Below are 230686 nucleotides of genomic sequence, written 5' to 3'. Positions count from 1 at the left end.
TGGCAATAGTCCTGCACCAACTAGCCAATTAACACCAACCATCAACCAGTTTGAAAATGAATTAACAGCTGGTCCAATTGCTAAAAATGACAAGATTGAAAGTAAACCACCGAGTATCCCTGCTGAAAAATTATTAACGAGCATTTCAAAGCCAGCTTTTACTTTTCCCTCAATTAATTCATCAAACTTCTTAATCACATAACCACCGAGTGGCCCCATGATCATGGCACCGAGAAACATCGGTATTTCCGAACCTACAATGACCCCCATCGTGGCAATCGCACCAACAACTCCACCTCGTTGGTCGTAAATGATTTTACCTCCAGTAAATCCAATTAATAGGGGAAGCAAGTAAGTAACCATTGGATCCACTAGTTTAGAGAGACTTTCATTTGGTATAAAGCCGGTAGGAATAAACAGCGCGGTAATTAATCCCCACGCAATAAAAGCTGAAATATTTGGCATAACCATTGAACTTAAAAAGTTGCCGAACTTTTGTACAGCTACTTTTATATTAGATTTAGCCATATGCTCGCATCCTCTCATTGCATAATAATCAAGTATAAGTTTTTTTACTCTATATTTTTGATTTTCTGTTTTTGCATCAAGCTCTAGCGTCTTTTGTCTGATCAGGCGGCTTCCATTTTTCTTATTTCTTTATGAATTATTACATTAAGTGTAGTGAAAATCAAAAAAAACACTTTTAAAAAACAAAAAAATGCTCAGCTTAAGAACTGAACATAATCGTAATGATAATAATGGCGGCAGATATGCCTACTAGATCTGCTAAAAGTCCTACTTTTAAGGCATCCCCCATTTTTTTGATTCCGACCGCTCCAAAATATACAGTTAATACATAAAAGGTCGTATCAGTGCTCCCTTGAATCGTTGAGGCAAGCCTTCCAATAAAGGAATCAGGTCCATGTTGTGAGATGATGTCGCTCATTAATCCGAGTGCGGCCGTCCCCGATATCGGCCTAATCAATGCAAGTGGGACAATTTCCGCTGGAACACCTAGTGCATTTAATACAGGTTTTAGCAGCTGTATAAAGAAATCGAGTGCTCCTGAAGTTCTGAAAACAGTTATGGCAACAAGCATCCCGACTAAAAATGGGATAATGGAAACAGCTATTTTGATTCCTTCCTTTCCTCCTTCTACAAAATGTTCGTATGTTGGAACTTTCTTTAACGTGCTGTATATTAGAATCACTCCAATGATGACTGGAATAATCCATAAAGAAATGAGGGAGATGATTTCCAATCTTACTTCACGCCCTTTCTACTTCGGCGCATATAAAAAAGTCGGTCGATTAATATGGCTGCAAAGGTAGCACAAGTAGTTGCCATTAAAGTAGGTCCCACAATTTCAGTAGGTGAAGCGGATTGATAGCTCATTCGAATTGCAATAACTGTCGTTGGAATCAGTGTTAAGCCCGATGTATTTAATGCTAGAAAAGTAATCATAGATCTGCTGGCATAATTTTTTCCTCCATTAAGCTCTTTAAGCTGTTCCATTGCCTTAATGCCCAATGGCGTTGCAGCATTACCTAGGCCAAACATATTGGCGATGATGTTTGATAAAATATATCCTACTGCGGGGTGATCTTCAGGAACTTCTGGGAAAAGTTTTATGATGATTGGTTTGAAAAGATTGGAAAGCTTATTTAATAGCCCAGACTCCTGTGCGATGCGCATAATGCCAAGCCAAAAGACTAGAATACTAATTAACCCAATACATAATGTTACAGCTTCATTAGCAGATTGAAATATCGCTTCATTCACATCTTTCATTTTTCCATTTACACTTGCAAAAATTAAGCCGATTACCGTCATCCCTACCCATATATAATTAATCATTGAAAATCACACCTATCTGGCTAAATAAATGCTTCTTTAATTTCTCCCACCAGCCTTCTTTTTGCTCTTTATCCGTTTGTCTTATATAAATAGGTACTGTTTGTACAGGTTTCTCTTGAAGATGAAAGATTGCCACACCAACCTTACCTTTATTCGTCTTAGCTAATACATTAGGATTTTGAAGCTTGTACTCTAATCGAATATCATTAGTTTCACTTTTTGATAAAGGATAGATGATAGAATCTTTTATAAAAAGTTCTTTATTATTTAATCCTTTCGCATTTATAGAGAGGCTTCCTTTTGGAACGACTGTTTCCAGCGGATATTCGTCAAAACCACGTTCATACATCGTTATGTGGTCATTCCAATCGTCAGACGCTTTAAGTGTTACAGCAATTAGTTCAGTACCATTTTTTTCAGCTGTAGTGACTAGCGTTCTTCCTGCTTTTTTTGTAAAGCCCGTTTTCCCGCCTGTACAATATTTATATTTTTCTGTGAGTAAACGATTTTTATTTATCCAGCTTTGCGGACCATCTTCTCTTTGGAATTTATACACTTTCGTTCCTGATATTTTTTTATATTGCTTATTCTTCATCGCATACCTCGTTAATAACGCCATATCATATGCTGTGGAATAATGATTCCCACCGTCATCCAATCCATGGGGATTTGCAAATTTTGTATTTGTCATTCCCAATTCCTCTGCTTTCTGATTCATTAAAAAGACAAACCCTTCAACGCTTCCACCAACGTATTCAGCGATCGCATTGGCAGCATCATTTCCGGACCTTAGCATCAAACCGTAAACAAGATCTTCGAGCTTCATTTTTTCACCAATTTGGAGATAAATGGATGATCCTTCTGTGTAGACTGCCTCTTTTTTAATCGTGACAACTTTATTCATTTTTCCAGATTCGATAGCAAGAAGAGCGGTCATAATTTTCGTAATGGATGCGATGCTATGTATGTCATGTGCGTTTTTTTCATAAAGCACTCTTCCGGAATCTTTTTCCATTAATATAGCGCCAGAGGCACTGACAGGAATATAAGTAGCTGCAGTCATATTTCTAGGCAAATAAATCATTTGTATGAATAGTAGACTTGTACATATGATAGCTATTACTTTTCGTGCTTTCATTCGTTCGCTCCCCATATATATGCCTTTGTTTTATTTGTACAAGTCTATGCTATTTACTCACCGATATGACAAGAAAAGCGCAAGCGCCAGGTGGCAACCTCACTAAAATCAAAGGTGCAAGCGCTTGTTTATTAACGTACAAATTTCAAGGCCTAAGACTTGCGATAAAGGAAAAACTGAGAGGGAAAAGGGCGCAACACCCTGCAGGCTCAGTGCAGCGGCGTCTGTCGCTTCGACTGCACTAGTGCTTCCCTGGACGTCGCAACCCCTTCCTAACACACATCCTGCGGGCCTCTGACCTCAAGGGCTGGCGCATGCAGCTAGACAGAACGAGCCGATGTTGACTTACGCAAAAGAAAAAGGACAGGAAGTTTGCTTGTCGATAAACGCTGGAGCTAGACGAAAATTTATTTCATAGAAAGTTATCAACAAAGTTTCTAATTAATCATTTTTTTAACAATAAAAAAACTGCCGGTTAATATCCACCGACAGTTATATGTGTTAATCTATATGTTCTTTAAAAGAGGAGAAAAATAAGTCCGCGTCTTCTTGAAGTTCATCTTCATCCGTTTGTTTTGGCAGTTCGGGAAGTTCTTTTAAATGATTAAGACCAAAATAATCAAGAAATTCCTTTGTCGTTCCGTATAATTTCGCCCTTCCCGTACCTTCGGCTCTGCCAACTTCCATAATCAATCCTTTTGCGATTAAGGTTTGCAGCGGTCGTTCAGTCTTAACTCCTCGAATTTCCTCGATTTCGATTCTTGTAATCGGTTGTTTATAAGCGATAATCGCAAGAGTTTCAAGGCCCGCTTGAGAAAGTGTTGATGTTCCAGGACTTTCTACAAGCCTTTTTAAATACTCAGCAAAGTCCCTTTTTGTTGCAAGCTGGAAGGTTTCGGCTAAAGCAGTTACTGTAATACCGCGATTAGAATCCTGATTATAATTTTTCTGAAGCTCATCTATTAAGGATTTCGCTTTTTCCTCATCAACTTCCATAGTTGAACATATTTGTTTTAACGATAAACCTTCATCGCCTGCTGCGAATAAAAGGCACTCGAGAATACCTAGTTGCTTAGAATCCTCCAATTGCCTCATTCTCCCTTCTAGCTGATAGATGAATTTCCCCAAATATCTCATCTTGCTCTACAGTTATTTCGTTTCTTTTCATTAATTCTAACATGGCTAAAAACGTAATAACGATATGCCCTCGGTCATTCTGTGGAAATAAATCGTAAAACCGAAAACGAGCATTGCGACTTTTAAGTTCATGTAAGATTTCTGTCATTCTATCATCTATCGATATTTCTTGATGTGTAATTTTAGTAGATAATGGTTTTTGAAGTTTTTTTCTTCGTAATAATTTATGATAGGCGCCAAGCATGTCGTATATGGAAAAACCATGCTCAATTAGTTCTTGCTGGCCTTTGTCTGCATATGCTGATAAATCAATTGGAGGCTTCGTATACATTTGGCCTCTCTCAAATTCTTTTTGCTTTAACGTTTCAGCAGCTTCCTTATATCGTTTATACTCGATAAGCTGTTCCACCAACTCATCACGCGGATCTTCTTCTTCATAAAAATATTCGTCTTCCATATCTTCGTCATATTTTGGCAGCAGCATTTTACTTTTAATAGCTAGTAATGTTGCAGCCATTACCAAATACTCACTCGCAACATCGAGCTGCAATTCAGTCATTGTATTAATGTAGTATAAATATTGTTCTGAAATTTCCGCCATAGGTATATCATATATATCTATTTCTAGACGATTAATTAGATGAAGCAGTAAATCTAGCGGTCCTTCAAAAGCATCAATTTTAACATGATATTCCATTTCATCACCGATTTCGCACAAGATTAATGAATATGCCTTTTGTGTCTAGCTGCGCCTTCCGCTTTTCCTTCATCACAAGACTTTAGACCCATTAGGAACTTCGACTAATTGCCGCCGCGCCGATAGCGACGTCGTCGGAACCCCATTGTAAGATCTGAACGTCGATAAGCAAGGTGCTTATGCTTTTCTTATCATATAATAGCGTGAACAGAAAATGAAGGAAAATTAGTTTAACAGACATAATTTATATAAAATTTCATGCTATAATAGATTTAATAAAAGGAGGAAAGGAGTAGGATAATTGCCTTTTTCAAAAGCATATGTAGCCTTTTTATTCCACTTTCATAGTGATCGAGATTATTTTGAGTGCCATGAAGTTTTGGAAGATCATTGGAAAAATAACGGAATGGCGAGGGATTCAATCTGGGTGGGACTTATTCAAATGGCGGTTAGTTTCTATCATTATCGACGAGGAAATATTAAAGGCTCGGTGAAATTAATTGATAAAGCAATCCGCCTTTTATCATATAAAGAAGAAGAAGTACTTGCTCTTGGCATCAATTATGAAGAGCTGATCGGGAAACTTAATAGAAGCAAGGTGAGAATGGTTCATAAAATGCCCTATAAACCGATTAACATTCCTATCAATAATCAATTATTATTGACTATTTGTAAAAAGCAAAGCGCGATACAAGGATATACGTTCGAAAATCTAATAGATGAAGCTCCCGATAAAATTGTGAATAAGCATACATTACGGAAGAAGCAAATAGTTGTACCCGAGAAGAATTTTGCACTTATATAGGAACAAAAGCTCAAGCACCTGTTCAACAGGCAGAATGAATCGATATTTATTTGCTATCCGATAGCAGCAGGAAGGAAAATATTTCCTATAATATTGTCCGTAAATTTTTCACTTTATTATTTCCTTCATAAAAAAAACCGGGTAATGTGAATTAACCCGGTTTTGTTATTTTTACATATCACATTTTTCAAAAAATGCCGCTGTATACTCAGAAGGAATGACTTCTTTATCTTGATAAATCTGATTTATGGATTTTAACATATTTTTACCAATCCCTTCATACCGATGTGATGGATTGACTGATATATGCTGTACCTCCACTCTATCACCATTAAGTACTACCCCTATCAAACCTGTGATATCTTCTTCCTTCCATAAAAAAAGCTGCCAATTCTCTTCAGTTTCATAATTTTTCATTGTCTGTTGTAGTTTTTTAAGATCTTTCTCATTAGGCATGAATGAGAGTAGACCCATGGCGATCTTTTCATAGGCTTTCTTATATCGAATTAACATAACAGACCCCTCGTTTAACTTTATTACAGCTGTTGCTGTTAACGGATCAAATAGAGTCGATTAACGATTTGGCGCGATAAAAAGCCAATAGCTTACTCCCCATAAAATGGCTATAATGAAGATCATTACGAATATCGTGATATTCCTGTTACGCAAAGAACTAACTCCCTTACTACATCTTAAGCACACGTAAATAAAAGGTGCGACCATAATTTTTATTGTACAGTCTTATTGTTTTATCTGCAACTTAATAGAATGAGCTGAACGTCCTGTTTTTCAGCTAAATCTTTGTTTTTTCTTTAAAAGGAAGATCCAACCTTACTAAATCTTCATACGTTTCTCGTTTTACGACAAGTTGGTCGTGCCCGTTTTCCACAAAAACAACAGGTGGTCTCGGAATACGGTTGTAATTATTTGCCATTGAATAGCCATACGCACCTGTACAAAAGACAGCCAATATATCATTTGTTCCGGCATCAGGCAACGGCAAGTCCCATATTAACATATCACCTGACTCGCAGCATTTACCGGCAATCGATACTTTCTCTTTAGGCTGTTCATTTGCTCGGTTCGCCAGCAGCGCTTCATATTTTGCATCATAAAGTGCAGGTCTGATATTGTCTGTCATCCCGCCGTCGACAGCAATATATTTCCTAACATTTGGAACATCTTTACTTGAACCAATAGAATATAAAGTTGTGCCCGCATCCCCTACGAGCGACCTGCCAGGTTCAATCCATATTTCCGGCATTGGGATAGAAAGACGCTCTGTTTCTTTTTTTACTTCATTAATCATTTCCTCAACGTATAAGGAAGGATCTAAAGGTGTATCTTCATCCGTATAACGAATGCCGAACCCACCGCCTAAATTTAATACACTTGGTGTAAAATTGAATTCTTCCTGCCATTTTGCCATTTTTTCAAGAATTTTTCTTGCTGCCAATATAAAACCAGTCGTTTCAAAAATTTGTGAACCAATATGACAATGCAAGCCCAATACATTTAAGTATTTACTTTCCAAGGCGATAAGCAGCGCCGTTTCAGCTTGGCCATTTTGCAAGTCAAAGCCAAATTTGGAATCCTCTTGCCCAGTCAAAATATAATCATGTGTGTGCGCTTCGATACCAGGTGTAACACGTAATAGTATATTTATCTTTTGCTCTCTCTCTGTGCATAGATGATGCAATGTATGAAGCTCATGAAAGTTATCTACTACGATGCAGCCAATGTGGTAATCCAAAGCCATTATAAGTTCATCATCACTTTTATTATTTCCATGAAAATGAATTTTTTCCACTGGGAAATCAGCTTTGATTGCCGTAAAGAGTTCGCCACCAGAAACGACATCAAGTGATAGCCCTTCTTCCTTAACAAGTTGGAGCATAGCCATTGTGGAAAAAGCCTTACTCGCATATGCCACTTGTGAAGTGATGCCTAATTTATCAAATGTATGTTTAAAGGCCCTCGCTCTGTTACGAATCAGAGCGACATCATATACGTATAAAGGAGTTCCGTATTTTTCCGCTAACTCCACTGTATCTTTCCCGCCTATTTCCAAATGCCCATTTTGATTGATTTTAGCTGTCCCATATAAATGCATGTTTCTCCCTCCACTTACTTACAAGCCGCTAGACTTAACATTTAATTTTATCTAATTGTTGTGAAAATTTGCCGGTACCTGAAGGGCATAATGGATCCCCTTCCTGATAAGTAGCATAAACTTTACCATACAATACTTAATTCTGCAATGGACTCTTTACGATTTAGGCGGCTGACGAAAGCGATCCCTTGGATGCACAATACTCGGTCTTAAAAGCGCTCCTGGAACAGCACGCCGAATTAATATATGAACAAATGCTGCAGGGTTAAAAGGTAAGAGCGGCCATAAATATGGAGCATTTAAAGGTCGCAGTTGAGCTAAAAATATAATATAAATTGTTGTTCCTATAATAAATCCAGGGGCTTTAAATATCGCAACGCTTAGAAGTAAAGTCATCCTTATTATTTTATTCGCGACACTTAGCTCATAGCTAGGCGTCGAAAAGGTTCCGACTGCAGCAATCGCCACATATAGAATGACCTCTGATTGAAATAGGCCTACGTCTACTGCGATTTGACCGATGAGTACTGCTGCAATTAATCCCATTGCTGTTGCTAAAGGCGTAGGGGTATGAATCGCTGCAATTCTCAAAAATTCAACCCCAAGATCAGCAATCAGCAATTGTAAAATTAATGGAATATCCGACTGCTCGTTCGGACCTATAAAAGCTAGTTTATTTGGAAGCATAGAAGGCTCCATCGCAAATAAAAACCATAAAGGCAATAGGAAAATGGATGCCCATATGCCTAAAAATCTTGTCCATCGTACGAACGTGCCAACTGCGGGAGATTGACGATATTCCTCTGCATGCTGTACATGATGAAATAAGGTGGCGGGGGTTATGATTACGCTTGGAGAAGTATCAATATAGATTAACACATGGCCTTCTAATAGATGTATAGCCCCAACATCTGCTCTTTCTGTATAACGGACGAGTGGATATGGATTATAACCTTGCTTCATTAAATATTCTTCAATTGTTTTATCAGCCATTGTAATTCCATCTATATCAATGCTCGATAATTCTTTTCTTATTGTCTCGATCAAATCAGGGTTGGCTATTCCCTTAATATATCCAATTGCTACATCCGTTTTAGACCTTTCACCAACCTTTAATATTTCAAACCTAAGACGCTCATCTCGAATACGTCTTCTTGTTAGAGCTGTATTTACAACAATATTTTCCACATAGCCATCTCGAGAACCCCGGATTACTTTTTCCGTATCGGGTTCTTCTGGCTGTCTGCCAGGATACGAACGAACATCAATTATGAACGCTTCCTGCTCTCCTTCAACAACGATAGCAACCAGACCTGCCAGCACTTGATCGACCATCTCATCCTTCGTCTTTACCTTTTCAACTGATTCATGGACAATCCGATTTTCAATTAGTTCAAATATTTTAGGTGTCGGTTTTTCGTGATCATTTAGATTAACTAATTCCTTTATAATATTCGTAATAAATAATGTTTCAACTAAACCATTGACATAATAAATTTGCACTTGTTTTTTTAAAATGACTAATTTTCTATTCCCAATATCAAAGCTCGTCCCTAATCCGATTCTCTCTTTAAAATACCTTTCAAGATCATCTAGATTTTTATCGATTGCATCCTTTGTTGTATGGTAACGTGTTGTCATATTATCTGCTTCCCTTCTAGTTTTCCATCAAATGTTGTAAAAATAAATCCATTGAAATAGAGAACCGCAAATTTTTCCGAGTACAATGGCCATTAACAAAGTTAATAATTGCTTTTCGAGTCCAATCCGTTTGGATAGTATTGGGATAACATTTAGCACCTCGGTTAAAGCTGCTGCGAGCATTCCAATAAAAAGCCCACATAAAAGACCGATCACGATAATAACGAAAGAAATATTCATATGTATAGATAGATTACGAAGATCCACCCACCCTGAACTAGCTGCCCCGAGAATGACCGCCCATTCGTACATTTGGATCCTATTATCCGTTTTCGTTAGCTGGGTCAGGCGAGGAATTATTCCAAGAACAGTAAGAAAAGCTACGAATCCACTACCAACTGCTAAGCCTCCTGCCAAACCAAGCAATATGATTACTACTATTTCACTAATCATCTAAACGTTTAACACTTTCGTTGTTTTCCTTTATTGCTACATAATGATCGAGATCTTGTTGATAATTAAACATTTCAATTTCTAAAGGACTTGGTTCTTCATTGAATCTTTTTTTGAAAATATGGTTAAAAAATAAAATCATTCCCATTCCAATGCCAAATGAATATGGGATCTGCATGAGTAAAGGTTTTGTATTTTCTTTACCTGTAATAATCCAATATAACTTTTGATGCACCGCCTGCATACTTACTTCTTCGTGGAAGTTTAAAATGGCTAATCCCGACCCTACGAAGAGTAAAATCCATACAAATAAAAATAGTGGCATTGAGGTTATTTTCTTTTCTCTAATAATTTCAATGATTGTTTGATTAGGACCAATCGTTTGAATATCACAATCAGGAAAATGTAATGAGATTATGCGTATGACATGCATCACATCAAGAACAACTAATTGATTATCATCTTTTTTCAGTTCATAAACAATAAGATCTGGCAGTTCAGGCAAGTATTGATCAGGCGCTAATATTTGTGCAGTTTGTGAAAGTGTAATCTTATTAAACCTATTTGTTTCAACCCGGCTGCGCATTCTAATATATATGGTATTTACCATCGTATTCACTTCCTGCATTTCTTGATTTTCTTAAAAGCAATATAATATGCTTTATTAGTATGTGAAAACCAGTATTTTTTCATGCAGGAAACATATAAAGCGCAAGCGCCTGTTTATCGACGTATAAGCTTCAAGGCTTTTGATTTACGCAAAAGAAAAGGACAGGAAGTTTCTAGTCGATAGGTGCTGGAGCTAAACAAAAACTTATTTCTTAAAAAGCTATCCACAAAGCTTCTAATTTAAAATTTCCTTAACAACGAGAAAAAACACATGGATGCCCATTTAAGCATCCATGTGTTCTTTCATCTGCTCCAATATTTTCTTTTCAAGACGTGAAACTTGAACTTGCGAGATACCAAGGCGGCTGGCAACTTCCGACTGAGTTTGATCTTTATAATACCTGAGATAAACGATTAGCCTTTCCCGTTCATCCAACCCACGAATGGCTTCTTCTAACGCAATTTTATCAAACCACTTATGGTCGTTTTGATCCGAAATTTGGTCAATGAGGGTGATGGGATCACCATCATTTTCATAAACCGTTTCATGTATGGAAGTCGGAGAACGACCGGCATCTTGTGCCATAATCACTTCTTCACGACTGACCCCTAAATAATCGGCTATTTCTCCAATAGTCGGAACCTTTTCATCCCTTTTTGCCAGCTCATCCCTTGCTTTTCTTATCCGATTTCCTAATTCTTTTAAAGATCTGCTCACCTTTACGGTTCCATCATCACGTATAAAACGTTGAATTTCTCCAATAATCATCGGAACAGCATAGGTGGAGAATTTAACATCGTAAGAGAGATCAAATTTATCAACAGATTTTAATAAACCAATGCTTCCTATTTGAAATAGATCATCCGGTTCATATCCTCTATTCAAAAAGCGTTGGACTACGGACCATACGAGACGTACGTTTTTTTCCACGAGAATGTCCCTTGCTTCTTGATCCCCTTCTTGGCTTCTTTTTATATATTCCTTTACCTCTGCATCCTTCAAAAAGCCCTTATTTGCCTCTTTCTTTAGTTCCACATCCATAGGCGCGGCTCCTTAATTGCATAACGCTTTGTTTTTGGTTACATATTTGATTAAGCGAATGGTTGTGCCTGTACCTGGGTGTGATTCCACTTCAATTTGGTCCATAAAGTTTTCCATTATCGTAAAACCCATTCCTGATCTTTCTAATTCAGGTTTCGTTGTAAATAGAGGCTGTCTTGCCTCTTCAATATTTTGAATTCCGATGCCATTATCTCTAATCACTAAATCGATCATATCGTCTTCAATTGCTGCAGAGATATAGACAATTCCTGCAGGATTTTGCTCATATCCATGAATAATCGCATTTGTAACAGCTTCTGAAACGACGGTTTTAATCTCCGTTAATTCATCAAGCGTAGGGTCTAATTGTGCGATAAAAGCAGCGACCGTAACACGGGCAAATGATTCGTTTTGGCTTAATGCACTAAATTGAATTTGCATTTCATTTCTCATCTGTTAAGCTACCCCCAATCTTTCAAGTGCAAATTGTTCTGATGGTTCCAGTCTAATTATTTTAAATAAACCAGACATTTCGAACAATCTCTTTACTGGGGGAGTGATTGCACAAACGACCATTTCACCATTTTTCAACTTTATTTGTTTATACCTTCCTAGCACAACTCCAAGACCTGAGCTATCCATAAACGTTAATTTTTCAAGATTCATGACGATATGGAGGATTCGGTGTTTTTCAATGGCTTCAGTTACTCTATTTTTTAATTCCTCAGCCGTATGATGATCCAATTCACCTGATAGTCTGATGCATAAAACGTCTTGCCTAATTTCTAAATCGATTGATAGACTCACTTTATCTATAGCCTCCTCGCTTAAGAGTATAGTGAGTCAATTCTACCTTTTAGGTTCAGATTCCTTCCTCATGACAAAACTAGAAGAAATTCGCCAACATTTTTTTGTTAATGGCCAGCTCTTGAACTTATATTTTTTGTTCTTTTCTATGAGCAAGGCCTTTCCTTATCTATTTAATTTGATTTAGTAAACATTCCAAATGTACGTTTATATAAGTCCCACCAAGTGGCTTTTTTGACGTTTTTCTCAGCGATTAGTTTTGTTTTTGCTAAAGTTTTACCATCTTTGATAATCGTTAACGTCCCGACTTCGTCACCTTTTTCGATTGGGGCTTTTAAATGATTGTTTAGTTTTATATCCTTTGTAATTTTCTTTAACTGCTCCCCTTTCTTTGTTAAAACTGAAACGGGCTCTCCAGTAACTGCTTTTATTTCTTTTATATTTCCTTTACTGATTTTTACTTTTCCGAGCGCTTCCCCTTTTTTATATACAGGGTGCGAGGCGTAATTGGCAAAAGAATAATCAAGCATTTTTGTTATTTGCGCATTTCTGCTTTTTGAAGTCGGAGCTCCGAAAATAACAGCGATAACCCTCATGCCATCTTTTTTCGCTGTTGCCGTTAAGCAATACATGGCTTCCCTTGTAAATCCGGTCTTCAACCCATCTACTCCAGGGTAAAATTTCACTAGTTTATTTGTATTTACGAGCCAAAATTTTTTATCTGTATCTTCCCGCAAATATGACTCATACATCTTTGTAAAATTCGTAATTTCTTCATATTTTAATAACTCTTTAGCCATAATGGCCATATCGTGAGCTGTACTAAAATGATCTTTAGCAGGCAATCCTGTTGTATTTTTAAATTGTGTATTTTTTAAGCCTAGTTCCTTGACCTTTTCATTCATCATCTTCACAAAGTTTTCTTCGCTTCCAGCTACTTTTTCCGCCAAAGCTACTGAAGCATCATTTGCTGAACCGATTGAAACAGCGAGTAAAAGTTCATCTACTTTCATTTGTTCACCAGGCTCTAAAAATATTTGAGAGCCCCCCATAGAAGCAGCATACTCACTCGTTGACACTTTATCCTTAAATGATAATTTACCAGTATCGATCGCTTCCATAATAAGAAGCATCGTCATTATTTTAGTCATGGAGGCAGGTGAGTATTTTTCGTGCATATTTTTTTCATACAAAACAGTCCCAGTATCTCGTTCTATTAAGATAGCGGATTTTGATTCATCTGAAAGCTCAACTTGTTTCTCTTCTGCTAATGCAGAATGGGATATTAGTGAAAATAACATAAATATACCGATGCATGAACTTATCAATTTCTTCATACTATTCCCTCCAATTTATTCATAGACAAAAACGGAAATGATTTCCATATTCATCATTCTCGCCATGGGCGAGGTGAATTATACAGAAAAAAAAGAAAAAGCTTGTTGAGAATAACAAGTAATCTCAACAAGCTTTCTTCGATTTATTTAAACTAAGTCTTCTAAAAAACTTTCTCCTTCTCCCTGCCATTTAACACTAAAATTATTTGCAACCGTGGCACCAACATCTGCAAAGGTTTTTCGCAAAGGAAGTTCTCCCCCACCATTGAATTGCTTCGAATAAACGATAAGAGGTACAAATTCCCTCGTATGGTCGGTTCCATGATGAATTGGGTCATTTCCATGATCTGCTGTAATGATCAGCAAGTCATCATCTTTTAAAGTTTGGAGTATTTCTGGTATTCGTGCGTCAAACTCCTCAAGTGCCTTGCCATATCCATTTGGGTCTCTTCTATGTCCATACAGAGCATCAAAATCGACTAGATTAACAAAGCTTAAGCCTGTGAAATCCTGCTTCATCACTTCAATAAGTTTATCTACTCCATCCATATTTGAAACTGTTCTTACCGCTTTCGTTATTCCTTCGCCATCGTATATATCATTTATTTTTCCTATCGCAATTACATCTAAGCCTGAATCTTTTAGTGCATTCATGACGGTATTACTAAAAGGCTTCAAAGCGTAGTCATGACGATTTGCTGTCCGTTTGAAATTACCCGGTTCGCCAATAAATGGCCTTGCAATCACTCTGCCCACTTTATATTCATCTACTAAGGTAAGTTCTCGGACCTTCTCACATATTTGATATAATTCATCAATCGGTACAATTTCTTCATGGGCTGCAATTTGTAAAACTGAATCTGCTGAAGTGTAAACAATCAGCGCGCCAGTTTTCATATGCTCCTCTCCAAGGCGATCGATGATTTCAGTTCCGCTGGCGGGAACATTTCCTATAATACTTCTACCTGAAGCTTTTTCCAATTGTGTGATCAGCAATTCGGGAAAACCGTTTGGAAACACTTTGAAAGGATGGCTCGTAATAAGGCCCATAAGTTCCCAATGACCTGTCATCGTATCCTTTCCTCGTGAGGCCTCTTGCATTTTAGTGTAGAAAGCTAGTGAATTTTCCGTCTTATTTATACCTTTTATTTTTTTTATATTGGAAAGTCCGAATTTCTCCATATTTGGCATGTTCAACCCGTCGATTTTTTCCGCAATGTGACCTAATGTATCTGCGCCTTCATCATTGTAAGCTGCTGCATCAGGAGCCTCGCCGATTCCGACTGAGTCCAATACAATAAGATGTATTCTTTTGAAATTTGCATCCATATTTGTTGCCCCCTCTTATGTTGATATTCGACTATACCTGTATCATACCCTTATAGACACTATAAAAAAACCGCAATTTGCGGTTGAGTTAACTTTTCTGTGTTCAGTTCGAGCGCCTATCGACTAGCAAGCTTCTTGTCCTCTTGGCTGCAATAAGTCAACATCGATTCGACCTCCCCGCCTCATCGTGTTTTCTTTATTCTGTCAGTGGGCCAAAAAGGAACATTGACTAGGCCGTTCGTTGATGGGCCCCTTTTGCAGGCTTGTACGTCAGTGAACAAGACGCAATCGCTTTTATTATGCACGTGGATGAAATTTTGTATAAACATCTTTTAATCGCGTTTTTGTTACATGTGTATAAATTTGAGTTGTTGATATATCGGCATGGCCTAGCATTTCTTGCACCGCTCTTAAGTCTGCCCCATTTTCAAGCAGATGAGTGGCAAACGAATGTCGAAGAGTATGTGGTGTTAGCTCTTTTTCAATTTTTGCTTCGGTGGCAAGTTTTTTTATAATCTTCCAAAATCCTTGTCTCGTTAGACGATTTCCATGATGATTAAGAAACAAAGCCTCGGTTCGATTTTTAGAGTTTTTCAATTTTGGTCGTGACTCAAATATGTATTGTTCAATGATTTCTTGGGCTATTTTTCCGATTGGAATAATCCTTTCTTTATTTCCCTTTCCAATACAGCGGACAAAACCCATAGTAAGGTGTACATTTTCCATATCAAGATTAATGAGCTCACTTACACGAATTCCCGTAGCATATAATAGCTCAATCATCGCTTTGTCTCTTAAACCAAAAGGTGAGGATGAATCAGGTGTTTCTAATAATGATTCAACTTCCTTAAAACTTAATACCTTAGGTAATGTTCTCTCCAATTGTGGTGTTTCAATATGAACAGAGGGGTCTTGTTCTACAGCTTTTTCACGTAGTAAAAATTGATGAAATGCCCTTATGGAAGCAATATGTCTTGCAAGTGTTTTAGCTGATTTCCCTTCACCTTTTAAAAATGACAAAAACTGAACGATATGAATTCGTGAAACATCGTTCAGTGATTTTAATTGTTCAACTTGTTGTAAGTATTTTAAATATCGCTTTAAATCACGTTCATATGAAATAATTGTATTTTGGGCCAATCCTTTTTCCACAATCATAAAATGAATAAAATCCTGCAGCCGATCTTGCATTGTCTTTACTCTCCATTCTGATAAAAAAGCAGAAGGCGTGAAAACCAGCCATTATCCTCGTTTCCAAACGGCTGAAAAGCCTTTACCGCTGTTCCTTCCGGCTCGTCGTAACGCCGATAATTTTCATATTCTTGATTTATCCACATAATACCATAATAAAAGAGGATCGTGCACCCCGCAAATAACAAAAACAATCTTAATGTTCCGAAGAAGACCTTCCATATATTTTTCAATGAAACCATTCCTTTGTAGACATACTTTTATCTTGCTCAAGCAGCCACATCCTATAGCAGTGTCGACTAACGCACATCCTATAGTCTTGTACTTCAATGAGCGAGACGCTTATACTTTTCTTTTTACAAGCATATGCCCAGCTTGTCTATGTTTATTCATGGATATTGAAAAAATAGGAAAACCTTTTCCTAAAAGCAGGAAAAGGCTTCATTATTTTCTTATTCATTTTTATCTTCATTGTCTTCATCAGTCTTTTTATGACAGCGCCAGCATATACCGTGGAAGGTGAGTCTATGATCTTTAATTTTAAAATTCCAATCGCGCTCAACAATTTTCTCGACGTCACCTAACAGGTCATCTTGTATTTCATCCACCGCGCCACATTCGATGCAGACTAAATGGTGATGAAAATGGGCCGCGCCTTCTTTCCGCAGGTCATAACGAGAAACACCGTCGCCAAAGTTAATTTTATCCACTACTTTTAATTCTGTTAAAAGTTCTAATGTTCGATATACTGTCGCAAGTCCAATTTCTGGCGCCTTCTCTTTAACTAGCAGGTAAACATCTTCTGCACTTAAATGATCTTCTTCATGTTCAAGCAACACCCGAACCGTGGCTTCACGCTGGGGAGTAAGCTTATAGCTTGCAGAATGCAGCTGTTTTTTTATGCGATCAATACGACTTTCCATACTATGTATCCTCCCTCGCCACTATCCACTATATTATAGCAGAAGGGAAGTTATAATCAAACTAAAATGACTATAAATAACGAAGCAATTAAATGTTTTATAAATATTAGTTTGTAATATTAACGATGATAGATCTCATCAGCATCGGTGAAACATATGCCTCCAAGCTTGCAGCTATTGTAATGATGGCAACTGCGCCAATATAAGACAAAAAGTACCTTGTAAAAACTGGCATAAGATGAAAAGGAAGGGATTGCCTAATAAAAATTTTCTTTATTAATTTCATTGAAAGGGCAATTGAACAAACAGAAATAAAAATAAAAATAGGAATGATCAATAAGTTTTGTGGAAGTAGAGAAACAAAAGCCAGCAACAGACCGTTCCACCCCATTTGATTCACAAGAAATCCAACAGAAAATCCTACAACGATACCTTTTATGAATAATAAAATAAAAATTAGCGGAAAACCAATGATGGAAATTCCCAATATCCATATGAGACCGGCAAATTTTACATTATGCCAGAAGCTTAATTTTAATAACTCCTCCGGAGGAACCGTCTTCCCCTCCCCTACTTGCCCAAAAAACTGATTTAAGTAATAGAAGAGATCTTCTTTTTGATGAGGGGATAAACTGTTTACAAAAATGGAACCAAATATTACCCCCATTAAAAATAAAACCATGATGAACGTGTAGATGGAAGAATGTTCTTGAAAATGACGACTAATAATATTAGTAGAAAGTCTATTGCGCATATTTTTGCTCCTCCTGTCCCGCGAATGGTACATTATATGATGGACGAGCAGTTAGTATGTCAACAACTACCTTTTGAACCTCTCACGGCTAAAGCCGTAAGATTCCTAAGTACAGAAACCCATTGGTTTCTAATGGATTAGGCTATCTCCACAGTTCCTGCGGTTAATCGCAATGCTTCATTGCGAAGATTGATACTTGCGTTAAGATCACGTTGATGAAGGCGTTCGCATGATGGGCAAGTCCACTCACGCAACGCAAGATCCTTAACGGCTTTATGTTTATGACCACAATGAGAACAAAGTTGACTGGAAGCAAAATTCCTTGCAACAAGGACGACTTGTTTTCCGTACCATTTTGCTTTATATTCCAACATCGTTCTGAATTGTGACCACGATACTTCACTGATTGCCTTTGCAAGATGGACATTTTTAAGCATCTTTTTTACAGCTAAATCTTCCATCCCAATCAAGTCGTGGTTTTTGACAAGATGGGTGGAGATTTTATTCAGCCTATCCTGCCGTGAATTCGTGATTTTTTCATGGATCTTGGCGACTTTCACTCGTTGTTTATGCCAATTGGAGGAGCCTGCTTGTCGCCTGGATAGGACGCGTTGGGCGTTGGCTAACTTTTCCTCTAACGCGCGAAAAAACGTTGGATTTTTGTATACGGTTCCATCTGTAGAGTGGCAAAATCTTTTAATCCAACATCGACCCCTATGGATGAACCTGTTTTGGGTAGGGGCTGTATATCCACTTCAACAAGAATGGAAACAAAATATTTACCAGCAGGGTTTCGTCGAATGGTGGCATTGATCATTCGCCCATGAACTTCTCGACTTTTCGCAAAGCGTACAAGTCCCAGTTTTGGGAGTTTTATATGTTTGCCCAGCACGGCAATATTTCCATTTACATATTTCGTTGTGTAGGATTGAACGGGATTTCTTTTTGACTTAAAGCGAGGCTCATCATTTTGCTTTTTGTAATATCTTCTATAGGCTTCATGGACGATTTCAACCGATTTTTGCAGAGCGATGCTGTCTATTTCTTTCAAGAATGGATAGTGTTTCTTCAACTCTGGAAGAGCTTTAATCGACTTGTTTTTGTGGAAGAATTCCCCTTTCCAGTTGTTCCTAGGGAGTTGTCCGTTTTGAACCATTTCCGAAACCATATGCCAATAGGCATCTTTCCCTTTTTGTTTTCCTACAAAATAATTGTAAACAAAACGGCAACAACCGAGGGTTTTGGCGATTAGGACTTCTTGTGTTTTAGTGGGATAGATTCTGAACTTATAGGCCCTGTTCACGATCAAAGGATGCTCACCTCCCCTTCTGATTTTGAATGTATTTCCGAATCGGGGTCTCTGTCTGTTCGCTTGCGGTTGCGACAAAATAAGAAGGGTTCCAGAGATGACCACCCCAGAGTGTCCCTTTTAACTCAGGGAACTCTTTAAATATCAATGTACCAAATGTTAGCACCTTTTTGTGATTAAGTTACGATTATCCAGGGTCTATATGCAATCTGTATTTTGGCATATGTCGAATCGTTAACATGACATGAAGTCACGCCCGATTCGAAGCCGATTCATCTCATGATTGAAATCACAAGTGTTCTCGGCTATATCACAAAAAAGTTAATCAAATTTTTGAATCCTGCCATATTTTCCGCCTCCGCCAGCAGCAACCTGTAATTTCCCCATTCGAGCTTGAAAGATCATTTCGGCAAGCTCTTTTTTAACAACGCCTTTAAGCTCTGATTTATTAACTCGGTGCAAAATATTCATCTCGGTCCCAAAATGATTCAGGAGGTTTTCCATCGCTTTTGGGCCAAGGCCGGGAATAAATTCTAAAGGCACTTGGTGAATATACGGTGGCCTTTTAGGTTTAACTTCTGCATCCGCCAACTGAGTAATCCGTTCAAATACTCCTCTTGTAAACTTTTGTGAACCGCAATTTGGGCAAACTGCCCCTTGCTTTGGTATAAAACAATTTGCACAAGTTGTTCGGTAATATTTTCCTAATAAAGGATTCAACCCATAATTTGCTTTAATCGTATTACCATCAATATTTTTAAAAGATTGTGCAAGTGCCTTAAAAGTAGGCTCTTCCAGTTCAAGCATTTGATACTCTCTCGCTATTTTCGCTAGGGAGTGAGCGTCGGAATTTGTCAAAAATCCATAGCTGTGTAATTCAGAAAGCTGATCAGCCATGTTCGTATCGGAACTTAGACCTAATTCAATAGCATCAATAAAAGCTGAATCGAAAACTTCCGTTAATGATTTTTCGACGCCTTTCCCATATAGACTTTTAAAAGGAGTAAACACATGGGCGGGAATAAATAACCCATTAAGGGATTTGACTTTTTCCTGTACTACTCTTGCTTCTTCATAAATTCTTTGAGTGCTTAGCTGAATATTAGTCACTCTTTCAGAAAGCCAATTTGAAAATTCCTTAAGCGCGGGCATTGATGGAAAGTATGCGAGAACATGAATTGGCCCTTTACAATGACGATCATTAATTTCTATTTCCGTCCCGGGAATAAGAACCACACCATTTTCATATTCAAAGCCCCCATCTACCAATTCAATGAGTTTTCCTGCTTCTAATAAATTTTCCATTTCAAGAATGACTTCAGGTGAATGGCAATCGATTACGCCAACGATATCTAGGCCTTTTGGAAATTTCGCGGCTTTTAATATATTGGTCAGAGTGAGATTTTTACTCGCTGTAATTTTAACAGGCTTACCTGTTAAAGTTCTGCCGATATGAATATGCAAGTCGGAAAAAAATTCATTCATGTGGTTTCATCGCCATTCTCAGTTGTAAATAAAGAACTGCATATGCGGTTTTAGCATCATATATTCTCTTATCGAGGACGAATTGAAGCGCTTCTTCTAGCGTTATTTCATAAAGCTCTACAAACTCATCCTCATCACCAATTTTCGGATTGTCGATCTTTTTTAAATCTTTGGCAATATATAGATGAATTAGCTCATCCGCAAATCCTGGAGAAGTGTAAAATGATGTTAAATGTTCCATCTTACCTGCTGCATAGCCTGTTTCTTCTTCAAGTTCACGCTCAGCTGTCACGAGAGGTTCTTCCCCATATTCAAGCTTCCCCGCTGGGATTTCAAGTAAGGATCGTTCCAATGGTTTTCGGTACTGTTCGACCATCACGATTTTATTTTGATCAGTTAAAGCGATAACTGCAACAGCTCCGGGATGCTTTACAATTTCCCTTTTTGCCATTTTTCCATCAGGAAGCTCTACGTCATCTACTTGCAAACTAATTATTTTCCCATTAAATATTTCATTGCTCTGTATCGTTTTTTCTTCAAACTTTTTCATGATCTGTCGCTCCTTCTTATTCGCTTTTCCAATCATAACATAAAGCAATCAGAACATTAATTTTGTTATACTGAGCGACTTTCCAGTAAAATGAAGAAAAGAATGGAAGGTGACTTTAGAATATGGAAAAACGACAATTGGGAAATTCTGATTTACGAGTTTCCAAAATAGGACTTGGTTGTATGTCAATTGGAACTGAGGTAAATACAGCACAAAAAATAATTGAAACGGCGCTAGAAGCCGGAATTAATTATTTTGATACGGCCGACTTATATGATCGAGGAATGAATGAGGAAATTGTGGGAAACACACTATCTAGTAGAAGAGAAGATGTTATCATCGCTACAAAGGTTGGAAATCGCTGGAATGAGCATAAGGATGGATGGAGTTGGGATCCTTCAAAAACTTATATAAAAGAAGCAGTGAAAGATAGCCTTCGCAGACTTAAAACGGAATATATTGATTTATATCAGCTGCATGGAGGGACAATCGACGATCCAATCGATGAAACAATTGAAGCTTTTGAGGAATTAAAAGAAGAAGGATTCATCCGTTATTATGGTATTTCTTCTATTCGGCCTAATGTTATCCGTAAATATGTTAAAGATTCATCCATTATAAGTAATATGATGCAATATAGTTTATTGGACAGGCGTCCGGAAGGAGTCATGCCACTCTTAGAGAAAAATAATATTAGTGTCGTGACAAGGGGCTCAGTTGCAAGAGGCATTTTAAGCGATAAAACACTTGAAGCGATTGATACAGATGACTTTAAAATTAAGGCCTATCTCGATTATTCATCTGAAGAAATAAAGGAATTAATAGAAAGTATAAAAGCGAAACTTTTCCCTCATTCTCGTTCTCTTAATGAGGTTGCCCTTCAATTTAACTTAGCTCATAAGTCTGTTGCCTCGGTTGTTACGGGTGCCAGTTCTGTAGAACAATTACTTGATAATGTTAGGGCAGTGAATTCACCTTCACTGACAAGGGAAGAACTCGGATATTTAGAAATGATAACGAAAGAAAACAACTATACAGAGCATATCTAAATTTTAATATAATCGTTCACCATTTTTCTGCTTATTTCAACAATGTTATTTGCGATTCTCGTGCGATGTAAATGGGGTTGCTCTCTTTTCCAACTTGTAATACTATTCTGCGACAAAAACATACTCATAAATGACTATTTTTTCAAGAGTCTCCATTGTTTCGACATCGACATTTTTTTGCGACTGTGACTTTAGTAATGTCTATAATGTTTCATGAATACAAATAAAATGATAATAGATAAAGGCAAGTCTGATCGAAAGACAGATACGCAAAGCCACAGGCCTAAGGTTTCTTTTATTCACTACGGCAGCTGGGTTACCTAAATACTCTACGTATTTTAGGAGGTCACTATGCAGAAATCAGTTATGGTAAAACAAGAGCAACTCGATGAAGAATGGGTGGAGTTAATATTAGCTGCACTTAATGCAGGAATAAAACCAGAAAACATTAGAGAGTTTTTTAACTTCCATAAAGGAAATATGCATTAGTTTAAAGAACTATCTTTAGTACTATTTTTCTCAAAGAGACAAAAAAATTTTATTCAAGAGTGTTCTAAATATGAAACAAACCTTCGTTATATGGTATAATCTGCTGTAAGGAAGGTGAAGATTTACATGATTGGCGAACGTTTGCGTGAGTATCGAAAACAAAAAAAAATGTCTCTATCGGAATTGGCGGAAAAAGCAGGAGTTGCAAAATCTTATTTGAGTTCAATTGAGCGAAATATCCAATCGAACCCTTCGATTCACTTTTTAGAAAAAGTATCCGAAGTATTAGGAGTTTCCGTCAATACATTGCTTCATGATGAACAAGGAGAAACCCTCGGTTTAGATTCGGATTGGGAAGATCTTGTCAGGGAAGCTATGTCCTCAGGTGTATCAAAAGAAGAATTTCGTGAGTTTCTAGAATTCAATAAATGGAAAATGGGAAATAAATAAACAAACTTGAATTAGACAATGGCTTGATTTTATGGGAGAAATCAAGCCATTTATTAACTAATAGGCTTCTAATACAATATTTTTACCCACTATTAAATCTGGTTCCGTTGAAGTAATAATCTCCTCTATGCTGTAGCCCTTAGCTACTTCTTTCAATTCGAGTCCCGCATTCGTAACATCCATTACAGCTCTATCCGTAATAATTCGATCTACTACTTGTTTCCCGGTTAGTGGCAAGCTGCAAGTATTTAATATTTTTGGTTTTCCGTCCTTGTTCACATGTTCCATCATGACGATTATCTTTTTGGCGCCGTGAACGAGGTCCATCGCTCCCCCCATTCCCTTGATCATTTTTCCGGGAATCATCCAATTGGCCAAATCCCCATCCTTTGATACTTCCATCCCTCCTAATATAGCGAGATTAATATGTCCTCCCCGAATCATTGCAAAAGATTCTGCACTATCAAAATAGGCTGCTCCTTGTATTGCAGTAACAGTTTCTTTTCCAGCATTAATTAAATCTGCATCTAAATCAGCTTCTTCGGGATAAGGACCAATGCCAAGCAACCCATTTTCAGATTGAAGGACAACTTGTTTTTCGGATGATATATAATTGGCAACTAATGTCGGCATGCCAATTCCCAAATTTACATAAAATCCAGTTTTAATTTCCTTTTCAACCCGCTTTGCCATTTTATTTCGAATATTCGACCGGTTCACCTTCCATTCCCCTTCCCTATAATTGTTTTTCTTTCAATCCTTTTTTCCTGATCGCCTTGAATCATTCTTTGCACATAAACATTTGGAGTATGAATCATATTAGGATCAATTTCTCCGGTTTTGCATAGCAGCTCGACTTCAGCGATTGTCACTTTACCTGCCGTTGCAATTATAGGGTTAAAATTACGCGCCGTTTTACGATACACAAGATTTCCCATTGAATCTCCTTTCCAAGCTCTAACAATACTAAAATCAGCAACAAGCGCCTCCTCGAGTACATATGTTTTTCCATTGAACTCTCGTTTTTCTTTATTTTCTGCAATCATTGTTCCAACACCAGCTGGGGTGTAAAAGGCTGGAACCCCCGCACCGCCTGCTCGAATTTTCTCGGCCAACGTTCCTTGTGGGATCAGTTCTACTTTAATTTCACCTGAAAGAACTTGTCTTTCAAACTCTTTATTTTCACCGACATATGATCCAATCATTTTTTTAATCTGTTTGTTTTTAAGCAATAAGCCGAGTCCCCAATCATCGACTCCACAATTATTAGAAATGATTGTTAAATCTTTAACGTTTCTGTCTCTCAGTGCCAATATTAGATTTTCGGGTATTCCGCAAAGACCAAACCCGCCTACCATGAGTGTAGAGCCATCTTCAATATCACTAATAGCTTCGCGAAAGGATGTATATATTTTTTTCAATTTTTCCATCCTCCTTTTTATCTTTCAAAAGATTGGTTTATTCTCTATAATAGATATGAATGAAACCTTTATTTAACCATCAACGTATTTCATTTATATAGAAAAGAAGGAATAAGGAGTAGATGCAGCATGAAACCAGTTTTTTCATTTTTTCTCGGTATGTTTGCCGCTGCGGGAACCATTTTGCTGTGGGTGATATTGTCTAATGGTTTTAACATAGAATTTTTAACATCTACTGTCTCCGCATTTCTCGTAGGAGGTCTTACATTTTTTGGAATAAAGCTATATTCTGATCGCAAATTTTTGAAAAAAAATAAATTGACGAGAAAAGAATATGTGTATATACAAAAAAACTTGACTGAAGCAAAGAGAAAAATCAGTAGATTACAAAAAGCTTTTTTTTCTGTCAGGACGATGGGTGCTTTTAAACAGTTATACGAACTAAGTAAACTATCCAAAAGGATGTACGCAATTATCAATAAAGAACCGAGACGTTTTTATCAGTCTGAGCGTTTCTTCTTCTATCATCTTGATTCCGTAGTAGAACTCTCTGAAAGGTATGCAATGCTTGCCGCCCAGCCTGTTAAAAATGAAAACATGTATATTTCACTTAAAGAAACGCAAAGCACGTTGGAAGATTTAAGTGAATCGATCAAAAAAGATATTTATCACGTACTTTCGTCAGATATTGATGATTTAAAATTTGAACTGGATGTTGCAAAGCATTCTCTAAAAAAACTAGAATATAACCCTCTCGACGATGAAAGGAGAACGAAACAGTGAGTGAACAAAATAAAGAAACTGAAACAGTATTGAAAACGGACTTTTCAAGTCTAGATGATCTTTTAGCCAATCCTTTTGGTGAACAGGAGATCGTGCCGATAAAGCAGGAACAAGTACAGCAGGAGGTTAAAGCTGTTAGATTAGTGGACAGTTTACCTGAAGAAAACAGAAAGCGTGCATTGGAACTTGCAAAACAGATTGATCCTGCCAACCATCAAGCAGTTATTGCTTACGGAACGCATGCACAGTCACAATTGTTAAATTTTTCAAGCTCCATGCTCGATCATGTGCAAAATAAGGACGTTGGTCCAATCGGTGATATTTTAAATGATTTAATGAGTAAACTGCGGGATGTGAACCCGGATGAACTCTCACCTGAAAAAAAGAACTTTTTTGCTAAAGTGTTCGGAAAGATTTCAAACTCGATACAAGAAGTAATGTCCAAATACCAAAAAACTGGGGCGCAAATTGATCGAATTACAGTGAAATTGAATCAATCAAAGCAAACATTGATAGATGATTTGAAGATGCTTGAACAATTATATGAGAAAAACAAAGAATACTTTCATGCTTTGAACATTTATATTGCTGCAGGCGAATTAAAAATCGAAGAATTGACTACGAAAACGATACCTGAACTTAAGCGAAAGGCCGAAGCTTCCGGCGATCAAATGACATACCAAGAAGTGAATGATATGGTTCAATTTGCTGATCGTCTTGAAAAACGACTTTACGATCTAAAATTAAGCAGACAAATTACAATCCAAAGTGCTCCGCAAATTAGAATGATTCAAAATACGAATCAGGCGCTAGCTGAGAAAATTCAAACTTCGATAATGACTGCCATTCCACTTTGGAAAAACCAAATTGCGATTGCATTGACACTTATTCGTCAACGTCAGGCTGTAGAAGCGCAGAAGCAAGTTTCCAAAACGACAAATGATTTACTACTTAAAAATGCTGAAATGCTTAAAACAAATACAATTGAAACAGCCAGAGAAAACGAACGTGGGCTTGTTGATATTGAAACATTGAAAAAAACACAATCTAACTTAATTACAACACTTGAAGAAACAATCAAAATTCAGCAAGAAGGCCGTGCCAAACGAGCCCAAGCGGAACAAGAACTTGTTTCAATGGAGAATGAACTGAAGCAAAAATTACTTAAGCTTACGTAATCTTTTTAAAACCGGACATATATCGTGTTCGGTTTTTCATATTTTCTTGTAAGGACTTTAATCTTCTTTAAGGAGGAGTTGGAGTGTCTTTACAAGAAAAAGTGACGATCATTGAAGTAAGTCCACGCGATGGATTGCAAAATGAAGATATATTTATCGATACGAGGATTAAAAAAGAGTTTATTAGGAATTTAGTGCTTGCAGGAATTCGTGAAATGGAAATCACCTCTTTCGTCTCACCAAAATGGGTTCCACAGATGAAGGATGCTTTTTCAATTGCGACATCTCGCCCTAGGGAGATCCGCTCCATCGCATTAGTTCCGAATCGAAAAGGAATTGAAAGACTATTGGAAACCGACTGTAAAGATATTGCGGTTTTCGTTGGGGTGAGTGATGGCTTTAATCAAAAAAATATTAACAAATCTACACGAGATAGTATGGAGGAATTGATACCGATAATTGCCGATTTGAAGGCTAACGACTTCTTCATCCGCGCCTGCATCTCTACTGCATTTTACTGTCCATACGATGGAAAGGTTGCTGCCGAACATACGTTGAAGCTTTGCCTTGAATTTGCTGAGGCGGGAGTTGATGAGCTAAGTGTCGCAGATACAATTGGGATGGCAACGCCAGCAGAATCTTTTTTGCTTTTTTCTAAACTGAAAAAGGAGTTTCCTTCTATCCTCCTTACGGCACATTTTCATGATACGAGGAAAATGGCTCTCGCCAATATTTATGCTGTCCTTCAAGCGGGAATCACCCGTTTTGACACATCTGCTGGCGGGATAGGCGGATGCCCTTTTGCACCGGGAGCGAGCGGCAATGTGGCGACAGAGGATGTTGTGTATATGCTTGAACGGATGGGGATTGATACCGGTATTGACCTTGATAAACTAGCCGATGCTATTGATGTAATCGCCCCTCACCTATCGAGGAAAATGGAATCGGGTTTTTATCGGCTTAGTAAAAGGAAGTTTTAATTGGTTAGTGAATTGATTTTTAGGCTTCAATTGTAGGATTGGTGACCTTCGATGGGGAAATCACCTGGAATTAGGACACCAATATGGCGGTTGGTGTCCTTCGACGACGAAATAATCCTGGCCTAGGGCACCAACCCTAATGATCGCTTTAGCCTGAGACAACATTGCAGCTCATTCGCCCGTTCAATATTTGACCCGGGCTTGTTAAACGAAATATTTGGGATTCCTGTGAGTAATCAATTTTCATTTCTTCATCGAAAAAAATGGTCTTTGACTTTTCTATATAGATGTCTATTGTATCTGTCTTGATTAACATATCCTCTTTATTTAGATCTTGTTTATGAATTAAGTGTAATGTAGGGACACCACTAACAGCGCAGCCGCAGCCGTCCGTTTCATATTTTAACTTCAAGATCATTTCTTTTCCATCCATTTTTCGCTTAATTTGACGAGCAGCCTCTTCTGAAATTGAAATTTTCATCATGCTCCCCTCCCTTTCACCCATTTTAACATATCATTATTTTGTAAGGTTGCATTTCCCCTTAATTCCTTCTACTATTGAAAGGAGTAGTCTTTTACAAGGGGGAAAAAATTTGGAAAAAGTACAAATTAAAGTTATGGATAATGGGTCTTACCGAGTATCAGGAGATGTTGAATTGATTGATGTTGACGGTAATGTTTTTGAAACGAAAAAAGTATTTTCTTTATGCCGCTGCGGTCTTTCCAGTCGCAAACCGTTTTGTGACGGCACGCATAAAGGAAGTTTTGAATCGTGCGTCCGCGCAGAAAAAGTATTAAATGATTAAATGAGTTGCGACCCGCGGTCAATGCGGGTTCTTTTTATTTGTTAAGAAAGTATAAAACATTCATAGGTCAGCAATTTTGAAGTTTGGCTTTCACAGTCCAGCTCAAAGGCTTGCGCTTTCCTCACTCCAATATAATTATCTGATCAATCCGCCCGGTCGAAATCCTTATAACACGGTCAGTCTCGTCGACTATACGAAATTCCTTATTTATTGCATCAAAGTAATGAATCTTTCCTATTACCTCTTCGTGATGGTGATCGACAAAATGTATAACCATAACTTTTTTTCCGAATTCCATTGCCACGCTTGCCACTTCATCAAGCATTTCCAATCTCTGTTCATCCAATTGCTTTTCTTCTTCATACGTATCTTCCTCTGCCCACTTCCGAAGCATTGTGACATGCTCTGGAAGCATGAGCGAATTCCATTTTATACGCCCACGATCGCGAATCATACGTACACATCCCTTTTGCAGTAAATTTTAAGCTTTATGTCCCCCTACGAGAGCTGCTCTCTTCCTTGCCGTTCCCGCTTTCGTATAAGAAATTGCCCGCAATAAAGAAACCCCTCCATGGCGTCTACGGATTTGATCGACTGTGTAGCCAAGTTGCTTTTCACTTACCTTTCTCGGTTCAAATAAATTTAACTGAACGTACTTGTCATCTGCCACATTGGATAGAGCAATGGAGATTTGTCGTACAGTCTTTCCTGTATAATGGGTTTCGAATAGCCGTAAACAGACGCGATATAGATCCATCGTTGTATTTGTTGGTTCTTCTACTGAGAACGACCGCAAGAATCCACCGCCAAATTCTTTATCGCTGTAGCCAATACCAAGGCTAATGGTCCTCCCCGCCTTTTTACGCTCCCTTGCTCTTCGGGCCACCTCTTCACACATTTCGAGAATGACACAAACAATCTCCTCTTTAGCCTTATAGTCACGCAGTAGTATTTGACTTTTTCCAAAGCTAATTTGCCCTTCTATAATCGGAGCTCCCAACTCTGATAAGTCTACTCCCCATGCGTGATAGTAGAGCTGATTTCCCATCACTCCGAATTTTTTCTCGAGCAAGTGCAAATCCGAATGAGCGAGCTGTCCCACAGTAAAAATTCCCATACCATTTAGCGTCCTTTCTACCTTTCTTCCAATTCCCCACATCTTCCTAAGCGGAGCAACCGACCATAGTTTTTTCGAAACATCTTCATATGTCCATTCTGCAATGCTAGTTGTTTTTGCTTCAAGATCAAGGCAAAGCTTAGAAAGAAGCATATTCGGTCCAATTCCGATAGAGCATGTTAATTGGAACTCTCGGAAAAGCTCTTCTTTAATTTTTTCAGCAACTAAACGGGCATCTCCCCATAGATCACTCGTTCCATCGATTTTAATAAAGCTCTCGTCCACGCTATATATATGAATCGCTTCTTTCGGGACGTAGCGATTAAAAAGTCGTGTGATTTCAGTGGCAACCCGTAAATAAGTGCTCATCTTCGCCTCTACAAGCTGAATTCTGTCATCTTGCGGAATTTCAAAAAGCCTAGAGCCCGTTTTAATTCCGAAATCTTTTTTCAAACGTGGGGATGCTGCGAGTACGACGCTCCCCGGCTGGTTCAAATTCCCGACAACCGCTAAATAACATTTTAAGGGATCGTACCCAAGCATCACCGCCGAACAGCTGGCATAAAAGCTCTTCATGTCAATACATAATATCTTGTCGTGTGGAAGTTCGCTGTAATCAACGCTCATATATATGCCTCCCGATGATAACGAACACTTGTTCTATTATATGCAATATATTAGCCTAAAAGACCTATATTTTCAAATAGTACTTTTTTCCAAAAAAAATAAGTTTGTTTAGAAAAGCTCAAGAACTGACTTTTACGCCTAATAAGGAAACTTAGCGGTTCTTACTAAGTTTCCCAAATAGATAAAACTATTTTTCATTATTTAAATATACATCGAACAGCAGCTATGTTAAGAAAGAGCCTTCAAACAAAAACCTCATATGTTTATCTCCTTTCCAGAGATAAACATATGAGGTTATTTTTTAAAGAAAGCTTTTCTGCCTAATGACTCTACAATTTTGGGTGCCAATGTATGTAAGGTAGCAGTCCAATCCATCCAGCGCGGCATATTGATTTCTCGATGATTTTTAAGCATGATGCGGACAATATTACGAGCGACCTTTTCAGGATCCAGTACAAATTGTCCAAGATTTTTAAGATAAGATCCTTCTGGATCAGCTTTTTGAAAAAAATCTGTGCGAATCGGTCCAGGATTAACAGCAGTTACAAACACTCCATATTGGGACATTTCCATTCGTAAGCTATTCGAAAAACCAAGTACAGCGTGTTTGCTAGCAGCATATACGCTTGATTTAGGGGTTGCAAGTTTGCCGGCTTGTGAGGCGATATTAATAATATGACCGTGTCTCCTTTTACACAAATAAGGAATGACTTCTTTTGTACAAGCAATTAAGCCAATCACATTGACAGCAAACATTCCTTTTAAATCTGGAAGATTAATGTCAACAGCATTAGAAAAAACACCGTAACCCGCATTATTCACTAAAACATCTATTTCCCCTTCCGTTTCATATATCTGTTTAAATACATGGGAAATTTGTTCAGCATCAGAAACATCGAGTGCTAAGCCCGTACATTTCACTCCATACTCATTTCGAATCCGTTTAGACATTTGATTCAGTTTTTCGATATTGCGAGCAAGTAAAATCAAATTAGCTCCATTATGCGCACACATATAAGCAATTTGCTCACCGAGACCTCCGGAAGCTCCTGTTATCGCAACGGTTTTCCCTTTAAGGCGTTCATTTTTCATCTTGCCACTTCCTTAATAGCTGAAAAGAATGCAACACCTTCGTCATTCAATTGTTTCTCAATAAGGCCAAGAGATAGTAAATAATCAAGCTGGGCGGTCGATTCAGATAAAGTTAATCCGAGTTCCTTTTGATATACAGCTGGAAAAAGCTCTTTCGTAATCGTAAATGTCGTCAATTGCCCAGTCTTCAGCATGTCAAGTACTTGTAATGCACGTTCATGCTGGCGATGCAAGCGACGTTTAACAAGTTCATGAACTCTTTGAATATCTGCTCCATGCCCTGTGTAGGCGATGCGAATGTCTAAATCTAATAGCTTCCTGAGCGATTCGTTATATTGCAGCTGTGGCTTTGGCCGTTCGGAAGCTGGATTTAGTGCAGGTTCAAGAAATGGATTTGATGAGATCGTAGCGAGTAAATGATCTCCGGAAAGCAAGACACCGTCATTTTCCAAGTAAAATGACAAGTGGCTCTGCGCATGACCAGGAGTCTCAAGGATTGACCATTTTTCCAGTCCGGGGATGTTATCTCCTTCAGCAATTTCTTGCGCTAGCAGAGCTGTACTAGAAAACTTAAGGGGTGATTTCAAAATATGTAACATTTTTTCAAAATCCCCTCTTAAACCAAGTTCTATAAACAACCATCTATAAAACTCATCGTGTGCAGCGAAAAAGGTTTGATCCTCTTCAATCCATGGACGCACATATTTATGTCCGTATATAGGCACTTCGGGGAGCCACTCTAAAAATCCAACATGGTCCGGATGGTGATGAGTAAGAACAACTTGATCGATATCTTCGGGTGTCAATCCATACTGAGCGAGTTGGAAAACAAAAGCCTCCCAAGCTGCTTTCGTCTTCACACCTGCATCAATAAGAGTAACCGCATCCCCTTTCAATACATAAACATTCACATCACCTACAGCAAATGGAGTAGGCAATTCAATTTTTATTATTTTTTCATTAGAAGTCATAGAAATCCCTCAACTTTATAAAGTAAGTACTTACAGTGTATCGGTATATATTAGAAAAGCGCAAGCGCCTTGCCCATCGACGTACAGGCCCACAGGATGTGGCGTTTTTAGTCGACGTTCCTCTTTCGTCCTTCGACTGAGATAAAGGAAACACAGCGAGTTTGGAAAGCGGAAATCGCCTGAGGGGAAAGGAAGGCTAAAAGTGCAACGTCCTGTTGCAGGCTCAGTGCAGCGACGTCTTTCGCCTGCACTAGTAGTACATCCGTGACGTCGCAACGCCTTCCTGACCCGCCTCCTGCGGGCTTCCGACAAGCAAATGTTCTGAGGCAAAAAAAGTCTGGTTTTTGACTTTTATTGCCTCAGGCTATTTTACTTATAGAAAAAAGTCATTAATCACTAATTATTGAAAAAATATTCTTGACATTTAACCTCGCGATAATCATAATCATATATAATATTTCGCGATGAACTGGGAAAAGTAAAATCGAAATGATGCAAGAGATTGGAGTCCATTGGCTGGAAGGCTCCGACATCCCCTTTCTGTTTGAACCTGCCTAGTGAGCTGTCGGCAAAACTGACCGTAACCCGCGTTAAGGGGTAAGAGATGGTTGCTAAACTTGTCAGCCAACGAAGGTGGTACCACGGAAGCTATTCCCTTTCGTCCTTTTTATTAGGATGAGAGGGTTTTTTTATTTTAAAAGAACGGAGGAATCCCCCTTGAAAATATCATTTGTTGGAGCTGGTTCCATTGCAGAGGCAATGATCACAGGGTTGATTGAAAAAAACATATGCAGTCGAGAAAATATTAGGATAACGAATCGACATAATAAATTGAAGATTCATGAGCTTGAACAAAAATACGGAGTATATACAACCTATGATATGAATGAACTTGTTCGTGATGCAGATATGATTATTTTTGCCGTAAAGCCAAAAGATGCGAATGAAGCCTTGGAAAAAATTAGTCCGTATATACAGAAAGATAGTTTCTTCGTATCCGTTATGGCTGGGATATCTATCGAGTTTATAACGGATAAGTTAAAAACAAATTGTGCCATTGCCAGGGCAATGCCCAATACTTCTGCAAGCGTTGGAAAATCCGCAACAGCCATTACTTTCAACCATAGCGTTTCCAACCTTCAGAAAGAGATGGCGCTTTCCATTTTTTCTGCTATTGGAATAACCGAAGAAGTGGAAGAATATCAGATGGATGCGATTACGGCCCTATCGGGAAGCGGTCCAGCTTATTTTTATTATGTAGTAGAAGCAATGGAAAAGGCTGCGGAACAATTTGGTCTTGAAAAAGATACATCCAATAAGCTAATCGTTCAAACACTATTAGGAGCTGCCGAAATGCTGTCAGTATCAGGAAAAAAAGCTGAAGTTCTCAGAAACAACGTAACAAGCCCAGGGGGAACGACAGAAGCAGGAATTACTGTTCTTGAACAAGCTGAGATGCAAGAGGCGTTCATTGCTTGTGTTCATGCAGCTGCTGAGCAATCAAAACGATTGGGAATCATGTACGAATCAAAAATCACATGATTCATAAAGGCTTTGTTGCCTTTCAAAATGAATTTAGATCTCTATCATTCGTCAGCAAAGAAAAAATCCGCCAAATTCATTGGCAACCCAGCTTTCATATTAGGTGTAAAAACTGGCTTTTGGGCTTTTCAAACAACAAACTTTACAAAAAACGGCCTCCTCTAAAGAGCTTATACATGCAAACAAAGCCGTCCCCTTGCTATAATAGAGCGAAAGCAAAATAGGAGGCAAAAGTATGTCTGTAAAATTGTTTACACCCTTTACGGTTAAAAATATTACGCTGAAAAATAGAATTGTGATGTCGCCAATGTGCATGTATTCTTGTTTTAATGAGGATGGAATGGTTGGGGATTGGCATTATACCCACTATACGAGTCGTGCTGTCGGGCAAGTCGGTCTCATTGTCGTTGAAGCAACCGCTGTGACACCGCAAGGAAGAATCAGCCCTCGTGATTTAGGTATTTGGAGCGACGATCATATTGCGGGACTTACTAAGCTTACGCAAATGATTGAAGAGCATGGTGCCGTCAGTGGCATTCAAATAGCACATGCAGGACGAAAAGCGGTTCTTGATGGAGAAATCATCGCACCGAGCGCTATTCCTTTTGATGAGAAAATGAAAAAGCCAAAAGAAATGAGTATAGATGAAATTAAAGAAACGATCGCGGCATTTGGAAAAGCAGCGGAAAGAGCAAAAAAAGCTGGATTTAAAGTGATTGAAATCCATGCTGCTCATGGGTATCTCATTAATGAATTCCTTTCACCGCTTACTAATAAGCGTAGTGACGAGTATGGCGGCACCCCAGAAAATCGTTATCGCTTTTTAAGAGACATTATTGAGGAAGTTAAATTAACATGGGACGGTCCGCTATTCGTTCGCGTTTCAGCAAATGATTATAATGATGAAGGACTTAACGAAGAAGACTATGTATTGATGGCGAATTGGATGCAAGAGCAAGGAGTCGATCTAATAGATGTTAGTTCAGGTGCAGTAGTTCCTGCAAGCATCCCGACTTTTCCAGGCTATCAAGTTCCATTTGCAGATCAAATTAGAAATAAAGCTAATATCCCGACTGGTGCTGTAGGGTTAATCACAAATGGAACACAGGCGGAAGAAATTTTACAAAATAACCGGGCCGATTTAATTTTTCTCGCCCGTGCCCTGTTGCGCGATCCATACTGGCCGAGAACTGCGGCGCAAGAGCTGAAACATGAGTTAGCAGCTCCTGAGCAATACAAAAGAGGCTGGACAATTTAACTTTTATGTGGAGCAATGGTCATTTCTAGGAAATCATACGCCATTTTCGTATTAGGAAAAATAGTCTTTGCTTCTTCAGCAAGCTGATTCCAATCTTCCTTAACATAACGAGAACTAATATGGTTTAAATAAAGTGATTGCGCCTGTGCTTTTAAAGCAAGGGTTGCAGCTTGAGCGGTCGTTGAATGATAATAATCTCTTGCCATCTCTTCGCTTTCGGCCGAAAAAGTAGCTTCATGGACGACGACGTCCGCTCTTGATGCAAGGGTGATTGCATTTTCACATAGTCGTGTATCGCCTAGAATGCATAGAACTCTGCCTTTTAAATCCGGTCCTAAATAATCGGTGCCATCGATCACTCTTCCGTCTTCCAGAGTAACGATTTCGCCCTTTTTAAGGCGCTGATAAATCGGTCCCGGCATTATGCCTTCAGAGCGAAGCCGCTCGGCATCAAGTGTTCCTTTTTTATCTTTTTCTGTAATGCGGAACCCGAAGCTCTTGATTCCGTGATCAAGCTGTAGAGTTTCTATCTCGAATTGCTCATCTTTAAAAATAACCCCGTCCTCAATTTCAATAATCGATAAAGGATACTTTAAATGGGTTTGACTAATTTTGAGAGAAACATCAACATATTCACGAATTCCTTTTGGACCGTAAATCGTCAGCTCCGTTTCTCCACCTTGGAAGGAACGGCTGCCTAGTAATCCTGGCAGGCCGAAAATATGATCTCCATGCAGATGGGTAATAAAGATTTTTTCAATTTTTCTAGGCTTTAATGAAGTATGTAAAATTTGGTGCTGGGTCGCCTCACCACAATCGAAAAGCCATACAGAATTTCTCTCTTCCAATAACATCAACGCCAAGGAAGAGACATTTCTAAGTTTTGCCGGGACACCCGCGCCAGTTCCGAGAAAGAGCAGTTTCATATTGAACCCCCCATATAAATAATATTTATTTTATCATAATTATAATAGGCTATTTAAAAATAGATACTTGACTAGTCGTGTTTTTTCAGAATAATTGATAAGATAGGATATAATCAATCATGTTGGAAAAGTTTACGAAGGAAAAGAGAGGTTTTCATTATGATTCAATCAGAAACACCCGCATCGCTCATTATGATATTCGGAGCTACTGGGGATTTAGCGAAAAGAAAGCTATACCCTTCCCTTTATCATCTATTTAGAAAGGGAAAATTAGCGAAGCATTTTGCGGTCGTAGGGGTAGCACGACGCCCATGGACCAATGAAGTTTTGAGAGAACATGTTAAAGACTCAGTTCTAACATCTATTAAAGATGCGGAAAATATTGAAGAATTTATTTCTCATTTTTATTATAAACCTCATGATGTCAGCGATTCAAACTCATACATACAATTAAAGAATCTCGCAAATGAGCTTGACAAGACATATTGTCTAGAAGGAAACCGAATCTTCTATTTAGCTATGGCACCAGAATTTTTTGGTACAATTGCCGAGCATTTAAAAACGGACGGATTAACTGATACAGAAGGTTTCCATAGACTTGTCATCGAAAAACCATTCGGGCATGATCTTGAGTCCGCAATTGAATTAAATAAAAGAATTAGAAACGTCTTTTCCGAAAATGATATTTATCGAATCGATCATTATCTCGGAAAAGAGATGGTTCAAAATATTGAAGTCATCCGGTTTGCCAATGCAATTTTTGAGCCTCTCTGGAATAATCGTTTTATCTCAAATATTCAAATTACATCGAGTGAAATGCTAGGTGTAGAAGAACGTGGCGGGTATTACGAAACAAGCGGTGCTCTGCGCGATATGGTTCAAAACCATATGCTGCAAATGGTAGCACTTCTTGCAATGGAGCCGCCAATTCGACTTACTCCAAAAGAAATTCGCAGTGAAAAAGTAAAAGTACTTGGTGCTCTTCGTTCTATCGAGCATGACGAAGTCCCCAATTACTTTGTGAGAGGTCAATACGGGCCAGGTGAAGATAATGGCCGAAAAGTGAATGGGTATCGTGAAGAGCAAAATGTAAATAAAGAATCGAATACAGATACGTATGTAGCAGGCAAATTAATGATTGATAACTTCCGCTGGGCGGGTGTTCCGTTCTACATTAGAACAGGTAAAAGAATGACAGCAAAATCAACGAAAATTGTGATTCAATTCAAAGATATCCCGATGAATCTTTATTATAAATCGGATAAAAACTTAGACCCGAATCTACTTGTTATTCATATTCAACCGGAAGAAGGGATTACCCTTCATTTAAATGCCAAGGATACAGGACAAATGATGGAAACAACACCAGTGAAGCTTAATTTTTCCAATAATAGCATCGCAGGTCTTAATACCCCGGAGGCATATGAAAGACTGCTGTTTGATTGTCTTAGAGGGGATGCAACAAACTTTACACACTGGGATGAAGTTGCTCTTTCTTGGAGCTTTGTTGACAAAATCAGTCATTATTGGGAAAGCGAAAAAGCAAACTTTCCTAATTACAGCGCTGGTACTATGGGGCCTAAAGAAGCGGATGAACTGCTTGAAAAAGACGGTTTTTTATGGTGGCCGGTTACAGACTTAGATGTAACGGATTGTTAATAAGAAAAGCGAAAGCGCCTGTTTATCGACGTACAGGCCCACAGGATGTGGGTCCGTCGACGATGCCACAGGACGTGGCGTTTTTTGTCGACGTTCCTCTTTCGGCCTTCGACTGAGATAAAGGAAACACGGGCAGCGATGTTGACTTATCGTAGGGAGAAGGACAAGTAGTTTGCTAGTCGATAGGCGCTGGAGCTAGGCAAAGAAAAGCACAGAGCTAGGTAGGAAAATATTTAAAGGCTGTTCAAAAGCAGCCTTTTTCTTTTACCTATTGATACAGATAATGTAAGATACCTGATATACTATATACAAATACATATTTGTTTTTAACAAAGATGTTAACTCAAACATTGAAAGAGCTGCAAACTTCATAAGTAGCAACAAACTATAAGATAAAACAATTAACAAATATACATCATACAGAATATATTACCGCGGAGGTGTTTGCCGTGAAAAGCTCCAATGTGGATGATTATTTACAAAAGGGAATGTACGGGGTAAAAGAAATTAAACCGGAAGAAAGAAGGAAATTTCTAGGCACAATTAGAGAAAGAATTATCGTTGCACTTACGAAAAGCCAAGTTATGGAAAAAGGTGTTTATCCAGAGGTTCTACAATTAATGAAAGAGCATCCTAATGCAGTAATGCTTCTAAATGGTGATCTTGATTACTCATATTTATCGGACTATATTCATAATGCTAGATCAAAGCATATTCAATTTTCTATCGTAGCAAACAAAAATTATGATACAAATATCGGTCTTGTATTAACGTACGATCATGCAATCGATAAAGATGAAATTTATATTAAAAAAAGTAATGAAAAAACTGTAACTGTTTCAAAGAAAAAAAAGAAATCTTTAAAAAGTTTATTTCGTTTTCTTAAAAAATAATTACAGCTTTGTTTTTTTCGTGCCCTTCCGAAGATCGCTTCCTTTTTGAAGGATTGAGGTACCATATTTACTTTTAATCTTATCTATAGCGTTATAAAGCGGCTCCTTTTGAGCTGCTTTTTCATATGAAAATAGATTAAGCTGTTCAAAAGCATTGTCTTCATCAACTAAGTCTTGACCTGTTATGCCTAAAAGCCTTACCGGATCCCCTTTCCAATTGTGTAAGAATAATGTTTTTGCTGCTTGAAAAATATCATCTGCTTCCACGATCGGATTGATGATTTTTTTACCTCTTGAGATTGTTTTTCTATTGTTATAGCGAATTGTGATTGCGATATTTTTCGTAACATAGCCTTTATTCTTTAATCTATTTGATACACTTTCCGAAAGGGATTCAAGGATTTCCAATAACTTGGATTGGATGGATATATCCCTTGGTAATGTAATGGAATTCCCGACACTTTTGTTTTCCCCCGCCGCATCCGGATCAACTGGGCGCGAATCAATCCCATTTGCACGTTCTTTTAATTGTATCCCCCGAATTCCTAAATGGGCCTTGAGCTGTAGTTCACTCGCATTTGCTAAATCACCAATCGTATGTATGTGCAATGCTAATAGCTTTGCGGCCGTTTTTTCTCCAATCCCATGCATCTCTAATGTCGGTAATGGCCAAATAACATGAGCAATATCTCTTTTTCGTAAAATTGTAATACCTAGCGGCTTTTTCATGTCTGATGCCATTTTTGCTAAAAATTTATTAGGAGCAACACCAATGCTGCACGGCAGATCAAGCTGATTGAGCAGACTTTGCTGGATTGCTTTTGCGATTTCAACTGGGGTTCCGAGTTCGTAGCTCTCTGTAATATCAATATAACCTTCATCAATTGAAACTGGCTCTACTAACTCTGAGTAGTTGCGCAAAATTTCAAACATTGCTTGTGAAGCATTACGGTATCGATCAAAATTTGGTCTCTTTACAATTAGATTCGGACAAAGTTTTTTCGCTTCCCAAACTGGCATTGTTGTTTTCACACCATACTTACGAGCTTCGTAGCTGCATGTTACGACGATACCTCGGCGCTGTTCTTCATCCCCTGCTATGGCAAGAGGCTTTCCTTTCAACGAAGCGTCATAGGCCATTTCCACTGAAGCAAAAAAACTGTTCATATCCACGTGTAAAATGACACGACCATTTTTTGGGTAGAACTCTTTCATTTTGATCACCTTGATTTTATTAAAAAGAGCCTAATTGGATAGGCCCTTTCTTTTAGTATGATTTATGCTTCTTGTTTTTGCTCATTTAAATAGTCTTTAATTTCTTTTACTCCTTCGAGTACTTCAAGCATGCTTACCGGGTCTATCATTGTAATGATTCTTTCTTCAAGATTCGCAATTGAAGAAAAGTATTTTGTTTTATGGTACGCCACAAGCCCCATTTGCTGCAATGCATTTTCGGGAATTTCCAAAATTTCTTTTGCTTCATTTACCAATAATGCGAAGGAAAGCTCCTCTGTATGGACAACAATCATTCTTACTTCTACATCATGTTGAATATGTCGATCATATAAAATATGTCCTAGGTCAAGCACCGGGATTAGTTCTCCCCTTGATTTAACTACTCCTCTAATATATTCCGGTAAATGTGGAACTGGATTCACATTTTCATATTTCTCAATAGAAATTACAAATGAGACTGGAATCGCGTACTCCTCTTGTCCGGCATTAAATATGATTGCTGTAACTGCCATCTCTCTTCACCCTTTAAAAAAGTAAATAATAACTTTATCTTTTTGAGGCTTCCTCGATTACTGCCACGACCATTTCTGCTAGTTTCCCGAGTTCTTCAACTGGCATCCGTTCATTCGTAGTATGAATTTCTTCATAGCCAACAGCTAGATTAACAGTAGGTATATTGAAGCCTGCAATCACATTTGCATCACTGCCTCCCCCACTTCTTAAGAGTTCTGGACTGCGGCCAATTTTTAAGGCAGCTTTTTTAGCTACTTCTACTACTTCATCACCATCGGCAAACTTAAATCCTGGATACATTACCTCAACTTCTACATCGGCAGATCCACCCATTTCTTTAGCAGCTTCTTCAAATGCCTGTTTCATTTTTGCAACTTGGGCTTCCATTTTTTCATTCACTAAGGATCTCGCTTCCGCCAATACGATCGCCTGATCTGCCACGATGTTTGTAGCTTGTCCGCCTTCAAAACGGCCGATATTTGCAGTCGTTTCCTCATCAATTCGACCAAGCGGCATTTTCGCAATTGCTTTTGCAGCAATTGTAATGGCTGAAATCCCTTTTTCCGGTGCTACTCCCGCGTGAGCTGTCCTACCATTCAGAACCGCTTTAATTCTTGCTTGAGTCGGCGCAGCGACAATAATATTACCAACCTTGCCATCACTATCAAGAGCAAAGCCGTATTTTGCTTTTACATATGAAGAATCCAACGCTTTTGCACCGACTAGACCGGATTCTTCTCCGACTGTAATAATAAATTGTATATCTCCGTGTTCTGTATTTTGTTCCTTCAGCACTTTTATCGATTCCAGCATTGCTGCAATTCCCGCCTTATCGTCGGCGCCAAGAATGGTTGTACCATCTGTTACAACATAACCGTCCTTTATGGAAGGCTTTATGCCCTGCCCTGGAACAACAGTGTCCATATGACAAGTAAAATAAATAGGAGTTGCTTCCATATTGCCTTTTAAGGTGCATATTAAATTTCCTGCACCGTGACCTGTCTGTTCCATCGTATCATCTTCAATTACTTCCACACCTAGATCATGAAATTTTTTCTTTAGTACTTTGGCAATCTCGGATTCATACTTTGTCTCTGAGTCAATTTGCACTAATTCAAGAAATTCATCTAACAGTCTTTGTTCATTAATCATATGTTTTTCCTCCAATGTTGTTAATAGATTCTCGGCATTCACCGATTTAGATGATACGGTTTATATATTTTTCCTCCTATATTTAATTAGGTAGAGTTACCTATTCTAAATCTCCATACACCGCGTCCGTCTGCTGCCGTTGATTTCCGTTCCAGGCTGACGCTTTCCGGGAGGCGTGCGCTGAGCTTCCTAGGCCGCTACGTGCCCTACGGGGTCTCACCTATCGCGCTAATCCCCCGACGGACAGGACGTCCTAGTGGCGGCGTTGACCACAGGACGTGGTCTTCTTTAGCCGACCAGGAGTCGCCTCCTTCCACTCCAATCAACTAAGATATTCTATTGCTCATGGTAAGAAATTATACGACTTCCATAAAAGCATCATGGTTATTCCGAGTATTATGCAAAAAGGTATAATCCCCGTTTCTCTTCTAAGTTAGAAATCAATGTTGGTTTTAACATCTATTGATTGGAGCGGAAGGGCCTGGAGCGCAAATCAACAACTAGGTTTAAGGACTTCTACTTTAAAGGTATTACAAGAGTCGATGTTATAAAGGTATATTTCCATGCTTTTTGTTAGGTCTTTCTTCATGCTTATGACGGAGCATTTCAAGGGCTTGGATTAGCTTTATCCGCGTTTCCCTTGGATCGATAACATCATCCACCATGCCTCTTGCAGCAGCGACGTATGGATTTGCAATGGTTTCGCGATATTCTTTCATCTTTTCCAAGCGCGTTTTTTCCGGATCATCACTATTTACTATTTCACGGGAAAAAATAATATTTGCAGCTCCATGCGGGCCCATCACAGCAATTTCTGCATTTGGCCAAGCAAACACGAGATCCGCTCCTATTGCTTTACTGTTAAGAGCTACATATGCCCCACCATATGCCTTCCGCAGTATAACGGTGATTTTCGGAACGGTTGCTTCTGAATAAGCATATAAAATTTTAGCTCCATGCCTTATGATACCGCCATGTTCCTGTTTAATACCAGGGAAAAAGCCTGTAACATCTTCAAACGTAATAATAGGGATATTAAAAGAATCACAAAAACGGATAAATCTTGAGGCCTTATCTGAAGAATCAATATCAAGACTTCCTGCCATAAATTTCGGCTGATTGCAAACAAGGCCTATCGATTCGCCGCGAATTCTAGCAAATCCAACTACTATATTTCTGGCAAATTCCTTATGTACTTCTATAAAAGATTGCTCATCCACAATCTTGTTTATAACCATTCTTACATCATAAGGTCTAACAGGATCAAAAGGAATAAGATCTAACAATTCAGGGCGCAAATCATCTTCTTTATTCCAATCCAACATTACCGGCTTTTCTCGATGGTTTTGCGGTAGATAGCCCAAAAGAGTTCGAACCATTGATAAGACTTCCTGTTCACTACTACCTCTAAAATGAGCATTTCCACTTATCGTATTATGTACTCTGGATCCACCTAAATTTTCGGATGAAATCTTTTCACCTGTAACCGTTTCTATCACTTTTGGTCCAGTAATAAACATTTGACTAGTATGATCCACCATGAAAACAAAATCAGTAATTGCTGGTGAATAGACTGCGCCTCCCGCACAAGGTCCCATAATAACGGATATTTGTGGAATGACTCCTGAATAAATAGCATTACGATAAAAAACATGCCCATAGCCATCAAGGGATACTACGCCTTCTTGGATCCTCGCACCTCCAGAATCATTCAGGCCTATAAACGGAGCGCCATTCTTTGCGGCAAGATCCATGGCCTTAGCAATCTTTTCTGCATGCATCTCACCCAGTGCACCGCCGAACACGGTAAAATCTTGAGAAAACAAAAAAATAAGCCTATCATTCATTTTACCATAACCCGTTACTACACCATCTCCTGGATGCTTTATATTTTCTAAGCCGAAGTCTTTTGAGCGGTGTTCAATAAAAGGATTTAGTTCTACGAATGAACCTGCGTCAAGAAGCAAATCAATCCTTTCCCTTGCCGTTAGCTTTCCTTTATCATGTTGCCTGCGGATTCTTTCATCTCCACCGCCAAGCTCAGCTTTTCGTCTACGATCATATAAGTCATTAATCTTTTCGTAAATATCAGTCACTGTCATTCTCCTTCAGTGGCTTTTTTTCACAAATCTCATACAGCACACCATGTGCAGATTTAGGGTGGATAAAAGCGATCAGTGCCCCGGCAGCTCCTTCTTTGGGTACTTCGCTTAGCATTTGGATTCCCTTACTTTTGAGATCTATAATGCGCTTTTCAACAGAATCTACTTTAAAAGCAATATGATGGATGCCTTCGCCACGTCGCTCAATGAATTTTGCAATTGCGCTATTTGAATCTGTAGGCTCTAATAACTCGATTCTCACATTATTCGCATCCAAAAAAGCAATATTTACATGTTCAGATGGAACATTTTCTATTGCTAGACATGTTAGCCCAAGATGATTTTTATAGAATGGAAGCGTTTCCCTTAGTGATCGAACGGCAATTCCGATATGATCTACATTTTTCATAAAAACCTCCAAAAAGCATTCATTAGAAGACTTCTATAAACCTTCGACATTTCCAGCTCACAATCCTGCTTATCAATTCATGATGATGGGTTGTATCAGTTTGAATTTCGAGATAAAATAGACTTAATATGATTGATTTAGGGGTGCATCAAATTGGCCAATAAAAAATTTCAAAAAATTATCGTTTATATTATGCTCTTCTCTATGATTGCCACTACCATAATAGCTGGGCTATCATTTTTATAAGACCAAGACGCAAATAACTGTCCATCGCGTAAAAACTTCAAGGCCTTCGACTTATCGCAGAAAAAGGACAAGAAATATGCTAGTCGGACGTTACAGCTGAACAAAAAAGGTGAAGTTGCTCAAATTTGGGCAACTTCACCTTTTTTTATATGACATTCATTTCAAAAGTTATGCTTTCAAATGTTTGATCCGTGTTGACGACAAGAACCTTTGAACCGATAGGAACACGATCATAAAGAAATTCAAGCTGTTCTTTAGGAAGACGAATACAGCCTTGCGATATATATTTTCCTATAGTTGACGGGTTGTTCGTTCCATGCAACCCATAGATTCTTCCGTCTGTATCTAATGCATCAAAACCAATCCATCTTGAGCCGAGTGGATTTTGTGGATCCCCGCCTAGTATATTGGCTCTCCGATAGTATGGGTTTTCTGCCTTCACTTTTATTGTAAATAATCCTTCAGGAGTCATTTCATTCGTTTTTCCAGTCGCCACTTTTGTAATGAATTGAACCTTCCCATCATTGATCCAGGCTAGCTCATTAGTACGCTTATTGACTATGACAAGCGAGTCACCCGGCAACACTTCTACATCGAATGGCCAAAAAGGTGAACTAATGAAAAAGAAGAAGGCGAATAATAGCTGCATGAATATCATCCTTTTTCAATAGTTTGCGGAAAAAGATGGCTTTCATGCAAAAATGCCCTTGATTAAGTTGTGCGACTCAACCAAGGGCATTTATTGAAAGTATAAGTTTTTTATAGACTATATTTTGAATAGATGCTCTTGCTGTCCAGCTCCAGCGCCTATCGACTATAAACGCCACATCCAGTGGGCCTATATATCAATGAGCAAGTCGCTTGCGCTTTTCTAATTAAACTTCGTCGCAATATTGTTCAAAGTATTGCTGAAGCTTATTTACTACTGACATGGGATCATGACCTTCAATTTCATGACGTTCTACCATCGTGCAAAGTTTCCCATCTTTTAAGAGAGCGAATGATGGGGAGGATGGCGGATAATCTGTAAAATAGCTGCGTGCTTTTGCAGTAGCATCCTTATCTTGACCTGCAAAAACCGTTACAAGATGATCAGGGCGCTTGTCAAAATGGACGGAATGTGCAGCTGCTGGACGTGCGATTCCTCCTGCACAGCCACAAACAGAGTTAACCATGACAAGAGTTGTTCCTTTTTGTTCTAATGCTGCTTCCACTTCTTCTGGTGTTGTTAATTGTGAGTATCCTGCTCTTTCCATATCCTCACGTGCTTGCTTTACAACATCGTTCATATATAAATTAAAATCGATATTCATTATTTCCACTCCTTATATTTAACTATCGTTATCATAGCAATATTTCATGCTACATTTCAAATAATATAATTTTTAAAAATAAATAGGTTTATTTTTTTGAGAACTGGGTAAAATTAGACTACATCTAGATCCATACCCCTAAACTCCCTAGATGTTTTTGGACAGCACGATTAGCTGTCCTTTTTTTTGTATGCGGAAAAAAGAGTATCCACGGCAACTGGAACTGTCGTCAAGTCATTCATTACAGCTGAATCAATCTTTGACCATATTTCTTTAATATGTGGATCATTAAAAAAGTCTGATTCTAATCGTTCCTTTATTAACACAAAGAGCCAATCCTTAACTTGTTTCTGCCTTCGGTCTTTGAACAATGATGTGGATTGTGTTTTTTTCATAAAATCTTGAATGGTTTCCCATACTTTATCAATCCCCGTTCCAGTCAATGAGGAACTTATCATTGCTTTTGTATCCCATCCAGGAGTTGCCGGCTGAATAAAATGAAGAATTTGATTATATTCACGCATCGTTTTCTTTGCTTGATTCAAATTATCCCCATCCGCTTTATTCACTACAATAAGATCCGCCAGTTCCAAAATACCTTTTTTCATTCCTTGTAATTCATCACCGGCACCTGTCAAAACAAGCAATAAGAAGAAATCTACCATGCTTCTTACTGCCGATTCACTTTGCCCGACTCCTACAGTCTCCACGAGAATCACATTAAATCCCGCTGCTTCACAAGCAATGATGCATTCCCTTGTTTTCGTATGGACACCCCCGAGCTTGCCTCCTGAAGGAGAAGGACGGATAAAAGCATTCGGATGTCTAGCTAGTTTCTCCATCCTCGTTTTATCTCCTAGAATGCTTCCACCGCTAATCGTTGAACTAGGATCAACAGCCAGCACTGCAACGCTGTACCCTTGTTCACATAATAAATGGCCTAACGTTTCTATGAAGGTGCTTTTACCGGCACCAGGTACTCCTGTCACCCCAATCCGGATAGAATGACCTGCATAAGGTAAAAGTTTTTGTAAAAGATTTTTTGATTGTTCTTGATGGCGCATGGCATTGCTTTCGATTAAGGTAATCACCTTCGCAAGTACGGCTCTGTCCCCATTCAATACTCCTTGAATCAATTCATTGGAATTCCCATCATTTTGTACATGTTTGACAAATTTTCGTTTTCCTTCAACCATCAGTGATGACCTCTTCCACATATCCGAGCCTACTGTAAATTTCTTCTATTACTTTTTGTGCTGCTGCCGGAATGACTGTACCTGGACCAAAAATAGCAGAAACTCCATTTTCTTGAAGATATTCATAATCTTGAACAGGAATGACTCCTCCAATCACAACGACGATATCTTCTCGATTGATTGTTTTTAATTCTTTGATTAATTTTGGCACAAGTGTTTTATGCCCCGCCGCTAATGAGCTGATTCCAATGACATGGACATCATTTTCAGCCGCCTGTTTTGCTGTTTCTTCAGGAGTTTGAAATAGTGGACCGATATCAACATCAAAACCTAAATCAGAAAAAGCAGTCGCGATCACTTTCGCCCCTCTATCATGTCCATCCTGTCCCATCTTGGCAATCAAAATCCTTGGTCGGCGTCCTTCGTTTTCTAAGAAAGCGTCTGTCATTTCTTTTACAGCTGATATTTCTTTATCGTTCTTAAAATTTGAGCTATAAACACCGGTTACCGAGCGAGTAACAGCTCTATGTCTGCCACTTACCTTTTCGATAGCGCTGGATATTTCTCCTAGCGTTGCCCTACATCTTGCAGCTTCAATCGCAAGCTCCAATATATTTTTTTCGGAACTTGAAGCTCCTTCTGTCAACGAATCAAGTGCAGCCCGAACTTTTTCCTCATTTCGATTATGTTTTAGCATTGTTATTCTCTCTATTTGTTTCTGACGAACTGCATCATTGTCGATATTTAATATTTCAATTTGCTCTTCATTATCAATTTGATAACGATTAACGCCGATGATCGTTTCTCTTTTAGAGTCGATATGCGCTTGCCTGCGGGCAGCCGCTTCTTCGATCCGAAGCTTTGGTAAGCCAGTTTCAATCGCCTTTGCCATGCCACCTAGTTCTTCGATTTCCTCGATATGTTTCCAAGCGCGTTCCATCAGCGCTTTTGTCAACGACTCTACATAATATGAGCCGCCCCATGGATCAATGACATCTGTCATACCCGTTTCTTCTTGCAAAAAAATTTGCGTGTTTCTGGCAATTTGAGCAGAAAAGTCAGTTGGCAAGGCAATCGCCTCATCAAGTGCATTTGTATGCAAGGATTGTGTATGACCCATTGCTGCTGCATGTGCTTCGATCAAAGTTCGAACAATATTATTGTATGGGTCTTGTTCAGTTAAGCTCCATCCTGATGTTTGACTATGGGTTCTTAAGGCAAGTGACTTAGGATTTTGAGGTTGGAACTGGCTCATTAACTGTGCCCACATTTTTCTGGCAGCCCGCATTTTCGCTACTTCCATAAAATAGTTCATTCCGATTCCCCAAAAGAAGGAGAAACGAGGAGCAAAATCATCAATTTGTAAACCAGCTTTTAAACCAGTCCGCACATATTCCAATCCGTTAGAAAGAGTGTACGCTAGCTCTAAATCGGCAGGTGCCCCTGCTTCTTGCATATGGTAGCCAGAAATAGAAATACTGTTGAATTTCGGCATATGTTTTGCCGTATATTGAAATATATCTTTTATAATTCGCATCGACATTTCAGGAGGATATATATACGTATTTCGCACCATATACTCTTTTAATATATCATTTTGAATGGTTCCTGATAGTTGAGCTTTTTTTACCCCTTGCTCCTCTGCTGCAACGATAAAAAAGGCCATAATTGGGATAACGGCACCATTCATTGTCATTGAAACGGACATTTGATTAAGTGGAATCCCATCAAATAGTATTTTCATATCCAATACTGAATCAATGGCCACACCAGCCTTTCCGACATCCCCTTCAACACGCGGGTGATCGGAATCGTAGCCTCTATGTGTTGCCAAATCAAACGCCACTGATAACCCTTTTTGCCCTGCCGCAAGATTACGTCTGTAAAAAGCATTGCTTTCTTCTGCTGTCGAATATCCAGCATATTGCCGGATTGTCCACGGCCTATTAACATACATCGTTGCGTAAGGACCTCTCGTAAATGGGGGCAGACCGGGCATATCGTTTAAATGGTGAAGATCTTCAATATCATTTTTTGTATATAAAGATTTAATTCGGATGTTTTCACTTGTTTCAAAAAGTAATAAGTTTTCTGATTTTTCCATATTTGATTCTTGATTATCATCAATCGGAAAAATCTTTTGAAAATCGGGTTTATGATCCATTACAATCCCCGCTTTCACATTTTTCTGCAAGTCTAACTCTTTCCAAAGGTTCAATTTTTACAAAATCAATATTGTTCTCAGAGATAGGTTTAGATTTACGGCTATATTTTCCGTTAGGGTCCTGTTTAAAAATATTAACGCCAATCATTAATTTCTTTCTGTTCCTAATATCTTCCGTTTTCTTCAAAAGTGTCTCTTTAATCATCCTTTGAAACGAGCCGTTTTGTAAAACTGAGTAGATTCCACCTTTTTCATCTATATCTTGAAAAAGTTCCCATGCCTTTTCAATAAGATTAGATGTTAATGATTCAATATAAAAGGAGCCTCCAGCTGGATCAATTACTTTATTTAAATAAGCTTCCTCACGAAGAATCAATTGTGTGTTGCGAGCAATCCGCATTGAAAACTCATCCGCTAGATTCGAAATGCTATTAAAAGGCGTAACATGTAGAAAATCTACTCCACCAATAACTGCCGCAAAAGCTTCATTTCCTGATCGAAGAATATTCATATGCGGATCTAGCAAGGATTTCGTAAAAGCGGAAGTTTCCGCACTTATTAGAGGATTGCCCTCCTCAGGATCAACCTTATAAGCAGAGGACACGGTTCTCCATAGTGATCGAAATGCTCTTAGCTTGGCAACTTCCATAAAAAAGTTGCTCCCAATTGAAAAGTGAAAGATCATTTTTTGGATTGTCTTATAAGGTTCCCAACCTATTTTCCGCATTTCTTCGATGTAGAATATTGCTTCTGCCAAAGAAGCAGCCAGCTCTTGTACAGCATTTGCCCCACTATTATGGTAAGGTGCACTATCGATTAAAATGGTTTTTAATCTAGGATGTTTTCGGTCAAGTTTTGATATCGTTGTACCCCAATCTCTCAAAATTTGCCTCTTACGTTTAAACAAATAACCTTCGTCAAGCCGAGAAGAAATTAAATCAAAAGCAACTGCACCTGTAAGATCAGCACCAAATTGAATGACCTTTTTCGCAACTGTTGGAAAGTTTTTTTTAGTAAATAGCAATATTGGAGTATTATTAAAAACTATCCCCGTAAAATCTAATTTATAAATTTCATCCAACTTATCTATATCAAGGGAAATAGTTTCTAGCTCTCCTGCTATTACCATTTTTATTTGTTGTACTAGATCCTCCCAATCGGGATTGCTGATTTTTTGAGCAATTTTCCAACTATTATTAATGGAAAACCTTCGAATATTTGAATGTTTATTGTCTAATTTTGTGTATATTGGAGACAGCTTTATTCCTTCATATGTTTCCTTATAAAGCGCTTCCAAAGACTGGCGCTTTAGCGTCTTTAAGGCAGCTTGTTCCCATGCATGATAATCGACTTCGGGAAAAACGGCATTTTTCATTTTATTACTAGACATCGAACCATCCCCCATCCGTTAACGACTATCTTTATTTTAGTACAATAACTAACATGGGGCAAAACAAATTAAAAGAAGCTGCCACTAAATAGTAACAAGCTTCTCTCATAATATTAGTACACGGATGTATTCTCTTTAGGAATATTTTCGAGTATTTCTTTAACACGTTGCATAAAACGGCCGCATATAAGACCATCCAACACTCTATGGTCAAGGGAGAGACAGAGATTCACCATATCACGGATGGCAATTCCGTCATTGACAACGACTGGACGTTTAATAATCGATTCCACTTGTAAAATCGCTGCTTGCGGATGATTGATTATTCCGATTGACTGTACAGAACCAAATGAACCGGTGTTATTAATTGTAAAGGTACCACCTTGAGTCTCTTCACTTTTCAATGTTCCGGTTCGAACCTTTTTAGCGAGATCTGTAATATCTCTTGCAATTCCCTTAATTGATTTTTCATCTGCGTGCTTAATGACAGGAACAAATAATTCTTCTTCTTTGGCAACAGCAATTGAAATATTTATATCTTTCTTTTGAATGATTTTATCCCCAGCCCACATTGAATTAATCATCGGAAATTCTTTCAGAGCTTGTGCAACTGCCTTAATGAAAAATGCAAAATAAGTTAAACTGAAACCTTCGCGTTGTTGGAATTCTGATTTTAGAGCATCGCGATATTTAACCAAATTTGTCACATCTACTTCTATCATCATCCAAGCATGAGGAATTTCCGCCTTACTTCGAAGCATTTTCGATGCAATGGCTCTTCTAACACCAGAAACGGGAATTTCAATATCTCCTGATTTAGAAAAACTGAGCTCCTCCGTTTTAATTTCTGGTGGAAAAGGCTGACTCTCTTTATTTATACCTCTTTGTGGAATCTCATTCGAGTCAATTAACTTTTGTAAATCTTTTCTCGTAATCCGACCGTCTTTTCCTGTTCCCTTTACAAGAGACAAATCGATTCCATGTTCTTGAGACATTTTTAAAACGGCTGGTGAATACCTTGTTTTCCCAGTAGATTGATTGTCATTTATTGGAGTAATGACAGAAGGACCGAAGTAAGCGTCACTTTTTTCAGCCGTTTTTTCATTTTCAACTTCCGCTTCTTCCGTTTCAATTGTACAAATTGGATTGCCCACGGCAATGGTAGCCCCTTCTTCGGCAAGCAACTGATCAATCGTCCCAGTAAAAGAGGATGGGATTTCCGCATTGACCTTGTCCGTCATTACTTCCGCTAATGGATCATATTTATTAACATGATCACCTGATTGTACAAGCCATCTGCTGATTGTTCCTTCCGTAACACTCTCACCGAGCTGGGGCATAGTAATGTTTTTTATTGACAAAGTGATTTCCTCCTTATAGCCTCCATTGTACGGCTCAAAATTCAGCTAGCTCTCGCATGGCCTTTTCAACTTTTTCAGGATTGACCATGAAGAACTTTTCCAATGTTGGAGAGTATGGCATAGCAGGTATATCAGGGCCAGCCAATCTCATGATCGGTGCATCAAGATCGAACAAGCAATTTTCGGCTATGATTGCTGCCACTTCTCCCATGATACTTCCTTCTTTATTATCTTCCGTTAACAGCAATACTTTCCCCGTCTTAGAAGCAGCTTCAATAATCGCTTCTTGATCAAGTGGGTACACAGTACGCAAATCTAATAAATGTGTTTCGATTCCATCTTCTGCAAGTCGTTCTGCAGCTTGCAACGCGAAATGGACACAAAGTCCATACGTGATGACCGTTATATCATCTCCTTCTCGCTTTACATCCGCTTTCCCAATCGGAAGTACATAATCTTCATCAGGCACTTCTCCTTTAATAAGTCTATAAGCACGCTTATGCTCAAAGAAAAGTACAGGATCACTATCTCGTATCGCAGCTTTCAATAACCCTTTTACATCATAAGGAGTCGATGGCATAACGATTTTTAACCCTGGTTGATTAGCAAATATCGCTTCTACTGATTGTGAATGGTAAAGTGCCCCATGGATTCCTCCACCATATGGAGCTCTTATCACCATCGGGCAGCTCCAGTCATTGTTTGAACGATATCTAATGCGTGCAGCTTCCGATATAATTTGGTTGACTGCAGGCATGATAAAATCTGCAAATTGCATTTCAGCGATAGGTCGATAACCGTACATTGCGGCACCAATTCCTACTCCTGCTATTGCCGATTCTGCAAGTGGAGTATCAATGACTCTTTGTTCGCCAAATTGTTCATAAAGACCTTGTGTAGCTTTAAAAACTCCGCCCTTTATCCCAACATCCTCGCCTAGGACAAAAACTTTGTCATCTCTTTCCATTTCTTCACGGATAGCCGCAGTGACAGCTTCAATATAAGATAATACAGCCATTGTTTATTCCCCCTATTACTCTGCCGCGTATACGAATTTATAAGCATCCTCGGGATTTGGATATGGAGCTTTCTCCGCATAGTCTGTCGCTTCGTTTACTTGTTTCATTATACGGTCATTAATATCTTTTTTTGTTTGCTCATTTAATAATCCATTCTCGCTAAGGTACGCTTCAAAAAGAATAATCGGATCTTCTGATTTGGCTTTTGTTAATTCATCTTCAGTTCGATAACTGCGATCATCATCATCGGATGAATGTGAAGTTAAACGATGCGTTATTGCCTCGATTAAACTCGGACCTTCCCCACGCCGTGCCCTTTCCACAGCCTCTTTCATTACTTTGTAAATTTCCAGCGGATCCTTCCCGTCAACGGTGACTCCCGGCATACCGTAACCTATTGCTCGATCGGATACCTTTTCACATGCAAGTTGTTTATTAAGCGGAACAGAAATGGCATAATGATTATTTTCACACATAAAAATGACTGGCAATTTATGAACACCTGCAAAGTTTAATCCTTCATGGAAATCCCCTTGGTTAGAAGAGCCTTCCCCAAAGGATACGAACGTCACGAGATCACTTTTTTCCATTTGTGCTGCTAAAGCAATCCCAACTGCATGCGGTACTTGAGTAGTTACAGGTGAAGATCCAGTTACGATTCTATTTTTCCTTTGTCCAAAATGACCAGGCATTTGACGACCTGCAGAATTGGGATCCTCTGCTTTTGCAAAAGCCGAAAGCATAATATCTGCTGGGGTCATTCCAAATTTTAAAACAACGCCTAAATCACGGTAATACGGAAGTATATAATCTTTTTCTCTATCAAGTGCAAATGCAGCTCCAATTTGCGCTGCTTCTTGTCCTTGACATGAAATCGTGAAAGGTATTTTTCCTGAGCGGTTTAAAAGCCACATTCTTTCATCAACCCTGCGGGCGAGCATCATCGTTTCATACATATCTAAAACTTGTTGATCACTAAGTCCGAGCTCAGTATGTCGGTTTGTCATATTAATCCCTCCTCGTTCGTTTTGCGCCTATATATGGATAGACAGACCATCTACTGCCAAAGCTGCTTCCCCAATAGCTTCGCTTAATGTTGGATGTGGATGGATAGTGTTCCCTATCTCCCAAGGAGTGGCATCCAATACTCGAGCGAGCCCTGCTTCAGAAATCATATCCGTTACATGAGGACCAATCATATGTATACCGAGAATATCATTTGTTTTTCCATCGGCCACAATTTTAACAAAACCTGCAGATTCTCCTTGTACAAGTGCTTTACCAACAGCTTTGAAAGGAAATTTTCCTATTTTAACTTGATGGCCATTCTCCTTTGCTTTTTTTTCGGTAAAGCCAACACTCGCTACTTCAGGAGAACTGTAAATACATTTTGGGATGTTATCATAAATAATGGAATCAGGATTTATACCGGCAATATGTTCTACAGCCTTAATTCCTTCATGTGAAGCTACATGGGCAAGTTGTAGACCGCCAATTACATCTCCAATAGCATATATATGAGATTCCTTCGTTTGGAAAAAAGAATTTACTTTAATTGCGCCATTTTTTAAAAGTTCTATTTCGGTATTTTGAAGCCCGATATTTTCACTGTTCGCTTTCCTGCCAACAGAAACTAATAGCTTTTCTGCTGAAAAAGTCTGTTCTTCCCCAGCTATTTCAGCATTTATTCGTACTGTCCCGCCCTCTTTTTCCATAGTTTCCGATAAAACTTTTGCATTAGTTACGATTTTTATTCCCTTTTTTTGTAAAAGATGTGACAATTCTTTAGAAATGTCCTCATCTTCTCCCGGTATTATACGGTCAGCGTATTCAATGACGGTTACATTTACACCAAAATCCGCAAGCATTGACGCCCATTCTATGCCAATGACGCCCCCCCCAATAATGACGATTGAGTCAGGAAGTTCCAGCATTTCAAGGGCTTCGTCAGAGGTAAGAACAAGAGTCCCATCTATATCTAAATTTGGCAAAGTACTTGGTCTTGAACCAGTAGCAATAATAACATTTTTCGGAATCAACATTTCATTTTCCGAACCATTGTCCATCTCCACAGATATTGTTCCAGGTATGGGTGAAAAAATGGAAGGACCTAATATACGTCCAAATCCATTATATATATCAATTTTTCCTTGCTTCATCAAAAATTGAACACCATTGTACAGTTGTTCAATAATAGACGATTTTCTTTCTTGTACTTTCTTAAAATTAAGCTCGACATCGCTTGTCAAGACTCCGAATTCTTCACTTTTTTTCGTTAAAGAAAAAACTTCGGCACTTCTTAGTAATGCCTTACTTGGAATGCAGCCTTTATGTAAACACGTTCCACCTATTTTTTCCTTTTCAACGATCGCTGTTTTCAATCCAAGCTGTGAAGCACGAATGGCTGCTACATAACCACCAGTGCCTCCACCGAGGATTACTAAATCATATTCACGTGCCAATTATTATCCCTCCATTTTACTTATGGCCAGATTTGAACCGATTCTATACATAGAAGAAGCTGTCCTTATACGCTTTCTTTCACTCCACCAGCCTTCGGGGGACTTATCCAGCTTTTGGGACAGCTTAATCAACATACAAATAACTATCTTTTAGATTCGATTAGCCAAAATATGTTTATTATTGAGAAGGAATTGACTTCTTGAATTTTTCATTTTCTCAATTCTTTCCTCTGCCATTCGGTCTGCAGCCACGTATGTGGGAATACCATCTCGCTTTGATATTTCAATCACTTTTGCGACATTATTATAAATTGTTTCTACCTTCTTAAGAGCACGCTCTTTATTATAGCCGTAAAGTTCATCAGCTACATTTATAACTCCACCGGCATTGATGACGTAGTCAGGAGCATATACAATGCCCATTTCATTTATTTGATCACCATGTTTTGTATCCTTAAGCTGATTATTTGCTGATCCAGCAATTACTTTAACTTTTAATTGTGGAATTGTATCATCATTAATTACGGCGCCAAGGGCACATGGAGAAAAAATATCAGCTTCAACTGCATATATATCATCTGGATCCACTGCTTTCGCTTGGAAAGCTTCAACAGCACGATTGACAGCATCTTTATTTATGTCTGTGACAATCAGTTCTGCCCCTTCTTCATGTAAGTAACGGCAAAGTTCAAATGCAACATTTCCTACTCCTTGAACTGCAACAGTCTTACCTTCCAAAGAATCGGACCCAAATGCTTCTTTTGCCGCTGCTTTCATCCCAACAAAGCAGCCATACGCAGTAACTGGTGATGGGTTTCCAGATGAACCGAATGCAGGTGAAATCCCTGTTACAAAATTAGTTTCTTCATGGATAATATCCATATCTTGAACAGTCGTCCCTACATCTTCCGCTGTAATGTATCGGCCATTTAACCCTTGAATAAACCTTCCGAACGCACGGAACATTTCTTCATTTTTATCTTTTTTCGGATCACCGATAATAACTGTTTTTCCGCCCCCAAGATTTAATCCCGCAGCGGCATTCTTATATGTCATGCCTCTTGCCAAACGAAGTGCATCCTCAATTGCTGCTTCTTCATTTTTATAAGTCCACATCCGAGTTCCTCCAAGAGCGGGACCAAGAGTTGTATCGTGGATGGCGATAATTGCCTTTAAACCGGACTTTTCATCTTGGCAAAATAATAATTGTTCATAATCATAATTCACCATATATTCGAAGATATTCATTTTTTACCTCCACATCATTTCTTATGACCTTATCATGATACCTAATCCTAATTACATTGTAACGAAAAGGCTGTCCCTTGACAAATCTTACCGATGTTATATGATTTTTTTAGCAACAAGGATAAGGAGTCGAAAAAGTTTAATGGGAAGATTCATTGCATTATTATTATTATTAATTCCCGGTATTCTATCGGGTTATGGCATTAAATTAATGAGGGATATGTTATTTGGAAAACTTCTGGCCCCTTTTCCATATTTATGGATGCAGTTCATCGCAGGTCTTTTGTTTTTCATTTTTGGACTAGGGTTTATCGCAGGTTTTATATTGCACCGCGATAGAAAAAGAAATCAAGTACAGGAACGTTTTAAGCAACGAAAACGTTAGCCTTACAGATAGGAGCTTGACTTTTTTGCCAAGCCCCTATCTTTTTATTTTCTTTTAAGCTTCACTGCTTTTTCTGGAAAGTCGGTAATGATGGCTGAACAATTTATTTGTAGTAGTCTTTTTATATCACGTTCTTTATTAACCGTGTATGGTCTAACCGAAATTCCATTTTCCATTGTCGTTTTAATAATCGTATCAGAGACCGACTTTAATTTCGGATGGATTCCTTTAGAATTTAAGGAATTTGCATACTCCCAAGGTTTGTATAAAAGGTCACTATAAAGAGGAGCAGTTTCGATTTCTGGCCAATTATTCACTATATAGACAAGTGAATAATGATTAAATGAAGAAATGACGATACGTTTTTCATATTTATATTCCTTAATTAAGGAGATTACTTTTTCTTCAAGACCTTCATAAGGCAGCTCATTATTTTTAAGCTCAATATTACAAATTAAATTATTCCCTTTCATCCATTCAAATACTTCTTTTAAAGATGGAATTCTAGCTGTTTTTTTGAAAAAATGCTTATAATGATAATTTGCTTTAAACTTTTTTAATTCCTCCATAGTAAAATCAGTTACTCGTCCGTTTCCATCTGTTGTTCGATCAACTGTAGTGTCATGTATAACTGCAATATCCCCGTCTAGCGTTAAATGAACATCGAGTTCTATTCCGTCCGCTCCGAATTGTTCAGCCGCTACAAATGATTCCATTGTGTTTTCAGGGTGAGTTCCAGCTGATCCTCTATGTGCTAAAATAATTGTCATAATCGCCACCGCCTAATTGTGTATATTATCATAATACCCTCCATTGACATGAGTTGATAATCTTTTTTTCAATAATTTAAAAAACCTGTCCTTAAAAGAAAGAGGCAAATAAAAGAGGCATTCTGTAAAGGGACACCATGAAATACTGTTGATTTACGCTTCATGCGGACGCTTTCCAGGTGACGTGAAGTGAGCTTCCTCGTCGCTCCGCTCCTGCGGGATCCCACCTTTCACGCTAATCCCCCGACGGACAGGACGTCCTTGTGTCGGCGCTGGCTACAGGGCGTGGCCGTCTTTAGCCGGCAAGAAAGTCGCCGCCTTCCGCTCCAATCAACAGAAACTGCTAAAAATCAATATAGATATTCCTGCATACAACCTAAAAAAGGTATAAGATCCTTATTTTATGAGGATTTTATACCTTTACTTTTTGGTTTTGTTAAAAGAATAATCATATTTTAACACCGTTGATTGGAGCAGAAGGCGCGAAGACTCCTGCGGGAGTACGGAACAGGTGAGACCCCACAGGCGATTGCGCCGAGGAGACTCCCCGCACCATGTCTAACTGCAGGAGCCAGCCCCTCAAGGTCAAATCACCTGAGGCATAAAAGTCAAAGCACGACTTTTTTGTCTCAGAACATTTGCTTGTCGGAGGCCAGCAGGAGGCGGGTCAGGAAGGCGTTGCAACGTACATGGAAGTAACTAGTGCAGGCGAAGCAACAGGACGTCGCTGCACTGAGCCTACAACGCGACGTTGCACCCTTAGCCTTTCTTCCCCACTGCTCCCTCCGCTTTTCGATACCCGCGGAATGCGAAGCGCCTGGAGAGCAAATCAACAACTAAGTTTAAATGGAAACTTTTTCAGAGTCTTAAAAGAAAAGGGCCGTTTTTTAATTTTGGAACTTTTTAAGAAGCTTTATGCTCAAGTCGTAATTTATCAGCAACCATCGCGATGAACTCTGAATTCGTAGGTTTCGCTTTTGACATGCTTACCGTGTAACCAAATAGAGAGGATATAGAATCAACATTTCCTCTACTCCATGCAACTTCAATTGCATGTCTAATTGCCCTTTCGACCCTGCTTGCTGTCGTATTAAATTTTTTAGCAATATCTGGATAAAGAACTTTTGTTATAGAACCGAGCAATTCAATATCATTGTAAACCATTGAAATCGCTTCCCTTAAATACAAATAACCTTTAATATGAGCAGGAACACCAATTTCATGAATAACTGAGGTAATACTTGCCTCCAAGTTTCTTGGCTTTGTTTCATTTTGGCTTTTAGAAGTAGCTGTTGTCTTTCTCTTAACTTGACTTGCTTTACCACTTACTTGGCGAATATGGTTCGCTAAATGATCCATATCAAATGGCTTAAGAATAAAATAAGAAGCTCCAAGTTCTACCGCTTTAGTCGTTACATCTTCTTGCCCGAATGCAGTAAGCATTATAACATTAGGAAAAACAGTGCTCGATTCACGCAGTTGTTCTAGCACGCCTAGTCCGTCTAAATGCGGCATAATTATATCTAATATCAATACGTCAGGATTTGTATCTTCAACTAATTGCAAACAATCCTGACCATTATGTGCTGTACCTACAACTTCCATATCTTCCTGGGATGAAATGTAATCATCCAGCAAACCAACTAGCTCTCTGTTGTCATCTACAATACAAACTTTGATTTTTTTCACTATCCATTTCCTCCTCAAGTCCAAAAATAATTCAAAATAATGTCATTAATAGTTAAATACGCCAAAGATGATTAAATTCCTTTAAATTTTTTCAAAATAAATAAAAATTAATACAAAATCTTAAATTTCCTTCGATTTACTCTGTTTTTCGACACCTTTAGATAAAATTAATACCTTTTGTCGAATAATCGTTATATACCTCTTATATCTTCCATTTAACCATAAAAAAAAGAGGGTGAGCACCCTCAACTAGCTTTTTCTATATTTTTTTCATAAATATCGATTCCCGCTTCATGGAGCATCCATTCTATATGGACTCCATAACCAGATGTAGGGTCATTTACAAATACATGTGTTACAGCACCGATGATTTTACCGTTTTGAATAATTGGGCTGCCACTCATCCCTTGAACAATTCCCCCAGTTTTACTGAGTAACTTTGGATCTACCACTTTTATGACCATTCCTTTTGTAGCAGGAAATTTTTGAGGAATCGTACTTATAACCTCGATATCGTATTGTTCCACTTTATTTCCTTCCACAACCGTCAATATTTTTGCAGGTCCTTCCTCAACTTGATTGGATAGAGCAATTGGCATTGGTTTATCAAATATTCCATTCTTTATATTTTGTTTCAACTCGCCAAAAATCCCAAATGGACTATTTGTCTTTATATTTCCAATGACGTTTTTATTGGATGAAAAACGAGCAAGTTTCTCCCCAGGCGCTCCATTTTTCCCTTTTTCTATTGATGTAACGGTTGAATTTACAATTTGTCCATCATCCACAACGATCGGCTTTTTCGTATCCATATCAGAAATGACATGCCCTAATGCCCCATACTTTTTCGTTTTTGGTTCATAAAAAGTCATCGTCCCAATTCCAGCAGCTGAGTCTCGAATATACAATCCTAATTTATACGTTTTTTCTTTTTCATCCAGCTTCGGATCTAATGTCGTATCGATTGTCTCTTTACCTCGTTGAATCGTTATAGCAAGTTTTTTACCATGTTGTCCTGCTTCATTAACATATGAAGCAATTTCAGCCATATGATTTATTTTTGTTCCGTTTATTTTTGTAATAATGTCTCCCACTTTTATACCAGCTGCTTCACCCGGAGATTGTTTTTCATTTTCTGCGGATACTAAATGGTGTCCAACTACGAGAACACCCAATGTATTCAGCTTCACTCCAATTGATTGGCCGCCGGGGTATACTTTAAAATTCTTTAAGACATTTACATCGACTTGCTTGACAGGAAAGCCAGCCATTTCTAAAAAGAATTTATCTTTTCCAGCCTGTTTTCCTTGTAGCGATATTGCTTGCTCACTTTCCTCTAATTCAATATTTTGACTTGATGAAGGTGCCGAAACATTTACTGCATTTGCTTTTGAAATGTTATATTGTTGTCCTTCAAACAACGTAATTTGATTCGGAATATGCATATATTGTTGAAATGGCTTATAAACAATTAGCATTAGAAGTGAAACAAGGAGAATTCCACCTGTTATTTTTCTTAAAATATCCAACATCCTTTTGATCACTCTCCTCGCTTTCTAGCCCACAATTATAATTTAGCCTGCTTTAGGCTCATTTATAAGTGGAAGCAAGGAAAAAAGCTGTCCAATGAAGGATAGCTTTTCAAGTTAACTTTATTGTATAGGCAATATCTAGTAATTCTTTCGCATGTTTCTTTGTTAAATCCGTGATTTCGACCCCAGAAATCATCCGAGCAATTTCCGAAATTTTATCTTTTTTTCCTAAAACCTCCAAAGATGTTCTTGTTCTTCCTGAAATGGCTTCTTTAGAAATAAGAAGATGAGTATCAGCCATCGCAGCAACTTGAGGAAGATGTGATATACAGAGCACTTGAGAAAACTTCGATACTTGATAAATTTTCTCAGCAATTGCTTGAGCGACTCTTCCACTTACTCCTGTATCGACTTCGTCAAAGATAATCGAAGTAATACCTTGATGTTTCGAAAAAATCGTTTTCAAAGCTAGCATCATTCTCGATAATTCTCCGCCCGAAGCTACTTTCGATAACGGCTTTAAAGGTTCACCAGGGTTGGTCGAAAGATAGAAGACAACATCATCTAAACCATCTTTTCCAAAATCATGATTATTTTCGGAATCCTTCCCAAATACAGGCTCAAAAACCGTTTTATCCATATATAGCTCTTTTAATTCTTTGTGTATCGCATTTGTTAGTTTTTCAGCCCACTTTTTTCTTAAAAAACTAAGCTGTTTCCCTTCAAGAGCCAAATCTTCCTCAAACGAGGAGAGTTTAGATTCAAGTTCTCCAATTCGGGCATCTCGGTTCATCAACATTTCAATTTCTTCTTCGATTTTCGAACTGTATTCAAGAATTTCAGAAACGGTTGATCCATATTTTCTTTTCAATTGATTTATTTCATTCAATCTTCCTTCAATCTCATTCAAACGTTCTGGATTAAATTCGAGGTTATCTAATTCGTTTCTTAGCCGATCAGCAGCTTCCTCCAACAAATAATAACTATTTGTCACTGATTCCAATACATGCTCATATTGCTTATCCAAATCTGCTGCGGTTTCCAAGTGGCTCATTGAATGACTTATATAATCAAGTCCATGCTGTTCCCCTTGAAGACCTTCATATCCAGCTTTAATTGCCGCATATATTTTTTCAAAATTACTTAACTGTCTTCTTTCATCCGCCAATGATTCATCTTCTTTTATTTTTAAATCTGCTTTACGAATTTCTTTAAGTTGGAATTGTAATAAATCCAATCTTTGTACCATTTCTTGTTCATTAAGTTTAAGTTGTTTTATTTTTTTTAGTGTTGCATCATATTGTTTATAGATTTCTTTATAATTTTGCAAAGCAGGTGCGATTTCAATACTTCCATATTGATCCAATAATGAGAGGTGAATAGACTCGTCCATTAATTCCTGATGCTCGTGCTGACCGTGAATATCAATTAACGTACTTCCGATTTCTCGCAAAGTTGATATGGTAACAAGTTTCCCATTCACCCTGCAAACACTTTTTCCATTACTCGATATTTCTCTTCTTAATATCATCATTCCTTCTTCTATATCAATTCCAAATTCGGCTGTCCTAACGAAACATGGATGGTTATCTTCAAGAAAAAATAGTCCTTCGATTTCCGCTTTATTCTCTCCATGACGGACAAACTCAGCTGAACCTCGACCTCCAACAAGTAAATGCAATGCATCTATAATGATTGATTTCCCTGCACCTGTTTCACCAGTGAGAACTGTCAACCCTTTTTCAAAAGATACGGAGATTTGGTCAATGATTGCAAAATTCTTGATAGATAGCTCTTGTAACAAGAGTGTTTCCCCTCACTTCCTACAGCATCTCTATAAACTTTTCGTTTATCGAAATCGCATCTTCATGTGTGCGGCAAATGATTAAGCAAGTATCGTCTCCACATATTGTTCCCATAATTTCTTGCCAGTCAAGATGATCAATTAACGCACCAATAGCTTGAGCATTTCCGGGAAGGGTTTTCATAACGAGTAAGTTTTGGGCAAAATCGATTCCAACGAAAGAATCTGTAAGGGCACGCTTCAATTTTTGGAGTGGATTAAATCTTTGATCTGCAGGCAAACTATACTTATATCTTCCATCAGGCAACGGAACCTTAACTAAGTGCAGTTCTTTTATATCCCTGGAAACTGTCGCTTGAGTGATGTTATAACCATCGTTTTTCAAATATTCTACCAACTCATCTTGAGTTTCTATTTCTTTTGTACCGATCAATTCACGAATTTTTATATGACGCTGTCCTTTTGTCATCATTCTCCCCATCCTTATAATAATCACGTGCATTTTTATACTGCTTTATACATTATAAAATTTATAAGTAAAAAGGGCAATCCATAAGGAATGCCCTAGTTTTTTAAGTTTAAATTTGTATGTGCTTCTTTTACGATATCGTGAATTTTAACGGATGATTTATCGGTTCCTTGTTGATCCGCGTTCTGATTTCCAGACCAGTTTAAGTGAAGTAAAAACTCAATGTTTCCTTCTCCGCCTGTTATTGGAGAGTATGTGAGATTAATGACGTCATACCCTTCCTTTAGGGAAAAATCGATAATTTTATTTATTACTTCTTCATGAATTTTAGGATCTCTTATTATTCCTTTTTTCCCTACTTGCTCTTTTCCGGCTTCAAATTGCGGTTTAATTAATGCGACAACGTCGCTTTCATTACAGAGCAATTGTTTTAGTACAGGAAGAATAAGCTTTAACGATATAAAAGATACATCAATACTTGCTAAATTCGGCATTTCTTTTATAAGATCAGTTTGCTTTACATATCGGAAATTTGTTCTTTCCATAACAATCACACGAGGATCGTTTCTAAGCTTCCAAGCGAGCTGATTATAGCCAACATCTAAAGCATATGATAATTTAGCTCCGTTTTGCAATGCACAATCTGTAAAACCACCTGTAGATGCTCCGATATCGAGCAAAATTTTGTCGTGTACAGAAATATGAAATTCCTTTAATGCTTTTTCAAGCTTTAATCCACCGCGGCTGACATAAGGTAGAATATTTCCTTTTAATTGTAAAGGAATATCCTCGTTTACCTTATCCCCCGGTTTATCAAGCCTTATTTCGTTCGAGAAAACAATTCCTGCCATAATGGCTCTTTTAGCCTTTTCACGGGTATCGCTCAAGCCTCTTTCCACTAACAATACATCAAGTCTTTGTTTTTTTGGTTTCATACATTATGCCCTTTTTTTCTTCTCTGGAAGCATGGAATTTAGTTTTAATGCGATTTGTTCTGATGTCAATCCAATCTCAGATAATAATTCAGAAACATTCCCGTGCTCGATAAATTTGTCTGGTATTCCAATACGATCAATGATTGCATGATGGAATTCTTGATCATGTGCGTATTCCAATACTGCGCTTCCGAATCCTCCCTGCAATATCGCCTCTTCAATCGTCAATACCGGCATCCCTGTCTTCAATATTTGATAAAGCATCTTCTCATCAAGTGGCTTTATAAACCTCGCATTAACAACTTGAACGGAGACACCAAGATTCTCCAACTTGAGGGCAGCTTCCATTGCCATTGGGATCGTTGTTCCGAAAGTTAGGATTGTGGCATCTTTTCCTTTTCTAAGAACTTCCCAAGTACCAATCGGAATTTCTTTTAATTTACTATCCATAGGAACCCCATAGCCATTCCCGCGAGGAAACCTCATTGCAATTGGGCCATCGTCATATTTTACTGCTGTATATACCATGTGTTGGCCTTCATTTTCGTCCTTAGGCATCATTACAACCATATTTGGCAAATGCCTTAAAAATGACACATCAAAGACGCCTTGATGGGTTTCACCGTCTGCACCAACAAGACCAGCACGATCAACCCCGATAAATACATTCAACTTTTGCCTGCATATATCGTGCAAAAGTTGATCATATGCTCTCTGTAGGAAAGTAGAATATATCGCAAGAAATGGTTTCATTTTTTGAGTGGCTAGTCCTGCGGCCATTGTCGTGGCATGCTGCTCAGCAATTCCGACATCAAAAAATCGATCTGGAAATTCTTCTGCAAACTTTTCAAGCTTCGAACCGACTGGCATTGCGGGCGTTACCGCTACAATTCTCTTATCCTCACGAGCTAGTTTGCGAACAGTTTCACTTACAAGTGAGCTCCAGGAAGGCGCTGAGTTAACAGATTTTATTACATCGCCTGTTTCAATTTTATATTGACCAATCCCATGCCATGTTCCAATCCGATCATCTTCTGCTGGACTATACCCTTTTCCTTTTTTCGTAATAACATGAAGAAGAACAGGGCCTTCTGTTTTTTTTGCATACTGAAAGTTTTCAAATAAATCATTAAAATCATGGCCATCTATTGGCCCAAAATACGTAAATCCTAATTCTTCGAAAAACACTCCGGATACAAGCAAATACTTTAGACTATCTTTTACCTTTTCTGCTGTTGATGCAAGCTTTCCTCCAACAGCCGGAATTTTCTTTAATAAGTATTCGAGTTCATCTTTAGCCCATTTATATTTACCAGCCGTTCTTAACTTGCCTAAGACGTTATGAAGAGCACCGACATTCGGAGCAATAGACATTTCATTATCATTTAAAATGACTGTAATATTTTTCTGGCTATCACCAATATGATTCAAAGCCTCAAGAGCCATTCCGCCAGTAAGAGCGCCATCGCCAATTACAGGAATAACAAAATTAGAATCTCCTTTTATGTCGCGGGCAATTGCCATCCCCATTGCAGCTGACAATGAAGTAGAGCTATGCCCTGTCTCCCATACATCATGGATGCTCTCATCCATCTTTGGAAATCCGCAAAGACCCTTATATTGTCTAAGGCTATCAAATTGATCTGCTCTTCCAGTCAAAATTTTATGAACGTATGATTGGTGGCCAACATCCCATAAAATTTTATCCTTCGGGCTGTTAAAGCATTTATGAAGGGCGAGTGTTAGTTCAACTACACCTAAATTAGGTCCAATGTGTCCACCAGTTTTTGATAATTTTTCAATGAGGAACTTCCTAATTTCTAGGCTTAATTCCTCAAGTTCTGTATGATTCATTTTTTTGAGAAATGAAGGGTCTTTAATTGATAAAAGATCCAAAAGGACCACTCACTTTCGTTTTTTGGAATTATTCTTTGTTTTTCTTCTTTTATTGTCTTTAATGATCGTAATATGAAATTTTTCCTCAAGAAATTGCAATAATTTCCCTACCTGAAATATTATATCTCGAGAATAAGTAATCGCAAAAGATTTGCCAAATGCTTTTCCTCCTACTGTAACAGCTGCGATTAAGCTCGTCAAACCAACGTTGATTCCATATTCTAAAGCGGAATTTTCTGATATCTCCATACTATTCGCAAGTTGGATAATAACAAGAGCCGCCGCAGTTCCACTAATGATTCCAGAAATATCTCCTATTACATCATTACAGAAGTTCGCGAAGCGGTCGGCATTCCGTACAATCCGTATGGAATGTTTTGCGCCATAAACCTTCCTTGCAGCCATAGAGTGAAAAGGCGTTTCATCAGCGGCGGTAGAAGCTATTCCTATCATATCAAAAAGAATTCCAATAAGGACAATAAAAAGAACAACAAGAAGTCCAAGAGTCCATGATAGGCCATGCAAGACGCCAGTAGAAACGATTGAAAAAATAGCCGCTAGCACAAATGTGATAACGGCTATACTAATACTCCATTTAATTGATTTATTTATCATTTCTTTCATAAACGAATATTTCACCATTTTCAAGAAATTTAGTTGGATGGTCATAATAAGAGTAAAAATTACGGCTTAGGTCCAGTAGGTTTTCCCAGACAAGTACCAGATGTCGCCATCATGGTGGTTTCCCTTTAAACTCATCTTGACAGTGTCACCAGCTGTCAGACTGGATTACCACTTAGTCCGCACTATAATCCTCAAATTATGTCCAAATGAACAGTCTAGGAGATTTCCTCAGCAATCTTTAACCTGATTCCTAGCCTCTTTTGCAAAACTGATTTCATATGGACGGAAGAAAACAGAACGATGGCCAACCGATCTGCATTTCTATAACCATAATCCCCTCAAGCTTCACTCAAGGCAGGCTACGCTGCTAGTGATGCCCACATCACATTGCAGGTCTATACTTCGTTTTTCGCGCACATGCGTTTAAGCCAGCTGAAAATCACGAAGCCTCCGCGGTAAAGGGTCAACGCCCACATGCCTTTGTGGATCGCCCTTAAACCTTTACTCCCAGCCCCGACCCAAGCCTGGGCGACTCAAGCCAGAACAAGGAACTTCATCGATGTGCCCTTTGGTGAATTTTTAGGCCCACCTTCAGAACCGGTAGATTGACTAGAATACTGCACCATCCAACAATCTGCAAAAATTATAACATATTTTCAACCTTTCATCAATTTGACTAGCTTTTAAGCTTACCGATATTTGTATATACAGGAGACTTGCTAAAGATACCCTCTCCTTTTAGATTAAAATCATATTTTTAAATGCAGTTAGTACATTAAAATAGTGGACTCTACTACATAGCTGCTATTGAATGGAAAATCCAAAAAACTTAAATATAGCTTATTGCTTTTTGAAAGTCCGTTGATATTTTTAAGAATATTTCATAAAATTAAATTAGTCAAAAAACAAAAGTCTTTATTTGATGAGAAGAGTAATTGTGAATGCATAAAATAGTACCAAGATACAGGAAGGAAGTTAACTATGAAGAAACAATTATGGTTAATCATATTCTTTTACGTTGTATTATTAGCTGGATGTTCCCTTTTTTTTAATCACTTTATTTTGAATGATAAGGCATATAATATGACAGTTGAGCTAAACGAAATTCAACATAATAACGGTATTCGAATTACCTTATATAAAGTCAGTTACAGCTATGAATGGAATGAACAACGAATTTATATGTCTTTCAAACTTGATAATCAAGCGAATTCCCCTGCTGTATTGACGGGATTAAAAACTGAAGATACTACAGATAACATACTTCAATTGAAAAATGCAAAAGAGAAATTTCAGCGGTTGGTAGCATACGGTTGGAATGATGAGGTTGGAAAAGAGGAAGATGATGTCGTTACTTTTTCCTTTCCAGCTAAAATGGATTCATCTTTTGAGGCGGGATTTGTAGTAGATAACGAATTATTAGATGGGTTAAAGTGCCACATACCACTTTTTATAAACAATGAAAAAGTAGAATTTATATTTCCTATTCCTTCTCCGAGGGAAATTGAAGATTAGCCAAGTCCTAAAACGAAAATAGAGGCTGGGACATAACTAAAACAATCAAACCTAAAGACGAACAATGATCTACTTAGCGGAGGAAATATACGAAGACTCCTGTGGATGAGACCCCGCAGCTCGGGACGAGCGAGGAGGCTCGCCAGCCGCCCACGGAAAGCGAAGTATATTTTCGGAGTGGGTATATACACTAAACAACCCATTGTTCGGATTTATCTTTGTCGGAAATAGTTATGTCTTGGTCTCCTTTTTTTGAAAAATTACAAACCTTCTTTAAAATGAAGTTTTTCATTGTCTAGCGCCCAGCGCCTTGAGCTTTTCTTATGTTACCGATCTCTTCCCGCCACAACATCTGTAAGATATTGCAGCAAATCCGTTTTAAGATTTGTTTTAGTAAGCGTGTCTTTTGCCTCGCGAATATGATAGGATAAGTGTTCCTTTGCACCTTCAAGAGATAGTAAGGATGGATATGTACTTTTCTTTTTTTCTACATCACTACCGATTCGTTTCCCGATTATATTTTCGTCTCCGATCACATCAAGGATATCATCACTAATTTGGAAAGCGAGTCCAAGATGGCGGGAAAATTTTTCGAAAAGATCCAACTCTTCCTCTGATGCACTAGCAATTTTTGCTCCTGCTATCACACCGTATGTAAGAAGTCGACCAGTCTTATGATGATGGATGTATTCTAATTCCTTTAAGTGCAACTCTTGATCCTCAGCTTGGATATCTGCAACCTGGCCCCCGACCATTCCTTCTGGGCCAGCACAAGCGGATAACATCTTCATAAGCCAAACTTTTTGGTGATCATCCAATTGCTCATCCTCTGCTATAAGTTGAAAGCTATATGTGAGCAGCCCATCTCCAGCTAATATAGCAAGAGCTTCACCAAAAATTTTATGGTTTGTTGGTTTTCCACGCCTTAAATCATCATCGTCCATACTTGGAAGGTCGTCGTGGATTAAAGAATATGTATGGATCATTTCCAATGCGCAAGCGGTAGATAAGCCCATTTCTGGTTTTTTATCAAAAGCATCAATCACGGCGAAAAGAAGAATCGGTCTAATTCTTTTTCCACCTGCTGTCAAAGAATACAACATAGCAGCTTTTAATGCTTGTGGAGCCTTTAGTTTATTAATCGTCAAAGGCAGCTGTTTTTCAAGCGTGTCTTTATAGTTGGAAATAAAAGTTTCGTGTTCGACGGTCAAGCCTACTCCTCCTCTTGAAGAAGAAAATCTTCCTCTCCATCATCGGTCAAAATTTTCGTAAGCTGTTGTTCAGCTTTCTTCAATTTATCGTGGCAAAGCTTTGAATACTCTATCCCTTTTTTATATATTTCTAATGCCTCCTCTAAAGGAATATCTCCTTCTTCTAAGCGAACGACAATTTTCTCTAACTGACTCATCGCTTCTTCAAATGTATATTTTTCATCCATTGTTCTCACCTTTTTCTATATGATCAATTGTACAAAAATACTCTCCATCTGTAACTTGTAAAGTAATCTGATCCCCTATATTAGCTTTATCGGTTGTATTAACTATTTTACCAGTATCCGTATAGGCAACACTATAACCTCTTCGTAATATATTTAATGGGCTCAAGGCTTCCAATGTAGCCACTTTAGTAGAAAATTCACTGGACTTTTGATTGTATATGATTTTTGCTTGCTGTGAAAGCTGTTGTTTAATGCGAATAAACTTCTCTTTATGCATTTGCAGTTTCATAGCAGGGTGATGGGTTGCCAAAATTTTATGCAGCCGTTGAAATTGATCCATTTTTTGAAATAGGATTTTTTCTTGTCCTCTTTGCAATCGTTCTGTCATTCTGTCAACAGCTTCCCATTTTTGCTCATATAACTTTCGTGGATTGCGTAATATATAAGAATTTTCCAGCAGGTTCAATTTGCCTCTTTTTTCTTTTGTAATTTCAGCCATTCCACGATAAAGGCGGTTCTTTCGATTAAGCAACCTCTCCATTAAATCTTCAATATGCGGTACTGCAAGTTCTGCAGCTCCAGTTGGGGTTGCTGCCCTTACATCCGCTACAAAATCGGCTATCGTAAAATCCGTTTCATGGCCAACGGCAGAAATGATCGGAATTTTTGAATTAAATATCGCTTTTGCGACCGCCTCTTCATTAAAAGCCCATAATTCTTCAATAGACCCCCCGCCTCTGCCTACAATTAGCACATCTGCGATAGATAGTTCATTCGCCTTTTTGATAGCAGCAGCAATCGAAGATGAAGCTTGTTTTCCTTGGACAAGAACGGGAAGAACGATCAGTTTCCCAATTGGATACCGGCGATGAATGGTAGTGAGGATATCCCTTATCGCTGCTCCAGTCGGAGAAGTGATGATTCCGATTTTTCGTGGATAAACAGGAATCTGTTTCTTTTTGTCAGGATGAAATAACCCCTCTTGTTCCAGTCTGTTTTTAAGCTGCTCATACGCAAGAAACAATTCCCCAATTCCATCGGGGAGCATCTCCTGAACGTAAATTTGATATTGTCCACTTGACTCATATACGGAAATGCTTCCTCGGATCAATACATTCATGCCATTTTCAGGGATAAATTTCATAGATTGCGAGTGGGATGAAAACATGACAGCCATGATTCGTGCTGCATCATCTTTTAAAGTAAAATAAAGATGGCCGCTTGAATGTCTTTTAAAATTAGAGATTTCCCCTTTTACATATACATTTGCTAAATGAGGATCTACATCAAATTTACGTTTTATATACTTTGTCAAAGCTTTTACAGATAAATATTGCCGTTCAGTCATATGCAACACTCCAGAAAGAAAAGCTGCACCCAATCTTTTTTAGGATGTCAGCTTCTCTTGTATGTTATCTTTATTCTACTATTTTTTCATCTTAATTACGATTGGCAAGCACTTTTTGCGCAGATTTTACAGTATTGTACAGTAGCATTGTAATGGTCATTGGACCAACTCCACCTGGAACTGGGGTAATATAGCCTGCCTTATCAAATACATCATTGTAATCAACATCGCCGCATAATTTACTATGTTCGTCACGATTCATGCCAACATCGATTACTACGGCTCCTTCTTTTACATAATCAGCCGTAATCATTTTAGCTCTCCCTATTGCAGCTACTAAAATATCTGCTTTCTTTGTATAGGAAATAAGATCTGCCGTTTTTGAATGGCAATATGTTACGGTAGCATTTTCATTTAATAGAAGTTGTCCTGCAGGTTTTCCGACAATATTGCTTCTGCCGACGATGACAGCATGTTTCCCTGCGATCGGTAGTTCCATATATTTTAACATTTCTAATACACCGAAAGGAGTGCAAGGTAGGAAAGTATCTTGCCCTGTCATCATTTTTCCAATATTCACGGGATGAAATCCATCCACATCTTTATTCGGAGAAATAGTTTCAATTACTTTCGTCTCCGAAATATGTTCAGGAAGTGGAAGTTGAACCAATATTCCATGAATATCATCTCGTTTATTTAATGTCTCAATCTCATTTAGCAACACTCGCTCTTCAACATCTTCAGGAAGCTCGATTAACTCCGAATGCATCCCAATCGCTTTACAACTTTTCTGTTTAGAAGTGACGTATGTTCTTGATGCTTGGTTATTTCCAACTAATATAACCGCAAGACCTGGTTTGATTCCTTCTGAAGTAAGCTTGGAGACTTCTTGTTCTAACTTTGTTCGAAGATGTTTCGATATTTCTTTTCCATCAATAATTGTTGCCGGCATCTCAATTCCCCCTATTTATTCTCCCTTGACCTTCGATAATATTCCATTAATGAACTTCCCAGATTTGTCATCGCCAAATGTTTTTGCAATCTCAATCGCTTCATTAATTGCTACGTTTTCAGGTACATCTTCGTTAAACTTCATTTCGTAAATGGCAAGCCTTAATATATTCACGTCGACCTTTGATAGTCGATCTAACGACCAATTTTCCAAATGTTTCTTAATCTCTTGATCGATCTCATGAAGATGCTTCAACGTTCCCTCCACTAAATCATGTAAAAATGAATCAGCCTTTTGATCTTCTAAAACAAATTCAATGGCATGGGAAGTTTCAGCCCCACTAATATCAATTTGGTATAATGCTTGCAAAGCTTTTTCTCGAGCAACTCTTCTTTTCATTTAATAATGCTCCTTTTAATGATTGAAAAAGCCAAAGGAATTACCCTCTGGCTTTCATTCGTCTAGCTCCAGCACCTATCGACTCATACTTCTTGTCTTTCCTCCTACTATTAGGAAGGCAGACTAGTCCTTCGCAATGTTTCCTATTCAGAAGAAAAGTCGACTAAAAACCGCCGCGTCCTGCAGCGCCGTTGACTGACCCACATCCTCTGCGCCTGAATGTAATTGGACAGGTGCTTGCGCATTTTATTGATTATTCCTCAAATTCTTGATGTTCCTGTTTTTGTGTCTCAAAAGCTACACCAACAATATGAACATTTACTTCTTCCGCTTCAAGTGCAGTCATATTAAATAACGTTTGTCTAATATTGTCCTGAACTTTCTGAGCCACTGTCGGAATGGAGACGCCGAAATTCATTAAGCAATATACATCTACTTTTATTCCTTCGTCTGTTAGTTCAACCCTTATCCCTTTGCCGTGGTTTTTTTTCCCAAGTCTTTCTACAACACCAGTAGCAAAATTACCGCGCATTTGGGCTACTCCTTCTACTTCTGAAGCAGCTATTCCCGCGATGACTTCGATTACCTCCGGAGCAATTTCAATTTTCCCATGGTTGTGACCATTTTCCTGTGTCATTTCAAGCATGTTCAAATTCTCTTCCATTTAAAACACCTCCGCTTATTTTTCTTTCATCACATCGTGGATTTCAAGAAACTTTGTATTAAAGTCCCCACTCACAAAAGTTTCATTTTCAAGTAAATTTATATGAAAAGGAATTGTCGTTTTAATCCCTTCAATCACAAATTCTCCCAATGCTCTTTTCATTCTAGCTATCGCTTCTTCGCGTGTAGCCCCATATGAAATTACCTTTGCTATCATTGAATCATAATATGGCGGAATTGTATAGCCAGGATATGCACCTGAATCAACACGCACTCCAAGACCTCCTGGCGGCAAATACATTTCAATTTTGCCTGCCGATGGAAGGAAGTTTTTCTCAGGGTTTTCGGCATTGATTCTACATTCTATTGACCAACCGCGAAATTCAACTTGTTCTTGAGTCAAAGATAATTTCTCACCTGATGCAACTCGAATTTGTTCTTTTATGAGATCCACACCTGTTACCATTTCAGTAACGGGATGTTCCACTTGAATACGCGTATTCATTTCCATAAAATAAAACTTGAAATTTCTATGGTCAAAGATAAATTCTATTGTACCCGCGCCGGAGTAATCCACTGCTTCGGCTGCTTTGACTGCAGCCTGCCCCATTAATTCTCTTGTTTTAGAATCCAATGCAGGAGAGGGTGTTTCCTCAAGTAATTTTTGCAACCTTCTTTGAATCGAGCAATCACGTTCACCTAGATGAATAACATTGCCAAAATTATCAGCAAGCACTTGGATTTCTACATGCCTGAAATCATCAACGTACTTTTCTATGTACACTCCCGGATTTCCAAATGCGGTCTGTGCTTCCTGCTGTGTAATATTTATCCCTTTAACTAATTCTTCTTTATCCCTGGCAACACGGATCCCTTTTCCTCCGCCGCCTGCAGTTGCTTTTATAATAACTGGATAGCCAATTTTTTCAGCAATTTCAAGGGCTTCTTCGGAATCATTAATAATTCCATTTGAACCCGGTACAATTGGTACACCAGCTGCTTTCATTGTTTCGCGTGCAACATCCTTCGTGCCCATTTTTGAAATAGCTTCAGGACTTGGACCTACGAAAGTAATATTACAAACACGGCAAAGCTCTGCGAAATCTGCATTTTCAGCTAAAAAACCATATCCCGGGTGAATCGCATCACAATTCGTTAGCTTAGCAACGCTAATTACATTTGCAGTATTTAAATAACTGTCTTTTGACATTTTTGGGCCAATGCAATACGCCTCGTCTGCTAACTGAACATGAAGTGCTTCCTGGTCAGCTTCTGAGTAAACAGCGACTGTTTCAATATTTAATTCCTTACAGGCACGAATAATACGTACAGCTATTTCCCCTCTATTCGCTATCAATAATTTTTTTATCATGGAAAACGCTCCTTATCTATGAGTGGTCAAAAAGGAGGATAAAAAGGACCAGGTCGGCTAAATACGCTGTCGTCCTGTCAGCAACGCCGACACTAGCACATCCTGTGCATCGGAATTTCGAGACGGCGCAGTTTCGAGCAGAGGAATGTATGCTTTTAGATACATGAGCATAAGCAATACTTCCCTGCATCCGCATCGCACGCAGGAAAAGTGGTTTTCTTTTCCAAGGAACGGAGAAACAAGCCAACGAAAAATTCGAAGTGTCATTTTTACCGGATTTTTTAAACATCCTTTTATCTAGGCTTTACTAAGAATAATGGTTGTCCATACTCAACAAGCTCGCCATCTTTTACAAGGACTTCCACAATCTCTCCATCTACTTCTGCTTCAATTTCGTTAAATAGTTTCATTGCTTCGACAATGCAAACGACTGTATCAGCACTTACTTGAGAGCCTGTTTGCACATATGCCGGATTATCAGGAGATGGCGATTGATAGAACGTTCCAACCATTGGAGAAACAACTTGCAAATAGTTTTCTTTATTCGTAGTTCCCTCTATTTTTGCTTCTACTTTCTCAGGTGCAGAGACCGGTGTTTCAACGGCTGTTTGTACTTGTGGTTGAACCACAACAGGCTGTTGAACAACAGGTTGTTGCTGTGCAACAGCAATAGTAGCTGTCCGTTTCTTCAATTCAATTTTTGAACCTTCATGTTCATAGCTAAATTCCTCAATATCAGATTGATCTATTAACTTTATGATTTCACGAATTTCCTGAATTTTTAACATAAGTGACACTCCTTCAAAATAATGAGTAGCTCCTAACATCATAATATAATACCTTATAAAAATTCAATGATGAATGCGGAAAGTAATATTTTTTTATATTTTTTATTGGTCATTTTAGACAAGTATGTTATTTTAAGCCCAAGCTACTTCCTTTCTGCTCGCTGCTCCAGAGCCTTCTCGAAAATTGATGTACATGCGATGCGCTATCCTTTCATTGATCTTCCGCGGCACGGACATGACGCAGGCGATTTCAGCCGACTAAGAATTTCGTACCTTGCCGTAACAATATGCTTTTAAAAAATTCATAAAAAACTATCATGATCTTTCGCTCTCAACCCAGGAATGAAAATGGGTTTCTCGCTCCATAATGTTGATACCGCAAACAGTGAGTATATAACGTGGTCTTTAATGGTGGCTTGACCCTGTATAAAAAACTGTTGGAATGAATTTGGTGTACAACCCATTGTTAGCTCTCTCTTGTTGAGAGATGACTACGAACAGAAAAATGTTTAATTTCAAATTCATTCCACTGTTTGTGGAATACATTTAGAAGGTGGAGTGAAATGGAAACATTGTACAAACGATGTGCAGGTCTGGATGTCCATTCGGAAACAATTGTGGCCTGCGTGATTCTTGGTGAATCAGAGAACGATACAGTTAAGTTGATTGAAACATTTCCTACTTTGACGAAAGATCTGTTTCGTCTACTTAAATGGCTAGAAGAAAAAGAAGTGACCCATATCGCAATGGAAAGTACCGGAGTGTACTGGAAACCTGTCTATAATATCCTAGAGGACTTCTTTGACATTACTTTGGCAAATGCTCAGCGCATTAAAAATGTTCCTGGCAGAAAAACGGATGTTTCGGATGCAGAGTGGATTGCCAAATTATTGAGGCATGGTTTGATTGAGAAAAGTTTCGTCCCTCCGGAAGACATTCGCAATTTGCGAGATTTAACCCGTTTGAGAAAGAAATGGATTGGACATATGACTTCTGAAAAGAATCGGATCCAAAAAGTATTGGAGACTTCAAACATCAAATTAGGGACAGTCATTTCCGATGTTTTCGGAGTTTCTGGCAGAAAATTGTTGGAACAACTAATGTCCAATGGCTATATAGATCAAGAAGATGTCGAACAAAAGATACATGGGAGTATGGCGCATAAAAAACAATTAATTACAGATTCCCTGTTTGGCACATTGAATGATCACCAACTGTTTCTTATCAAACAGTCATGGATGCACATTGTCTATCTGGAAGAATTAATTTCCGATATTGAAAAAAGGATCGATGGGATACTGATAAACTATAAAGAAGAAGTAGAACTTCTTATCACAATGCCGGGGATTAAGAAAGATACTGCAGCCGTGATCATCGCAGAAATTGGAGTTGATATGACACAATTTCCAACTTCCAAGCACCTTGCGTCATGGGCAGGATTGTCACCTGGAAATCACGAAAGCGCTGGAAAACGAAAGAGTACGCGAACCGTGAAAGGAAACCCGCATATTAAGTCGGCATTGTGTGAAGCCGCTTGGGCGGTATCTAGAAGTCGAAGTAAAATGTTATCAGTGAAATATTGGTCTTTATCTGCAAGAAGAGGAAAGAAAAAAGCACTCGTTGCCATTGGACATCGAATGCTTACCATTGTCTATCATATGCTTCAGAACAAAGAACCCTACCACGAGCCTACTGCAACTTAGCATTATAGACAATAAATAGAAAAGTTATACGAGAAACCGTAAATTATGGTAGCTCTACTTTCCTATTGTAAATTTCAGTTGTTAGTTAGTTTTGACAATTGATATAAATCTTAAACAAGAATTTATTTTCACAGAAAAAGACGGATGGGTATCCCCTCCGTCCATTTATTATTACTTATCAAATTCCACAGTTGGAATAAATTGTGTTCCCATTTCTTCCCGTACGAGCCGAACTATTTCAACTGCATCAGCCTTAGAATGATCTTCTGCTTTCACTGTAACATACACTTGGTTGTCATCGATTCTAACAAGTGAGTCGCTATAGCCCATAGTTTTAATATAGCTTTCCAACGTTTTTTCTTTTACTCCCATGGCATCAATTTCTTTCATTTGTTCATATAATTTATTCTTCTCATCTACTGAGAGATCAGGCGATGCTGCTTGCGTTGTTAATTCTTCCTTTGCCTTGCCCCTTTTGTCCGATAAATTCATTCGAACTGTTTCATACGCTTCATCACCTGCAGCTTCGGTAATGATTTTAAGGTCTTCGTCACTCATCTTTCCACTCGTTTCAGGTGCATTTTCCCCATTCGACGCGATGTCTTTTACGTCCTGTTCCGATGTAACGTAGTAAACAGACAATACAACTACAAGACTAAGCATTGTTAAAAGCCAAACTGTTTGCTTTTTTAGTAGCATTAAGAATCCCCCTTTGATTTTTTAGGCATGACTGCAACTTTATGGCTTGGAACATCTAAAACCCGTGTAACAGCTTCAATAATCCATTTTTTAACCTGTATATTTTCAGCTCCGCCCGCGACGACAAGAACCCCTTTAATGTCTGGCTTCCTCGTTTCTGATATGAGAGGAATATCCTTTTCTCCATCTCGGATAATAACGAGTTGATCCTCTTTTGATTGATCCTCAATTTGCCGCTTGCCGCCTTTTTCATCTTCCTCATGTGTTGTTTGATTCTTAAGAACGGAATTTTTTTCATATACCTTTTTTTCCGTTGCTTGAACATTTATTACGACCGTTACACTATGAACCCCCACAATTTCTTCAAGCGCTTCTTTAAGCTGATTTTCATATTGCTCCTCAAAAACCTTCATGCTATCGTTTTTATTGGATTTTTTTACGCCAAATGTTTCCGAACTATTCTGTTCCTCATTGTTTTCGTTAAAAACTTCTGCGGGAGGTTGATCTACTTTATCCTTCCAAATGCTGCCCATTATCATAAAAAGAGCTCCTAATATTAGTAGAATAAGTAGATAATATGGTTTTGTTTTGCTTTTTTCAGCAGACGATGTTTTACTATCCCCTAGTTTTTGTTTTATCCAATCAATCGGGCCCGAGTTTTTATTCTTCATTTACTGGTTCCTCCCTCGGAACAATTTCAATCAATGATAATGGAATTTCCCAAATGGAGGATAACATTGATTTAACTGTTTCGTAGTCGGTTGTATCCACTTTCTCATCTGTTTCATTTAAATTAATACTTACTGGATAAATGGCTTTGATTACTTTTTCTGAAGGTGACAGATAAACGACCACATTATCTAGTTCGTTGATCTCTCCATCACTATTTGGTGTGGCGAAAATCTGGATATTACTAATTTCCAAACCTAACTTTTCAATCAACTCCTTTTCTACCATTGTTTTCATTGGGACAGCCATTTGCTCTAATATATATGCATGCTGTGAAGCTTGTATCTCTTTTTTTTTGTTATTTAATAAATTTTCATTGGATTGATCATCGGTTGCAAAATTCACTGTAATCGAAGCTAATACCTTCTCAAGATCAGTGGACATTAATTTTAAAACTGGTGATATGATGATCGCGATAAGAAGCAAGCCAGTTGCTAGTTTCGTATATTTCTTCATACTGGACTCTGGGAGAAGCATGTCCACAATCATGGCAAGGATAAGAAAAATGATGATATTGAACACCCACTCGCTTAAGTAAGCCAAGAAAGTGACCTCCTTTACTTCTATCTAACCATCATCGTAATATTTCCGGATGTAATGATGATCGTCATGCTAATAAAAAACATAAAAGAAACAATTGCCAGAGAAGCGAAAATATACATGACACTTTTACTGACAGCATCTAGACATTCAATGACAGGACCATCACCTAAGGGCTGCATGAGTGCCGCCGAAAGTTTGTATATGAGGGAAATGACTAATATTTTAAATGCTGGAAATGCGGCGATTAGGAGAATAACAGCTACACCTGCAATACCCACAGTATTTTTGAGTAGAAGAGATGCATTTAATACTGTATCGGCTGCATCTGTAAACATCCGTCCTACTACAGGTACAAAATTGCCGGCTACAAATTTTGCCGTTCTTATCGCTACACCATCTGCAACAGCTGTAGCTGCCCCCTGAATAGAAATAACTCCAAGGATAATAGTGATAAATGCTCCGAGAATTCCAATACTGATCTTCTTTAATAAATTTGCAAGCTGGGACACTTTAAATTGTTTACTTAATGTATTGGCAATACTTAATAATGTCGCAAGAAATAATAAGGGCAATACAGCATTTTTTATGACGATACTGCTAATATTTACTAAAAATACGAGAATTGGATGGAAGAATGCAGATGTTGCCACCCCCCCAGAAGAGGCAATCAATGCAAGCAGCAATGGTAATAGAGCGAGAATAAATTGACTCATTGAATCAATCGCTTCAATCGCATAATCCGCCGCCACTCTAAAGCTATTTAATGCGATAATAATCAGGACCATAAAAATAATAGAATAGGCTACCTGACTGACAGCACCTTTTTCAAAAGCACTATGAAGTGATTGTAGAAATACACTTAAAATCGTAAGCAGTAAAAGTGACCCTAGTAATTTAATATTCAGGATGATTTCTTGCATAATGAACGAAATGATCCCGTTCATCCAATCTGCAAATGAAAAAGACTTGTCCCCTTTTACAAAATCAATGAATGTACCTCTTTTACTTTCAGGTAAATACCCACCATATTCATGGACGATTGACTCCCAATGTTCAGATAACTCTTCAAGACCAAGGTCTTCAATATACCGATCTGTAAGCTGGTCATTTGATTCGTTAATTGGTTTTTCCATTTCCTCGGCTGAAACCGTCATAGCACCAAAAAATGAAAAAAAACATAATAACAGAATCTGCAGCCCTCGTCGCATGTATCCCACTCCGTTCTAATGCTAAGTCTAATTAACTGGCATGATATTAATGATAGTCTCTATTAAGGCTGTCATGATCGGCACTGCAATTGCGAGAATTAAGATTTTTCCAGCTAATTCAACTTTCGAAGCCATTGAGCCGAGACCCGCATCTTTGCTTATTTGTGCCGTAAATTCAGCAATATACGCAATGCCGATGATTTTAAGAATGGTTTTAACGTATAGAGTGTTGACATTCGCACTACCTGCTAGATTTTCAATCATTAAGATGATTTTATGCACTTGATCTACAAGAAATAGAAAAATGCCCGTTCCCGCGAATAACACAAGCAAAAAGGCAAAATTTGGAGTCTGTTCCTTGATCGCCAGTACTAGGAAAGTTGTTATTAGGGCAATCCCCGCAATTTGTAAGATTGCAATAGCGGTTTCCCCCTATCTATTGGAATAGAAAAACAGACTTGATTTTCTGAAATAACCCATCTACGATTGACACGACCATAAATAAAATATAAATAAACCCAAACAACGTAACCCATTGTGCGTATTCTTTTTTACCGACTTGATCAAGTATCGTATGGAGAAATGCTACAACGATCCCTACCCCGGCTATTTTGAAGATAATATCTACATCAATGCCCATGTCATTTCCTCCTATCACTACAAAAGCAAAATGATGATAAGCATGCCAGTAAGGACTCCTAGACTTTTCACCATTTTTTCATACTTTTTTTGCTTCTCTCGCGCATTTTCTTCTTCCCTTTCTAGGTTGTTGAGCGTTAGCAAAATTTGTTTCTGTTGTAGTTCTCGGTCATGTCTTCCCAAATTTTCTCCAAATTGGACTAATATTTCATATTCGCTTTGTTTTAATGAAGTAGATTCCCAAATTCTGTTTAGGCTTTCTTCCCATACGCTTTTGACAACGGCATCCTCTTGCTGCAACTTTTCAGAAAAAAGTTTATAATGTGTCGAAATTGGTTCCGGTATTTGTGCAGATATTTTATTCGCTGCCTCTCCAAGCGGGGTATGACTGTACATGATTTCCGCTTCCAACGTCTCAAGAGAGTGTCTAAATAATCGTAAATTCTTTGGCCTTTCACTTAGTTGTTTCGAAAATTCAAAGCCAGCCCATGTTGTTGCACCTACAATAAAAACGGCTCCTAATATTTTAATCATGGAATACTTTCGCCTTTCTTTTAAGTACGACCGGATCACCATCAGCATTTTTTATTGAAACGATTGTCCCTGGACCATTACTTCGGGACAATTCTATGAATCTCGCGAACACTTTTTGTTCAAGGATTGGTTTTAATAATGGCCTTTTACTAATTTCTTCAAAATTATTTCCATGCGTTGTCATGATTAATGTAATTCCTGCGTTTACCGCCTCCATAATTGCCATACTATCTTCCGCTCTTCCGATTTCATCTACGATTAGGACATTAGGGCTCATAGACCTTATCATCATCATCATTCCTTCTGCTTTTGGACAAGCATCCAAAACGTCAACCCTAGGACCAAATTGAAGCTGCGGTACTCCATACATACATCCTGCAATCTCAGAGCGCTCATCCACAATACCTGTTTTTAGGGCTGGAATGCTTTGCTCATATAAACCACTAGAAATGACTCTCGCTATATCTCTTAACAATGTCGTTTTCCCAGTTTGGGGTGGTCCAATGATCATCGTATTTTTCCATTCTTGCTCAAATAAATACGGGATGTACTTTACGGCGGCTCCGATTTTTTCTCTGGCAATACGAATATTGAATGATGCTAAATGTCTAATTGCTTTCACCGAGCCATTTTCGAGTATGACTTTTCCAGCAAGGCCTACTCTGTGCCCTCCTTCAATGGTGATATAGCCTTTCTTTAATTCTTCATCAAGAGTATAGAATGAATGATTGGCCAGCTTACTTATGAATAAATCAGCATCCTCTTTTGTAAAAAGGTGTGGGAGAAATAGAGGAATGCCGTTTGTCGCTACTTCAACTTTACGGTTTATCCTTAATCTAATTTCCTCTACCTCAGCCAATTTGTCAGTAGGAAGTTTCTTTATCAATTCACAAATACGAGCAGGTAGCAATCTAAACACCGCGTTCATTTGTCTTCCTCCTAACATCTTCACTATCTAATATGTATTCAGCTTGTCTTCAAATATGAGAGTAAGGTGAGTTAGCAATAAAAAAAAACCGAGGAAAAATTTTCCTCGGCAGGTTTCTTATACTATTATGCTCTAGACACGTATGAGCCATCTGACGTATTAATAATCAATTTATCGCCTGCGTTGACGAAAAATGGTACTTGTACGACTAGACCCGTTTCCATTTTTGCTGGTTTAGATCCACCGGATGCTGTATCTCCTTTAATGCCTGGATCTGTTTCAACAACTTCTAATTCCACTGTATTTGGCAATTCGACACCTAGCGTTTCACCATTAAACATAATGATGTGAACTTCCATATTTTCCTGTAAAAATTTCAATTCATACTCAATTTGGGATGCTGGCAGCTCAATTTGTTCATACGTATTACTGTCCATAAATACATGTGTATTACCAGTAGCATATAAATATTGCATCGTTTTATTATCGATTTGAGCTCTTTCTACTTTTTCACCAGCTCTAAATGTTTTTTCCTGGATGGCCCCTGTACGTAAGTTTCTTAATTTGGATCTGACGAATGCAGCACCTTTTCCAGGCTTGACATGTTGGAAATCCATAACACGCCAAATCCCTCCGTCTGTTTCAATCGTTAGTCCTGTTCGAAATTCATTTACTGAAATCATTTGTTATCCTCCTAAAATGCCCTTATAAAATAATTAATTCTTTTGTAGAATGTGTCAACGTTTCATTTCCAGATTCCGTTATTAATGTATCATCCTCAATGCGTACGCCACCTATATTCGGTATATAAATACCCGGTTCTACTGTAACGACCATCCCTGGCACAAGCTTCGTTTCTGAACGAAATGATAGCCCCGGCTCTTCATGCACCTCAAGACCAATTCCATGACCTAAGGAATGGCCAAAATTACCGCCATAACCCTTTTCCGTAATATAGTCTCGTGCAATAGCATCAGCTTCAATGCCAGTCATACCCGGTTTTATTTGTTCCATTGCTTTTAATTGTGCGCTAAGGGTGACATTATAAATTTCTTTTAATTTTTCGGACGGCTCTCCAACTGCTACGGTACGTGTTATATCAGATATATACCCCTTATGAAGGGCACCGTAATCCATCGTAACGAAGTCACCTTTTTCTATTGTCTTGTCACTCGCCACCCCATGTGGCAGGGCAGCTCTTACGCCTGATGCTACAATAATATCAAAGGAAGATGAGGTTGCACCACACTTACGCATAAAAAATTCTAACTCATTTGCAACTTCCAATTCTGTTTTACCAGGTTTAATAAAATCAAGGATATGCTTAAATGCAGCGTCTGCAATGTCAGCAGCTTCCCTTAAAATACTAATTTCATGAGAATCTTTTATTAATCGAAGATCTTCAATCACATTCGAAATAGGAATAAGTTCAGCATCAATAGCTTCCTCATATTGTTTCCAAATAGAATAAGGCATATGATCCTGCTCAAACCCGAGCTTTTTTATACCTAGCTCTTTTACTTTTTCTGCTACTTCTTGAATGATTGGGCCTGTATGTTTTACAATCTCGAATCCTTCCGCTTGCTTAGAAGCTTGTTCCGTATAGCGAAAATCCGTAATAAAAAGCGCACGTTTCCCTGAAATTAATGCAACACCAGCTGTACCTGTAAAATTAGTTATATAGCGGCGATTATATGTACTTGAAATCAAAAAACCATCAATATCAGATTGCTTAAAATTGCCGCGAAGCTTCTCCAGTTTCACCACTAAATCCCTCTCCCCTTCACATATTCTTTCATTGCATGCAATGCCATTTCATAGCCATAAAATCCAAAGCCTGCGATTTGCCCAATTGAGACGGGGGCAGTGACTGAATGCTTTCTAAATTCCTCTCTTGCGTGTACATTTGAGATATGAACTTCGATGACAGGAAGATCAATCGATGCTATCCCATCTCGTAGAGCTATACTGTAATGAGTAAATGCACCAGGGTTCATAATAATTCCTTGGAAGCCATTTTCACCTGCTTGATGCATTTCATCTAGTAAAGCTCCTTCGTAATTGGATTGGAAACACTTTATTTCCATTCCTAATTTTTCACCCGCAATTTTAATACCTTTCTCAAGTTCCGAAAGCGAATGACTCCCATAAATTCCCGGCTCACGCAACCCGAGCATGTTTAAATTAGGACCATTTAATACTAGAATTTTCACGAATGATTCACGCCCTAGTCAAGAATGATTACTAGAACATTCTACCATAAATATATAATTTTCAACTAGCCTATAGTTGTCAATGCTTTTGTTCTGCTTTACTCCATAACAATTGTTCTTCATATTCATACGAGATAGAGTAGCCAATGAATAGTCCGTAAATAAGGAATAAACAGAGCTCCGTAGCAATTGTATTAAAAGGATAATCGAACATCCATTTCACTCCCGGAATCATTGGGTACAACGCTAAGAATATTAAAGCAAAAATCACTACTCCATAAAGGGCGCCCCATATAAGGGACTTATGTTTTCTTAATACCATATAGTAAACGAGCGCAACAACAATGGATAATAATCCGTAAGATAATGCCGGTATAACAAAACCTAGCCATCCATCCGTCCATTTTCCCGTAAATGGTGTTAAAATAACTTTAGGACTAATATCCGTAAAATTAAAGTAATGTCCCAAAAAACCAAATAGTGTACCAAATAGACCCGCGATAAAGCCTGTAATACATGCTAGTTGCAGAACAGACATTTGATAGTTCTTAACGGCTTCTCTTTCATTTTCCTTTTCCATCATTTCCACCTCCATCTTTATCATGTCCATGGAATGCACCATTTGTGCATAAATTATTTTATCTGGTGAATTTCCTATTATTTTAGTAAGATGAATATATATTTAAATTCCAATAAGTTGGTGACAAGCTATGAAAAACACAAATAAACCTGCTTATGGTGGGCAGGCTGTAGTCGAAGGAGTCATGTTTGGCGGTAAACATCAAACCGTTACCGCTATTCGCCGAAAAGATCAAACGATAGAATATTTTTATTTACCAAGGAAAACTAGGCCTGTTCTTCAAAAACTGAAAAAGATTCCATTTCTTCGTGGAATTGTCGCCATCATTGAAGCTAGTGCTAACGGAGCACAGCATCTAACATTTTCGACAGACCGTTATGATGTAGATCCGAGTGAAGATGAAAAAGTCCAAGAAGAAAAAATGTCTAAAACGACGTTAGTATTAAGTGTTGCAGCCCTTGGAGTCCTTTCCTTTCTGTTTTCCAAGTTTGTCTTCACTCTTATACCTGTCTTTCTAGCAGCATTATTCAAACCTATCTTCCCTGGTGATATGATCCAAATATTGATTGAAGGACTTTTTAAGCTCATTCTTTTATTGTCCTATATTTATTTTATCTCGATGACACCACTTATAAAACGCGTATTTCAATACCACGGAGCCGAGCATAAAGTCATAAATGCATACGAAAATAATCTTGATATGACTGTTGAAAATGTTCAAGCAATGTCAAGACTTCATTATCGGTGTGGAAGCAGCTTTATTCTTTTTACCGTTGTCGTAGGTGTGCTTATTTATATGTTTGTCGCAGTCGATCCACTCTGGGTCCGAATATTAAATCGACTGGCACTCATTCCTGTTGTGTTAGGTGTATCGTTTGAAGTGTTGCAGCTTACTAATAAAATGCGTAATATCCCAGTTCTGAAGTGGCTTGGCTATCCAGGACTTTGGCTGCAGCTCCTAACAACGAAAGAACCGAACGATGAACAAGTAGAAGTTGCGCTCGCCTCGTTTAAAGAATTATTAAAAGTGGAAAAGCAAAGTGAAGACAATCTAAAAATAGAGAAAATCGTCTAGTTGAGTATATACTAAGTTCTTTTTGGGAAAAATGGACATTACTCCCGAGGAGGTGGCGCTCTTGAAAGTACGTAATTGGTTGGTTGGAATCATTACTGTTATAGCAATAATTGGACTGGGCTCCTATATTTTTAACAATCCAGCAGGTTTATTTCGACAAATCTTTATTATGGTGCTCGTCGCTTTTGCTATCTATTTTATTTATCGAATTTGGGCGGGAAGAAAACCCGACCATCGCGAAAATAGATCATTTGCTAAGGCTGCAAGACTTTCGAAAAAGCGTAATCGCGTCTCGCATCAACCTAGTGGACAGATTCGAAAAAAACCACTTCGCAAAAGATCTGCTGCACACTTAACGGTCATCGATGGTAAAAAAAGCAAGAAAAAAGACCGAGCCATTTTTTAGACTCCTAGTAAGTCCACTTCATTAAAAATTGCTTTGTCCTTAAACGTCCTTTTTCAATAAGGGCGTGTTTTTTTTCTCCAGAAATAGTGAATTCAGATGAAAAACTTTCATCGATCGGGATAAAAACAATGTCTTTTTCATGTTTTCGCGAAATATATCTTGCATCATGGGCATCTTTCATAGTACTAAATAATGCTTCAAATAATGAGAGTCCATTTTTTATTTCCCTTTTCGGCTGCTCTTCCATATTGTAGCTAAGCTTAATGCCCAATACCGGACGTGGCTTTTTTTGGTTTTCATTTTCAAATAGCCATAGCGGAAAGTTGCTAAGAAGACCGCCATCAATGATAATATTCTCTCCTGAAAGAGAACGTAATTTAATAGGTTCGAAAAAAAAGGGTATTCCACAACTCATCCGTATGGCTCTGGCCACCGGAAACGTCTCCTTTGGGATGCCGTATGTTTCTAAATCATCTGGCAGAACGATCAACCTGCCTGTTGTAAGGTCCGATGCAATTAATCTTAGTTTTCCTGGCGGCAAATCCTTAAATGTATAAACTCCTTTATCAGCCATTTTTTTGCCGAGCCATTCCTCTAGCTCATCTCCTTTATACATTCCCATTCTCCAATAAAGCAAGAGCCACTTTGCGATCGCAAAAGGTAAAAGAGTAGTGCGTTGATCTAAAAATAATTTTATATCGGTTTCATCCATTAAAACCCCTATTTCCTTACTCGTATAACCTGCGGCGATAAATGCAGCCATAATAGCGCCAGCACTTGTTCCAGCTAATCTTTTAAAAGTAAACCCTTTCTCTTCCAATACCTCATATGCCCCTATTAAGGCAAGACCTTTAATTCCTCCTCCAGAAAACACGCCATCGATGTTCATGTGTACCCACTCCTCCAAAAGGTCCTTATTTATCTTTAGGTAAAAGAAGCGGGAATTAGAACAAAAAACAGGCTCCCCACAAAGAGGGATAACCTGTTTTTAATAATTAATTTATTATAGTCCACATTTTAGCTGCGCATTACAGTTGTCACATGTATTACAGCCGCCAATTTCTTTTACTTGGCCTTTTCTGCAAACAGGACATGTATTGCCAATTTCGGATCCAATGGTCACGCTTGTTGAACGTAAATCTTGAATTGTATCTACTAATACAACGGGTTCATTAAAGGTTAATTGCTCACTAGATTCCATGTTATTTTCTTCAGCCTTTAGCGTAAGAACTTGGGAATCACGGCTGCCATCAACATATACAGTTCCGCCTTTAGCTCCGCCTCTATATAAGCGTTCATACACTTGTTCAACTTGTTCAACAGAATATCCTTTAGGTGCATTAACAGTTTTTGAGATGGAACTGTCAATCCACCGTTGAATAATACATTGAACATCAGCATGAGCTTCAGGAGATAGGCTCATCGCAGTAACAAACCAATTCGGCAACTTATCTGGATCAGCCTCTGGATGACGGCTCACATATTCTTCGACGATATCTGCTTTCACTTCAATAAATTTACCTAAACGTCCACTACGATAATACGTAAAGGAGAAATACGGTTCTAAACCTGTAGATACTCCAACCATCGTTCCTGTTGAGCCCGTTGGAGCAACAGTTAGTAAATGTGAATTACGAATTCCATATTCTAGAATTGATTCGTTTATTTCTTTTGGCATTTTTTTCATATAGCCTGTTTCAGTAAAAGCTTTGCGAAGACGGTTTGTATCATCAAGAGTTTCCCCTTCAAGGAATGGAAAGCTTCCTTTTTCTTTTGCCAGTTCCACAGAAGCTTCATAAGCAGTCGTAGCAATAGCCTCAAATACTTTATCTACTAGTTCATTGCCTTCAGAAGAACCATATTCTTTTTCACAATAAATTAATAGGTCTGATAAGCCCATTACACCAAGACCGACACGGCGCTCTCCAAGTGCTTGCTTTTTATTTTCCTCAAGGAAGTATGGAGTTGCATCTATTACATTATCTTGCATGCGTACCCCAATACGAACTGTTTCTTTCAGTTTATCGTAATTAACTGTTTTGTTTTCTTTATCAGCCATTTCTGCTAAGTTAACAGCTGCAAGATTACATACTGAGAATGGAGCAAGTGGCTGCTCACCACATGGATTTGTTGCAACAACCTTTTGACCGTAAGCTTTCGCATTAGTCATTTCATTCGCATTGTCAATGAAGAAAATGCCTGGCTCTGCTGAATAGGTTGCACAAATATTAATTAAGTTCCATAATTCCTTAGCCTTGATTTTACGGTATGTGCGTACTTTGTAACCAAGCTTTTCCCATTCGCGCACATCGCCAACTTCCTGCCATTTAGTATTATATGCTTCCATTTCATCCGGACTGTAACTTTCTACATCTGGAAAACGGAGTTCGTAATCTTCATCGTTTTCAACTGCGTCCATAAATTCTTTTGTAAGACAGACTGAGATATTAGCTCCTGTCAGAAACTCAGGATTATGGACTGAATATGTACCGCCTTCAGTCAATTTTTCCTCAGCTTCACGGAAGATGCTTTCATCAAAGCCGCCAAGGCCCGGGATATTGCGGTAGTTGAGTACACCTTGATACATGGCTTCTTCTGTATGTGAAAGAGGTGTGAATTTCAACTTATCCTTTGCATGTTTCTTAATGACAGCATCCGTTGTATTTTCAATTAAGAATCTTAAAATTCTTGGGTTTTGCATTTTAGATATAATAAATTCAATAATATCAGGATGCCAGTCCGATAACATAATCATCTGCGCCCCGCGTCTTGATCCTCCTTGTTCAACAAGGTGTGTTAGTTTCGCAATGTCATCTAACCAAGATACAGAACCTGAAGATTTACCATTTACTCCTCTTGCAAGAGTATTGCGAGGGCGTAATGTAGAACCATTCGTTCCTACTCCACCACCGCGGCTCATAATTTCCATTACTTGCTTGCGGTGTTCTGATATCCCTTCACGTGAATCTGCAACAAATGGCATAACGTAACAATTAAAATACGTTACATCCGTATCTGCGCCTGCCCCATATAGCACACGCCCCGCTGGAATAAAGTTAAGACTTGATAGTTCCTTATAAAACTTTTCAAACCATTCTTGTCTTTTTTCTTCCGTCTTTTCTACAGATGCTAATCCAGTTGCATTACGCTTAGCAATTTGTTCATAAAAAATTTCCAATGGCTTTTCAATAATATCAACTGGGCGAACAATTAATCCTGTTTCTCTTTCTTTATCACTATCAAGTACGCTGCGGAATTCTTCTTCGACAATAACTTCTGCCGTTTTTTCTTCCCAGTTAATCGACTTAATAAATCCAAGCCCTCTAGCAGGGAATTTTGGATCTTCCTTAATCGTCAATACAACAAAATCGCCATCTGTTAAAGTTATCTTTTCCGTATCCTTAAAAGCATAACGGTCAATCATGACAAGTCTGGATACCCCTTTATGGGTAATCTTCATGTCAGGCGTAATCGGATGAACTGGTTTAAACAACCGAATATCTTGATTAAGCCTTTCTATGTTGAGGGTTTGATTCTTTGAATATACTACAGACATTGCGTCAACTCCTATAAAAATCATTCTAATAGTTACGTTACCATATATTTAACCACTAAATCAACGCTTAAACACAATATATTGTATTTTATTTTTCACAACCCCTACTACATGTAGTAATTCAGGTAAGGTCTCTCTCGTTTTGTCAAATTCAAAATCAGCAGAAAAAAATAGAATTTTAAAGATTTTATGCGAAAATCCTACAAATACCACGTTTTTCGAACAAATTTTGCGTTTGCTCTTTTTATTTTCCCTTTCATCGTTTATATGATAAGGTTTTATAGTAAAATTAATAAAAAATATTTTTCACAAAATATATACGACTTACAAAAATAAATGAAAAAGCTTTTGATTCAAATGATAATGATGAATATAATAGAAGATAGGGCTATTTACTAGAAAGGGGAAGGAAGAATATTGGAGGCATTATACACACTATTAATAATACTGGGAGCAATCATTGCTTTTTCCCTATATAATTACTTCCATCAGAGAAAAATCTTGAAAACATTAACAGAAGAGGAATTTCGTGCAGGCTATCGAAAAGCACAGCTAATTGATGTTCGGGAACCAAATGAATTTGAAGGCGGGCATATACTTGGAGCGCGTAACATTCCTATTTCTCAATTAAAGAATCGAATGAAGGAAATTCGTCCGGACAAACCTGTTTATTTATATTGCCAAAGTGGTTTACGTAGTGGCAGAGCAGCGCAAACTCTCTATCGAAAAGGATACCGCGACTTGTATCATTTACAAGGTGGATTTAAAAAATGGTCTGGAAGAATTAAATCAAAGAAAAAGTAAAATAGCTAAAAAAAGCCGCGGTGGTTTTCCGCGGTTTTTTTTAACTCAGAAGGTGTATATGGATGATTTTAAAAGAAATAAAGTTCAACCAAAATATTGAGATTCAGCAATTTCCTTTTACACTTCCAATCTTGAGAGACTTCAAACCATTTTCTTTTAAAAAGCCTATTACCATTTTAGTAGGAGAAAACGGAAGAGGTAAATCTACTTTTCTCGAAGGGATGGCAGCAGCCGATTTGTCAGTCGCGGGTGGTGTTGAAATGTCTCAAGATAAAGAGATGGGTTTTGCGCAAATATTAGCAAATGCATTTACATTATCACGGGTACAAAAGACGAAAAAACTACATAGCATAAAAGGAACAAACTTTTTAAATAAACATTCAATGTAAAAGAGGCAGACTCCAAATATGAGACTGCCTCGTTTTTGTTATTCTATTGTATACCTTAATACCGGCTTTCTAGCCGCCTTCGTTTCGTCTAGTCGCTTGACGATTGTCGTGTGCGGAGCTTCTTGGACGAGTTCAGGATTTTCTTCCGCTTCCTTCGCAATTTGGATCATTGCATTGATAAAAGCATCAAGTGTTTCCTTTGATTCCGTTTCTGTCGGTTCGAACATCATGCACTCTTCTACATTTAGCGGGAAGTAGATGGTTGGTGGATGATAGCCAAAATCGAGTAACCTTTTCGCCATATCTAATGTACGAACTCCAAGCTTCTTTTGCCGCTTTCCGCTTAAAACAAATTCATGTTTACAATGACGGTCGTATGGAAGTTCAAAATAAGGCGCAAGTTTTCTCATCATATAATTAGCATTGAGCACCGCATATTCTGTGACAGCCTCTAGTCCATCAGGGCCCATTGAGCGAATATACGTATACGCACGTACGTTAATGCCAAAGTTTCCATAAAATGGTTTTATCCTTCCAATTGATTGCGGACGATCGTAATCAATTACAAATTTTTCTTCTATTTTCGCGATAACAGGCTTTGGTAAAAATGGAACCAAATCGTTTTTCACTCCGACTGGTCCAGAACCTGGTCCACCGCCACCATGCGGGCCTGTAAACGTTTTATGAAGATTTAAATGGACGACATCAAAGCCCATATCTCCTGGACGAGCTTTTGACATAACCGCATTTAAATTTGCACCGTCGTAGTACAGCTTACCACCTGCCCCATGGACAATTTCTGCCATCTCAAGAATTTGCTCTTCAAATAAACCGAGTGTGTTCGGATTTGTGAGCATTAAAGCGGCGGTATCGGAGCCAACGAGTTCTTTTAAGTGATCTAAATCAACTAATCCGTCCTTGCCCGATCTGACTGTAACAGTTTCTAGCCCCGCAACGGTAGCAGATGCGGGATTTGTTCCGTGGGCGGAATCGGGTACGATGACTTTCGTTCTTTCGATATCTCCATTTGCTTCATGGAAAGCTCGAATCATCATAAGTCCAGTCCATTCTCCATGCGCTCCAGCGGCAGGCTGCAAAGTTACTTCATCCATCCCTGTAATCTCAATTAGATGCTGCTGTAAGTCATACATTACTTCAAGTGCGCCTTGTACAGATGATTCCGGCTGTAATGGATGAATATGGGCAAAGCCAGGGAATCGTGCAACTTGTTCATTTATTTTTGGATTATATTTCATCGTACAAGATCCAAGAGGATAAAATCCTGAATCGACCCCGTGGTTATGAGTAGACAGTTCAGTAAAATGACGCATTATATCAAGCTCTGATACTTCAGGAAGCTCAGGTTCATTTTCTCTTACATATCCTTCGGGCAAACATTCAGTTATATCTATTTCTGGTACATCAATCTCGGGCAAACTATAGCCAATTCTTCCCGGGGTGGACATTTCGAAAATTAATTTTAAATCATGATTGCTCACGGCTCTCCCCCACTTCCTTCACAAAACTATCAATCTCGTTCCTAGTTCTTAATTCCGTTACAGCTACAAGCATATGCCCAGCCAGCTCTGGATAATCACGGCCCAAATCATATCCACCAATAATGCCTTTTTTAAGCAACTTTTCATTTACTTCACTGACAGGCTTTACAAGATTTACGACAAATTCATTAAATTGGTAGCCTTCGAATGGAATGGCAAATCCATTCTCTTTAAAGATTTTTTTAGCATAATATGCTTTTTGAATATTTTGTATAGCCATTTCTTTCACACCTTTTTTACCTAAGGCCGTCATGGCAACAGAAGACGCCAGGGCATTTAATGCCTGGTTGGAACAAATATTTGAAGTCGCTTTATCACGGCGAATATGCTGTTCCCTTGCTTGAAGTGTCAATACGAATCCTCTTTTCCCATTTTCATCTGTCGTTTGACCGACTAAACGACCGGGAACTTTTCGCATTAATTTCGACGTTACAGCGAAATATCCGCAATGTGGTCCTCCGAAAGAAGCTGGGATTCCAAAGGCTTGCACATCCCCAACAACGATATCCGCTCCAAGTTCTCCAGGAGGTGTTAATGCGCCAAGTGCAAGCGGATTACTGGAAACAATGAATAACCCTTTATGCTCATGAATGAGCGGTTCAATTTCTTTTAATGGCTCAATCTGCCCAAAGAAGTTAGGATATTGAACGATTACAGCAGCAACATCATCGTTAAGCTCCATTTTTAGAGCATCTAAATCAGTCACACCGTTTTTGTAAGGAATTTCTACTACATCGATATACTGACCTTTTGCATATGTTTTTAAAACATCCCTTGATTCAGGATTAACTGTTTTTGAAACAAGAATCTTTTTTCTCTTTGTTTGGCCAGCAGTCAGCATGGCAGCTTCTGCAAGTGATGTTCCCCCATCGTACATAGAAGAATTCGCAACATCCATACCGGTTAACTCACAAATCATTGTTTGGAATTGAAAAATGGCTTGAAGCTCCCCTTGGGAAATTTCGGGCTGATAAGGGGTGTATGCCGTATAAAATTCAGACCTTGAAATGACATGATCAACAATAGTAGGGATATAGTGATCATATACGCCCGCTCCGAGGAAAGAAATATATTGCTTTAAATCAGCATTTTTCCCTGCAAGATTAGAAAGCTCCTTTAATAAAGCGGATTCTGATTTTGCCTTTTTAATATTGTACTCGCCTTTAAAACGAACTTTATCAGGTATGTCTGAAAATAGGTCATCGATTGATCCAACGCCTATCGCTTCAAGCATTTCTTTTTGATTTTGCTCAGTCATCGGCAAATAGCGATGTTTAATCATAACAGTCTCCTCCAGCCTATATTTTAGATCTTTTATAAAAAGGGGTCGGTATTATTTCAGCTTTTAATCGTTTCCCGCGTATCTCTACCGCAATCTCATTTCCAATCTCTTTATATTTTGATTTTATCAATGCGAGTCCGATATTTTTTTTCAATGTAGGGGATTGTGTTCCTGATGTAACGAAACCAATTTCCTCGTCCTCAAAGAACACTTTATAGCCATTTCTTGGAATTCCTCTATCAATCATTTCAATTCCAACAATTGCCCGTGGGACACCTGTTTCTTTCTGATGCTGTAAAGCACTCTTCCCTATGAAATTTTCATCCTTATTTAGTTTGACAGCAAAGCCGATTCCAGCTTCTAACGGAGTAATATGTTCAGAAAGTTCCTGTCCGTATAAGGCAAGGTTTGCTTCAAATCGAAGTGTATCCCTTGCACCGAGTCCACATGGCAATAGTCCCTCGTCCTCACCCACCGTAAGAAGATCATCCCAAATTTTTTCAGCGTCGGAAAAATTACAATAAATTTCAAAGCCATCCTCACCTGTATACCCTGTCCGAGATATCAACGCTTGAGAACCATTTACATCGACATTTTCTTTAAATTGAAATAATTTAATTTCCTTTAAATCCGCCCCTTTTACCAACTTTTGGAGAATACTTTCAGCTTTTGGTCCCTGAACAGCAAGGAGTCCATAAAGTTTTGAAATATCATGAATTTTAACGTCTCCATGGGCATGATCAACTAGCCACTTTACATCCTTCTCCGTATTTGCTGCATTGACGACAAGCAAATAATCCTCTTCTGAAAATTTATAGATGAGAAGATCGTCTACAACTCCACCATCTTCGTAGCACATCGCCGTATATTGCGCGCTCCCAGACTTAAGCTTCGAAATATCATTCGTCATCATCTTTTGTAAAAATGCTAAGCTATTCTCACCTTTTATGGATATCTCACCCATATGTGATACATCAAAAAGTCCCGCTTTTTTCCTGACCGCTTCATGTTCTTCTTTAATACTAGAAAATTGAACTGGAAGATCCCACCTTCCAAAGTCAATTGTCTTAGCACCCAGTTCCTTATAAAGCGGATACAATGGCGTTCTTTTTAAATTTGTCATTTTTACAACCTCCCTCTTTTTAGCTTCATATGTACAAAAATACAAAAAAGGACAGAAAAATCCCGTTGATAATTGGGATTCTCTGTCCTGGCACCTGAGAGTTTCACCTTTCGGCTTACCCCTTTGGTGGTTCTGATTTCATTGAACACTCTCCAGAGTCGCGTCAAACAAGGGTTCTTTTGCCTGAGAGATTCACAACTACGTTGCTTGCTCCTTCGGCGCTGCATATGCAGTCTCTCCCCGTGTTCTCATTCGCCAATATTATATTCATTTACTGGACATAATAAAAATAACTTTTCAAATACTGTGATATTCAACAACATCGTATCACCATTTTAACTATTCATCAATGCTTTTCGTTATATTGGGAGGTTCATTATGTCAATAAAAATAGTCTTTCAACAAGACTGGCAAAAAAGTCTTTTGCAAAAAATAGATAAAGATGGACCATGGGCAAATCGAGAGTTATTTAAATTAGCGATCCAAGCGGAAGAATTTTTAAGTGTTCCAACCTTCGAAGGGCTAATTGCTCCCAAATTTCTGCCTAATTTAACACCGCTGCCGCATCAGCTTGAAACTGCTCGCCAGGTTGTAGAAAACATGAATGGAAAAGCAATATTGGCTGACGAAGTAGGGCTAGGGAAAACAATAGAAGCAGGATTGATAATTAAAGAATATATGATTCGTGGACTAGTAAAAAAAATATTAATCCTTGTTCCAGCCTCACTCGTCTCACAGTGGGTTTCGGAACTAAATACGAAGTTTTTTATCCCTGCGGTAGCACAGAGAAAAAGCTATGTTTGGGAACAATATGATTGTGTCGTGTCCTCCATTGATACGGCAAAAAGAAGTCCACATAAGGAGATAATAGCAGAGCAAGACTATGATCTTATTATCATTGATGAGGCGCATAAGCTAAAAAATCCTAAAACCAAAAACTATGAATTTGTTCAATCGCTTAAAAAAAAGTTTTGCTTGTTATTAACGGCAACACCGATCCAGAATAAAATTGAAGAAATATTTCACCTCGTTTCTCTCCTAAAACCTGGTCATTTAGGAAGTCAGAGCGGATTTTCGGATAAATATAAAGATAAAAAGTTGTCTGTGCAGGAAGATGCTTTTTTGAAAGAACTGATTAATAAAGTAATGATTCGAAATAGACGTGGTGATACCGGGATAGAATGGCCGGAAAGACATGTGGAAACAATACCGATTGAATTTACGAAAGAAGAACGTGAATTATATGAAGCGATAGAAATGTTGAAAGGAATGGAGGTACCGGTTCACGGATTTTCCTTAATTACATTGAAAAGAGAAGCTTGCAGCAGCAGGGAAGCTGTTTTCTATACGTTAAAGAATATGCTTGCAAAATATGAGGAGCCTTCTCCATCATTAATTAACTCACTCCAATTTATACAGCAAAAAATAGATGCCATTCCTCAAAATTCGAAGGCTAATAAGGTATTGGAGTTAGTTAAATCAATCGATGATAAAGTCATCATATTTACGGAATATAGAGCTACACAATTATATTTACAATGGTTTTTAGGTCAAAATGGAATTCGTTCTGTTCCCTTTAGAGGTGGATTTAAAAGAGGTAAAAAGGATTGGATGCGAGAACTATTTAAAAATCATGCCCAAGTATTAATTGCCACCGAAGCAGGCGGAGAAGGAATTAACCTGCAATTTTGCTCACATATTATTAATTTTGACTTACCATGGAATCCGATGCGCCTTGAACAAAGAATCGGACGTATTCATAGGTTAGGTCAAGAAAATGATGTGCATATATACAATTTCACCATTATGGGTACGATTGAAGAGCATATTGTAAAATTGCTCTATAATAAAATCCAACTATTTGAACGTGTAGTCGGAGAACTGGATGATATATTATCAAGACTCGAATTTCAAGATTTCGACGAATATTTAAAAGATATTTTTGAGCAATCGAAATCCGAAGGTGAAATGAAAGTAAAAATGAGTAATCTATCTTCATTGATTCAATTTGCTGACACACTAAGATCGGAGGATGCGGCGAATGCTACAAAAGGAAATTCATCAATATCTTGAAACATTTTTTAGTGAAAATGACTGTTTGATTGAAGAAAAAGGACATGGCCATCTTACCGTACAATTAACTGTTGATATGGACAAAGAATTGATGAATCGTCCCTTTTACTGGACATATTTAGAGAAAACGGGCGGCATCCCAAACCCAATGAAAATAACATTTATTACGGACCAAGAAAAAACACCAGATCATATAAAAGGAGAAATCATTCATTTTGGAGCACCGAGGCTTCACCAAATATTTAAAGCAACTAAAAAAATATCTGCTTATATTCGGTTGTACGAGGTACCGAGCAAAGCAAATAGTAATAGACAGATTCCTCTTCACCCTTGGCTTTTGCTAAATATTAAAATTTCCTATCAGTGCGACAGGAAAATGGACTTACTAAAATCAATCGGTCTAAATTTGATAAATGGCTCTCTTTATGAAGATTTTTATGGACTAGCGGAAGCCTTGCAGCTACAACAAACGATACCTGACTACTGTTTTACCATTTCACCAATTATTAAAGCGGAAAGCGGAATGAAACGAATTGAAAATTATTTAATAAATGAAGTAACAAAAGAAGACCACCCATGGGCAAAAGAAGCAGTAACTAGGTGGAATGAAGATTTACAACTTTTAGATCATTTTTATGAAGATCATTCCGAAAAACCGGAAACATACGAGATTGAGAAAAAAGCTTTACAGGATCAATATGAACCTATCGTGAATATAGAAATTATTAATGGCGGACTTTATTATTTGGCAACCCATCCGGATCAGATGAACAAAAGCGCTGGCGCCTGGTCATCGACGAACAAACTTCAAGGACAATGACTTATCGTAGGAAAAAAGACAGGAAGTCTGCCAGTTCAAATGCGATTGAGCCAGACGAAACTTCCTAGAAAGTTATCCCAAAGTTCCTAATTTATCTTTTCCTTAAATAAAAGAGGCTGATTTTTTTCTATCAGCCCCTTCTTTTTATAAACATACTTATTGAAATCGGCAGTAGGCCAAACCAGTGTATTAGAGCTGGCCGCCTTGCATTTTTTCGATCGAGTCTTAATTGCTTTCTTTTCTCTTTAGGCAATTCAAAATGTTTAATGAACGTTTCCGTCATATATTTTACATAATCATTCGTAGACATGAATCTATCCCTTCTTTCTAATATACAAACTTCAATGTTATTAGAAAGTATAGCCAAGTTTTATAGATCCATTCGACTAATAATGATTTCGGCCGCGTCTTCAATTGATAAATCTGAAGTATCAATGGTAATAGATGCACTTTCTATATATAAAGGCAATCTTTTTTCATACATTTCACTGATCTCCTCAAATGATTTATTTTTTATAAGCGGTCTTGATTCATCTTCCATCAGTCTTTCCAAAAATACTTTCGGGCTACATTGTAAAAATACTACTCTCCCGCTTTCCTTTAGGAATTGTCGGTTTTTTTCTTTTAAAATGATTCCACCACCAGTAGTAATAATCGATGGCTTACCAGGGAGGCTCAATAAAATTTCTGTTTCCTTATTCCGAAAATGCTTTTCTCCGTATGTTTCAAAAAATTCATTAATTGAGATACCCGTAGATTTTTCAAATCGATCATCTGTATCAATAACCGAAAGTCCCGTTTTTTCTGCTATAGCTTGTCCAATCGACGTTTTCCCCGCTCCCATAAAACCAATTAAGTAGATTGGTATGTTCTCCATTTTATCCACCTCTTTATCGTCTCTTCCCATTATATAATAGGTGGATCTTCTTAACATCCTAATTTTCCGCAATATCACTTTCTGCAAGCATCATGGTAATCTTTTCTTCGTAGTAATCCTTCATTTCTGTTACATATCCTAATTCTGTAATGTAAATTTGAGTGATCTCATATATGACAAATAGAGAAAGGACTGCCAACATTAATACAACGGGATAAGTGGCTCCTCTTTCGTTTCTAAAAATGGTGATCCCTCCATTTCCTCTGGAATGACAAAGCGTGCCTCCTCTTTAATGCCATTACTAAAAGAAACATTTACAATTAACATTTGATTTAACTTTGAAAAATTTACTGAATGAACATGTTGAAGTACAATTTCATGACCTTTGTCATTTACTGTTCTCCTGATGCTATTTCCGTGAGTTTCATAAGCAATCATCAAATTTTTTTCAATCAGTATTCGGCTAGGATGGTTAAAAACATGGACTTTTTTTGCATCCTCCACTTCATTGCGGAGATGAATCAAGAATAAATTCCATTCAAAGTCTTCATCAATCTTTATCGTCCGATCAATTATTGCGAATGATTGAAAAAGTAACGGCATTAATGACATGATAATAGTCAAGATAAACATAGAAAAGATGGAATCAAGCAAAGTAAAACCGTATTGATTATTCATAACATTGTTTTCGTTCAACATATTTTACACATGCCCTCCATCGATCATCATTATTTTTAGCGATTGATAATTCATATTGAGTATCTCGAAGAGTTCTTATCTCAATCGACTCACGAGTTATTGGCAATTGCTGTTCAATATGTTCATATAATAGCCTATTTGCAATCATGTCTTGTTTTCCATCGTTTAAATTAAGTAGTATCTTGAATAGCAATGGAAATAATAATAAGCAAATCAAAATAACGATACTGAATGACAATAATCCTTCTACGATCGTAAATCCTCCCTCATTGCTCCTCAATCAAAAACCGCCCCCTCCCTATATAAAATGTTATCTTCACTCTTTTCTCATTAATACTTAATATCATCGTCCCAAAATTAGAGACATTGCCATCCGGAGTAATGGAAAAACTAGGAATATTTGACTCTACTATTTTAATCGCAGCCGGGAACTTTCTTTGTATCATTACATCATTCGTATCTTTCGTTACAGCTTGATATTGTTGATTAATACTTGAAAATCTAAATATAATAGTTTCTTGTTGATTAATGGCGTATGAATGTGCGAAATATATATCTGACTGCAACTGATTTAAGAACATGTTTTTTTGCATTAGTCCCCAAAAGGACTTCATTGTGAAAAAACTAAAAGAAAAAATAATGGTCATAACTGAAATGACAATTAATACTTCCAGAAGCGTAAACCCTTTATTATTCTTGTTTAACATTTCCATTTTCTATCAAAAGGGCATTCCCGTTTGGACATACAAATTTAAAATCCTCATTTACATAATCCTCTTCTTTTAAGGCATCAAGTGTATCTGGGTATGCTTTCTTGTCCATATAATATGCTTGAACCTGCCCCTGTAGCATTTGGACCACCGCTTCACATCCTTTTTCGTTAATACTTGAGCTTTGCTTTGTAACATTAGGCAATGCAACAAGCAGGATTATTGTAATGACTAGTAGAACAATCATCATTTCGATTAGTGTAAAACCATTTTCATTTTGATCAAAAATATTTCTCATTTCAATATCTCCTTTTTTATTAAGACTATTTTTAAAAATGTATCGGTTTGAAAAATACGCCAAATAAGGAAGTTTAGTAGTTCTTATTAACCCATTTTAATATCTGTTCCACAGATTAAATCCATTTCCCGTAATTTAGATTTACAACCATTGCAACAATATTTGGAAAAAGAGTCTCATTTAAATAGAATCCAGCATTTGAAACATAGGGAAAAATATTGACATGTAAATAAACACAATGATCACCCCAATAAATGAAAAAATAACAGGTTGGATGATTATTAAAATGTTTTCCGTTTTTTCTTGTAGTTTTTCTAAACAATGTTCGCTGTAATAAAGAAGTTCCTGATCGATTCTTCCGTTTTTATCACCATGGTTCACAATTAAGATCATTTCTTTTTCAATAAAACTCAATTCGGATAATGCTTTTCCAAACGAATGTCCAAGAAGGAGCATCTGCTTCAATTGCTGTGCTGACTCTTGCAAAAGTGGTTTAAACTTTTGACTTTCCATAATTGCAATAATTTCACTAATGGAAAAACCGCTTCTTAGCAAATAACCCCATTCTCTTGAAATGAATATCGTTTGATAAAGTTTATATACAGATTTGATAAAGGGAAGAGATGAAAAAAAGGAGGCAATTTCCAGTGCAGATTTCTTTTGAAAGGTTTTTTTCACGATTGAATAAAGAATCAAACAAACAACAAAAATTAATAGAAGGTAAAATGGAATGTTCTCCATAAGGTGAAGGACTAGCTTAATCCCTAAAGTCGGTTCATAGCCCATGGACTGATAGAGATATTGAAATCGAGGCAATAGCAATGTATTGAGGAGAATTGCTGTAAACAGGAGGATAAAAAATAATATAAGCGGATATTGCATTAGTTTTATTAACTTTTTTCGCTCCTCATTCATCCTTTGCAAATATTCTCCTGATTCCAGAAGTGCATCTGCTAAAAATCCATGCTTCTCTGAAAAAAACATTTGAACACAGGCCCCGTGATCAAAATGGTGATTTAGAAATACTTCGTGTATTTTATGACCACTTTTTAAGTCATTGATCATCGAGTCCATAAATTGGCGATTCTTAGGGTCTAGCTTCCCAAAAAATTGTAGTATCTCTAAAAAAGTAAAGCCATTGTTGAGCATCTCACTTGCTCTTGATAAAAAAACACCTTGCTCTTTAAGGGTTAGTCTTTTCTTCTTCTTCAATAATCCAACGCTCATATTCTTCATATCCCAAATAGCCAAGCGCAATCCCCTTTCTAATTAAATATTGAAGTGTTTCGTAATGATATTTGCCTACCTCCTCCCTAGTTTCCTTTAAAGCAAGTGAAAGTGTTCTTCCATGAAGAATTTCATATATTCCTACACGCTTTTTACGATTTTGACTCTTGCAATATTTAGAACATATTCCATCACAATACGGACATTTGATTGTAACGAGCCTTTGCGCCGTAATAGCTAAAAGCGTTTGCTCTAGTTCGCGCATCCCGATCCCTAAATCAAAAAGTCGATGAATGGCCCCCTTCGTATCTCTAGCATGTAAACTTGTCAATACTAGATGTCCAGTCATTGCCGCTCTTACAGCAATCATGGCGGTTTCCGCATCACGGATTTCACCAACGAGAATAATATCCGGGTCATGCCGCAAAATGGCCTTTAAACCTGAACTGAAGCTAATTCCAGCTTTTTCATTCACCTGTACTTGAAGAATATGATCGTGAATTTTTTCCACTGGATCTTCAAGTGATATAACATGGCGATTTAAATAGTCAGAACAATATTGAGCAAGCTCATACATTGTAGTAGATTTGCCAGAGCCAGTCGGTCCAGTGAAAATAATCATGCCAAATGCTTGAACCATCTTAGCGGTTAAAAGATCAATACTTGATGGAAATAAAGATAAATATTCAAGGAATAAAGAGTGTTGGGGAAGAATACGAATAGCCATGCTTTCCTTTGACTGTGCGGTAGGTAATGTTGAGATTCTAAGGGAAATTGCCAATCCGGTGATAATTGTTTGAAGGGAACCGCTTTGTGGTTTTCTTGTTTCGCCGATGTCCATCGAGGCCATAAATTTAAAATGGGAAATGAGTCTTTCCCCAAATTCTAATGAAAAGTTTTTGACGGCACTTAACTTTCCATTCATCCGGAATTGAACTAAATAGTTTTCGGAGTTAGGTATGATGTGGACATCAGTTGCATCATCTTGCAATGCCTCAGTAAGAAGAAGATCTGCCTTTCTTTTAATATTCATTTTCCATAAAACACCACCTTTGTTTTTCGTTAATCAATATATTCGACATATTCCTTCATTCTCCTGCAAAAAAACAAAACTTTTTATATTATTATTTTTACGCTTAATGAGGTATAATAAATGGGTATAGAAATATGATAATATCACTCAATCGTCACAATCATGAGCGACACATATATTTACATTATTAAGCTTCTTCCTATATAATAATGTATTGATGGAGTTATGGCTGCAAAGGAGGGATACATATGGATCGTATGTACAGAGTTTTAGGTTTTTGGACTGGTATTTTTACAATTATGTTTTATCTTGGTGGAATGGACAAAACCGCTTTACTTTTCCTTGGACAAACAGGATTCTTTGTCCTTCTTAGTTATTTAAGATTAACTGAACGTATGTATATGTATGTGTTTGCCGCATATTTAACAGTATTCTTTGCTGGATTTACATACTATACATTGTTCCTAATGCCTCCAGGCGGCGGATTAGGATAATAATGAAAAAAGCTGTGCCTTCATTAAAAAGGCACAGCTTTTTTCATGTACTAGGAATTAATATATCAGAAACCTTTTGGATAATTGACAGCAATAGTTTTCGTTAACATCGCCTCGTCTGTATGTTAAAAAGCCATACAAGCGTGTTAAAATCGATGAGCGACTTTTTGGCCTCAGAATTTATTGCCTGAAGGCCGCAGGTACGGGGCTGGAAAGCGTTGCGACGTACAAGACGGGAGAAATAACACAAGTACAGACGAGCGATCAGAAACCCCGCTGCATGAGCCTGAAGGGGGAATCGCCCATTAGTCTTTCGCGCGTTCCACTTTACGTATCTTTCCATGTTTCTAAATCGCAGCTGAAAAGGTGCTAACTTTTTTTTCTTACATTAAGAATGGGTTACTTTCTTTTTCCTTTTTGATAGTCGTTGCGGGGCCATGGCCAGAAAGGACTTCTGTTGTTTCCACTAACGTAAACAGTTTTGTTTTAATGCTTGAAAGTAATTGTTCATGATTCCCACCAGGGAGATCTGTCCTTCCGATACTGCCATCAAAAAGTGTGTCTCCAGCGAAAAGAGCATTTGCTTCTTTTGAATAATAGGACAAACTACCAGGGGAATGGCCGGGAGTATGAAAAACCTGCAAAATAAAGGGTCCGATTTTAAGAGGCTCTTCCAGATCTAGTAGATGATCTGCCTTTCTTGCAGTAATGTTTACTCCATAACGGGCTGATCCATTCAGACTAGGATTTGTTAGCCATTCCGATTCCAAAGTATGAATATATACAGGAATCGACCACTCATCTCTCACCTCATCAATCGCACCTATATGATCGAAATGGGCATGTGTCATAATAATGGCAATTGGATTGAAACCCTCGTCTTTTAAATATTTATTTAAGCTCACTCCTTGATCACCTGGATCAAATATAATACATTTCTTTTCATGATTGTATAGAACATAACAGTTTGTTTGCATTTGTCCAAGCGGAATTTGAAGCCAGTTCATATACTTTCCTCACTTTACTTTTTAATTTCATTATACATTAGCGGAGTATGATATTTCATATAGATGGATAAAGTAAAAATACATTCATAGAAGTGTCACTTTTGAAACTCGACAAACTCCAATAAAAGTAATAAAATATGGAAGAGCATGTAATATATAAGTACATAGAAATTATGAATTATTTTCAGAAGGGAGCTTTTTATAAATATGGGTACAGCTATTATTTTCCTTTTAGTTGCTATACTTGCTATTTTCGGTACTTTAAGTGCATTAAAAAACAAAAATATTCTCGGAATTTTATTCGGAGCTGGTGCTATTGGAGTATTTGGCTTTTTTGCCATTATGACATTGATAAAACTCCCAGAATCACTCCCTCAATAAGAAAAGTGTAGGCATTAGAGCTAGACACAAAATAAAAAAATTATTTTATAAAGTCAAAAGAGGTTATTCCAAATGCGTTGCCTTCTGGAATAACCTCTTTTACTTTTATGTTGATGTATGAATCAATTGCAACTGCTTACCTGTTTTTAAATTAAGGAGGTTTTCATACTGATAGCCATACAAACATAAATCTCCTTCTTTAGAACATAAGATCGGTTTATTTTCTAAATCCGTTAAGAGCACCTTTGTTTTATGTTGTTTTAAGTCTACACTTACTAATTCGTATCCTTCATTATAATGTTCTAAACTATCATGTCTTTTCGGTGCAAAAGTAAGAAAAGCTTGATTTTTTTCATTAAATGTATAAAAAGGTATGAGCCAATCTGTGTATTGGGTTAGATTTGGAAATGCAACGCTAATCACTTCTTTTAATTTTAAGTCGTAAAAAGAGTATTTTATCTCTTTTTCATTTTTATCTTCAACTTTTATCGTCATCATGTTATGTGCAAACATATCAAATCGGAATACCTCTTCGTGAACTTTTTCAAGTTCCGTTGTTTTCAAAAGCGACTTTTTTATAATTGGTGCAAAAAAGGCTAACTCATCTTCTTTCCAATCCTGTTCGAGAATATGCTTGTCATCATACCATTTTAAAAACGGCTGTATTCCTTCTACTTCCTCAACCTTACCAGTTTCGCTATTGATTAAATGAACTTTATACGACCAGTCTTCAAAGAAGGCAGTCACTAGCATTAGGGAAGGTTCCGCTTCATTCCATTCATAGGCAAGCTCGTATGAATCTATTTCAGTTGAAAAATAAACATTTCCTTTAAAATCAGTAAAATAAAGATTCCCAGCATGAGAATAAGGAGAGGTGTGAATAAAAATTTTGTCAGAGTGCTTGTGGATTAAAACATTCATGATTGGTTCTTCAGTAGTAAATATGGTGTCTTGGTCTTCCGAATATAGATTATATGACGCTAAAACATAATTACCACTAATTACGTATGAATAAAGGATTGTTTGATCGTCCAACCAACCATATACTTTTTCAAAGGATCCTTTTTCAATCGTAAGAGACTTAGGCATGCTACTGAAATCATCTTCATTTTTTTCTTTTTCTTTTATAGAATGTTCCAGAGGAGGATTTTCTGAAGGGGGTGCGTCTGTAATCGTTATGGAACAGCCAGATAAAAGAAAAAATAAAAACAATCCAATCATTATACGAAAAAAAGCTATACTACGCATTTGCACCCCTCTTTCTAGTATCTTCCTATACATTCATACGTGTTTAACGATTATATTGTTTCACTTATTTTACAATTATTAAAAAAATATTACACAAAAGCGATTTTAGGAAACGTGTCTTCAAAAAAACCCCTGCAACAAGATTTTGCACCCCAAAAGTTAGAGTGAAAATTTAACTTTTGGGGTGCAAAAACAATACGTTCGTTGTAGGGTTTTTGAATCACTGAATTTGTTCTTCTCTGTTTTCATAGAATCTGAGCAAATCACCGTAAATAATTTTATCGGAGTAATCAAGTTCTGCTCTTGCTTTTTCTTTATAAGGCTCACATAAAGACTCTTCAACCGTCTCCTCAGTTTCTTTTGAATAACAAGCATTACTTGTAAAAATATAATCCTTCGTTATAAAACTTCCATCTCTAAAGACGGCAAAGTCGTGATGATCTGGTGAAAATAAGTCTTCACCGAATTGAATATCATTTTTAGTATTCACACCGAGAAGGTGAAGCAACGTCGGTTTTAAATCAATCTGACCACTAACCTTTGAAATGGTCTCTCCTTTGCCTTGGTCCGTAACTCCAGGGATATGAATGATTAAAGGAACTCTTTGGAGCTCGGCACTTACAAACGGAGTAACTTCTTTCCCTAAATATTGAGACATCGCTTCATTATGATTTTCTGAAATACCATAATGGTCTCCATACATAACAATAATAGAATTCTCATATAATCCTTCATCTTTTAGCTGCTGAAAGAACTCTTTCACTGCTTCATCCATATATCTAACGGTTGTGAAGTAGCGGTTTAATGTCCCACTTTTAGAATCGTACTCCGAAATAAACTTATCCTCTTCATCTAGTTTAAATGGGTGATGATTCGTCAACGTAATCATTTTTGTATAAAAAGGCTTTTGCATTGATTTCATTAAATCTACTGATTGTTCGAAGAATGGAATGTCTTTCATTCCCCATCCAACAGAATTATCAGGAGTAATTTCATAATCAGTTGCAGAGTAAAAATAATCATAACCTATTGCTTGATACATAATGTCGCGATTCCAGAAACTTTTATTATTTGCATGCATCGTGGATGTGAAATAACCCTTTTCACTAAGCTTCTCAGCCATCGCATCATATTCATTTCCAGAATGGGTAAAAAATACAGCACCACGACTTAAAGGATATAAGGAGTTTTCAAGTAAAAACTCGGAATCTGATGTTTTCCCTTGTCCAGTTTGGTGGTAAAACTCATCAAAATAATAACTATCTTTAATTAGGTCGTTAAGAAATGGAGTTACCTCTTGACCATACACGTCATTATTTATAACGAAATTTTGCATCGACTCCAAGGAGACAACGATCAAATTCTTATTTTCCGCTATTCCAAACATATCTTTATTTGGTTTAACATAATTAGCTTTAATGTAGTTATCAATATCGATGAGTTCACTGCCATCTGCCATTGCTCTTTGGGCGGATGATTTTGATTGTAGAAAAATATCATATAAATGATAGTTATATGTTCCGATATTTTTTACGAGCATTTCCCGATCAAAAGTCCGAGTCAATAATTGCGGACGTTCAGTTTCGGCAAGACCGATATTTAAAAAGAGTATAGCTGCTGCAACAAGGAAATAAGCACGGCGATTCACCTTATTAATTGATTTCATTTCAATATCTTTTTGTTTAAATTTTGTTAACAAGAATAATAGAATGACATCAAAAAAGTAGACGAAGTCAAACCATTTAATTTCAGTGGCTGCACTGTCTCCCAAATCTGCAAAATTATTCGTTTGGAATAATACGGGAAGAGTCAAAAAATCGGTAAAAAATCGGTAAAATACCACATTAGCATATAAAACAAAGCTTAAAATTAAACTGGTGATCAAGATATATCTGTTTCTCGTTTTCCTTGATTTAAAAAATAGTGATAATCCAAAAATAAATAGCAAAAAGCTCAATGGGTTAATAAATAAAATAAGCTCTTGCATGAAATTTTCAATTTTGATGTTAAAACTTGTTTTGTAGACAATATACGTTTTAATCCAGAGCATCATGACCGCGATAACTGGGAGAACTATATTGGCTTTCTTCAGCCTATTCACGTTATTAACCTCCTTGTGAAGATTCCTCCATCGCAGCATTTCCATTTAATTGGAAATGCCTTGAACAACTAACGACTATCATAATATGTTTCTTGCAAAAAATCAAATTCACAACTTTTCAGTATAATGGAATAGCCACAAAAGAATCTTATTCTTTATTCCTTATATATAGACGTGTTAAACTTCAAAAAGTTTCAATAGTTGTCCTAAAAAACAAATTTCATACTTTAGACACAATCCAAAAGTTAAAGTTCCTTTTTATCTACGTTCAAACTTCAGGCCATAAGGAACACGAAGATATAGGAAGTAGGGAACTGAGGGGAAAGGCTAGGAGAGCAACTTCCTGTTGCAGGATCAAGCAAAGCTAGCTTGTTGCTACGCCTGCTTTTAGTATAGCTGTATAGCTTACTTCATGATCTGATCTGGCAGACTGTGACAAGCAAATGTTGACTCTCAACAGAAAATGACAAGAGGTTTGATCGGAAGCGTTAGAGCTGCACGGGCATTAAAAAAGGCGAGAAGCTTGTTCTCACCTTATATACTTATTTAATTTTTATTCGCAGCCAACCACGCTGCTCCAGCAATACCCGCATCATTACCTAATTGCGCTAGTACAATATCGGTTGATTCGCCAACAGGCTTAAATGCATATTTCTTAAAGTATTGTTCAATTTTATCTAATAAAAAGTCACCGGCTTTTGATACCCCGCCACCTATAACAATTTTTTCAGGGTTAAATGTACTGCCGATATTGGCGAGTGCCAATCCTAAGTGGTTCGCTAAAGAATCAACTGTACTTAAGGCAAGTTCATCTCCAGCTTGAGCTGCATCAAAAATATCTTTTGCAGTTAAATCAGCAATTTGTTTTAGCTGTGAATCTCCCTCATATTCTGCAAGTAATTCATTCGCCGTGCGAACGATACCAGTCGCGGAAGCTACAGTTTCTAAGCAGCCTGTTTTACCACAATTACACATATATCCTCCTTGAGGAACTGCAGTAATATGACCAATCTCCCCAGCTGCACCTTTAGCCCCATGGACGATATCTCCATTAACAATTACACCACCACCTACGCCTGTACCAAGTGTAATGGCGATCAAATCCTTTGCCCCTTTTCCAGCGCCTTTCCACATTTCTCCGAGTGCTGCTGAATTCGCATCATTTTCAATCGCGACAGGAACGCCTACTGCTTCTTGCATCAAGTCTCTAAGTGGAAAATTATCCGGCCAGCCAAGATTAACCGCTTCAAACATTACGCCTTTTTCTTGATCAATTGGTCCCGGCGCACCAACACCTGCTGCTTTTAATCTATCATGTGGCACATTTAGTTCGGCTAATTTTTCGTGTACGGCTTTACCTATATCCGAAATGATACTGCTTCCATTGTCAGCAATATTCGTTGGGATTTCCCATTTATGTACTACATCCCCTAATTCAGTTAAAAATGCCAATTTAACTGATGTTCCACCAATATCAATGCCTAGTAACCATTTTTCATTTTCCATGTTCTTCCCCACTTTTCTTCCTATTTTTTTCTATTAATATTTCATTTCTTAAAATTGAGAGCGCTTTATGCAAATCGTCTTTACTAAGTAGATTTGAATAATAAAGGTCTTTTATTTCGGATTCCATTAATTCCAAATCCAATATTCTTTCTCCGATATATACAAAAATCCCAAACTTTTTTAGTAATTGTTGAACATCAAATACACTGTTCATATTTTCACCACATTAAAATTCGATTTTGCACGTCAAATACTCTCTAAATATAAGAATATCTTCTTCCTAGTAATAGAGCAAGACTAAATATTATGAAAGCCGTAGTACAATAATCCACTCGCTATAATGATTGCGGCCAGCAGGAAAAGTGCTTGTGTCATCTTGTTACGTTTTTTAGGAAAATGAACTGCTCCAGTTGCCATAAATCCTCCAATTAAGCCGCCGATATGTCCAGCATTATCAATCCCTGATATGGTAAAACCAAAGATTAAATTAATGATGATAACAAAGATCACATTCATACCTATCGTTCGAAAAAACACCTGTGGATAAGCAAAACCAAGATATAAAAGGGCACCGAAACACCCAAAAATTGCTCCGCTAGCACCGGCAGATATTGAAGGACTAAATACGAAGCTTGCGACTGTTCCTATAAATCCTGAAAAAAGATAAATCCAAATAAAACGCAAGTGTCCAAACATTTTTTCTACAGCTGTACCTAAATAATATAGGGCAAGCGTATTCATTGCAATATGAAGCACTCCAATATGAATAAAAATTGGAGTAATGAAACGCCACCATTCTCCATTTAAAATAAGCGGATTAAATTTCGCTCCATATTTAATAAGTGTTTCCGAATTGGTGGTGCCCCCGTTTGCTTCCATAATTAAAAAAATCAGCAATTGAAAAACCATAAAAAAATAGGTGAAACGAGGTTTTGTGAATTCGAATAGACTACGCTCTTCTTCTCCATTTATGACAGCTGCTTTCTTTAATACTCCTTGACGAAGGATAAAAACTTCTCCATCTTCGTATTCTTCTTTAACTGTAAAGTCAATATGTGTATTGAGGGCTTCGCCTATTTTAATAATGGAAGTATTATAATTTTCTTCTGCTAATATGATGGTAGATACATTCGTTTTCCCTGCTCCTGTTTCACTTAAAATATGGTCTGCATCAAAGGGAATGTTTGGCGTAACATAAATGTTTAAAACGTTTAATGATCTATATAATAATTGTTTTCTTAATTCTTCGGCCTGTTTGGCTGCATTTTCTTGGTCCCTAATAACCGGATTAGCCCAAGCTAAATCAGCTCTTATCATACGAACGAATGTGGCTTTTTTATTTTTTCTATTTTCAAGCCACATCCCGGTTTGCGCCTCATTTACATTCATTAATCGATATCCGCATTCATCCATTAAATAATATGCAAGACGCCAAAACAAAAAGTGTTCTCTTCCCACAATTCGTTAACCCCCCAACCTTTCCTTCTCCATACGTTTTACTATATCGAAAAGTAAGACTGTTGCAAAGGAGCTGAACGGAAACTATTTTCTAGAAGGTTAAACGCAAAGTTTCCAACTGAAAATTTTTCTAAAAATAAAAAAAGCTGGTTTTTGCATAATCCAGCTTTTTTTCATATTCAATTATTTACGAAAAGCCGTACTCATCAATTTTGAGCGAACACCAGGTATGTTCATCATTGTATTTACACTTACCTTACGAAGCAAACCATTTCCGAGCAAAACATTTAAAAGTTTATAGCGAAATCGATAAGCAGTACCTAAGACGGCAAGAGCTGAGAGCATTTTTACGATTGACCTCATCATGTTGAATCCCTCCTTGTCTTATATTTACTTATCTAATTTTTTTTATGCATTACACGAAATGATCTCATTCTCAGTTATGATTTTCTTAACAGGAATATCATGATTTTCAATCGAAATATTATCAGAGATTTGCAAAGAAAAACAAAGTGAGATGGTAGCTCCATGAAAATCTGTTAAAAAACGATCATAGTATCCCCCACCAAACCCTATTCGATATCCTTCTCGATTAAAAACCAATCCCGGAACAATTAATAATGGAATATCTCGATTAATAATCTGATTTGTCTCAGCTTCAATTGGTTCCAACAAACCAAAGAAAACTGTTTCCAGCTGATTAAATGAAGTAATCTCCCTAAATACCATTTTCTTCTCAGCAGGGTTGCATCTCGGTATAACAATTTTTTTTCCTTCTTCCCATCCTTTTCTAATGATTTGCCACGTATCAACCTCTGGAAAATGAGAAATCGTGACCCCAATAATTTCAGTTTTTTTCCATTCATTAGATTGAAAGAGCTTATTAGCGATTAAGTATGAATGATGTTCATATGTTATTCGGTCAAGTGAATTTAATCTATCTTTATATTTTTTTCGAATCATTTTCTTATCCATGCTTGAGTCAACTCCTTATATTAATAATAGCAAAAAAGCCAGAAACACTGTCATTGAAAGTGTTTCTGGCTTTTTGGATCAAGCAATGAGTAATGTTACTTTGTTTCGCGGTGCAAAGTAACTCGTTTTTCTCTAGGGCAATATTTTTTAAGCTCAAGACGGTCAGTATTATTACGTTTATTTTTTGTTGAAATATAGTTACGCTCACTGCATTCCGTGCAAGCTAATGTAATGTTCACGCGCATGTCTTTCCCTCCAAACTTCAATGCATTCTTCACTGTACATACGACTTTTTTATAATAGCACTATTTTTTCAGAAATGCTAGTATGTATTTATTGTGCCAATTAATTTTTTATAAATAGAGTATACAAGCATATTGTGGTATAAATAAAATAAGATCAGTACATCTGGGGTGGCTTATGGATACAATTATCATTATATTATTAGGTTTATCAGTTCTATTATTTGTTATTTCATTTTTCCAAACAGATAAGGTAAAAGTATTAGAAAAAGAAGTAGAGCAATTAACAATGAATGTCCTGCAAGACCATTACCTTATGAAAAAAAGACTAAAAGTCCTTGAAGAAGAATTACTAATGGGACAAAGCTTTATAAATGATATACCGAAACGTAACCAAGAACCAAATGAAATATTAAAAAACCACGTAATAGCTTTATATAATCAAGGTCTTGAAATTCAACAAATTTCCAAACAGTCGTCCTTATCTGTTGAAACAGTTAAAAGTATCATCAGAAATCGACAGGACAGCTTTGGAGGTATGTAAGGTATGAGTAAACAAACAACTAGAGCCTTTGCTTCAGGATTATTAATTTCATCTTTAATTCTTTATGTATATGTGCATTTTTTTCAAAAAAAACCCGAGCCTGTACAAGCAATTAAAGAAGGTTATATGGAAATTAAAGAACATGAATATGAACAGTTAAAATTAGACTCTGAAGAATGGCAAAAAAAATATGAATCACTTGCCAAAAAGAAGTCAGAAGAAGTGAAAAAGACGGAGCCTATTGAAAAGCACTTTCAATTGGTTATTACCGAAGGGATGTCATCAAAAGAAATCTGTTCCCAACTTGAGGATGCCGGACTAATTGATGATGCAGAGGACTTTAATGATTACTTGGCTAATCAAAATTTACAGCGATATATTCAAATTGGAACATACGATTTAAATGATTCGATGTCCTATGAAGATATTAGTAGTATTATCGCAAAAGATGCATAAAAAACAAAGCAGGTTTGTCTAAAAAGACACCTGCTTTGTTTTTATTTATTCCTCAGCATTCTCTTCTTCTGTATTTTCATTTTCGGATGTATCCTGTTTTTTTGCTCTTTTTTCTTTTAAATCAAAATATGCTTTCATTACCTTTGTTCCGATCTCCATATTGATATTATTCTCTGCTCCACCTTTTATATAAGCTGACGGAACAATGACAGACATAGCGACTTCAGGATTATTAAACGGAGCGTATCCTACAAGTGATAAATTCCATACACCCGTTCCTTGATCAACCGTCTCGGCAGTTCCTGTTTTTCCTGCAGCGTTAAATGATCGGTAATCAACACCATGAAATGCTGAACCAGTCCCATTTGCTCTATGGAAAACGCCATGGAAAGCATTTTGAATATATTTGATATCATCATCACTTGCATCAATTCGATTTAATACTTTTGGCTTTATTTCTTGGACAATCGGACCGATATTTCCATTCTCATCGACGGGGTCACGAATTTCTTTTACGATATGGGCTTGCATTCGATAACCGCCATTCGCGATCGTTGACACATATTGGGCAAGTTGAAGTGGAGTAAAAGAATCGAATTGTCCAATCGCAAAGTCTAACGTGGTACCAGCCGGTGCCGTATCTACATTTCCTTTAAATCCAATTTGTTCTCCTGGTAAATCGAGACCCGTACGAACCCCTAGTCCAAATTGGCTAAAATAATAGCGTAAATCATTAAAAACTTGGTATTTATCTATATTTAATTTTTGCTGTGGCCGTGTATAATCTGTTCCACCTATCCTCATTGCAATCCTAAACATATAAGCATTGGAGGAACGAACTATAGCCTCATAATCAGTTAACCACGTGGGGCCTCTACTATTGTAGAACCATGATTTTTTTAAAGGAGTGCCTGCAAGATCTATTACCGTATCATACTGAGATTGTCCACGGTAAATTGCACCCGACATATACCCCGTTAAAACAGTTGCTCCTTTTACCGCGGACCCAGGAACATAAGCTGTTGTAAAGTTACCCGAAGCAAAATCTTTAAAGGTATATTTCCCCTCTTCTTCATCGTAAGTATATTGTTTTCCAGACATGGCTAGTATTTCTCCAGTGAATGGATCCATCATCGTTACGAAAGCTCGGTCTAAAAGACGAGTTCCTGATTTCGCTTTTGTTTTTAGAATTTCTTCCTCAAGTATTTTATCTATTGCTTTCTGCAAATCCATATCAATTGTGAGGACAAGATCTTTGCCACGTTCTCCTTCATGAACGGGTACCGTTTCAAGAACTTCGCCGGACTTTGTTACGTTTTTTACTTTTTCTTTTTGGCCGCGAAGGACATCTTCGTATTGTAATTCAATATAACTTTTTCCAACTCTGTCATTTCTGCTGTATCCCCTGGATTCATAGTAATCCAACTTTTCTACAGGCAGCCCAGGAGTAACATTACCTAAAATCGATCTTAATGTATCTCCATACAAATAAACTCGTTCCCAATCTGTCGTTGTATCTACTCCTGGCAAGATGCCTAAATGTTCGTTTACCACAGCATATTCTTTCAAACTCACATCTTTATTTTTAACAAATTGCGGATCAAGTGCATAGCCTCCAGTAAATTCTCGGTAAATTGCGAGAACTTCCAAGTCTTCATCCGTTAGAGTTTCAAGTTCTTCATCTGTTACCCGGTCTCTTTGAAGCTTATATAATTCAGCCTCTTTTCCTTTATATTTTTCTATTTCTTTATCGGTCACCTTTTTTTTCGCTTTTTCTGGATTAAGTAAAAGCCAAAAGTCCACTTTATCCCTATGTGTAATTTTATCTGTATCTTGATGAATAATTTTAGCGAGAGTACGAGCGGTTTTTAATGTCTTTTTGGCATCAAATTGTTTTGGAGCTGTATAGGTAATAGCTTTCTGCGGCTCATTATCGACAACTGGATTAAAATTTCGGTCATAAATTAATCCACGAGGAACAGATGTTTTTACTGTTACATCTTCCGTACGATCAATTTCCCTCTTTGCATCCTCTCCACTTACAATCTGAACATAACCTAAACGAAGAATAAGCATCGAAAACATGATAAAGACAACAAAAAATAACATGTTCATTCTCAAAGGAACATGAGTTTTTTTCTTTTTGTTTTTTTCCAATTACCCCGTCCCCTTTTTTAGTAACTTATTCTCATTGTAAAAGAAAAGACAGCACAATTCCACCTATTTATTCCGTTTTTAACTTTAACAAAATAAAGGCAGCTAATGTATGGCCAGTGCCAAGAATAATGAGCAATATTGGAATACTTTTTGTAGGGGTAAAATAATATATTGCCGCAATGAATGCTAATATGGATAAAACCCTTCCCATATTCAAAAATAATTCTCTCACAACGATGTATTCTATCCGCATTTCTGCTGCCTTCCAACTCTTGCCGATGGCATCATAAGTCATAGATGAATATGGGACAAGCATGAGCGGATAAGCAATTCCAATACAAGCTGCATATATAAGAAGCCTTGTATAAGTTGGATCAAAAACAATAATGAAAATAGCACCATATAGAATAATGCCACCAAAAATCATAATTTTCTTTCTCATTTCTTTTTTAATAAGCTTTGTTGCGAGAGTATACATTATAAAGGCGACACCTGCATGGATTAATCCGAATGTACCAAGTGCAAGCTCGTTATTTGTTGCAATAAAAACAAAAACAGAAATGACAAAAACAAACGTCCCTTCTCTTAGACCTTGCAGAAAATGTGCATTTGTAATTAATCGCCAGTTTTGATTTTGCTTTCTCTCCTTATAAATTCTTGTAAATAAATATTGTCCCGAGGATGGTCTCCGGTTTAGATAAAAGCTCAAAAGGACTGCCGCTGAAAATAAACCTAATGAAATGGCAAAGATAATGGTGTATCCAATATTTGAAACAAAACGGGTAATAATAAAACCCGCTGAAATCGGTCCGATTACTCCTCCTGTTGATGAGAGTGCTCCCATAAAACCGTTGAAAAAATCCCTCGTATCAGGTTCTGTTATTTCAAAGGTCAACACATTGAAAGCCAACCAGTAAAATCCATATCCGATCCCGAGCAACGCACCAAGAAGAACGAGGTAATGTGAAGATTTTTCCCCAAAGAGCAAAACAACAATAAAAAAAATGGCAAGAAAAATAACTCCTAATCGAAGTACGATAACCCGATCCACTTTTTTTGCCCATTTCCCAGCGACGATAAAAATAATCGGCTGGACAACGACGATTGTTAGATTGTAAATAGCAAGATCAATAAAACTTTTTGACTGTTTCCATAAATAAACATTCACAAATGTATTGGATAAAGAAATGCTCAACGAGTACAAACCACCTATTAGAAGCAGCAGCAATAAATCTCTTGTTACCTCAATATCACTAAAAAGCTTTTTAATTTTCAACATAACAAAACTCCCCTTTTTCCTCTTCTCTATCTTTAGTGAACAGGGAAGTTTTATACTAAAAAATTTGAGTCGTCTTTTTCCTAACAAACGAGCAAGTACCTGTACTTGGACGCACGACAACAGAATCCAGGTCTCTCATCCCAGTGAGTTGCCCAAAAAGTTTCTAGTCATAGGTACTCGTGCAGGACAAAAACGACCTCCTAAAAAAGTGATCCACAAGGCTGTCAATTTTTGATAAAAAAAAACGAATTGCGTAATTTGCAATTCGTTTTTAGAAAGCTTATTTTGCTGAATCGTATAATTTTTGAACCTCGTCCCAATTTACAACATTCCAGAATGCACTCATGTATTCAGGACGACGGTTTTGATATTTCAAATAGTATGCATGCTCCCATACATCAAGTCCTAATAAAGGTGTTTTACCTTCCATAAGTGGGCTATCTTGGTTGGGTGTGCTTGTAATTTCAAGTTCCCCATTATTTACTGCGAGCCAAGCCCAACCTGAACCAAAGCGTCCTGCCCCAGCAGCCTGGAATTGTTCTTTAAATTTATCAAAGCTGCCAAATTTACTATTGATTGCTTCGCCAACAGATCCTGTCGGTTCGCCACCTCCATTTGGAGAAAGAAGCTTCCAGAATAATGAATGGTTTGCATGACCTCCACCATTATTTCTAACAGCAGTACGAATCGATTCTGGAACAGAATCTAAATCAGCAATTAAATCTTCAACAGACTTGCTTGCAAGATCCGCCTGCCCCTCAAGAGCGTTATTTAAATTCGTCACATATGTGTTGTGATGCTTTGTGTGGTGAATGTTCATTGTTTCCTTATCGATATGGGGCTCAAGTGCGTCATAACCATAAGGTAATTGTGGTAATTCAAATGCCATTTATAATTCCTCCTATGTAATTATTTTGAATCGTCTAACGATTCGACGGTTCCATTAATAGATTACCAAAATTAGTAATCGCATACAAATATTTTGCTTTGAAACTTATACAAAGTTTGCAATTTCAACTAATTTATCACTTGAAACAAATGCCTATTCACATCTAAACTGATAGTGATAGATTATGAAGGAAGTGACACTATGCAAAAAAAATCAATTTTCATTATATTTTTTAAAAGCTTGTACTCATTTCAAGATATAGCCAAATTTAGATTCCTTACAATTGGAAAAACCATTAACTATACTTTTTTTCTCGTTTTCCTATATTTTTTACCAAGTCTATATCACACATTAGTTTTAAAAGGAACCTCTTCTAGCCTACTGCCAGAATTTGATACAGGCAGTGTCGCTATAATGCTCCCGATTTTTATAATATTCATGTTTATTCTCAATACTGGGATTCTTTTTTTAAAGATATCTATTTTAGCGGGAGTGGCATTGATAATTGCAAGAATATTAAAAAAGAAATTACCATATAGACAAAGTTGGAGATTGACGGCTTTCAGCATTTCATTGCCTACATTCCTTTTCGGTTTAGAGCCATTATTAAGCAAGCCAATCCCATATGGTACATTTTTCGATTTCTTAATAAGCATCATGTATATATTTTTCAGCATTCATAAAATACCTCGTCCAAAAAAATCTTCATAATATCCTTGCTCTCTTCATATATATCATACATATTATGAAGAGGCGGGATAATGATGAAAAGAATTGCAGCTCTAATCGCAACAATCATTCTAATATACAGTGTTTATTTTGATTTAACGACCGGAGTCATTCCTAGAAGTTCTGCCGAATCCTCAGCCCAAATGGTTGATGTTCAAACCATTCCGGTTCAGCATGATCCATTTATCGAAATTGAGATTAAACCTGGTGATACAGTCATTTCTATAATCGAAAAGCTGCTGCAAGGTCCTTTACCAGTGCCAATTAGTCAAGTAGTCTCAGATTTTGAAGAATTAAATAATGGGACAAAACCTGAGCAAATACAAATAGGGGAAAAATACAAATTTCCTGTATATAACGAACAAAATCGTTAAATATAGCCAATCTGTTGTCATTTTCACGAAAAAGTTGATACAATATAGATGTAATTTATTATCAATAGAGATAGTAAATCTCTATCTTTTTAAAAGGAGAGAACTACCGTTGGGTGAAATAATACATCGTTCCAAAACGCGCCCGGTAAAAGTAGGCAATTTAACAATCGGGGGAAGCGACCAAGTTATTATCCAAAGTATGACGACAACAAAGACGCATGATGTTGATGCGACTGTACGTGAAATAGAACGTTTGGAAGAAGCGGGCTGTCAAATTGTTAGGGTTGCCTGTCCTGATGAAAGAGCCGCTAATGCGATCTCGGAAATCAAAAAAAGAATTAATATACCACTCGTAGTTGATATACATTTCGATTATCGCCTTGCATTAAAAGCGATTGAGGGCGGAGCAGATAAGATTAGAATTAATCCTGGTAATATTGGTAAACGTGAAAAGGTTGAAGAAGTCGTAAGGGCCGCAAAAGCAAAAGGGATTCCTATTCGAATTGGCGTCAATGCGGGAAGTCTCGAGAGGCATATTCTTCAAAAGTATGGTTATCCGACTGCTGATGGCATGGTAGAGAGTGCTTTACATCATATTAAAATTCTCGAAGATTTAGATTTTCATGATATTATAGTATCCATGAAGGCCTCTGATGTCCGTCTCGCGATTGAAGCATACGAAAAAGCGGCTAGAGCCTTTGACTACCCACTCCATCTTGGTATTACGGAAAGCGGAACATTGTTTGCCGGTACTGTCAAAAGTGCTGCAGGATTAGGTGCGATACTAAGTATGGGAATTGGCAACACTTTAAGAATTTCGCTTAGTGCCGACCCAGTTGAAGAAGTAAAAGTGGCAAGAGAACTATTAAAGTCTTTTGGACTTATTTCAAACGCAGCCACACTCGTTTCTTGCCCAACTTGCGGCAGAATTGAAATTGACTTGATCAGCATAGCCAATGAAGTAGAAGAATATATCCAAAATATTAAAGCTCCGATCAAAGTATCAGTATTAGGCTGTGCTGTAAATGGTCCAGGGGAAGCACGTGAAGCAGATATTGGAATTGCTGGGGCACGTGGTGAAGGACTTCTATTTAAAAAAGGAAAAACGGTAAGAAAAGTCCCCGAAGCTACAATGGTCGAAGAATTAAAGAAAGAAATCGACTTAATGGCTGCCGAATATTTTAAAAAGCAAGAGGAAGAAAAACAACAGCAAATACTTAATTAATTTTTAAGGGGCCGTCAGTGGACGGCTCCTTTATTACAACTTCGCGTTCAAAATAAAGGAGAATGATTTTTTTCATGAAGAAAAGATTTGGAATTGATATTGATGGAACAGTAACTTGCCCTACGTCACTCATTCCTCATATCAACAAAGAGTTTCAGTTAAACATTACATTAGATGATCTAACAGAATATGAGTTGACAGATTGCCTTCAAATTGAAAGGGAATCTTTCTATAAGTGGTTTATAAAGTCGGAACCCGTTATCTACGCAGAGTCCCCTCTTGCAGAAGGAGCCAAACCTATTTTATCAAAATGGATAAAAGATCATGAATTGTTTTTCATTAGTGCGAGAAGTCAGACGCTTTTTGATGTTACGACAAAATGGTTTCATACACATGACATACAGTACGACCATATAGAACTAATTGGCTCGCACGATAAAGTCGGCACGGCAAAAAAACATGATATTGATTTATTTTTTGAAGACAAGCATGATAATGCTGTTAACATATCAGAAGAACTTAATATCCCCGTCATTTTATTTGATACTCCATACAACAGAAAGCCTTCCCCAGAAAATGTTATTCGCGTTCACAGCTGGAAGGAAGCAGAAAATTGGGTGGAAAATTGGATTAAAATAGAAAAGGAAATGAAAAAAGAAGCCTAGATTAAACGAGGGCACTGAAAAAGTCCCCTAAATTTAGGATTGTGTTAAAACTTAGCTGTTGATTTCCGTTCCAGGCGGCTTCGCTTTCCGCGGGCGGTTCGGAGAGCCTCCTCGGCGCTGAAGCGCCTGCGGGGTCTCCCCTGTCCCGTACTCCCACAGGAGTCTGCGCCGCCTTCCACTCCAATCAACTGAGTCCTTTACTTTGGATAATTTTAAAAAAGGCATAATCCCCAACTATTAAGGGGATTATGCCTTTTTTGCTGTATAATTATAGTATCAATTTCAAATGGGTGGGTACTATGATTCAAAAACAACAATCAATGACTCTCAGTCCTTAATTTGGTATTTATGATTTAGTTGTTCCGAAGGATAATCTACTACGTAAACTTAACGATCTGGTTGATTTCTCTTTTGTTTATGATGAACTTAAAGATAAATATTGTCATGATAATGGTCGGAATGCAATCGACCCTATTCGCATGTTTAAATACTTATTGTTAAAGACTATCCATGACTTGTCTGAAGTTGATATTGTTGACCGTTCGAAATACGATATGTCTTTTAAGTATTTCCTTCACATGACTCCGGAGGAGCCAGTAATCGAGCCAAGTTCTTTAACCAAGTTTCGAAAACTCCGTTTAAAAGATGTAAACCTTCTGGATCTACTTATCAATAAAACTGTTGAAATTGCCATTGAAAAGGAAATCATCAAGAGTAAATCTATTATCGTGGATGCTACCCATACGAAAGCTCGCTACAATCAAATGACAACACCAAAAGAAATACTGATGGACCGTTCTAAAAAGTTAAGAAAAGCTATTTATCAGATAGTTGAATCTATGAAAAACAAGTTTCCTGTCAAAAATACAACCGATGTGTTGGAAGATGAAATCGCTTATTGCCAAGAACTTATTGGCGTGATTGAAAAAGAAGAAACTCTTATCGAGTATCCAAAAGTAAAGAAGCTGTTAAACCTTCTAAAAGAAACAGTTACCGACGATATCGAACATTTACAAAGCTCTGAAGATAAGGATGCAAAAGTAGGTCACAAAACTGCTGATTCATCGTTTTTTGGATATAAAACTCATATTGCAATAAACGAAGAAAGAATTATTACTGCCGCAACAGTTACGGCAGGGGAAAAAATGACGGAAAGCAATTAGAAACACTGATTGAAAAAAGCATTAAAGCAGGGATGAAAGTTGAAACTGTTATTGGTGATGCAGCCTATTCTGAAAAAGGTAATATCGAATATACCAAAGAAAAGGACATAAAATTAGTAGCCAAGTTAAACCCTTCTGTAACTCAGGGTTTTCGTAAAAAAGAAGGCGAATTTAAGTTTAATAAGGATGCTGGAATGTATGTTTGTAAAGCTTGTCATATGGCTATTAGAAAAGCACGTCAAGGTAAAAAAGGTGTAGCAGGCTAATCAAGCTGACACTTATTATTTTGATGTAGAAAAGTGCAAACGTTGCCCATATAAGGCTGGATGTTATAAAGAAGGTGCCAAAAGTAAAACTTATTCCGTATCCATAAAATCAAATATACATACAGAACAAGAAAAATTCCAAGAAAGCGATTATTTTAAGGAAAAGTCGAAAAAACGATATAAAATAGAAGCGAAAAATAGCGAATTAAAACACAGACACGGGTACAATGTTGCAAATTCCTCGGGTCTAGTTGGTATGCAATTGCAAGGTGCAATGGCAATATTCACTGTAAATTTAAAAAGAATATTGAAACTAATAGATCAAAAATAGGGGTGAAAAATAGCCTCAATGAATAAAAAAGACGACTTAAAATTCATTTTTAAGAATTTTAAAGTCGTCTTTTTTTTGTAGTGTTTTAGAAATTCTCGAAAAACCGAAGGTTTTTCAGTGCCCTCGATTAAACAAGGCTTCTTTTTTTGTCATGCTTCAGCAACTATGCGCTTTCGCTTTTCCTACACAAAGGACATTTCCCATAGATTTCAAATTTATGGTCTGCTACATCGTAGTCTTTTAAGTCTTCGGTTACAAAGTCCATTGGGCAAGCGTCAATAGCCTTTGTGCTGCCGCAGTCCATGCAAATGAAATGATGATGATGATCGTGCAATGAGCATGTATAGCGAAAGTTTTTCTCACCGGAAAGGTCGGTTGATTCAAGAATACCTAGTTTATTAAATAAAGAGAGATTACGATAAATTGTATCGAAACTAAGTCCTGGGTATTCATCATTCATAGTCTCGAGTAATTCTTTTGCTGTTAAATACTTATCAAATCTTGCAAATATTTCAAGAATTCTTTCCCGCTTTCCCGTCACTTTATATCCTTTATTTTTAACAATTTGAATAGCTTCATTTATATTCATTATTCTCACCCCACCTTTATTGGCCTCTGTCCGTGGTTGCGTTTATAGACAATAATCCCTAAAAGAATAAGAATCGATATAATGACTATCGTCCCTCCGGGTGCAAGATCTAAATAATAGGCACTGATTAGTCCTCCTATTACTGAAATCTCACCAAATAGTATCGATAAAAAGATCGTTTGTTTAAATCCTCTTGCTATCCGCATACTCGCCGCAACAGGAAGTGTCATAAGTGCTGAAACAAGTAATATGCCGACAATTCGCATGGAGGCGGCTATTACTAATGCTATCAATACCATAAACAATAGATGAATACTTTTCGCAGGAATACCTGACACTTTAGCATGCTCCTCATCAAAGGATAAGAGGAAAAGTTCTTTATATAAGAATAAGATGATTAAACCGACAAAAACGCTTATTGCAAAAATCACATATAAATCAACCCTGCTTACAGCACTTACACTTCCGAATAAATAATTTAATAAGTCCGTATTAAATCCATCCGCTAGTGAAATGAAAATAACTCCTAGTCCTATTCCACCTGATAAAATGATCGGGATCGCTAATTCTTGATAATGTTTATATACCATTCTTAACCTTTCAATCAATACTGATCCAATTACTGAAAATCCCATCCCAAAGTAGAGTGGATTCATGCCGGCAAACATTATTGTTTTTTTGCTTAAGAACAGACTGGCTGCAATTCCTGCCAACGTTACATGGCTTAAGGCATCCGCGATTAGTGATAATCTCCTTACAACAATAAAAGTCCCTAATAATGGAGCTATGAGACCGATTAGTATACCTGTTAAAAATGTATTTTGTAAAAATTCATATTGAAAGATCGCTGATATCATCTAGTTGTCCCACCTTCTTCTATATGAGCATGTTCATGTGAAAGCAGATGGACGTCATGCTGGTAGATGGAAGATAAATCGTCAGTATTAAACTTTTCAAAGTCCTCCACGAGACCATGGAAGTGTAGTTTCTTATTTAAGCATGCAACATGAGTCACTTTATTCGTAATTGTCCCAATATCATGTGTGACTAGAATTAATGTAATCTCACGTTCTTTATTCAATTTTTCCAGCATATTATAAAACGATTTGACGTTTTTCTCATCAACACCTACTGTCGGTTCATCTAATATTAATATATCTGGTTTTGAGACTATAGCACGGGCAATAAACACTCTCTGCTGCTGCCCTCCGGATAGCTCACCAATATTTTTTTTAGAAAATTGACTCATACCAACCGACTCAATCGCTGCATTAATTTCTTTCTGTTGATCTTTTCCAATAAAATGGAATAATCCTAACTTACCTGTTAAGCCGCTGGCCACTACCTCAAAAACCGTTGCAGGAAATCCACTATTAAATGAGTTAGCTTTTTGCGAAACATACCCAATTCGATCCCATTCTTTAAATTTAGCCTGTGGCTGCCCAAATAATAAAACCTCCCCACTCTGAGGTTTTATGAGTCCAAGAATTATTTTTAATAATGTAGATTTGCCAGATCCATTCGGACCGACAAGCCCTAGAAAAGCTCCCCTAGGTACATTAAGGTCAATTTGTTCAAGAACATTCTCTCTTTCATAGCGAAAATTTACATCTGTTATTTGAATTATAAATTCATTGGTCATAGAAATACTTCCTTTTTAAAATAAGAATCATTACGATTTGGTTCAATGAAATTATACACAACACTGTCACGAATGACAACTATCCTACATACATTTTTGAATAGGGGTGATTCAGAATGAAGTTTATACAAAATATGATTAATATGAAGATAAACGTGATAACAACAGATGAATTACTGAAATACGCTGGACAGTACAATATTAAACTATCAAGAGTGCAATCAGAGAAAATCGCTGCATTTTTAAGAGGAAAAAACTTTGATGTTTTTAATGACAAAACGAGATCGCAAATTATTAGAGAAGTCGCAAAAATAGCCGGTCCAAACACGGCTAAAGAAATTAATAAGCTCTTTATTCAGCTAACCAAATAATAAAAAACATAGGCAGCTTCATTGACATAAGACTTGCGTTAAAGAAAAAGGAAAATAAATTGGAGGCTGGTTGAAAGTCGTCAGAGCTGGATAGGAGGAGGCTGTCTAATTAAGTTTATTGTCTCTCATAATACATACAGACAATACACAATAGACAGCCTTTTGCCATTAATTTATTTCACTAATGTTCCCATAATTTCTTCACGTATCTGCTCATTAAATAAACCACTTTTAATCATATCAATCTCATGTTTATAAGGAGCCTTTTTATTATTTTTGTCCTCACCTACATATGGAGTTTCTAATATTTTCGGTACATGCATTAATTGGGGGTGATTTATTATATAGTTCAAAGCAGAAAATCCGATATGGCCAAAGCCAATATTTTCATGTCTGTCTTTTTTCGCACCACATTCATTTTTACTGTCATTAATATGGAGAACTTTGATACGGTCAATTCCAACGATCTTATCAAACTCCTCAAGAACACCATCAAAGTTATTTACAATATCATATCCTGCATCGTGTGTATGGCAAGTATCAAAACAAATTGATAGTTTATCGTTATGATGAACTCCGTTAATAATTTCAGCTAGTTCCTCGAAAGTTCTTCCACACTCTGAACCTTTTCCGGCCATTGTCTCAAGTGCAATTTGTACTTCTTGTTCTGCTGTTAACACTTCGTTTAATCCTTCAATAATCTTTTTGATTCCTATTTCAGGCCCTTCCCCTACATGTGCTCCGGGATGTAGCACAATTTGCCTAGATCCAATGGCAGCCGTTCTTTCAATTTCTGAGCGAAGAAAATCTACGCCTAATTCAAAAGTTGCTGGGTTAACCGCATTCCCAATATTAATTATATATGGGGCATGGACAATGATTTCATCAATTCCATTTTCTTTCATATGCAGCTGTCCCGCTTCGATATTCAAATCTTCTATTTTCTTTCTTCTTGTATTTTGAGGAGCACCTGTATAAACCATGAACGTATTTGCTCCGTAAGAAACAGCTTCTTCACTCGAAGCAAGAAGCATTTTTTTCCCACTCATCGATACGTGCGAACCTATTTTTAACATATTTCCCTCTCCATTCCTCTTATTTTTTTCTACTATTCATTTTTCTTTCCCGTCTCTTAATTTGTTCTCTTTGCACTTCCATCTTCTTTTTATAACCAGGTTTCACCTTTTGAGGTTTTCTAACGAGTTGTCTTGCCTTAATTTCTTCATCGGAAACTGTTTTTGTACGATTTTTTCTACGATTACGTTCACCTATTTCAACCCAGTTGCCATGTTGAATATCTAAATAGGAAAAATCAATACCCATTCTGTCTAATCGGATTAGTGCATCTTCATCAGATGGTTCATAAATCGTAACGGCAAGTCCCTTATTACCTGCTCTCGCTGTCCGGCCGGTCCTGTGGATATAAAAATCGAGATCTCGAGGCAGCTCGTAATTAATAATATGGCTGACTCCTTCAATATCAATCCCTCTAGCTGCAAGATCGGTTGCTACAATATATTGAAATTCTAAATTTCTAATTTGTTTCATTACCTTTTTACGCTCACGCGGGCTAATATCTCCGTGAAGTCTTCCTACTTTTAGTCCGCGTTCAAGCAGTTGATCAGCTACCTTATCAGCCATTTGCTTCGTATTAGCAAATACAATCGCCAAATAGGGATTATAAGATTGTAAAATCTCAGTTAATAAGTCTATTTTCGTTCTACTTTTTAAAGGTACTAATATATGTTCAATGTTTTCTGCAGAGCGTTGTTGTGGCTGCACTTGTTCAAATGCGGGATTCTCCATATATTTTTTAAGGAAAGGTTTCAATTTTTCGGGGATTGTCGCTGAAAAAACGAGCATTTGCAAATCCTTTGGCATTTTTCCTGCAATTTGATCTACATCATGCAAAAACCCCATATCAAGCATTAAATCCGCCTCATCTATAACTAATAAGGAAGCAGTATGAACAAACAAAGCTTGCTCCTTAATAAGATCGTTTATTCTCCCAGGAGTTCCTACAACGACATGTGGTTGTTGTTTTAATTTATCTATATCCCTCTGCTTGTCTGTTCCACCAATATAACATTTTGCCGATATTTTATTTTCTTCATCATGTTTTACTATTTTTAATATTTCCTGATATATCTGGTTAGCCAGTTCCCGTGTTGGTGCTGTAATGACAGCCTGTACTTGCTGAATATTTGAATTGATTGATTCAAGTAACGGAAATAAATAGGAATGGGTCTTTCCAGTCCCTGTTTGAGATTGTCCAATCGCATTTTCACCTTTTAAAACTAAAGGAATGATTTTTTTCTGTATTTCAGTCGGTTCACTAAACTTTAGTTCTTCAATGGCATGATTGATAAATGGTTTAAAATTAAATTGAGTAAAATTATTCTTATTCATGACTTTCACTCCTTCATTAAGGGGAATCCCTCCGAACAATTATAAACTATAAAGAGTACATGCACAATTCAAGTAAGCCAATCTAGAAAAAAGCCTATTAATACCACTTCAATAACGGCTAATAACCAAACTTTTAGTTCTTTCCTGCATAATATATCGATAGAGGAAGGGAGTGAGATGATTATGTTCGGTAATCGAATGCCAGGAGGCATGCCGCCTATGTTCAGAGGCCCTTCTATGGGAGGACGTCCTTTTGGCAGAGGAATCGGCGGAGCACAGCAGTTTGGTCCAAATGCCCGCGGCGGCGCTAATATGTTAGGAAGACTTTTTCAAAGGCAAGGCACTGGGTCAATGGCCGCGAGGGCCCCACAAGCAGCAAACATGTTTTCCCGTGGAGTAGGGCAAACCTCCATGCTTCAAGGCTTAACTAATCCCGGTTCAATCAATAGCTTTTTATCCAATACACAAAATGTTCTAAATACTGCTAGACAAATTGGCCCATTAGTCCAGCAATACGGTCCTGTTGTGAGGAATCTACCAGCTATGTGGCGTCTTTATAAAGGATTTAAAAGTATACCAGCCGGAGATTCAGAAGATGATGCGAAAGCAAAAACCGAGGAAACAAAAACAGAATCAGTAAAAACTAATCATGAATCGGCAAAAAAAACTACAGCTAATATTTCAAAATCAGTTGATGAACAAAAGAAAAGTGTAAATAGATCAGTAGCTACTAGTAGACAAAAAGGTGAATCTGTTCCAAAATTATATATTCCGTAACCTTGGATATATCCTCCATTCATTGGCTTTTTTACAGATGTCCTATATAATAAGGTTGTAAGTTCAATAGATGAAGGCAGTTGCCTCTAATTAGGAGGATTATAGATGAAACTTATTAAAATATCACCAAGGGGTTATTGTTACGGAGTAGTTGACGCAATGGTTATTGCCCGCAATGCTGCTTTAGATAAAACATTGCCACGTCCGATTTATATATTAGGCATGATTGTTCATAATAAACATGTTACGGATGCCTTCGAGGAAGATGGCATTATTACATTAGATGGTCCAAATCGTAAAGAAATATTAGAAAAAGTAGACAGTGGAACAGTTATTTTTACAGCTCATGGTGTATCTCCTGAGGTACGGGAGCTCGCTAAGAAAAAAGGACTTGTAACTCTTGATGCAACGTGTCCAGATGTTACGAGAACCCATGACCTGATAAGAGAAAAAGAAAAAGAAGGCTATGATGTAATATACATTGGCAAAAAAGGACATCCCGAACCAGAAGGAGCAGTTGGTGTAGCACCGAATATCGTCCATCTAGTGGAAACGATGGAAGATGTTGAAGAATTATCAGTAAATAACGATAAGATTATCGTGACCAATCAAACGACAATGAGCCAATGGGATGTCCAGGCGATTATGGAAAGAGTGAAGGAAAAATATCCTCATGCTGAAAAACATAAAGAAATTTGCCTTGCTACTCAAGTACGCCAAGAAGCGGTTGCGGAACAAGCGGGTGAAGCGGATGTACTTATCGTTGTAGGTGACCCTATGAGTAATAACTCCAATCGCCTTGCTCAAGTTTCGCAGGAAATTGCTGGTACTAAAGCCTATCGTATCGGCGATGTTACAGAAATTGATATTGAATGGATAAGAAATGCAGAAACAGTGGCAGTTACTGCTGGTGCTTCAACCCCAACTCCTATCGTAAGAGAAGTTATTGCGTTTATCGAACAATTTAATCCATTCGATGAATCAACATGGGAAAGAGAAAATAATGTCCCACTTAGCAAAATATTACCTAAAGTAAGAAACCCAAAACTAGCAGCAAAATAATCGCATATTATAAGAAAAGAGCTGGCCCCTGCTCATTGAACTACAGACTTCAAGTTCTTTGCCTTTTCATGGGAAGAAATACAGAAGTTTGCTAGTAGATCAGGTAGTAGCAGCACTCTAGATTAATAAACCTTATGTTTTTTACCATATAAAATAACAACAAGGAACGGAATGATATTAATCCGTTCCTTTTCGCTTTCTTGAGAAATTTAAAAATAATAGGCTAGTATTTTTCTTCACTCATTCCTAGGCTCCCACCAAACAATTGCCAATAAGAGGCTAAAAGCATCTTTTTTTCCCTTAGCCATTTTTTCTGAAGGTCCACAGGATGCAAGGATGGAGGTTTGGAAGGCATTGTGGCGTACAAGGATATAACCAGCTCAGGCAATGAGATAGCACGTCGTTAAACAGACTCTTCCGTTTTTCTTGTTATTCTAAAAAAGTAAATGGATTTGTATCTACTTCAGAAGGAAATATATTTACGGTAAAATGTCTTTTTTCAATTAGTTCCTTGAGCACTTTAACTGTGCCTTTTTTCATAATTTTTTCGACATTATGCCCTGGATCGACGATATTAAGTCCGATGTTCATTGCATCATGGGCAGTATGATAATACATATCCCCTGTCACATAAACGTCAGCACCGCTGAATTTTGCACTAGAATAATATTTATTACCATCGCCCCCAAGGATGGCCACCTTTTTGACTTTATCATTAAGTTGTCCCACTACTCGTACACCTGGTGAGTCTAGCACTTCTTTTACAAATACAGCAAACTCTCGCAGCTTCATAGTATTTTCTAGTTCTCCGATTTTTCCTAATCCTAGTACTTTCCCTTTTTGAGTTAACTCAAAAATGTCATAAGCAGGCTCTTCATATGGATGTGCTTTTAACATTGCAGAAACAATCTTTTTCTCCTTATTTGCTGGAAAAACTGTTTCTATTTTCACTTCATTAACAGTTTCCAATATTCCCTTTTCGCCAATGTAAGGATTCGTGTTTTCACCTGGTAAAAATCTACCAGTTCCTTCTGTAGAAAAAGAACAATGACTATATGCTCCTATAGCTCCTGCCCCAGCATCGCCTAGTGCGGAGAGTATGTCAGATTCCTTTTCCTTTGGTACATATACTGCAAGCTTTTTCAACGTCTCATGATAAGTTGGTACTAATACTGATGTATTTTTTAGCCCCAATGCTTTTGCAAGCATATCATTAACGCCGCCCGTAGCAACGTCTAGGTTTGTATGTGCTGCATATACAGTAATATCATGTTTAATAAGCATTTCTATCATTTTTCCACTTGTATTATCCGTATTAATATTTTTCAATGGACGATAGATCAGAGGATGGTGAGCAATAATTAAATCGACGTTCTTTTCAATCGCTTCTTGTACTACATCTTCCAATACGTCAAGTGCAATCATTACATTGTGAATGGGTTTATTTAATGTTCCAACCTGCAGCCCAATCGGATCACCTTCCAATGCGTATTCCTTCGGGGCGAATTCCTCAAATAATTGGATGAATTCGTATCCATTTATTTTTTTCATTCTAATACCTCCATCACAATCTTTATTTTCTCAGTCATTTCTACTCTTTTGGCATTTGTTTTATCATTATCCTCAGCCTTATCGAGCTCACTCATAATCCTTTTCCACTGATTCAATTCTAGCTGCCACTTTTTAAAAAAAGTCTCATTTTTATGTTGTAATAAAAACGGTCCAAGCAAAAATTCCTTTTTAAGATCTTTATATGGAATGGACGGGTCGCCAACATCCGCTACCAAAATCTCATAAAACTTTCCATCCTCTTCAACTAATTGTTCATCTACAAGCTGCCAGTTATGATCGTAAAGCCACCTGCGGACATTATCTGTACCAATATTCGGTTGAAGGATTAATCTTTTTACACCCGCAAGCTTCTTCTTGCCTCTTTCCAAAATATCAGAAATTAATGCTCCGCCCATACCTGCTATAATAATGCAGTCAACTTCATTAGGAACAATAACCTCTAAGCCATTTCCCTTTCTTACATCAATTCTATCCGATAAACCTGCTGCTGCAACTTGTTGTAAGGCAGATTGATATGGTCCATCTACTACCTCGCCAGCAATGGCAAATTGGGCTATTCCCTTCTTAACTGTATAACAGGGTAAGTAAGCATGATCTGAACCGATATCGGCAATCCTCGTTCCGTTATGTATGAAAGAAGTTACGGTTTCCAACCGTTTCGATAACTTTTCTATATTCATCACTATTTCACCTCTTATATTACGATAAAAGAGTTCTTTGCAAATTGCAAAGAACTCTTTTTATGAAAGTCTTCATTAGTATAAGCAACTTATCATTACTTTAAATTTGCTACCCATTCTGCCATTTCATCAATATTTTCTGCTGGAACTAGTCCTGCTGGCATTGTACCTTGTCCATTTTCCAATACATCAGCAATATGTTCTTTCTTTAGGCCTGCTCCGCGCAGTGCAGGTGCTCCTGCTCCTCCTTCAAGGTTTTCACCATGACATGAAATACATGTTTTACTAGCCGCTTCAGGTTCAAACTCTGCAACTACTTCTTCGCCGCCTTCAGCTTCTTTTGCAATTTCTTTTGCGTCCCCAAGTCCTTTAATTCCTAGGAAAAAGACGAGAACAAGTCCCATAACCATAATTAAAATATATGGAACGATCGGATTACGTTTCATGACTTACCCTCCTTATGTATGAGCTACGTATAATATCAATTATGCAACAAACATCTATATTTTACTCGAAATAAGTCAGAAGGGAAAGCCTTAGCGCTTAAGTTTCATTCTTTTTTCGAATTTTAGACAAACATTATCTTACATACAGCCAACTTCTCGAGCAATGACCATTCTCTGTATCTCAGATGTACCTTCACCAATTTCAAGAAGCTTTGCATCCCTCATCATTCGTTCAACCTCATATTCTCTCATATATCCATATCCGCCAAGAATTTGAATAGCTTGACTAGTTATTTCCATACAAATTTCCGATGCATATAATTTACACATAGATGCTTCTTTTGAAAATGACTTGCCATTGTCTTTAAGCCAAGCAGCTTTATATACCATATTTCTTGCTAGTTCAATTTTCATAGCCATATCCGCTATTTTAAATTGTGTGACTTGAAACTTTGCAAGTGTTTTTCCAAACTGCTTCCTTTCTTTTGAATAAGCAAGTGCTTTTTCAAATGCTCCCTGAGCGATGCCAACTGCCATAGCACCAATTCCAATTCGACCGCCATCTAATGTTTGTAAGAACTGTTTAAAGCCCTCTCCTTCTTTCCCGAGTAAATTTTCATCAGGAACTTTTACATCCTCCAATATAAGTTCAGTCGTATTGGAAGCATTTAGACCCATTTTTTCATATTGGTCGATAACCATAAATCCTTTTGCATCAGTTGGTACTATTATAGCACTAATTTCCTTTTTTTCCTTTTTCTTGCCTGTCACAGCAGTTAGGGCAAGAAATTTTGAATAACTAGCATTCGTAATGAAGCACTTATTACCATTTATGATATATTCATTATTTTTCTTATTGGCCGTAGTATTTGTTCCAGCTGCGTCTGAACCCGCATTAGGTTCCGTCAGACCAAATGCACCTAATGACTTGCCAGTACAAAGAGGAATTAAATACTTTTTCCTTTGTTCATCGCTCCCAAACAAGTATATTGGAGCCGCCCCAAGAGAAATATGGGCAGAATATGTAATTCCAGTTGAACCACATGCCCTGCTTAATTCTTCAGTAACGATTGCAAAACTAATCGTATCTGCACCCGCCCCACCATATTCCTCAGGGAATGGCAAACCCATTACACCTAAATCAGCAAGTTGATTAATGATGTCAATTGGAAACTTTTTATTACGATCCCGTTCGACAGCACCAGCAGCAACTTTTTCTTGAGCAAATTCACGAATCGTTTTTTTAATCATCATCTGCTCTGGTGATAAATCAAAATTCATATGCTAAGACACCTCCATTTGCAAAGCGTAAGCGCCTATCCATCTACGAAAAAACTTGCGATAGAGAAAACACGGCGAGGCAAAGCCATTGTTGACTTATTATACACAAGGAAAGGTCAGAACGTTGGCTGGCGTTAAGCCCTGGAGCTAGACTGGAAACTGTTAGGCAAGGTTTCTAACCTTAACATATTCTTAGCAATTAAAAATAAGAACGATTCTCTATATATACATAAATATTACTAAAGTGCCTGTGGCAATTGTACCGGCAATAATAAAAAAAAGCTGTTTTCGCCAAATTCCCCCAAAAAGCCAAATAAGGCAATTTGCTAAGAGCATAATATATAAACTTTTTTTGCTTGAAGAAAAAAAGGCGTTATTGATTTGAATCGTAAAAAGTAGCAATAAAAATGCTCCTGTAATAAAAATAAGTAGACCATTTCTCCTCTTTTTTCGAAAAATAAAAAAGGATACAACTAATATGAATACAAACAATGCCAAAAAAAGCGTTTGCATTCCGAACGAAACATCTGTAATATATGTAATTACAATCATTGTTCCAATGATTGATAAAAAAAGCAGGCTGAAAAAGATATCCATACTAAAAAAAAACTTTCTTTTCTCTACTTTTGCTTGTAATTGTTCTTCACCTTCTGTGTAAAGAGCGATTAAATAATTACAATAATGTTCAGGCAGCATTTTGTTTTGTTTCCAAAAAGAAATTTCATTTAAAATAATTTTTTTTCTTTCGGTATTCATAGGCAACACACTTTCTATGTTTTTGGAGATGAAAAAAATAAGAAAAAAGTTTACTTCCAAAAACAGAAGTAAACCGTATGCTTTCTACATTTTTGAAGTTGTTAAGTCATTATTCTAAAAAGTCTTTTAGTCGCTTACTTCTACTTGGATGTCGAAGCTTTCTTAAAGCTTTTGCTTCTATCTGTCTAATTCTTTCTCTTGTAACACCGAATACTTTACCAACCTCTTCAAGAGTGCGAGTACGTCCATCATCCAGTCCAAAGCGAAGACGGAGTACATTTTCTTCTCTGTCCGTTAACGTATCAAGTACATCTTCAAGTTGTTCTTTTAGTAACTCATATGCCGCATGCTCGGACGGTGAAGTGGCTTCCTGATCCTCTATGAAATCGCCTAAATGGGAATCATCTTCTTCACCAATCGGTGTTTCTAATGATACAGGTTCTTGCGCGATTTTTAATATTTCGCGGACTTTTTCTGGGGTTAAATCCATTTCTTCCGCAATTTCCTCAGGAGATGGTTCACGACCTAAATCTTGAAGCAATTGACGTTGAACTCTAATTAATTTATTAATCGTCTCAACCATATGAACCGGAATCCTAATCGTGCGGGCTTGATCTGCAATTGCTCGAGTAATAGCCTGACGAATCCACCAAGTTGCATATGTGCTAAATTTAAAACCTTTATCATAATCAAATTTTTCAACTGCTTTAATTAAACCCATATTACCTTCTTGAATTAGATCTAAAAATAGCATCCCACGACCAACATAGCGTTTCGCGATGCTGACTACAAGCCTTAAATTCGCCTCTGCAAGCCGTTTTTTGGCTTCTTCGTCACCTTTTTCAATCCGCTTTGCCAGTTCAATTTCTTCTTCAGCCGATAAGAGATCCACTCGCCCAATCTCTTTTAAATACATACGGACAGGATCATTAATTTTTACACCTGGAGGTACGCTTAAATCATTTAAATCGAATTCTTCTTCATTCTCTTTTTGAGATGGATTTGGAATTGGATCATCCCCATCTTCATCAGCTTCTTCAAGTAGTTCGATGCCCTGATCAGTTAATTGCTCATAAAACTCATCCATTTGATGGGAATCCAAGTCAAAATGGGATAACTTTTCTGCAATTCTCTCATATGTTAAAGTACCGCGTTTTTTTCCTTGTTCAATTAATTGATCTTTTGACTGATCTAGGGTAATTTCAAGTTCTGTATCATTGGACCGTGCTGATTTTTCAGCCATGCGTCCTCCTCCTTCCGACATTTGCACACATACATTGACCTTTTAGTAAATATTTTTTATTACAGGGATCTGCGCAGTTCAATTATTTCTTTAGCAATTTCAAATGCTTTTGCGAAATCATTTTTTCGTTCTGCTGCTTTTTGTTCAGCTTGCTTTTCCTTTATCATTAACAACTTAGGCTGTTTCAACACATGACTAACGTAATCTCTTACTTCTTTTTCACTATATTCATGGTTCATTGCCAACATTTCAATTTCAGAAACAACAGCCCGAAGTTTTTTATCAGGCAAATAATTTAAAAACAAGCTAGGATCAGGTTTATTACCTTCTTCATAATACCCAAATAAATACGTTAATATTGCTTGATGCTCATCTATATGGAAGGTGGTATCACCTAGCATCTCGATTATTCGATATGCAAGATCCTCGTCACGAAGCATTCTGGCTATTAATTGTCTCTCTGCCGCCACAGGAGCTGGTAAAAGATTTTGGGTCTTCTTTGGTGATGATTGAGGAATGTTTCTTTGATCGGTTTTTATCTGTTGTCTCTTTACACTAGTTGTTTCAAATTGTGAGTGCTGCTCAACGAGGGCTTCAAGTGACAAAGAAAATTCTTCTGATAGCTGCCGTAAATATAAGTCACGTTCTACCGCATTTGAAAGCTTACTTATTTCTTTTAATGCTCTTTCGATAAACGAGAGCTTTTCTCCTTCATTTTGAAGGTTTTTCCCTTTTCGCAAGTAAAGAAGTTTAAATGCCATCCATGTTTGAGCATTCCCTATTACATGTTCACGGAATTTCTCCGGTCCGTATTTACGGATGTAGTCATCGGGATCAAGCTCGTCAGGCATTATAGCGACGCTTATATCGAGTCTATGGCTTTCTAGCATTAAACCAGATCGGTATGCTGCTTCGATACCTGCGGAATCTGAATCGAAACAAAGTGTGACTGAATTGGTTAACCTATTTAATAACTGGACATGTTTTTCAGTTAGAGCAGTACCCATGACTGCAACACTATTTTTCACATTAGCAGAATTAGCTGAAATCACGTCAGCAAATCCTTCAAATAATACGACACTCCCTTGTTTTCGAATATGACTTCTAGCATCGTAGTAGTTATATAATAGGGAGCTTTTATTAAAAAGTATTGTTTCAGGAGTATTTAAATACTTAGGTTGATTCTCTTCCGTCAAGGAACGAGCAGAAAAAGCTACGATTCTGCCTTTTGAATCATGAAGTGGAAACATTAGCCTATCGCGAAAACGGTCAAAGTAAGAGCCGTCTTTTTCACGTACACTTAACAATCCAGCCTTTTCCATTAAATCACGAGTGAAGCCGCGGCTTTCTAAAAACTTAATGGCCACATCCCATTCTGGTAATGAATACCCTACTTTAAACCTTTGAATGCTCTCAGTTGTAAAACCTCTTTTTAATAAATAATCTAGAGCTTTCGCCCCTTCATTCGTATTCAAAAGCAAATGGTGATAAAACTTTGCAAGGATTTCATGGGCTTCTATTATTAAGGAGTGTTCTTTTGGAAGCTGAAGTTCATTGTCATTAGTAATTTCGATATCAAGTGCAATATTACCTCTTTTTGCTATTTTCTCAGCTGCTTCCTGAAAAGAAACTCCTTCAATTTCCGTCATAAAGGTAAAAACGTTTCCTCCTGCACCACATCCGAAACAGTGAAAGATTTGTTTTTCAGCAGATACAGAAAACGATGGTGTGTTCTCCCCATGAAAAGGGCATAAACCAAAGTAATTTCGTCCTTGTTTTTTTAATTGGACATAGTCACTAATGACATCAACGATATCAATTGATTGCTTGATTTCATTGATTTTCTCTTCAGGAATTCTTATTGCCAAAAAAAACATCCCCAATTTTATAATCTAACTTATATCTTATTCGACATCAATTCTTAAACTCCTTCAATTTTCGACAATAATTTCCGTAAACATTTTTGAAAGTTTTGGCGGTCATGCATAGTAAATGGTTTTGGTCCTTTACCATATATCCCGCGTTCCCTTTCCTTGGCAGCAAGATAACGAAAATCTAATGCAGTCTGAATGGATTCTTCCTTATATTCCGTTCCCCTAGCGGAAAGTGCATAAACGCCTTTTGCTAAGGCGAGACTAGCAAGACCGATATCTTGTGTTATTAGTATATCGCCCTTTTTAATTTTATTTAGGATATGCAGATCTGCAGAATCCTTTCCGGCATCTACAAAAATCCATTCACCGCTTTCCTCCTCCCTTTTTCGTATATGGTCATAAGAAGCGATGTAACGCACGTGAATCATGAATTCTTTCGCAATTGATCCAATATCCGATTTAACAGGGCAGGCATCCGCATCTACGTATATAACGGAAGTTATGCGGTTATTATTAATAATTCTACATCACTCCTGTGATTCCTTCTTTCTTTGAAAAGTCTTTAAGGAATCATGTCGTTTTTTCTCGTTATAATTTTATATGATGAACACAATAATTAGTTTATTCCTGAAACACCAAGTCTAAACCTTTTTTTATCTTTTCACACACAATTTTTTATTATATCTTATATTTTAGCTTTTTGCCATTATTAAATAGGAAAAACACAACAAAAGTTGTGCCCTTATTTTTTCATTTGCATGTAATTAATTATAATATTTGCCGTTTCCTCAACTGCTTTATTCGTTACATCAATGACAGTACAATTTAATCGATTGGAAATTGTATCAAAATATTCAATTTCACGTTTAATTCTTTCAATATTGGCATAGCTGGCAGTGTCATCTAATCCAAGGGAAATTAATCTTTCTCTTCTAATATGGTTTAATTTTTCTGGGCTGATTTTTAGTCCAATACATCGCTTAGGATCTACCATAAATAATTCTTCAGGTGGATCGATTTCTGGAACTACTGGTACATTCGCAACCTTATAGCTTTTTAAGGCGAGATATTGAGATAGAGGAGTCTTAGAAGTTCGAGAAACTCCGACCAAAATAATATCCGCTCTCAATAGGCCTCTCGGGTCTCTTCCATCATCATATTTCACAGCAAATTCTATTGCTTCAACCCGCTTAAAATAATCTTCATCTAATTTTCTCACTAGTCCAGGTTTATTGAGAGGAGCATTTTCAAAAGTCTTTTCAAACATATCCATAAGAGGGCCCATTATATCAATCCCATTTACGTTTTGCAACTCCGTCATTGTTTTCATATATCCTCTAATTTCCGGTTTTACTAGTGTATAGACAATCATGCCATTGTCTTGCTTAGCCGACGAAATCACTTCATCAATATGCTTCCGCTCCTCCACGTATGGAATGCGTTTAATAATGGCATTCGAACCATTAAATTGACTAATGGCTGCTTTCGTTACAAGTTCGGCTGTCTCCCCAACGGAATCAGATACAACATAAATAATAGGTTCTGCCATCACTATATCCTTTCTGAAAGTTATAGATCTTTCTCTGCAAGTTCTACAAGAACTCTAGTTATATTTGTCTTCGTAAATCTCCCGATCACTTCGTATCCGTTTGTTGTTTTATTCACGACTGGGATAGCGTCGATTTGCGAATTTATTAATTTTTTTGCTACATCAACAAGTAAATCATTTTTTTGACACGTCGTTATATTGGGCATGCGCGTCATAATAATATTAACAGGAAGTGTGGTCAGTTTCTGTTGACCTATACTAGCCCTCAATAAATCTTTTCTCGACAATACCCCTACAAGATGATCGTTGGCATCAGTAACAAAGAGTGTTCCAACGTCTTCCGAAAAAACAGTGACGATCGCATCATAAACTGACATATTTTCATTAATGACTACTGGAGTTGATTCAAAACCATCTATTTGCATATTTTTCAGTTTTTCGGCTATTAAATGATTACTTGTTTTTCCTGTGTAAAAATACCCAACCCTTGGTTTGGCATTTAGGAAACCAGTCATAGTTAAAATCGCCAAATCCGGTCTTAGTGTAGCTCGGGTCAAACAAAGCTTTTCCGCAATACTTTCTCCAGTAATAGGTCCGAAACCTTTGACGATTTGCAATATTTTCTCTTGTCTATTACTTAATTCGATTGTACTCACCACCAATATGTAACCAGACTTGCACTTTATAAGTACAAGTCCTCTTAAAATTATTTTACAACAATCACATTCACGGATGCATATTTCCCAATAAGCTCAGCTAATTTTAACATTTGTGCAAGTCGATTTTGTTTTATTTCATCTTGGTCAGCCATCACCATTGTATGGTCAAAATATGCAGAGATTACTGATTCAAGAGAAGATATTGCTTCAAAAAGATCATTGCTCGTTACTTTTGATTCAAAAATGGTTTCTAGTTCTTTCCACTGTCCATATAATTTTTCTTCATATTCATTTTCAAATAACGCTGGATTAATTTCGACACCGGGCTGCGCTTTTCCAGCGATATTTAATACACGGGAAAGTGACTCAATGGTTCCTTTAAAAGAAGTTTGTTCTTTTTTGTCCTGTAATGTATCAGCGCGATCAACAATGTCCTTCACACTATTAAAGTCGCCTGCTAGTACCGCCTCAATTAGATCATAGCGAATACCTTTTTCCTCGAGTAAGTGTTGAATTCTAAGCTTGAAAAAGACTTGTAATTGCTTATAAAGCTCATCATTATCATTGCCTTTTTCTATCACAATTACCTTTTTCAATAATCCGCTTAAAGATATGCTCCATTCTTTTTCAAATAAAATTTGAATTACCCCTGCTGCTTGCCTTCTCAATGCATAAGGGTCTTGGGAGCCGGTTGGAATTAATCCAATAGCAAATGATGAGATGATTGAATCCAACTTATCAGCCATGCTCACCATCGAGCCGATCGTTGTTGAAGGAATGCTATCTTCAGCATGTTTTGGCTTATAATGCTCGTATATGGCTTTAGCTACACCTGGGAGCTCTCCTTGCAGATGAGCATATTTCTCTCCCATTACTCCCTGTAATTCAGGAAATTCATTAACCATATTACTAACGAGGTCAAATTTACAAATCTCTGCTGCACGATCAGCTACTTTCAATTCCTGATTGGTTAAAGATAACATTTTGCCAATTTCTTCTGTAATTTTTCGAATTCTATTTACTTTTTCAGCTAATGTACCAATTTTCTCATGGTATATAATTGACTCTAGTTTTGTTAAGCTTTGATTGATTGGAATTTTTTGATCTTCTTTGTAAAAGAAATCAGCATCAGACAATCTTGCCCTTAAAACTTTTTCATTTCCCTTAGCAACTGTTTCAATATGACGATGATCCCCATTTCTTACTGCGACAAAATAGGGAAGCAATTCACCGTTTTTATTTTTCACCGGAAAATAGCGTTGATGGGATTTCATAGAAGTAATTAACACTTCTTCTGGAAGATTTAAAAAGTTTTTATTAAATGCTCCAAAAAAGACAGTTGGGTATTCAACTAGATTCGTTACTTCTTCTAAAAGATCATTTTCAATAGGGACATCCCAATTTTGCTCTTCCTCTAGTCTTCTAATCTGCTCTACGATTGCTGCTTTTCTTTCTTCATAATTGACAAGCACGTATTGACCTAGCAGCACTCTTTCATAATCAACTGGAGCAAGAATTGGAATTACTTCGCCTAAAAACCGATGTCCTTGGGTAATATTGCCTGATTTTACACATGCGATTTCAATTGGAATCGTTTCATTTCCAAATAATGCAATAAGCCATCTAATTGGACGAATAAACCGTACGTTTTGGCTGCCCCAGCGCATACTATTTGGAAAATGCAAGGAAGTAATTAAGTTGCTAAGCTGAGGCAGCAGCTTACTTGTTTCTACACCTTTAATAAATTTATTCGCGTGGGCATATTCGACACCTTTAATGTCTTTAAAGTAAAGATCATCTACAGATAATCCATTTGATTTCGCAAATCCGATAGCGGCTTTTGACCAATTACCTTCGCCATCAAAAAGAATTTTCTTAGCCGGACCTTTTAGCTCTTCTTCCGTATCATTTTGAGATTCCGCTACTTCTTTCACTAATACGGCCAATCTTCTTGGGGTCGAAAACAGGTTGACTTCTTGAAAAGATATTTTATTTTCCTGAAACCACTCTTCTATTTTTTGTCCCAATTCACGAATTGCCTTATTTATAAATCGCGCTGGCATTTCTTCAATGCCGATCTCTAATAATAAATCTCGCTTACTCATTCCCTGCGGCCTCCTCTTTTAAATGATTTAATATAGGGAATCCAAGCTTTTCTCGTTCCTCGTAAAATGTTTTAGCTACCTGCCGAGCCATGCTCCTCATCCTGCCAATATAGGCTGTTCGCTCAGTAACCGATATTGCCCCTTTAGCATCCAAAAGATTAAATACGTGGGAACATTTCAAAATATAATCATAGGCAGGGTGCACAAGACCTAATTCCATTTGCTTCTTCGCTTCTGTTTCATACGTATAAAACAGATTAAATAACATATCTTGATTGGAAGATTCGAATGCATACTTGGAATGTTCATATTCGGGCTGATAAAATATATCCCTTACTGTAAATCCATTTGTCCATTCCAAATCAAACACGTTTTCTTTTTCCTGTATATAAGAAGCGAGTCTTTCAATTCCATAAGTCAATTCAACGGATACGGGTTTACACTCTAGACCGCCAACTTGTTGGAAGTAAGTAAATTGTGTTACTTCCATACCGTCCAGCCAGACTTCCCAACCAAGGCCAGCACAACCTAGCGATGGATTTTCCCAATTATCTTCAACAAAACGAATATCATGCTCTAAAGGATTAATACCTAGAGCTTTTAATGAATCTAAATACATTTCTTGAATATTGTCTGGAGAAGGCTTCATGATCACTTGAAATTGGTGGTGTTGATATAAGCGATTTGGATTTTCACCATAACGCCCATCCGCAGGTCGTCTAGATGGTTCGACGTAGGCAACATTCCATGGTTCAGGCCCAATTGCTCGCAAAAAAGTATATGGGCTCATTGTACCTGCTCCCTTTTCAACATCATATGCTTGCATTAATATACACCCGTAATCAGACCAGTGCTTTTGTAAAGCTAAAATCATTTCCTGTATATTCATATCTCTCTTCCTTTCTGACCAAAAATAAAGGTTCTTTTTCCAAACATTATTGCTTTTTGATATAAATCTAATTATGGATATTAGATTTTATCCTCAAAACTGATATTAATATGGGAATGGAGCTACCGGCTATTAACATCTAAACTTTCTTACTAGGTGTAAAGCCAGCTCTTGAGCATTTACCAAAACAATCAACTTTAAAAAATAGCTATAATAAAAAACTCTCGTCTCTATGCTTGTCATAAAGCATAGGGACGAGAGTTATCCCGCGGTTCCACCCTATTTGCCGCAAAAACGGCCATCTTTCAATAAAGTTGCTCCAGAGTGCCTTCACTAATGACCATAACCCGGCTTCCACTATCCCGGATTCGCTAATTTAAGGATTACCATTAGCTACTTCTTTCTTTCTTTGCAACGACTTATTCATTTATCATATACAAAAAATAGCTGATAATGGTCAAATTGTCAAATATCTTTTCTCAAAATGAAGAAAAGTATAGTATGTTCTCTGTGCAATTTCCAAAAAGCTTCGTGCCAGTTACGCAGTCTTTTGCTCGCTTGTTAGATTCAGGCGTCAGAACAGCAAGTGCTAAAATAGCTTAAAAAGTTCACATAAACTTTTTCAACTTAGAAAATGCTTCCCAGGATTTACATGATGCGGCGGTGCGATGTAAAAGGAGCTGGTGCTGCCACTTTCCTTTTATATCTGTCCTTTTAACTTATCTAGCTGATCAAGAAAACGTTTTGACTTTAATTGTAATCCAGAATATTCATCATAGTATAGTGATATGGCATCCTTTAATTCTTTTTTCGTTTCAGGCTTAACGGATATGGATCCAAGCCTGTGAATATCAAAAAAATAAAATAATCGAAGCAGCTTTACTGCATTTTGTGATAATGGAAAAAAGTGAGGATCTTTTTCAAAGCACTGATGACAGATTAATCCATTTTCCTTAATAGATAATCCGAATTGTGCTTCGGTACTACCACATACTGTACATTGATTCATCTCAGGATATAATCCTAGGACGTTTAACATTTTCATCTCAAAAATATTCGTTACAATGTCAGGATCATAATCCTCGTTAATATATTGAAGGGTTTGCAGCAACAATTCAAATAAAAAAGGATTACGCTCCCTTTCCCCTGTTCCTTTATCCAGTAAATCCGCAATATAAGTTGCATAAGCTGTCTTAAAAATATCCTCACGAATTGCTCTTAAAGAAGTTATTAATTCAGCCTGTTGCATTGTCCCTAAGCTTCGATTTCCTTGGATCATAAAATAACCATAAGTAAAAAGCTGGGTAGGGCTGGCAAGGCGGCTGTTTGTCTTTTTTGCCCCTCTTGCCATACCGGCGATTTTCCCAGCTTCTCTTGTAAATATCGTCACTATTTTATTTGATTCCCCATAGTCCGTAGATCTTATAACAATTCCTTCGTATTTTTCCACCATGAATAAATGTCCCCTTTCAAATCTGGGGCAAAAACACAAGTTCTTATGTTACAGGATAATCTATTTCATCTGAATGTTCCATATGCGGCAGAATATTCATATGCTCTTCTTTTTCAAGTTCCTTTAGAAGCAAGTACGTATCAACATTACCTGTCTCTTTGAAAACTTTCCACGTGAACTCATACATGTAAATCCCGCCTTTCAAAGTAGTAAACATATTTTCTCACTAAAACAAGACGTAATACTGAATAAAATTTGTTAAAGTAACCAATCAAAAATTTGGATAGATCTTACTTAAACAATGTTGCTATTTAATGCAAGAGATATATTTTGTTTACAAAACCGAGGTTTAAAATGGGAATGGAGCTCCCAGCATAAGAACCGATGTATTTTCTTATTAGATATTAAAGCGGCCTAGGCTATTTCTAAAACAACAAACTTTTAAGAAAATACCGTTGAAATAAACGTTTAATATTCATCTTCCTTAAAACCATAGTCTCTAAGGTGAAAAGCTTTATTTCGCCAATCCTTTTGCACCTTCACCCAAAGCTCTAAAAAAACTTTGGAGCCAAGAAGATTTTCAATATCTATGCGAGCTCGCTGCCCTATTTCTTTTAACATTTTTCCTTGCTTTCCAATAATAATTCCTTTTTGGGAATCCCGCTCCACTATTATGGTTGCCATAATATGAATGATGTTCTTATTCTCTTTTTGTTCCATCTTATCTATAAGAACTGCCGTTGAATGAGGTACCTCTTCTCTTGTTAAATGAAGCGCTTTCTCCCTAATTAATTCTGAGACGATAAACCTTTCCGGATGATCTGTCACTTGGTCTTCCGGATAATATTGAGGACCTTCAGGTAAGTAATGCTTGAGTTGCGTTAAAAGTGTATCGATGTTATTACCTTCTAATGCTGAAATAGGCACTATCTCTTTAAAATCGTACATTTCTCTATATTGATCCATAATAGTTAGAAGTTTATCAGGTTGAACGAGGTCAATTTTATTAATGACTAGAAATACTGGTGTACGTACACCTTTCAACTTTTCAATGATGAATTCATCACCTTTGCCAAAGCCCTCATCTGCATTGATCATACATAAAATCAGATCAACTTCTTTTAAGGTATTAATGGCAATCTTCATCATAAAATCGCCTAATTTGTGCTTTGGCTTATGAATCCCTGGAGTATCAATAAAGATCATTTGGGAATCATTTGTAGATAAAACACCTTGCACTTTATTTCTTGTTGTTTGTGGTTTATCACTCATGATGGCAATTTTTTGCCCTATAACATGATTCAAAAAAGTGGATTTCCCCACATTCGGTCTGCCGATAATGGAAATAAATCCTGATTTGTATTGATTGTTTTTTTGCGACTGATTATTCATGTAAATCCTCCGGTGAAAAAGCAAAGGGCAATAATTCTTCTACGGTTATTTCTTTAATATCCCCTTTTTTGTTTGCCAAAACCACTTTCATGCTTTTTGGGCACAATTCAGCAATTACTTGGCGGCATGCACCACAGGGCGGGACAGGTCTTTCCGTATCTGCTATCACAGCTAACATTACAAAATCTTTATCCCCTTCTGATACTGCTTTAAAAATAGCAGTCCTCTCAGCACAATTTACTACACTGTAAGCTGCATTTTCTATATTACATCCATGATACACTTTCCCATCACTTGTAAGCAATGCAGCTCCAACCGGAAAATGTGAATAAGGGACATAAGCATTCTCTTTCGCTTTGGCTGCTTCTTGCACTAGTTGTTCTCGTTTCATTTTGTTCTCCCCGACTTTCATACATATATTTTACTACATTTTTCCATAAAAAAGTGCAGTTCATCATAAATTTTTTCAAAATTAGGATTTTTAATCGTTTTGTAATATTGGCTGTGCCAATATTTTAACTTACCGAAAGAACAAGTTCAAATTGTTGAACGTAAAAAAGAAAAAGACAACTCATTAAAGGAGCGAAAAAACCCCTTTAACGAAATTGATGATTAGTGCTTCACGTGCTTTGCTTTCCGCTTAGCTAGTAAAAGCCTCTAACACTGTTGACAACAAAAAAGGTATAAATTCCCAAATTCAGGGGGAATTATACCTTTTTTTGTACATTTTAGAATCAACTTTTAATGGGTAAATTATGATTCAATCTCAACATTCATTGATGCGATTGAAAAGAAAACAATAATTGATACGCTTATCTGTCTGACATTCCTGCGCAAAATGTGAGAAAGGCATGACCCCGCAAGGCAATGTCCGAGGAGATTTGCCACACAGCCCCGGAATGTGAACGAATGCGGCTCAAATGGTAATAATACATACTTGGAATTTAATAACGATTTTACAAAACTCTGTAGAGCTTTTATATTTCGGAAAATCAACTATGAAATTGCTCATTTAATGAAAAAATAGGGTCATTAGTTTTGGTCCCAATATGACTATTCCGATAATAACAGACATGATTGCATATACAAGTACTGCAGCTGCAGCGAGATCCTTTGCCTGCTTCGCTAATGGTTTAATTTCTTTAGTGGCAATATCTACTGATCGTTCAAGGGCTGAGTTTACAAGCTCCAGCGCCAGTACACCAAATATCGAAATAATAATGAATAGCCATTCTGTTTTATTTATTTTTAAAATAATTGATAAAACAGTTACAATTAAGGCACATGTAATATGAATTTGAAAATTTTTTTCAACCTTTGTCGCATAGACGATCCCTTGAATTGCATACTTAAAGGCACATGCAATACGCATTATTGAAAATCTCCCATTACCTTTCAAGGCCATAACCTTCAAGAAGTTCATTTTGTCTTGCAAACATCTTTTTTTCTTCCTCTTCCTCGATATGATCATAACCGAGTAAGTGGAGAAATCCATGGATCGTTAAGAAACCAAGTTCCCTTGCGTAGGAATGGCCGTATTCGTTTGCTTGCTCCTGTGCTTTATCACTGGATATGATAATGTCACCAAGCATGCGAGGCATATCTACCCCTATAATTTCCTGCTCATCCTCACCTAATTCTTCCATTGCAAATGATATGACATCTGTAGCATAATCCTTTCCACGGTATTCCTTATTTATTTTTTGAATTTCGTCATTGGAGACAATCATAACTGATAACTCAGTTTCGTCCTCTATATGCTCTTTCTCAGCGGCATAGTTTAAGAGTCTTTTGATAAGCTCAACATCTGAATCTGACAACTTTTTAGTCTCATCAATTAAATCAATTTGCAGTGTCACTGCCGATCACCTTCTGTTGTTTTAAGTCAGGATACTCAATTCTAGAATGGAATATGCCATTTAATGTTTCACAAAATCTTGTCTTTACAAGCTCAATTTCTTTTAATGTGAGATCACATTCATTGAATTGCCCATCCAAGATTTTATCCTGTGAAATATGATGGACAAGAGAACGAATCTCGCCGGGAGTTGGGTTTGCCATAGAGCGAACGGCCGCCTCTACACTATCTGCAAGACTTATAACAGCTGCTTCTCTTGTTTGCGGCTTCGGCCCAGGATAGCGATAATCAATTTCTGGTGTATCATCATTTAGCTTCTTTGCTTTAAAATAAAAATACTTAAGCAAACTAGTACCATGATGCTGTTCGGCAATATCAACAATCTCTTTCGGTAATTTATGTTTTCTTAATTCCTTTGCCCCGTCCGCCGCATGTGAAATAATTATATCCTTGCTCGTTTCCGCGGGAAGGCGATCATGAGGATTTTCTATATTCATTTGGTTTTCAATAAAAAATGGTGGTCTTTTAGTCTTCCCCACATCATGATAGTAACAGCCCACTCTAGCTAATAATCCGTTTGCTCCGATTGCTTCACAAGCAGCCTCTGCTAAATTTGCAACCATAACACTATGATGATACGTACCAGGTGTTTCGGTTAGAAGCTTTTTCAGTAAAGGATGATTCGGATTAGATAACTCAATTAACCTCATTGTTGATAAAATTCCAAACCCCGCTTCAAAAAAAGGAAGCAGACCGATCGTAAAAACGGAAGATAAAATTCCTGACATAACCGAAAATAATCCAAAATAAAAATATTCGGTAAGTGTGAACTGCCCTCCTCCAATTAACAATAGGAAAAAAATGAGTAGCAAATTGATACAAGATACTAGTAAACCAGCTCTTAAAATATGGCTTCTTTCATTTTTGGCAGATACAAATAAAACTCCTGCCAAACCACTAAAAAGTATATAAACTGCTATTTCAATATTTATTGTATCCGAAATTCCATCATGAAAAACAATGCTTCCACAAGATGCTAATATAATAGTCATAATGAGAGCAAGTCTTTCATTAATCATTGTTTTTATGAGCATTGGAGCCATTGCTGCAGGGAAAATATAGGCAACTTTGTTTAAGTTATCACCTTCTATTAAACCAATGATTTTCATAATAATGACGGAACAAATAAAAATCAAACTGGAAAGCAGCAAGTAACTTTGTTTTTTATCTTCGGATGTGGATAATCGCGAAAAATAAATATAGATTGAACCAATTACTAAAATCACAAATATTCCTAAACCAATGATTGGTTTTATAGTGGGATTATTTTTTAGCAAGCCCAGCATTTCTAACTGCCTGTATGTTTCTCTATCAATTAAATGGCCTTCTTGAACAATGATTTGCCCCTGCAGTATTTTTACAGGCTCAACATCTTCCATTGCTTGCTTTTTTCTTGCTTCCGTCAATAATGGGTCGTATAAATCATTTGGAACAATAGCATATTTACCTAATTCAATGGCGGCTGTTTGCAACTCATTAGATAGACCAGCCGTTTTTATTTGATCTGCGACGACCTTCCTGGCTGCTTCCATGCCATCTTCCCGAATTTGTTCATTCATGGCAGTTTCCACATATTGTTCAACAATATCTTTTGTTCTTTGCAATTCTTCGACATCCGCTTGTAAGAATGTAATAAATATAGGGTCTGATATCGTATTTGTAATGTCTTCCGAAACATTTTCAGTTAGCTTTGTTTTAAGTTGTTTTAACCTCGATTGCAAGGAAATGGCCGATACCTCTTCTTTTTTGATTTCTGAGGCATTTTTTTCCACATCTTTACTGGATTCGTTATTTGTATCTTTTACAAAATCAAAGATGGAAGTAATTAACGATACTCGATTTTGGGCCATTTCTTTTTTAAATACATATACTTTGTCAACCTGTTCGGCAGCATTTTCCTTAGCTTCTGCTGTCTTTATTTCATCCTCAACAGTCTTCGTTGAACGAATCGTTTTATCTGCTACCGAGAAAAGTTCGATATCATACGTTTCCGGCTTAACATTATGATACAATGTGGCAAATAGTGCTATACCTAGAATGCAATATATAATACTTGTAAACACCTTGTAGCTTAGGAACGTTCGGATTTTGCTAATATATGCTTGAAAGTCCATAAAATCCTCCATACCCTGTTTATTGCTGACTCATTTCAGCATTATATTTAAATAATAACAGTTTTACTAAGCGAAAACACTCGAATTTTGTAATCACTACTAAAAGAAGCATTATACCCTATATTAAATAAGACGAAAATTATTTAAAAAAGTTCCCATAGAGTTAAAACTCCGCTCCTGATGAAAAGGTCAGTGAAAAATCCCAATTAATAATTAGTAGTTGATTTGCGCTACAGGCGCTTCGCTTTCCGCAGGCACCGAAAAGTGAAAGGCGCCTATTTAGTTGTATGCAGGAAGATATATCTTGTTTTTTAGCAGTTGCCTTTGATGGAGCAGAAGCCCGCGACTACTGGTCGGCTAAAGACGGACAATTTCTGTGCAATGCCGGCACTAGGACGTTCTGTCCATCAGGGGATTAAAGCAGCTTGCCACGTGAGATTCCAAAGGACCGGAGCGACACTTTACTCAAGCCCTCGGAAAGCATCAGCATGCAGCGTAAATCAACAGTATTTAATGGAATCCAAGTCAAGATTGGACATTCTTAGGATAAAAAGACGACCCAATATCCAAAAGGTGGATATAAGTAAGGGTCGTCTTTTTGATGCTACTACCTATTATATTGATTAAGCGAAAGATTTTCAGTTCTAACCTGATGAAGTTGACGAGGTTATAAACTCGTATTATCCAGGTAAAGAATCGTGGCCTTCATAAGCTTCAATAATGCGGCCTACAAGGGGATGACGAACTACATCGCTTTGATTTAGGTGAATAAACGAAATTCCGGAAACTCCATTTAAAATAATTTCAGCAGCCATTAATCCAGACTTCGCCCCTTTAGGCAAGTCCACTTGGGTTGAGTCACCTGTTATTACCATTTTTGATCCAAATCCTAATCTAGTCAAAAACATTTTCATTTGCGCCTGAGTTGTGTTTTGAGCTTCATCCAAAATAACGAAAGCATCATCCAATGTTCGACCCCTCATATAAGCAAGAGGCGCAATCTCAATTGTTTCTCGATCTATTAGCCTCTGCGTGTGCTCAGCACCTAAAACATCGTGTAAAGAATCATACAAAGGTCGTAAGTATGGATCTACTTTCTCTTTTAAATCTCCTGGTAAAAAACCAAGGCTTTCTCCAGCTTCAATAGCAGGTCGTGTAAGAATAATTTTATTTACTTTATTATTTTTCAACGCATTTACTGCCATGACAACAGCGAGATATGTTTTACCTGTTCCTGCAGGGCCAATGCCAAATACGAGATCTAACTTGCGGATAGCGTCTATATACTGCCGCTGTCCCAACGTTTTCACTCGTATAGCTTTTCCTTTCGTATTGCGGGCTATTTCTTCATCAAATAGTTCCGAGAAATATTCAATACGATTTTGTTTAGCCATTTTTGCAGCATAAGCTACATCTCTTTCACCAATATGAATTCCTTTGCGTATGACGGTAAGAAGCTGTTTAATTGTTTCTCCTGCCATCTCTACAGAAGATGCGTCACCTGATAAATTTAGGGTCTCTCCCCTCGTTACAATCGTTACATTAAATTGTTCTTCAAGTAATTTTAAATTGACATCTGCATTACCAAACAATACTAAAGCTTCATCTGGGTTTTCTATTTCAATTTTTACTGTAGATATTTCTTCTGACATTCGCTAGTCTCCTTGAATGATTGGTCTTTCCTCAGCAATATTTTCAATCACTTGAAAATTTATGGATAGTTTTACTTTACCATTGTCAACTTCTTGTTGCAAAATATATTCCCCATCCAATCGTGCCTCCGCAGGTATCTTATTTGCCACATCCCTTCTAGCTAATTCTTTTGCAGCTTCAATCGCTTCCTCTTTTGTCAAGGAACGCGGCATGTTTTCATTTTCTCGTATTGTCTTTTCGGAATATATAATTGGAAGTTTCCATCCTAAAAAATACAAATCGTGGTCAATTGTTTCTATCTCATATTGTTTAAAATCCATTCTTTTAAAACCCCAAAATGGAATGGACAATTTACCTGACACCACATAATGCCTTCTGATTTCCTTCCCACTATATACTTGAAACTTTGAATTTAAAGGGAATTCGACTTTAGTGTTATACCAAGTTATTCCCCAAACTTCTCCAGATGCAGAAACAAGTATTGGTTTTTCTTCACTTCCAATCATACCTGATACAAGGAGTTGTCCTTTCTCTACGAATTGATTGATTTTCACTACTGGTTTTCCTTTTTCAACAAACATATTAGAAATAACTGCTTTTTTTTTCGCCACTAAATGACCAGGGCTTTTTAACTCTGGTTTTTTAGGTTCATTTTTTTGAACGACGTTGAAATGAAAGGTTGTCCCGTTTAATTCCACACCTATCCAAGTAATATTATCAATTCTTTCAGTTAATTTTTGCTGAATGACATCTGGTTTATCGCTAAACAGGTGGAAAGAACCAACCTTTATCCCTAATTGTGTCAATTCTTTTCTCATTTTATGTTCAGTTTCTGGATCTGCTCCTTTAATCTCGATTCCCCATGTAATATTTGAAAGAATAAAAGCAATCAAAAAAAACAACACGATTCCTACAAGAAAGCCACTATGTTTAATCGCCCTTTTCCAAATAAATGGCAAACCTTCACCTCGAATAAGCGTAATCGAACAGTCCGCCTTACGAGCAGCATGACGAAATTTATGTAAATCTGGGAGAGCAATAAAGAAAAGGACAGAACCATTCTTCCTCTTTTTCACTTTCCACATGATAAGCCCTGATTGAGCGAGTCGATTGATCAACCGCTCAATCCCTTTCCCCTCCACTTTTACCAACACACTTCCAGTAATGAACGTCAGCCACTGATTTTTCAATTACGCCACTCCTATCCATCTAGATACTGAACCTCTTCTATTTTCCCTTCAAGTAATAGTTCATCTGGCAAGATAGTCTTGATAACAAATGATTTTCCCTTTATAAGCAGTTGCCCTTGTTTTAACAAGAGCCTCAATTCCTTATCCGTGAATACGAGAAGTCCTTTATGATTTTCTATATAAATGTGCAACTGACCGACGATCGTTACTCTTGGCAGGTCCATAACGACGTCGGGAGGAAGTTCCATTTTGAATGCCATCCATTTTCGTATGTTATTGGTCCATTTTTTGGCCATAAAAAAGAACCCCCTTTCCTCTCATATGTATGAGTGGAAAGAAGGTTTCATCACAACTTATTATTAGAAATGCGCAAGCGCCTTGCTCATTGACTTGCAAATTTCAAAACCTTGACCGAGATAAAGAAAACTCGATGAGGCTGCATGGATATTCAATGTTTCCTTATCGCATGAAGAAGGACTAGAAATCTGCAAGTCGATAGACGCTGGCCAGCGAAAGTATAATTTCTAAAATAGTTCCCTCAGTAAGTTTATACTTACATTCTTATGAACGTCTTGACCTTCCGTACGGTCTTAAAGAGCGTGGAGGGCCAAGGACCTCTGACATGACAACCCCTTTTAAAATATCATTAGCTTGGAATTGTAGTCCAACTGATGGTTCATGTTTATTATTTTGTTCAACCTTTTTGATTTTACTTGCTTTAATCCGGTGTTTTTCTTCTTCTTTCTTTAGCTTTTCCAATTTATTTTTTAATTCATCCTGCTTCTCATTAACAGTTGGCTGAGATTTAGCAATGAGGATATCCGCAGCCTCTTTCAAATTACGAGCTTTCGTAAGTTCGGGAAAAGCTTGCTGCACAGGCCTAAACGTTTCCTCTACTTTTTCACGGGAAGTTTGTATTGGCCTTGCAACTGGAGGAGGCATACGCTCTTCACGTTTTTCTTGGTTTGCACCGGTTTTTCTTTTAAAAATTAAACTGATTACGGCAACAATGATGAAAAATAAAAACTGTTCCAAAGGAGTTACCCCCTCTCAATTAGCGAGCGCATTTATTCCGGTTTGTTTCTATCAGCTGGCTTTGTCATTTTGCCAATGGAATCACGCATATCCGTATCGGCATCAATATTTTTTAAAGAGAAATAGTCCATAACTCCCAAGTTTCCTGACTTCAATGCTTCCGCCATTGCTTGAGGTACTTCAGCTTCAGCTTCAACAACCTTTGCTCTCATCTCTTCTACGCGAGCCTTCATCTCTTGCTCATTTGCAACAGCCATGGCTCTTCTTTCTTCAGCTTTTGCTTGTGCAATTTTCTTATCAGCTTCTGCTTGATCTGTTTGAAGCTGAGCTCCAATGTTTTTACCGATATCAACGTCCGCAATATCGATAGATAAAATTTCAAAAGCAGTACCGGAATCTAAACCTTTTGATAATACTGTACGAGAAATCATGTCAGGATTTTCAAGTACCTTCTTATGATTATCACTGGAACCGATTGTAGATACTACACCTTCACCTACACGGGCGATGACTGTGTCTTCCCCAGCACCCCCGACGAGGCGTTCGATGTTGGCACGAACCGTAATACGTGCTTTAGCTTTTACTTCAATACCATCCATCGCTACACCTGCGATAAAAGGTGTTTCAATTACTTTAGGGTTTACGCTCATTTGAACAGCTTCTAACACGTTACGGCCAGCAAGATCGATCGCTGCAGCACGTTCAAAAGTCAATTCAATATTAGCACGTTGAGCAGCAATTAACGCATTGACTACCCTATCAACGTTACCCCCTGCTAGATAGTGGCTCTCAAGCTGATTCGTACCGACGTTAATTCCTGCTTTATGAGCTTTAATTAACGGGTTTACCACTCTTCCTGGAATAACCCTTCTTAATCTCATCCCAATTAATGTGAATATTCCTATTCTAACTCCTGCCGCAAGGGCGGAAATCCACAGCCCGATCGGTACGAATGTAAATAATACCGATAATACAATAATACCAATAACAATTGCTACGATTACAAAAATTACCTCTGGACTTACTGGCATTTTATGACCTCCTGTTTTTCAAATAAAGTCAATTAAATTTCCCGTACAACGATGCGGGAGCCTTCCACTTTAACGACTTTGACTTTTGTATTATTTTCGATAAAGCTACCTTCTGCAACGACATCAAGTCGTTCATCATCCATTTTCACCGTACCTGAAGGTCTTAGCGGAGTGACCGTTATCCCTTCTCGTCCAATTAGTTCAAGACGATTCACATTTGAAACATAGCCACTTTCTGTGTTTGTAGAATCAGTTAGGATAAGCTTCTTAAATATATTCATCCGTTTACCAAACACCTTTAACATTATGATAGTAAGCAAAACCGATAGGAATAAAGCTATAATAATGGAGATAGCCATATTAACGAAATTCCCACCAGCCATTATAATACTGCCGATCACAGCTACTGTACCAAGCAGCCCGGCAATTCCACCCGCTAGGAAAAATTCTGCTGCAATGAGGATAATTCCTAATACGAACAAAATAAGGGATTCATAGCCTGCAAGCCCTGCCACATAATGCCCATAGAAGAAAAGCAGCAATGCACTGATGCCCATCCCGCCCGGCAACCCAAAGCCAGGTGAGTATAATTCAAGAACAAGCCCTAAACTAGCGATTGATAGAAGGATAGGTACGACTACTGGATTTGTGATAAATCTAGCAAATGACTCGGCAAAGGTTGTTTTAACTGTATGGACATTAGCATCATCGAGTTTTAAATTTGCAAGCAGACTATCCATATCTTTCACTGTTCCATCGGAGTATTTTACATCCAAGGCTTGTTTTGCATTAAGGGATAATAATTTTCCATTTGCCTTTAAATTCGGTAAATCAATACTTGACGTCACCATCGCCTTTGCGATTTCAGGGTCACGGTTATGTTCCTCAGCTACTCCGGCCATTGCTGCAATCCATACACTTTCTACCTTTTCACCTGCTGTATTGCCAGAACTATCTATAGGTGCCGAAGCTCCCATTGTTGCGGTAGGTGTCATATAAATTTCATCTGTATGGAGGGCAATATACGCACCTGCAGAAATCGCCCATGAGTTAATAAAAGTGACTGTTTTAGTTTTTGTATTAGCTATTAGATTACCAATATCCCTAGCGGCGTCAATCTTGCCTCCGGGAGTATTCATTTCAAAAATGATTAAATCTGCACCATTTTCCTCTGCCGTATTAATCGCTCTGTTTAAATACGCATATAATCCTTCTTCCACTTCTTTTTTAATCGGTATTACATAAACGTTCGCCCCTTTGCCATCTGCTTGTGCAGGAATTACAGATAGTATTATAGCTCCCAGCATACAGATAGCAATTAACACTCTTCTCATCCAATCCCCCCTTCCGAAGCGTTCATAACTGTAATACGAATATAAATTAATAAAGATTCAAAAATAATTTGGGTTCTCTTATTATTATACCTGAAAAATGTGAAAAAGCCGATAAGCGTTTTTGCTCATCGACTTTCAGATTCCATATTAGGATAAATGCCTTTGGACAAGTTTACTAACAAGTGCCCCATCTGCCTTGCCTTTTACTTTTGGCATAAGGATCCCCATTACTTTGCCCATATCTACTTTTGAAGATGCACCTGATTCCGAGATTGCCTGTTTGACAAGTGCTTCAACTTCTTCGTCAGTAAGTTGCTCCGGCATATATATGTCCACAAAAGCAAGTTCATTTTGAACTTTTTCAGCAAGATCATCACGATTTGCTTTTTGAAATTCATGGAGGGAGTCTTTGCGTTGCTTTACTTCGCGAGAAAGGACTGTCAATTCTTCTTCTTCCGATAATGTTTGGCGGCCAAGCTTAATGGCTTCATTTTGCATGGCTGCTTTTAGCATTCGGATGACGGAGAGCTTTTCTTTTTCTTTATTCTTCATCGCTTGTTTCATATCTTCATTTAAACGCTCAAGAAGACTCAATATTTACACCCTCTTTAGAACTTGCGCTTTCTGGCAGCTTCTGATTTTTTCTTACGTTTTACGCTTGGCTTTTCATAAAATTCGCGCTTTCTGTATTCTTGTAAAGTCCCCGTTTTAGAAACTGTACGTTTGAAGCGACGAAGAGCATCTTCAAGCGATTCGTTTTTACGAACAACTGTTTTTGACATCTCTCTTTCCCTCCCTCCGAACATAGCAATAACATGTTCATACATGAAAATCCATGTACTTTGCAATTATAATATAAGGTTTTTGACAGGTCAACAATCTTTATTTCAAAATGGTAGATACGAGTATTTGAGCATGTCTAAAAATATACTTCATATATTTATTTAAGAGGTGAGGACATGCTCTATATTCTTTTATTTATCGTTCTAGCAGGTTGCTTTTTACTTGGAATGACAATGATGAGAATCGGACTATTTAATTTATCAGGAAGCGCCATGGAAAATTGGCTGCAAAAAATGACAAGAACACCTTTTATGGGTTTTCTTGCAGGTATCGGGATGACCGTCATCCTCCAAAGCAGCTCCGCGGTAACCGTTATTGCTGTCGGACTCGTATCCGCTCGCATCCTATCATTTCCACAAACAATTGGGATTATTTTAGGTACGAATATAGGTACAACGATTACCTTGGAATTCTTTACCTTTGATTTATCGAAAATAATTATACCGGTTCTTGTCGTTGGAACAGTGCTGCAATTTTTTAAAAATATAAAGGTAAAAAGCAGCAGTTTTATCTTACTTGGCATCGGAACTATATTTGCTTCTATGCATGGCTTTGAATGGCTGTCAGGGCCGCTTGCCAATATCGAGTATATAGATAACATAATATATGTTATGAAGGATCATTCTGTTATTTCTTTTCTTATCGGAACTTTGCTAACAGCCATCATACAATCCAGCACAGTCATGACCGGTATAGCAATGAGCTTCTTATCAGTTGGCACATTTCCTCTCGAAACAGGTATCGCTATTATGGTAGGAGCAAATATAGGGACTTGTGCAACAGCTTTATTTGCATCGATTGGGGCAGGTCGAGAAGCAAGGCAAACGGCATTTGCTCATATATGGCTAAATCTCGGCGGAGCCATTCTCTTTTTTCCATTCATTTCAGTTTTAGCAAATTTGAGCCGCTTGCTTGCTGTAGATCCTAATACCCAACTTGCTCATGCAAGTGTCATTTACAATGTCGTCTGCTCGCTTATGGTGCTGCCCTTTGCAAAGGAATTCGGAAATTTTATTGTAAAAATGCATGGCAAGAAAAAATAAACTTAATAATTTGCATCTCCTGATAATCCTTTCATAATTGCAACCCCGGAGCTTGCACCAATTCTTGTAGCACCAGCATTTATCATTTTATGAACATCTTCGATGGCACGAATTCCACCAGATGCTTTTACACCAAGTTTTGAACCAACAGCTTTTCTCATTAATTCCACATCTTCTGCGGTAGCACCACCTGTTGAAAAACCAGTGGACGTTTTTACAAAATCTGCACCTGCGCTTTTTGCAATGGTACAGGCTCTTTCTTTCTCCGTATTTGTTAATAGTGAAGCTTCTATAATTACTTTTACTAATGCTTTACCTTTCGCCGCTGCACAAACAGCTGTAATATCTCGTTCCACAAGTTCAAAATTTTCATCTTTTATAGCACCAATATTAAGCACCATGTCTATTTCATGGGCGCCATTTTCAATTGCATCTTTTGTTTCAAATGCTTTTGTTTCAGTGGTAGTTGCACCCAATGGAAATCCAATCACTGTACAAACTTTAACATTTGTCGACTTTAATAAACTTGAGGCGTATTGAACCCATGTTGGATTAACACAAACAGATGCGAATTGATATTCTTTAGCTTCTTCACATAGCTTTTTAATGTTCTCCTTTGTCGCGTCGGCTTTTAAAAGAGTGTGATCGATGTATTGTGCAATATTATCTGCCATTTTTATTAAGCTCCTTTGCTTTTTATAGTCTTTCGGCATTTGCCGAATTAAGTGGTACAAGAGTTTCTTGCGCCACTTTTTCATATCTTCCATATTTTTAATAGAGGATAGTTCATTTTTTTAGTAGTATTCCCATTCTATATTGAATGCGATAAATAATTTACATACAACGAATTCCGCCACCGTTGATTCCGTTCCGGGGGGCGTGTGGTGAGCCTCCTCAGTCTCTTCGCTCCTTGTGGGGTCTCGCCTACCACGCTGAGTCGCCGCCTTCCACTCTAATCAACTGGAATATCTTTCACACATAGTAAGTCGACTGATAATTCATAGATCTTCAATCTCTTTCTTTTCATACGAGTTCCATGAAAGTTTAAGCTTGTTATTTATACAAAGAACTTTTTTGAAAACAGCATAATAATCACATGTGGATGAATTTCTGCTGATGCCTTCTTACCACCATGAGCGGCTTTGTATTTACAGATATTCCCAGTAAAGGACTTTCTACAACTTCTTTTACCGTTTAGAAGGTAAGTTGGCCCAATATTCCCAGAAGGATTTTGTATGTTTGGTAGATCTTAGTCTCGAAATTCCTAGTGTCCATTTTTATTTATCTTACCATTAATAAAAGCTATCCCAAAATAATTAGGATAGCCTTCTTATCAAATAGCCATTGAATTTTCTTTAGTTAGATCATCCATTACCCTCACGAATTGACCTTCGTTGTATGGATAGCCAGCTTTTGTAATTTTGACTTTTACGAGTTTTCCAATCATTTCCTCTGAAGCAGGGAACACAACTTTCAAATAATTATCTGTGTAGCCTTCATATAAACCACTTTCGGGATTTTCTTTATAACTTTCTTCTGGAATGACTTCTAACACTTCATTTTCAAAACTTGAGGCGTATTCTTTTGCTAGTTGGTCTGATAGTGTAATCAGTCTATGAACCCGATCATTTTTAATGTTCTCATCGATTTGGTCCTGCATCCTAGCAGCTGGAGTTCCAGTACGTTTGGAATAAGGAAAAACATGTAATTCCGAGAACTTGTGCTTTTTAATAAAATTATATGTTTCCAAAAATTCTTCTTCAGTCTCTCCAGGGAATCCAACGATAACATCAGAAGTAATAGCAAGTCCGGGTAGCGCCTTTTTAAGCAATTCTAATCTTTCAGCAAAGAATTCCATTGTATATTTCCTGCGCATTCTCTTTAAAACAGTATTTGAACCTGATTGAAGCGGAATATGCAAATGTCTTACGACTAAATTTGATTTATCAATGACATCGATGACTTCATCTGTAAGTTGGCTTGCTTCAATCGAAGAAATTCGAATTCGTTTTAATCCTCTTACTTGAGATTCTAAGTCGCGCAGCAACGCAGCAAGATTATAATCTTTCATATCTTCGCCATAGCCGCCTGTATGGATGCCAGTTAAAACTATTTCCTTATATCCTGCGTCTACAAGTTGCTGGGCTTGACGAATAACTTCTTTCGGATCACGTGAACGCATTAAGCCGCGAGCCCAAGGAATAATACAGAAAGTACAAAAGTTGTTGCAACCTTCCTGGATTTTTAAAGATGCACGTGTCCGATCCGTAAAGGCTGGGACATCCAGTTCTTCATATACACGATTTTTCATAATATTACCGACACCATTAATTGGCTGACGTTCTTCCTTGAACTGTTCAATATAATCAAGCATTTTAACGCGATCCTGAGTTCCGACAACAATGTCAACCCCAGGGATTGCCATAATTTCTGCAGGAGATGTTTGAGCATAGCATCCAGTCACACATATTACAGCATTGGGATTCTGCCTGATCGCTCTACGGATGACTTGACGACTCTTTTTATCTCCTGTGTTAGTAACTGTACATGTATTGATCACGTATACGTCGGCATTACTTTCAAAATCAACACGATCGTAGCCTTGATTTTTAAATAATTGCCATATTGCTTCAGTTTCATAATGGTTTACTTTACAGCCCAGTGTGTGGAATGCTACAAGAGACATATTGATCACCTCATTAATTCAAATTGATAAGATAGGGCGGTTAATGCATATAGTGGCGCAGTTTCTGTTCGTAATATTCTAGGTCCTAGTCCGCATATTTCAAAACCATGCGTTATTAGTTCATTTTTTTCTGGAACTGTAATACCACCTTCTGGGCCAAAAACGAAAAGGATTTTATCTTTAGGTTTAGCTGATTGGAGGATTCTTACTAAATTGCTTTTTTCGCCTTCTTTTGCTGCTTCCTCATATGCAACAATTTTCCAATCAAAATTATTGCTGTATTGAAGAAGCTCCTTTAATATGTAAGGCTTTTGTATGACGGGCAAGACTTGACGATGTGACTGCTCCGCCGCTTCTTTAGCGATTCTTTTCCATCTTTCTAATTTTTTTACTTCTTTTTTACTTTCCCATTTTACTACTGAGCGACTTGCGATAAAAGGGATAAACTCTGAAGCACCTAGCTCTGTCCCTTTTTGGATGATCCATTCTAGTTTATCCCCTTTCGGCAAACCGCTCGCGATGGCTACATATACAGGTAGCTCCTTCTCTTCGTTTTCAAGATCGATAATATCAGCTTCAACAAACGAATCAGTTATTTGTTTGATTTTTACTGAGGCTGCTTTTGCATTCTCAAAAACAATATAAAACGGATCACCTACATCCATCCTCATTACTCGAGTAATATGATGAAAATCTTCGCCTGAAATTCTGACGAATTTTTGATCACGAAAAGATTCATTTATGAAATAGCGCTGCATGTTGCCACCTCATCAAGAACGCCTGGCAATGAAAGCTACCCAATCTTCCATTACCAACGTTTCTTCAATAGAAAAACCTGCTGAAATAATTGCATCTTTTACTTCAGATTTCTTCGGATGAATAATTCCAGATGTAATGAAATAGCCACCTTGTTTCACGATCGATGTTGCATCGTCTGTAAAGCGGATAATAACATCAGCTAATATGTTTGCCACAACAATATCAGTCTGGTTCTCTATTCCTTCAAGCAAATTACCTTTTCTTACATCAATAGTATCTGAAACATGATTTAATTCAATATTTTGCTTTGCGGATTCAATGGCCACCTCATCTAAATCTAAAGCAAGAACTTCCTTGGCACCTAATAAGGCGGCAGCGATACTAAGGACACCAGAACCAGTTCCAACATCTATAACGCTACAGCCTTTTTGAACGGTTCTTTCTAATGCTTGTATACACATAACTGTAGTAGGATGCGTTCCAGTACCAAAAGCCATTCCAGGGTCAAGCTCAATAATCAGTTCATCGCTATTTACACGTTCATACTCTTCCCAAGTGGGTACAATTGTAAAAGTCTCGGATATTTTCACAGGATGATAATATTTTTTCCAAGCTGTCGCCCAATCCTCTTCTTTTACCTCTGTTGTTGTCACATGATTCTTTCCAATATCAATATCGAACTGTATAAGATCAGTGATTTCTTGTTTGATTGAATCAATGGTTTCACTAATAAAGCTGTTTACCGGCAAATAAGCTTTGATGATGACTCCTTCTTCAGGGTAGTCTCCAGGATTCAAATCGTATATTTCACCGAACCAATCTTCTCTTTCCTTCGTCAATTCAGCTGGATCTTCAATAACGACGCCGCTCGCCCCCGCCTCATGAAGAATATTGGAAATAGGTTCAATCGCTTCATTAGTCGTATGGATACTGATTTCGCTCCACTTCATTAAAAACCGCTCCAATCCAATTCATTTCATCAACTTTTAAAAGCACGTTTTACTTTTTCAAAGAAACTTTCGTGCTGCTCGTCAGGAGTATCTCCACTTACATCAGCAAAATCTCGCAATAATTGCTTTTGGTGTTCTGAAAGTTTTGTAGGTGTAATTACTTTCACATGGATATGCTGGTCCCCAGTACCATAACCCCTAACATTTTGAACACCTTTGCCACGAAGTCGGAACCTTGTACCTGTTTGTGTACCTGCTGGAATTTTTAGTTTCACTTTTCCATGTAAAGTCGGCACTTCTATTTCATCACCAAGAGCAGCTTGTGCGAATGTAATTGGCATTTCACAATAAATATCGTCACCATCACGCTCAAAAAATTCATGGGATTGCACATGGAAAACAACGTATAGATCTCCAGGAGGGCCCCCGTTTACACCTGGTTCACCTTCACCTGAAACACGCATTTGCTGCCCATCATCAATGCCTTGTGGAATTTTAACGTTAATTTTTCTCCGCTTTTTCACTTTGCCATCGCCGCCGCATGTCCGGCATTTTTCTTTAATCAATTTACCTGTGCCATTACAATGATTACATACACGACGATTGACAATCCGACCAAATGGTGTATTTTGTTCTACGTTTAGCTGGCCACTTCCGTTACAATGGTGACATGTTTCAGGAATTGTTCCCGGTTTTGCCCCGCTCCCTTTACACGTATCGCATGTCTCTTCTCTCGGTATTTCGATAATTGTTTCTTTACCAAACACAGCCTCTTCAAAGGTCAAGGTCATCGTATATTGAAGATCTGAGCCTTGCCTTGGTGCATTAGGATCTCTACGACCGCCGCCTCCAAAGAAGGTATTAAAAATATCTTCGAATCCGCCAAAACCGCCAAAGTCTGCACCACCGAAGCCCCCACCTCCAAATCCTTGCGGTCCTTCGTGGCCAAATTGGTCATATTGCGCACGTTTCTGGTCATCATTCAAAACTTCATATGCTTCCGTAATTTCTTTAAATTTCTCATCCGCTCCAGCTTCTTTATTAATATCCGGATGATATTGTTTAGATAATCGTCTATATGCTTTTTTTATCTCATCTTTCGTGGCGCTCTTAGATACTCCGAGCACCTCGTAATAGTCCCTTTTACTCATAAAAACACACTCCCGCGTCCTTTTCACATAAAGTATATTTTAACACAAATCGTATAGTGATTAAAAGGAAGAATTCAAACATTAAGTAACAGATTAGAAAAGCCAAAGCCAATTAAATTGGCTTTGGCTTTTCATTGCTGGTATTATTTGTTATCGTCGTCCTTCACTTCTTCAAACTCAGCATCGACAATATTATCATCGCCGCTAGCATTTTGGCTATCTTCAGCGCCTTGCTGTGCCTGTGCTTGCTTTGCTGCTTCCTCATATAGCTTCATGGAAAGATTTTGGACAATTTCCTGTAAAGCATCTTTCTTTTCGCGAATTTCGCTTAATTCGTTTTTCTCTACAGCAGCTTTAAGAGCATCTTTTGCCTCTTCCGCTTTTTTAGCTTCAGCTGCATCCACTTTACCTTCAAGATCTTTAAGAGTCTTTTCAGTTGTAAAAATCAGCTGATCTGCTTCGTTTCGAAGTTCAACTTCTTCCTTACGCTGCTTATCTGCTTCAGCATTATCTTCCGCTTCACGAACCATACGATCTACTTCTTCCTCAGAAAGACCTGAAGATGATTTGATTGTAATATTTTGTTCTTTGCCCGTTCCTAGATCCTTCGCACTAACATTCACAATTCCATTTTTATCAATATCAAATTTCACTTCGATTTGTGGAATTCCGCGTGGTGCTGGTGGAATATCAGATAATTGGAAACGGCCAAGCGTTTTATTATCTGCTGCCATCGGTCGCTCACCTTGAAGCACATGAATATCAACTGCAGTTTGGTTATCAGCAGCAGTTGAAAATACTTGTGCCTTTGAAGTAGGGATTGTAGTATTTCGATCAATCAGCTTTGTAAATACGCTACCCATTGTTTCAATTCCAAGTGAAAGTGGTGTTACATCAAGAAGCACTACATCCTTCACATCACCAGTCAGTACGCCGCCTTGAATAGCAGCACCCATTGCTACTACTTCATCAGGGTTAACTCCTCTATGAGGGTCTTTTCCTGTTTCTTTACGGATCGCGTCTTGTACGGCTGGAATTCTTGTGGAACCACCTACAAGAATGACTTTATCGATTTCTGATGGAGACTTGCCAGCATCTCTTAAAGCTTGACGCGTTGGTCCCATTGTTTTTTCTACTAAGAATGCAGTTAATTCATCAAACTTGGCGCGCGTAAGTGTAATTTCCATATGCAATGGACCTGCGTCACCAGCTGTAATAAACGGCAAAGAGATTTGAGTAGATGATACGCCAGAAAGATCCTTTTTCGCTTTCTCAGCCGCATCTTTCAATCTTTGTAATGCCATTTTATCTTTTGACAAGTCAATTCCATTTTCTTTACGGAACTCCTGTACAAGATGATCAATAATAACTTGGTCGAAGTCATCTCCACCAAGACGGTTATCCCCTGCAGTAGCCAACACTTCAAATACTCCGTCTCCAAGCTCCATAATGGAAACGTCAAATGTTCCGCCGCCCAGGTCGTATACGAGAATCGTTTGATCTTCGTCCGTTTTATCGAGACCATATGCAAGTGCCGCAGCAGTAGGTTCGTTAATGATTCTTTCTACTTCTAAACCAGCAATTGTTCCAGCATCTTTTGTAGCTTGACGCTCGGCATCATTAAAGTAAGCAGGAACTGTAATAACTGCCTTCTCAACTTTTTCACCAAGATAATCTTCTGCATATGATTTTAAATATTGAAGAATAGCAGCTGATAGCTCTTGTGGTGTGTATTCTTTTCCTTCGATTTCTTGCTTATGCTGTGTACCCATATGCCGTTTAATGGACATGACCGTATTAGGGTTCGTAATTGCTTGACGTTTTGCAACTTCACCCACTTGACGTTCGCCATTTTTAAAAGCGATAACAGATGGAGTTGTTCGATTTCCTTCAGGGTTTGGAATTACTTTTGGTTCTCCACCTTCAAGTACTGCCACACATGAGTTTGTGGTTCCTAAGTCGATACCAATTATTTTACTCATATTTTTAACCTCCCAAAATATGTAGATGCTATTGATTTACTTTAACCATAGATGGTCTAATCACGCGGTCTTTAAGCTTATAGCCTTTTTGTAATTCTTCAACAACAATATTTGAAGCAAAATCAGGCTCATTTGTCTGCATAACAGCTTGGTGAAAATTCGGATCAAATTCTTGACCGACCGCTTCAATCTGTTCAGCACCTTCTTGCTTTAACACGTCTACAATGTTCCGATAGACCATTTGTACACCATTAAGCAACGCCTTCGACTGTTCATCTTTTAGTTCAATTTGCATTGCTCTTTCAAAATTGTCGATTGCAGGCAACAGGTTCGTAATCAAGCTTTGCGATCTATATTTTTCGCTCGCTTCCCTTTCAAGCTGGGAGCGTCTGCGGAAATTTTCAAAATCAGCATACAATCGTAAGTATCGATTTTCAGCTTCTTCCACCTTTTTTTCTAGTTCAGAAATCCTCAAGGCAGTTTCATCTACTGCTTCTTCATTCTGTGTAGTTTCAACTTGTCCAACATCTTCAGCTTCTTTTGTGCTTTCTTCTTGTAAAGATTCAACGGATTCAGTATCTTCGGCTACACTATTTGTTTGATCTTTCAATTGATCTGATGTTTCTTTCGTTTGATCGTTCATAAAACTTCACCTCCTTAAAACTTCATACTCATTGATGAAATAATTTCGTTAAAACTAGGCTCAAATCCTTGCTTAAAAAATCCAATAAGCTGATAACACGTGAATATTCCATTCTAGTTGGCCCCAATATTGCGATGGTTCCAACATCATCTTTCCCTATGGAATAAGTAGCAGTGATAAGACTGCAATCTTCCATTTGAGTATTCTCATTTTCTCTGCCAATTTTGACATTAATCCCACGAGGTGTATGCTTGAACAATTCATATAAACCGTGTTCCTGTTCAATCATATCCATTATTGAACGGATTTTTTCAATATTTTTAAATTCTGGCTGATTTAACATATTCATTTTTCCGCCAAAAAACAATCTTTCAGTTGGATGAATGTCAATAGTAGATAGAATAGAGTTCAACAATAGATCAAAACGTTGAATATTTCTTTGTAGCAAAGCGGCAACTTCCTTATAAATTGTTTCCCTTAGATCCGCAATAGAAACACCGATTAATTTATCGTTTAAAATGTTCACAAGCTTCTCAATCTCTTCAGGCGCCATATTTTCGGGAAGCGTAAATACTCGATTTTCTACATGACCTGTGTCCGTAATAATAATGGCAACCGCCGTCTCTTTATTTAACGGAACGATTTGTAATTTCCTTAATTTATTTTCCTTTACAGCTGGACCTAATAATATCGCAGTATAATTCGTTAATTCTGAAAGAATGATAGCAGACTTTTGCGCAACATTTTCCAATTCATATATTCGTTCAGCAAAAATAGAATGGAGTTTCTGAATATCATTTGCATGTAAAACTTGTGGAGCAAGCAAATGATCTACATAATACCGGTACCCTTTCTCAGAAGGTACTCTTCCGGAAGATGTATGTGTCTTTTCTATAAAGCCCCATTCTTCCAAATCGGCCATCTCATTTCTAATGGTCGCAGAACTGAGTGGAATATTAATTTTTTTGGAAAGACTTCGCGAGCCGACAGGTTGTGCAGATCGAATAAAATCATCAATAATCACTTGTAATATAAGCAACTGACGATCTGTTAGCAACATTTATCACCTCTGTTAGCACTCTATTCAAATGAGTGCTAAATCTATAATAAAAGTATCAAAATGCTTTGTTGATGTCAACGATTTTACACTTCTGAAATTATGAACAAAAAGGCAAGCGCTTTTGCTTATTGTTGTATAATCTTTGGGACTGCAGGCAAACATTAAGGAAACACGCTGAGCCATGAAAACTGGAGTCGGCTGTTGAGAAAGGAAGGATAATACCATAACGCCCTTTCGCTTCGCCTTCACTATAATGTATTGTGTCAAGCGAAATCCTCATCCAAATTCTTCTCAACTCAACAAACAAATGATCCAAGACAAGAAAATCATTTCTTGCCTCCTCGAAAGACTAATCCCGTGCTAGACAAGAAGATGTAACATATTAAGGAGAACGAAAAATGTTGAAGCTCTATAATGAATGTCTAAAGACCAATAAAAATCTATTTTTTCTTACCTAATAAAGAAAATCATAAAAGAAATGCTTGGAAAACCTCATTTCCTAAAAGCTTTCCCCGATTTGTCAAATATAAAAAGTCTTCACTTTTCGTTAATAGCCCACGATCCATCATCTCGCTAATTGGAGTCTTAAAAATATCCATTACATTTTCATTATATTTTTTTTGAAAAAGACTTATTTGCACTCCTTCAATTTTTCGTAATCCAAGGAACATTTCTTCTTCCATTTTTTCTTTTTTTGTTATTTTATTTTGGTCAAAGAGTGGTCTTCTTCCTTCACTGAGCGGTTCCATATATTTTTTTAACGGCCCTGCGTTCGAATAGCGAATATCATTTATATAGCCATGTGCCCCAGCACCGAAACCAAAGTATTCGTCATTGTTCCAATAAACCAAATTATGCTTGCTCTCGTAACCAGGCTTTGAAAAGTTACTGATTTCATATTGCTCCAGTCCACTTTTCTCCATTTCTTCCATTAATATTTTATACATTTCAGCTTCTACATCTTCACCGGGAAGATGCAACTTGCCTTTTCGCATTAAGTTATAAAAAACGGTTTTCGGTTCTACAATTAAGGAATAACTTGAATAATGAGGAAGGTTAAGTGCGATTGCTTCTTTTAAAGTCGCTTGAAAATCACTAATGGTTTGGCCGGGCAAGGCATAAATCAAATCGATGCTTATATTTGAAAATCCACATTTAAATGCTTTATCTAATGATGAATAAACATCTTCCACCCTGTGTGTCCGGCCAATTTTTGCTAACAGTTCATTATTAAAAGATTGGACGCCAAAACTGATTCGGTTTACTCCGTATTCAGCCATAATTTTTAATTTATCTATCGATAAATCCCCTGGATTGGCTTCAAATGTAAACTCACCTTCAGAAAAAGGCAAATAGGTCCTTATTCCTTTACAAAGGGTTTCCAATTGTTCTTCATTTAGAGAAGTGGGAGTGCCCCCGCCAACAAAAATAGTTTCCAATTGTTGAATAGGCGTTTCTTTATTTACTATTTCAAATTCTTTTATGAGCGACTGAACGTACTCATCAACTGGCTGACCTTTTAAAAAAACTTTATTAAAATCACAATAATGACAAATATGTTCACAAAACGGAATATGAATATACGCAGCTTTCATTTTTTACCCTCTTTAAAAATGAAAGGGAAGTGCAACATGAATCGTTCCATGCTCTCCCTCCCCATCATCATTTATTATTTATTTCCCTTGTTCATCTCTTTTAAGTACGGCCATGAATGCTTCTTGAGGAACTTCAACGGAACCAACTTGTTTCATCCGTTTCTTTCCTTCTTTCTGTTTTTCCAATAATTTACGTTTTCTGGAGATGTCTCCGCCATAACATTTGGCTAAAACGTTTTTACCCATCGATTTTATCGTTGAACGAGCAACAATTTTTTGGCCTATAGCCGCTTGTATGGGAACTTCAAATTGTTGCCTCGGGATAAGTTCCTTCAATTTTTCTACAATTACTTTCCCTCGATCGTAAGCAAAATCGCGGTGGACGATAAAACTTAAGGCGTCTACCTTTTCACTATTTAATAAAATATCCATCTTCACCAATTTTGAAGGTTGATAGCCAATCATTTCATAATCAAATGAGGCGTAACCTTTAGTATTAGATTTTAACTGATCAAAAAAGTCATAGACGATTTCTGAGAGAGGTATTTCATAAACGACATTTACCCTAATGTCATCCAAGTATTGCATATCGACAAAATGCCCGCGCTTCTGTTGTGATAATTCCATAACCGCTCCAACGTAATCATTTGGAACCATCATGGAAGCTTTTACGTAAGGCTCTTCTACATGATCAATTTTTTGAGGATCCGGCATATTGGACGGATTATCAATTTTCAATTCCGTTCCATCTGTCATATACACTGTATAAATAACACTTGGTGCAGTTGTAATTAAATCAATATTAAATTCTCTTTCAATCCGTTCTTGAATGATTTCCATATGAAGCAGTCCTAAAAATCCACAGCGAAATCCAAATCCAAGTGCTTGTGAAGATTCAGGTTCAAACTGGAGCGCGGAATCATTCAACTCTAATTTTTCTAATGCCTCTCTAAGATCATTGAACTTGGCGGAGTCGATTGGGTAAAGACCGCAAAACACCATTGGATTTAATTTCCGATAACCTGGCAGCGGTTCTGAAGCAGGATTTTTTACGCTTGTGATTGTATCCCCAACACGAGTGTCCCCTACATTTTTAATAGAGGCTGTTAAAAAGCCAACATCTCCAACTGTAAGCTCATCCACTAACACCGGCTTCGGGGCATGAACGCCAACTTCATTTACTTCAAACTCTTTGCCGGTCGCCATCATCCGAATCTTATCGCCAGCTTTAACCGTTCCTTCCATTACACGTATAGAGGCAATGACGCCGCGATAAGCATCATATAATGAATCAAAAATCAGTGCCTTTAATGGTCCTTCAGGATCGCCGGCAGGTGCAGGAACCTTTTCAACAATCTGTTCAAGTATATCTTCTATTCCTATTCCTGCCTTTGCGGAGGCTAAAACTGCCTCAGAAGCATCAAGTCCTATTACATCTTCAATTTCTCGCCTTACTCTTTCCGGATCAGCCGCAGGTAGATCAATTTTATTGATAACAGGTAGAATTTCAAGGTTATTATCCAACGCCAAGTATACATTGGCCAAGGTTTGCGCCTCAATTCCTTGTGCTGCATCAACAACTAAAATAGCCCCTTCGCATGCTGCAAGACTTCTTGAAACTTCATATGTGAAGTCGACATGACCTGGTGTATCGATAAGATGAAATGTATAATCTTCTCCATCTTTCGCACTGTATTTTAATTGAACTGCATTTAATTTTATCGTAATGCCCCGCTCTCTCTCTAAATCCATGGAATCTAGCAATTGATTTTTCATTTCCCGGGATGTGAGTGCTTTCGTTTGTTCAAGAATACGGTCGGCCAAGGTAGATTTACCATGGTCGATATGGGCTATAATTGAAAAGTTGCGGATTTTCTCTTGTCTTTTTTTTCTTTCCTCTAAGTTCATCGTGTTCACTCCTGTTAATCGACGCAAGTATGCTAGCGTAAATTATAACAGCAGTACATTCAATGAGCAAATGGAAAATAAGAAAGGCCACTTATAATGGAAAGTAGCCTTTCTCCTAATAATCAATTTCTGAAGTTGAACTTCACTTCAAGCAACTATGTGTAGAACAGAGCATTATAATAAACTAGAAAAAAACTCAAAAATCTTTTGTGTAGTACTTGTAACAATGTCGGCTAGAAATTTTCCCGTTTCCGAAAAAAAATTATAGGCTTTTGCTTCTTCTAATTTTTCTTTTCTGTCCTCAAAATTAAAAGTTGGAAGATCCTTGCCCATAAAAGTTGACTCTACTTCGCCATCATCATTTTGCTGGACTGTAACCGGGGTCTGGAATGAGTTATCTGAGTAGCCTTTCATATTAAGCATTCCTTCATTTGCTTTGTTCATGCCGATCAGAACACCTACTAATAGGACGCACACTAGTAGAAAGCATTTAAATATAAAGTTTTTCATCATTCCAGCACCTCCTCTATCATTCCTTCTATTAAATGATATGTCCATTAAACATATGATAGAACCTTTTTTATCTCGTTTTAAAGCCTGCATCTGTTTGATCAACAGCTGTATGAAGCGCCGCGTTCAAACCTGAAGCAATCAAATTTGCCATATCTTCAATGAATACATCTACTTCTTTAGGTGTCACCATTAAATTATGTCCTAGCGGGGCCAATACCTCGTGGATCAGCCTTCGTTTTTCTTCTTCTTCAAGTGTTCCTACCATTCCTAAAAATGTTTTTCTCTGGTTTTCTTCCGGTAAATCTTCGTCGCTTAGTTTTCTTTTTTCACCAAATGTCAATCCTGCTGGAGCAAGTGATCTTGATGGTCTAGCCGATTCCTTTATTTCTTTGCCAAAATGTTTAAGCAAAAAATCAATAGTATCGCTTGTAATTGTTACAGCATCTACGACTGTCGGCACCCCAATAGAAATAACAGGGACTCCCAATGTTTCTTTGCTTAATTCCTTACGTTTATTACCCACTCCCGATCCAGGATGGATGCCTGTATCTGATATTTGAATAGTGGCATTAACCCTTTCTATTGAACGGGATGCCAAGGCATCAATCGCAATAATAAAATCAGGTTTTGATTTTTCACTAACGCCGAAAATAATGTCACTTGTTTCAATTCCTGTCAGTCCCATTACCCCTGGGGCAATAGCGCTTACTGGTCTGTAGCCTTTTTCAACTTCATGCGATTCTAGTTGAAATAAATGCCTCGTAATGACAAGATGTTCACAAACTTGTGGTCCCAATGCATCTGGAGTAACATTCCAATTTCCGAGACCAACCACTAGACAACTTGCCGTTTTCGGGATATTCAACATATCTAAAAATCCACTGAATTCCTTAGCAAATGTTTCTTCTACTTGCTGCTGCAAAACAGAATCTTGCGACCTGATTCCTTGAACTTCAAGAGTTAAGTAATGACCTGCCTTTTTTCCTAATTTCTCTGCTCCCTCAGGGGTAATGGTAGCTAAAGATATTTTTATATCCCCATCCATCTTTTCTTTTATGACTACTCCATTTATTTCTTTCTGTTCTACCTTATTTTTCTTATTACCTATCAACTGAGCTAAAGCCATTTCGAATGCTTCTTTTGCCAAGTCTGTTCTTACGGCATAACGGCTTAAATCAAGTTCATCATTCTTCATCAAACTAACCTCCTAAAAAGGGAACTTTACTTCCCATCCTTTCCTTTCATACCATTTTTCATTCAGAAGTATTGCAATCCTATTATTCGTTTGATAAAATATCTCTTGTTCTTATTGTTAATGAATAATGGTATATTAGTGAAAGTCGAGTGACATAGAACCTCGATCATTGTCAGGAGGTGAATGGAATGCCGAACATTAAATCTGCAATTAAACGAGTAAATATTAATGAAGCTAAAAACGCTCAAAACTCTGCTACTAAATCTGCAATGCGTACTGCTGTTAAGAAATTTGAATCAGCTGTTGATTTAAATGAAGATACTGCAAAAGATCTTTTTAAGAATGCCGTAAAGCACCTTGATAAAGCTGCTACAAAAGGCTTGATCCATAAAAACACAGCTAACCGTCAAAAAGCTCGTCTAGCAAAAAAATTAAGTAAAATGGCTTAATAAAGCTAAAGTTAAAACGGACCATAATATCCACCTTTAGGATATAGTGGTCCGTTTTTCTTTCTAAGGAACCTAAGTCAAGTTTGTAACTGCTTCTATTGAAAAGTAATAGACTTAAAGACTTAAGAAAAAAGGTATAATTCCCTCTAAAAATGAGGTATTATACCTTTGTTCTTTGGATATGAAATTTATTACAAGTTAAATAAGCGGAAAGCGCAGCACCAAGAATGCAAATCAACAACTGTATTTAAAATTGACTTTTATATTGGAGGGCCATTTTTACCCTTAATTAAATAAGCGACGTTTTTTACGATATTTTCAAGCTTCCTAATTTAAAGAGAAATAATTCCAGTGATACCTCTCGACCCGATCCACCAGTTTTTAACTGTTCATCTGTTTGAGCAAGAAAATGAATAATTTCTCCCAGTTCTTTATCATTAAAAGAACGCGCTTGTCCTGATGCTAGCTTGACTCGAAAAGGATGAGTTTTTAGTGTACCCGCAATTTGCTGCTGTCCATATCCCCGCTTCATTAGTTCCTTCACTTGATAAATTAAACGGAATTGACTTGCCAATAGCGCCAATATTTTTATCGGTTCTTCATTTTGCTTCCTTAAGTCATAATAAATCCTAAAAACTTCATCCATCTTTCTTTGTACTACCTTATCAACTAAATCAAATATATTCTGTTCCAAAGATCTCGATGTGAGCTTTTCAACAATATCATCCGTAATGACTTTTGAATCCTTCACATACAAAGACAGTTTCTCTAATTCGGAATGGAGATTCATTAAATCAGGGCCAACTAATGCTAATAATAAATTAATCGCATTTTCGTTTATTTGCTGCCCTTTTTTTTCTATTTGCTCTGAAATCCAATTATGTAATTCTCGCTCAGATAACTTTTTCGCCTCAATGATTTCTGCATTTTTTTTGAGTAATTTTGTTATTTTTTTTCGTTCATCTAATTTTTCATAATTACCTGCTAAAACTAATATTGAGTATGGTGCAGGTGATTCGATATAAGATTCAAGCTTCTTAATATTATGTTCCACTTTATCCTTTGATTTTTCAGAAGTTAAAAATATTGGATTATTTAAAAAAACGATCTTTTTATCTCCAAAAAAAGGAAACGTTTCAGCATCTTCAAGTGCCTCTTCTACAGTTGTTTCTTCCATATCATAAATGGATAAATTAAAATCCATTTCTTCATCTGTTAACACATTTGTCATTAATTTCTGTTTCGTCTCATTGATTAAAAAGCTCTCTGTTCCATATAATAAATAAAGTGGTGAAAACTGTTTTTTTTCTATCTTTTCCCAAAGTTTCATGTCTTTGCCCTGCCTTATTTTAGATCTTACTTATATCGTATGAGAGCTAAGCTCATTTGACAAGAGGCAAAGGGGACAATCCACCAAATTGTGAAGTTGCCCCCGATCTATGATGAACGCTTCAAAATAAGGCCTAGGATACTTAAATCGAAGCGGATATAATTTTATTATCTCCGGAGTTTCTAAGCAGAAGTTTCGAAAGAGAAACTTGTATTTGTATTGTAGCCTTCTTCGTAAAAAGTATGGGTGTCAACTCTTGTCAGCAGTGGTAATGGAATTGTGGATTTTTTTTTAATCTTCGTCTATACTATAGTGGAAATAGGAGGGGTAGTCGTGAATGAATTTGAACAAAATGCTCAATCAAAACGAAATGATGCAATAGATTCAGGCGTTGGTTTTGTAGTTTCTTTTGTTTTCTTTACAGCCATCTTTGTGATTGGTACAGTTATTGAACTTCTTGGAAAATAATTATTAAGGCTTACACCTCGCAAAAGGAAGTTTGTTAAACAAACTTCTTTTTTGTTTGCAGATTTTTATGCCTTTATTATTACTCAATTGCAACAATAAGAATTGACGCTTTACTTATTTCAATCAAGACTTATATGTTTTATCTTATTGCATAATGGTGTGAAAGGTTCCACCTCTTTTTGTAAAAACATAATGAACAGCTCCTTGTTTATCTGTCCTGAATAATTGAACGTTGTTTTCTTCAAATACATCAAGCACTTCTTTATGAGGGTGGCCGTAACGATTATCATCCCCTGCGGAAATAACTGCATATTCTGGACGAACAAATTTTACAAAATCTGATGTTGATGACGTTTTACTGCCATGATGTCCGACTTTTAGTACATTAATATTCAACCTTCTATATGCCTGAATGATTTCTAGTTCCCCTTCCTTTTCCACATCACCCATAAAAAGCCAAGTCAAGCCTCCAAACTCAGCAAATAATACAAGTGAATCATTATTTCCTTCATAGTGTTCATCAAAAGGAAAGATAAATTGGAATTTCCCCGACTTATTTTCCCATGCCGTACCTGCTTTTTCTTCATGAATAGGGATTCCGTATGTTTCCGCAATACGCAAAATATTTTTCATTAAAGGATTCTGCCAAGAATTAGGAGAAATAATCAGTTCATTAATCGAAATTTCATCTAGTAATTCTTTTGCGGCACCAATATGATCTGCATCACTATGAGTAAGAATCAGTTTATTTACTTTGCTGATTCCTTTACTTTTTAATACTGGCACTAATATATGTGTCCCTACTCGAAAAGGTTTCTTGCGTTTCTGCCATTCCTGAACAGGAAAATCAAGCTGGCCACCCGTATCAATTAAATATGTTCCACGATTATAAGGCAATTTAATTAACGTACTATCACCTTGACCAATATCAATAAAGACCACTTCTCCTTTTGGTGAATAATGAATCAAGGATATATGAATGAGTAAAATGAAAGTTACTGGTAGAACAGCTATAGTTCTCGGCTTTCTTTTTTCAGTTAAAAAGACATAAAGATATGCACCTAAAATCATAAAAATAATACTGACCATACTAGGTTTTCCTGTTATGATTGTAGAAAATTTAAAAGTACTAGCTAGACTAGCTAATTGTTCTGAATAATTGATCAGTGATGCCAATATTTCAGCTAAAAAGGTAAATAACTGATCACTAAAAAACTTAAGTACAAATAGTCCAAGTATTGAAGGTAATATGATCGCTGTATAAAAAGGGACAAAAACAATATTAGCAATAATGCCAATTAAAGAAAATTCAAAGAAGTGGAAAGCGAGAATGGGAAAAGAAGCGAGTGTAGATACGGTCGAGGTGTCCATCATTTTTCTTAAGTAAGAATGATTTGCCGCAAAAATGGTTTGTGAAGATACAATTAAACAAAAAGTAACACAATAAGAAAGTTGAAATCCGGCATGATAGATCAAAAGTGGGTCAAAAAACAAAAAAATAATAAAACTGATTGATAATGCATCCAGACTTGTAATAGGAAGTCTCCATTTTTTTGAAGATAATAAGAGCAATGACATTAACACGGCCCTAATCACTGGGGGATTTGCTCCGCTTAAAACAGTATAAATAGGGAGAAAAATCATGAGGAACCAATAAATGGTTTCTTTGGAAATACCAAGTCGAAGACAAACAACATATATTATTCCTACAAAAATTGCGATATGCAGACCGGATATCGCTAATAAATGAACGACTCCAATTTGCTGGTAGGATCGATATGTATTTTCAGAAAATGATGATCGATCACCAAATATAAGCGCGCTTGCATAAGGAATTAACTGATCTGGGAAACTGTTTTCTACCGCTTTAACCCCTTTAGATCGAAGGTTTTGTAAGTAATACTTAAAAGATGGCTTTGCCGCAAAACATTCATTCCATACAAGAGTATTTGCTACAAGCAGCCAATGGATATTTTGTCTATACAAATATTGTTTATAATTAAATGCAAATTCATTGCGGTTGCTTTCAGGCTGAATCAATTCACCTGAGATAAGACATGTAGTTCCCGAATTAATATGATTTTCTAAAATTATTTTTTCTGATTCATCTTGGATTATATAGGAGAAAAGAAGCTTTTCCTGATCGGAAATCACGATCGCTTTTAAGCTGTTTCCGTTAAATTGAGGCACTTCGTTGAAGGTAACATACATGTTTGTTTTTCCATGTTCTAAAATTGACACGTTATTTCTTTCATTCATACTGGCTACACACATAAATAGAATAAGGGAAGCCAAATAAAACAATAACAACTTTCCTTGCTTTTCGAAAATGATTCGGATAACCCCAATTAAAACAAGTATAAGTGTTAATAAATGAAACTCCAAGATAAGCATAACTCCTGAAATTGCTGCAATTCCAGCATAAAACCATTTTCCTGTCGCCATCGCAACTCCTTTCTAATTATAGACTCTCAGCATTCACCGAAACAGAGATTTTCTTATTTCATTTTCAAGTCTTCTTCCTGTTTTATTAATAATTTTCGCAATTCATTATTGAATGAAATGAATAATTTTCATATAGATCTTTCCTCATACACCGTTGATTTTCCGTTCTAGGAGAACGTGTCCGGAATGCAAACAACTGTAGCGGAAATCAACCACACCAACTTAGAAGAGTGACGATACTTGTAATAACCTATTGGACTTCTTTGTTTTTACACATTGAGCCTATAGGGTTGGAGGCTGCAAAACAGCCCCTCCCTATTAACGATCACTCTGCAAACGTTAAAAACACTTCTTTATTAAAAGGAACCTGTTCCACCGCGATCCCCGATTGTTCAAATAATTCGATGGCATGAGGATGATTTTTATAATCTTCAGCATAATAAACGGTCTTTATCCCTGCTTGTATTATAGCTTTACAACATTGCAAGCATGGAAAATGCGTAACATATATTTCAGCATTTTCTGTTGGCACTCCAAATTTCGCACATTGTAAAATGGCATTCATCTCAGCATGGATCGTCCTTACACAGTGATTATCAATGACATAACACCCTTCATCAATACAATGAACTCCTCCTGCGATAGAGCCATTATAACCCCCCGCAATAATTCTTTTATCCCTTACAATCGTTGCTCCAACAGTAAGTCTTGTACAAGTACTTCTATATGAAAGAAGATGGCTTTGTGCCATAAAATATTGATTCCACGATATTCTTTCCATGTAAGTCTCCCTTTTCTGTTTTCTTCAGTTTATCGACTTTAGCAGCTGATAGTCAATCATTCAATTATTTAACTGTAATTAAATCCTGCAATCTTTCAAATGTTTTTGGACCGATCCCCGAAATTTTTTGAAGATCTTCAATTTGTTTAAATGCGCCATTTTGCTCCCTAAATTCAATGATGGCAGCTGACTTGGCCGGGCCAATACCTGGCAGTGTCTCAAGTTCAACTGAGCTCGCCGTATTTAAATTGACCTTATCATTTTGTTGGGATGGTGAAGAATCATTCATAAAAGGATTTTCACCTTCTTCACCAATCTTTGGAATATAAATCACCATCTCATCATGAACTTTCTGGGCAAAATTCACTTGACCCTCATTTGCTTTATCTAGCAATCCCCCCGCTTTCTCAATAATATCAAAAACACGATCCGTCTCAGTTGCTTCATAAAGTCCAGGGGATTTTACAGCTCCTTTAACATCCACAAAGATCTTTAATGCTAAACGATCATCTTCTTCCTTCTCCTCTATTCCTGGTATGTCTCCCTCTCCTAAAGGGAGATTGGCATTTACGACTACTTGATTATCCTTTGGCTGACTTATAAATAAAAAGAGCGCTAGTCCAATTACAATGGCTCCAACTAAAACAGATTTATATTTTTCAAGCCATATCAATTTAACCACCTCACTTGAAATGAATATTTTTTTTTTGTTGGCATACATTTGTTAGGAGGAGATAGGCGAAGGAGGGACAGGAATGAAGGTCGGAGTAATTGGGACAGGTAATATGGGAACAATACTTTCTGAAGCATTGATTGATGGTAATGCAATAACTCCTTCAGAAGTAATTGTAGTTAACAGAACGAAAGCCAAAGCAGAAATGCTTAAACATAAATATGAGGATATTGTAGTAGCTGATCGTATTAGTGATGTAGTAAAAAAATCAAACCTTATTTTTCTTTGTGTAAAACCTAATGAATTTTACTCGCTGATTCAGGAGAATCAATCATATTTTAAAAAAGACCAATGCCTCGTATCGATTACGAGTCCAATCCAAACTGCCTGGTTGGAAAAAACATTACCTTGCTCTTGCATTAGAATCATACCAAGCATAACAAACAGAGCATTTTCTGGAGTTACTCTCTTTACTTTCGGAAAATTGAGCGATCAAAAATGGCAGGATAAATTAATAGACATGTTTTCACATATTTCAGTTCCGATCCAAATTAAAGAGGAAATCACTCGGATTTCTTCGGATATTGTTAGCTGTGGACCAGCTTTTTTTAGTTATATTACGAGAAGATTTATTGAGGCTGCAGTCACTGAAACTTTGATTGATAGAGAGACTGCAACAAAGCTTGCGGAGGAAATGTTGATCGGTCTTGGAGAATTATTAAATAAAGGATTTTATTCTCTTCCTGCATTAGAAGAAAAAGTTTGTGTTAAAGGTGGTATTACAGGAGAAGGAATAAAGGTTTTGGAAAAAGAGCTTGATGGGGTATTTGAAAAGGTACTTCAGGCAACACACGCAAAATTTAACGAAGAAGTGGAAATTTTGAAAAAAGATTTCACAGTATAATCAATTATACTTGTTTCACTTAAAAGCGCAAGTGTTAAAAAGGACGGCGAATTAGCCCGCCGTCCTGACACACATTAATTAAAACTTATATCTAATTCAATTTTTTAAAGGCTATGCCTTATTTTTGGCATGTAAAAAAGATTCTTTCCGCAGTTTCAGTAGGTGCTTGATCTGAAAAATCTGCACTTATCGACTTAATAGCAAAATTTGCTTCTGTAAGCCAATTAATATATTGATCGGTTCGATATGTACGCTGTTTATGCAGTTCGTCAAATCGATTATATTTTCCTGATTTATCATCCATAACAAAGAAGGTTAATTCATGCTCTATTGATAGGGAATGTTCGCCGGGAAAACTTGTCCATATATAAGAAACTTCATCATCGGCAAAAGAATACGTTTCATTTAAAAATTGGTCAATTTTATTCGGTGAGTGAACATCGAATAAAAATAATCCCCCATCATTTAAATGTGTAAAAACATTTTCAAACGTTTTTTGTACTTCTTCTGGTGTACGTAAATAATTTAAGGAGTCGCAAAAAATAGTGATGATATCAAAGGAACCAAGCCCTTCGAGCAGACTCATATCCTGCTCAAACAAATGAATTTGCAGCCCCCTTTGCACTGCTTTTTCCCTTGCAACCATTAACATATCATCTGAAAGATCAACTCCAGTTACATCAAATCCCCTTTCGGCCAATAAAACAGTTAACTCACCTGTCCCACAAGCCAAATCGAGAACGCGATTTCCTTCAACTGAATATCTTTCCTTCTCTATACATAAGAATTCTAACCAGCTCTTATAAGGTACTTCCTTCATTAAAAAATCGTACACATATGCTAATCGTTCATATGTCACTGTTCAAGTTCCCCTAAAACGTCTTCAAAGGGAGCATCTCCCCAAAGCCTCTCCAAATTATAATAACTGCGATCATCACGATGGAATACGTGTGCGATGATATTTCCCATATCAATCAATACCCATTTTGCTTCATCAAAGCCTTCCATCTTATTAACAGTCAAACCTACCTTATTCGCTTCATCTTTAATTTCTCTTGCAATCGCTTGGACTTGTTTTTCTGAGTTCCCATGGCAAATGAGAAAATAATCTGCAATGAATGAAATACCTTGCATATTCAGTACTACTATTTCTTCAGCTCTTTTATCGTCAGCTGCTTTAACAACTGTTTTTAATAATTCTTTCGTACTCAAATTGTGTTGCCTCCTTTATTTAAAACAAAACTATTATATGCTTCGAATGTATCGGGAAAAATCGCTGCATTTTTACGAATAAGAAAAGATATTGTATTATTGATTGCTTTAAATACCGCTTGATCTAAATCAATTTCAGCTAATTCCCTCGTCTCCTCTACGCCTGGAAAGCTGCGGCCGGGTTCAATATAATCAGCTAAGTATATGATTTTTTCTAGAAGGGTCATATTAGCTCTACCAGTCGTATGAAATCGAATAGCATTAATGATATCTTCATTGTCGATCGAAAATTCTTTTTTCAATATATACGCAGCTGCAGGACCGTGCCATAGTTCGGGATGGAACAAAAGCAAGCGATCATCTGCTTTCGCTTCAACGAGAATATTCTTTAATTCATTAATAGGAAAAAGCTTTGCATAATCATGAAAAATTGCGGCGATTTCAGCTTGCTTTTGATTGGCCCCATATTTTTCGGCTAGTTTAACTGCCGTTGAGACTACTCCTAATGTATGCTGAAACCTTGGACCTTTTAATTTTTTTTCAACAATTTCAAGTGCTCCATCACGATCCATACAATTGATTCTCCTCAATATAGTTAATTACCCCATAAGGTAATAAATAATTGATTGTTTCACAATGCTTACTTCTATGTCTAATCATTGATGATGATATTTCGATAAATGGAACTTCAATTTGGATGATGGGATAAGTAGTTTCAAGCTGATAATTCGGCCGGTTAACGCCAACAAACTTAATCATCTCCATTAACTCATTTATCTTTTTCCAATGTGGCAAATATTCCACCATATCTGCACCAATAATAAAATAATATTCATGATTCGGATTCCGCTCGATAAGCATTTTCATCGTATCGTACGTATAGGATCTCCCTTTTCTCTCCAGCTCTATTTTTTCAATTGAAAAATAGGGATTGCCTTGGATAGCCAATTCAATCATTCTAATTCGATCTCTATTCGTTGTATGGCTATCTCTTTCTTTATGTGGAGGCTCTTGATTGGGCATAAACTGTATTTCATCCAATTGCAAACGATGAAATACTTCATTAGCGATAATTAAATGTCCAAGATGAGGGGGATCAAACGTTCCGCCTAAGATGCCAACTTTTTTCTTCATTATTCTGCTCACCATTTACACTGGTAAATTTAGTTCTTTATTTTCCTTAGACTCTTTATAAAGAACAATAATATTACCGATAACTTGCACAAGCTCTGCCTCTGTTCCTTCAACAAGGTCAGTCGCAACCGATTCCTTGTCTTCGTCACAATTTTGAAGAATACTAACTTTTAGTAATTCCCTTTTTTCCAAGGCTTCATCGATTTGTCTAATCATATTTTCATTTACTCCGCCTTTTCCTACTTGAAAAATTGGCGTTAGATGATGGGCCTTTGATCTTAAATACCTTTTTTGTTTTCCAGTCAGCATGGATTTCCTCCTAAATGTTTAATTACAATGTTCGTCATTCTGTCTACATCAGGTACGATACTCGTCCATTTTTCAAATGCGAGGGCACCTTGATAAACAAACATCCCTACACCGTTTTGTACTTTCGCTCCTCTTTCCATCGCTTCTTTTAAAAGAGCCGTTTCAAATGGATTATAAATAATATCCGATACGAATGCATTCTGATTTAAATTCGCAAGAGACATTGGAGTTTCTGAAAAATTAGGATACATCCCAATCGAAGTTGTCTGTATAATAAGCTGATATTGATCCAAGCAAGCTTCAGCTTCTTTCAGCGACATCGCTTTGGATTTGCCTTCATACGGGCAATTAAAAATTAATTGATTCGCTTTATCAACGGAACGGTTTGCAATATCAATATTTTTCATACCCTTAGATAATAAAGTATAATAAATCGCCTTGGCAGCACCACCTGCTCCAATAATTAAAGCATGGTCATGATAGAAACTCTCTTTCCAATCTGCCTGCAGTGCTTTAATAAATCCCATTCCATCAGTATTATAACCATGAAATTCATCATTGACACGAACGACTGTATTTACAGCGCCAATCGCTTTTGCTAGTGGATCGATATAATCTAAAAAGGGCATGATCGTCGTTTTATGCGGGCTTGTCACATTGAAACCTGCAATACCTATTGCTTTCATTCCCTTTACAGCGTCTTTTAAGTCTTTATCTATTATATGAAAAGGATGATAATGAGCTTCTATTGCCAATTGATCAAATTCCTGACTATGCATGACAGGCGACATGGATTGTACAATCGGATCGCCAATAACACCGTATAATTTAAGCAATCAAATTCCCCCATTGTTTCTTCTATTTATATGAGTGATTTCCTTAACATTACGTTTACACCTCTTGGAACATATGCAGCGATTTTTGCTCCTGGTTCATTAACCGTCACCCAACCCAAACCTGAGAATACTACATCTATTTTTCCCTCTTTAATCATGAATTCATGTCTTACGAGTTCAGGAAATGTGTCCAGTTCATTCTTTCTTGGCGGCTGCAGCATTTCTCCCACATGGTTGTTATATAAGGTGTCCGCATTATCCAATTTTGTACGATGAATATGTAATTCATTTGATAAATAACAAGTAAAGGATCGGCGTCCACCTTTTAAATAATCAAATCTTGCTAATCCACCAAAAAATAAAGTTTGCTCCTCATTCAACTGAAAGATCTTAGGCTTAATTTCTTTTTTTGGTGTAATAATTTTCAAATCGCTCTTGTCAACAAAATGGGCCATCTGGTGATGATTGATGATTCCAGGTGTATCAATCAGAGCTTTTCCATCATCGAGCGGAATTTCAATCATATCCAATGTTGTCCCTGGAAAGTGAGAAGTCGTAATGACATCTTGTCCGCCTGCTACTTCTTTAATGATTCGATTAATAAAAGTTGATTTCCCAACATTCGTACACCCTACTATATAAACATCTTTACCTTTTCGATGGTATTCTATTTGTTCAAGTGCCTCTTTTATTTGGCTCCCCTTCGCAGCACTTACGAGAAGAACATCTATCGGCTTTAGTCCAAGCTCTTTTGCCTGACTTTTCATCCACCCGATCAGCTTATTTCTTTTTGCTGATTTCGGAAGTAAATCAACTTTATTTCCAATGAGCAATATTGGGTTACTGCCCACAAATCGATGCAGTCCCGGCAACCAGCTCCCATTAAAATCAAAAATATCAATAATCTTAACAATTAAGCTTTCAGTAAGACTTAGTTTGTTTAATATATTTAAAAAGTCTTGGTCAGTCAGCGATACATCTTGAACTTCATTATAATGCTTCAATCGAAAGCATCTTTGACAAATCACTTCTTCTTTTTCCAAAGATGAAGAAGGAGCATATCCAATGTCTTCGGGATGATCTGTCTGTATTGCTACTCCACAGCCAATACAATTGATGTCATGTTTACTCATTGCTGCTCATCCTCCCAATCAATTAGTCCTTTACGTTTAAAGTTTGCCATGATTCCTCGTTCAATTTTTCGATTAAAACGAGTAAAAAACCCGTCCGACTTAGCGACTGGAATGACAAGAATTGTATAAAAACCTGCGCGATTTCCTCCCAGTACATCCGTTAATAATTGGTCCCCAATTATAACTGTTTCATCTTTCGTCGTTCCCATCATTTGGATTGCCTTTTTAAATGCACGGCCAAGAGGTTTTCTCGCCTTATAAATAAATGGGATTCGTAAAGGATCGGAGAATATTCTTACTCTTTGCTCATTATTATTAGAAACAATGGTCACTTTAATGTCATTTCGCTGCATTTCATCTAACCAATTAATTAGCTTCGGAGTAGCATTTGGGCGATCCCATTCAACAAGTGTATTATCCAAATCCGTAATGATTCCCTTTATACCCTTTAATTTTAATTCTTTAGCGTCAATATGATAAATACTTTTAACATACTCACTTGGCAAAAACTTTTTCAACAATTTTCTACACCTCATTGCTGTTCTGTCAGATAAACTCATCTTAACTAATTTTTAGCGTATACGCATCTTTTTTCTATTTTATATTTGTGTGCCAACCGATTTTGAATTATATTCAAAAGAGTTTTCGACAATAATCTACTTTTTCGAAATCTGTGGATAAGTTTATACACATAACCAGAGCGAATGTGACAACCTTAAAAATAATTACCAACATATTACCCACAGGTTATCCACTTATTTCTGTGGATAAAGGAACGCTTGTTCCACTAAGTTTAATCTGGTAAAGTGGGGGTAATAAAAGGGATAACATAATAATCTATTTTATAACTATCCTTTTTAGAACAATATTTTGATTGTTGGAGGTGAAGCTGATGAAAAAGTTATCTGATGAACTTTTGCTCGAATCATATTATAAGGCTAAGAATCTTAACCTAGGCTCTGATTTTATTCAGCTCATTGAATCGGAACTTCACCGGCGATCTTTAGTAAAAAAACTTTCATAATCTAAAATAACATAATGGAAATAAAATAGCGCCGCTTACTTTGGCGCTTTTCTTATTTCAGCTATTCATCATTCCTAGAGCTTCCCCAACTTTTACTTCGCTCGGTACTGATAAGGTGCCGTTGAGTTGAAAAGTATTTTTTTCGAATAGTAGAACAACGGTAGACCCAAACGAAAAATAAGCTACTTCTTCTCCCTTTTCCCATTCTTCATTTTGATTAATAATTTCCACTGAATTGATAAACATCGCACCAACCTTAACCATAGCAATTGATTTTCCAGCACACTCTAATTCTGAAATCGTTCGAAAGTTTTTACTCAATGTCGCATCTCCGTATTTTAATCCTAGTCGATTAACTGGATACGACCTAGCCCCTAATGAATATCGATTTATTATTTTCGCATCGACCGGACTATGAATACGATGATAATGGGCTGGGCTCAAATAAAGAATCATATATGTGCCCTCGGCATATTTAGCTGCACGATCACTTGCTCCAAGCATTTCTGTAATGGAGTAGCTTTTGTTTTTTACATATATTAAACTATTTGCATGGATGGTACCTACATCCTCCAAAACACCGTCTACAGGGCTTATAATAGAAGTTGGATGTGGATCAATCACACGGGAATGTTCCTTTATTTTTCTTGTGAAAAATAAATGCAAATTTTCATAACTATGTATATCTCCCTGCATTTCTTCCAGATTAATTCCATAAAATGTTGCGTATGACTTAATCAATCGCCTGCTTAAATTAGAATGCGTAAATTTTTTTATTAGATTTGCTGTAAACGGTCCATTTGTCAATTCAATAAAAGAACGGTAAAGCTTTTGCTTCAAACCATTGACCCCCTTGCTAAAAATATCTTAACTTTTATGTCTAAAAGGAATATAATTTAGTATGATTAGATACAAGATGAAGGAAGGAGGATAAAAAATGTTCCTAGTCGATGCCTTTGATCAAACAATTAGAAAATTAAAAGCACAAACGGCTAACGTCCTTACTTTGGCCAATCTCGGTTTAGGCGGATGCGCTATTCTCGTAGGAATCAACGGCCAGTTGCATCTAAGTCTTTTACTTATTTTTATTGCTGCACTTGCGGATCGTTTCGATGGAATTGTTGCACGCAAGCTGCAAATTGAATCAGAAATGGGAAAACAGCTCGACTCGATGAGTGATATCATCTCATTTGGAGTTGCCCCCGCCTTGTTATTATACCAAGGAATTCTTAATTTGTTTGGCTTTCCCGGAATATTTCTTACTGTTTTTTTTATAGGCTGCGGAGCATTCCGTCTAGCCAGGTTTAACATTACAGAAAGTAATGGCTACTTTATGGGACTCCCGATTACGTCAGCAGGTTGTTTATTAACCCTTAGTTATTTAGCTATTCCATATTTCCCATCGAACTCATTCTTATTTATTACTCTAATTTTATCAATTTTGATGATCAGTACATTTACTTTTAAAAAGATTTAAAGGTTAAGGTTGAAGCGCTTTTACAGAGGCGCACATAAATTTTTAGAGGTTTAACGATAAAGTACGCAGCCCGCAAATTACCTACGAAGTATCCAATGATTAATTCCTAAAATATGAAACAGCCATCTTCGCTTACTCTTAGAAGATGACTGTTTTTATTATGATTCTTTTGTTTTTTTCAGCTTTTCCTTTTCGGCACGATAAAACTCATGAAACATTTTCATCAATGCTCTTTTTTCAATTCTTGACACATAGCTTCTGGAAATGCCAAGTTCTTTTGCAATTTCTCTTTGCGTTCTTTCTTTTTCCAAATTCAGGCCAAACCGACCGATAATTACTTCTTTTTCCCGTTCATCCAATACATCAATATACTCCTTCACTCTTTCCAATTCCATATTTAACTGAATCGTATCAAATATATCTTCTGCTTCAGATTTTAATACATCAATTAAGGAGATTTCATTTCCTTCCTTATCATGCCCGATTGGATCATGAAGTGAAACATCTTTTTTCGTCTTTTTTAAGGCGCGTAAATGCATCAATATTTCGTTTTCTATGCAGCGAGCAGCATATGTGGCAAGCTTCGTCCCTTTTCCGAATGAATAGCTTTCAATCGCCTTAATTAACCCAATCGTTCCAATAGAGATTAAGTCTTCTGAATCCTCTCCCGTATTCTCGAACTTTTTAACGATATGGGCTACAAGCCGTAAGTTATGCTCGATGAGGAGATTACGGGCATGTTCGTCTCCATCAGCCATTTTCTTTAAATTCAATTGCTCTTCTTCCTGGGTTAACGGATGTGGAAAAGCGTTATTCTTAACATACGATACAAGAAAAACCAATTCTTTTATTACATAGCCAATCGCCGTAAGGATACCGGACAATTCCTCACCTCCAACAAGATTGTTCCTATGTATCCATGTATATGTAAAAATTGGGTAACTTTTGCTTGTCTATTAGAAATAACGACTTTTCACCTTGTATTTTGGAAAAGAATTTATCTCTTTCGGGATAAAAAAACAACAAAATATAAGAAAAGAGCCTATAATAAAAGAGATGAACAAAGGAGGAGATTCTTTTTGACAACAACTACATATAAGTTAACTTGGGATTTAGATGTCTTTTTTAAAGGAGGGAGTACCTCCCCACAATTCATAGAGCATTTGGAAAAACTAAAAAAAGACCTGCAAGCCTTTGAGGGAGCGGTTGATTCATGGGTAATACCTACAAATACAAATGATTCCTCATTATTGAGCTTACTTGAAAAGCTTCAAGTGGTTTCTCAAAATATTAGACAAGCCGGCGCATTCGTAAGTTGTCTTCAAGCACAGAATACAAATGATACAAGAGCGAATGAACTTAGAGGAATGGTAACAACTTTAAGTTCAAATTTCAACACAATATTAACGAATTTTGATGATAAGTTGTCAAACATTGATGTAGATACATGGAATGGGCTACTTCAACAAAATTCTCTACAAGCACTATCGTTTGTGCTTAATGAAAGACGCAGTAAGGCAGCAGAAAAATTGCCAAAAGAACAAGAAGCATTGATTAATGCATTAAGCATTGATGGATACCATGGTTGGGGAGAAATGTATGATACGATTGTCAAACATGTAAAAATTCCTTTTGAAGAACACGGAAAAAAAGTTGAATTATCTGTCGGGCAAGCAGCAAATAAATTCTCAAGCTCTGACCCTAAGATAAGAAAGCAAATTTTTGAAGAATGGGAAAAAGCATGGGATAAACAAGCTGATCTTTTAGCAAATACATTAAATCATTTATCAGGTTTCCGCCTATCCGTTTATAAGCAAAGAGGCTGGGATCATATTTTAAAAGAAGCTTTAACATATAACAGAATGCAAAAAGAAACATTGGACGTTATGTGGGAAGTCATTTCCGATTTAAAACAGCCATTTGCCGACTTTCTGCAAAGAAAGGCAGAACTTCTTGGAGTGGATAAATTAAGCTGGTATGACCTAGATGCTCCAGTTGGTGAAGTCAATAAGACATATAGTTATCAAGAAGGCGCAGAATTCATCTTGAAACACTTCCAAGATTTTGGTGATGAGCTAACATCATTTACTGAAAAAGCATTTGAAAATCGCTGGATTGAAGCTGAGGATCGTCCTGGCAAACGTCCTGGTGGATTTTGCACATCGTTCCCAGTAAACGATCAATCAAGGATATTCATGACATACTCTGGAACTCCATCAAATGTGTCTACTCTAGCCCATGAATTAGGTCATGCTTTTCATTCATACGCACTGAAGGATACGCACCCTTTAAATAGAAGCTACGCTATGAATGTAGCGGAAACAGCTTCTACCTTTGCCGAGATGATCGTGTCCGATGCGGCAGTAAATAATGCAGAAAACGATGACGTAAAACTTGCCCTCCTTGAGGATAAAATCCAACGTTCAGTTGCATTGCTTATGAATATTCATGCTAGATTTCTGTTTGAAACTCGTTTTTACGAAGAACGAAAAAATGGCATCGTCAGCAAACAACGGTTAAATAAATTAATGGAAGAAGCTCAAAAAGAAGCTTATTTAGATTCTCTTAAAGAATATCATCCATTATTCTGGGGATCGAAATTGCATTTCTTTATAACAGGTGTACCATTTTACAATTTCCCATACACCTTCGGCTTTTTATTCTCTCTCGGCATTTACGCACAAGCAGTAAAAGAAGGGAAAGGCTATGAGATTAAATACATGGCTATGCTTGAAGATACAGGTTCGATGATGGTTGAAGACCTTGCAATGAAGCACCTTGGAGTTGATTTGACGAAGCGGGAATTTTGGGAAGAAGGAGTAAAGCTTTGCATTAAAGATGTAGAAGAATTTATGGAAATGACTAAGGGTAAATAAGAATGAAAGGACTCTCCATATTCTGAGAGTCCTTTTCTTTATAGTGATTTTACGATTTCTAACACTAAATTAGCAGAGTTCACTGCAGCTTTATCTAAAAATTCATCAAAAGATATATTAGATTCTTGCCCAGCTATATCAGATAAAGAACGAATAATAACGAATGGAACTTTAAATTGATAGGCAACCTGTGCAATAGCTGCGGCCTCCATTTCAACAGCCTGTAGATTTGGAAACTTATTTCGGACAAATTCAACTCTCTCCGGATCATTCATAAAAGAATCCCCAGTCGCAATTAACCCCTCTACTGCTTGTATCCCTTCAATATTTTTCACAGCTTTAAGCGCCGTTTCTATTAAGGAAGGATCTGCAAGAAATGCAGGCGGCATTTGTGGGACTTGACCATATTCATAATCGAAGATCGTCACATCAACATCGTGGTGGCGCACTTCAGTAGAAATAACCAAGTCTCCAATATTTAACTGAGGATTGTAGCCCCCAGCTGAACCTGTATTAATAATCAAATCGGGCTTATACTTCTCCAATAAGATAGTAGTGGACATTGCTGCATTAACTTTTCCAATTCCTGATTTAAGTAAAATGACTTCTTTTTCGCCAATTTGCCCAGATGTGAACTCACAGCCTGCTACTTCATTCATTTGTTTATCTGTAATATTACTACGCAAAAGCGATACTTCTTCTTCCATTGCTCCAATGATAGCAATTTTCAAGCTGATGACCTCTTTTCAAAATCAGTTCAATTATTTTCTATCGTTTTCAATCAGTTTTTTAACCTCAGTTGGTTTCCAACCTTCACCATCCACCCACTCAATATAAACTTCATATGTATCTGAGCTGCCATTTGCTGAAACGGTTAAAATCGATTGGTTTTCTGGATCCTCTCCACGTCTAAGCCACCATGTAGTCATATTTTCAACCGGTGCATCTATCGCATAGGCTGCAGCCTTTTCCTTTTCCTCCCAATCTACAGAACCCATTTCATAAGATGGTTGATGTCCAGTTTGTACTGTTCCAACGGGTTTCCAATCAGGATTTACAATTACTTTTTCTACATTTGGCTCATTGCTCTCTTGTTCAATATTGCCGGAATTATTGGTTTCTTCCTCGTTATTTAGTTGTTCTCCCTTATCAGATTGTTCCTTAGGATCTTCATCAACAGCTTTTTCTTCGTTACCCTTGCTTTTTTCTTCTTTATTCTCAATTTCCTGTCCACTCGTTTGCTTAGGTTCGGACTTAGGGTTGCTGAAGAAAATATTTTTACCAACAAGAAGAATTAAAATAATGACTATAGCAATCAGTGAATTTAAAATAATGTTTGTTTTCCTACGTTTAGCCCGCTTCTCAGAACGCGGACCAGACTGATTATAATCAATGGGCACAAAATCAACCTCCATTTCGATTGACATTATCATAACACGGATAAGAGAAAACGTGAATTAAAAAAGTCAGAAATGGACTTAAAGAAAGCAGTTGGAGGGATTCGTGTGACCTTGTTCTCGAAAAGATCGCCGTACTGCTTTCATTAAATGCCACTCCTGACTTTGTGCCTAAAAGTCATAGTGGATACACTCATTGTGATCTTTATTTTTTTAAAAAGCGTCTCAGTCATTTTGTAGCATTCAAAATTCACATGATCATGAAAACACTATTGCAAATCAAACTTCCATTTATTATAAATACTACTCTTCTATTCGTTTCACTTCATTATTTTCTGCTTGATTTGTTTGAAAAACCATCGTAACGATATCTCCAAAAAGAGGATTAATGCCTCCTTGGTCACCAGGAACACCTAAATTTACTACGACGAGAGCATATTTAGGCTGATCAAAAGGAAAATAGCCCGCGAACCATTTATTGTGAAGCTGAACCCCGTCTTTCTCAACACCTGTTTCAGCCGTACCGCTTTTTCCAGCGACCTCATATGGTAAATTTTGAAAAAAGCTTCCCGTTCCTTCATCATCGGTTACAACTTTCCGAAGCAATGATTGAAGCTTCATTGCTGTAGATGTCGAGATATGATCGCCTTTACCTTTTTGTTCTGGAAATTGAAATAGCACTCCACTATCAGCATACTGAATTTCAGTTGCCGCCCGAATTGTTTTCTTTTCTCCACCTCTAGCAATTGTAGCCATCATATTTGCTACACCAAGAGGTGAGACGCGAACTTCATGCTGGCCGATTCCTGTTTGTCCTACATAATTTTGATCTTTTCTATTTTCATCAGATGTAAATATTCTTCCAGATGCTTGTGTAAATTGCTTAAAATCTTTTAAATAGAAAACATCGCCTTGCCACCCTGAAAATCCGGTTAAACCAAGCTGTTCAGCATAATCCTCTAATAAATTAGGGCTTTCCTCCATCGATCTGACAGCCAATTCGGCAAATGTTTTATTACAGCTTCTAGAAAAACTTTCCTCTAGAGGAAGAAGTCCTAAATCTCTTTCAGCAGGTTCACCTCGGATCGTAAGAGAACAATTAAATTGCTCATTATTATCAACAAATCCTTTATCAACTGCAGCAGCAGCTACAACTGTTTTAAATACTGAACCCGGAATATGTTGTTCTAGCATCATATCTGCTGTTCCATCGTCCGAAAATGGATTGTCGCGATTAAGCGTCGGTCTTGAAGCGGATGCTAAAATATTTCCTGTTTCAATATCTAGAAGCAATGCACCGCCTTTTGTAATGTTATGTTTATCTAATAAGGCTTCCATACCATTCTGCAATTGACTATCAATGGTGGTTTTTACCATTAGTGGATAATAAGGATTGCTTTGACCTGAATATTTGACATCTATTCCAAATAAAGGTGCGCCAATACCGTCAACATGAAAAACGAGTTTGGAGGGATTTTCGGCGATTAAAAATTCATCAAAATTTTTCTGCATACCAGTAACACCTATTTTTAGTGATCCAGTACTTTTTTTATCAGGATACCTTTTCCAAAATTCTTCACTGTTCTCCCCTATAACACCAATAAGTTGACTAGCAATATTGTTTGTAGATGGGTATTTTTTTTTAATTGCATATAGTCCTGGTATATTCATTTTTGTTATTTCTTTAGCCTGTACTGACGAAATTTCTCCATAAATTAATGGCTTTTTCGCATTATTTAATATTCGATCTACCTCTTCTTTTTGGATATTCATAATATTAGCAAGCCGATTTTCATCCCACTCAATATTTTTTAGAAAAGGAAATAAAACAAGTACAATTTTTTCATCGTATGAAAGTGGCAGTCCCTCATTATCTAAAAAATGTCCTCTGCCATCGTCAATTAAAACCTCTTGAGTCCTTTGCCTAACACTCTCATTTAAAAGATTCACATGATGCTTCGTAAAATTTTCAGTAAAAAATAATTGCACTTGCATCAGCCTTACAATCATAACCAACATCATGACAACCATAATCGCCGACAAAAACCTAATTCGCCTTCCTCGCATAAAAACCACCTCAAAAACCATTGTTGCCCTGTTCTTCGAGATGAATAACCAACAATAAAAAGAATTGTTCAAATTGTTCGAGTGCCAGGCACTCAAACAAATTCCGAACAATTCAAGCAATTCCAAAAACAAAAACACGATCCCATTATAGAAATGGAATCGTGTTCAAAGGTTTATTTGATTGAAAGGAGTCGAACTCTCATTTCTCCTCCAGGTGTTTGGACTGTTACTTCTTGATCTACTTTGTGGCCGAGTAAACTTTTGGCAATAGGAGAATCGTTTGAGATTTTGCCTTCAAATGGGTCAGCCTCTGCACTTCCTACAATTGTGTATGTTTCCTCATCGCCATCTGGCAGTTCAACAAATGTAACTGTTTTTCCGAGTGTAACGATATCAGAATTTAATTCGTCATCTTGAATGATTTTTGCATTGCGAACCATATTTTCAATCGTAGTAATTCGTCCTTCTACAAATGCCTGCTCTTCTTTAGCCGAATCATATTCGGAGTTCTCCGATAAATCGCCAAAGCTGCGGGCAATTTTTATGCGTTCTACCACTTCTTTTCTTCTAACTGATTTTAAATATTCAAGCTCCTGTTCAAGCTTCTCTTTTCCAGCTTCCGTCATAGGAAATACCTTTTCCGTAGCCAAATCCCTTCACTCCTTATCAGATACATTCCAAATTTTGTGTATGTAATACATGATGACGCGCCTATCGCAGGCGCGTCATAGTACATATAATAGTATCTATGCTATCGTATTACAAAAATGACTTTTGTTCAAGAATAGTTTTAATCTTTGTTGCTACTAAATCGATGGCGACATGGTTTTGCCCACCTTCTGGAATGATGACATCAGCGTATCGTTTCGTCGGTTCAATAAACTGGTTGTGCATAGGTCTCACAACATTTAAATATTGTGCTATCACCGAATTGAATGATCTTCCCCGATCTTCCATATCCCTTACTAAGCGCCGAATAATTCGTAAATCAGCATCCGTATCAACAAATATTTTTATATCCATTAAATTGCGCAATCTCTCGTCTTCTAATACTAAAATTCCTTCAATTATTATGACATCTTTCGGTTCGACATGAATCGTTTTATCCGATCTTGTATGTTGCTTGTAATCATACACTGGTTTTTCAATCGATTCATAGCATAAAAGTCTTTCAAGATGGTTAATGAGAAGGTCATGGTCAAAAGCAAGAGGATGATCATAATTCGTTTTCAGCCGCTCCTCCATCGGAAGATGCCCTTGATCTTTATAATAATAATCTTGTTCAATAACCAGTATGGAGTGTCCCTTAAAGGTTTCATATATTGTATTTGTTACACTCGTTTTACCAGAACCTGATCCTCCTGCTACTCCAATGATAACGGGTTTACGGTCCATCCTAAAGACTCCCAACATCTATTTTTTTACTGATTGCCAATCCGTCGCCTACAGGAATGATAACCGTTGTAAAATCCTTTTGTTCAAAAAGCCAATGATTAAATTTCTTTATTTTTTCCGCAACACTAGATAATCGTTTATTTTCAGTTTGATTATTCCCTGCTACTATTCCTTTAAATAATACGTTATCTGTATAAATGCAGCCATGTTTTGTTAAAAGTTCTTTGTACATATTGAAAAATTTTACATATTGGCCTTTCGCTGCATCGATGAAAATGGCGTCGTATGGTCCATGGGCAGCCGCTTTTTCATATAAGTCCAAAGCATTTCCTTCTATCACTGTTACTCGACTTTCCATTTCAGATCTTTTAATATTCGCCATGGCTTGCTCTATTCTTACTTCATCCATCTCCATCGTAACAATTTGCGCGTCTTGAAGCACATCAGCCATTCTTAAAGCTGAATAACCAATCGCTGTGCCTATTTCCAGTATCCTTTTTGGATTTTGGATTCTCAACATTTGCAGCATCGTTTCGATTCCTGTTGGTTCCATAATAGGTACTCGATGTTCTACAGCAAACTGTTCCAACTCTTTAAAAAATAAATTTCTCTCTTGTATAAATGATTCAAGATAACTCTTGATAGAATCGTCCAAGAAATGAAACCCCCTATAGCTTAGTCCCTTTTATTCGTAATATATTTATCCTTCAAAGCGTTATGTTCTTCCAATGTTTTAGAGTAATGAACTTCCCCTGTTCCGTATTCAGCGAGAAAATATAAATATTCCGTTTTTGCAGGATTTAGAGCTGCTTCTATTGATGTTTCGCCTGCATTAGCAATTGGTCCAGGCGTTAGACCTTCATGCTTATACGTATTATAAGGAGAATCTACTTTTAAATCCTCATATAATGTTCTATCTTTATGTTTTCCCAGTGCGTACAATACAGTTGGATCTGTTTGCAAAGGCATGCCTTGCTTTATCCGATTATAAAAAACACTTGAGATATTATGTCTATCTGCTTTTTCAGTAGCTTCTTTTTCAATTAATGATGCCATTGTGAGAAGCTTATGGACATTCATTTCTTTTTCTTCCATCGTTCCCGAATATTTTACAACGATTTTCTTTGTTTGCGATAGCATTTCACCAATAACTGATTCTAACGAAGGTTTTTCTTCATAAAAAGAATAAGTAGCTGGAAATAAATATCCTTCGAGTGGATGTTTAATATTTTCATTTAAAATATCATCCGTCAAAATCTCAGGATATTTTTTCATAAGTTGCTTAATTAATTCTGGATCGTCAAGCTTTTTTGTAATCTCTTCCGATGACATACCTGTATGTTTCGCGATTATTTTAGCAATCTGATCGAGTTGAAGCCCCTCTGGAATGGTCATTTTAAATAATGCTTCCCTTACAAGCTTACCCGTTTGCAATGTAGCCGCTATTTCCTCAAGCGTCATAGATTGAGTAAATTTATAATTACCTGCCTGAAATCCTGATATGTTATTTAACTTAACATAGTATTTAAAAATAGTCCCATTTTTTATTATGCCTTTTTTCTGAAGAAGTTTACCGATGGATGTCGTTGAGGATCCGATTGGAATATCGACTTCAGTTTGTTTATTATTGTTTGGATCAACAGGCTGTAAAGCGGATTTGATGTAATTATATCCAATGAATCCTACCCCACCTGCAACTAGCAATACAATTAGTGTAATAATTGCTACGATTCTTCTTATGATTTTCGCCTCGTTTCGCCTCTCTATTAAGTTATTTCTAATTTTTGTTTTTAAGTCAAGCTTATTTGTGCCACGGCTTTCTTTATCTGCCACTTTGGCAATCCCCCTTTTAAACGCAGCTGGATAGAGTTTCTCTACGATACTTTGTACATTATACTACAAATTGTACATTTTTCACTCGAAAATTGAAGAATTGTTAGGAGAGTGCAAGCACCGTAATCATCGACGTGCAAACTTCGGCGCTAAAGACGTATGATAAAGGAAACATGGCGAACTTTCAGGAGAGTAGATGATACATATGTAAAAGAAAAGTTTAAGAAGATTGCTAGTCGAAAAACACTATAGCTGCACAAAAAAGCCAACCCATATAGGATTGGCTTGTATAATATTTATTCTTCTTCTTCCTCATCCAGAAAAGTGTTAAGCATCTCTTCTATCATTTCCCACTCTTCATCCGTTTCAATCGGCTGGAGACTGCCCTCTTCTCCTTCATCATTAGGAGTGTAAGCAGAGGCATGAATTTCGATTTCTTCGTTTTCGTCTTCTTCAGCACCAACAGGGAAGTATAATACATATGATTTATTAAATTCATCGGAATCAAATGTAAATAATACTTCAAATAGCTGTTCGTTTCCATTTTCATCTACTACTGTAATGTGTTTTTCCCCGTTTTCCATTTTCCTTCACCTCATTATTGTTGGCTGTCCAGATAACCTTGTAAAATCATCACGGCCGCCATTTTATCGATTACTTTTTTTCGTTTTTTTCTACTGACATCTGCTTCCAATAAAATCCGCTCTGCAGCCATCGTACTTAGGCGCTCGTCCCAAAGTTTAACAGGAATTTCAAATAGTGATTTCAGCTTTTCAGCGTAATATTGTGAAGCCTCACCTCGTGGACCAATCGTATTATTCATATTTTTCGGCAGACCAACAATAATTTCCTTTACATCATATTCCTTAATTATTTCACCAATTCTTTCAAATCCAAACCTTTTTATGTTTTCATCTATGGCGATCGTTTCTATTGCTTGTGCAGTCCAGCCCATTTCATCACTAATAGCCACTCCGACCGTTTTAGATCCAACATCAAGGCCCATTACTCTCATTTATTATCCCTCACGATGTTGTTTTAAATACGATTTCACCAATTCTTCGATGATTTCGTCGCGTTCCAGCTTTCTCATGATATTGCGTGCGTCATGATGCCTTGGAATATATGCAGGATCCCCTGAAAGCAGATAACCGACAATTTGGTTGATTGGATGATAACCTTTTTCCTGAAGAGCACCATACACATGAAGCAGCACTTCTTTTACATCTTGCTCCATTGGGTCTTCTTGATAATCAAAACGCATCGTTTTATCAAAAGAGCTCATTTACAACACCTCTCTTAAGACATACCATTTACAGATAGGCCTGATTGTCACATATTATCTTCATTGTACATGATTTCTTCTCGGAATCAAACGGATTTTACCCATTCAGTTACAAAGCCTAGAGCGGAATCTAGTTGATCTGGGTTTTTGCCGCCTGCTTGCGCCATATCAGGGCGTCCACCACCGCCACCCCCACAGCGGCCAGCTACTTCCTTAACGAGTTTTCCAGCGTGATAGCCTTTGTCAATTAAATCCTTCGTAACAGCAGCAATAATATTTACTTTATCATTGTGATTTGATCCTAAAACGATGATTCCAGTGCCTATTTTTTGCTTCAAATCATCCGCCATGTTGCGAAGTGTGTTCATATCGGATGCCTGAACTTTTTGCGCTAACACTTTAATGCCATCTATTTCCTCTACATATTTAAGCATACTCCCTGCTTCAATATTTGCAAGTTTTGAGGACAATGATTCATTTTCGCGTTGAAGGTCCTTTATTTCGGTAAGCAAAGTTTCTGCTCGATGAACCATATCCTTCGGCTTAGTTTTTAAAATATCAGCTGCCTGGTGGAACCTCATAATTTCGTCATTCATTACGAGATAAGCCCCTTCACCTGTTACAGCTTCAATTCTTCGCGTTCCTGCACCAATTCCACTTTCTGAAACAATTTTAAATAAGCCAATCGATGAACTATTTGAAACGTGGCAGCCTCCGCACAATTCCAAGCTATAATCATCTACGGAAACGACACGAACGACATCTCCATACTTTTCGCCGAATAAAGCCATTGCTCCCATGGCCTTCGCTTCTTCTAGACTTTTATTCGTGATTGTAACTGATATACTATCCCAAATTTTCTCATTCACAATTTGTTCAATTTTTTCAAGTTCATCAGGTTTTACTTGACCAAAATGCGAAAAATCAAATCGCAGTCGTTCAGGACCAACATATGAACCAGCTTGGTTTACATGGTTGCCAAGGACATCTTTTAATGCTTGATGAAGCAAATGCGTTGCTGTATGGTTTTTCTCAATTTTTCTGCGATTACCTTCATTTACTTGTGCATGTATATTTATTCCCTGCTGTAAAACTCCAGCAACCACTTCAGCGGAATGTAAGTTTTGTCCATTTGGTGCTTTTTGAACGTCCGTTACTTTTACAGTCAAGCCCGGTGCAGTGATTACCCCTTGGTCAGCAATTTGCCCTCCACTTTCTGCGTAAAAAGGCGTCTTTTCAAGGATTAAATCAATTTTTTCACCCTCACGAGCGTCTTGGACAAGTTCGCCATTTTTGATAATCGCCTGAACAATTGTATCAGCCTGCAGGTTTTCGTATCCGATAAAAGTACTGCTAACTTGTATATCTCCTAGGATGCCGCCTTGCACATGCATCGATTCGGTATCCTGTCTAGCAGATCTTGCCCGTTCACGCTGTTCCTCCATTGCGATGTCAAAGCCTTCATGATCAACCGTCATCTCTTCTTCTGCAGCATATTCTTCTGTTAGTTCAACGGGAAATCCATATGTGTCATAAAGTTTAAATACATCTGATCCATTAATAATGTTTTTGCCCTCTTGTTTCGCTTTTTGAATGATTGATGAAAGGATCTCTAAACCATCATTCAATGTTTCGTGAAAACGCTCCTCTTCATTCTTAATTACCTTTTGAACGAAGTCGGTTTTTTCCACAACATTAGGGTAAAAGTCTTTCATAATTTCGCCTACAACCGGCACAAGTTTGAACATAAATGGCTTATCAATATGAATATGTTTCGCATATCTAACTGCTCTTCTTAAAAGTCTACGCAATACATAGCCGCGACCTTCATTAGAAGGCAAAGCTCCGTCCGCAATCGCAAATGCTACAGTACGAATATGATCGGCAATCACTTTAAAAGCAGTATCATTTTCAGAATTTGATCCGTAAGATGTACCGGATATTTTTTCTGTTTCACGAATTATAGGTAAAAACAAGTCGGTATCAAAGTTCGTTGGCACGTTTTGAATAACAGAAGCCATTCGCTCTAATCCCATCCCTGTATCAATGTTTTTCTTAGGGAGCGGCGTATATGAGCCATCAGGATTATGGTTATATTGTGAAAATACAAGATTCCAAATTTCTAAATATCGTTCATTTTCTCCACCTGGATAAAGTTCCGGATCTTCGAAATCATCTCCAAATTCCGGACCTCTGTCATAAAATATTTCTGTGTTCGGACCACTTGGACCCTCTCCGATATCCCAAAAGTTACCCTCTAGGCGAATGATTCTTTCCTTTGGAAGGCCAATCTTTGTATTCCAAAGATCAAAAGCTTCATCATCTTCCGGATGAATCGTAACAGATAATTTATCAGCTTCGAATCCAATCCATTTTGGACTCGTTAAAAATTCCCAAGCCCATTCAATCGCTTCTGCTTTGAAATAATCACCAATTGAAAAGTTTCCTAGCATCTCAAAAAATGTGTGATGCCTAGCCGTTTTCCCTACATTTTCAATATCGTTAGTACGAATCGATTTTTGGGCATTTACGATACGCGGATTTTCGGGAATAACCCTACCATCAAAATATTTTTTTAATGTGGCTACACCGCTGTTAATCCATAATAATGTTGGATCGTCATGCGGAACAAGTGAAGCACTAGGTTCTATTCTGTGGCCCTTCTCTTGAAAAAAATCTAAAAACATTTTCCTGATTTGTGAACCAGTAAGTTCTTTCATTGTCAATACCTCCTAATATACTTGAAAAAAATAAAAAGCCCCACCCCTAAACAGGGGCGAAGCTTATTGTACGCGGTACCACCCTGATTCAAAAGCATACATACTATGCTTTTATCTCAGTACCTTAACGCGGTTAACGGCAGGAATTAGCTACTCTCAGGATTGGCATCTGTCATTCTTCATCTGGAATTTCTTTCAGCCTAGGAAATTCCTCTCTATAGATGGGCTATAACATTTAGATCCTTCTTCAATTTAACTATATTTGAATTTATAATAGAGATTATAGAGAACTTGGGATTCTTTGTCAATGCTCAGTCTGCCTCGTTCTAATTAAATGGTCCCTTGAATGAATAATAGCGATTTTTACAACAGCCAATATTGGAACAGACATTATCATCCCAATAATTCCAAATGCTTCTCCTCCAACAATAAGAGCGGCGATGATAAATAAGGGGTGCATGTGCAAGGATTTCCCAGCAATATATGGTGATAATATATTCCCTTCTATAAACTGAAGAATGAATACTACTACACCAGCTATAATGGCCAATTTAACGGAGGACATTAGTGCTATCAAGATAACGGGTACGGCACCAATAAGTGGACCAAAATAGGGAATTACATTTGTTATGGCAATGATAATGCCCAATAAAACCGGATAATGTACTCCAATTATTCCAAAAGCGATTGTAGCAGCCACACCAATTATTGCACATACAAGAATTTGTCCACGGATATAGCCGCCTAACGATTCGTTGACAGCATCCAAAAATTGAACCCCATTTCGCCGCCACTTCTTCGGAGTCATATACCAGCACGCTTTTTTGATTGCATCTAAATCCTTAAGCATATAAAAAGAAAGAAATGGTACAACTAATAAAATGAGTAAAAAATCAACAATATTCATTAAGGCTTTCGTCGTTTTTTCAATAATCTTGCCAAACCATTGTTCAACATCATTAATTCTTTCGTCAACTTGTATTTGGATTCCTTCTGGGAAATTTGATGTCGAGGTCTCTACTTGATGAATCCATTCTCGATATTGATCAATAAAGATAGGCAGTTGTTCAGAAAACTCTTTCATCTGTTTAATCATCATTGGAATCCCTAAATAAATGGCGAATCCAGTACCACCAAAAAAGATGAGATAAATAAGTAATATGGCTAGATATCTTTTCATCCCTAAGCTCTCTAGCTTCTCAACCAACGGATGCAATAAATAAGCGATAAGCCCACTTAAAAAAAATGGAAGGAGACCAATCATCACAGTTGTCAAAATAGGCCTCCAAATAGGCTTTAATAATAAAAAGCAATAAATAATGATAAAAATAAGCAATACGATAATTAATCGGTAAATAACTCGGAGATGGTGCTGATTCACAATGATTCCCCCTCGTTGTTAGTTTTCCGAAACCAAAACAGTTTTATCCTCTGTACATAAAGAAACTGCCCTAAAAGGACAGTTTCCCATGTTGATTAGCTCAGTTTTCGTTCCTGTTCATTAAACAAGTCGTCCAATGAACTTAAAGACCCATCTTCTTCAACTTGATGTGTGTGTATCATTCGATTACCAACTGACAATTCAATAAAACAGTTCCAACAATAATATTGATTGATGCCTATTTTACCAAGATCCTTACTTTGGCAATTTGGACATTTCATCATAGGGCTTGCCACCTCGCAGCTTAGTTACCGACACGATGATGGCATCTTTTCCAATCTTAGGTGGGTGGGGAGTTCTGATCACTCGTTTTCCTTGAGTTATATCAGAAAAGAAACCATCCGTCAGTTCATACCCTATGATTGTGCCCAATTCTTCCAGAAAATATACATCATCTAATAGACCAAGCTGGTCGCCTATTTGCGATAAAGTATGTTTCTTCATAAGTGGCTTGTCATGATGCATCGTGTATTCAGAAGGCTTTCCTTTATATTTTGTGAGAAGCTCTTTACTTTCAAGCAAGATCCCATCATGACCAAACGAAATAATATTCTTAATTGGAACTGTATGTTTATTACCAATTAAGCCTTTACATTGAAGTAAAAGATGGGATACTTGTCCGCTTTCCTGAATGACAATGTCACACACTTCACCAAGCAAGTCTCCATTTTTTTCATAAACAGGCATCCCTTTTAAAAGAGAAAATGTCCGCAAAGAATCCCCTGCCTTTCCGAACATTTATATTTTCCTCCTCAATTCAAAAAATCATAAGGCGAAACATTTTCCATGCCGATCATTGGATCAATAAGCAAGATGGTATCTTCTGACAAAACTTCTTGTTGTTGAATTTGTGACGAATGTGAATCCGAAATTAATTTTTCATATAAGGATGTTTTTCTAATTAGATCATCCTTACGTTCCACCCCCATACGAAAAGCACTTTCTTCACCGCATAATATAAGAAATTGCTTACTTCTTGTTATCGCTGTATAGAGTAAATTCCTTCTTAACATTCTATAGTAGCTGCGGACGACAGGAAGTATGACAATGGGAAATTCACTACCTTGTGACTTATGGATGGAACAGCAAAATGCATGAGTAATTTGGTTTAAATCTCCTCTCGTATAAGTCACTTCCGTACCTTCGAAAGAGACGATCACCATATCTTGATTTTCTGTATTTTCCTTCGCGTATAATATAGATATTATTTCTCCCATATCCCCATTAAAAACATGTTGTTCAGGTTGATTTACTAACTGTAGCACTTTGTCGCCGATTCTAAATGTAACTTCTCCAAAGTTAAGTTCTTTTCTTTTCTTATCATGATTAGGATTAAAAATTTCCTGAAGTATTTTATTTAAATTATCTATTCCCGCAGGTCCGCGGTACATTGGAGCAAGAACTTGAACGTCTTTTGCTGTATAACCTTTTTGTTTAGCATTTAGGACGACTTTTTTTATAACTTCACTTATTTGTCCTGTTTGGCACTGAAAGAAGGAGCGGTCTTTTTGTTGTTTAATGAGGTCAACTGGTGTTCTGCCATTTTTTATCTCGTGAGCAAGATTTATGATAGAGGATCCTTCCTCTTGACGATAAATGTCTGTCAGTTGAACAGTTGGGATGATATTGGAATAAATTAAATCTTTCAGCACTTGACCGGGGCCGACAGACGGCAATTGGTCTTCATCCCCTACAAAAATGACTTGAATTGATTGCGGCAATGCCTTTAGTAATTGATGGGCAAGCCATGTATCTACCATCGACACTTCGTCCACGATTACGAGCCTGCCTTCAATTTCCCTTATTTCATCAGAATCAAGTTGTTCTTGTCCTGTCATTCCTAAAAGTCGATGGATCGTCATGGCAGGCAAACCAGTCGATTCTGCCATCCTTTTTGCCGCCCTACCTGTTGGGGCTGTCAGTAGAATAGGAAATGGTTCTTCTTTTTTATAAGAATAAGGGTCGAGTGATAAGCCGTGTAATTCTGCATACAGCTCAACAATCCCTTTAATCACAGTTGTTTTACCTGTTCCGGGACCACCAGTCAAAATCATCATTGGGCTCAATAAGGCAGTTTTTATTGCATCTCGTTGTGATGGAGCATATTCAACATGTAATCGCTCCTCTAAATCACCTAGAGCAAGTAAAAATTCTGAATCAGGAAATTGTTCGGCATATTCCGTTTGCTCCATAATCCGTTCGATATTTGATACAATTCCTTTTTCTGAGAAATACAAAGAAGGCATATACACACGCTTGTTTTCGCCAACAATTTTCCCTTCTTCTTCAAGGTTAATTAATTGTGTTGCAATATCCTGAAAAGGGATGTCAATTCTTTGGCTTTCTTCTAGTAAAATTTTTACTTTTTCAAGAATTTCCGCGCTATCTAAATATACATGTCCATTTTTTAAACATTCTTGCTCCAAAACGTATAAACAACCCGCTTTGATTCGATCAGGATGACTCCCGGTTATCCCTAGCTGACTTCCTAGTTCATCCGCTCTTACGAAACCGATCCCTTCCACATCTTCAATTAGTTGAAAGGGATTTTTTTGCAAAACACTCAACGTCTCATCTTTATACACTTGATATATTTTCATTGAAATTTGCGGTCCAAAACCGTATTGATTTAGTCCAATCATGACTTGTTCAAGCCCTTGATGCTCAAGCAAAGTATCGTATAACTGTTTTGCCGTTTCAGGAGCAAGCTTTGGCACTTCATCAAGTAGGGATGGCTGTCCCAAGATTCGGGATATAGCATTTTCACCAAGTGTTTCAACTATTCGTTCCGCTGTTTTTTTTCCTATACCCTTGAATAAATCACTTGATAAATAAGTGACGACCCCTTGCTTCGTTTGAGGCAATTCTTTTTTAAAATGGTCAGCATTAAATTGCAATCCGAATTTCGGATGCTCTTTAAATTGACCATAAAAAATATACGTTTCCTGGTCATGAAGCTTAGGAAAAAAACCGGTGACAACCGCCTCTTTTTCCTTGTGATCCACATTTGTTCCGTCTACTCTAATTCGGATGACAGAATAAAAGTTTTGTTCATTATGAAAAATCGTGACAAGATGTCGACCTTTAATATATATTTCGTTTTCTTGAAATAAATCAAGAGAATCCTGAACAGTCATAATTGATTCCCCCATTCTAGTGGTTTACTGCCCTTTTTCTTCCGACAATTCTTCCACTAGCTTCTTGCCGTTTCCTGCGAGTGCATGATTTGGTTGAATATCCAAAGCTTTATCAAAACAATGAAGTGACTTTTCAGTATCATCATGGTGAGCTAAATAAGCAACACCTAAATTATAAAAGGCATCCGCATGATAAGAATCTTCTTTAATCACTGTCTCCAATTGTTTTATCGCCTCATCATAAACTTCGCTTCGTGCCAATGATAGCGCGTATTGAAATCTTGCTTCTATATCTTGATCATTAAGCTCCACACTTCTTTGCAAATAAGGTAGTGATAATTCATTTCTTCCAAGATTCACAAAACACATTCCCAGCATGTATTGGAGATCATTCGTTTCCGGCCCAATCGCGAGAGCCTTCTCAAACATTCCTGCCGCTTTATCATAACGCTCTTTATTGAAGTATAGATTACCGTAACTATAATAAGCTGCCGATGCTTTCTCATCGATTTCTATCGCTCTTTTTAAAAATTGCTCAGCTCGCTCTAGCTCGCCTACTGAAATAAGGACGTTGGCAAAATTCACATATCCCACAGCATCGTGAGGATTTTCTTCTATCGCTTCCGTAAACATTTGAATTGCTTTTTCAACATTTCCTTTTTGTAAAAATTCAATTCCTTGTAAATTTTTATCCATTCTATTCACTCCGGACTTTCAATAATTGACTTAAATTATATCATAAAAAAAACTGCCTATCATAAAAGTGATAAGCAGTTTAGCCGACATAAGCAAGTTTTTCGTGATTTTTATAAATAGTATCAATTGTACCGCCGCCTAAGCATTCTTCCCCATTGTAGAACACGACTGCTTGTCCAGGGGTTACAGCACGGACTGGTCTCGCAAATAACACATTTACTTCGCCATTTTCCTGCAGCTGTACTGTCACTTCTTCATCAGGCTGACGATAACGAAACTTTGCAGTACAAGTAAATTCTGACTGTTTTTTTTGATCTGATACCCAATTTACGTTCACTGCACGAATTGAATCAGAATATAGAGAAGGGTGGTCGAAACCTTGTTCTACATATAGTACATTCCGCTCTAAATCTTTTCCAACGACGAACCAAGGTTCTCCCGCTCCACCAATTCCAAGCCCGTGGCGTTGACCGATAGTATAATACATTAGCCCATCATGCGCGCCAACTTTTTTTCCATCAAGCGTCTCCATTACCCCTTTTTGGGCAGGTAGATAACCACTTAGAAATTCCTTGAAATTTCTCTCACCGATAAAGCAAATACCGGTGCTGTCTTTTTTGGAAGCTGTCGCAAGCCCGGCTTCTTCAGCAATTTCTCTTACTCGCTTTTTATCAATAGATCCAATTGGAAACATTACTTTTTTAAGTTGATCCTGATCTAATTGATTTAAAAAATACGTTTGATCCTTATTCGTATCCACTCCGCGGAGCATTTTTACTTCTCCGTCATGCATTTCAACTTGTGCATAGTGACCCGTTGCCAAATAATCGGCGCCAAGTTTCATCGCGTGGTCAAGAAATGCTTTAAACTTTATTTCCTTATTACACATAACATCCGGATTTGGTGTACGTCCTGCTTTATATTCATCGAGAAAATACGTAAACACTTTATCCCAGTATTGTTTTTCAAAATTAACCGCATAATATGGAATGCCTATTTGGTTGCACACTTGAATTACGTCGTTATAATCCTCCGTTGCTGTACAAACACCATTTTCGTCTGTATCATCCCAATTTTTCATAAAAATGCCAATTACATCATATCCTTGCTCTTTTAACAATAAAGCAGCTACTGATGAATCAACACCGCCAGACATACCAATAACAACACGCGTATCTTTTGGCGATTTAATCATCTTTCATCTTCCTTTCAATTTTGAAGCCTATGAACAATTCTTGCTGTTTCTTTTGCGGCTTCACTTACTTCATTCATTTTATTATCAGAACCGAAACTAAAACGAATCGAATTACGAATTCTCTCTGAATTTGGTCCAAACATGGCGACAAGAACATGTGATGGTTCGATTGAACCTGCTGTACAAGCGGATCCACTGGAAGCTGAAATCCCAGCCATGTCCAGATTCACAAGCATCGCCTCAACATCAGTTCCTGGAAAACTAATATTTAATATATGTGGAAGGGAGGCATCGAGAGATCCATTCACATGAAAATGAACGTTCTCAGCATATAAAGTCTGCAAAAAAGTTTCTTTTAATTTTTGATAAAAACTATTTTTTGCATCCATCTCTCTCATTGCTAAAGCTGAGGCTTCAGTAAAACCTGCAATTAAGGGCAGACTTTCAGTCCCAGCACGCCTTTTTAATTCTTGCTCCCCTCCAAACGTACTAGGATTTATTTTTGTTCCAGATTTCACATATAAAAAACCAATTCCTTTTGGTCCATTTATTTTATGTGCAGATACAGAAAGCAAATCGACATGCAGTTTTTTTACATCCATCTTGATTGCACCGTAAGCTTGGACCGCATCAGTATGAAATATTGCCTGATGAGATAATAAAGCATCAGCGATTTCTTTAATAGGCTGAATAGCGCCAACTTCATTATTCCCGTACATAATCGAAACAAGTATCGTTTCCGGGCGCAAAGATTGTTGAACTAATTCAGCACTAATGATACCTTGTTCATCCGGTGCCAAATACGTAATTTCAAATCCTTCCTTTTCAAGAAAGTGACATGCATGGAGAACAGCATGATGCTCGATAGTCGTTGTGATGATATGATTGCCTTTATGTTTATTCGCTCGAGCCGCACCAATAATTGCTAAATTATCAGCCTCCGTTCCACCACTCGTAAATACAATTTCGGAAAATAGAGCGTTTATACTGTTTGCCAATATCGTTCGTGATTCATCTAGTACCTTTCTTGCCTCACGTCCATATGAGTGGATGCTGGATGGATTGCCAAATGTGTCTGTCATTGTAGAGACAATTTTTTCTGCAACAAGCGGATGAATGGGAGTCGTTGCCGCATGATCTAAATATATTCTATCCATGTTTTCACCTGTTTCTAAAAATTAGATATAGAACATATAAGCATCGGGCGTATCATCTTCTGAATGATTGGCCAGATCCTCTACTGTTGTATTATCCAAAACATCTTTTACCGCATCTCGAATTCTCATCCATAATTTACGTTTAGCCGGTTCTTCATCTTCTATCCCTTCAACAGGACTAATAGGACCTTCCAATACACGAATAATATCTCCAGCCGTAATGTTTGCAGGCTCATCAGCCAAAACATAGCCGCCATAGGCTCCCCTTATACTTCTAACAAGACCAGCATTGCGAAGCGGTCCAGCCAACTGTTCTAAATAATGCTCTGAGAGATCGTGGGTTTGTGCAATGGACTTCAATGAAATAGGCCCCTCACCATGTCTTTTTGCCAGCTCAATCATAATCGTTAATCCATATCTTCCTTTTGTTGAAATTTTCATTAACTTGCACCTCGTTCTAGTTCTTTCTCAATGTGATTATTTATATTTTTTTCTAATATTTTATCAGTTAATTGTTGGCATTGCGGTAAAGCAAAACCGATGAACGTTCCTATAGCGACACTGAATATAAGTGTGCCGATAAAAACCGGCCCACCTAGGAGCCATCCCACAAAAAGAACAGCTATTTCCATTATTCTACGAACCGTCGATACTTTCCAGCCAGTTTTCTCCTGTATGGCAAGCATAAAACTATCCCTCGGTCCCGCTCCAAGCTTAGCTGACAAATAAATACCCATTCCATATGAGTAAAGGAGCATGCCTATAAAAAACATAATTATTGTTCCTAACAGACTATTTGGTTCGGTCAAAAATGGAAGAAGCATAAACATATCTATAAAAACACCAATTAGAATCATATTTAAATATGCACCATATTGGGGCCATTTCTTCATTAAAATTGCTGAACTTCCTAATATTGTTACACCAACGAGAACGGACCAAGTGCCAATCGACAATCCTAATTGATAATAAAGACCTACATGCAATACATCCCAAGGAGAAACGCCAAAGTTCGATATAATCATTAACACAATCCCCAAAGACATGATTAGTAAGCCTACCGTAAAAATAATGAGTCTGAAAAAACTATTTTTATGTTTTGGCATACGCGTTTACTCCTTTGCATTGCTCAATTATAGCACATACATATTCTTAAATGCATACATGCTGATGTTTTGTTATGATAGAATGAATAGTATAGAACGTCAGTTTGGAGAGATTAACTGTGAAAACACAACCTTTGGCCTTTAGAATGCGCCCCCAATCAATAGAAGAGATAGCTGGGCAGCAGCATTTAGTTGGAGAAGGGAAAATTATAGCAAGAATGGTGAAAGCAAAACAACTGTCTTCAATGATATTATATGGTCCTCCCGGAATCGGAAAAACATCGATAGCCAGTGCAATTGCAGGAAGTACAAAATATGCCTTCAGAACACTAAATGCCGTAACAAATAATAAAAAAGATATGGAAATTGTAGCTGCAGAAGGGAAAATGAGCGGGAAGGTAATTTTATTATTGGATGAGGTCCATAGACTTGATAAAGGAAAACAAGATTTCTTGCTACCATATTTAGAAAACGGAATGATTATTTTAATAGGTGCCACAACAAGTAATCCGTATCACGCCATAAATCCCGCCATTAGAAGCCGTTGTCAAATTTTCGAGTTATTTCCTTTAACTGATACGGAGATAAAAGAGACTTTACAGAGAGCATTGGAAGATCCTGTAAGAGGGCTCGGTTCTTATTCAATTTCTTTGGAGGAAAAAGCTTTAGATCATTTAGCAATAGCAAGTAATGGAGATGCTAGAAGTTCATTAAATGCATTAGAACTAGCTGTATTATCGACTGAACCAGATGAAGGCGGCGTGATTTATATAACTGAAGCGATTGCCGAAGAATGCCTTCAAAAGAAAAGCTTGGCACATGATAAAGACGGAGATGCCCATTATGATGTACTAAGCGGCTTTCAAAAATCCATAAGGGGAAGCGACGCGAACGCAGCTCTTCATTATTTAGGCCGTTTAATTGAAGCAGGCGACCTACCGAGTATTTCGAGGAGATTGCTCGTGATTGCTTATGAAGATATTGGGCTTGCAAATCCACAAGCAGGTCCACGGACATTAGCAGCGATTCAAACTGCAGAAAAAATTGGCTTTCCAGAAGCACGAATTCCACTAGCAAATGCTGTTATAGAATTATGCTTATCACCAAAATCTAATTCTGCCATATGTGCCATTGATGAAGCATTGGCTGACATTCGAGCAGGCTTGAGTGGAGAAGTTCCGCTCCATTTAAAAGACGCCCACTATAAAGGAGCAAAAGCTCTAGGAAGAGGCATTGATTACAAATACCCTCATGATTATGATAATGGTTGGGTCAAACAGCAATATCTCCCTGATAAATTGAAGCGGAAGCAATACTATAAACCAAAGCTAACAGGAAAATTTGAACAAGCACTTGCATCAATATATGAAAAAATCAATAAAAGTTAATTTGAAAGGCAGCTAAGTCATCTATACTTAACTGCCTTTTATTTCATCCTTCATTTACTCTATGGATATGGATGTCTTTCAAAATTTCACGTACGACGTAGCTCGCCATAATTAGGCCAACTGTCGAAGGAACAAATGCATTTGATGATGGCGGCATTTGCGCTTTTCTTATCTCTGAATCATCCTTCCCGACCGTTTTCCGAACTTCCTCACGAATAACAATAGGACTTTCATCAGAGAAAACAACAGGTATTCCTTTTTTGATGCCTTCTTTTCTAAGTTTTGTTCTAATCACTTTCGCAATTGGATCGGTATGGGTTTTAAAAATATCTTTAATCATTAACCGGGTTGGATCCATTTTATTAGCTGCGCCCATTGATGAAATGATCGAGATATCTCGCTTTAAGCATTCTTTGATTAAATGAATTTTATAAGAAATGGTATCTGAAGCATCCACAACAAAATCGGGTTGATGTTCGAAAAAGGCTTCATATGTGTCTTCTGTATAAAACATTTTTAAAGCAACAACTTCACATTCTGGGTTAATATCTTCAATTCTTGTTTTCATTAAATCAACCTTGGGCTGTCCAACTGTTGAAAGTAAAGCAATAAGTTGTCTGTTCACGTTTGTTATATCTACATCATCTTTATCAACTAGAATTAGTTTTCCTACACCGCTTCGTGCCAATGCCTCGGCTGCAAACGTCCCTACTCCGCCAACACCAAGAACGGCAACCGTGCTGTTTTTTAATAATTCTAGGCCATCCTTGCCAATTGCCAACTCGTTTCTCGAAAATTGATGCAACATGTTTATCAGCTCCAAGTATGTTCAATCTTTTCTATACTGAATTAGAATAAATGAAAAAATATTATTTATCAACTTACAAAAACAAAGAGCCTATCTAAGGACCTTTTACTTACATAAAAAAATTAGTCTATTCTTAGGAGTTCAAATAAACCGGAAATAAAAAAACAACCTTCAAATAAAGGCTGTTTCGTTGGAAATAGGAAAAAGTCCCAATTATGCCGTCTGTTAAAAATCCTTTGTTTTGAACCCGCTCTTGGCAGGTGGGTGTCCTGCTCCAGGCTTTATGTGTCCTCTCGCAGAGGCTTGCATTCAGTCTGGAAACTCCAAACTCCCGTAGGTATGAGATGTCGGTCAAAACGAAAAGGTGTATAGACGAACACATCAGGACTTTTCTTGTTGATTAAATACTAACATAGGAAAAAGCTTTTTTCAAACGTAAATACATGGGAATATTTCACTAATTTCAAAGAAAAGCGTAAGCGCAATGCTCATCGGCGTACAAACTTTAGGACCTTCTACCGAGATTAAGGAGACACGGCGAGGAACGAGCCGATGTTGACTTATCGTAAGGGAAAAGGGCAGGAAGTTTGCCTTTCGATAGGCGCTGTAGCTAGACAATGAAAAGTAATTTCTTCGTTACAAAACCTTTTCAGGCTTGACATCTACACGAAGCTGCAATTCTTTTAATTGAGCTTCGCTTACTTCATCTGGCGCCTTCATTAACAAATCACTTGCACTTGCTGTTTTAGGGAAAGCAATCGTATCACGAAGACTATTTCTTCCGGCTAAAAGCATGACCATTCGATCTAGACCTAATGCAATCCCACCATGTGGAGGGGTTCCATATTCAAAGGCTTCAAGTAAAAATCCGAACTGCCTCTTCGCTTCTTCCATGGAAAATCCAAGTACTTTAAACATCTTTTCTTGTACTTCTCTTTCAAAAATTCGCAGTGAGCCTCCACCTAATTCATATCCATTTAACACAAGGTCATATGCTTGTGCTTTAACATCACTTGGGTCTGATTCCAGCTTATCCAAATCTTCTCGTGCAGGCATCGTAAATGGATGATGTGCAGCATAATAGCGATTTTCTTCTTCATCGTATTCCAGCAGCGGCCATTCCGTAACCCAAAGGAAATTATACTTATTTTCATCAATCAACCCTAAATCTTTGCCGAGTTTCAAACGTAATGCACCTAATGAGTCTGCAACTATCTTTTTTGAATCAGCAGCAAACAGTATTAAGTCACCTTGTTCAGCTGAAAGGAATTCACAGAGCTCTGTTTGTTCTGCATCTGCAAAGAATTTTGCAATCGGCCCTTTTAACCCGTCAGCATCGACTTTGAGCCAAGCAAGACCTTTAGCGCCGTACCGGGCGGCAAACTCACCTAAACCGTCAATATCTTTTCTAGAGTATTGATCTGCACTTTGCTTTACGACGAGAGCTTTCACCTGTCCGCCTGAAGTAATCGCATTTGAGAATACTTTAAAACTTGAGTTTTCGACTAACTTTGAAATATCTTGTAGTTCCATTCCAAATCGAGTATCTGGTTTATCCGATCCGTATTTTTCCATTGCCTCATCATATGGCATGATAGGGAAAGGAGTTTCAATTTCAAGCTCTTTCGTCGCGAACATGACTTGCTTCATCATCCGCTCAACCATTTCTCTAATATCTTCTTGACTCATGAAGCTTACTTCAATATCAATTTGAGTAAACTCTGGCTGGCGGTCTGCCCGTAAATCCTCATCACGAAAACATCTGGCAATCTGATAATATTTATCAAAACCACTAACCATTAAGAGTTGCTTAAATATTTGCGGTGATTGCGGCAAAGCAAAAAATTCACCAGGATGAACTCTGCTAGGAACTAAATAATCTCTCGCCCCTTCTGGAGTACTTTTCGTAAGAATTGGCGTTTCAATATCAAGATAGCCCTCTTCATCTAAAAAATTACGAATCGTTCTCGTAACAGTAGAACGCATTTTAAAAACATCGTACATTTCCGTTCTTCGAAGATCCAAATATCTATATTTCAAGCGAATGTCTTCTGCAGCCTCAGTATTATTTTCAATCATAAATGGAGGAGTCTTCGCCTCGTTAATAATATTCACTTCTGTAACGACGATTTCTATTTTACCTGTTTTTAAATTATCATTTATCGTCCCTACATTTCTTGCCACGACAGTACCACGAACGTCGACCACATATTCGTTTCGTACTTTTTCGGCAATTTCCAAAGCTTGCCTAGAAATTTCAGGATTAAAGACAATTTGTACAATTCCTGTTCTGTCACGAAGGTCGATAAATATCAAACCTCCCAAATCACGACGTCTTTGTACCCATCCTTTTAAAATAACTGACTCCCCAATTGACTTTTCGGTAATCTCACCGCAATAATGTGTTCTACCAAACATACAATATCCTCCTCATCGGCATTGCTTACTAAATTCGTCTATAAAATTATCTAACGGCAATTCACTTTGTTCACCATTATCTAAGTTTTTTACAGTTATTTTACCAGTTTGCAATTCTTCATCGCCTAAAATAATCGCGAATTTAGCTCCTAGACGCTCAGCAGCTTTAAATTGCGCTTTTACTTTTCGATTTAAATAATCACGATCAGCAGAAAATCCTGCTTGACGTAACTTTTGCAATAATGAGACAGAGTAATCTCTTGCCTCATCTCCAAGTACTATAATATAGCAGTCCGCTGAATACTTGGAATCAATATTGATACCTTCTGCCTCCAAAGCACTAATCAATCTTTCCATACTTAATGCGAAACCGATTCCGGGCGTATCAGGACCACCCATCTCCTCTACAAGTCCGTTATATCTTCCTCCGCCACAAAGTGTCGTAATCGCACCAAAGCCTTCCGCTTCACTCATTATTTCAAATGCTGTGTGATTATAGTAATCCAAACCTCTAACAAGAGTTGGATCCACAATAAAATCAATGTCCATTTCTGACAAGTATTGTCTTACTTTCTCAAAGTATTTCTTCGAATCTTCATTTAGAAATTCTAGAATTGAAGGAGCAGATTTCATTAACTCATGTTCACGGTCTTTCTTACAGTCAAGAATTCTTAATGGATTTTTTTCGAGTCGCTTTTGGCAATCTCCACAAAATTCATCTATTCTTGGTTGAAAATGGTTGATCAGGGCCGTTCGGTGTGCATTCCTGCTCTCATTGTCCCCAAGACTATTAATGACAAGACGCAGCCTCTTTAAACCAAGTGATTTGTAAACATCCATTGCAAGAGAAATGACTTCGGCATCGATAGCCGGATCCATACTTCCCAATGCTTCTACACCAAACTGAACAAATTGACGGTATCTGCCCGCCTGAGGACGCTCGTAACGAAACATCGGCCCTAAATAATAGAGCTTTACAGGTTGTGTAGGGTTTCCAAACATTTTATTTTCAGCAAAAGAGCGAACGACTGATGCGGTTCCTTCCGGCCTAAGGGTTATATTTCTACCGCCGCGATCATGAAAGGAGTACATTTCCTTTTGAACAATGTCGGTTGTATCCCCCACTCCGCGTAAAAAAAGTTCTGTATTTTCAAAAATAGGAGTTCGGATTTCTCGATATTGATATTTTTTGCAAATGTCTTTCGCTTTTTCTTCAATGAATTGCCACTTTTCAACCACTCCAGGAAGGATGTCTTGCGTCCCTCTCGGTATTTGTATGGTCATACTACGTTCCTCCTTTTTTAACATGTCTTATCACAGCTAATAAGGTTCTTTCCATTAAAAAAACCTCTCGTCTCTTGTTTCGAAAAACAAGGGACGAGAGGTTAATTCCCGCGGTGCCACCCTTTTTGAAGCCGTAAAAAACAGCTCCCACTCAAACAGTTATCGCCTGAATACGTCCATTCCTACTAAGTTGCGCCTTTTCGAAATAGAAGCCTAAGGAATGTGCTTCATTGAGTCGAATTGGAGAAATGCTCCCAGCCATGGCATTTCCTCTCTTTCCATACGGATCTCAATTACTTTTTCCCTCATGGGCCATTATAGTTATGTTGATAATTATTCATTTATCATACGAATATCGTAAAACTTTGTCAATACATACCATAATTGTTTTATTTCAATTTCGTCTTTAAGACCTACCCATTCTTTTTTTAAATCCTTTAATATCCGCCAATGAAAGTCCGTATTCTGAGATAGGCTCCTCCATAATCATATAATTCTCTTTTTCAATACTATGTTTAAAATTCAACGAAAAAAGTTGGGATGTACTGAAGGAAGCTATACGATTTTGATCATTTGCTCTCAACTTGGTGCCTCCTAATCATTTTTAGTTAGTAAAAAAGGATAAGTTTTTTAAGTCTAAATTTATAATTTTAGACTTATTCTGTATAGCTCCAACCCCTATCTAGCAGTGAATTTCTTCTCTTTCCAGCTTGAGTAGCTAATATCCATTCGCCCAGCATCAACAGCCGCAAGTAAAGCAGCTTTTCTGATTAGTATTGCCCATTTTAAAAAACTTAAAAGGATTTTTATGCTTTTCATCGAATATAAAATTTGATTAGAATATATAAAAGTTGGTAAAATTGATAATTAGGTCAGTGAGAAAGGCGGTTTCATTTTTTGGGGAAAAAACTATTCTTTTTTATTATCATTCCATTCTTTCTTATTATACTTTTTGTACGATTTTCTCCTGTTATTTTTGCGGAATCAGATACAATTGTTGTTACTGAAGATATAGTGAATGTTAGAGAAAAGCCAGGAACAACTTATACAATCATTACCCAAATCCGAAAAGGAGAAACATATGAAATAAAAAATGAAAAAGATGGTTGGTATGAAATTAAGCTTCCATCTGGGAAAAAAGGCTGGGTTGCAAATTGGTTAGCCCAGGAGCAAAAGTCTACTTCAAACATAAATGCAGGAATGGTCACTGCTGATCATTTAAATATCAGATCAGAGCCAAATCTTTCTGGTTCAGTAATAGGGAACCTCCAAATGGGTGATGATGTTGTTATCTTGGATCATAAAGAGGATTGGTATGAAATAGAATTTTCATCTGGTCCCGCTTGGGTAAGCAGTGCTTATATTGAAACAATCGCACCTAATCAACCAGCGAGTAATAATATTTCCGGTCAAGAAAAACATTATATTAGCCCATTATATGATGGTACGAATATTAGAAAAAAACCGACCTTAAAATCGGGGATTATTGGACAGGCATCTTCAAAAGATGTTTATAGGGTTTTGGAAAAAGACGGAGATTGGATAAAGATTGAGTTTGATTCAGGAAAAAAAGGTTATATTGCGAGCTGGATTGTCTCAAAAACGAATAAAGTTCCTGCAAAAACGAAAGCAAATTCAAAAACCATTGTTATAGACCCAGGGCACGGAGGGCGTGATGAAGGGGCTGCAGGGGCAAATGGAACACTGGAAAAGGGTTTGACGATGAATGCGTCACTTCTACTTAGTGAAAAATTAACAACTGCCGGCTTTAATGTTGTATTAACTCGATCTTCCGATGATTACGTAAGTTTGCAAGACCGTGCAGAACTTGCATATATCGAAAATGCTGACGTCTTCATTAGCCTGCACTTTGATAGTATAGAAGACAGTACTGTCCATGGCCATACAACTTATTATTATTACGACAGCGAAATGAAATTAGCGGATACTGTACATAATCATATATCAAATGCCATCAATATTTCAGACCGGGGAGTTCGATATGGCGACTATTATGTACTTAGAGAAAATCAGCAACCGTCTCTATTACTTGAGTTAGGGTACTTAAGCAATCCTGCCGAAGAGGAAATCATAAAAACAAATACGTACATGGATAAAATTACTACTGCCATTGAAAAAGGACTTGTTGAATATTTTTCAGGCAACTAAATAAGGGAGCTGTCTAAAAGTCGCAGTCATTGACTCTTTAGATAGCTTCTTTTCTCTTTACTACCTAGACTGTTGATTTCCACTGCAGGTGTTCGCTTTCCGCGGGCGGTACGGGGAGCCTCCTCGGCGCAAAGCACCTGTGGCCTGTGGGGTCTCCCCTGTCCCGTACTCCCACAGGAGTCTCACATCTTCCGCTACAATCTACATTGTGCCAAAATCAATTGTGTGCTTTTTAATAGAGAAAAGAACCATCCTTTCAAAGGCAATGAGAAGTTTTTTAAAAGATTGTTTATTGCAAATCAAAACGACTTAAATTTCATATATGTGAATTTTAAGTCGTCTTTTTCAATTCTTAAGGGTATAAAATAAGAAAATTATACATCAATTACCTAGAATACTAACGTACTAAAAGAACTATTTTTATGTTATTCGTCTAACAAAATGGCTATCACTACTTTTTGTTTAGTTCATTATTACTGACATTTACACTAATTACTTTCGTTACTTTCTTTCCATCTCTATTTGGAATAGTTATGGTAATCTTGTCTTCTCTTAGTTGCTCAGGGTAATCATCTAGTTGAATGGGTCCTATGCCAGATTCGTTTCCAGCAGCGATTCTTGCCTTTTCTTCTTCACTCAAATCATCTATTTTGATGTCCTCACCAAGGAAATGAGCAAAATCATCCGCCGCTGCCCACTTTCCATAAATTTCATAAATACCGTTTGCACAGCATCCTCAGCCTCCTGCTTGTTGCCCAAAATCGAAAAACATACTCGATAAACAATTTCAACATGACGATCGTATACTTCGGTAATATGACTGTTCATATGATTTGATGATATATCATCGGTATTATTCAAATCCGCATGTAACACGGATCTCTTCATCATCGCTTTTCACATCCTCTCATTTGTAACACGATTAAAGCGATCAAAAGGTTTTAGTATTTTGCAAAAATAAAAAACAAGCTGCTGTGTTAATTACATGTTTATACTTAAGAAATTTCACTTTAAAAAGAAAGCATGAAATAGCTCCGAATTCGAAAACTTTTTTTTCCAAAACAAGATCGGATTAGGGACTTTATTTTTAACTAGCAAATGTTTATTTATTACTTCGTAGAAGAAACTATAAAAAGCGTTCATCCTTCATCTAGGATCAACGCACACATTAATTGATTAAGAAAAGTGAATTATCAATTGCTTAGGTTATTCCTTTTCATTAATTCGAATTTTTATTGGTTTTAAATAGTCTTTGAGAGAAAATATAGGAAAAAGTAGCAATAACCAATGTTATAAGTAGTAACATTGAATGGGTCTTACCAAACGATACTTCTTGACTAAAAGTCCCTTCTTTTGTGGAAAAATCTGGTGTATAAAGTGCATTTATGATTACACCCGAAAATATTTGAAATACCAAGTAAAGTAATACAAAACTTATTATAAACACAAGATATTTTTTCAAATTTACCACTCCCTTCCAAGTTATATGTGAATATATTATAACGTACTTTTATTTCACCACTCTCACCTATCAATTGTAATGGTTATTTCAAATTTCAGTCATTTCACAAGGAGTTATTTATACAGAAGTAAAAGTAAATTCAAGGATTTACAATAAAAATATCCTGACACCTTATAGTTCCAGGCCAATGCAACACCGTATCCTCCTATTGAAAATAAGACTGAAATAATTCAGCAAAAAGGTATAATCCACTTATTGAGGAATTATACCTTTTTTAAAATGTAGCTTTATTTTAGAACCTGTTGATTGGAGCGGAAGGCGGCGAAGACTCCTGGTCGACTAAAGACGGCCACGTCCTGTGGCCAACGCCGACACGGCACTAGGACATCTTTGTCCGTCGCGGGAGTACGGAACAGAGAAGACCCCACAGGCGCTTGCGCCGAGGAGGCTCCCCGTACCCGCCCGCTGAAAGCGAAGCCGCCTGGAGCGAAAATCAACAGCCATGTTAAAGGAACCTTCCCCACTTGCCTTATATATTTACCTTTCTAAAACAAGTGTAACTGGCCCATCATTAATCAATTTAACATCCATCATTGCTCCAAAAATACCCGTTTCTACTTGGATTCCTTTTTCTTTCAATAACTGATTAAAATGATGATATAACACTTCAGCATGATCAGGTTTTGCGGCATCCATGAAGTTTGGCCTTCTCCCTTTGCTGCAATCCCCATATAGAGTAAATTGGGAAATGGATAAAATTGCCCCTTCCGTATCAAGCAAGGAGCGATTCATTTTTCCCGCCTCATCCTCAAAAATTCGTAAATTGACAATCTTATCCGCAAGCCATTCACATTCTCGCTCAGAATCCTCATGGGTCATACCGACTAATAAAACAAAACCACGATCAATAGAACCTGTAATATTTCCTTCTACTGTTACGCTTGCCTCTTTGCATCTTTGCAATACTACTCTCATTAATCATTAAAACTCCCTTAATTCATAATACGTCTAACGGCATATATATCTGGAATTTGCTTAATTTTGTCTACAACCTTATGAAGATGACCGATATTTTGGATGGAAATCGACATCATGATTGTTGCCATTTTATTTCTATCAGATCTTCCAGTTACCGCGGTAATATTTGTTTTTGTTCCACTAACGGTTTGAAGAACTTCATTTAAGAGACCACGGCGATCAAAGCCTGATATTTCAATATCAACATTATATTCTTTGCGATTTGCCGTATCCGATTCCCATTCTACAGAAATTAATCGGTTTTCCATTTCACTTGCATCAATATTTGGACAATCTGCTCTATGAACGGAAACTCCTCGACCTTTTGTAACAAATCCGATGATCTCATCCCCAGGCACAGGATTGCAGCATCTTGATAAACGAATGAGTAAATTATCAGCACCTTCTACTGTTACACCCGCATCATGACGTTTCGGAGCTGGATCGGTTTTTACTTCTGCGGTAATTTCTTTCTCTGCTTCTTCCTGATCTCGTTGTTTTCTTAATTTTTCAGTAAGACGATTTGCAACTTGTAATGCTGAAATGCCATTATATCCGACACTTGCAAACATATCGTCTTCATTTCCGAAATTAAATTTGTCCGCAACTTTTTTCAAGTTTTCAGCAGACATAACCTTTTTCAAGTCAAAATCCATATCTTTAATTTCTTTTTCAACGAGTTCTCTACCTTTAAGGATATTCTCCTCTTTACGCTGTCGCTTAAAAAATTGTCGAATTTTATTTTTAGCTTGTGAAGTTTGTGCTAGTTTCAGCCAATCTTGACTAGGTCCGTAAGAATGCTTGGACGTGAGGATTTCAATAATATCCCCTGTTTTTAATTTATAGTCTAATGTAACGATTTTTCCGTTTATTTTAGCGCCAATAGTCTTATTTCCAATTTCTGAGTGAATGCGATAGGCAAAATCAATCGGAACCGATCCCGCTGGCAGCTCAATCACATCGCCTTTAGGCGTAAACACGAACACCATGTCGGAAAAAAGATCTATTTTTAATGATTCCATAAATTCTTCAGCATTCTCTGATTCATTTTGGAACTCTAGTATTTCCCTAAACCACGAAAGCTTTTTCTCGAAGGATGCTTGAGGTGTCATGCTCTTTCCTTCTTTATATGCCCAATGTGCGGCAACCCCAAATTCGGAAATACGATGCATTTCCATCGTCCTAATTTGAACCTCCAAAGGGTCCCCTTTCGGTCCAATGACAGTGGTGTGAAGAGATTGATACATGTTTGGTTTCGGCATCGCGATATAATCTTTAAAGCGTCCGGGCATTGGCTTCCAGCAAGTATGAATAATTCCGAGCACTGCATAACAATCTTTTATACTATTAACAATGATCCTAACCGCAAGTAAATCATATATTTCATTAAATTGCTTATGCTGAAGAACCATTTTTCGATAAATGGAATAAATATGCTTCGGTCTTCCGTAAACTTCTGCTTTTATTTCCATTTCATTTAAGCGATCCTTCACTTCGGACATGACATCTTCAAGATATTGCTCCCGCTCTTCCCTTTTTCTTTTCATTAAATTGACAATCCGATAATACTGCTGTGGATTTAAATAACGGAGAGCAGTATCTTCAAGTTCCCATTTGATTTTTGAAATCCCAAGCCGATGCGCTAATGGAGCGAAGATTTCTAATGTTTCATTCGCTATCCTTCTTTGCTTTTCAGGCGGTAAATGTTTAAGGGTGCGCATATTATGAAGTCTATCCGCTAATTTTATCAAAATGACCCTAATATCTTGTGCCATAGCGATAAACATTTTTCGATGATTCTCCGCTTGTTGTTCCTGATGAGATTTATATTTTATCTTACCTAGTTTTGTAACACCATCGACAAGCATCGCTACTTCCTTGCCAAATTCCGTTTTTATTTCGGAAATAGTCACTGATGTATCTTCGACTACATCATGGAGAAAGCCGCCTATCAATGTTGCCGGATCCATTTCTAAATCAGCTAGTATACCGGCTACTTGGATAGGGTGGATGATATAAGGCTCCCCTGATTTACGAAATTGATCTTTATGTGCAGCGCTAGCAAACTCATATGCTTTTTGCACTAATGCAACATTTTCAGCATTTAAGTATTTACTTGTTCGATTTATCACTTCTTCCGCTAGTATTTTTTCATCTTTAGCCATGAGGATCACCTTTTTATGAAAATTGAATATATGATACCTATTATCGAGAAAAGAGACACACTTGTAAAGGTTTTGACAATAAAATTTAGAAAAACTGATGATTTGACAGCATCAATAAAATAGTAAGGCTGTCCCTTTCTACTATTTTTTGGGACAGCCAAAGAAGATTAGAATGTCATTAATGAAAGGATGTCATAGCCATCCAAATTTTCTCTACCATTTAAATATGATAGCTCAATAAGAAATGCAATTCCTGCAACTACACCACCTAGTTTTTCAACAAGTTCAATCGTAGCTTGAATGGTGCCGCCAGTTGCCAATAAATCATCTGTTATAAGCACTCTCTGCCCAGGTTTAATTGCATCCTTATGTATCGTGAGTGCATCTTTCCCATATTCCTTCCCGTAATCTGCTTTGATTGTTTCACGAGGAAGCTTTCCTTCTTTACGAACAGGTGCAAACCCAAGGCCCAATGCATATGCTACCGGACATCCAATGATAAAACCTCTCGCTTCGGGGCCCACAACGATATCGATTTTCTTTTCCTTTGCGTACTCGACTATTTGATCGGTTGCATAGTGATATGCCTCACCATGATCCATCAATGTTGTAATATCCTTAAATATGATCCCTTCCTTAGGCCAATCAGGAACGATCGTAATAAATTGTTTCAAGTCCATGCTTTTGTTTCCTCCTCATAAGACACAGTATGTGCCAACCTTTCATCGAACCAAGACTTCAAATCCTTATTCGATGAAAATAACAATAATTTTTCCATACTAATCTGCTCTTGTTTTTTCCGATATATCTCTGAATCCGCTAGATCTTTTTTCTGCTTATCTGGATTGATTGAAATGAATCCATCCTTTATTGTAACAAAATTTAATTCAAAAAACACTTCCGACATAAATTTAACTGTTTCTATCGACCAACCTCGATATTTTGCAAGATCTTCTCCAAATTTGTTCAAATCAAAACTTTGTCTTTTTAACAGAAAGGCGTAATACCACTTGAAATGGTCTCTTGTAGGTATTATTGAAAAAAACTGCGTATGATCATGATATAAATGCGCATATATACGTTCAGGAGACTTACCTCTAATAAGCTTGTCTAGCATGTCAATGTCTTGTGGCATATCATAAAGGACAATATGTTTTCCATTTATATCGACTTCTTTTGCATCCTCCTTGTTTCTTACGATAACAAGATTATTTCTATGCTCAAATTGTTTCAAATACTTCTCTGAAAAAATAATCAACATCTTCGTCGAATCATCTAGATCTATTTGCTTATTACCGCGAACATCAAAAAGCTGCCATTCGCGAATTGCCAAATCCTTCATAATGATTTGCGGTTTTCTCATATTATTCCACTCATTGATGGAAAGTTCACCTAAAACAGAGACTTTTGCATCAGATGATATCTCATCAGCTAAATGACCAATATTAAATCCAACCCCATCAAGTGTATGACCTGACTTTTCTAAAGTCAGTTTTAAATGGGTTTTATTTGCTCCTATTTTTCTTACTCCTGCTGCCGATGTGCTTTGGATCATAACTTTAGGTTTTGGATTCCCCATGCCAAAAGGAGCTAACAACCCTAGTTGTCCAATCGCCTCTACATTTACTTCATCAATTTCAAGAGCTGCATCCAATTCTGTTACAGGAATAAAGTCCTCAGCTGTCAGTTGATTTCCACAAGCCTCGTTTAGCTCTTTGCGTAAAAGATCAACATCTTCAATTTTTAATGTCATTCCAGCTGCCATTGGATGTCCGCCAAAATGAGGGAGTAAATGAGATACGGCTGATAGATTTTTATATAAGTCAAAACCTTGAATACTCCGGGCAGAACCTTTAGCAAGTCCTGTTGTTTTATCGTAGCTCAAAACAATAGCAGGTCGATAAAAACGATCTACTAATCTAGAGGCTACAATTCCAATTACACCTGCACTCCACCCCTCTTTTCCGATAACAATCACATTATTTTCATTAGGTGGAAAATCACTTTCGACCATTGAAACTGCTTCATTCGTTATTTCAGTTACATATTGTTGCCGTTCTTTATTCATAAGATCTATTTCTTCAGCAAGCTGCTCAGCAACTTTAACATCATTGGTCATTAATAATTCTGCAGCCGGCGCCGCATGATTCATTCGACCCGCTGCATTCAACCTAGGACCAATGGCAAACCCAACCGTCTCTTCATTAATTTCCGATAGTTTTGTTCCGGACATTTTACATAATGCTTGAAGACCAAGACGCTTCGTATGGGTCAATTTCTTCAAACCGGCAATTACAAGAAGACGATTTTCTCCATGTAATGGTACGAGATCAGCAATTGTACCAATGGCAACTAAATCAAGTAATTCTTCAGGCATTTCTCCATTTAAAGCGTGGGCAAGTTTAAATGCAACACCAACACCTGCAAGTTCTGAAAAAGGGTAATTTGTATGGGGCAATTTTGGATGAATAATCGCAAATGCTTCAGGAAGAATCTCTCCAGGCTCATGGTGATCTGTAATAATCACATCGATACCAAGTTCATTTGCCAGATTTACTTCATTAACGGCTGATATTCCTGTATCTACCGTAATAATTAATTTTATACCTTTACTATGAGCCTCTCTAAATGCATTTTCATTTGGCCCATATCCTTCTGTAAAACGATTAGGTATATAATATGTAACATTGGCATTCATTTTTGTAAGAATATCCATCATTACTGTAGTACTTGTCACACCATCGGCATCATAATCACCAAAAATTAATATCGGTTCGTTTCTTTCAATCGCCTTTTTAATTCTATCGACACTTTTATCCATATTAGGAAATAAAAAAGGATTATGAAATTCTCCAATTTCCGTATTTAAAAATTCTCTAGCTTCGTTAACGTCGTTTATTCCTCGATTGACTAACATAGAGGACAAAAGTAAATGAATATTTAATTGCTGTGCAAGCTCTTTTACGGTTTGATCATTCGCAGTTTGAACAACCCACCTCGTTTTAGGATATAACATTGGTTCACCTCTCTAAACTAACATAACATAAAGTATAAAACTTATATCATTTTTTTTCATCCGAATGATCAGGATTAATATGAATAAAAACATTATGAACATCTGGATGTTCCATTAGTTTCAATTTTACTTTTTTACCAATTTCATGTCCTTCTTTTACGGTAATGTAAGGATCAACTGATATTTTCAGATCAATAATAACATAATATCCATGCTCTCTTGCATGAAGTTCTCCAATTTCTCTTACTTCCGGTACAGATGCTACTAAATGTCTAAAAACAGTTGTATCTTCTTCATGGAGAACATGGTCTAGTGTGTTATGAATGGAATCAGCTCCTAGCTTCCATGCCATTTTTAATACAAGTACGGAAACTACAACGCCCGCAACTGGATCTCCATATTCCAGCCAATGAATATCGAACTTTCCCCCCAGAATTGACGCTCCAATTCCTATGAGTGCAGCGATTGAAGAATAGACATCCGACCTATGCTCAAAAGCATTTACAATTAATGCATCACTTTTTAATTTTTTTCCTAATCGATATTTATATTGGAAAAGTGCCTCTTTCACAATGATTGAAAAAATAACAGCATATATTGCTATACTCCCGGGTACTGCAACAGTAGTAAATAAGGCAGAAATGGAGGACTTTCCAATTTGTATTCCTGCTAAGAATAGAATGACAGCCACAATGATGGCAGCAATAGATTCGGCTTTTCCATGCCCGTATGGATGATCTTTATCGGGTGGTCGCTTTGCAGCTCTAAGGCCAATATAAACAGCTAGCGATCCAGCTATATCTGATGCGGAATGGGCAGCGTCTGCGATTAATGCTTTACTATTTGCTTTTAAACCTATGAATCCTTTTACAACTGTTAAGATGATATTAACAATAATCCCTAAACATGCGGCAAATTCTGCTTGTCTAAAACGATCATCCTGATTCATTGCTTACTCCTTTTTTCTTTATGTGCATGAGCTACCATCTTATTAAGAACCACTAACCCTCCTTATCAGGAAGGCATTTTTAAATAAACAATAAACATTAAGAAAATTGCTTATGCATAAAAGTAGTATTCTACTTTGTTGTCAAAAAAAACCGCAGAATCTTCTGCGGTTTTAACTAGTCAAATCTAGTTCGTTTCTTTATACTTGAGGCTCATCAGACCATTTCTTCTTTTCTTTAACAGTACTAATCGGTCCGTTTTTCTTAAGTTCTCTTACTTTCATATCATACCATAATTGTGCGGAAATGAAGATTGATGAATACGTTCCAGCAAGAAGCCCTACAAGTAAGGCGACGGAAAAATTCCGGATCGATTCACTTCCTAATATTAGTAAAGCAACGACCGTAATAATAACTGTCAGTACAGTGTTGATGGAGCGTGTCAATGTTTGGCGCAAACCTTGATTGACAACATCCGCAATATCTTGTTCTGTTTTTAAACGTTTTTTAGCCGTCATATTTTCGCGAATTCGGTCAAATGTCACAATTGTGTCATTTATCGAATAACCAACAATGGTTAATATCGCAGCGATGAAAGTCAAGTCTACTTCAAGCCGCGTTAAACTAAAGAACGCGACAATAAAAAATGCGTCATGTACGAGCCCAAGAACGGAAGTGAGCCCCATCGCATATTCAAATCTGAAAGAAACATAAATGATAATCCCTAAAGCAGCGACTAAAAGAGCTTTAATCGCATTCTTGATTAGTTCCTTTCCAACCGTTGACGAAACAGTACTTACATTAGGTTCCGCACCGTATTTCTCCTCAAAGTGAGTTTTCAATTTCGCAATATCTGTTTTGCTAAAAACGCCTTTATACCTCGCAACACCTATTTCACTATTTGCACCTGAAAGGACGATATCATTAGTAGGGAAACCTATTTCGCTAAGTTCAGATTTCATTTCTTCTGTTGTTAACGTCTTACCTGCGTTAATATCGACACGTGTACCGCTGGAAAAGTCAATTCCTAAATTCAATCTAAAAATACCGAGAATGACGGCGCCACTTAAAAGTAATATAGCAGAAAAGACATAGAACTTTTTCCGATGCTTAACAAAATCAAACTTATCAAAGCGTGTCGGCAAATCGTGTGTCGTCTTGTTATCTGATAATGCATAGATTTGCGATTGTTTTATTCCGAACCAGCCGGGCTTATCCTTTAAGAAACGGCTGTTTATCCATAGTCCAAGCAAAAGTCTCGATCCATAAACGGCAGTTAAAAAGCTCATTAATATACTGATGATGAGCATTGTTGCAAATCCTTTAACAGAGCTAGTCCCAAAATAGAATAAAACAGCTCCGGCAAGCAATGTAGTAATGTTTGCGTCCAAAATGGCGACAAACGATGATTTGTTCCCTGCCTCAAAAGCAGACTTTATCGATCTTCCAACTTTTATTTCTTCCTTTATTCGCTCATATGTTAATATATTTGCATCGACTGCCATACCAACACCGAGAATTAAAGCGGCAATACCTGGCAGAGTCAATACACCATTCATCAATTCAAAAATAAGCAGGATTAAGTAAATGTAAATCGAAAGTGTAATTGTTGCAATAACGCCTGGGAAACGATAATAAACAAGCATGAAAAGGAAAATAATAGCAATTCCTAAAATTCCAGCTTCAACTGTTTTATTCAGTGCTTCTTCCCCAAACTGTGCTCCCACAGAGGTGGAATAAACTTCAGTTAACTTAACAGGCAGAGCTCCAGCATTTAATAGATTGGCCAAATTCTCCGCTTCTTTTTGTGTAAAATTCCCCTCGATTGTAACTTCTGTTGTATTAAAAACTTCATTGACATTCGGATTTGAAAGCATTTTTGGATTGCCATTAGCTACTGCGGACTTGTAGGAGTCGACTCCTTCCTCAAAGTCGAGCCAAATGACAAGCTGGTTATTCGGTGCCATTTCAACTATTTTCTTCGTAACATCTCTGAATTTTTTTCTATCTTTTAATTCGACTGAAACAATCGGTTGATTATTTCTTGAAGAAATTGTAGCTTTGGCACCGCCTTCTTTTAGATCCGTACCAGATAGCATGACATTGTCATTAACATCACGGAAGGATAAAGTTGCTGTCGTTCCGAGGGTTTCACGTGCTTGATTTTGATCCTCTACACCAGGCAACTGTACTCTTATGCGATTTGTACCTTCGATTTGAATATTAGGTTCACTTACACCGATGACATTGATTCGATTATTAAGCGCTTGTGTTGTATGTACAAGAGTTTCCCTATCGATTTTTTGATTTTTGTCTACCGCTTTAACATCATATAGGACTTCAAAACCACCTTGTAGATCAAGCCCTAGCTTAACTTTTTTTATAATAGGGTTTGATGTGGTCCCTATTAAACTTGCCATTAAAATGATAATAAGAAAAAATGCGACAATTCTGCTTCGTTTAACCATTAAATATAGTTCCCCCTTGCATTGATGAGCATCGAACGTATGCAGCAAGTACAATTTTAAAAACATTACAAGTATAATCCAATAAAGAATGCAGTGTCAATTTCACATAATTATTCTTTTATTTGCAAAAGTTCCTGAAGTTCATCACTGTCTATATCTGAAAACCAATCTGGAGATTTAAAAGCTTCGACCGTTGCAAAATTCATAAATTCTCCAACCTTCATCGATAATACATCGGATACTAATTCGTAAATCCGAATACCTTCCTTATGTTTTCTCCATTTTTTTTTCGTTAAAAAAATCCATATGTCTTCAGTTTTTACTTCCCCATAGCCTAATACTGCAAACTCTTCAGCTTTACTAGTAAGTGCAGGTTTTAATACATGTAGATATGAATCATAAGGATGATGAGAAGTGTCCATGATTTAACCGCCTTCCAAATATTTTGTCCTTCGTTATCGACAACTTGTCATGCTTTGTCCACTTCATTGCATATACTTCATTGTAATCGATTGATTGAGTTTTGAGAAGGCAGGGACAAAAATGACTAAGTTTCTTAGAGGTACAATCATATTAATGGCAGCGGGATTAATAACGAGACTTCTTGGATTCATCAATAGAATTGTCATCGCGAGAATGATTGGCGCTGAAGGCGTTGGTTTATTTATGATGTCTTTTCCAACACTTATCCTAGTTATTACGATTACGCAAATGGGATTACCTGTAGCCATTTCTAAAGCGGTAGCAGAGGCAGAAGCAAGGGGCGATAGAAAGAAAATAAAAAAAATACTTGCCGTTTCACTGGCTGTTACGGGTTCATTATCACTTATTTTCACACCAGGGTTAATTTTAGCAGCCCCGTTTTTATCTCAAGCACTTTTCACTGATGAAAGAACGTATTATCCATTAGTTGCAATAGCTCCGATTATTCCAATCGTCGCTATCTCCTCTGTTATTAGGGGGTACTTTCAAGGTAAGCAAAATATGAAACCGGCTGCAATTTCTCAAGTAATAGAGCAAATTGTCAGGATTGCTTTAATCGCCATGTTTGCTAAGAGATTTTTACCACTTGGAATCGAATATGCTGCTGCTGCAGCAATGGTCGCTTCCGTCTTAGGTGAATTAGCTTCTTTAGGCTATTTGTTTTTGATGTTTAAAGTTAAGAAAAAATTTCCCGTACGGAAAAACTTTTTTAAGTCAGTAAAAGCAAGCGGCAAAACCTTAAAGGAATTAATGGAAGTAGCATTACCTGCTACAGGAAGCCGAATGATTGGATCTCTTGCTTGGTTTTTCGAACCAATCGTCGTTTCCCATAGTTTGTTGATTGCCGGCATCGCAGCGGGGGTTGCAACAAAGCAATATGGGTTATTGACTGGATATGCATTACCCCTTCTTATGCTGCCTTCCTTTATCACTCATTCACTTTCGACATCTCTTGTTCCAGCCATCAGCGAAGCAAATACATTTCGAAATAACAAACTGGTAGAACATAGACTGCAGCAAGCATTAAGATTTGCCCTCCTTACAGGTGGACTAGCTGTTGTCGTTTTATATGTATTTGCTAAACCACTCATGACATTAATGTATGGAACGCCAACTGGTTTTGAATTTATTAGATTAATGGCGCCTTTCTTCATTTTTCATTATTATCAAGGTCCTTTGCAGGCTATTCTCCAAGCATTGGATTTGGCAAGTGCAGCAATGATCAATAGCCTTATAGGCGCTGTCTTGAAAATTGTAGTCATTTTCGTCCTTGCTTCCCAGCCACAATTCGGAATTAATGGCGCTGCTCTTGGAATAGCCGCTGGAACTGTTCTTGTAACAATGCTCCATTTTGCCACGGTATTGAAAAAAATTCAATTTACAATTTATTTATTGGACTATGTTAAATTCATAGTTGCTACAGTTTTGGCCGGTATTGCAGGCACATTTTGTTACAAGACTACATTGATTGAGAGTCATGAAATAGTTCGTCTTCTTGTAGGCATCGGTGTTATCACTGTGTCCTATATTATACTCTCTATTTTGTTTAAGTTATTAACAAAAAACGATTTATTAAGAATCCCAATCATTAACCGATTTGTTCGTTGACTATTTAGGATCAATATAATCAATGAAAAACTTGCCGTCTTGAAAACTGCAAAAAGAGATTTGATCTATTTGATGGTGACCTCGTTCATTTAGTTCTTTTTTGAGCCAAGCTTCATCTTTATAGATTTGGTCTAAATGATCTTGCTGAATTTTTCCATTTAATATGATGGGAAGGGTATATGTTGCCGATTTCTTAGTATTTGATTTTTTAATAATGGATAGCTCTCCGGAAGTTTCTAGGATAGCAAACTCGACATCTGCAATATTCGTTATATCTTTCGTTCTAAGCTGCATCAGTAAATCATCAAAGTTATAACGTAGTTTTTTCATCATATTTTCATCTATTTTTCCATTTTTTATGACAAGGGATGGCTTTCCGTCAACAATTCGTCTAATCTTTCTACTTTTTAATGATAAAAAGGCCATTAACATTTGAATTAACATTAATACGGTCATCGGAATGATAGTATGAAGAATAGGATCTTTATGTTGTTCAATTGCGATAACTGCCATTTCACCCAGCATAATAAATACTACAAGATCCAGTACACTTAACTCCCCTATCTCTCGTTTACCCATAATCCTAAAAATTAAGTGAATCACTAAGTACAAAAGGATCGTACGCAAAATAATGGTAAAAACATTTTCCATATCCTTTTTCCCTCCTCTTCATTGCACAATTTAGTATGTCCTATTATTGAAGAAAAATTGAGGAAAAACCATTCTAAAAACGAAGGAAATGAATAAGCATGTACAGAGATAAGACAGTCAGGAAAAAAGAAAGGAGTGTATAAAAATAGAAGCAAAAAAATTAGGAGCATCTATTTTATATGGAGTCATCGCTATATTACTTTTAGGTGTCGTTACTAGCATGATATTTTCTCTTATCCTACATTTTACTGAGACTCAGGAAAAATCTATCAACTTATTGATCACGATCATTTCTTTTTTCTCTGTGTTTGCAGGTGGATTCATTTGTGGTGGTAAAGGAAAACAAAAAGGGTGGTTAATAGGAGGGGCTACTGGACTTGTTTATAGTCTTCTAATATTGATGTACCAGTATTTAGGTCATAGTGCATTATTCACTCCAGAACAACTCGTATACCATATTTGCTATATATTAACGGCGATGATGGGAGGAGTGTTAGGAGTAAATATTTTATCCGGACCCGTTCACAACTAAAAATTGTCATAAAAAAAGAAGCTGTCAAAATGAGTGACTCGCTTCTTTTTTATCTTTTTTTATCTAGTTTCCAGCGACAGACTCAGTTACATCACGAACAGCAGCACGATCATATGTAAGCCTGCTTCCATCCCCACATTTAATGACGATTTTCCCTTCATCAATCGCATCAACAATTCCATGAAGGCCGCCAATTGTGACGATCTTGTCCCCTTTTTGCAAATTTCCTTGCATGTTTTGAACTGCTTTTTGCCGCTTTTGGTTTGGTCTTATTAGTAAAAAATAAAACAATACAAACATTAAAATAAACGGTGATAAGCCTAATAAAGTTTCCATTTTTGTTTCCCTCCTTTTTATTCAAAAGTTATTAGAAATTTTTTGCGTCCGGAAGATTGAATCCATATCGCTCAAAAAATTCTGTTTTGAAGTCACC

General features: G+C 37.3%; 236 protein-coding genes, 1 other RNA gene, 4 pseudogenes, 2 riboswitches and 1 other annotated feature (2 of these 244 only partly in view). Of the genes and pseudogenes, 45 read left to right on the top strand and 196 right to left on the bottom strand.

Annotated elements, in window-relative coordinates; all coding sequences use genetic code 11:
* From KHA96_RS02935 to KHA96_RS02910, 6 genes are all read right to left on the bottom strand, one after another.
* Window positions 1-528: the start of a PTS mannitol transporter subunit IICBA gene (locus KHA96_RS02935; protein ID WP_213127792.1), read on the bottom strand. The gene continues 1383 nt to the left of window position 1, outside the view; the window shows 528 of its 1911 coding nt (coding positions 1-528); it begins with the start codon at window positions 526-528; the stop codon falls past the left edge of the window.
* 199 nt (window positions 529-727) lie between these two features.
* On the bottom strand, window positions 728-1261 hold the full coding sequence (locus tag KHA96_RS02930; protein WP_213127791.1) for a spore maturation protein: 534 nt from the start codon (window positions 1259-1261) through the stop codon (window positions 728-730).
* Window positions 1262-1263: 2 nt separating this feature from the next.
* Window positions 1264-1857 carry a nucleoside recognition domain-containing protein gene (locus KHA96_RS02925; protein WP_213127790.1) on the bottom strand — a complete coding sequence of 198 codons (594 nt, stop codon included), beginning with the start codon at window positions 1855-1857 and terminating at the stop codon, window positions 1264-1266.
* A complete protein-coding gene (locus KHA96_RS02920) occupies window positions 1850-2995 on the bottom strand; it encodes a D-alanyl-D-alanine carboxypeptidase family protein (protein WP_213127789.1) in 1146 nt (381 codons plus the stop codon). Before KHA96_RS02920 ends, KHA96_RS02925 begins: the two co-directional genes overlap by 8 nt.
* Before the next feature lie 501 nt (window positions 2996-3496).
* On the bottom strand, window positions 3497-4090 hold the full coding sequence (scpB, locus tag KHA96_RS02915; protein ID WP_481748200.1) for an SMC-Scp complex subunit ScpB: 594 nt from the start codon (window positions 4088-4090) through the stop codon (window positions 3497-3499).
* A complete protein-coding gene (locus KHA96_RS02910; RefSeq protein WP_213127787.1) occupies window positions 4068-4829 on the bottom strand; it encodes a segregation/condensation protein A in 762 nt (253 codons plus the stop codon). The genes scpB and KHA96_RS02910 overlap by 23 nt, the downstream gene beginning before the upstream one ends.
* A gap of 301 nt (window positions 4830-5130) precedes the next feature.
* Here KHA96_RS02910 and KHA96_RS02905 point away from each other — a divergent pair, with 301 nt between their 5' ends.
* The gene (locus KHA96_RS02905; RefSeq protein ID WP_213127786.1) at window positions 5131-5634 is read left to right on the top strand and encodes a DUF309 domain-containing protein; all 504 of its coding nucleotides are present in this window, start codon (window positions 5131-5133) and stop codon (window positions 5632-5634) included.
* A gap of 171 nt (window positions 5635-5805) precedes the next feature.
* Here the strand turns inward: KHA96_RS02905 and KHA96_RS02900 are convergent, their stop codons facing one another.
* The 18 genes and pseudogenes from KHA96_RS02900 to KHA96_RS02815 all read right to left on the bottom strand — a co-directional run bounded on the left by KHA96_RS02900 (window position 5806) and on the right by KHA96_RS02815 (window position 21177).
* Window positions 5806-6147, bottom strand: a complete 342-nt coding sequence (locus KHA96_RS02900) for a GNAT family N-acetyltransferase (RefSeq protein ID WP_213127785.1) — start codon at window positions 6145-6147, stop codon at window positions 5806-5808.
* A gap of 280 nt (window positions 6148-6427) precedes the next feature.
* Complete coding sequence (gene lysA, locus KHA96_RS02895; protein WP_213127784.1) at window positions 6428-7747, bottom strand: diaminopimelate decarboxylase; 1320 nt, start codon at window positions 7745-7747, stop codon at window positions 6428-6430.
* Between the two features lie 156 nt (window positions 7748-7903).
* On the bottom strand, window positions 7904-9388 hold the full coding sequence (locus KHA96_RS02890) for a spore germination protein (protein WP_213127783.1): 1485 nt from the start codon (window positions 9386-9388) through the stop codon (window positions 7904-7906).
* Between the two features lie 27 nt (window positions 9389-9415).
* Window positions 9416-9841, bottom strand: a complete 426-nt coding sequence (locus tag KHA96_RS02885; protein WP_213127782.1) for a stage V sporulation protein AB — start codon at window positions 9839-9841, stop codon at window positions 9416-9418.
* The gene (locus KHA96_RS02880) at window positions 9834-10451 is read right to left on the bottom strand and encodes a stage V sporulation protein AA (RefSeq protein WP_213127781.1); all 618 of its coding nucleotides are present in this window, start codon (window positions 10449-10451) and stop codon (window positions 9834-9836) included. Before KHA96_RS02880 ends, KHA96_RS02885 begins: the two co-directional genes overlap by 8 nt.
* Before the next feature lie 282 nt (window positions 10452-10733).
* A complete protein-coding gene (gene sigF, locus KHA96_RS02875) occupies window positions 10734-11492 on the bottom strand; it encodes an RNA polymerase sporulation sigma factor SigF (RefSeq protein WP_213127780.1) in 759 nt (252 codons plus the stop codon).
* A gap of 12 nt (window positions 11493-11504) precedes the next feature.
* Window positions 11505-11945 carry an anti-sigma F factor gene (spoIIAB, locus tag KHA96_RS02870; protein WP_213127779.1) on the bottom strand — a complete coding sequence of 147 codons (441 nt, stop codon included), beginning with the start codon at window positions 11943-11945 and terminating at the stop codon, window positions 11505-11507.
* 3 nt (window positions 11946-11948) lie between these two features.
* Window positions 11949-12299, bottom strand: a complete 351-nt coding sequence (spoIIAA, locus tag KHA96_RS02865; RefSeq protein ID WP_213127778.1) for an anti-sigma F factor antagonist — start codon at window positions 12297-12299, stop codon at window positions 11949-11951.
* Between the two features lie 173 nt (window positions 12300-12472).
* On the bottom strand, window positions 12473-13636 hold the full coding sequence (locus KHA96_RS02860; RefSeq protein ID WP_213127777.1) for a D-alanyl-D-alanine carboxypeptidase family protein: 1164 nt from the start codon (window positions 13634-13636) through the stop codon (window positions 12473-12475).
* 147 nt (window positions 13637-13783) lie between these two features.
* Window positions 13784-14965, bottom strand: a complete 1182-nt coding sequence (deoB, locus tag KHA96_RS02855) for a phosphopentomutase (RefSeq protein ID WP_213127776.1) — start codon at window positions 14963-14965, stop codon at window positions 13784-13786.
* Window positions 14966-15262: 297 nt separating this feature from the next.
* Window positions 15263-16156 carry a site-specific tyrosine recombinase XerD gene (gene xerD / locus KHA96_RS02850; RefSeq protein WP_213127775.1) on the bottom strand — a complete coding sequence of 298 codons (894 nt, stop codon included), beginning with the start codon at window positions 16154-16156 and terminating at the stop codon, window positions 15263-15265.
* A gap of 5 nt (window positions 16157-16161) precedes the next feature.
* A complete protein-coding gene (locus tag KHA96_RS02845) occupies window positions 16162-16389 on the bottom strand; it encodes a YqzK family protein (protein ID WP_213127774.1) in 228 nt (75 codons plus the stop codon).
* A gap of 219 nt (window positions 16390-16608) precedes the next feature.
* Window positions 16609-17079, bottom strand: coding sequence for a ferric iron uptake transcriptional regulator (gene fur, locus KHA96_RS02840; RefSeq protein WP_213127773.1), 471 nt, complete (start codon window positions 17077-17079; stop codon window positions 16609-16611).
* Window positions 17080-17185: 106 nt separating this feature from the next.
* Window positions 17186-17833 carry a stage II sporulation protein M gene (gene spoIIM / locus KHA96_RS02835; RefSeq protein ID WP_213127772.1) on the bottom strand — a complete coding sequence of 216 codons (648 nt, stop codon included), beginning with the start codon at window positions 17831-17833 and terminating at the stop codon, window positions 17186-17188.
* A gap of 137 nt (window positions 17834-17970) precedes the next feature.
* Window positions 17971-19136, bottom strand: a pseudogene (tnpB, locus tag KHA96_RS02830) (IS200/IS605 family element RNA-guided endonuclease TnpB).
* 13 nt (window positions 19137-19149) lie between these two features.
* Window positions 19150-19290, bottom strand: a pseudogene (locus tag KHA96_RS02825) (transposase); the annotation flags it as partial.
* Between the two features lie 173 nt (window positions 19291-19463).
* Window positions 19464-20627, bottom strand: coding sequence for an endonuclease Q family protein (locus KHA96_RS02820; protein WP_213127771.1), 1164 nt, complete (start codon window positions 20625-20627; stop codon window positions 19464-19466).
* The gene (locus KHA96_RS02815; protein WP_213127770.1) at window positions 20620-21177 is read right to left on the bottom strand and encodes an NUDIX hydrolase; all 558 of its coding nucleotides are present in this window, start codon (window positions 21175-21177) and stop codon (window positions 20620-20622) included. Before KHA96_RS02815 ends, KHA96_RS02820 begins: the two co-directional genes overlap by 8 nt.
* A 122-nt stretch (window positions 21178-21299) precedes the next feature.
* Here KHA96_RS02815 and KHA96_RS02810 point away from each other — a divergent pair, with 122 nt between their 5' ends.
* The 3 genes from KHA96_RS02810 (at window position 21300) to KHA96_RS02800 (ending at window position 23165) form a co-directional block, all read left to right on the top strand.
* Window positions 21300-22226, top strand: coding sequence for an aldo/keto reductase (locus KHA96_RS02810; RefSeq protein ID WP_213127769.1), 927 nt, complete (start codon window positions 21300-21302; stop codon window positions 22224-22226).
* 233 nt (window positions 22227-22459) lie between these two features.
* Window positions 22460-22550, top strand: a riboswitch (cyclic di-GMP riboswitch).
* Between the two features lie 27 nt (window positions 22551-22577).
* Window positions 22578-22715, top strand: a complete 138-nt coding sequence (locus KHA96_RS02805) for an anti-repressor SinI family protein (RefSeq protein ID WP_213127768.1) — start codon at window positions 22578-22580, stop codon at window positions 22713-22715.
* Window positions 22716-22841: 126 nt separating this feature from the next.
* Window positions 22842-23165 (top strand): helix-turn-helix domain-containing protein, encoded by a 324-nt coding sequence (locus KHA96_RS02800; RefSeq protein ID WP_213127767.1) that lies wholly within the window; start codon window positions 22842-22844, stop codon window positions 23163-23165.
* Between the two features lie 57 nt (window positions 23166-23222).
* Here KHA96_RS02800 and KHA96_RS02795 read toward each other — a convergent pair whose 3' ends face one another.
* The gene (locus KHA96_RS02795; RefSeq protein ID WP_213128657.1) at window positions 23223-23858 is read right to left on the bottom strand and encodes a 3-oxoacid CoA-transferase subunit B; all 636 of its coding nucleotides are present in this window, start codon (window positions 23856-23858) and stop codon (window positions 23223-23225) included.
* Window positions 23859-23881: 23 nt separating this feature from the next.
* On the bottom strand, window positions 23882-24586 hold the full coding sequence (locus KHA96_RS02790; protein ID WP_213127766.1) for a CoA transferase subunit A: 705 nt from the start codon (window positions 24584-24586) through the stop codon (window positions 23882-23884).
* A gap of 129 nt (window positions 24587-24715) precedes the next feature.
* On the opposite strand from KHA96_RS02790, the gene KHA96_RS02785 reads away from it, so the two are divergent.
* From KHA96_RS02785 to KHA96_RS02775, 3 genes are all read left to right on the top strand, one after another.
* Window positions 24716-25369, top strand: a complete 654-nt coding sequence (locus tag KHA96_RS02785) for a 5-bromo-4-chloroindolyl phosphate hydrolysis family protein (protein ID WP_213127765.1) — start codon at window positions 24716-24718, stop codon at window positions 25367-25369.
* A complete protein-coding gene (locus KHA96_RS02780; protein WP_213127764.1) occupies window positions 25366-26547 on the top strand; it encodes a toxic anion resistance protein in 1182 nt (393 codons plus the stop codon). The genes KHA96_RS02785 and KHA96_RS02780 overlap by 4 nt, the downstream gene beginning before the upstream one ends.
* Window positions 26548-26630: 83 nt before the next feature.
* Complete coding sequence (locus KHA96_RS02775; RefSeq protein WP_213127763.1) at window positions 26631-27527, top strand: hydroxymethylglutaryl-CoA lyase; 897 nt, start codon at window positions 26631-26633, stop codon at window positions 27525-27527.
* Between the two features lie 148 nt (window positions 27528-27675).
* Here the strand turns inward: KHA96_RS02775 and KHA96_RS02770 are convergent, their stop codons facing one another.
* Window positions 27676-28008: an iron-sulfur cluster biosynthesis family protein gene (locus tag KHA96_RS02770; RefSeq protein ID WP_213127762.1), complete on the bottom strand. Its 333-nt coding sequence runs from the start codon at window positions 28006-28008 to the stop codon at window positions 27676-27678.
* Window positions 28009-28120: 112 nt separating this feature from the next.
* Between KHA96_RS02770 and KHA96_RS02765 the strand changes: the two genes are divergently transcribed.
* A complete protein-coding gene (locus tag KHA96_RS02765) occupies window positions 28121-28333 on the top strand; it encodes a CDGSH iron-sulfur domain-containing protein (protein ID WP_213127761.1) in 213 nt (70 codons plus the stop codon).
* A 121-nt stretch (window positions 28334-28454) separates the two neighbouring features.
* Here the strand turns inward: KHA96_RS02765 and KHA96_RS02760 are convergent, their stop codons facing one another.
* The 4 genes from KHA96_RS02760 to KHA96_RS02745 form a co-directional block, all read right to left on the bottom strand.
* Complete coding sequence (locus tag KHA96_RS02760) at window positions 28455-28787, bottom strand: YolD-like family protein (protein WP_213127760.1); 333 nt, start codon at window positions 28785-28787, stop codon at window positions 28455-28457.
* 27 nt (window positions 28788-28814) lie between these two features.
* Window positions 28815-30077 carry a Y-family DNA polymerase gene (locus tag KHA96_RS02755; protein WP_213127759.1) on the bottom strand — a complete coding sequence of 421 codons (1263 nt, stop codon included), beginning with the start codon at window positions 30075-30077 and terminating at the stop codon, window positions 28815-28817.
* Window positions 30078-30371: 294 nt separating this feature from the next.
* The gene (locus KHA96_RS02750; RefSeq protein WP_213127758.1) at window positions 30372-31169 is read right to left on the bottom strand and encodes an SDR family NAD(P)-dependent oxidoreductase; all 798 of its coding nucleotides are present in this window, start codon (window positions 31167-31169) and stop codon (window positions 30372-30374) included.
* Window positions 31166-32140, bottom strand: a complete 975-nt coding sequence (locus KHA96_RS02745; RefSeq protein WP_213127757.1) for an MBL fold metallo-hydrolase — start codon at window positions 32138-32140, stop codon at window positions 31166-31168. Before KHA96_RS02745 ends, KHA96_RS02750 begins: the two co-directional genes overlap by 4 nt.
* A 717-nt stretch (window positions 32141-32857) precedes the next feature.
* On the opposite strand from KHA96_RS02745, the gene proC reads away from it, so the two are divergent.
* Both proC and namA read left to right on the top strand, forming a co-directional pair.
* Window positions 32858-33682: a pyrroline-5-carboxylate reductase gene (proC, locus tag KHA96_RS02740; protein ID WP_249315237.1), complete on the top strand. Its 825-nt coding sequence runs from the start codon at window positions 32858-32860 to the stop codon at window positions 33680-33682.
* Between the two features lie 235 nt (window positions 33683-33917).
* Window positions 33918-34940 (top strand): NADPH dehydrogenase NamA, encoded by a 1023-nt coding sequence (gene namA / locus KHA96_RS02735; RefSeq protein WP_213127755.1) that lies wholly within the window; start codon window positions 33918-33920, stop codon window positions 34938-34940.
* Here the strand turns inward: namA and rnz are convergent.
* Window positions 34937-35866 carry a ribonuclease Z gene (gene rnz / locus KHA96_RS02730; RefSeq protein WP_213127754.1) on the bottom strand — a complete coding sequence of 310 codons (930 nt, stop codon included), beginning with the start codon at window positions 35864-35866 and terminating at the stop codon, window positions 34937-34939. The two genes, namA and rnz, sit on opposite strands and share 4 nt — an antisense overlap.
* A gap of 159 nt (window positions 35867-36025) precedes the next feature.
* On the opposite strand from rnz, the gene zwf reads away from it, so the two are divergent.
* Together zwf and KHA96_RS02720 are read left to right on the top strand one after the other, a co-directional pair.
* Window positions 36026-37525: a glucose-6-phosphate dehydrogenase gene (zwf, locus tag KHA96_RS02725; RefSeq protein ID WP_213127753.1), complete on the top strand. Its 1500-nt coding sequence runs from the start codon at window positions 36026-36028 to the stop codon at window positions 37523-37525.
* A gap of 449 nt (window positions 37526-37974) precedes the next feature.
* Window positions 37975-38418, top strand: a complete 444-nt coding sequence (locus KHA96_RS02720) for a YueI family protein (RefSeq protein WP_213127752.1) — start codon at window positions 37975-37977, stop codon at window positions 38416-38418.
* Here KHA96_RS02720 and KHA96_RS02715 read toward each other — a convergent pair whose 3' ends face one another.
* The 5 genes from KHA96_RS02715 to mce form a co-directional block, all read right to left on the bottom strand.
* The gene (locus tag KHA96_RS02715; protein WP_213127751.1) at window positions 38419-39633 is read right to left on the bottom strand and encodes a DNA polymerase IV; all 1215 of its coding nucleotides are present in this window, start codon (window positions 39631-39633) and stop codon (window positions 38419-38421) included.
* A gap of 62 nt (window positions 39634-39695) precedes the next feature.
* A complete protein-coding gene (locus KHA96_RS02710) occupies window positions 39696-40166 on the bottom strand; it encodes a chemotaxis protein CheW (protein WP_213127750.1) in 471 nt (156 codons plus the stop codon).
* 34 nt (window positions 40167-40200) lie between these two features.
* Window positions 40201-41319, bottom strand: coding sequence for a M20/M25/M40 family metallo-hydrolase (locus tag KHA96_RS02705; protein ID WP_213127749.1), 1119 nt, complete (start codon window positions 41317-41319; stop codon window positions 40201-40203).
* A 545-nt stretch (window positions 41320-41864) separates the two neighbouring features.
* Window positions 41865-43421, bottom strand: coding sequence for an acyl-CoA carboxylase subunit beta (locus KHA96_RS02700; RefSeq protein WP_249315235.1), 1557 nt, complete (start codon window positions 43419-43421; stop codon window positions 41865-41867).
* Window positions 43408-43830 carry a methylmalonyl-CoA epimerase gene (gene mce, locus KHA96_RS02695; protein ID WP_213127747.1) on the bottom strand — a complete coding sequence of 141 codons (423 nt, stop codon included), beginning with the start codon at window positions 43828-43830 and terminating at the stop codon, window positions 43408-43410. Before mce ends, KHA96_RS02700 begins: the two co-directional genes overlap by 14 nt.
* A gap of 153 nt (window positions 43831-43983) precedes the next feature.
* Between mce and prli42 the strand changes: the two genes are divergently transcribed.
* Window positions 43984-44076, top strand: coding sequence for a stressosome-associated protein Prli42 (gene prli42, locus KHA96_RS23210; RefSeq protein WP_213127746.1), 93 nt, complete (start codon window positions 43984-43986; stop codon window positions 44074-44076).
* Window positions 44077-44221: 145 nt separating this feature from the next.
* Here prli42 and KHA96_RS02685 read toward each other — a convergent pair whose 3' ends face one another.
* From KHA96_RS02685 to bcd, 10 genes are all read right to left on the bottom strand, one after another.
* Window positions 44222-44725: a L,D-transpeptidase gene (locus tag KHA96_RS02685; RefSeq protein WP_213127745.1), complete on the bottom strand. Its 504-nt coding sequence runs from the start codon at window positions 44723-44725 to the stop codon at window positions 44222-44224.
* 226 nt (window positions 44726-44951) lie between these two features.
* Entirely contained in the window at window positions 44952-45389 is a 438-nt protein-coding gene (locus KHA96_RS02680; RefSeq protein WP_213127744.1) for a BrxA/BrxB family bacilliredoxin, read from the bottom strand.
* 170 nt (window positions 45390-45559) lie between these two features.
* Window positions 45560-46585 carry a methylmalonyl Co-A mutase-associated GTPase MeaB gene (gene meaB / locus KHA96_RS02675; RefSeq protein WP_249315234.1) on the bottom strand — a complete coding sequence of 342 codons (1026 nt, stop codon included), beginning with the start codon at window positions 46583-46585 and terminating at the stop codon, window positions 45560-45562.
* Window positions 46578-48749 (bottom strand): methylmalonyl-CoA mutase, encoded by a 2172-nt coding sequence (scpA, locus tag KHA96_RS02670; RefSeq protein WP_213128656.1) that lies wholly within the window; start codon window positions 48747-48749, stop codon window positions 46578-46580. Before scpA ends, meaB begins: the two co-directional genes overlap by 8 nt.
* On the bottom strand, window positions 48739-50139 hold the full coding sequence (locus KHA96_RS02665; protein ID WP_213127742.1) for a methylmalonyl-CoA mutase family protein: 1401 nt from the start codon (window positions 50137-50139) through the stop codon (window positions 48739-48741). Before KHA96_RS02665 ends, scpA begins: the two co-directional genes overlap by 11 nt.
* Before the next feature lie 113 nt (window positions 50140-50252).
* The gene (locus tag KHA96_RS02660; RefSeq protein WP_481748217.1) at window positions 50253-51479 is read right to left on the bottom strand and encodes a dihydrolipoamide acetyltransferase family protein; all 1227 of its coding nucleotides are present in this window, start codon (window positions 51477-51479) and stop codon (window positions 50253-50255) included.
* Between the two features lie 55 nt (window positions 51480-51534).
* On the bottom strand, window positions 51535-52518 hold the full coding sequence (locus tag KHA96_RS02655) for an alpha-ketoacid dehydrogenase subunit beta (protein ID WP_213127740.1): 984 nt from the start codon (window positions 52516-52518) through the stop codon (window positions 51535-51537).
* Window positions 52519-52533: 15 nt separating this feature from the next.
* On the bottom strand, window positions 52534-53526 hold the full coding sequence (locus KHA96_RS02650) for a thiamine pyrophosphate-dependent dehydrogenase E1 component subunit alpha (RefSeq protein ID WP_213127739.1): 993 nt from the start codon (window positions 53524-53526) through the stop codon (window positions 52534-52536).
* A gap of 27 nt (window positions 53527-53553) precedes the next feature.
* On the bottom strand, window positions 53554-54981 hold the full coding sequence (lpdA, locus tag KHA96_RS02645) for a dihydrolipoyl dehydrogenase (protein WP_213127738.1): 1428 nt from the start codon (window positions 54979-54981) through the stop codon (window positions 53554-53556).
* Between the two features lie 150 nt (window positions 54982-55131).
* Window positions 55132-56229 (bottom strand): branched-chain amino acid dehydrogenase, encoded by a 1098-nt coding sequence (bcd, locus tag KHA96_RS02640; RefSeq protein ID WP_213127737.1) that lies wholly within the window; start codon window positions 56227-56229, stop codon window positions 55132-55134.
* Window positions 56230-56371: 142 nt separating this feature from the next.
* On the opposite strand from bcd, the gene KHA96_RS02635 reads away from it, so the two are divergent.
* Complete coding sequence (locus KHA96_RS02635; protein WP_213127736.1) at window positions 56372-56614, top strand: DUF2627 domain-containing protein; 243 nt, start codon at window positions 56372-56374, stop codon at window positions 56612-56614.
* A 44-nt stretch (window positions 56615-56658) separates the two neighbouring features.
* On the opposite strand, the gene KHA96_RS02630 is transcribed toward KHA96_RS02635, so the two are convergent.
* From KHA96_RS02630 to KHA96_RS02595, 8 genes are all read right to left on the bottom strand, one after another.
* Window positions 56659-57384, bottom strand: coding sequence for a glycerophosphodiester phosphodiesterase (locus KHA96_RS02630; protein WP_213127735.1), 726 nt, complete (start codon window positions 57382-57384; stop codon window positions 56659-56661).
* Window positions 57385-58287: 903 nt separating this feature from the next.
* On the bottom strand, window positions 58288-59073 hold the full coding sequence (gene spo0A, locus KHA96_RS02625; RefSeq protein ID WP_213127734.1) for a sporulation transcription factor Spo0A: 786 nt from the start codon (window positions 59071-59073) through the stop codon (window positions 58288-58290).
* Window positions 59074-59318: 245 nt separating this feature from the next.
* Entirely contained in the window at window positions 59319-60605 is a 1287-nt protein-coding gene (gene spoIVB / locus KHA96_RS02620; RefSeq protein WP_213127733.1) for a SpoIVB peptidase, read from the bottom strand.
* A 109-nt stretch (window positions 60606-60714) separates the two neighbouring features.
* On the bottom strand, window positions 60715-62409 hold the full coding sequence (recN, locus tag KHA96_RS02615) for a DNA repair protein RecN (protein ID WP_213127732.1): 1695 nt from the start codon (window positions 62407-62409) through the stop codon (window positions 60715-60717).
* A 19-nt stretch (window positions 62410-62428) separates the two neighbouring features.
* Window positions 62429-62878, bottom strand: a complete 450-nt coding sequence (gene ahrC, locus KHA96_RS02610; RefSeq protein ID WP_213127731.1) for a transcriptional regulator AhrC/ArgR — start codon at window positions 62876-62878, stop codon at window positions 62429-62431.
* A 95-nt stretch (window positions 62879-62973) separates the two neighbouring features.
* Window positions 62974-63813 (bottom strand): TlyA family RNA methyltransferase, encoded by an 840-nt coding sequence (locus KHA96_RS02605; RefSeq protein ID WP_213127730.1) that lies wholly within the window; start codon window positions 63811-63813, stop codon window positions 62974-62976.
* A 3-nt stretch (window positions 63814-63816) separates the two neighbouring features.
* On the bottom strand, window positions 63817-65709 hold the full coding sequence (gene dxs / locus KHA96_RS02600; protein WP_213127729.1) for a 1-deoxy-D-xylulose-5-phosphate synthase: 1893 nt from the start codon (window positions 65707-65709) through the stop codon (window positions 63817-63819).
* A gap of 9 nt (window positions 65710-65718) precedes the next feature.
* A complete protein-coding gene (locus KHA96_RS02595; RefSeq protein ID WP_213127728.1) occupies window positions 65719-66333 on the bottom strand; it encodes a hypothetical protein in 615 nt (204 codons plus the stop codon).
* Window positions 66334-67314: 981 nt separating this feature from the next.
* Here KHA96_RS02595 and KHA96_RS02590 point away from each other — a divergent pair.
* A complete protein-coding gene (locus tag KHA96_RS02590; RefSeq protein WP_213127727.1) occupies window positions 67315-67848 on the top strand; it encodes a hypothetical protein in 534 nt (177 codons plus the stop codon).
* A 326-nt stretch (window positions 67849-68174) separates the two neighbouring features.
* Here the strand turns inward: KHA96_RS02590 and KHA96_RS02585 are convergent, their stop codons facing one another.
* The 8 genes from KHA96_RS02585 to accB form a co-directional block, all read right to left on the bottom strand.
* Window positions 68175-69059 (bottom strand): polyprenyl synthetase family protein, encoded by an 885-nt coding sequence (locus KHA96_RS02585; protein ID WP_213127726.1) that lies wholly within the window; start codon window positions 69057-69059, stop codon window positions 68175-68177.
* 2 nt (window positions 69060-69061) lie between these two features.
* Window positions 69062-69286, bottom strand: coding sequence for an exodeoxyribonuclease VII small subunit (xseB, locus tag KHA96_RS02580; RefSeq protein ID WP_213127725.1), 225 nt, complete (start codon window positions 69284-69286; stop codon window positions 69062-69064).
* Entirely contained in the window at window positions 69279-70634 is a 1356-nt protein-coding gene (gene xseA, locus KHA96_RS02575) for an exodeoxyribonuclease VII large subunit (protein WP_213127724.1), read from the bottom strand. The genes xseB and xseA overlap by 8 nt, the downstream gene beginning before the upstream one ends.
* Before the next feature lie 91 nt (window positions 70635-70725).
* Window positions 70726-71586: a bifunctional methylenetetrahydrofolate dehydrogenase/methenyltetrahydrofolate cyclohydrolase FolD gene (gene folD, locus KHA96_RS02570; protein ID WP_213127723.1), complete on the bottom strand. Its 861-nt coding sequence runs from the start codon at window positions 71584-71586 to the stop codon at window positions 70726-70728.
* A gap of 15 nt (window positions 71587-71601) precedes the next feature.
* Window positions 71602-71985 carry a transcription antitermination factor NusB gene (gene nusB, locus KHA96_RS02565; protein WP_213127722.1) on the bottom strand — a complete coding sequence of 128 codons (384 nt, stop codon included), beginning with the start codon at window positions 71983-71985 and terminating at the stop codon, window positions 71602-71604.
* Between the two features lie 253 nt (window positions 71986-72238).
* The gene (locus KHA96_RS02560; protein ID WP_213127721.1) at window positions 72239-72649 is read right to left on the bottom strand and encodes an Asp23/Gls24 family envelope stress response protein; all 411 of its coding nucleotides are present in this window, start codon (window positions 72647-72649) and stop codon (window positions 72239-72241) included.
* 15 nt (window positions 72650-72664) lie between these two features.
* Complete coding sequence (accC, locus tag KHA96_RS02555; RefSeq protein WP_213127720.1) at window positions 72665-74020, bottom strand: acetyl-CoA carboxylase biotin carboxylase subunit; 1356 nt, start codon at window positions 74018-74020, stop codon at window positions 72665-72667.
* Between the two features lie 293 nt (window positions 74021-74313).
* Window positions 74314-74808 carry an acetyl-CoA carboxylase biotin carboxyl carrier protein gene (gene accB / locus KHA96_RS02550; RefSeq protein ID WP_213127719.1) on the bottom strand — a complete coding sequence of 165 codons (495 nt, stop codon included), beginning with the start codon at window positions 74806-74808 and terminating at the stop codon, window positions 74314-74316.
* Between the two features lie 563 nt (window positions 74809-75371).
* On the opposite strand from accB, the gene KHA96_RS02545 reads away from it, so the two are divergent.
* A complete protein-coding gene (locus KHA96_RS02545; protein ID WP_213127372.1) occupies window positions 75372-76511 on the top strand; it encodes an IS110 family RNA-guided transposase in 1140 nt (379 codons plus the stop codon).
* 171 nt (window positions 76512-76682) lie between these two features.
* Here the strand turns inward: KHA96_RS02545 and KHA96_RS02540 are convergent, their stop codons facing one another.
* From KHA96_RS02540 to KHA96_RS02485, 12 genes are all read right to left on the bottom strand, one after another.
* Window positions 76683-77210 carry a SpoIIIAH-like family protein gene (locus KHA96_RS02540; RefSeq protein WP_213127718.1) on the bottom strand — a complete coding sequence of 176 codons (528 nt, stop codon included), beginning with the start codon at window positions 77208-77210 and terminating at the stop codon, window positions 76683-76685.
* The gene (gene spoIIIAG, locus KHA96_RS02535) at window positions 77210-77881 is read right to left on the bottom strand and encodes a stage III sporulation protein AG (protein WP_213127717.1); all 672 of its coding nucleotides are present in this window, start codon (window positions 77879-77881) and stop codon (window positions 77210-77212) included. The genes KHA96_RS02540 and spoIIIAG overlap by 1 nt, the downstream gene beginning before the upstream one ends.
* Entirely contained in the window at window positions 77871-78482 is a 612-nt protein-coding gene (gene spoIIIAF, locus KHA96_RS02530; RefSeq protein ID WP_213127716.1) for a stage III sporulation protein AF, read from the bottom strand. The genes spoIIIAG and spoIIIAF overlap by 11 nt, the downstream gene beginning before the upstream one ends.
* A gap of 20 nt (window positions 78483-78502) precedes the next feature.
* Window positions 78503-79690, bottom strand: coding sequence for a stage III sporulation protein AE (gene spoIIIAE / locus KHA96_RS02525; protein WP_213127715.1), 1188 nt, complete (start codon window positions 79688-79690; stop codon window positions 78503-78505).
* A gap of 27 nt (window positions 79691-79717) precedes the next feature.
* Complete coding sequence (spoIIIAD, locus tag KHA96_RS02520) at window positions 79718-80104, bottom strand: stage III sporulation protein AD (RefSeq protein WP_213128655.1); 387 nt, start codon at window positions 80102-80104, stop codon at window positions 79718-79720.
* Window positions 80105-80126: 22 nt separating this feature from the next.
* Window positions 80127-80330 (bottom strand): stage III sporulation protein AC, encoded by a 204-nt coding sequence (gene spoIIIAC / locus KHA96_RS02515; RefSeq protein ID WP_213127714.1) that lies wholly within the window; start codon window positions 80328-80330, stop codon window positions 80127-80129.
* Window positions 80331-80347: 17 nt separating this feature from the next.
* Window positions 80348-80863, bottom strand: coding sequence for a stage III sporulation protein SpoIIIAB (gene spoIIIAB / locus KHA96_RS02510; RefSeq protein WP_213127713.1), 516 nt, complete (start codon window positions 80861-80863; stop codon window positions 80348-80350).
* Window positions 80856-81791 (bottom strand): stage III sporulation protein AA, encoded by a 936-nt coding sequence (gene spoIIIAA, locus KHA96_RS02505; RefSeq protein ID WP_213127712.1) that lies wholly within the window; start codon window positions 81789-81791, stop codon window positions 80856-80858. Before spoIIIAA ends, spoIIIAB begins: the two co-directional genes overlap by 8 nt.
* A 125-nt stretch (window positions 81792-81916) precedes the next feature.
* Window positions 81917-82474 (bottom strand): elongation factor P, encoded by a 558-nt coding sequence (gene efp, locus KHA96_RS02500; RefSeq protein WP_213127711.1) that lies wholly within the window; start codon window positions 82472-82474, stop codon window positions 81917-81919.
* A 22-nt stretch (window positions 82475-82496) separates the two neighbouring features.
* Complete coding sequence (locus KHA96_RS02495; RefSeq protein ID WP_213127710.1) at window positions 82497-83558, bottom strand: M24 family metallopeptidase; 1062 nt, start codon at window positions 83556-83558, stop codon at window positions 82497-82499.
* A complete protein-coding gene (aroQ, locus tag KHA96_RS02490) occupies window positions 83558-84004 on the bottom strand; it encodes a type II 3-dehydroquinate dehydratase (protein WP_213127709.1) in 447 nt (148 codons plus the stop codon). Before aroQ ends, KHA96_RS02495 begins: the two co-directional genes overlap by 1 nt.
* A gap of 79 nt (window positions 84005-84083) precedes the next feature.
* Window positions 84084-84584 carry a YqhR family membrane protein gene (locus KHA96_RS02485; protein WP_213127708.1) on the bottom strand — a complete coding sequence of 167 codons (501 nt, stop codon included), beginning with the start codon at window positions 84582-84584 and terminating at the stop codon, window positions 84084-84086.
* A 130-nt stretch (window positions 84585-84714) separates the two neighbouring features.
* Here KHA96_RS02485 and KHA96_RS02480 point away from each other — a divergent pair, with 130 nt between their 5' ends.
* Together KHA96_RS02480 and KHA96_RS02475 are read left to right on the top strand one after the other, a co-directional pair.
* Window positions 84715-85659: a DUF1385 domain-containing protein gene (locus tag KHA96_RS02480; RefSeq protein ID WP_213127707.1), complete on the top strand. Its 945-nt coding sequence runs from the start codon at window positions 84715-84717 to the stop codon at window positions 85657-85659.
* A gap of 61 nt (window positions 85660-85720) precedes the next feature.
* Window positions 85721-86065: an SA1362 family protein gene (locus KHA96_RS02475; RefSeq protein WP_213127706.1), complete on the top strand. Its 345-nt coding sequence runs from the start codon at window positions 85721-85723 to the stop codon at window positions 86063-86065.
* Window positions 86066-86069: 4 nt separating this feature from the next.
* On the opposite strand, the gene KHA96_RS02470 is transcribed toward KHA96_RS02475, so the two are convergent.
* Entirely contained in the window at window positions 86070-86954 is an 885-nt protein-coding gene (locus KHA96_RS02470; RefSeq protein WP_213127705.1) for a patatin-like phospholipase family protein, read from the bottom strand.
* Window positions 86955-87068: 114 nt separating this feature from the next.
* Window positions 87069-89621, bottom strand: coding sequence for a vitamin B12-dependent ribonucleotide reductase (locus KHA96_RS02465; protein WP_213127704.1), 2553 nt, complete (start codon window positions 89619-89621; stop codon window positions 87069-87071).
* Between the two features lie 417 nt (window positions 89622-90038).
* Here KHA96_RS02465 and KHA96_RS02460 point away from each other — a divergent pair, with 417 nt between their 5' ends.
* Window positions 90039-90425, top strand: coding sequence for a rhodanese-like domain-containing protein (locus tag KHA96_RS02460; protein ID WP_213127703.1), 387 nt, complete (start codon window positions 90039-90041; stop codon window positions 90423-90425).
* A 62-nt stretch (window positions 90426-90487) separates the two neighbouring features.
* Complete coding sequence (locus KHA96_RS02455) at window positions 90488-90814, top strand: AAA family ATPase (protein ID WP_213127702.1); 327 nt, start codon at window positions 90488-90490, stop codon at window positions 90812-90814.
* A 38-nt stretch (window positions 90815-90852) separates the two neighbouring features.
* Here KHA96_RS02455 and gcvPB read toward each other — a convergent pair whose 3' ends face one another.
* The 3 genes from gcvPB to gcvT are packed head-to-tail and all read right to left on the bottom strand — an operon-like array spanning window position 90853 to window position 94778.
* The gene (gene gcvPB / locus KHA96_RS02450; RefSeq protein ID WP_213127701.1) at window positions 90853-92313 is read right to left on the bottom strand and encodes an aminomethyl-transferring glycine dehydrogenase subunit GcvPB; all 1461 of its coding nucleotides are present in this window, start codon (window positions 92311-92313) and stop codon (window positions 90853-90855) included.
* Complete coding sequence (gcvPA, locus tag KHA96_RS02445) at window positions 92300-93652, bottom strand: aminomethyl-transferring glycine dehydrogenase subunit GcvPA (RefSeq protein ID WP_213128654.1); 1353 nt, start codon at window positions 93650-93652, stop codon at window positions 92300-92302. The genes gcvPB and gcvPA overlap by 14 nt, the downstream gene beginning before the upstream one ends.
* Before the next feature lie 19 nt (window positions 93653-93671).
* Window positions 93672-94778: a glycine cleavage system aminomethyltransferase GcvT gene (gene gcvT, locus KHA96_RS02440; protein ID WP_213127700.1), complete on the bottom strand. Its 1107-nt coding sequence runs from the start codon at window positions 94776-94778 to the stop codon at window positions 93672-93674.
* A gap of 161 nt (window positions 94779-94939) precedes the next feature.
* A riboswitch (glycine riboswitch) is annotated at window positions 94940-95030 on the bottom strand.
* A gap of 126 nt (window positions 95031-95156) precedes the next feature.
* On the opposite strand from gcvT, the gene KHA96_RS02435 reads away from it, so the two are divergent.
* Entirely contained in the window at window positions 95157-96851 is a 1695-nt protein-coding gene (locus tag KHA96_RS02435) for a DEAD/DEAH box helicase (RefSeq protein WP_213127699.1), read from the top strand.
* On the top strand, window positions 96820-97671 hold the full coding sequence (locus KHA96_RS02430; protein WP_213127698.1) for a YqhG family protein: 852 nt from the start codon (window positions 96820-96822) through the stop codon (window positions 97669-97671). The genes KHA96_RS02435 and KHA96_RS02430 overlap by 32 nt, the downstream gene beginning before the upstream one ends.
* Window positions 97672-97801: 130 nt before the next feature.
* On the opposite strand, the gene KHA96_RS02425 is transcribed toward KHA96_RS02430, so the two are convergent.
* From KHA96_RS02425 to comGA, 9 genes are all read right to left on the bottom strand, one after another.
* Window positions 97802-97981: a YqzE family protein gene (locus KHA96_RS02425; protein ID WP_213127697.1), complete on the bottom strand. Its 180-nt coding sequence runs from the start codon at window positions 97979-97981 to the stop codon at window positions 97802-97804.
* A 60-nt stretch (window positions 97982-98041) separates the two neighbouring features.
* Entirely contained in the window at window positions 98042-98548 is a 507-nt protein-coding gene (locus tag KHA96_RS02420) for a shikimate kinase (RefSeq protein ID WP_213127696.1), read from the bottom strand.
* Between the two features lie 58 nt (window positions 98549-98606).
* Complete coding sequence (locus KHA96_RS02415) at window positions 98607-98750, bottom strand: hypothetical protein (RefSeq protein WP_213127695.1); 144 nt, start codon at window positions 98748-98750, stop codon at window positions 98607-98609.
* On the bottom strand, window positions 98750-99247 hold the full coding sequence (comGF, locus tag KHA96_RS02410; protein WP_213127694.1) for a competence type IV pilus minor pilin ComGF: 498 nt from the start codon (window positions 99245-99247) through the stop codon (window positions 98750-98752). The genes KHA96_RS02415 and comGF overlap by 1 nt, the downstream gene beginning before the upstream one ends.
* Window positions 99219-99527, bottom strand: a complete 309-nt coding sequence (locus KHA96_RS02405; RefSeq protein ID WP_213127693.1) for a hypothetical protein — start codon at window positions 99525-99527, stop codon at window positions 99219-99221. The genes comGF and KHA96_RS02405 overlap by 29 nt, the downstream gene beginning before the upstream one ends.
* A complete protein-coding gene (gene comGD / locus KHA96_RS02400; RefSeq protein ID WP_213127692.1) occupies window positions 99514-99954 on the bottom strand; it encodes a competence type IV pilus minor pilin ComGD in 441 nt (146 codons plus the stop codon). Before comGD ends, KHA96_RS02405 begins: the two co-directional genes overlap by 14 nt.
* Window positions 99938-100255, bottom strand: a complete 318-nt coding sequence (gene comGC / locus KHA96_RS02395; protein WP_213127691.1) for a competence type IV pilus major pilin ComGC — start codon at window positions 100253-100255, stop codon at window positions 99938-99940. Before comGC ends, comGD begins: the two co-directional genes overlap by 17 nt.
* A 180-nt stretch (window positions 100256-100435) precedes the next feature.
* The gene (gene comGB, locus KHA96_RS02390) at window positions 100436-101482 is read right to left on the bottom strand and encodes a competence type IV pilus assembly protein ComGB (RefSeq protein WP_213127690.1); all 1047 of its coding nucleotides are present in this window, start codon (window positions 101480-101482) and stop codon (window positions 100436-100438) included.
* Complete coding sequence (gene comGA / locus KHA96_RS02385; RefSeq protein WP_213127689.1) at window positions 101439-102515, bottom strand: competence type IV pilus ATPase ComGA; 1077 nt, start codon at window positions 102513-102515, stop codon at window positions 101439-101441. The genes comGB and comGA overlap by 44 nt, the downstream gene beginning before the upstream one ends.
* Window positions 102516-102763: 248 nt before the next feature.
* Here comGA and KHA96_RS02380 point away from each other — a divergent pair, with 248 nt between their 5' ends.
* Window positions 102764-103009 (top strand): DUF2626 domain-containing protein, encoded by a 246-nt coding sequence (locus KHA96_RS02380; RefSeq protein ID WP_213123841.1) that lies wholly within the window; start codon window positions 102764-102766, stop codon window positions 103007-103009.
* Between the two features lie 383 nt (window positions 103010-103392).
* On the opposite strand, the gene KHA96_RS02375 is transcribed toward KHA96_RS02380, so the two are convergent.
* Window positions 103393-104016: an MBL fold metallo-hydrolase gene (locus KHA96_RS02375; RefSeq protein ID WP_213127688.1), complete on the bottom strand. Its 624-nt coding sequence runs from the start codon at window positions 104014-104016 to the stop codon at window positions 103393-103395.
* 207 nt (window positions 104017-104223) lie between these two features.
* On the opposite strand from KHA96_RS02375, the gene KHA96_RS02370 reads away from it, so the two are divergent.
* Window positions 104224-104397 (top strand): DUF2759 domain-containing protein, encoded by a 174-nt coding sequence (locus KHA96_RS02370; RefSeq protein WP_213127687.1) that lies wholly within the window; start codon window positions 104224-104226, stop codon window positions 104395-104397.
* Window positions 104398-104502: 105 nt separating this feature from the next.
* On the opposite strand, the gene KHA96_RS02365 is transcribed toward KHA96_RS02370, so the two are convergent.
* The 8 genes from KHA96_RS02365 to rpmG all read right to left on the bottom strand — a co-directional run bounded on the left by KHA96_RS02365 (window position 104503) and on the right by rpmG (window position 111930).
* The gene (locus KHA96_RS02365; protein WP_213127686.1) at window positions 104503-105645 is read right to left on the bottom strand and encodes a YqgU-like beta propeller domain-containing protein; all 1143 of its coding nucleotides are present in this window, start codon (window positions 105643-105645) and stop codon (window positions 104503-104505) included.
* A gap of 220 nt (window positions 105646-105865) precedes the next feature.
* On the bottom strand, window positions 105866-107746 hold the full coding sequence (locus KHA96_RS02360; protein WP_349305647.1) for an LTA synthase family protein: 1881 nt from the start codon (window positions 107744-107746) through the stop codon (window positions 105866-105868).
* A 546-nt stretch (window positions 107747-108292) separates the two neighbouring features.
* Window positions 108293-109252, bottom strand: coding sequence for an ROK family glucokinase (locus KHA96_RS02355; RefSeq protein WP_213127685.1), 960 nt, complete (start codon window positions 109250-109252; stop codon window positions 108293-108295).
* Entirely contained in the window at window positions 109242-109466 is a 225-nt protein-coding gene (locus tag KHA96_RS02350) for a YqgQ family protein (RefSeq protein ID WP_213127684.1), read from the bottom strand. The genes KHA96_RS02355 and KHA96_RS02350 overlap by 11 nt, the downstream gene beginning before the upstream one ends.
* An 83-nt stretch (window positions 109467-109549) precedes the next feature.
* Window positions 109550-110710 carry a rhomboid family intramembrane serine protease gene (locus KHA96_RS02345; RefSeq protein ID WP_349305646.1) on the bottom strand — a complete coding sequence of 387 codons (1161 nt, stop codon included), beginning with the start codon at window positions 110708-110710 and terminating at the stop codon, window positions 109550-109552.
* Between the two features lie 183 nt (window positions 110711-110893).
* Window positions 110894-111076 (bottom strand): hypothetical protein, encoded by a 183-nt coding sequence (locus KHA96_RS02340; protein ID WP_213127683.1) that lies wholly within the window; start codon window positions 111074-111076, stop codon window positions 110894-110896.
* Between the two features lie 42 nt (window positions 111077-111118).
* Entirely contained in the window at window positions 111119-111685 is a 567-nt protein-coding gene (locus KHA96_RS02335) for a 5-formyltetrahydrofolate cyclo-ligase (RefSeq protein WP_213127682.1), read from the bottom strand.
* Between the two features lie 95 nt (window positions 111686-111780).
* Window positions 111781-111930 (bottom strand): 50S ribosomal protein L33, encoded by a 150-nt coding sequence (gene rpmG, locus KHA96_RS02330; RefSeq protein ID WP_213097383.1) that lies wholly within the window; start codon window positions 111928-111930, stop codon window positions 111781-111783.
* 175 nt (window positions 111931-112105) lie between these two features.
* Between rpmG and KHA96_RS02325 the strand changes: the two genes are divergently transcribed.
* Window positions 112106-112471, top strand: a complete 366-nt coding sequence (locus tag KHA96_RS02325; RefSeq protein ID WP_213127681.1) for a hypothetical protein — start codon at window positions 112106-112108, stop codon at window positions 112469-112471.
* A 3-nt stretch (window positions 112472-112474) separates the two neighbouring features.
* A complete protein-coding gene (locus KHA96_RS02320; protein ID WP_213127680.1) occupies window positions 112475-112927 on the top strand; it encodes an endolytic transglycosylase MltG in 453 nt (150 codons plus the stop codon).
* Between the two features lie 45 nt (window positions 112928-112972).
* Here KHA96_RS02320 and KHA96_RS02315 read toward each other — a convergent pair whose 3' ends face one another.
* From KHA96_RS02315 to sodA, 3 genes are all read right to left on the bottom strand, one after another.
* Complete coding sequence (locus KHA96_RS02315) at window positions 112973-115042, bottom strand: peptidoglycan D,D-transpeptidase FtsI family protein (protein WP_213128651.1); 2070 nt, start codon at window positions 115040-115042, stop codon at window positions 112973-112975.
* A 109-nt stretch (window positions 115043-115151) separates the two neighbouring features.
* The gene (locus KHA96_RS02310; RefSeq protein ID WP_213127679.1) at window positions 115152-116363 is read right to left on the bottom strand and encodes an MFS transporter; all 1212 of its coding nucleotides are present in this window, start codon (window positions 116361-116363) and stop codon (window positions 115152-115154) included.
* Window positions 116364-116643: 280 nt separating this feature from the next.
* The gene (gene sodA, locus KHA96_RS02305) at window positions 116644-117252 is read right to left on the bottom strand and encodes a superoxide dismutase SodA (RefSeq protein WP_213127678.1); all 609 of its coding nucleotides are present in this window, start codon (window positions 117250-117252) and stop codon (window positions 116644-116646) included.
* A 201-nt stretch (window positions 117253-117453) separates the two neighbouring features.
* Here sodA and KHA96_RS23450 point away from each other — a divergent pair, with 201 nt between their 5' ends.
* The 5 genes and pseudogenes from KHA96_RS23450 (at window position 117454) to KHA96_RS02280 (ending at window position 122005) form a co-directional block, all read left to right on the top strand.
* Entirely contained in the window at window positions 117454-117963 is a 510-nt protein-coding gene (locus tag KHA96_RS23450; RefSeq protein ID WP_213127677.1) for a DUF1189 family protein, read from the top strand.
* A 50-nt stretch (window positions 117964-118013) separates the two neighbouring features.
* Window positions 118014-118355 carry a hypothetical protein gene (locus KHA96_RS02295; RefSeq protein ID WP_213127676.1) on the top strand — a complete coding sequence of 114 codons (342 nt, stop codon included), beginning with the start codon at window positions 118014-118016 and terminating at the stop codon, window positions 118353-118355.
* A 118-nt stretch (window positions 118356-118473) separates the two neighbouring features.
* Window positions 118474-119580: a flavodoxin-dependent (E)-4-hydroxy-3-methylbut-2-enyl-diphosphate synthase gene (gene ispG, locus KHA96_RS02290; protein WP_213128650.1), complete on the top strand. Its 1107-nt coding sequence runs from the start codon at window positions 118474-118476 to the stop codon at window positions 119578-119580.
* A gap of 74 nt (window positions 119581-119654) precedes the next feature.
* Window positions 119655-120245, top strand: a complete 591-nt coding sequence (locus KHA96_RS02285) for a 5' nucleotidase, NT5C type (protein ID WP_213127675.1) — start codon at window positions 119655-119657, stop codon at window positions 120243-120245.
* A gap of 344 nt (window positions 120246-120589) precedes the next feature.
* Window positions 120590-122005, top strand: a pseudogene (locus KHA96_RS02280) (IS1182 family transposase).
* Between the two features lie 163 nt (window positions 122006-122168).
* Here KHA96_RS02280 and KHA96_RS02275 read toward each other — a convergent pair.
* From KHA96_RS02275 to KHA96_RS02265, 3 genes are read right to left on the bottom strand one after another with little or no spacing between them, the layout of a single operon-like run.
* Entirely contained in the window at window positions 122169-122594 is a 426-nt protein-coding gene (locus KHA96_RS02275; protein WP_213127674.1) for a Fur family transcriptional regulator, read from the bottom strand.
* Window positions 122595-122599: 5 nt separating this feature from the next.
* Window positions 122600-123451, bottom strand: a complete 852-nt coding sequence (locus tag KHA96_RS02270) for a metal ABC transporter permease (protein ID WP_213127673.1) — start codon at window positions 123449-123451, stop codon at window positions 122600-122602.
* A complete protein-coding gene (locus tag KHA96_RS02265; RefSeq protein ID WP_213127672.1) occupies window positions 123448-124236 on the bottom strand; it encodes a metal ABC transporter ATP-binding protein in 789 nt (262 codons plus the stop codon). The genes KHA96_RS02270 and KHA96_RS02265 overlap by 4 nt, the downstream gene beginning before the upstream one ends.
* 116 nt (window positions 124237-124352) lie before the next feature.
* On the opposite strand from KHA96_RS02265, the gene KHA96_RS02260 reads away from it, so the two are divergent.
* On the top strand, window positions 124353-124607 hold the full coding sequence (locus KHA96_RS02260) for a DUF2624 domain-containing protein (protein ID WP_213127671.1): 255 nt from the start codon (window positions 124353-124355) through the stop codon (window positions 124605-124607).
* Window positions 124608-124780: 173 nt separating this feature from the next.
* Here KHA96_RS02260 and KHA96_RS02255 read toward each other — a convergent pair whose 3' ends face one another.
* Together KHA96_RS02255 and KHA96_RS02250 are read right to left on the bottom strand one after the other, a co-directional pair.
* Window positions 124781-125683 (bottom strand): deoxyribonuclease IV, encoded by a 903-nt coding sequence (locus tag KHA96_RS02255; protein ID WP_213127670.1) that lies wholly within the window; start codon window positions 125681-125683, stop codon window positions 124781-124783.
* A gap of 19 nt (window positions 125684-125702) precedes the next feature.
* Window positions 125703-127016, bottom strand: coding sequence for a DEAD/DEAH box helicase (locus KHA96_RS02250; RefSeq protein WP_213127669.1), 1314 nt, complete (start codon window positions 127014-127016; stop codon window positions 125703-125705).
* A gap of 183 nt (window positions 127017-127199) precedes the next feature.
* Here KHA96_RS02250 and vrrA point away from each other — a divergent pair, with 183 nt between their 5' ends.
* Window positions 127200-127793 (top strand): VrrA/YqfQ family protein, encoded by a 594-nt coding sequence (gene vrrA / locus KHA96_RS02245; RefSeq protein WP_213127668.1) that lies wholly within the window; start codon window positions 127200-127202, stop codon window positions 127791-127793.
* 105 nt (window positions 127794-127898) lie between these two features.
* Window positions 127899-128855: a 4-hydroxy-3-methylbut-2-enyl diphosphate reductase gene (locus KHA96_RS02240; RefSeq protein WP_213127667.1), complete on the top strand. Its 957-nt coding sequence runs from the start codon at window positions 127899-127901 to the stop codon at window positions 128853-128855.
* Between the two features lie 429 nt (window positions 128856-129284).
* Here the strand turns inward: KHA96_RS02240 and KHA96_RS02235 are convergent, their stop codons facing one another.
* The 27 genes from KHA96_RS02235 to rpsU all read right to left on the bottom strand — a co-directional run bounded on the left by KHA96_RS02235 (window position 129285) and on the right by rpsU (window position 155811).
* Window positions 129285-130406: a Nif3-like dinuclear metal center hexameric protein gene (locus KHA96_RS02235; protein WP_213127666.1), complete on the bottom strand. Its 1122-nt coding sequence runs from the start codon at window positions 130404-130406 to the stop codon at window positions 129285-129287.
* On the bottom strand, window positions 130403-131107 hold the full coding sequence (locus KHA96_RS02230; protein ID WP_213127665.1) for a tRNA (adenine(22)-N(1))-methyltransferase: 705 nt from the start codon (window positions 131105-131107) through the stop codon (window positions 130403-130405). Before KHA96_RS02230 ends, KHA96_RS02235 begins: the two co-directional genes overlap by 4 nt.
* Window positions 131108-131202: 95 nt before the next feature.
* A complete protein-coding gene (cccA, locus tag KHA96_RS02225; RefSeq protein ID WP_213127664.1) occupies window positions 131203-131553 on the bottom strand; it encodes a cytochrome c550 in 351 nt (116 codons plus the stop codon).
* A gap of 138 nt (window positions 131554-131691) precedes the next feature.
* Complete coding sequence (locus KHA96_RS02220; RefSeq protein WP_213127663.1) at window positions 131692-132834, bottom strand: acyl-CoA dehydrogenase family protein; 1143 nt, start codon at window positions 132832-132834, stop codon at window positions 131692-131694.
* Window positions 132835-133053: 219 nt separating this feature from the next.
* Window positions 133054-133590, bottom strand: a complete 537-nt coding sequence (locus KHA96_RS02215; protein ID WP_213127662.1) for an LTA synthase family protein — start codon at window positions 133588-133590, stop codon at window positions 133054-133056.
* A 109-nt stretch (window positions 133591-133699) separates the two neighbouring features.
* Window positions 133700-134833 (bottom strand): RNA polymerase sigma factor RpoD, encoded by a 1134-nt coding sequence (rpoD, locus tag KHA96_RS02210; RefSeq protein ID WP_213127661.1) that lies wholly within the window; start codon window positions 134831-134833, stop codon window positions 133700-133702.
* A gap of 59 nt (window positions 134834-134892) precedes the next feature.
* Window positions 134893-136701 carry a DNA primase gene (gene dnaG, locus KHA96_RS02205; protein ID WP_213127660.1) on the bottom strand — a complete coding sequence of 603 codons (1809 nt, stop codon included), beginning with the start codon at window positions 136699-136701 and terminating at the stop codon, window positions 134893-134895.
* A 53-nt stretch (window positions 136702-136754) separates the two neighbouring features.
* On the bottom strand, window positions 136755-137150 hold the full coding sequence (locus KHA96_RS02200; RefSeq protein ID WP_349305707.1) for a YaiI/YqxD family protein: 396 nt from the start codon (window positions 137148-137150) through the stop codon (window positions 136755-136757).
* A 299-nt stretch (window positions 137151-137449) separates the two neighbouring features.
* Complete coding sequence (locus KHA96_RS02195) at window positions 137450-138256, bottom strand: pyruvate, water dikinase regulatory protein (protein ID WP_213127659.1); 807 nt, start codon at window positions 138254-138256, stop codon at window positions 137450-137452.
* A 20-nt stretch (window positions 138257-138276) separates the two neighbouring features.
* Window positions 138277-138912 carry a transcriptional regulator CcpN gene (gene ccpN / locus KHA96_RS02190; protein ID WP_213128648.1) on the bottom strand — a complete coding sequence of 212 codons (636 nt, stop codon included), beginning with the start codon at window positions 138910-138912 and terminating at the stop codon, window positions 138277-138279.
* Between the two features lie 50 nt (window positions 138913-138962).
* Entirely contained in the window at window positions 138963-141020 is a 2058-nt protein-coding gene (glyS, locus tag KHA96_RS02185) for a glycine--tRNA ligase subunit beta (RefSeq protein WP_213127658.1), read from the bottom strand.
* Window positions 141013-141909, bottom strand: coding sequence for a glycine--tRNA ligase subunit alpha (gene glyQ, locus KHA96_RS02180; RefSeq protein WP_213127657.1), 897 nt, complete (start codon window positions 141907-141909; stop codon window positions 141013-141015). The genes glyS and glyQ overlap by 8 nt, the downstream gene beginning before the upstream one ends.
* A 700-nt stretch (window positions 141910-142609) precedes the next feature.
* Window positions 142610-143362: a DNA repair protein RecO gene (gene recO / locus KHA96_RS02175; protein ID WP_213127656.1), complete on the bottom strand. Its 753-nt coding sequence runs from the start codon at window positions 143360-143362 to the stop codon at window positions 142610-142612.
* Window positions 143363-143405: 43 nt separating this feature from the next.
* On the bottom strand, window positions 143406-143549 hold the full coding sequence (locus tag KHA96_RS02170; RefSeq protein WP_213127655.1) for a YqzL family protein: 144 nt from the start codon (window positions 143547-143549) through the stop codon (window positions 143406-143408).
* A gap of 281 nt (window positions 143550-143830) precedes the next feature.
* A complete protein-coding gene (gene era / locus KHA96_RS02165) occupies window positions 143831-144754 on the bottom strand; it encodes a GTPase Era (protein WP_213127654.1) in 924 nt (307 codons plus the stop codon).
* Complete coding sequence (locus tag KHA96_RS02160) at window positions 144747-145145, bottom strand: cytidine deaminase (RefSeq protein ID WP_213127653.1); 399 nt, start codon at window positions 145143-145145, stop codon at window positions 144747-144749. Before KHA96_RS02160 ends, era begins: the two co-directional genes overlap by 8 nt.
* A 621-nt stretch (window positions 145146-145766) precedes the next feature.
* Window positions 145767-146126, bottom strand: coding sequence for a diacylglycerol kinase family protein (locus tag KHA96_RS02155; RefSeq protein WP_249315219.1), 360 nt, complete (start codon window positions 146124-146126; stop codon window positions 145767-145769).
* Between the two features lie 16 nt (window positions 146127-146142).
* Window positions 146143-146613, bottom strand: a complete 471-nt coding sequence (gene ybeY / locus KHA96_RS02150) for an rRNA maturation RNase YbeY (protein WP_213127651.1) — start codon at window positions 146611-146613, stop codon at window positions 146143-146145.
* Window positions 146597-148786 (bottom strand): HD family phosphohydrolase, encoded by a 2190-nt coding sequence (locus KHA96_RS02145; protein WP_213127650.1) that lies wholly within the window; start codon window positions 148784-148786, stop codon window positions 146597-146599. The genes ybeY and KHA96_RS02145 overlap by 17 nt, the downstream gene beginning before the upstream one ends.
* A gap of 680 nt (window positions 148787-149466) precedes the next feature.
* Window positions 149467-150438 (bottom strand): PhoH family protein, encoded by a 972-nt coding sequence (locus tag KHA96_RS02140; protein ID WP_213127649.1) that lies wholly within the window; start codon window positions 150436-150438, stop codon window positions 149467-149469.
* A 3-nt stretch (window positions 150439-150441) separates the two neighbouring features.
* The gene (gene yqfD / locus KHA96_RS02135) at window positions 150442-151629 is read right to left on the bottom strand and encodes a sporulation protein YqfD (protein WP_213127648.1); all 1188 of its coding nucleotides are present in this window, start codon (window positions 151627-151629) and stop codon (window positions 150442-150444) included.
* An 11-nt stretch (window positions 151630-151640) separates the two neighbouring features.
* Window positions 151641-151925, bottom strand: a complete 285-nt coding sequence (gene yqfC, locus KHA96_RS02130) for a sporulation protein YqfC (RefSeq protein ID WP_213127647.1) — start codon at window positions 151923-151925, stop codon at window positions 151641-151643.
* Window positions 151926-152190: 265 nt separating this feature from the next.
* Entirely contained in the window at window positions 152191-152664 is a 474-nt protein-coding gene (locus KHA96_RS02125) for a hypothetical protein (RefSeq protein ID WP_213127646.1), read from the bottom strand.
* 32 nt (window positions 152665-152696) lie between these two features.
* Window positions 152697-153695: a flotillin-like protein FloA gene (gene floA / locus KHA96_RS02120; RefSeq protein ID WP_213127645.1), complete on the bottom strand. Its 999-nt coding sequence runs from the start codon at window positions 153693-153695 to the stop codon at window positions 152697-152699.
* A gap of 32 nt (window positions 153696-153727) precedes the next feature.
* Window positions 153728-155029: an NfeD family protein gene (locus KHA96_RS02115; protein WP_213127644.1), complete on the bottom strand. Its 1302-nt coding sequence runs from the start codon at window positions 155027-155029 to the stop codon at window positions 153728-153730.
* A 147-nt stretch (window positions 155030-155176) separates the two neighbouring features.
* On the bottom strand, window positions 155177-155623 hold the full coding sequence (locus tag KHA96_RS02110; protein ID WP_213127643.1) for a GatB/YqeY domain-containing protein: 447 nt from the start codon (window positions 155621-155623) through the stop codon (window positions 155177-155179).
* Between the two features lie 14 nt (window positions 155624-155637).
* Window positions 155638-155811, bottom strand: a complete 174-nt coding sequence (rpsU, locus tag KHA96_RS02105) for a 30S ribosomal protein S21 (RefSeq protein WP_039238310.1) — start codon at window positions 155809-155811, stop codon at window positions 155638-155640.
* Between the two features lie 177 nt (window positions 155812-155988).
* On the opposite strand from rpsU, the gene KHA96_RS02100 reads away from it, so the two are divergent.
* Window positions 155989-156915 carry a Na/Pi symporter gene (locus KHA96_RS02100; protein ID WP_213127642.1) on the top strand — a complete coding sequence of 309 codons (927 nt, stop codon included), beginning with the start codon at window positions 155989-155991 and terminating at the stop codon, window positions 156913-156915.
* A gap of 2 nt (window positions 156916-156917) precedes the next feature.
* On the opposite strand, the gene deoC is transcribed toward KHA96_RS02100, so the two are convergent.
* The 12 genes from deoC to gpr all read right to left on the bottom strand — a co-directional run bounded on the left by deoC (window position 156918) and on the right by gpr (window position 171357).
* A complete protein-coding gene (deoC, locus tag KHA96_RS02095; RefSeq protein WP_213127641.1) occupies window positions 156918-157589 on the bottom strand; it encodes a deoxyribose-phosphate aldolase in 672 nt (223 codons plus the stop codon).
* Window positions 157590-158248: 659 nt separating this feature from the next.
* Complete coding sequence (gene mtaB, locus KHA96_RS02090) at window positions 158249-159601, bottom strand: tRNA (N(6)-L-threonylcarbamoyladenosine(37)-C(2))-methylthiotransferase MtaB (protein ID WP_213127640.1); 1353 nt, start codon at window positions 159599-159601, stop codon at window positions 158249-158251.
* Window positions 159602-159606: 5 nt separating this feature from the next.
* Window positions 159607-160359 carry a 16S rRNA (uracil(1498)-N(3))-methyltransferase gene (locus KHA96_RS02085; RefSeq protein ID WP_213127639.1) on the bottom strand — a complete coding sequence of 251 codons (753 nt, stop codon included), beginning with the start codon at window positions 160357-160359 and terminating at the stop codon, window positions 159607-159609.
* A 12-nt stretch (window positions 160360-160371) separates the two neighbouring features.
* Complete coding sequence (gene prmA, locus KHA96_RS02080) at window positions 160372-161310, bottom strand: 50S ribosomal protein L11 methyltransferase (RefSeq protein WP_213127638.1); 939 nt, start codon at window positions 161308-161310, stop codon at window positions 160372-160374.
* A 29-nt stretch (window positions 161311-161339) separates the two neighbouring features.
* Window positions 161340-162461: a molecular chaperone DnaJ gene (gene dnaJ / locus KHA96_RS02075; RefSeq protein ID WP_213127637.1), complete on the bottom strand. Its 1122-nt coding sequence runs from the start codon at window positions 162459-162461 to the stop codon at window positions 161340-161342.
* A 143-nt stretch (window positions 162462-162604) separates the two neighbouring features.
* Window positions 162605-164443: a molecular chaperone DnaK gene (gene dnaK / locus KHA96_RS02070; protein WP_213127636.1), complete on the bottom strand. Its 1839-nt coding sequence runs from the start codon at window positions 164441-164443 to the stop codon at window positions 162605-162607.
* A gap of 28 nt (window positions 164444-164471) precedes the next feature.
* A complete protein-coding gene (gene grpE / locus KHA96_RS02065) occupies window positions 164472-165086 on the bottom strand; it encodes a nucleotide exchange factor GrpE (protein ID WP_213127635.1) in 615 nt (204 codons plus the stop codon).
* Window positions 165087-165114: 28 nt separating this feature from the next.
* Entirely contained in the window at window positions 165115-166143 is a 1029-nt protein-coding gene (gene hrcA / locus KHA96_RS02060; RefSeq protein ID WP_213127634.1) for a heat-inducible transcriptional repressor HrcA, read from the bottom strand.
* Window positions 166144-166613: 470 nt separating this feature from the next.
* Window positions 166614-167741 (bottom strand): radical SAM family heme chaperone HemW, encoded by a 1128-nt coding sequence (gene hemW / locus KHA96_RS02055; protein WP_213127633.1) that lies wholly within the window; start codon window positions 167739-167741, stop codon window positions 166614-166616.
* Between the two features lie 78 nt (window positions 167742-167819).
* On the bottom strand, window positions 167820-169649 hold the full coding sequence (gene lepA, locus KHA96_RS02050; RefSeq protein ID WP_213127632.1) for a translation elongation factor 4: 1830 nt from the start codon (window positions 169647-169649) through the stop codon (window positions 167820-167822).
* A gap of 174 nt (window positions 169650-169823) precedes the next feature.
* Window positions 169824-170162 (bottom strand): DUF3679 domain-containing protein, encoded by a 339-nt coding sequence (locus tag KHA96_RS02045; protein ID WP_213127631.1) that lies wholly within the window; start codon window positions 170160-170162, stop codon window positions 169824-169826.
* A 67-nt stretch (window positions 170163-170229) separates the two neighbouring features.
* Window positions 170230-171357, bottom strand: a complete 1128-nt coding sequence (gpr, locus tag KHA96_RS02040; RefSeq protein ID WP_213127630.1) for a GPR endopeptidase — start codon at window positions 171355-171357, stop codon at window positions 170230-170232.
* A 188-nt stretch (window positions 171358-171545) separates the two neighbouring features.
* Between gpr and rpsT the strand changes: the two genes are divergently transcribed.
* Complete coding sequence (rpsT, locus tag KHA96_RS02035; protein ID WP_213127629.1) at window positions 171546-171806, top strand: 30S ribosomal protein S20; 261 nt, start codon at window positions 171546-171548, stop codon at window positions 171804-171806.
* Window positions 171807-172113: 307 nt separating this feature from the next.
* On the opposite strand, the gene holA is transcribed toward rpsT, so the two are convergent.
* On the bottom strand, window positions 172114-173136 hold the full coding sequence (holA, locus tag KHA96_RS02030; RefSeq protein WP_213127628.1) for a DNA polymerase III subunit delta: 1023 nt from the start codon (window positions 173134-173136) through the stop codon (window positions 172114-172116).
* A 333-nt stretch (window positions 173137-173469) separates the two neighbouring features.
* On the opposite strand from holA, the gene KHA96_RS02025 reads away from it, so the two are divergent.
* Entirely contained in the window at window positions 173470-173604 is a 135-nt protein-coding gene (locus KHA96_RS02025) for a YqzM family protein (protein ID WP_213127627.1), read from the top strand.
* Window positions 173605-173748: 144 nt separating this feature from the next.
* Here the strand turns inward: KHA96_RS02025 and KHA96_RS02020 are convergent, their stop codons facing one another.
* The 3 genes and pseudogenes from KHA96_RS02020 to KHA96_RS02010 form a co-directional block, all read right to left on the bottom strand.
* A complete protein-coding gene (locus KHA96_RS02020; RefSeq protein WP_213127626.1) occupies window positions 173749-176049 on the bottom strand; it encodes a DNA internalization-related competence protein ComEC/Rec2 in 2301 nt (766 codons plus the stop codon).
* A gap of 346 nt (window positions 176050-176395) precedes the next feature.
* Window positions 176396-176830 (bottom strand): annotated as a pseudogene (locus KHA96_RS02015) (ComE operon protein 2); the annotation flags it as partial.
* Between the two features lie 64 nt (window positions 176831-176894).
* Complete coding sequence (locus KHA96_RS02010; RefSeq protein ID WP_481748199.1) at window positions 176895-177512, bottom strand: helix-hairpin-helix domain-containing protein; 618 nt, start codon at window positions 177510-177512, stop codon at window positions 176895-176897.
* Window positions 177513-177585: 73 nt separating this feature from the next.
* Between KHA96_RS02010 and comER the strand changes: the two genes are divergently transcribed.
* Window positions 177586-178407 (top strand): late competence protein ComER, encoded by an 822-nt coding sequence (comER, locus tag KHA96_RS02005; RefSeq protein WP_213127623.1) that lies wholly within the window; start codon window positions 177586-177588, stop codon window positions 178405-178407.
* A 118-nt stretch (window positions 178408-178525) separates the two neighbouring features.
* On the opposite strand, the gene KHA96_RS02000 is transcribed toward comER, so the two are convergent.
* Genes KHA96_RS02000 through KHA96_RS01965 form a run of 8 tightly spaced genes read right to left on the bottom strand, consistent with a single transcriptional unit; the run spans window position 178526 to window position 183552 of the window.
* Complete coding sequence (locus tag KHA96_RS02000) at window positions 178526-179266, bottom strand: class I SAM-dependent DNA methyltransferase (protein ID WP_213127622.1); 741 nt, start codon at window positions 179264-179266, stop codon at window positions 178526-178528.
* Window positions 179263-179619, bottom strand: a complete 357-nt coding sequence (gene rsfS, locus KHA96_RS01995; RefSeq protein WP_213127621.1) for a ribosome silencing factor — start codon at window positions 179617-179619, stop codon at window positions 179263-179265. Before rsfS ends, KHA96_RS02000 begins: the two co-directional genes overlap by 4 nt.
* Window positions 179616-180191, bottom strand: a complete 576-nt coding sequence (gene yqeK, locus KHA96_RS01990; RefSeq protein ID WP_213127620.1) for a bis(5'-nucleosyl)-tetraphosphatase (symmetrical) YqeK — start codon at window positions 180189-180191, stop codon at window positions 179616-179618. The genes rsfS and yqeK overlap by 4 nt, the downstream gene beginning before the upstream one ends.
* Window positions 180181-180753, bottom strand: a complete 573-nt coding sequence (locus KHA96_RS01985; protein ID WP_213127619.1) for a nicotinate-nucleotide adenylyltransferase — start codon at window positions 180751-180753, stop codon at window positions 180181-180183. Before KHA96_RS01985 ends, yqeK begins: the two co-directional genes overlap by 11 nt.
* A 15-nt stretch (window positions 180754-180768) precedes the next feature.
* Window positions 180769-181062 carry a ribosome assembly RNA-binding protein YhbY gene (gene yhbY, locus KHA96_RS01980; protein WP_213127618.1) on the bottom strand — a complete coding sequence of 98 codons (294 nt, stop codon included), beginning with the start codon at window positions 181060-181062 and terminating at the stop codon, window positions 180769-180771.
* On the bottom strand, window positions 181056-181898 hold the full coding sequence (aroE, locus tag KHA96_RS01975; RefSeq protein WP_213127617.1) for a shikimate dehydrogenase: 843 nt from the start codon (window positions 181896-181898) through the stop codon (window positions 181056-181058). Before aroE ends, yhbY begins: the two co-directional genes overlap by 7 nt.
* 26 nt (window positions 181899-181924) lie before the next feature.
* Window positions 181925-183031 (bottom strand): ribosome biogenesis GTPase YqeH, encoded by a 1107-nt coding sequence (yqeH, locus tag KHA96_RS01970; RefSeq protein ID WP_213127616.1) that lies wholly within the window; start codon window positions 183029-183031, stop codon window positions 181925-181927.
* Window positions 183028-183552: a YqeG family HAD IIIA-type phosphatase gene (locus tag KHA96_RS01965; RefSeq protein WP_249315214.1), complete on the bottom strand. Its 525-nt coding sequence runs from the start codon at window positions 183550-183552 to the stop codon at window positions 183028-183030. Before KHA96_RS01965 ends, yqeH begins: the two co-directional genes overlap by 4 nt.
* A gap of 371 nt (window positions 183553-183923) precedes the next feature.
* Here KHA96_RS01965 and sda point away from each other — a divergent pair, with 371 nt between their 5' ends.
* Window positions 183924-184055 carry a sporulation histidine kinase inhibitor Sda gene (sda, locus tag KHA96_RS01960; RefSeq protein WP_213127615.1) on the top strand — a complete coding sequence of 44 codons (132 nt, stop codon included), beginning with the start codon at window positions 183924-183926 and terminating at the stop codon, window positions 184053-184055.
* Window positions 184056-184112: 57 nt separating this feature from the next.
* Here the strand turns inward: sda and KHA96_RS01955 are convergent, their stop codons facing one another.
* On the bottom strand, window positions 184113-184895 hold the full coding sequence (locus KHA96_RS01955; RefSeq protein ID WP_213127614.1) for a phosphatidylserine decarboxylase: 783 nt from the start codon (window positions 184893-184895) through the stop codon (window positions 184113-184115).
* 97 nt (window positions 184896-184992) lie between these two features.
* Between KHA96_RS01955 and pssA the strand changes: the two genes are divergently transcribed.
* Window positions 184993-185532 carry a CDP-diacylglycerol--serine O-phosphatidyltransferase gene (gene pssA, locus KHA96_RS01950; protein WP_213127613.1) on the top strand — a complete coding sequence of 180 codons (540 nt, stop codon included), beginning with the start codon at window positions 184993-184995 and terminating at the stop codon, window positions 185530-185532.
* A gap of 158 nt (window positions 185533-185690) precedes the next feature.
* Here the strand turns inward: pssA and sigK are convergent, their stop codons facing one another.
* Window positions 185691-186416: an RNA polymerase sporulation sigma factor SigK gene (gene sigK / locus KHA96_RS01945; RefSeq protein WP_213127612.1), complete on the bottom strand. Its 726-nt coding sequence runs from the start codon at window positions 186414-186416 to the stop codon at window positions 185691-185693.
* Window positions 186417-186611: 195 nt separating this feature from the next.
* On the opposite strand from sigK, the gene KHA96_RS01940 reads away from it, so the two are divergent.
* Window positions 186612-188408 carry a M3 family oligoendopeptidase gene (locus KHA96_RS01940; RefSeq protein ID WP_213127611.1) on the top strand — a complete coding sequence of 599 codons (1797 nt, stop codon included), beginning with the start codon at window positions 186612-186614 and terminating at the stop codon, window positions 188406-188408.
* 38 nt (window positions 188409-188446) lie between these two features.
* Here KHA96_RS01940 and mtnN read toward each other — a convergent pair whose 3' ends face one another.
* From mtnN to KHA96_RS01840, 20 genes are all read right to left on the bottom strand, one after another.
* A complete protein-coding gene (gene mtnN, locus KHA96_RS01935; protein WP_213127610.1) occupies window positions 188447-189139 on the bottom strand; it encodes a 5'-methylthioadenosine/S-adenosylhomocysteine nucleosidase in 693 nt (230 codons plus the stop codon).
* A 30-nt stretch (window positions 189140-189169) separates the two neighbouring features.
* On the bottom strand, window positions 189170-189808 hold the full coding sequence (locus KHA96_RS01930) for a DUF1510 family protein (protein ID WP_213127609.1): 639 nt from the start codon (window positions 189806-189808) through the stop codon (window positions 189170-189172).
* 300 nt (window positions 189809-190108) lie between these two features.
* Complete coding sequence (locus tag KHA96_RS01925; RefSeq protein WP_213127608.1) at window positions 190109-191872, bottom strand: penicillin-binding transpeptidase domain-containing protein; 1764 nt, start codon at window positions 191870-191872, stop codon at window positions 190109-190111.
* 173 nt (window positions 191873-192045) lie between these two features.
* Window positions 192046-192522, bottom strand: coding sequence for a transcription elongation factor GreA (greA, locus tag KHA96_RS01920; protein ID WP_213127607.1), 477 nt, complete (start codon window positions 192520-192522; stop codon window positions 192046-192048).
* A gap of 109 nt (window positions 192523-192631) precedes the next feature.
* Window positions 192632-193267 carry a uridine kinase gene (udk, locus tag KHA96_RS01915; RefSeq protein WP_213127606.1) on the bottom strand — a complete coding sequence of 212 codons (636 nt, stop codon included), beginning with the start codon at window positions 193265-193267 and terminating at the stop codon, window positions 192632-192634.
* Between the two features lies 1 nt (window position 193268).
* Entirely contained in the window at window positions 193269-193922 is a 654-nt protein-coding gene (locus KHA96_RS01910) for an O-methyltransferase (RefSeq protein WP_213127605.1), read from the bottom strand.
* A 20-nt stretch (window positions 193923-193942) separates the two neighbouring features.
* A complete protein-coding gene (gene mltG / locus KHA96_RS01905) occupies window positions 193943-195100 on the bottom strand; it encodes an endolytic transglycosylase MltG (protein WP_213127604.1) in 1158 nt (385 codons plus the stop codon).
* A gap of 296 nt (window positions 195101-195396) precedes the next feature.
* Window positions 195397-195684 (bottom strand): DUF1292 domain-containing protein, encoded by a 288-nt coding sequence (locus tag KHA96_RS01900; RefSeq protein ID WP_213127603.1) that lies wholly within the window; start codon window positions 195682-195684, stop codon window positions 195397-195399.
* Between the two features lie 14 nt (window positions 195685-195698).
* Entirely contained in the window at window positions 195699-196115 is a 417-nt protein-coding gene (gene ruvX, locus KHA96_RS01895; RefSeq protein ID WP_213127602.1) for a Holliday junction resolvase RuvX, read from the bottom strand.
* A gap of 3 nt (window positions 196116-196118) precedes the next feature.
* Window positions 196119-196385, bottom strand: coding sequence for an IreB family regulatory phosphoprotein (locus KHA96_RS01890; RefSeq protein WP_213127601.1), 267 nt, complete (start codon window positions 196383-196385; stop codon window positions 196119-196121).
* A gap of 86 nt (window positions 196386-196471) precedes the next feature.
* Complete coding sequence (gene alaS, locus KHA96_RS01885) at window positions 196472-199105, bottom strand: alanine--tRNA ligase (RefSeq protein WP_213127600.1); 2634 nt, start codon at window positions 199103-199105, stop codon at window positions 196472-196474.
* 304 nt (window positions 199106-199409) lie between these two features.
* Entirely contained in the window at window positions 199410-200486 is a 1077-nt protein-coding gene (locus tag KHA96_RS01880; protein ID WP_213127599.1) for an AI-2E family transporter, read from the bottom strand.
* Between the two features lie 95 nt (window positions 200487-200581).
* Complete coding sequence (locus KHA96_RS01875; protein WP_213127598.1) at window positions 200582-200770, bottom strand: hypothetical protein; 189 nt, start codon at window positions 200768-200770, stop codon at window positions 200582-200584.
* Complete coding sequence (locus KHA96_RS01870) at window positions 200742-201284, bottom strand: PRC-barrel domain-containing protein (RefSeq protein ID WP_249315210.1); 543 nt, start codon at window positions 201282-201284, stop codon at window positions 200742-200744. Before KHA96_RS01870 ends, KHA96_RS01875 begins: the two co-directional genes overlap by 29 nt.
* Window positions 201285-201298: 14 nt before the next feature.
* Complete coding sequence (gene recD2, locus KHA96_RS01865) at window positions 201299-203683, bottom strand: SF1B family DNA helicase RecD2 (protein ID WP_213127597.1); 2385 nt, start codon at window positions 203681-203683, stop codon at window positions 201299-201301.
* Window positions 203684-203707: 24 nt separating this feature from the next.
* Window positions 203708-204379, bottom strand: coding sequence for a tetratricopeptide repeat protein (locus KHA96_RS01860; RefSeq protein WP_213127596.1), 672 nt, complete (start codon window positions 204377-204379; stop codon window positions 203708-203710).
* A 79-nt stretch (window positions 204380-204458) separates the two neighbouring features.
* Window positions 204459-205574, bottom strand: a complete 1116-nt coding sequence (gene mnmA, locus KHA96_RS01855) for a tRNA 2-thiouridine(34) synthase MnmA (protein ID WP_213127595.1) — start codon at window positions 205572-205574, stop codon at window positions 204459-204461.
* 14 nt (window positions 205575-205588) lie between these two features.
* Complete coding sequence (locus KHA96_RS01850; protein ID WP_213127594.1) at window positions 205589-206731, bottom strand: cysteine desulfurase family protein; 1143 nt, start codon at window positions 206729-206731, stop codon at window positions 205589-205591.
* 21 nt (window positions 206732-206752) lie between these two features.
* On the bottom strand, window positions 206753-207172 hold the full coding sequence (cymR, locus tag KHA96_RS01845) for a cysteine metabolism transcriptional regulator CymR (protein ID WP_213127593.1): 420 nt from the start codon (window positions 207170-207172) through the stop codon (window positions 206753-206755).
* On the bottom strand, window positions 207172-207837 hold the full coding sequence (locus KHA96_RS01840; RefSeq protein WP_213127592.1) for a YczE/YyaS/YitT family protein: 666 nt from the start codon (window positions 207835-207837) through the stop codon (window positions 207172-207174). Before KHA96_RS01840 ends, cymR begins: the two co-directional genes overlap by 1 nt.
* A gap of 146 nt (window positions 207838-207983) precedes the next feature.
* Here KHA96_RS01840 and KHA96_RS01835 point away from each other — a divergent pair, with 146 nt between their 5' ends.
* On the top strand, window positions 207984-209225 hold the full coding sequence (locus KHA96_RS01835) for a replication-associated recombination protein A (RefSeq protein ID WP_213128645.1): 1242 nt from the start codon (window positions 207984-207986) through the stop codon (window positions 209223-209225).
* Window positions 209226-209268: 43 nt separating this feature from the next.
* On the opposite strand, the gene KHA96_RS01830 is transcribed toward KHA96_RS01835, so the two are convergent.
* The 5 genes from KHA96_RS01830 to KHA96_RS01810 all read right to left on the bottom strand — a co-directional run bounded on the left by KHA96_RS01830 (window position 209269) and on the right by KHA96_RS01810 (window position 214318).
* Window positions 209269-210033 (bottom strand): tRNA threonylcarbamoyladenosine dehydratase, encoded by a 765-nt coding sequence (locus tag KHA96_RS01830; protein ID WP_213127591.1) that lies wholly within the window; start codon window positions 210031-210033, stop codon window positions 209269-209271.
* Window positions 210034-210235: 202 nt separating this feature from the next.
* Window positions 210236-210424: non-coding RNA, 6S RNA (gene ssrS / locus KHA96_RS01825), on the bottom strand.
* 245 nt (window positions 210425-210669) lie between these two features.
* Window positions 210670-212451, bottom strand: a complete 1782-nt coding sequence (gene aspS, locus KHA96_RS01820) for an aspartate--tRNA ligase (protein WP_213127590.1) — start codon at window positions 212449-212451, stop codon at window positions 210670-210672.
* Between the two features lie 12 nt (window positions 212452-212463).
* Window positions 212464-213735, bottom strand: a complete 1272-nt coding sequence (gene hisS, locus KHA96_RS01815) for a histidine--tRNA ligase (RefSeq protein ID WP_213127589.1) — start codon at window positions 213733-213735, stop codon at window positions 212464-212466.
* Window positions 213736-213821: 86 nt separating this feature from the next.
* Window positions 213822-214054, bottom strand: a binding site (T-box leader).
* An 87-nt stretch (window positions 214055-214141) separates the two neighbouring features.
* The gene (locus KHA96_RS01810; protein ID WP_213127588.1) at window positions 214142-214318 is read right to left on the bottom strand and encodes a hypothetical protein; all 177 of its coding nucleotides are present in this window, start codon (window positions 214316-214318) and stop codon (window positions 214142-214144) included.
* A gap of 314 nt (window positions 214319-214632) precedes the next feature.
* Here KHA96_RS01810 and KHA96_RS01805 point away from each other — a divergent pair, with 314 nt between their 5' ends.
* Window positions 214633-215904 (top strand): N-acetylmuramoyl-L-alanine amidase family protein, encoded by a 1272-nt coding sequence (locus KHA96_RS01805; RefSeq protein WP_213127587.1) that lies wholly within the window; start codon window positions 214633-214635, stop codon window positions 215902-215904.
* Between the two features lie 451 nt (window positions 215905-216355).
* Here the strand turns inward: KHA96_RS01805 and KHA96_RS01800 are convergent, their stop codons facing one another.
* From KHA96_RS01800 to KHA96_RS01760, 9 genes are all read right to left on the bottom strand, one after another.
* Window positions 216356-216544, bottom strand: coding sequence for a hypothetical protein (locus KHA96_RS01800; RefSeq protein WP_213127586.1), 189 nt, complete (start codon window positions 216542-216544; stop codon window positions 216356-216358).
* Window positions 216545-216549: 5 nt separating this feature from the next.
* Window positions 216550-216795 (bottom strand): RNA polymerase sigma factor, encoded by a 246-nt coding sequence (locus KHA96_RS01795; RefSeq protein ID WP_213127585.1) that lies wholly within the window; start codon window positions 216793-216795, stop codon window positions 216550-216552.
* A 1108-nt stretch (window positions 216796-217903) separates the two neighbouring features.
* A complete protein-coding gene (gene dtd / locus KHA96_RS01790) occupies window positions 217904-218341 on the bottom strand; it encodes a D-aminoacyl-tRNA deacylase (protein WP_213127584.1) in 438 nt (145 codons plus the stop codon).
* Between the two features lie 17 nt (window positions 218342-218358).
* A complete protein-coding gene (locus KHA96_RS01785) occupies window positions 218359-220548 on the bottom strand; it encodes a RelA/SpoT family protein (protein ID WP_213127583.1) in 2190 nt (729 codons plus the stop codon).
* Between the two features lie 167 nt (window positions 220549-220715).
* Complete coding sequence (locus KHA96_RS01780) at window positions 220716-221228, bottom strand: adenine phosphoribosyltransferase (protein ID WP_213127582.1); 513 nt, start codon at window positions 221226-221228, stop codon at window positions 220716-220718.
* Complete coding sequence (gene recJ, locus KHA96_RS01775; protein ID WP_213127581.1) at window positions 221219-223564, bottom strand: single-stranded-DNA-specific exonuclease RecJ; 2346 nt, start codon at window positions 223562-223564, stop codon at window positions 221219-221221. Before recJ ends, KHA96_RS01780 begins: the two co-directional genes overlap by 10 nt.
* 46 nt (window positions 223565-223610) lie before the next feature.
* Entirely contained in the window at window positions 223611-224513 is a 903-nt protein-coding gene (locus KHA96_RS01770; protein ID WP_213127580.1) for a cation diffusion facilitator family transporter, read from the bottom strand.
* Window positions 224514-224711: 198 nt separating this feature from the next.
* Complete coding sequence (secDF, locus tag KHA96_RS01765; protein ID WP_213127579.1) at window positions 224712-226979, bottom strand: protein translocase subunit SecDF; 2268 nt, start codon at window positions 226977-226979, stop codon at window positions 224712-224714.
* Window positions 226980-227089: 110 nt separating this feature from the next.
* The gene (locus tag KHA96_RS01760; RefSeq protein ID WP_213127578.1) at window positions 227090-227401 is read right to left on the bottom strand and encodes a post-transcriptional regulator; all 312 of its coding nucleotides are present in this window, start codon (window positions 227399-227401) and stop codon (window positions 227090-227092) included.
* A 121-nt stretch (window positions 227402-227522) separates the two neighbouring features.
* On the opposite strand from KHA96_RS01760, the gene spoVB reads away from it, so the two are divergent.
* Window positions 227523-229070: a stage V sporulation protein B gene (spoVB, locus tag KHA96_RS01755; RefSeq protein ID WP_213127577.1), complete on the top strand. Its 1548-nt coding sequence runs from the start codon at window positions 227523-227525 to the stop codon at window positions 229068-229070.
* Here the strand turns inward: spoVB and KHA96_RS01750 are convergent, their stop codons facing one another.
* A complete protein-coding gene (locus tag KHA96_RS01750) occupies window positions 229071-229721 on the bottom strand; it encodes a DUF421 domain-containing protein (protein WP_213127576.1) in 651 nt (216 codons plus the stop codon). It abuts the gene before it with no gap.
* Window positions 229722-229860: 139 nt separating this feature from the next.
* Between KHA96_RS01750 and KHA96_RS01745 the strand changes: the two genes are divergently transcribed.
* Window positions 229861-230253: a TIGR04086 family membrane protein gene (locus KHA96_RS01745; protein ID WP_349305706.1), complete on the top strand. Its 393-nt coding sequence runs from the start codon at window positions 229861-229863 to the stop codon at window positions 230251-230253.
* Between the two features lie 63 nt (window positions 230254-230316).
* Here the strand turns inward: KHA96_RS01745 and yajC are convergent, their stop codons facing one another.
* Both yajC and tgt read right to left on the bottom strand, forming a co-directional pair.
* On the bottom strand, window positions 230317-230589 hold the full coding sequence (yajC, locus tag KHA96_RS01740; protein WP_213127575.1) for a preprotein translocase subunit YajC: 273 nt from the start codon (window positions 230587-230589) through the stop codon (window positions 230317-230319).
* A gap of 31 nt (window positions 230590-230620) precedes the next feature.
* Window positions 230621-230686, bottom strand: the 3' end of a protein-coding gene (gene tgt / locus KHA96_RS01735; protein WP_213127574.1) for a tRNA guanosine(34) transglycosylase Tgt. 1083 nt of this gene lie beyond the right edge of the window; the window shows 66 of its 1149 coding nt (coding positions 1084-1149); its start codon lies off the right edge, out of view; the stop codon is at window positions 230621-230623.

This window comes from Bacillus sp. FJAT-49711 (genome assembly GCF_018343715.1).
Lineage (GTDB): Bacteria > Bacillota > Bacilli > Bacillales > Bacillaceae_C > Lederbergia.
The sequence above is the reverse complement of the archived record's forward strand: the minus strand, read 5'-3'. Positions and strand labels throughout refer to the sequence as shown.

What these genes read in the sequence shown, in the direction of transcription:
- xseA (WP_213127724.1), bottom strand. Translation starts at nt 70,634, where the DNA reads ATGACTGAACGGCAATATTTATCTGTAAAAGCTTTGACAAAGTATATA.
- KHA96_RS02910 (WP_213127787.1), bottom strand. Translation starts at nt 4,829, where the DNA reads ATGGAATATCATGTTAAAATTGATGCTTTTGAAGGACCGCTAGATTTA.
- comGA (WP_213127689.1), bottom strand. Translation starts at nt 102,515, where the DNA reads ATGAATATTAAAAGAAAGGCAGATCTTCTTCTTACTGAGGCATTGCAA.
- yqeK (WP_213127620.1), bottom strand. Translation starts at nt 180,191, where the DNA reads ATGGATCGTGATGGAGCACTTGAAATTGTTGAAAAAAAATTAAAAGGT.
- sda (WP_213127615.1), top strand. Translation starts at nt 183,924, where the DNA reads ATGAAAAAGTTATCTGATGAACTTTTGCTCGAATCATATTATAAGGCT.
- KHA96_RS01785 (WP_213127583.1), bottom strand. Translation starts at nt 220,548, where the DNA reads ATGGCTAAAGATGAAAAAATACTAGCGGAAGAAGTGATAAATCGAACA.
- KHA96_RS02750 (WP_213127758.1), bottom strand. Translation starts at nt 31,169, where the DNA reads ATGAAAAATGAACGCCTTAAAGGGAAAACCGTTGCGATAACAGGAGCT.
- KHA96_RS02685 (WP_213127745.1), bottom strand. Translation starts at nt 44,725, where the DNA reads ATGCAGCTATTATTCGCCTTCTTCTTTTTCATTAGTTCACCTTTTTGG.
- xerD (WP_213127775.1), bottom strand. Translation starts at nt 16,156, where the DNA reads ATGCAAGATCGGCTGCAGGATTTTATTCATTTTATGATTGTGGAAAAA.
- KHA96_RS02800 (WP_213127767.1), top strand. Translation starts at nt 22,842, where the DNA reads ATGATTGGCGAACGTTTGCGTGAGTATCGAAAACAAAAAAAAATGTCT.
- KHA96_RS02355 (WP_213127685.1), bottom strand. Translation starts at nt 109,252, where the DNA reads ATGGAAAATGAAAAATGGTTACTAGGCATTGATATTGGTGGAACATCA.
- KHA96_RS01760 (WP_213127578.1), bottom strand. Translation starts at nt 227,401, where the DNA reads ATGGACACTTCTCATCATCCTTATGATTCATATCTACATGTATTAAAA.
- KHA96_RS02705 (WP_213127749.1), bottom strand. Translation starts at nt 41,319, where the DNA reads ATGATTAATGAACAAAGACTGTTAGATGAATTTCTTGAATTAGTGCAA.
- KHA96_RS02785 (WP_213127765.1), top strand. Translation starts at nt 24,716, where the DNA reads ATGAAACCAGTTTTTTCATTTTTTCTCGGTATGTTTGCCGCTGCGGGA.
- KHA96_RS02275 (WP_213127674.1), bottom strand. Translation starts at nt 122,594, where the DNA reads ATGAATATAAATGAAGCTATTCAAATTGTTAAAAATAAAGGATATAAA.
- KHA96_RS01795 (WP_213127585.1), bottom strand. Translation starts at nt 216,795, where the DNA reads ATGATGAAGAGATCCGTGTTACATGCGGATTTGAATAATACCGATGAT.
- glyS (WP_213127658.1), bottom strand. Translation starts at nt 141,020, where the DNA reads ATGAGTAAGCGAGATTTATTATTAGAGATCGGCATTGAAGAAATGCCA.
- yqfC (WP_213127647.1), bottom strand. Translation starts at nt 151,925, where the DNA reads ATGGCCAAAAAATGGACCAATAACATACGAAAATGGATGGCATTCAAA.
- sodA (WP_213127678.1), bottom strand. Translation starts at nt 117,252, where the DNA reads ATGGCATTTGAATTACCACAATTACCTTATGGTTATGACGCACTTGAG.
- KHA96_RS02710 (WP_213127750.1), bottom strand. Translation starts at nt 40,166, where the DNA reads ATGGCAGTTACAGCAATCATATTTAATGCCGGACAAGAGGAGTACGCG.
- KHA96_RS02660 (WP_481748217.1), bottom strand. Translation starts at nt 51,479, where the DNA reads ATGCCCCAGCTCGGTGAGAGTGTTACGGAAGGAACAATCAGCAGATGG.
- KHA96_RS02340 (WP_213127683.1), bottom strand. Translation starts at nt 111,076, where the DNA reads ATGATGAGGTCAATCGTAAAAATGCTCTCAGCTCTTGCCGTCTTAGGT.
- glyQ (WP_213127657.1), bottom strand. Translation starts at nt 141,909, where the DNA reads ATGAATATACAGGAAATGATTTTAGCTTTACAAAAGCACTGGTCTGAT.
- KHA96_RS02220 (WP_213127663.1), bottom strand. Translation starts at nt 132,834, where the DNA reads ATGAATTTTGATTTATCACCAGAGCAGATGATGATTAAAAAAACGATT.
- vrrA (WP_213127668.1), top strand. Translation starts at nt 127,200, where the DNA reads ATGTTCGGTAATCGAATGCCAGGAGGCATGCCGCCTATGTTCAGAGGC.
- aspS (WP_213127590.1), bottom strand. Translation starts at nt 212,451, where the DNA reads ATGTTTGGTAGAACACATTATTGCGGTGAGATTACCGAAAAGTCAATT.
- KHA96_RS02420 (WP_213127696.1), bottom strand. Translation starts at nt 98,548, where the DNA reads ATGGAGAACATACCAATCTACTTAATTGGTTTTATGGGAGCGGGGAAA.
- prmA (WP_213127638.1), bottom strand. Translation starts at nt 161,310, where the DNA reads ATGAAGTGGAGCGAAATCAGTATCCATACGACTAATGAAGCGATTGAA.
- KHA96_RS02680 (WP_213127744.1), bottom strand. Translation starts at nt 45,389, where the DNA reads ATGAATATCGATTTTAATTTATATATGAACGATGTTGTAAAGCAAGCA.
- KHA96_RS02590 (WP_213127727.1), top strand. Translation starts at nt 67,315, where the DNA reads ATGAAGAAACAATTATGGTTAATCATATTCTTTTACGTTGTATTATTA.
- recO (WP_213127656.1), bottom strand. Translation starts at nt 143,362, where the DNA reads ATGGTGGAAAAATACGAAGGAATTGTTATAAGATCTACGGACTATGGG.
- KHA96_RS01770 (WP_213127580.1), bottom strand. Translation starts at nt 224,513, where the DNA reads ATGAATCAGGATGATCGTTTTAGACAAGCAGAATTTGCCGCATGTTTA.
- KHA96_RS02745 (WP_213127757.1), bottom strand. Translation starts at nt 32,140, where the DNA reads ATGACTTCTAATGAAAAAATAATAAAAATTGAATTGCCTACTCCATTT.
- KHA96_RS02815 (WP_213127770.1), bottom strand. Translation starts at nt 21,177, where the DNA reads ATGAAAAAGTTTGAAGAAAAAACGATACAGAGCAATGAAATATTTAAT.
- KHA96_RS02020 (WP_213127626.1), bottom strand. Translation starts at nt 176,049, where the DNA reads ATGGCGACAGGAAAATGGTTTTATGCTGGAATTGCAGCAATTTCAGGA.
- KHA96_RS02415 (WP_213127695.1), bottom strand. Translation starts at nt 98,750, where the DNA reads ATGTTGGCAGTCCTTTCTCTATTTGTCATATATGAGATCACTCAAATT.
- dtd (WP_213127584.1), bottom strand. Translation starts at nt 218,341, where the DNA reads ATGAGAGTAGTATTGCAAAGATGCAAAGAGGCAAGCGTAACAGTAGAA.
- recD2 (WP_213127597.1), bottom strand. Translation starts at nt 203,683, where the DNA reads ATGACTGTTCAGGATTCTCTTGATTTATTTCAAGAAAACGAAATATAT.
- comGD (WP_213127692.1), bottom strand. Translation starts at nt 99,954, where the DNA reads ATGTTAAACAAGAATAATAAAGGGTTTACGCTTCTGGAAGTATTAATT.
- accB (WP_213127719.1), bottom strand. Translation starts at nt 74,808, where the DNA reads ATGTTAAAAATTCAGGAAATTCGTGAAATCATAAAGTTAATAGATCAA.
- KHA96_RS02115 (WP_213127644.1), bottom strand. Translation starts at nt 155,029, where the DNA reads ATGAGAAGAGTGTTAATTGCTATCTGTATGCTGGGAGCTATAATACTA.
- KHA96_RS02650 (WP_213127739.1), bottom strand. Translation starts at nt 53,526, where the DNA reads ATGACAAACCGACATACTGAGCTCGGACTTAGTGATCAACAAGTTTTA.
- KHA96_RS01830 (WP_213127591.1), bottom strand. Translation starts at nt 210,033, where the DNA reads ATGTTGCATCAATTTTCGAGAAACGAGTTGGCAATTGGCAAGGATGGC.
- lysA (WP_213127784.1), bottom strand. Translation starts at nt 7,747, where the DNA reads ATGCATTTATATGGGACAGCTAAAATCAATCAAAATGGGCATTTGGAA.
- KHA96_RS02760 (WP_213127760.1), bottom strand. Translation starts at nt 28,787, where the DNA reads ATGATTCGCGATCGTGGGCGTATAAAATGGAATTCGCTCATGCTTCCA.
- scpB (WP_481748200.1), bottom strand. Translation starts at nt 4,090, where the DNA reads ATGAGGCAATTGGAGGATTCTAAGCAACTAGGTATTCTCGAGTGCCTT.
- KHA96_RS02880 (WP_213127781.1), bottom strand. Translation starts at nt 10,451, where the DNA reads ATGGTAAATACCATATATATTAGAATGCGCAGCCGGGTTGAAACAAAT.
- KHA96_RS02160 (WP_213127653.1), bottom strand. Translation starts at nt 145,145, where the DNA reads ATGAAACGAGAACAACTAGTGCAAGAAGCAGCCAAAGCGAAAGAGAAT.
- hisS (WP_213127589.1), bottom strand. Translation starts at nt 213,735, where the DNA reads ATGACCATACAAATACCGAGAGGGACGCAAGACATCCTTCCTGGAGTG.
- rpsT (WP_213127629.1), top strand. Translation starts at nt 171,546, where the DNA reads ATGCCGAACATTAAATCTGCAATTAAACGAGTAAATATTAATGAAGCT.
- mnmA (WP_213127595.1), bottom strand. Translation starts at nt 205,574, where the DNA reads ATGATTAAATCGCCAAAAGATACGCGTGTTGTTATTGGTATGTCTGGC.
- KHA96_RS02470 (WP_213127705.1), bottom strand. Translation starts at nt 86,954, where the DNA reads ATGAACATCGATGGCGTGTTTTCTGGAGGAGGAATTAAAGGTCTTGCC.
- comER (WP_213127623.1), top strand. Translation starts at nt 177,586, where the DNA reads ATGAAGGTCGGAGTAATTGGGACAGGTAATATGGGAACAATACTTTCT.
- holA (WP_213127628.1), bottom strand. Translation starts at nt 173,136, where the DNA reads ATGAAACTTTGGGAAAAGATAGAAAAAAAACAGTTTTCACCACTTTAT.
- KHA96_RS01900 (WP_213127603.1), bottom strand. Translation starts at nt 195,684, where the DNA reads ATGGAAAACGGGGAAAAACACATTACAGTAGTAGATGAAAATGGAAAC.
- spoIIM (WP_213127772.1), bottom strand. Translation starts at nt 17,833, where the DNA reads ATGCGCAATAGACTTTCTACTAATATTATTAGTCGTCATTTTCAAGAA.
- KHA96_RS02140 (WP_213127649.1), bottom strand. Translation starts at nt 150,438, where the DNA reads ATGTCAGAAGAAATATCTACAGTAAAAATTGAAATAGAAAACCCAGAT.
- gcvT (WP_213127700.1), bottom strand. Translation starts at nt 94,778, where the DNA reads ATGACAAATTTAAAAAGAACGCCATTGTATCCGCTTTATAAGGAACTG.
- cccA (WP_213127664.1), bottom strand. Translation starts at nt 131,553, where the DNA reads ATGAAACGTAATCCGATCGTTCCATATATTTTAATTATGGTTATGGGA.
- udk (WP_213127606.1), bottom strand. Translation starts at nt 193,267, where the DNA reads ATGGACCGTAAACCCGTTATCATTGGAGTAGCAGGAGGATCAGGTTCT.
- KHA96_RS02480 (WP_213127707.1), top strand. Translation starts at nt 84,715, where the DNA reads ATGAAAAACACAAATAAACCTGCTTATGGTGGGCAGGCTGTAGTCGAA.
- deoB (WP_213127776.1), bottom strand. Translation starts at nt 14,965, where the DNA reads ATGGATGCAAATTTCAAAAGAATACATCTTATTGTATTGGACTCAGTC.
- KHA96_RS02155 (WP_249315219.1), bottom strand. Translation starts at nt 146,126, where the DNA reads ATGCGTATTGCATGTGCCTTTAAGTATGCAATTCAAGGGATCGTCTAT.
- KHA96_RS02255 (WP_213127670.1), bottom strand. Translation starts at nt 125,683, where the DNA reads ATGTTAAAAATAGGTTCGCACGTATCGATGAGTGGGAAAAAAATGCTT.
- yhbY (WP_213127618.1), bottom strand. Translation starts at nt 181,062, where the DNA reads ATGCTGACTGGAAAACAAAAAAGGTATTTAAGATCAAAGGCCCATCAT.
- KHA96_RS01860 (WP_213127596.1), bottom strand. Translation starts at nt 204,379, where the DNA reads ATGGATAAAAATTTACAAGGAATTGAATTTTTACAAAAAGGAAATGTT.
- fur (WP_213127773.1), bottom strand. Translation starts at nt 17,079, where the DNA reads ATGGAAAGTCGTATTGATCGCATAAAAAAACAGCTGCATTCTGCAAGC.
- bcd (WP_213127737.1), bottom strand. Translation starts at nt 56,229, where the DNA reads ATGAATATCTTCGAATATATGGTGAATTATGATTATGAACAATTATTA.
- KHA96_RS02250 (WP_213127669.1), bottom strand. Translation starts at nt 127,016, where the DNA reads ATGAATAAGAATAATTTTACTCAATTTAATTTTAAACCATTTATCAAT.
- dnaK (WP_213127636.1), bottom strand. Translation starts at nt 164,443, where the DNA reads ATGAGTAAAATAATTGGTATCGACTTAGGAACCACAAACTCATGTGTG.
- KHA96_RS02235 (WP_213127666.1), bottom strand. Translation starts at nt 130,406, where the DNA reads ATGAAAAAAATAAATGGATACGAATTCATCCAATTATTTGAGGAATTC.
- gpr (WP_213127630.1), bottom strand. Translation starts at nt 171,357, where the DNA reads ATGAAGAATGATGAACTTGATTTAAGCCGTTATGCCGTAAGAACAGAC.
- deoC (WP_213127641.1), bottom strand. Translation starts at nt 157,589, where the DNA reads ATGGCAGATAATATTGCACAATACATCGATCACACTCTTTTAAAAGCC.
- KHA96_RS02885 (WP_213127782.1), bottom strand. Translation starts at nt 9,841, where the DNA reads ATGATTAGTGAAATAGTAGTAATCATATTGCTTGGTTTGGCAGGAGGC.
- KHA96_RS02145 (WP_213127650.1), bottom strand. Translation starts at nt 148,786, where the DNA reads ATGGACTTTCAAGCATATATTAGCAAAATCCGAACGTTCCTAAGCTAC.
- KHA96_RS01850 (WP_213127594.1), bottom strand. Translation starts at nt 206,731, where the DNA reads ATGGATAGAATATATTTAGATCATGCGGCAACGACTCCCATTCATCCG.
- hemW (WP_213127633.1), bottom strand. Translation starts at nt 167,741, where the DNA reads ATGAAAGCTGCGTATATTCATATTCCGTTTTGTGAACATATTTGTCAT.
- KHA96_RS02755 (WP_213127759.1), bottom strand. Translation starts at nt 30,077, where the DNA reads ATGAGCGTTGATTACAGCGAACTTCCACACGACAAGATATTATGTATT.
- nusB (WP_213127722.1), bottom strand. Translation starts at nt 71,985, where the DNA reads ATGAAAAGAAGAGTTGCTCGAGAAAAAGCTTTGCAAGCATTATACCAA.
- KHA96_RS02045 (WP_213127631.1), bottom strand. Translation starts at nt 170,162, where the DNA reads ATGATGAAAAACTTTATATTTAAATGCTTTCTACTAGTGTGCGTCCTA.
- KHA96_RS02320 (WP_213127680.1), top strand. Translation starts at nt 112,475, where the DNA reads ATGAGTAAACAAACAACTAGAGCCTTTGCTTCAGGATTATTAATTTCA.
- mce (WP_213127747.1), bottom strand. Translation starts at nt 43,830, where the DNA reads ATGAAAAATGTAGATCATATCGGAATTGCCGTTCGATCACTAAGGGAA.
- efp (WP_213127711.1), bottom strand. Translation starts at nt 82,474, where the DNA reads ATGATTTCAGTAAATGAATTTCGAACAGGACTAACGATTGAAACAGAC.
- KHA96_RS02665 (WP_213127742.1), bottom strand. Translation starts at nt 50,139, where the DNA reads ATGTCTAGTAATAAAATGAAAAATGCCGTTTTTCCCGAAGTCGATTAT.
- spoIIIAG (WP_213127717.1), bottom strand. Translation starts at nt 77,881, where the DNA reads ATGAAGAATAAAAACTCGGGCCCGATTGATTGGATAAAACAAAAACTA.
- KHA96_RS02085 (WP_213127639.1), bottom strand. Translation starts at nt 160,359, where the DNA reads ATGCAGCGCTATTTCATAAATGAATCTTTTCGTGATCAAAAATTCGTC.
- KHA96_RS01985 (WP_213127619.1), bottom strand. Translation starts at nt 180,753, where the DNA reads ATGAAGAAAAAAGTTGGCATCTTAGGCGGAACGTTTGATCCCCCTCAT.
- KHA96_RS02265 (WP_213127672.1), bottom strand. Translation starts at nt 124,236, where the DNA reads ATGACCAATGAATTTATAATTCAAATAACAGATGTAAATTTTCGCTAT.
- zwf (WP_213127753.1), top strand. Translation starts at nt 36,026, where the DNA reads ATGATTCAATCAGAAACACCCGCATCGCTCATTATGATATTCGGAGCT.
- spoIIIAE (WP_213127715.1), bottom strand. Translation starts at nt 79,690, where the DNA reads ATGCGACGAGGGCTGCAGATTCTGTTATTATGTTTTTTTTCATTTTTT.
- KHA96_RS02260 (WP_213127671.1), top strand. Translation starts at nt 124,353, where the DNA reads ATGAAGTTTATACAAAATATGATTAATATGAAGATAAACGTGATAACA.
- KHA96_RS02240 (WP_213127667.1), top strand. Translation starts at nt 127,899, where the DNA reads ATGAAACTTATTAAAATATCACCAAGGGGTTATTGTTACGGAGTAGTT.
- KHA96_RS02230 (WP_213127665.1), bottom strand. Translation starts at nt 131,107, where the DNA reads ATGAATATAGAAAAGTTATCGAAACGGTTGGAAACCGTAACTTCTTTC.
- KHA96_RS02715 (WP_213127751.1), bottom strand. Translation starts at nt 39,633, where the DNA reads ATGAAAGAGTTCTACCCAAAAAATGGTCGTGTCATTTTACACGTGGAT.
- KHA96_RS02455 (WP_213127702.1), top strand. Translation starts at nt 90,488, where the DNA reads ATGATTTTAAAAGAAATAAAGTTCAACCAAAATATTGAGATTCAGCAA.
- KHA96_RS01890 (WP_213127601.1), bottom strand. Translation starts at nt 196,385, where the DNA reads ATGAGCTCTTTTGATAAAACGATGCGTTTTGATTATCAAGAAGACCCA.
- KHA96_RS02435 (WP_213127699.1), top strand. Translation starts at nt 95,157, where the DNA reads ATGTCAATAAAAATAGTCTTTCAACAAGACTGGCAAAAAAGTCTTTTG.
- floA (WP_213127645.1), bottom strand. Translation starts at nt 153,695, where the DNA reads ATGCCAGTAAGTCCAGAGGTAATTTTTGTAATCGTAGCAATTGTTATT.
- dnaJ (WP_213127637.1), bottom strand. Translation starts at nt 162,461, where the DNA reads ATGAGTAAAAGGGACTATTACGAGGTGCTCGGAGTATCTAAGAGCGCC.
- namA (WP_213127755.1), top strand. Translation starts at nt 33,918, where the DNA reads ATGTCTGTAAAATTGTTTACACCCTTTACGGTTAAAAATATTACGCTG.
- comGB (WP_213127690.1), bottom strand. Translation starts at nt 101,482, where the DNA reads ATGAGCGTTGGATTATTGAAGAAGAAGAAAAGACTAACCCTTAAAGAG.
- KHA96_RS02315 (WP_213128651.1), bottom strand. Translation starts at nt 115,042, where the DNA reads ATGAACATGTTATTTTTTGTTGTCTTTATCATGTTTTCGATGCTTATT.
- mtaB (WP_213127640.1), bottom strand. Translation starts at nt 159,601, where the DNA reads ATGTCTCTTGTAGCATTCCACACACTGGGCTGTAAAGTAAACCATTAT.
- KHA96_RS02430 (WP_213127698.1), top strand. Translation starts at nt 96,820, where the DNA reads ATGCTACAAAAGGAAATTCATCAATATCTTGAAACATTTTTTAGTGAA.
- KHA96_RS02170 (WP_213127655.1), bottom strand. Translation starts at nt 143,549, where the DNA reads ATGTATGAGTTCACGTGGAAAGTTTTCAAAGAGACAGGTAATGTTGAT.
- spoIIAB (WP_213127779.1), bottom strand. Translation starts at nt 11,945, where the DNA reads ATGAGAAATGAAATGCAAATTCAATTTAGTGCATTAAGCCAAAACGAA.
- KHA96_RS02810 (WP_213127769.1), top strand. Translation starts at nt 21,300, where the DNA reads ATGGAAAAACGACAATTGGGAAATTCTGATTTACGAGTTTCCAAAATA.
- accC (WP_213127720.1), bottom strand. Translation starts at nt 74,020, where the DNA reads ATGATAAAAAAATTATTGATAGCGAATAGAGGGGAAATAGCTGTACGT.
- KHA96_RS02900 (WP_213127785.1), bottom strand. Translation starts at nt 6,147, where the DNA reads ATGTTAATTCGATATAAGAAAGCCTATGAAAAGATCGCCATGGGTCTA.
- sigF (WP_213127780.1), bottom strand. Translation starts at nt 11,492, where the DNA reads ATGGATGTGGAACTAAAGAAAGAGGCAAATAAGGGCTTTTTGAAGGAT.
- pssA (WP_213127613.1), top strand. Translation starts at nt 184,993, where the DNA reads ATGTTCCTAGTCGATGCCTTTGATCAAACAATTAGAAAATTAAAAGCA.
- secDF (WP_213127579.1), bottom strand. Translation starts at nt 226,979, where the DNA reads ATGGTTAAACGAAGCAGAATTGTCGCATTTTTTCTTATTATCATTTTA.
- KHA96_RS02195 (WP_213127659.1), bottom strand. Translation starts at nt 138,256, where the DNA reads ATGGCAGAACCTATTATTTATGTTGTATCTGATTCCGTTGGGGAGACA.
- KHA96_RS02920 (WP_213127789.1), bottom strand. Translation starts at nt 2,995, where the DNA reads ATGAAAGCACGAAAAGTAATAGCTATCATATGTACAAGTCTACTATTC.
- alaS (WP_213127600.1), bottom strand. Translation starts at nt 199,105, where the DNA reads ATGAAAGAACTTACTGGTTCACAAATCAGGAAAATGTTTTTAGATTTT.
- xseB (WP_213127725.1), bottom strand. Translation starts at nt 69,286, where the DNA reads ATGGATGAAAAATATACATTTGAAGAAGCGATGAGTCAGTTAGAGAAA.
- KHA96_RS02655 (WP_213127740.1), bottom strand. Translation starts at nt 52,518, where the DNA reads ATGGCTGTATTATCTTATATTGAAGCTGTCACTGCGGCTATCCGTGAA.
- KHA96_RS02860 (WP_213127777.1), bottom strand. Translation starts at nt 13,636, where the DNA reads ATGAAGAAATTGATAAGTTCATGCATCGGTATATTTATGTTATTTTCA.
- KHA96_RS02270 (WP_213127673.1), bottom strand. Translation starts at nt 123,451, where the DNA reads ATGATATCAGCGATCTTTCAATATGAATTTTTACAAAATACATTTTTA.
- scpA (WP_213128656.1), bottom strand. Translation starts at nt 48,749, where the DNA reads ATGGATCATAAACCCGATTTTCAAAAGATTTTTCCGATTGATGATAAT.
- KHA96_RS01835 (WP_213128645.1), top strand. Translation starts at nt 207,984, where the DNA reads ATGCGCCCCCAATCAATAGAAGAGATAGCTGGGCAGCAGCATTTAGTT.
- yajC (WP_213127575.1), bottom strand. Translation starts at nt 230,589, where the DNA reads ATGGAAACTTTATTAGGCTTATCACCGTTTATTTTAATGTTTGTATTG.
- KHA96_RS02890 (WP_213127783.1), bottom strand. Translation starts at nt 9,388, where the DNA reads ATGACAACACGTTACCATACAACAAAGGATGCAATCGATAAAAATCTA.
- spoIVB (WP_213127733.1), bottom strand. Translation starts at nt 60,605, where the DNA reads ATGTTGGATATTTTAAGAAAAATAACAGGTGGAATTCTCCTTGTTTCA.
- KHA96_RS02820 (WP_213127771.1), bottom strand. Translation starts at nt 20,627, where the DNA reads ATGAATGAATTTTTTTCCGACTTGCATATTCATATCGGCAGAACTTTA.
- KHA96_RS02635 (WP_213127736.1), top strand. Translation starts at nt 56,372, where the DNA reads ATGGGAAGATTCATTGCATTATTATTATTATTAATTCCCGGTATTCTA.
- rnz (WP_213127754.1), bottom strand. Translation starts at nt 35,866, where the DNA reads ATGAAACTGCTCTTTCTCGGAACTGGCGCGGGTGTCCCGGCAAAACTT.
- folD (WP_213127723.1), bottom strand. Translation starts at nt 71,586, where the DNA reads ATGCCGGCAACAATTATTGATGGAAAAGAAATATCGAAACATCTTCGA.
- rpoD (WP_213127661.1), bottom strand. Translation starts at nt 134,833, where the DNA reads ATGGCTGAAAAATCAGCACGGTCCAATGATACAGAACTTGAAATTACC.
- KHA96_RS02295 (WP_213127676.1), top strand. Translation starts at nt 118,014, where the DNA reads ATGATGAAAAGAATTGCAGCTCTAATCGCAACAATCATTCTAATATAC.
- KHA96_RS02805 (WP_213127768.1), top strand. Translation starts at nt 22,578, where the DNA reads ATGCAGAAATCAGTTATGGTAAAACAAGAGCAACTCGATGAAGAATGG.
- KHA96_RS23450 (WP_213127677.1), top strand. Translation starts at nt 117,454, where the DNA reads ATGCAAAAAAAATCAATTTTCATTATATTTTTTAAAAGCTTGTACTCA.
- KHA96_RS02310 (WP_213127679.1), bottom strand. Translation starts at nt 116,363, where the DNA reads ATGTTGAAAATTAAAAAGCTTTTTAGTGATATTGAGGTAACAAGAGAT.
- yqeH (WP_213127616.1), bottom strand. Translation starts at nt 183,031, where the DNA reads ATGAGTAAACATGACATCAATTGTATTGGCTGTGGAGTAGCAATACAG.
- spoIIIAB (WP_213127713.1), bottom strand. Translation starts at nt 80,863, where the DNA reads ATGATTAAAATATTAGGAGCCGTTTTTATTGTAGGTGCAACAACATGG.
- KHA96_RS02540 (WP_213127718.1), bottom strand. Translation starts at nt 77,210, where the DNA reads ATGCTACTAAAAAAGCAAACAGTTTGGCTTTTAACAATGCTTAGTCTT.
- KHA96_RS02925 (WP_213127790.1), bottom strand. Translation starts at nt 1,857, where the DNA reads ATGATTAATTATATATGGGTAGGGATGACGGTAATCGGCTTAATTTTT.
- KHA96_RS02285 (WP_213127675.1), top strand. Translation starts at nt 119,655, where the DNA reads ATGAAGAAAAGATTTGGAATTGATATTGATGGAACAGTAACTTGCCCT.
- ahrC (WP_213127731.1), bottom strand. Translation starts at nt 62,878, where the DNA reads ATGACAAAAGGACAGCGTCATATAAAAATTCGTGAATTGATCGGTACA.
- KHA96_RS02335 (WP_213127682.1), bottom strand. Translation starts at nt 111,685, where the DNA reads ATGGATAAGAAAATGATTCGAAAAAAATATAAAGATAGATTAAATTCA.
- KHA96_RS02465 (WP_213127704.1), bottom strand. Translation starts at nt 89,621, where the DNA reads ATGTCTGTAGTATATTCAAAGAATCAAACCCTCAACATAGAAAGGCTT.
- spoIIIAC (WP_213127714.1), bottom strand. Translation starts at nt 80,330, where the DNA reads ATGGGCATTGATGTAGATATTATCTTCAAAATAGCCGGGGTAGGGATC.
- lepA (WP_213127632.1), bottom strand. Translation starts at nt 169,649, where the DNA reads ATGAACTTAGAGGAAAGAAAAAAAAGACAAGAGAAAATCCGCAACTTT.
- KHA96_RS02350 (WP_213127684.1), bottom strand. Translation starts at nt 109,466, where the DNA reads ATGAACAGTGTATTTGATGTTCAACAATTACTAAAAAAGTTTGGGATT.
- spoIIIAA (WP_213127712.1), bottom strand. Translation starts at nt 81,791, where the DNA reads ATGAACGCGGTGTTTAGATTGCTACCTGCTCGTATTTGTGAATTGATA.
- KHA96_RS02630 (WP_213127735.1), bottom strand. Translation starts at nt 57,384, where the DNA reads ATGACAATTATTTTAGCACATAGAGGATCAGCTGGAACTCACCCTGAA.
- KHA96_RS01875 (WP_213127598.1), bottom strand. Translation starts at nt 200,770, where the DNA reads ATGATGAAATGTCCAAATTGCCAAAGTAAGGATCTTGGTAAAATAGGC.
- era (WP_213127654.1), bottom strand. Translation starts at nt 144,754, where the DNA reads ATGAATAATCAGTCGCAAAAAAACAATCAATACAAATCAGGATTTATT.
- cymR (WP_213127593.1), bottom strand. Translation starts at nt 207,172, where the DNA reads ATGAAAATTTCAACAAAAGGAAGATATGGATTAACGATTATGATTGAG.
- KHA96_RS02485 (WP_213127708.1), bottom strand. Translation starts at nt 84,584, where the DNA reads ATGGAAAAGGAAAATGAAAGAGAAGCCGTTAAGAACTATCAAATGTCT.
- KHA96_RS01870 (WP_249315210.1), bottom strand. Translation starts at nt 201,284, where the DNA reads ATGTTCGGAAAGGCAGGGGATTCTTTGCGGACATTTTCTCTTTTAAAA.
- KHA96_RS02770 (WP_213127762.1), bottom strand. Translation starts at nt 28,008, where the DNA reads ATGAAAATTTCAATTTCAGAAGAGGCTGCTCGTCAAATTAAGCGAAAA.
- KHA96_RS02605 (WP_213127730.1), bottom strand. Translation starts at nt 63,813, where the DNA reads ATGAAACCAAAAAAACAAAGACTTGATGTATTGTTAGTGGAAAGAGGC.
- KHA96_RS02595 (WP_213127728.1), bottom strand. Translation starts at nt 66,333, where the DNA reads ATGAAAGAAATGATAAATAAATCAATTAAATGGAGTATTAGTATAGCC.
- KHA96_RS01925 (WP_213127608.1), bottom strand. Translation starts at nt 191,872, where the DNA reads ATGCGAGGAAGGCGAATTAGGTTTTTGTCGGCGATTATGGTTGTCATG.
- comGC (WP_213127691.1), bottom strand. Translation starts at nt 100,255, where the DNA reads ATGAGAAATATTTTTGATCAAAATGAAAATGGTTTTACACTAATCGAA.
- spoVB (WP_213127577.1), top strand. Translation starts at nt 227,523, where the DNA reads ATGACTAAGTTTCTTAGAGGTACAATCATATTAATGGCAGCGGGATTA.
- KHA96_RS02365 (WP_213127686.1), bottom strand. Translation starts at nt 105,645, where the DNA reads ATGCGTAGTATAGCTTTTTTTCGTATAATGATTGGATTGTTTTTATTT.
- KHA96_RS01780 (WP_213127582.1), bottom strand. Translation starts at nt 221,228, where the DNA reads ATGGACTTGAAACAATTTATTACGATCGTTCCTGATTGGCCTAAGGAA.
- rpmG (WP_213097383.1), bottom strand. Translation starts at nt 111,930, where the DNA reads ATGCGCGTGAACATTACATTAGCTTGCACGGAATGCAGTGAGCGTAAC.
- KHA96_RS02380 (WP_213123841.1), top strand. Translation starts at nt 102,764, where the DNA reads ATGGATCGTATGTACAGAGTTTTAGGTTTTTGGACTGGTATTTTTACA.
- KHA96_RS01840 (WP_213127592.1), bottom strand. Translation starts at nt 207,837, where the DNA reads ATGCCAAAACATAAAAATAGTTTTTTCAGACTCATTATTTTTACGGTA.
- meaB (WP_249315234.1), bottom strand. Translation starts at nt 46,585, where the DNA reads ATGGTTGAAGGAAAACGAAAATTTGTCAAACATGTACAAAATGATGGG.
- KHA96_RS02325 (WP_213127681.1), top strand. Translation starts at nt 112,106, where the DNA reads ATGGATACAATTATCATTATATTATTAGGTTTATCAGTTCTATTATTT.
- KHA96_RS02425 (WP_213127697.1), bottom strand. Translation starts at nt 97,981, where the DNA reads ATGTCTACGAATGATTATGTAAAATATATGACGGAAACGTTCATTAAA.
- KHA96_RS02215 (WP_213127662.1), bottom strand. Translation starts at nt 133,590, where the DNA reads ATGAATACCGAAAGAAAAAAAATTATTTTAAATGAAATTTCTTTTTGG.
- KHA96_RS02795 (WP_213128657.1), bottom strand. Translation starts at nt 23,858, where the DNA reads ATGGCAAAGCGGGTTGAAAAGGAAATTAAAACTGGATTTTATGTAAAT.
- KHA96_RS02375 (WP_213127688.1), bottom strand. Translation starts at nt 104,016, where the DNA reads ATGAACTGGCTTCAAATTCCGCTTGGACAAATGCAAACAAACTGTTAT.
- grpE (WP_213127635.1), bottom strand. Translation starts at nt 165,086, where the DNA reads ATGAACGATCAAACGAAAGAAACATCAGATCAATTGAAAGATCAAACA.
- KHA96_RS01750 (WP_213127576.1), bottom strand. Translation starts at nt 229,721, where the DNA reads ATGGAAAATGTTTTTACCATTATTTTGCGTACGATCCTTTTGTACTTA.
- recJ (WP_213127581.1), bottom strand. Translation starts at nt 223,564, where the DNA reads ATGTTATATCCTAAAACGAGGTGGGTTGTTCAAACTGCGAATGATCAA.
- KHA96_RS02545 (WP_213127372.1), top strand. Translation starts at nt 75,372, where the DNA reads ATGGAAACATTGTACAAACGATGTGCAGGTCTGGATGTCCATTCGGAA.
- KHA96_RS02370 (WP_213127687.1), top strand. Translation starts at nt 104,224, where the DNA reads ATGGGTACAGCTATTATTTTCCTTTTAGTTGCTATACTTGCTATTTTC.
- KHA96_RS02700 (WP_249315235.1), bottom strand. Translation starts at nt 43,421, where the DNA reads ATGACAGTGACTGATATTTACGAAAAGATTAATGACTTATATGATCGT.
- KHA96_RS02100 (WP_213127642.1), top strand. Translation starts at nt 155,989, where the DNA reads ATGCTCTATATTCTTTTATTTATCGTTCTAGCAGGTTGCTTTTTACTT.
- rpsU (WP_039238310.1), bottom strand. Translation starts at nt 155,811, where the DNA reads ATGTCAAAAACAGTTGTTCGTAAAAACGAATCGCTTGAAGATGCTCTT.
- KHA96_RS02560 (WP_213127721.1), bottom strand. Translation starts at nt 72,649, where the DNA reads ATGGAAGAGAATTTGAACATGCTTGAAATGACACAGGAAAATGGTCAC.
- ruvX (WP_213127602.1), bottom strand. Translation starts at nt 196,115, where the DNA reads ATGAGAGTAATGGGCCTTGATGTTGGATCTAAAACGGTCGGAGTGGCT.
- comGF (WP_213127694.1), bottom strand. Translation starts at nt 99,247, where the DNA reads ATGTTGAACGAAAACAATGTTATGAATAATCAATACGGTTTTACTTTG.